207 protein-coding genes, 4 tRNA genes and 4 pseudogenes (2 of these 215 running past the window's edge) are annotated in these 230,686 nt (G+C 52.8%); 95 read left to right on the top strand and 120 right to left on the bottom strand.

The genetic code is table 11. From position 1 onward, the window contains the following. The 4 genes from purL to IPK01_06265 form a co-directional block, all read right to left on the bottom strand. Positions 1-1,737, bottom strand: partial view of a phosphoribosylformylglycinamidine synthase subunit PurL gene (gene purL / locus IPK01_06280; GenBank protein ID MBK7933098.1) — the 5' portion only. The gene continues 528 nt to the left of window position 1, outside the view; only the first 1,737 of its 2,265 coding nucleotides appear in the window; it begins with the start codon at positions 1,735-1,737; its stop codon lies beyond the left edge, outside the window. 116 nt (positions 1,738-1,853) lie between these two features. Continuing rightward, a complete protein-coding gene (locus IPK01_06275) occupies positions 1,854-2,354 on the bottom strand; it encodes a hypothetical protein (protein MBK7933097.1) in 501 nt (166 codons plus the stop codon). A 7-nt stretch (positions 2,355-2,361) separates the two neighbouring features. Continuing rightward, the gene (locus IPK01_06270) at positions 2,362-3,132 is read right to left on the bottom strand and encodes a TlpA family protein disulfide reductase (GenBank protein MBK7933096.1); all 771 of its coding nucleotides are present in this window, start codon (positions 3,130-3,132) and stop codon (positions 2,362-2,364) included. 118 nt (positions 3,133-3,250) lie between these two features. After that, the gene (locus tag IPK01_06265) at positions 3,251-3,859 is read right to left on the bottom strand and encodes a redoxin domain-containing protein (GenBank protein MBK7933095.1); all 609 of its coding nucleotides are present in this window, start codon (positions 3,857-3,859) and stop codon (positions 3,251-3,253) included. A 291-nt stretch (positions 3,860-4,150) separates the two neighbouring features. On the opposite strand from IPK01_06265, the gene IPK01_06260 reads away from it, so the two are divergent. Further along, complete coding sequence (locus IPK01_06260) at positions 4,151-6,799, top strand: protein kinase (protein MBK7933094.1); 2,649 nt, start codon at positions 4,151-4,153, stop codon at positions 6,797-6,799. A 48-nt stretch (positions 6,800-6,847) separates the two neighbouring features. Next, positions 6,848-7,300, top strand: a complete 453-nt coding sequence (locus IPK01_06255) for a DUF1569 domain-containing protein (GenBank protein MBK7933093.1) — start codon at positions 6,848-6,850, stop codon at positions 7,298-7,300. A 3-nt stretch (positions 7,301-7,303) separates the two neighbouring features. Here the strand turns inward: IPK01_06255 and IPK01_06250 are convergent, their stop codons facing one another. Continuing rightward, positions 7,304-8,551, bottom strand: coding sequence for a magnesium transporter (locus IPK01_06250; protein ID MBK7933092.1), 1,248 nt, complete (start codon positions 8,549-8,551; stop codon positions 7,304-7,306). A 262-nt stretch (positions 8,552-8,813) separates the two neighbouring features. Here IPK01_06250 and IPK01_06245 point away from each other — a divergent pair, with 262 nt between their 5' ends. Beyond that, the gene (locus IPK01_06245) at positions 8,814-9,662 is read left to right on the top strand and encodes a lytic transglycosylase domain-containing protein (protein MBK7933091.1); all 849 of its coding nucleotides are present in this window, start codon (positions 8,814-8,816) and stop codon (positions 9,660-9,662) included. A 134-nt stretch (positions 9,663-9,796) separates the two neighbouring features. Beyond that, positions 9,797-10,417, top strand: coding sequence for a PH domain-containing protein (locus tag IPK01_06240; GenBank protein MBK7933090.1), 621 nt, complete (start codon positions 9,797-9,799; stop codon positions 10,415-10,417). Positions 10,418-10,982: 565 nt separating this feature from the next. Here IPK01_06240 and IPK01_06235 read toward each other — a convergent pair. Both IPK01_06235 and IPK01_06230 read right to left on the bottom strand, forming a co-directional pair. Next, positions 10,983-12,401: a DUF1501 domain-containing protein gene (locus tag IPK01_06235; protein MBK7933089.1), complete on the bottom strand. Its 1,419-nt coding sequence runs from the start codon at positions 12,399-12,401 to the stop codon at positions 10,983-10,985. A 12-nt stretch (positions 12,402-12,413) separates the two neighbouring features. Beyond that, on the bottom strand, positions 12,414-14,615 hold the full coding sequence (locus IPK01_06230; GenBank protein MBK7933088.1) for a DUF1800 domain-containing protein: 2,202 nt from the start codon (positions 14,613-14,615) through the stop codon (positions 12,414-12,416). 175 nt (positions 14,616-14,790) lie between these two features. Between IPK01_06230 and IPK01_06225 the strand changes: the two genes are divergently transcribed. Together IPK01_06225 and IPK01_06220 are read left to right on the top strand one after the other, a co-directional pair. After that, positions 14,791-17,799 carry a VCBS repeat-containing protein gene (locus IPK01_06225; protein ID MBK7933087.1) on the top strand — a complete coding sequence of 1,003 codons (3,009 nt, stop codon included), beginning with the start codon at positions 14,791-14,793 and terminating at the stop codon, positions 17,797-17,799. A 263-nt stretch (positions 17,800-18,062) separates the two neighbouring features. Continuing rightward, positions 18,063-19,340, top strand: coding sequence for a cellulase family glycosylhydrolase (locus IPK01_06220; protein MBK7933086.1), 1,278 nt, complete (start codon positions 18,063-18,065; stop codon positions 19,338-19,340). A gap of 120 nt (positions 19,341-19,460) precedes the next feature. On the opposite strand, the gene IPK01_06215 is transcribed toward IPK01_06220, so the two are convergent. From IPK01_06215 to IPK01_06200, 4 genes are all read right to left on the bottom strand, one after another. Next, a complete protein-coding gene (locus IPK01_06215; GenBank protein MBK7933085.1) occupies positions 19,461-19,967 on the bottom strand; it encodes a hypothetical protein in 507 nt (168 codons plus the stop codon). 121 nt (positions 19,968-20,088) lie between these two features. Next, positions 20,089-20,165 (bottom strand) — tRNA-Ala (locus IPK01_06210). Between the two features lie 498 nt (positions 20,166-20,663). After that, complete coding sequence (locus IPK01_06205) at positions 20,664-21,446, bottom strand: enoyl-CoA hydratase (protein ID MBK7933084.1); 783 nt, start codon at positions 21,444-21,446, stop codon at positions 20,664-20,666. Between the two features lie 126 nt (positions 21,447-21,572). Beyond that, positions 21,573-21,938 carry a PilZ domain-containing protein gene (locus IPK01_06200; protein MBK7933083.1) on the bottom strand — a complete coding sequence of 122 codons (366 nt, stop codon included), beginning with the start codon at positions 21,936-21,938 and terminating at the stop codon, positions 21,573-21,575. A gap of 173 nt (positions 21,939-22,111) precedes the next feature. On the opposite strand from IPK01_06200, the gene trxB reads away from it, so the two are divergent. Continuing rightward, positions 22,112-23,092 (top strand): thioredoxin-disulfide reductase, encoded by a 981-nt coding sequence (gene trxB, locus IPK01_06195; protein MBK7933082.1) that lies wholly within the window; start codon positions 22,112-22,114, stop codon positions 23,090-23,092. Between the two features lie 14 nt (positions 23,093-23,106). Here trxB and IPK01_06190 read toward each other — a convergent pair whose 3' ends face one another. Continuing rightward, complete coding sequence (locus IPK01_06190) at positions 23,107-23,712, bottom strand: lipocalin family protein (protein MBK7933081.1); 606 nt, start codon at positions 23,710-23,712, stop codon at positions 23,107-23,109. 105 nt (positions 23,713-23,817) lie between these two features. Between IPK01_06190 and IPK01_06185 the strand changes: the two genes are divergently transcribed. The 3 genes from IPK01_06185 to IPK01_06175 all read left to right on the top strand — a co-directional run bounded on the left by IPK01_06185 (position 23,818) and on the right by IPK01_06175 (position 26,341). Further along, positions 23,818-24,123, top strand: coding sequence for a zinc ribbon domain-containing protein (locus IPK01_06185; protein MBK7933080.1), 306 nt, complete (start codon positions 23,818-23,820; stop codon positions 24,121-24,123). Between the two features lie 7 nt (positions 24,124-24,130). Continuing rightward, on the top strand, positions 24,131-25,033 hold the full coding sequence (locus IPK01_06180) for a VWA domain-containing protein (protein MBK7933079.1): 903 nt from the start codon (positions 24,131-24,133) through the stop codon (positions 25,031-25,033). Positions 25,034-25,111: 78 nt separating this feature from the next. Further along, positions 25,112-26,341 carry an OmpA family protein gene (locus IPK01_06175; protein MBK7933078.1) on the top strand — a complete coding sequence of 410 codons (1,230 nt, stop codon included), beginning with the start codon at positions 25,112-25,114 and terminating at the stop codon, positions 26,339-26,341. Here IPK01_06175 and IPK01_06170 read toward each other — a convergent pair whose 3' ends face one another. Next, positions 26,342-27,187, bottom strand: coding sequence for a thymidylate synthase (locus IPK01_06170; GenBank protein ID MBK7933077.1), 846 nt, complete (start codon positions 27,185-27,187; stop codon positions 26,342-26,344). 117 nt (positions 27,188-27,304) lie between these two features. Between IPK01_06170 and IPK01_06165 the strand changes: the two genes are divergently transcribed. From IPK01_06165 to IPK01_06130, 8 genes are all read left to right on the top strand, one after another. After that, positions 27,305-27,760, top strand: a complete 456-nt coding sequence (locus IPK01_06165) for a hypothetical protein (protein ID MBK7933076.1) — start codon at positions 27,305-27,307, stop codon at positions 27,758-27,760. Between the two features lie 77 nt (positions 27,761-27,837). Further along, a complete protein-coding gene (locus IPK01_06160; GenBank protein ID MBK7933075.1) occupies positions 27,838-28,833 on the top strand; it encodes a methyltransferase domain-containing protein in 996 nt (331 codons plus the stop codon). 82 nt (positions 28,834-28,915) lie between these two features. Further along, a complete protein-coding gene (locus IPK01_06155) occupies positions 28,916-29,557 on the top strand; it encodes a hypothetical protein (protein MBK7933074.1) in 642 nt (213 codons plus the stop codon). 9 nt (positions 29,558-29,566) lie between these two features. Continuing rightward, a complete protein-coding gene (locus IPK01_06150) occupies positions 29,567-30,394 on the top strand; it encodes a class I SAM-dependent methyltransferase (protein ID MBK7933073.1) in 828 nt (275 codons plus the stop codon). A gap of 15 nt (positions 30,395-30,409) precedes the next feature. Beyond that, positions 30,410-31,381, top strand: a complete 972-nt coding sequence (locus IPK01_06145; GenBank protein ID MBK7933072.1) for a glycosyltransferase family 2 protein — start codon at positions 30,410-30,412, stop codon at positions 31,379-31,381. Positions 31,382-31,467: 86 nt separating this feature from the next. Continuing rightward, complete coding sequence (asnB, locus tag IPK01_06140) at positions 31,468-33,363, top strand: asparagine synthase (glutamine-hydrolyzing) (GenBank protein ID MBK7933071.1); 1,896 nt, start codon at positions 31,468-31,470, stop codon at positions 33,361-33,363. A gap of 100 nt (positions 33,364-33,463) precedes the next feature. Continuing rightward, complete coding sequence (pip, locus tag IPK01_06135; GenBank protein ID MBK7933070.1) at positions 33,464-34,417, top strand: prolyl aminopeptidase; 954 nt, start codon at positions 33,464-33,466, stop codon at positions 34,415-34,417. A 103-nt stretch (positions 34,418-34,520) separates the two neighbouring features. Beyond that, positions 34,521-34,784, top strand: coding sequence for a twin-arginine translocase TatA/TatE family subunit (locus tag IPK01_06130; GenBank protein MBK7933069.1), 264 nt, complete (start codon positions 34,521-34,523; stop codon positions 34,782-34,784). On the opposite strand, the gene IPK01_06125 is transcribed toward IPK01_06130, so the two are convergent. Further along, positions 34,781-35,572, bottom strand: a complete 792-nt coding sequence (locus IPK01_06125; protein ID MBK7933068.1) for a class I SAM-dependent methyltransferase — start codon at positions 35,570-35,572, stop codon at positions 34,781-34,783. The genes IPK01_06130 and IPK01_06125 overlap by 4 nt on opposite strands. Before the next feature lie 197 nt (positions 35,573-35,769). On the opposite strand from IPK01_06125, the gene IPK01_06120 reads away from it, so the two are divergent. Continuing rightward, positions 35,770-36,975: a hypothetical protein gene (locus tag IPK01_06120; protein MBK7933067.1), complete on the top strand. Its 1,206-nt coding sequence runs from the start codon at positions 35,770-35,772 to the stop codon at positions 36,973-36,975. A gap of 29 nt (positions 36,976-37,004) precedes the next feature. On the opposite strand, the gene IPK01_06115 is transcribed toward IPK01_06120, so the two are convergent. Then, positions 37,005-40,745: an FAD-dependent oxidoreductase gene (locus IPK01_06115; GenBank protein MBK7933066.1), complete on the bottom strand. Its 3,741-nt coding sequence runs from the start codon at positions 40,743-40,745 to the stop codon at positions 37,005-37,007. Positions 40,746-40,967: 222 nt separating this feature from the next. On the opposite strand from IPK01_06115, the gene IPK01_06110 reads away from it, so the two are divergent. After that, a complete protein-coding gene (locus tag IPK01_06110) occupies positions 40,968-43,484 on the top strand; it encodes a polysaccharide biosynthesis tyrosine autokinase (GenBank protein MBK7933065.1) in 2,517 nt (838 codons plus the stop codon). Between the two features lie 51 nt (positions 43,485-43,535). Here IPK01_06110 and rfbD read toward each other — a convergent pair whose 3' ends face one another. The 6 genes from rfbD to IPK01_06080 form a co-directional block, all read right to left on the bottom strand. Then, a complete protein-coding gene (gene rfbD, locus IPK01_06105; GenBank protein MBK7933064.1) occupies positions 43,536-44,378 on the bottom strand; it encodes a dTDP-4-dehydrorhamnose reductase in 843 nt (280 codons plus the stop codon). 3 nt (positions 44,379-44,381) lie between these two features. Continuing rightward, positions 44,382-45,401 (bottom strand): dTDP-glucose 4,6-dehydratase, encoded by a 1,020-nt coding sequence (gene rfbB / locus IPK01_06100; protein ID MBK7933063.1) that lies wholly within the window; start codon positions 45,399-45,401, stop codon positions 44,382-44,384. Between the two features lie 214 nt (positions 45,402-45,615). Next, positions 45,616-45,840, bottom strand: coding sequence for a hypothetical protein (locus IPK01_06095; GenBank protein ID MBK7933062.1), 225 nt, complete (start codon positions 45,838-45,840; stop codon positions 45,616-45,618). Positions 45,841-45,857: 17 nt separating this feature from the next. Next, the gene (locus IPK01_06090) at positions 45,858-47,027 is read right to left on the bottom strand and encodes a hypothetical protein (protein ID MBK7933061.1); all 1,170 of its coding nucleotides are present in this window, start codon (positions 47,025-47,027) and stop codon (positions 45,858-45,860) included. 311 nt (positions 47,028-47,338) lie between these two features. Then, positions 47,339-47,878, bottom strand: coding sequence for a hypothetical protein (locus IPK01_06085; GenBank protein MBK7933060.1), 540 nt, complete (start codon positions 47,876-47,878; stop codon positions 47,339-47,341). A gap of 3 nt (positions 47,879-47,881) precedes the next feature. Continuing rightward, positions 47,882-48,319 carry a YtxH domain-containing protein gene (locus tag IPK01_06080; protein MBK7933059.1) on the bottom strand — a complete coding sequence of 146 codons (438 nt, stop codon included), beginning with the start codon at positions 48,317-48,319 and terminating at the stop codon, positions 47,882-47,884. A 281-nt stretch (positions 48,320-48,600) separates the two neighbouring features. Here IPK01_06080 and lepA point away from each other — a divergent pair, with 281 nt between their 5' ends. Next, on the top strand, positions 48,601-50,403 hold the full coding sequence (lepA, locus tag IPK01_06075) for an elongation factor 4 (GenBank protein ID MBK7933058.1): 1,803 nt from the start codon (positions 48,601-48,603) through the stop codon (positions 50,401-50,403). Here the strand turns inward: lepA and IPK01_06070 are convergent. After that, positions 50,400-51,779, bottom strand: coding sequence for a phosphomannomutase/phosphoglucomutase (locus IPK01_06070; protein MBK7933057.1), 1,380 nt, complete (start codon positions 51,777-51,779; stop codon positions 50,400-50,402). The two genes, lepA and IPK01_06070, sit on opposite strands and share 4 nt — an antisense overlap. A 157-nt stretch (positions 51,780-51,936) precedes the next feature. Here IPK01_06070 and IPK01_06065 point away from each other — a divergent pair, with 157 nt between their 5' ends. From IPK01_06065 to IPK01_06055, 3 genes are all read left to right on the top strand, one after another. Then, entirely contained in the window at positions 51,937-52,917 is a 981-nt protein-coding gene (locus tag IPK01_06065; GenBank protein MBK7933056.1) for a VWA domain-containing protein, read from the top strand. Between the two features lie 18 nt (positions 52,918-52,935). After that, on the top strand, positions 52,936-54,018 hold the full coding sequence (locus IPK01_06060) for a VWA domain-containing protein (GenBank protein ID MBK7933055.1): 1,083 nt from the start codon (positions 52,936-52,938) through the stop codon (positions 54,016-54,018). 93 nt (positions 54,019-54,111) lie between these two features. Beyond that, complete coding sequence (locus IPK01_06055; GenBank protein MBK7933054.1) at positions 54,112-54,570, top strand: SRPBCC family protein; 459 nt, start codon at positions 54,112-54,114, stop codon at positions 54,568-54,570. Here the strand turns inward: IPK01_06055 and IPK01_06050 are convergent, their stop codons facing one another. Genes IPK01_06050 through IPK01_06040 form a run of 3 tightly spaced genes read right to left on the bottom strand, consistent with a single transcriptional unit; the run spans position 54,571 to position 57,116 of the window. Further along, positions 54,571-55,164 (bottom strand): hypothetical protein, encoded by a 594-nt coding sequence (locus IPK01_06050; GenBank protein ID MBK7933053.1) that lies wholly within the window; start codon positions 55,162-55,164, stop codon positions 54,571-54,573. Position 55,165: 1 nt separating this feature from the next. Continuing rightward, positions 55,166-55,666: a histidine phosphatase family protein gene (locus IPK01_06045; protein MBK7933052.1), complete on the bottom strand. Its 501-nt coding sequence runs from the start codon at positions 55,664-55,666 to the stop codon at positions 55,166-55,168. Positions 55,667-55,691: 25 nt separating this feature from the next. Continuing rightward, on the bottom strand, positions 55,692-57,116 hold the full coding sequence (locus tag IPK01_06040) for an FAD-binding protein (GenBank protein MBK7933051.1): 1,425 nt from the start codon (positions 57,114-57,116) through the stop codon (positions 55,692-55,694). Positions 57,117-57,215: 99 nt separating this feature from the next. On the opposite strand from IPK01_06040, the gene IPK01_06035 reads away from it, so the two are divergent. Further along, entirely contained in the window at positions 57,216-58,625 is a 1,410-nt protein-coding gene (locus IPK01_06035; protein MBK7933050.1) for a dicarboxylate/amino acid:cation symporter, read from the top strand. After that, positions 58,626-59,345: a rhomboid family intramembrane serine protease gene (locus tag IPK01_06030; protein ID MBK7933049.1), complete on the top strand. Its 720-nt coding sequence runs from the start codon at positions 58,626-58,628 to the stop codon at positions 59,343-59,345. Here IPK01_06030 and IPK01_06025 read toward each other — a convergent pair. Together IPK01_06025 and IPK01_06020 are read right to left on the bottom strand one after the other, a co-directional pair. Continuing rightward, the gene (locus IPK01_06025; GenBank protein MBK7933048.1) at positions 59,333-61,000 is read right to left on the bottom strand and encodes a glycosyltransferase; all 1,668 of its coding nucleotides are present in this window, start codon (positions 60,998-61,000) and stop codon (positions 59,333-59,335) included. The two genes, IPK01_06030 and IPK01_06025, sit on opposite strands and share 13 nt — an antisense overlap. Positions 61,001-61,006: 6 nt before the next feature. Further along, positions 61,007-62,254 (bottom strand): hypothetical protein, encoded by a 1,248-nt coding sequence (locus IPK01_06020; GenBank protein ID MBK7933047.1) that lies wholly within the window; start codon positions 62,252-62,254, stop codon positions 61,007-61,009. An 83-nt stretch (positions 62,255-62,337) separates the two neighbouring features. Between IPK01_06020 and IPK01_06015 the strand changes: the two genes are divergently transcribed. Further along, positions 62,338-63,315 (top strand): class I SAM-dependent methyltransferase, encoded by a 978-nt coding sequence (locus tag IPK01_06015; GenBank protein ID MBK7933046.1) that lies wholly within the window; start codon positions 62,338-62,340, stop codon positions 63,313-63,315. On the opposite strand, the gene IPK01_06010 is transcribed toward IPK01_06015, so the two are convergent. The 3 genes from IPK01_06010 to IPK01_06000 are packed head-to-tail and all read right to left on the bottom strand — an operon-like array spanning position 63,312 to position 66,344. Beyond that, positions 63,312-64,553, bottom strand: a complete 1,242-nt coding sequence (locus IPK01_06010; GenBank protein ID MBK7933045.1) for an ABC transporter ATP-binding protein — start codon at positions 64,551-64,553, stop codon at positions 63,312-63,314. The two genes, IPK01_06015 and IPK01_06010, sit on opposite strands and share 4 nt — an antisense overlap. A gap of 17 nt (positions 64,554-64,570) precedes the next feature. Continuing rightward, positions 64,571-65,395 carry an ABC transporter permease gene (locus IPK01_06005; GenBank protein ID MBK7933044.1) on the bottom strand — a complete coding sequence of 275 codons (825 nt, stop codon included), beginning with the start codon at positions 65,393-65,395 and terminating at the stop codon, positions 64,571-64,573. A 7-nt stretch (positions 65,396-65,402) separates the two neighbouring features. Beyond that, positions 65,403-66,344, bottom strand: a complete 942-nt coding sequence (locus tag IPK01_06000; protein MBK7933043.1) for a glycosyltransferase family 2 protein — start codon at positions 66,342-66,344, stop codon at positions 65,403-65,405. 80 nt (positions 66,345-66,424) lie between these two features. On the opposite strand from IPK01_06000, the gene IPK01_05995 reads away from it, so the two are divergent. Both IPK01_05995 and IPK01_05990 read left to right on the top strand, forming a co-directional pair. Continuing rightward, a complete protein-coding gene (locus IPK01_05995) occupies positions 66,425-66,970 on the top strand; it encodes a glycosyltransferase (protein MBK7933042.1) in 546 nt (181 codons plus the stop codon). 13 nt (positions 66,971-66,983) lie between these two features. After that, positions 66,984-67,538: a glycosyltransferase family 4 protein gene (locus IPK01_05990; GenBank protein ID MBK7933041.1), complete on the top strand. Its 555-nt coding sequence runs from the start codon at positions 66,984-66,986 to the stop codon at positions 67,536-67,538. On the opposite strand, the gene IPK01_05985 is transcribed toward IPK01_05990, so the two are convergent. Both IPK01_05985 and IPK01_05980 read right to left on the bottom strand, forming a co-directional pair. Then, complete coding sequence (locus IPK01_05985) at positions 67,535-68,554, bottom strand: serine hydrolase (GenBank protein ID MBK7933040.1); 1,020 nt, start codon at positions 68,552-68,554, stop codon at positions 67,535-67,537. The genes IPK01_05990 and IPK01_05985 overlap by 4 nt on opposite strands. A 67-nt stretch (positions 68,555-68,621) precedes the next feature. Next, entirely contained in the window at positions 68,622-70,640 is a 2,019-nt protein-coding gene (locus tag IPK01_05980) for a DUF1800 domain-containing protein (protein MBK7933039.1), read from the bottom strand. Between the two features lie 206 nt (positions 70,641-70,846). On the opposite strand from IPK01_05980, the gene IPK01_05975 reads away from it, so the two are divergent. After that, positions 70,847-71,371 carry a hypothetical protein gene (locus tag IPK01_05975; protein ID MBK7933038.1) on the top strand — a complete coding sequence of 175 codons (525 nt, stop codon included), beginning with the start codon at positions 70,847-70,849 and terminating at the stop codon, positions 71,369-71,371. Here IPK01_05975 and larA read toward each other — a convergent pair. The 5 genes from larA to IPK01_05950 all read right to left on the bottom strand — a co-directional run bounded on the left by larA (position 71,368) and on the right by IPK01_05950 (position 76,375). Further along, positions 71,368-72,618, bottom strand: coding sequence for a nickel-dependent lactate racemase (larA, locus tag IPK01_05970; protein ID MBK7933037.1), 1,251 nt, complete (start codon positions 72,616-72,618; stop codon positions 71,368-71,370). The genes IPK01_05975 and larA overlap by 4 nt on opposite strands. 1 nt (position 72,619) lies before the next feature. Further along, positions 72,620-73,486, bottom strand: coding sequence for a cation transporter (locus IPK01_05965; GenBank protein ID MBK7933036.1), 867 nt, complete (start codon positions 73,484-73,486; stop codon positions 72,620-72,622). A gap of 78 nt (positions 73,487-73,564) precedes the next feature. Next, positions 73,565-74,803 carry a FecR domain-containing protein gene (locus IPK01_05960; GenBank protein MBK7933035.1) on the bottom strand — a complete coding sequence of 413 codons (1,239 nt, stop codon included), beginning with the start codon at positions 74,801-74,803 and terminating at the stop codon, positions 73,565-73,567. 11 nt (positions 74,804-74,814) lie between these two features. Further along, positions 74,815-75,873, bottom strand: coding sequence for a TerC family protein (locus tag IPK01_05955; protein ID MBK7933034.1), 1,059 nt, complete (start codon positions 75,871-75,873; stop codon positions 74,815-74,817). Between the two features lie 16 nt (positions 75,874-75,889). Next, positions 75,890-76,375: a GAF domain-containing protein gene (locus IPK01_05950; protein ID MBK7933033.1), complete on the bottom strand. Its 486-nt coding sequence runs from the start codon at positions 76,373-76,375 to the stop codon at positions 75,890-75,892. Positions 76,376-76,460: 85 nt separating this feature from the next. Here IPK01_05950 and crcB point away from each other — a divergent pair, with 85 nt between their 5' ends. Both crcB and IPK01_05940 read left to right on the top strand, forming a co-directional pair. After that, on the top strand, positions 76,461-76,832 hold the full coding sequence (gene crcB / locus IPK01_05945; GenBank protein MBK7933032.1) for a fluoride efflux transporter CrcB: 372 nt from the start codon (positions 76,461-76,463) through the stop codon (positions 76,830-76,832). Positions 76,833-76,893: 61 nt separating this feature from the next. Then, positions 76,894-77,307 (top strand): PepSY domain-containing protein, encoded by a 414-nt coding sequence (locus IPK01_05940; GenBank protein MBK7933031.1) that lies wholly within the window; start codon positions 76,894-76,896, stop codon positions 77,305-77,307. An 11-nt stretch (positions 77,308-77,318) separates the two neighbouring features. Here IPK01_05940 and IPK01_05935 read toward each other — a convergent pair whose 3' ends face one another. From IPK01_05935 to IPK01_05920, 4 genes are all read right to left on the bottom strand, one after another. Then, on the bottom strand, positions 77,319-78,458 hold the full coding sequence (locus tag IPK01_05935) for a 5-(carboxyamino)imidazole ribonucleotide synthase (GenBank protein ID MBK7933030.1): 1,140 nt from the start codon (positions 78,456-78,458) through the stop codon (positions 77,319-77,321). Between the two features lie 82 nt (positions 78,459-78,540). Then, positions 78,541-78,924, bottom strand: coding sequence for a hypothetical protein (locus IPK01_05930; protein MBK7933029.1), 384 nt, complete (start codon positions 78,922-78,924; stop codon positions 78,541-78,543). A 78-nt stretch (positions 78,925-79,002) separates the two neighbouring features. After that, positions 79,003-79,506, bottom strand: a complete 504-nt coding sequence (gene purE / locus IPK01_05925) for a 5-(carboxyamino)imidazole ribonucleotide mutase (GenBank protein ID MBK7933028.1) — start codon at positions 79,504-79,506, stop codon at positions 79,003-79,005. A gap of 17 nt (positions 79,507-79,523) precedes the next feature. After that, positions 79,524-80,294 carry a hypothetical protein gene (locus IPK01_05920; GenBank protein ID MBK7933027.1) on the bottom strand — a complete coding sequence of 257 codons (771 nt, stop codon included), beginning with the start codon at positions 80,292-80,294 and terminating at the stop codon, positions 79,524-79,526. Positions 80,295-80,489: 195 nt separating this feature from the next. Between IPK01_05920 and IPK01_05915 the strand changes: the two are divergent. Both IPK01_05915 and IPK01_05910 read left to right on the top strand, forming a co-directional pair. Continuing rightward, a pseudogene (locus tag IPK01_05915) lies at positions 80,490-82,707 on the top strand (NADP-dependent isocitrate dehydrogenase). A gap of 104 nt (positions 82,708-82,811) precedes the next feature. Continuing rightward, complete coding sequence (locus IPK01_05910; protein MBK7933026.1) at positions 82,812-83,849, top strand: hypothetical protein; 1,038 nt, start codon at positions 82,812-82,814, stop codon at positions 83,847-83,849. A gap of 449 nt (positions 83,850-84,298) precedes the next feature. Here the strand turns inward: IPK01_05910 and IPK01_05905 are convergent, their stop codons facing one another. From IPK01_05905 to IPK01_05880, 6 genes are all read right to left on the bottom strand, one after another. Continuing rightward, positions 84,299-84,829 (bottom strand): hypothetical protein, encoded by a 531-nt coding sequence (locus IPK01_05905; GenBank protein ID MBK7933025.1) that lies wholly within the window; start codon positions 84,827-84,829, stop codon positions 84,299-84,301. A gap of 505 nt (positions 84,830-85,334) precedes the next feature. After that, entirely contained in the window at positions 85,335-85,817 is a 483-nt protein-coding gene (locus IPK01_05900; GenBank protein MBK7933024.1) for a hypothetical protein, read from the bottom strand. 20 nt (positions 85,818-85,837) lie between these two features. Further along, complete coding sequence (locus IPK01_05895; GenBank protein MBK7933023.1) at positions 85,838-89,002, bottom strand: hypothetical protein; 3,165 nt, start codon at positions 89,000-89,002, stop codon at positions 85,838-85,840. A 13-nt stretch (positions 89,003-89,015) separates the two neighbouring features. Continuing rightward, positions 89,016-91,706, bottom strand: coding sequence for a hypothetical protein (locus IPK01_05890; protein MBK7933022.1), 2,691 nt, complete (start codon positions 91,704-91,706; stop codon positions 89,016-89,018). Positions 91,707-91,942: 236 nt separating this feature from the next. Then, positions 91,943-93,061: a VCBS repeat-containing protein gene (locus IPK01_05885; protein ID MBK7933021.1), complete on the bottom strand. Its 1,119-nt coding sequence runs from the start codon at positions 93,059-93,061 to the stop codon at positions 91,943-91,945. 1,021 nt (positions 93,062-94,082) lie between these two features. Beyond that, complete coding sequence (locus tag IPK01_05880) at positions 94,083-94,370, bottom strand: 4a-hydroxytetrahydrobiopterin dehydratase (GenBank protein ID MBK7933020.1); 288 nt, start codon at positions 94,368-94,370, stop codon at positions 94,083-94,085. Positions 94,371-94,441: 71 nt separating this feature from the next. On the opposite strand from IPK01_05880, the gene IPK01_05875 reads away from it, so the two are divergent. Genes IPK01_05875 through IPK01_05845 form a run of 7 tightly spaced genes read left to right on the top strand, consistent with a single transcriptional unit; the run spans position 94,442 to position 99,542 of the window. Continuing rightward, on the top strand, positions 94,442-94,951 hold the full coding sequence (locus IPK01_05875) for a hypothetical protein (GenBank protein ID MBK7933019.1): 510 nt from the start codon (positions 94,442-94,444) through the stop codon (positions 94,949-94,951). Between the two features lie 17 nt (positions 94,952-94,968). Next, positions 94,969-96,195, top strand: coding sequence for a DUF1015 domain-containing protein (locus tag IPK01_05870; protein MBK7933018.1), 1,227 nt, complete (start codon positions 94,969-94,971; stop codon positions 96,193-96,195). A 5-nt stretch (positions 96,196-96,200) separates the two neighbouring features. Next, the gene (pdxH, locus tag IPK01_05865) at positions 96,201-96,845 is read left to right on the top strand and encodes a pyridoxamine 5'-phosphate oxidase (GenBank protein ID MBK7933017.1); all 645 of its coding nucleotides are present in this window, start codon (positions 96,201-96,203) and stop codon (positions 96,843-96,845) included. An 8-nt stretch (positions 96,846-96,853) separates the two neighbouring features. Next, a complete protein-coding gene (locus IPK01_05860) occupies positions 96,854-97,396 on the top strand; it encodes a GNAT family N-acetyltransferase (protein ID MBK7933016.1) in 543 nt (180 codons plus the stop codon). 4 nt (positions 97,397-97,400) lie between these two features. Continuing rightward, positions 97,401-97,916, top strand: coding sequence for a hypothetical protein (locus IPK01_05855; GenBank protein ID MBK7933015.1), 516 nt, complete (start codon positions 97,401-97,403; stop codon positions 97,914-97,916). Continuing rightward, positions 97,913-98,695: an SDR family oxidoreductase gene (locus IPK01_05850; protein ID MBK7933014.1), complete on the top strand. Its 783-nt coding sequence runs from the start codon at positions 97,913-97,915 to the stop codon at positions 98,693-98,695. The genes IPK01_05855 and IPK01_05850 overlap by 4 nt, the downstream gene beginning before the upstream one ends. A 16-nt stretch (positions 98,696-98,711) precedes the next feature. Then, positions 98,712-99,542, top strand: coding sequence for an MBL fold metallo-hydrolase (locus tag IPK01_05845; protein MBK7933013.1), 831 nt, complete (start codon positions 98,712-98,714; stop codon positions 99,540-99,542). Positions 99,543-99,636: 94 nt separating this feature from the next. Here the strand turns inward: IPK01_05845 and IPK01_05840 are convergent, their stop codons facing one another. The 17 genes and pseudogenes from IPK01_05840 to IPK01_05760 form a co-directional block, all read right to left on the bottom strand. After that, complete coding sequence (locus IPK01_05840; GenBank protein MBK7933012.1) at positions 99,637-100,287, bottom strand: ribonuclease HII; 651 nt, start codon at positions 100,285-100,287, stop codon at positions 99,637-99,639. A 60-nt stretch (positions 100,288-100,347) separates the two neighbouring features. Further along, on the bottom strand, positions 100,348-100,716 hold the full coding sequence (gene rplS / locus IPK01_05835) for a 50S ribosomal protein L19 (GenBank protein ID MBK7933011.1): 369 nt from the start codon (positions 100,714-100,716) through the stop codon (positions 100,348-100,350). Between the two features lie 36 nt (positions 100,717-100,752). Next, positions 100,753-101,466: a tRNA (guanosine(37)-N1)-methyltransferase TrmD gene (gene trmD, locus IPK01_05830; protein MBK7933010.1), complete on the bottom strand. Its 714-nt coding sequence runs from the start codon at positions 101,464-101,466 to the stop codon at positions 100,753-100,755. Between the two features lie 58 nt (positions 101,467-101,524). Continuing rightward, positions 101,525-102,037, bottom strand: a complete 513-nt coding sequence (gene rimM, locus IPK01_05825; protein ID MBK7933009.1) for a 16S rRNA processing protein RimM — start codon at positions 102,035-102,037, stop codon at positions 101,525-101,527. A 12-nt stretch (positions 102,038-102,049) separates the two neighbouring features. Continuing rightward, positions 102,050-102,283, bottom strand: coding sequence for a KH domain-containing protein (locus IPK01_05820; protein MBK7933008.1), 234 nt, complete (start codon positions 102,281-102,283; stop codon positions 102,050-102,052). An 81-nt stretch (positions 102,284-102,364) separates the two neighbouring features. Then, the gene (rpsP, locus tag IPK01_05815) at positions 102,365-102,619 is read right to left on the bottom strand and encodes a 30S ribosomal protein S16 (protein ID MBK7933007.1); all 255 of its coding nucleotides are present in this window, start codon (positions 102,617-102,619) and stop codon (positions 102,365-102,367) included. Between the two features lie 74 nt (positions 102,620-102,693). After that, a complete protein-coding gene (ffh, locus tag IPK01_05810; protein ID MBK7933006.1) occupies positions 102,694-104,181 on the bottom strand; it encodes a signal recognition particle protein in 1,488 nt (495 codons plus the stop codon). Between the two features lie 73 nt (positions 104,182-104,254). Beyond that, positions 104,255-105,310 (bottom strand): glycosyltransferase family 9 protein, encoded by a 1,056-nt coding sequence (locus tag IPK01_05805; protein MBK7933005.1) that lies wholly within the window; start codon positions 105,308-105,310, stop codon positions 104,255-104,257. After that, on the bottom strand, positions 105,310-105,486 hold the full coding sequence (locus IPK01_05800; protein MBK7933004.1) for a Trm112 family protein: 177 nt from the start codon (positions 105,484-105,486) through the stop codon (positions 105,310-105,312). Before IPK01_05800 ends, IPK01_05805 begins: the two co-directional genes overlap by 1 nt. A gap of 137 nt (positions 105,487-105,623) precedes the next feature. Then, positions 105,624-106,772 (bottom strand): SPFH domain-containing protein, encoded by a 1,149-nt coding sequence (locus tag IPK01_05795; protein MBK7933003.1) that lies wholly within the window; start codon positions 106,770-106,772, stop codon positions 105,624-105,626. A 94-nt stretch (positions 106,773-106,866) separates the two neighbouring features. Further along, positions 106,867-107,304 carry a VanZ family protein gene (locus IPK01_05790; GenBank protein MBK7933002.1) on the bottom strand — a complete coding sequence of 146 codons (438 nt, stop codon included), beginning with the start codon at positions 107,302-107,304 and terminating at the stop codon, positions 106,867-106,869. Positions 107,305-107,342: 38 nt separating this feature from the next. Continuing rightward, positions 107,343-107,597, bottom strand: coding sequence for a PLDc N-terminal domain-containing protein (locus IPK01_05785; GenBank protein ID MBK7933001.1), 255 nt, complete (start codon positions 107,595-107,597; stop codon positions 107,343-107,345). 111 nt (positions 107,598-107,708) lie between these two features. Continuing rightward, positions 107,709-108,584 (bottom strand): ATP synthase F1 subunit gamma, encoded by an 876-nt coding sequence (gene atpG, locus IPK01_05780; GenBank protein ID MBK7933000.1) that lies wholly within the window; start codon positions 108,582-108,584, stop codon positions 107,709-107,711. A 78-nt stretch (positions 108,585-108,662) separates the two neighbouring features. Next, positions 108,663-110,195, bottom strand: a pseudogene (locus tag IPK01_05775) (F0F1 ATP synthase subunit alpha). An 81-nt stretch (positions 110,196-110,276) separates the two neighbouring features. Beyond that, the gene (locus IPK01_05770; GenBank protein MBK7932999.1) at positions 110,277-110,819 is read right to left on the bottom strand and encodes a F0F1 ATP synthase subunit delta; all 543 of its coding nucleotides are present in this window, start codon (positions 110,817-110,819) and stop codon (positions 110,277-110,279) included. 2 nt (positions 110,820-110,821) lie between these two features. Continuing rightward, positions 110,822-111,394 carry a hypothetical protein gene (locus tag IPK01_05765; GenBank protein MBK7932998.1) on the bottom strand — a complete coding sequence of 191 codons (573 nt, stop codon included), beginning with the start codon at positions 111,392-111,394 and terminating at the stop codon, positions 110,822-110,824. 6 nt (positions 111,395-111,400) lie between these two features. Further along, positions 111,401-111,850 carry a hypothetical protein gene (locus tag IPK01_05760; protein MBK7932997.1) on the bottom strand — a complete coding sequence of 150 codons (450 nt, stop codon included), beginning with the start codon at positions 111,848-111,850 and terminating at the stop codon, positions 111,401-111,403. A gap of 388 nt (positions 111,851-112,238) precedes the next feature. Between IPK01_05760 and IPK01_05755 the strand changes: the two genes are divergently transcribed. The 6 genes and pseudogenes from IPK01_05755 (at position 112,239) to IPK01_05730 (ending at position 116,872) form a co-directional block, all read left to right on the top strand. Next, a complete protein-coding gene (locus tag IPK01_05755; GenBank protein MBK7932996.1) occupies positions 112,239-113,183 on the top strand; it encodes a site-specific DNA-methyltransferase in 945 nt (314 codons plus the stop codon). Further along, a complete protein-coding gene (xth, locus tag IPK01_05750) occupies positions 113,180-113,950 on the top strand; it encodes an exodeoxyribonuclease III (protein ID MBK7932995.1) in 771 nt (256 codons plus the stop codon). The genes IPK01_05755 and xth overlap by 4 nt, the downstream gene beginning before the upstream one ends. 70 nt (positions 113,951-114,020) lie before the next feature. Continuing rightward, positions 114,021-114,539 (top strand): MOSC domain-containing protein, encoded by a 519-nt coding sequence (locus IPK01_05745; protein MBK7932994.1) that lies wholly within the window; start codon positions 114,021-114,023, stop codon positions 114,537-114,539. A 37-nt stretch (positions 114,540-114,576) separates the two neighbouring features. Continuing rightward, a pseudogene (locus IPK01_05740) lies at positions 114,577-115,515 on the top strand (alpha/beta hydrolase). A gap of 154 nt (positions 115,516-115,669) precedes the next feature. Then, positions 115,670-116,332, top strand: a complete 663-nt coding sequence (locus IPK01_05735; GenBank protein ID MBK7932993.1) for a hypothetical protein — start codon at positions 115,670-115,672, stop codon at positions 116,330-116,332. Positions 116,333-116,449: 117 nt separating this feature from the next. Then, on the top strand, positions 116,450-116,872 hold the full coding sequence (locus tag IPK01_05730) for a YbaN family protein (GenBank protein ID MBK7932992.1): 423 nt from the start codon (positions 116,450-116,452) through the stop codon (positions 116,870-116,872). On the opposite strand, the gene ygiD is transcribed toward IPK01_05730, so the two are convergent. The 3 genes from ygiD to alaS all read right to left on the bottom strand — a co-directional run bounded on the left by ygiD (position 116,869) and on the right by alaS (position 121,221). After that, entirely contained in the window at positions 116,869-117,648 is a 780-nt protein-coding gene (gene ygiD / locus IPK01_05725; GenBank protein MBK7932991.1) for a 4,5-DOPA dioxygenase extradiol, read from the bottom strand. The two genes, IPK01_05730 and ygiD, sit on opposite strands and share 4 nt — an antisense overlap. Beyond that, positions 117,645-119,219, bottom strand: coding sequence for an aldehyde dehydrogenase family protein (locus IPK01_05720; GenBank protein MBK7932990.1), 1,575 nt, complete (start codon positions 119,217-119,219; stop codon positions 117,645-117,647). Before IPK01_05720 ends, ygiD begins: the two co-directional genes overlap by 4 nt. Before the next feature lie 112 nt (positions 119,220-119,331). Next, positions 119,332-121,221, bottom strand: a complete 1,890-nt coding sequence (alaS, locus tag IPK01_05715; GenBank protein MBK7932989.1) for an alanine--tRNA ligase — start codon at positions 121,219-121,221, stop codon at positions 119,332-119,334. 416 nt (positions 121,222-121,637) lie between these two features. On the opposite strand from alaS, the gene IPK01_05710 reads away from it, so the two are divergent. Then, entirely contained in the window at positions 121,638-122,321 is a 684-nt protein-coding gene (locus IPK01_05710) for a hypothetical protein (protein MBK7932988.1), read from the top strand. 113 nt (positions 122,322-122,434) lie between these two features. After that, positions 122,435-123,391, top strand: coding sequence for a hypothetical protein (locus tag IPK01_05705; GenBank protein ID MBK7932987.1), 957 nt, complete (start codon positions 122,435-122,437; stop codon positions 123,389-123,391). 6 nt (positions 123,392-123,397) lie between these two features. On the opposite strand, the gene IPK01_05700 is transcribed toward IPK01_05705, so the two are convergent. From IPK01_05700 to IPK01_05605, 20 genes are all read right to left on the bottom strand, one after another. Beyond that, entirely contained in the window at positions 123,398-123,889 is a 492-nt protein-coding gene (locus IPK01_05700) for a DinB family protein (protein ID MBK7932986.1), read from the bottom strand. 33 nt (positions 123,890-123,922) lie between these two features. Continuing rightward, entirely contained in the window at positions 123,923-125,590 is a 1,668-nt protein-coding gene (locus IPK01_05695; protein ID MBK7932985.1) for a hypothetical protein, read from the bottom strand. Positions 125,591-125,637: 47 nt separating this feature from the next. Next, positions 125,638-126,759 (bottom strand): alanine racemase, encoded by a 1,122-nt coding sequence (locus IPK01_05690; GenBank protein MBK7932984.1) that lies wholly within the window; start codon positions 126,757-126,759, stop codon positions 125,638-125,640. Between the two features lie 57 nt (positions 126,760-126,816). Beyond that, positions 126,817-128,280, bottom strand: a complete 1,464-nt coding sequence (locus tag IPK01_05685; GenBank protein MBK7932983.1) for a tetratricopeptide repeat protein — start codon at positions 128,278-128,280, stop codon at positions 126,817-126,819. Between the two features lie 2 nt (positions 128,281-128,282). Then, positions 128,283-130,301: a transketolase gene (gene tkt, locus IPK01_05680; protein MBK7932982.1), complete on the bottom strand. Its 2,019-nt coding sequence runs from the start codon at positions 130,299-130,301 to the stop codon at positions 128,283-128,285. 11 nt (positions 130,302-130,312) lie between these two features. Beyond that, positions 130,313-131,686 carry a gluconokinase gene (locus IPK01_05675; protein MBK7932981.1) on the bottom strand — a complete coding sequence of 458 codons (1,374 nt, stop codon included), beginning with the start codon at positions 131,684-131,686 and terminating at the stop codon, positions 130,313-130,315. A 72-nt stretch (positions 131,687-131,758) separates the two neighbouring features. Continuing rightward, positions 131,759-132,055, bottom strand: a complete 297-nt coding sequence (locus tag IPK01_05670; GenBank protein MBK7932980.1) for a DUF962 domain-containing protein — start codon at positions 132,053-132,055, stop codon at positions 131,759-131,761. 44 nt (positions 132,056-132,099) lie between these two features. Continuing rightward, the gene (locus IPK01_05665) at positions 132,100-132,573 is read right to left on the bottom strand and encodes a dihydrofolate reductase (GenBank protein ID MBK7932979.1); all 474 of its coding nucleotides are present in this window, start codon (positions 132,571-132,573) and stop codon (positions 132,100-132,102) included. A 44-nt stretch (positions 132,574-132,617) separates the two neighbouring features. Then, positions 132,618-133,322: a DUF2071 domain-containing protein gene (locus IPK01_05660; protein MBK7932978.1), complete on the bottom strand. Its 705-nt coding sequence runs from the start codon at positions 133,320-133,322 to the stop codon at positions 132,618-132,620. Then, a complete protein-coding gene (gene selB / locus IPK01_05655; GenBank protein MBK7932977.1) occupies positions 133,322-135,235 on the bottom strand; it encodes a selenocysteine-specific translation elongation factor in 1,914 nt (637 codons plus the stop codon). Before selB ends, IPK01_05660 begins: the two co-directional genes overlap by 1 nt. A 36-nt stretch (positions 135,236-135,271) precedes the next feature. Further along, a complete protein-coding gene (locus IPK01_05650) occupies positions 135,272-137,404 on the bottom strand; it encodes a VWA domain-containing protein (protein MBK7932976.1) in 2,133 nt (710 codons plus the stop codon). Between the two features lie 84 nt (positions 137,405-137,488). After that, complete coding sequence (locus IPK01_05645) at positions 137,489-139,600, bottom strand: sigma 54-interacting transcriptional regulator (protein MBK7932975.1); 2,112 nt, start codon at positions 139,598-139,600, stop codon at positions 137,489-137,491. An 88-nt stretch (positions 139,601-139,688) separates the two neighbouring features. Continuing rightward, on the bottom strand, positions 139,689-140,576 hold the full coding sequence (locus IPK01_05640) for a tetratricopeptide repeat protein (GenBank protein ID MBK7932974.1): 888 nt from the start codon (positions 140,574-140,576) through the stop codon (positions 139,689-139,691). Between the two features lie 24 nt (positions 140,577-140,600). After that, complete coding sequence (locus tag IPK01_05635; protein ID MBK7932973.1) at positions 140,601-140,945, bottom strand: histidine triad nucleotide-binding protein; 345 nt, start codon at positions 140,943-140,945, stop codon at positions 140,601-140,603. Between the two features lie 58 nt (positions 140,946-141,003). Further along, on the bottom strand, positions 141,004-142,302 hold the full coding sequence (murA, locus tag IPK01_05630; protein ID MBK7932972.1) for a UDP-N-acetylglucosamine 1-carboxyvinyltransferase: 1,299 nt from the start codon (positions 142,300-142,302) through the stop codon (positions 141,004-141,006). A 541-nt stretch (positions 142,303-142,843) separates the two neighbouring features. Further along, entirely contained in the window at positions 142,844-143,152 is a 309-nt protein-coding gene (locus tag IPK01_05625) for a hypothetical protein (GenBank protein MBK7932971.1), read from the bottom strand. Between the two features lie 64 nt (positions 143,153-143,216). Beyond that, positions 143,217-143,588, bottom strand: coding sequence for a hypothetical protein (locus tag IPK01_05620; protein MBK7932970.1), 372 nt, complete (start codon positions 143,586-143,588; stop codon positions 143,217-143,219). 75 nt (positions 143,589-143,663) lie between these two features. Continuing rightward, the gene (locus IPK01_05615; protein ID MBK7932969.1) at positions 143,664-144,458 is read right to left on the bottom strand and encodes a phosphatase PAP2 family protein; all 795 of its coding nucleotides are present in this window, start codon (positions 144,456-144,458) and stop codon (positions 143,664-143,666) included. A 203-nt stretch (positions 144,459-144,661) separates the two neighbouring features. Beyond that, entirely contained in the window at positions 144,662-145,048 is a 387-nt protein-coding gene (locus tag IPK01_05610; GenBank protein MBK7932968.1) for a hypothetical protein, read from the bottom strand. A gap of 22 nt (positions 145,049-145,070) precedes the next feature. Then, positions 145,071-145,280, bottom strand: a complete 210-nt coding sequence (locus tag IPK01_05605; GenBank protein MBK7932967.1) for a hypothetical protein — start codon at positions 145,278-145,280, stop codon at positions 145,071-145,073. 216 nt (positions 145,281-145,496) lie between these two features. On the opposite strand from IPK01_05605, the gene IPK01_05600 reads away from it, so the two are divergent. From IPK01_05600 to IPK01_05580, 5 genes are all read left to right on the top strand, one after another. After that, the gene (locus IPK01_05600; GenBank protein MBK7932966.1) at positions 145,497-146,099 is read left to right on the top strand and encodes a sigma-70 family RNA polymerase sigma factor; all 603 of its coding nucleotides are present in this window, start codon (positions 145,497-145,499) and stop codon (positions 146,097-146,099) included. Positions 146,100-146,171: 72 nt separating this feature from the next. After that, positions 146,172-146,645: a hypothetical protein gene (locus tag IPK01_05595; protein ID MBK7932965.1), complete on the top strand. Its 474-nt coding sequence runs from the start codon at positions 146,172-146,174 to the stop codon at positions 146,643-146,645. 176 nt (positions 146,646-146,821) lie between these two features. Next, a complete protein-coding gene (locus IPK01_05590; GenBank protein ID MBK7932964.1) occupies positions 146,822-149,617 on the top strand; it encodes a CHAT domain-containing protein in 2,796 nt (931 codons plus the stop codon). 108 nt (positions 149,618-149,725) lie between these two features. After that, entirely contained in the window at positions 149,726-151,144 is a 1,419-nt protein-coding gene (locus IPK01_05585) for a S8 family serine peptidase (protein MBK7932963.1), read from the top strand. Between the two features lie 160 nt (positions 151,145-151,304). Beyond that, entirely contained in the window at positions 151,305-153,437 is a 2,133-nt protein-coding gene (locus tag IPK01_05580) for a VCBS repeat-containing protein (protein MBK7932962.1), read from the top strand. Between the two features lie 249 nt (positions 153,438-153,686). On the opposite strand, the gene IPK01_05575 is transcribed toward IPK01_05580, so the two are convergent. From IPK01_05575 to IPK01_05565, 3 genes are read right to left on the bottom strand one after another with little or no spacing between them, the layout of a single operon-like run. After that, the gene (locus IPK01_05575) at positions 153,687-154,259 is read right to left on the bottom strand and encodes a DinB family protein (GenBank protein MBK7932961.1); all 573 of its coding nucleotides are present in this window, start codon (positions 154,257-154,259) and stop codon (positions 153,687-153,689) included. 4 nt (positions 154,260-154,263) lie between these two features. After that, a complete protein-coding gene (locus IPK01_05570) occupies positions 154,264-155,559 on the bottom strand; it encodes a hypothetical protein (protein ID MBK7932960.1) in 1,296 nt (431 codons plus the stop codon). After that, positions 155,543-157,408, bottom strand: coding sequence for a M61 family metallopeptidase (locus tag IPK01_05565; protein MBK7932959.1), 1,866 nt, complete (start codon positions 157,406-157,408; stop codon positions 155,543-155,545). Before IPK01_05565 ends, IPK01_05570 begins: the two co-directional genes overlap by 17 nt. Before the next feature lie 102 nt (positions 157,409-157,510). On the opposite strand from IPK01_05565, the gene IPK01_05560 reads away from it, so the two are divergent. Beyond that, positions 157,511-158,782, top strand: a complete 1,272-nt coding sequence (locus IPK01_05560) for an MFS transporter (protein MBK7932958.1) — start codon at positions 157,511-157,513, stop codon at positions 158,780-158,782. On the opposite strand, the gene IPK01_05555 is transcribed toward IPK01_05560, so the two are convergent. Then, a complete protein-coding gene (locus IPK01_05555) occupies positions 158,779-161,730 on the bottom strand; it encodes a PAS domain S-box protein (GenBank protein ID MBK7932957.1) in 2,952 nt (983 codons plus the stop codon). The two genes, IPK01_05560 and IPK01_05555, sit on opposite strands and share 4 nt — an antisense overlap. Before the next feature lie 264 nt (positions 161,731-161,994). Then, positions 161,995-163,746, bottom strand: a complete 1,752-nt coding sequence (locus IPK01_05550; GenBank protein ID MBK7932956.1) for a TonB-dependent receptor — start codon at positions 163,744-163,746, stop codon at positions 161,995-161,997. A gap of 165 nt (positions 163,747-163,911) precedes the next feature. On the opposite strand from IPK01_05550, the gene IPK01_05545 reads away from it, so the two are divergent. The 4 genes from IPK01_05545 to IPK01_05530 all read left to right on the top strand — a co-directional run bounded on the left by IPK01_05545 (position 163,912) and on the right by IPK01_05530 (position 168,541). Next, positions 163,912-164,002, top strand: a tRNA-Ser gene (locus IPK01_05545). A 101-nt stretch (positions 164,003-164,103) separates the two neighbouring features. Continuing rightward, the gene (locus IPK01_05540; protein ID MBK7932955.1) at positions 164,104-165,603 is read left to right on the top strand and encodes a glutamate--tRNA ligase; all 1,500 of its coding nucleotides are present in this window, start codon (positions 164,104-164,106) and stop codon (positions 165,601-165,603) included. Between the two features lie 52 nt (positions 165,604-165,655). Further along, entirely contained in the window at positions 165,656-166,072 is a 417-nt protein-coding gene (locus tag IPK01_05535; GenBank protein ID MBK7932954.1) for a cupin domain-containing protein, read from the top strand. Positions 166,073-166,168: 96 nt separating this feature from the next. Further along, positions 166,169-168,541: a CHAT domain-containing protein gene (locus IPK01_05530; protein MBK7932953.1), complete on the top strand. Its 2,373-nt coding sequence runs from the start codon at positions 166,169-166,171 to the stop codon at positions 168,539-168,541. Here IPK01_05530 and IPK01_05525 read toward each other — a convergent pair. Beyond that, positions 168,538-168,979, bottom strand: a pseudogene (locus tag IPK01_05525) (Lrp/AsnC family transcriptional regulator). The gene IPK01_05530 and the pseudogene IPK01_05525 sit on opposite strands and share 4 nt — an antisense overlap. A 150-nt stretch (positions 168,980-169,129) precedes the next feature. Here IPK01_05525 and IPK01_05520 point away from each other — a divergent pair. The 11 genes from IPK01_05520 (at position 169,130) to IPK01_05470 (ending at position 177,462) form a co-directional block, all read left to right on the top strand. Next, positions 169,130-170,077, top strand: coding sequence for a phenylalanine 4-monooxygenase (locus IPK01_05520; protein ID MBK7932952.1), 948 nt, complete (start codon positions 169,130-169,132; stop codon positions 170,075-170,077). Positions 170,078-170,082: 5 nt separating this feature from the next. Further along, positions 170,083-171,192 carry a 4-hydroxyphenylpyruvate dioxygenase gene (gene hppD, locus IPK01_05515; GenBank protein MBK7932951.1) on the top strand — a complete coding sequence of 370 codons (1,110 nt, stop codon included), beginning with the start codon at positions 170,083-170,085 and terminating at the stop codon, positions 171,190-171,192. A 117-nt stretch (positions 171,193-171,309) separates the two neighbouring features. Then, positions 171,310-172,236, top strand: a complete 927-nt coding sequence (locus IPK01_05510; protein MBK7932950.1) for a PD40 domain-containing protein — start codon at positions 171,310-171,312, stop codon at positions 172,234-172,236. After that, positions 172,237-173,526: a homogentisate 1,2-dioxygenase gene (locus IPK01_05505; protein MBK7932949.1), complete on the top strand. Its 1,290-nt coding sequence runs from the start codon at positions 172,237-172,239 to the stop codon at positions 173,524-173,526. It begins immediately after the preceding gene. A 5-nt stretch (positions 173,527-173,531) separates the two neighbouring features. Beyond that, complete coding sequence (locus IPK01_05500; GenBank protein ID MBK7932948.1) at positions 173,532-174,197, top strand: alpha/beta hydrolase; 666 nt, start codon at positions 173,532-173,534, stop codon at positions 174,195-174,197. Positions 174,198-174,233: 36 nt separating this feature from the next. Beyond that, a complete protein-coding gene (locus IPK01_05495) occupies positions 174,234-174,890 on the top strand; it encodes a hypothetical protein (GenBank protein MBK7932947.1) in 657 nt (218 codons plus the stop codon). Continuing rightward, a complete protein-coding gene (locus IPK01_05490) occupies positions 174,890-175,174 on the top strand; it encodes a DUF2277 domain-containing protein (protein ID MBK7932946.1) in 285 nt (94 codons plus the stop codon). Before IPK01_05495 ends, IPK01_05490 begins: the two co-directional genes overlap by 1 nt. A gap of 26 nt (positions 175,175-175,200) precedes the next feature. Continuing rightward, on the top strand, positions 175,201-175,566 hold the full coding sequence (locus IPK01_05485; protein ID MBK7932945.1) for a hypothetical protein: 366 nt from the start codon (positions 175,201-175,203) through the stop codon (positions 175,564-175,566). 14 nt (positions 175,567-175,580) lie between these two features. Next, positions 175,581-175,718, top strand: a complete 138-nt coding sequence (locus IPK01_05480; GenBank protein MBK7932944.1) for a hypothetical protein — start codon at positions 175,581-175,583, stop codon at positions 175,716-175,718. A 152-nt stretch (positions 175,719-175,870) separates the two neighbouring features. Continuing rightward, positions 175,871-177,091: a DUF1624 domain-containing protein gene (locus tag IPK01_05475; protein ID MBK7932943.1), complete on the top strand. Its 1,221-nt coding sequence runs from the start codon at positions 175,871-175,873 to the stop codon at positions 177,089-177,091. Between the two features lie 2 nt (positions 177,092-177,093). Then, the gene (locus IPK01_05470) at positions 177,094-177,462 is read left to right on the top strand and encodes a VOC family protein (GenBank protein MBK7932942.1); all 369 of its coding nucleotides are present in this window, start codon (positions 177,094-177,096) and stop codon (positions 177,460-177,462) included. 1 nt (position 177,463) lies between these two features. On the opposite strand, the gene IPK01_05465 is transcribed toward IPK01_05470, so the two are convergent. The 4 genes from IPK01_05465 to IPK01_05450 form a co-directional block, all read right to left on the bottom strand. Next, complete coding sequence (locus IPK01_05465; protein MBK7932941.1) at positions 177,464-178,204, bottom strand: YebC/PmpR family DNA-binding transcriptional regulator; 741 nt, start codon at positions 178,202-178,204, stop codon at positions 177,464-177,466. Positions 178,205-178,297: 93 nt separating this feature from the next. Next, entirely contained in the window at positions 178,298-178,588 is a 291-nt protein-coding gene (locus IPK01_05460; GenBank protein MBK7932940.1) for a YggU family protein, read from the bottom strand. Between the two features lie 18 nt (positions 178,589-178,606). Beyond that, positions 178,607-179,200, bottom strand: a complete 594-nt coding sequence (locus IPK01_05455; GenBank protein ID MBK7932939.1) for a YggT family protein — start codon at positions 179,198-179,200, stop codon at positions 178,607-178,609. Between the two features lie 91 nt (positions 179,201-179,291). Further along, positions 179,292-179,978, bottom strand: a complete 687-nt coding sequence (locus IPK01_05450) for a YggS family pyridoxal phosphate-dependent enzyme (protein ID MBK7932938.1) — start codon at positions 179,976-179,978, stop codon at positions 179,292-179,294. A gap of 164 nt (positions 179,979-180,142) precedes the next feature. Here IPK01_05450 and IPK01_05445 point away from each other — a divergent pair. Both IPK01_05445 and rsmG read left to right on the top strand, forming a co-directional pair. After that, positions 180,143-180,229 (top strand) — tRNA-Leu (locus tag IPK01_05445). Positions 180,230-180,335: 106 nt separating this feature from the next. Further along, entirely contained in the window at positions 180,336-180,944 is a 609-nt protein-coding gene (gene rsmG, locus IPK01_05440; GenBank protein MBK7932937.1) for a 16S rRNA (guanine(527)-N(7))-methyltransferase RsmG, read from the top strand. A gap of 23 nt (positions 180,945-180,967) precedes the next feature. Here rsmG and IPK01_05435 read toward each other — a convergent pair whose 3' ends face one another. Continuing rightward, positions 180,968-182,359: a sigma-54-dependent Fis family transcriptional regulator gene (locus IPK01_05435; protein MBK7932936.1), complete on the bottom strand. Its 1,392-nt coding sequence runs from the start codon at positions 182,357-182,359 to the stop codon at positions 180,968-180,970. A gap of 34 nt (positions 182,360-182,393) precedes the next feature. Further along, positions 182,394-184,040 carry a PAS domain-containing protein gene (locus tag IPK01_05430; protein MBK7932935.1) on the bottom strand — a complete coding sequence of 549 codons (1,647 nt, stop codon included), beginning with the start codon at positions 184,038-184,040 and terminating at the stop codon, positions 182,394-182,396. A gap of 186 nt (positions 184,041-184,226) precedes the next feature. On the opposite strand from IPK01_05430, the gene IPK01_05425 reads away from it, so the two are divergent. The 3 genes from IPK01_05425 to IPK01_05415 all read left to right on the top strand — a co-directional run bounded on the left by IPK01_05425 (position 184,227) and on the right by IPK01_05415 (position 188,122). Beyond that, positions 184,227-184,925 carry a hypothetical protein gene (locus tag IPK01_05425; protein MBK7932934.1) on the top strand — a complete coding sequence of 233 codons (699 nt, stop codon included), beginning with the start codon at positions 184,227-184,229 and terminating at the stop codon, positions 184,923-184,925. Positions 184,926-185,100: 175 nt separating this feature from the next. Next, positions 185,101-187,965, top strand: coding sequence for a carboxypeptidase regulatory-like domain-containing protein (locus IPK01_05420; protein ID MBK7932933.1), 2,865 nt, complete (start codon positions 185,101-185,103; stop codon positions 187,963-187,965). 69 nt (positions 187,966-188,034) lie between these two features. Next, a tRNA-Leu gene (locus tag IPK01_05415) sits at positions 188,035-188,122 on the top strand. Between the two features lie 201 nt (positions 188,123-188,323). On the opposite strand, the gene IPK01_05410 is transcribed toward IPK01_05415, so the two are convergent. Then, positions 188,324-189,667 (bottom strand): hypothetical protein, encoded by a 1,344-nt coding sequence (locus IPK01_05410; protein MBK7932932.1) that lies wholly within the window; start codon positions 189,665-189,667, stop codon positions 188,324-188,326. A gap of 207 nt (positions 189,668-189,874) precedes the next feature. On the opposite strand from IPK01_05410, the gene queA reads away from it, so the two are divergent. The 5 genes from queA to IPK01_05385 all read left to right on the top strand — a co-directional run bounded on the left by queA (position 189,875) and on the right by IPK01_05385 (position 194,253). Continuing rightward, the gene (gene queA, locus IPK01_05405; GenBank protein MBK7932931.1) at positions 189,875-190,906 is read left to right on the top strand and encodes a tRNA preQ1(34) S-adenosylmethionine ribosyltransferase-isomerase QueA; all 1,032 of its coding nucleotides are present in this window, start codon (positions 189,875-189,877) and stop codon (positions 190,904-190,906) included. Between the two features lie 2 nt (positions 190,907-190,908). After that, a complete protein-coding gene (gene rimI, locus IPK01_05400; protein ID MBK7932930.1) occupies positions 190,909-191,442 on the top strand; it encodes a ribosomal protein S18-alanine N-acetyltransferase in 534 nt (177 codons plus the stop codon). Then, complete coding sequence (thiE, locus tag IPK01_05395; GenBank protein ID MBK7932929.1) at positions 191,439-192,089, top strand: thiamine phosphate synthase; 651 nt, start codon at positions 191,439-191,441, stop codon at positions 192,087-192,089. The genes rimI and thiE overlap by 4 nt, the downstream gene beginning before the upstream one ends. A 143-nt stretch (positions 192,090-192,232) precedes the next feature. Further along, a complete protein-coding gene (locus tag IPK01_05390; protein ID MBK7932928.1) occupies positions 192,233-193,441 on the top strand; it encodes a PilT/PilU family type 4a pilus ATPase in 1,209 nt (402 codons plus the stop codon). Between the two features lie 80 nt (positions 193,442-193,521). Next, complete coding sequence (locus IPK01_05385; protein ID MBK7932927.1) at positions 193,522-194,253, top strand: zinc-ribbon domain-containing protein; 732 nt, start codon at positions 193,522-193,524, stop codon at positions 194,251-194,253. Positions 194,254-194,257: 4 nt separating this feature from the next. Here the strand turns inward: IPK01_05385 and holA are convergent, their stop codons facing one another. The 8 genes from holA to argH form a co-directional block, all read right to left on the bottom strand. Beyond that, positions 194,258-195,304, bottom strand: a complete 1,047-nt coding sequence (holA, locus tag IPK01_05380) for a DNA polymerase III subunit delta (GenBank protein MBK7932926.1) — start codon at positions 195,302-195,304, stop codon at positions 194,258-194,260. Between the two features lie 137 nt (positions 195,305-195,441). Continuing rightward, complete coding sequence (locus IPK01_05375) at positions 195,442-195,993, bottom strand: LptE family protein (GenBank protein ID MBK7932925.1); 552 nt, start codon at positions 195,991-195,993, stop codon at positions 195,442-195,444. After that, positions 195,990-196,661: a hypothetical protein gene (locus IPK01_05370; GenBank protein ID MBK7932924.1), complete on the bottom strand. Its 672-nt coding sequence runs from the start codon at positions 196,659-196,661 to the stop codon at positions 195,990-195,992. The genes IPK01_05375 and IPK01_05370 overlap by 4 nt, the downstream gene beginning before the upstream one ends. Then, positions 196,658-197,554, bottom strand: a complete 897-nt coding sequence (folP, locus tag IPK01_05365; protein MBK7932923.1) for a dihydropteroate synthase — start codon at positions 197,552-197,554, stop codon at positions 196,658-196,660. Before folP ends, IPK01_05370 begins: the two co-directional genes overlap by 4 nt. An 81-nt stretch (positions 197,555-197,635) precedes the next feature. Then, entirely contained in the window at positions 197,636-199,564 is a 1,929-nt protein-coding gene (gene ftsH / locus IPK01_05360; GenBank protein ID MBK7932922.1) for an ATP-dependent zinc metalloprotease FtsH, read from the bottom strand. A 144-nt stretch (positions 199,565-199,708) separates the two neighbouring features. Beyond that, positions 199,709-200,728, bottom strand: a complete 1,020-nt coding sequence (tilS, locus tag IPK01_05355; protein MBK7932921.1) for a tRNA lysidine(34) synthetase TilS — start codon at positions 200,726-200,728, stop codon at positions 199,709-199,711. A gap of 8 nt (positions 200,729-200,736) precedes the next feature. Further along, a complete protein-coding gene (locus IPK01_05350) occupies positions 200,737-201,159 on the bottom strand; it encodes a PaaI family thioesterase (GenBank protein ID MBK7932920.1) in 423 nt (140 codons plus the stop codon). Continuing rightward, entirely contained in the window at positions 201,160-202,548 is a 1,389-nt protein-coding gene (argH, locus tag IPK01_05345) for an argininosuccinate lyase (protein ID MBK7932919.1), read from the bottom strand. A gap of 32 nt (positions 202,549-202,580) precedes the next feature. On the opposite strand from argH, the gene IPK01_05340 reads away from it, so the two are divergent. From IPK01_05340 to IPK01_05330, 3 genes are all read left to right on the top strand, one after another. Then, entirely contained in the window at positions 202,581-203,780 is a 1,200-nt protein-coding gene (locus IPK01_05340) for an argininosuccinate synthase (GenBank protein ID MBK7932918.1), read from the top strand. Between the two features lie 7 nt (positions 203,781-203,787). After that, positions 203,788-204,180 carry a nuclear transport factor 2 family protein gene (locus tag IPK01_05335; protein MBK7932917.1) on the top strand — a complete coding sequence of 131 codons (393 nt, stop codon included), beginning with the start codon at positions 203,788-203,790 and terminating at the stop codon, positions 204,178-204,180. A 71-nt stretch (positions 204,181-204,251) separates the two neighbouring features. After that, a complete protein-coding gene (locus tag IPK01_05330; protein ID MBK7932916.1) occupies positions 204,252-204,587 on the top strand; it encodes a DUF4157 domain-containing protein in 336 nt (111 codons plus the stop codon). Positions 204,588-204,673: 86 nt separating this feature from the next. Here IPK01_05330 and IPK01_05325 read toward each other — a convergent pair whose 3' ends face one another. The 6 genes from IPK01_05325 to IPK01_05300 form a co-directional block, all read right to left on the bottom strand. Further along, entirely contained in the window at positions 204,674-205,945 is a 1,272-nt protein-coding gene (locus IPK01_05325; GenBank protein ID MBK7932915.1) for a DUF1501 domain-containing protein, read from the bottom strand. Between the two features lie 125 nt (positions 205,946-206,070). Continuing rightward, positions 206,071-206,607, bottom strand: coding sequence for a transposase (locus IPK01_05320; GenBank protein MBK7932914.1), 537 nt, complete (start codon positions 206,605-206,607; stop codon positions 206,071-206,073). Positions 206,608-206,695: 88 nt separating this feature from the next. After that, on the bottom strand, positions 206,696-209,791 hold the full coding sequence (locus IPK01_05315) for a GH92 family glycosyl hydrolase (protein ID MBK7932913.1): 3,096 nt from the start codon (positions 209,789-209,791) through the stop codon (positions 206,696-206,698). Positions 209,792-209,845: 54 nt separating this feature from the next. After that, positions 209,846-210,385, bottom strand: coding sequence for a hypothetical protein (locus IPK01_05310; protein ID MBK7932912.1), 540 nt, complete (start codon positions 210,383-210,385; stop codon positions 209,846-209,848). Continuing rightward, on the bottom strand, positions 210,364-212,127 hold the full coding sequence (locus tag IPK01_05305) for a beta-N-acetylhexosaminidase (protein ID MBK7932911.1): 1,764 nt from the start codon (positions 212,125-212,127) through the stop codon (positions 210,364-210,366). The genes IPK01_05310 and IPK01_05305 overlap by 22 nt, the downstream gene beginning before the upstream one ends. 112 nt (positions 212,128-212,239) lie before the next feature. Further along, on the bottom strand, positions 212,240-212,920 hold the full coding sequence (locus tag IPK01_05300) for a hypothetical protein (protein MBK7932910.1): 681 nt from the start codon (positions 212,918-212,920) through the stop codon (positions 212,240-212,242). Positions 212,921-212,989: 69 nt separating this feature from the next. Here IPK01_05300 and IPK01_05295 point away from each other — a divergent pair, with 69 nt between their 5' ends. The 3 genes from IPK01_05295 to IPK01_05285 all read left to right on the top strand — a co-directional run bounded on the left by IPK01_05295 (position 212,990) and on the right by IPK01_05285 (position 217,831). Further along, a complete protein-coding gene (locus tag IPK01_05295; protein MBK7932909.1) occupies positions 212,990-214,507 on the top strand; it encodes an O-antigen ligase family protein in 1,518 nt (505 codons plus the stop codon). Positions 214,508-214,599: 92 nt separating this feature from the next. Beyond that, positions 214,600-217,032 carry a beta-lactamase family protein gene (locus IPK01_05290; GenBank protein MBK7932908.1) on the top strand — a complete coding sequence of 811 codons (2,433 nt, stop codon included), beginning with the start codon at positions 214,600-214,602 and terminating at the stop codon, positions 217,030-217,032. A 202-nt stretch (positions 217,033-217,234) separates the two neighbouring features. Then, the gene (locus tag IPK01_05285; protein ID MBK7932907.1) at positions 217,235-217,831 is read left to right on the top strand and encodes a hypothetical protein; all 597 of its coding nucleotides are present in this window, start codon (positions 217,235-217,237) and stop codon (positions 217,829-217,831) included. A 130-nt stretch (positions 217,832-217,961) separates the two neighbouring features. Here IPK01_05285 and IPK01_05280 read toward each other — a convergent pair whose 3' ends face one another. From IPK01_05280 to ttcA, 3 genes are all read right to left on the bottom strand, one after another. After that, on the bottom strand, positions 217,962-218,360 hold the full coding sequence (locus IPK01_05280) for a hypothetical protein (GenBank protein MBK7932906.1): 399 nt from the start codon (positions 218,358-218,360) through the stop codon (positions 217,962-217,964). A gap of 174 nt (positions 218,361-218,534) precedes the next feature. Further along, positions 218,535-219,044, bottom strand: a complete 510-nt coding sequence (locus IPK01_05275) for a transposase (GenBank protein MBK7932905.1) — start codon at positions 219,042-219,044, stop codon at positions 218,535-218,537. Positions 219,045-219,580: 536 nt separating this feature from the next. Next, positions 219,581-220,489, bottom strand: coding sequence for a tRNA 2-thiocytidine(32) synthetase TtcA (gene ttcA, locus IPK01_05270; GenBank protein ID MBK7932904.1), 909 nt, complete (start codon positions 220,487-220,489; stop codon positions 219,581-219,583). Positions 220,490-220,722: 233 nt separating this feature from the next. Between ttcA and IPK01_05265 the strand changes: the two genes are divergently transcribed. Next, complete coding sequence (locus IPK01_05265) at positions 220,723-221,364, top strand: polymer-forming cytoskeletal protein (GenBank protein ID MBK7932903.1); 642 nt, start codon at positions 220,723-220,725, stop codon at positions 221,362-221,364. 128 nt (positions 221,365-221,492) lie between these two features. Beyond that, a complete protein-coding gene (gene mscL, locus IPK01_05260) occupies positions 221,493-221,924 on the top strand; it encodes a large conductance mechanosensitive channel protein MscL (protein ID MBK7932902.1) in 432 nt (143 codons plus the stop codon). A 25-nt stretch (positions 221,925-221,949) separates the two neighbouring features. On the opposite strand, the gene IPK01_05255 is transcribed toward mscL, so the two are convergent. From IPK01_05255 to IPK01_05245, 3 genes are read right to left on the bottom strand one after another with little or no spacing between them, the layout of a single operon-like run. Beyond that, positions 221,950-222,138 carry a hypothetical protein gene (locus IPK01_05255; GenBank protein MBK7932901.1) on the bottom strand — a complete coding sequence of 63 codons (189 nt, stop codon included), beginning with the start codon at positions 222,136-222,138 and terminating at the stop codon, positions 221,950-221,952. An 11-nt stretch (positions 222,139-222,149) separates the two neighbouring features. Further along, a complete protein-coding gene (mnmA, locus tag IPK01_05250; protein ID MBK7932900.1) occupies positions 222,150-223,268 on the bottom strand; it encodes a tRNA 2-thiouridine(34) synthase MnmA in 1,119 nt (372 codons plus the stop codon). A 51-nt stretch (positions 223,269-223,319) separates the two neighbouring features. Then, complete coding sequence (locus IPK01_05245; GenBank protein MBK7932899.1) at positions 223,320-224,444, bottom strand: SGNH/GDSL hydrolase family protein; 1,125 nt, start codon at positions 224,442-224,444, stop codon at positions 223,320-223,322. 253 nt (positions 224,445-224,697) lie between these two features. Between IPK01_05245 and IPK01_05240 the strand changes: the two genes are divergently transcribed. From IPK01_05240 to IPK01_05210, 7 genes are all read left to right on the top strand, one after another. After that, a complete protein-coding gene (locus tag IPK01_05240; GenBank protein MBK7932898.1) occupies positions 224,698-226,122 on the top strand; it encodes an MATE family efflux transporter in 1,425 nt (474 codons plus the stop codon). Between the two features lie 100 nt (positions 226,123-226,222). Then, positions 226,223-226,915: a leucyl/phenylalanyl-tRNA--protein transferase gene (locus tag IPK01_05235; GenBank protein ID MBK7932897.1), complete on the top strand. Its 693-nt coding sequence runs from the start codon at positions 226,223-226,225 to the stop codon at positions 226,913-226,915. A 7-nt stretch (positions 226,916-226,922) separates the two neighbouring features. Beyond that, the gene (locus IPK01_05230; GenBank protein ID MBK7932896.1) at positions 226,923-227,402 is read left to right on the top strand and encodes a DinB family protein; all 480 of its coding nucleotides are present in this window, start codon (positions 226,923-226,925) and stop codon (positions 227,400-227,402) included. Then, entirely contained in the window at positions 227,402-227,620 is a 219-nt protein-coding gene (locus IPK01_05225; protein ID MBK7932895.1) for a YwbE family protein, read from the top strand. The genes IPK01_05230 and IPK01_05225 overlap by 1 nt, the downstream gene beginning before the upstream one ends. A 25-nt stretch (positions 227,621-227,645) precedes the next feature. After that, a complete protein-coding gene (locus IPK01_05220; GenBank protein ID MBK7932894.1) occupies positions 227,646-228,827 on the top strand; it encodes a serine hydrolase in 1,182 nt (393 codons plus the stop codon). A 107-nt stretch (positions 228,828-228,934) separates the two neighbouring features. Then, positions 228,935-230,677 (top strand): beta-lactamase family protein, encoded by a 1,743-nt coding sequence (locus IPK01_05215; protein ID MBK7932893.1) that lies wholly within the window; start codon positions 228,935-228,937, stop codon positions 230,675-230,677. Positions 230,678-230,681: 4 nt separating this feature from the next. Next, on the top strand, positions 230,682-230,686 hold the 5' end (the start) of the coding sequence (locus IPK01_05210; protein MBK7932892.1) for a saccharopine dehydrogenase NADP-binding domain-containing protein. The gene runs 1,045 nt beyond the window's last position; only the first 5 of its 1,050 coding nucleotides appear in the window; it begins with the start codon at positions 230,682-230,684; its stop codon lies beyond the right edge, outside the window.

Here is a 230,686-nt window from a genome sequence, read left to right as displayed (position 1 = left end):
GTCGCCCTCTTTCTTAAATCCGTGTGTGATGATCTTGCGCGTGTCATCGATCAGGCCGACCATGCCGATCGTCGGTGTCGGGAGTATTCCTTTTCCGTCAGTCTCGTTGTAGAACGACACATTGCCCGAGACGATCGGCGATTCAAATGCGTTGCACGCCTCGGCGATGCCGTCGACGACCTCGGAGAAACTCCACATCACTTCTGGACGTTCCGGCGACGCAAAGTTAAGACAATTTGTCACGCCGATCGGTTTTGCACCAACGCAGACGACATTGCGTGCAGCCTCGGCAACTGCAAGCTTGGCACCTTCGCGTGGGTTGATCGCCGTGAATTTACCGTTGCCGTCAAGGCACATCGCGATCGCACGCCGGGTTTCCTTCACCCGAACGACCGCCGCATCCGCGCCGGGCGTTATAACAGTATTCGTCCGCACCATCGAATCGTACTGCTCATAGACCCAGCGTTTTGAGCAAATATTGGTCGAAGCAAGCAGCGTTTTCAACGCCTGTTCCGAGTTCGGAGTTTCGAGTTCCGAGTTAAGAGAAGATCGGCCCGACTCGAAACTAAGAACTTGGGATTCGAAACTTGGCTTCGCCATTGGCCGATTATACTTAGGGGCCTCGTCGGTCAACGCGAGAACCGGAAGATCTGCCTCGAGAACGCCGTTATGCATTATCTTGAGGCGGTCGCCTTCGACGACACGGCCGACAACGACCGCATCAAGGTCCCATTTGTTGAATATCTCGACGATCTCCTTTTCGCGTCCCTTTCGGGCAACGATCAGCATCCGCTCCTGCGATTCTGAGAGCAGCATCTCGTAGGCTGTCATTCCGGTCTCACGCTGCGGAACGAGCGTCAGATCGAGTTCGAGGCCGGTGCCGGCACGAGCTGCCATTTCGACCGACGACGACGTCAATCCGGCAGCTCCCATGTCCTGGATGCCTTCGATCGCACCGCTCCGCATTGCCTCGAGACAGGCTTCGAGCAATAGCTTTTCAAGAAAAGGATCGCCAACCTGCACCGTCGGGCGCTTTTCGAGCGCTTCGTCATCAAACTCCGCCGATGCCATCGTCGCACCATGAATGCCATCGCGGCCGGTCTTTGCACCCGCATAAAGCACAGGATTCCCAATTCCCGAAGCTTTACCGAAAAATATCTGATCTTTGCGGACGATTCCCAGCGCGAATGCGTTAACAAGCGGATTTAGGCTGTACGATTCGTCAAACACGACCTCACCGCCGACCGTCGGCACGCCAAAACAATTACCGTAATGCCCGATGCCTTCGACACAGCCTTTCAAAATGGACTTGTTTCGGCTACCGTGCTTCGCATCATCAAGCGGTCCAAAACGAAGCGAATTCATCGCCGCGATCGGCCTAGCTCCCATCGTAAATACGTCGCGCAAAATACCGCCAACTCCGGTCGCCGCCCCCTGAAACGGCTCGATGAAACTCGGGTGATTGTGCGATTCGACCTTGAACGCCACACACCAATCGTCGCCGATATCCAGCACACCGGCATTCTCGCCCGGCGGCACGATCACTCGCGGCCCGGCTACCGGCAGGCGTTTAAGATGCACACGCGAAGATTTATACGAGCAATGCTCAGACCACATCACACTGAAAACACCAAGCTCAGTCAGATTAGGCTCGCGGCCCATCAATTGTTTGATCTTTTCGTATTCGTCAGGCTTAAGGCCGTGCTGTTCTACTATCTCTGCGGTAATACTCGTCATCGGTTTGTAAGAGCCAAAAAAGTCACTCGAAATAAACAAAAGAGTTTATGCGTTTCGGATATGATTATCAAATCCGAGGGCATAAACTCTCTGTAAATTACGCAACTGCGGTTCAGCTACGGTGCCGCCGGAGCACCAAACGCCGCCCATTCTTCTTTCGCAGGTCCGTAGATCCCCGGAACACGAAGGCCCGCTTGTCGCATCAGCACCGTCATTTGTCCGCGATGATGTGTTTGATGGGCGATCAGGTAGAACAGCGTCATGCCGCGTGACCATGTTTCGCCGTACATATCGTCCTCGATTAGGAGCGTTTCGGCCGTCCAGTTTTTCGAGACCTCATCGCCGACCGACTTGCCGCCGATGCCGTAGATACGGGCGATCTCAGCGGCACTCGTAGGACATTCGGCGTCTTCGGCTGGAGCGTCGATCGTTAACCCGACCTTCCCGAGCATTTCGCCGAGAGTCACGGCCAAATGCCAGGCGATAAAGCCAAGCGTGCGGCCATCCTCGTTTACCTTTTGTCCCAGCGACTCATCGGTCAGGTTGAGCAGTGCTTTGCCCGTCATCTCTGCCTCGTAGTCCCAAGCTGTTCTGAAATCTTCGATAGTTTTAAACATAGATCTCCTATTTTACCGATCGAAATACCGTCTTGCCGACATACGAATGTACGATCTGCCGAAATGAATCGGGCTGTATCGAGCCCCTGAGCAGCGGACCTTTGGGGCGCAATTCCTTCAATATCGGTTCAAAGGCCTTTTCGCTATTCTTGTATTGTTCTTCGTTTGCGTAACGTGTAATCAGGATGATGTCGAACGCCGCGTCCTTAGTGGCTGTCTCGACATACTCGAACGATTCGATAATTCCGCGTTTTACCGCGGCTTCACGATAAACACGCCAATTGTTTTCGTAATAATATCTAGCTTCGTCACGATTGCCGCCCACCACCTTAACGATTTCGACAACATCGATGATGCCAAATCCTGACGGCGGATCGCCGAGCGTCCGGGCAATGTTCTCTTTCAGTGTTTCGTAACGGAATTTACCGTTTCTCTGGTATGTGGTCCGGCCTTCGGTATCGATCAAGACCGTCAGCGGCAGGTTGCCTGCCCAATCTTTCGACACGAGCCGGATCGCCGCATCCTCGTCTGCGGTCTTGAGCAGATAGGCCGGCATATCTGCCTTCACTTCGCCCAGGAACTTAGGCACGTCACGATCTATTTCAACAAGGTCGTCTAGCGAGATCGTGATCACGTCGAGTTTTCCTTTATATTCCGCGTCGAGCTTTACCAGATCTGGAAACTCTTCGCGGCACGGATCGCACCATGTCGCCCAGAAATTGACCAGCAGCGGCCTGCCGTTCGGCTTGAGGAGCGTTTCCAGCTTGGCAGTATCGATCTGAACTACTTTTTTGCCGCGGCTTTGGCCGTACCTACGGCCTGTCCGGCGGTGTCAGCAGCCAAAGCGCAAACAAAGATCAGGCACAGAAACGCACCTGATCCGAATATTGATCGTCTCATTTTGTATCTGCTGCAACTGCTCGTTTAATCGTGCAGCCAAATGCATTTGCCTTGACGCGTTCGATCTTTTTACCGGCCAACGACGTATCAAATGCCGTCCGAAGGTACGTTTCGGTTATGTTCTCACCCGAACGGTCATTGTCGATCGCTCCGTGATATAGCAGCACATTATTGGCATCAAGGTAGTACGCCTCAGGCGTCACCGACGCTCCTAGTTTGTCCGCCAATACATTTCCCTTGTCGAAAAGGACCGGGAATTTGTATGTCTCAGTAATGTGTGCCCGACCCCAATCGAGCGGTTTGGCGGCCGCTTTGTCCATTTCGGTCGCGTTCGAATTGATTCCGATGAACGCGATACCCTTGGCGGCATAATCAGCAGCGATCTGGTTCATTCTTTCGTTGTAAAGCTTAACGACCGGGCACTGCGACGAAACGAACATTATAACTGCGCCGTTCTTGCCTTTCAATTCATTGAGGCTAACTGTCTTGCCATCAATGTTTGAAAGTGAAAAGTTTTCAATTGTACCGCCAACCGCCAATCCCTGAGCGTTCGCTGCAACCGCCAGAGCAAAAAGAAATGTGAACAAAATAGCTACTCGTTTCATAAATTCTTACCTCATTAAAAAATTCGGCCTTTTGGATGTGTTCAGTCTAACAGTTCGATCATTGCAACTTCAAACTTTTATTCTCTTACGACAATGGTAACGATACGGTTTCACCTTACAAGATCGCCCCGGGCCAGAGGTTCCGACGATCGGCGGGAACTGACGAAACAAACACCGGGACATTTTGCTCGGCGAACGAACCTGAAAAATATGATATAGTCTGCGAATCCCACAATTTTTACCTAGCATTTGTTGAGAAGGGGCTAATATTCGTTAAGTAGGGTTTCTTTTATGAAAACCGGTACAAAGATCGGTCGTTATGAAATTCGCTCCCAGATCGGGGCTGGAGGAATGGGGGTCGTCTATTCGGCGCTTGACACTGAGCTTTCCCGTCACGTCGCGCTAAAGGTTTTAATGGCCGACATCGTTGACGACAAAGAGCGTGTCGCTCGCTTCGAGCAGCAAGCAAAAGCAACTTCGGCCCTGAATCATCCCAATATACTTACTGTTTTTGATTTTGGTGCCCACGATGGCGCTCCATATCTGGTTTCCGAGCTGCTTGAGGGCGAAGAGTTAGGTGACCGTCTTAGCGAGCGGCCGATGTCTCAACGATCGGTCATCGCATTTGCCAGGCAAATTGTAAGCGGTCTGACGGCCGCTCATGAAAAGGGACTAGCCCAACCCAATCTCAAACCGGCAAATATATTCATCACCAAAGATGAAAGGGTCAAGATACTAGATTTTGGGCTCGCCAAGCTCCGGGAGCAATCACAAGATCAATCGTTCGATGAGGCGACACATCAAGCGATCACTACGCCGGGCGTCGTGATGGGCACGGTCGGCTATATGTCGCCTGAGCAGGTAAGGGGACAGACCACGGATCACCGATCCGACATTTTTAGTTTCGGCCTCATTCTGCACGAAATGATAACCGGCCGGCGGGCCTTTCAGCGTGATTCGATGGCCGAGACAATGGCAGCGATCCTGAAAGAAGAGCCGGCAGAGCTTACCGTATCAAACCCGAGTATAAATCCCGGGCTCGAACGAATTGTTCACCGCTGTCTCGAAAAGAACCCGGAGCGAAGATTCCAATCAACATCGGATCTTGGTTTCGCGATCGAGGCTTTGACGGTCTCGTCGACTGCCTCCGGGACCAATTTGACCCAAGCCGCCCGGGCGATAATGGACGAGGGCAGAGCCCCTTTACTTCGCGGCCGGGCGAGCTGGATAGCCGCGGCAGTTTTGGGGTTGGCTTTTTTGGCTGCGTTGCCGTTCGCGGTAATGTACTTTCTGCGGCCGCCTGCCGATAGGTCCGTCACATTCTTCTCAATACAACAGCCTGCAAGTGCGGTCGGCCCGGGATCGCGGGCTCCGGGTATTACTCTTTCACCCGACGGCAAAAAGCTCGTTTTCAGCACTTCGGATATCAACCGCAAACGCCAGCTTTGGATGCGCTCTTTTGAATCTTTTGTGACAGAGCCGATCGCAGGAACAGAAGACGGCAGTTCCCCCGTCTTTTCACCGGACGGACGTTATATTGCATTTTATGCCGACAACAAACTCAAAAAGTATGACATCGGTTCGGGCGTCGTCCAAACGTTATGTCCGGCCGAATCCGGCAACTCGGGTGCGTCATGGAGCACAAATGGTGTAATAGTCTTCGGCGATGGCGATGGTAAGGGATTAATGCGAGTAAACGCTTCGGGCGGAAGTCCTAAACCGGCAACAGAGTTAGACACCGCCGCCGGTGAAATGAGCCATAGCGGTCCGAATTTTCTTCCGGACGGCGATCATTACTTGTATTTGGTCTCTGGCGGCGAAGGCCAAGGTATTTACTATGGATCATTGAGTAAGCCGGAACGCAAACTGTTGTTTGCGGACGGACTTTCGAGGCCATATTTCGCGAATCCCGGTTACATACTGTACGCTCCCGATCGAACAACCATGCTGGCGCGTGCATTTGATGCCGGGAGGCTTGAGATGAAGGGCGACCCGTTTCCCGTAGCTCGCAATCTCGAAGTTAGCGGACGAGGAAACGCCCGGCTTGCGGTTTCGGCGAATGGAGTTTTGGCTTATGTCGAAGGCGTCGAATCGGAAACTGTCCAGCTGGGTTGGTTTGGCCGTGACGGTAAGTCAATGGGGCCTGCCGGTCCGGCAGGACAGTGGTTGAATTTCAGTGTGTCGCCGGACGAGCGATTTGTGGCAGTTACCCGTGACGAAACGAGCAGGAATCGTTCTCTTTGGCTGATAGAGCTCCAAAGTGGAACGGCGACCAATTACAAATCCGACGGTGATAATTCGTATCCGGTGTGGTCGCACGACGGGTCTCAGTTTGCTTTTTCGTCTAATCGTGACGGTGTGTCGGATCCCTACCTGAAGCCGGCAGATCGGGTAATGCCCGAGACCCGTTTGCTGGACGTAACGTCAAGTGCGTTTCCAAGTTCATGGTCGCCGGACGGGAAATTCGTATTGGTGACCATGAAAAGGGACATTTGGACGATCCCGATCGAAGGTGACCGGGCCGCACAGCCTCTGATCCAGACCAAGGGCAGCGATCGGCTTGCCCGCGTGTCGCCGGACGGAAAATGGGTAGCATATCAATCCGATGTCGCCGGTGTCGATGAGATATATGTCACGCAATTTCCCCAATCAACACGCTCGTGGCGTATTTCCAGCGGCGGCGGCGTCAATCCTCAATGGAAGAGCGACGGGAAAGAACTCTATTTTATATCGGGCGGCAACCTCGTTGCGGTCACCGTGACCGCGACCGACGAGTTTAAGAACGATGCTCCAAAGATCCTCTTTAAGATCGAAGGCCGCGAATATTCGGTGAGCAAGGACGGCAATCGATTTTTAACCGGTGCCGTGACCAAAGAGGCTCCGCCGCCGCCGATCAACATCATTATCAATTGGCTCTCAACAATAAAACCAAAAAGTTAGGGTTCGGTGCGGGCCTAAGCAGCTTACTGTTCGAACTGCTCAATAATTATGCCGACTATTAGAGATGAAAATACCAGGTCAATGATCATCGGACGGATCAGCAAACTGACGGGCGGTGAAACGCCGCTGTGGGGCAAGATGACCGCCGATCAGATGATGTCGCACCTTGTTCAAGCGGGCGAACTGCCGTTCGAGGCGAGTGTGCCCGACCGCAGCACATTTATGGGCAGAACCATCATCAAGCCGCTGATCCTCTATGTGCTGCCGATGCCCAAAGAGGTAAAGGTCTCGCCCGAAATGAACCAGCAGGAAAAAGGCCGCACGCCTCAGGGATTTGATACGGACAGAGAGCTGCTTTTGACGTCGATCGAAAAACTCGGCACGCTGCCAACCGACCACAAATGCCTCGATCATCCGTTCTTCGGCAAAATGAGCGCGAAAGAATGGGGTGTACTCGCTTACCGGCACATTGACCATCACTTGAAACAGTTTGGGGTTTGAGATCTAGCTGAACAACCGCGGCAGCCGCCGCTGCAGATTCTTAGGCAGTAAGATCTCCATCGCGTCATCGACCGTCACGATCCCGGCGATGTCGCCTTCGTCGTCGATCACGGGCAGGGCTAGCAGATTGTATTCTGAGATCGTCTGGGCGACTTCCTCGGCAGGTTCGGACGGATGAGCGAAACGAAATTCGGTCCGCATCACCTCTGACAGTTTGAACGTCGGATTTGCGAGTATCAGCGAACGCAGACTGATAACACCGCGGATCTTCCACGAATCTTCTTCATCCACCACGTACAGGTAGTAGATCATGTTCGGCGTCTCGGCCATTTCGCGCAAGCGGGCGATCGTTTCGCCGACGGTCAGATCCATCGGAAAGACGATGAATTCCGTTGTCATCAGGCCGCCTGCCGTGTCATTCTCAAACGCCATCAGCTCGGCCACGTCAGCTTTTTCATCCTCTTCCATCAGATTGAAAAGCTGCTCGCTCTTTTCGTCGTCCATCTCGTCCAGCACATCGACGGCATCGTCCGGCGACATTTCTTCGAGAATATCGGCCGCGCGTTCCTCGTCCATGTCTTCGAGGATACGTGCCTGCGCTTCGGTGGACATCTCTTCCAAAGTGTCGGCGGCGAACTCGTCATCGAGGCTTTCGACGACCTCGGTCCGATGTATCGGCGAGAGCGATTCGGCAAGCTGCGCGATCTCGACCGGATGCAGCCGCGAGAGTTTATCTTTTGATGATTTGAGCTGCACCGTGACGGTCGTCGTATCGGTCGCGAGATAGCCGACATCGGCCCAATCGATCACTTCGACGGGACGGTTGCTGCCGAAAAACCCCTGAGGCATCAACCGCCGGACAAACCCCTGCAGGCTGATATCCGCACCCGTGACACGCCAAAGATTGCCGGCCTCGATAAGTTGAACATCATTGACTCGAACGACACGCTTGCCGTCGACATCGATCAGTTGATTATCAAGCACGTCCTTTCCGAGCAGAACCTCGCCGTCACGCCGCACGAACGGGCTCAGGTCGAGGATCGCCGAGCTCATCTTAGCTCCGTGCAACCCCAATTCCGAGATGTCTCGCCGCGGCATAAAGAAATTTCGACGGCGATATCGTGCGACCAGCCCGATCACAGGCGGATGCTCCTCGCGGCCGTAACGTACGAGCACGTCCGCGATCACCGCGATCTTCTCATTGCGGGCGTCGAATATCGGCCGGTTCAAAATTTGCGAAACGTAGAGCATCACAACGATAGATTATCACAAGGTCATTGTTCGTGGTTCGTTGTTGTTTATTCGTGGTATTTATCATGCTCAACGACCGATTTCCGCTCTTCGCGACCGGCAATTAACACCTAACCACGAACGCACAAAATAACAATGTTAAATATCGTTATATTTTGTGGAAACTCACTCGTCTTGCTCATTTTTATATAAGTAGGCGAGAGAAAAAGCCTTGAGCGGCTGCCTCGACCTTGCCTATACCCGTCCGACAAAACACCTACCAATGAAAAGATCACACCTGATTCTAGCCTGCTTGTGCTTCCTCAGCATTCCCACCTTTGCTCAGGATCGCCCACGGTTCTTTGATAATTTTGATACGTCACGCGGCGTTCAAGTTTACCGGCCGAATACGGCCGTGGCGGTAACTGCCAAGAATACGGCCACCGGCAAGAAACTGACGAAAAAGACCGGCAAGTCTCAGCCCAAGCCCCAGGCAACGATGAGCGTCAACGACAACTTTGCCAGACCGCAAGACTCGTACGCCCGCGAAACTCTCCGGATGGGCACTAGTTCCGGAATGAAAGGCTTTACGACCGGCGACGCCACGATCGATTCGTACATCGTCGATTCGAGCCGCCGTTACAACATCGACCCGCTCCTGATCTACGCACAGATGCATCAGGAATCGTCGTTCAAGCTGCGGGCCCTGTCGTACAAGGGTGCCAGCGGCCTGATGCAGCTCATGCCCGCAACGGCCCGCCGTCTCGGCGTGACCAATATCTATGATCCGAAACAAAACATCGAGGGCGGCGTGAAATACATGCGTATGCTGCTCAACATGTTCGGACAGGACGTCAATCTGGCATTAGCGGGCTACAACGCAGGCGAAGGTGCCGTTATGAAATACGGCAATTCGATCCCGCCGTACAACGAGACGCGTGAATACGTCCGCCGCATCTCGGCACGCTACAGCACGATCTCAAATCCTTCGTATGCACGGCAGGTAAAACGCGTCAGCAATACGACCGCCGCCAACCTCGAACAGAAAGAAACGCGGCCGCTCATCGTTTACGAACCGAATACGATGGCCATAAGGTTGGCAGACGGCCGTATGCGTCTGGTAAATGATTAGATCTGGACAAGCTTTCACCTAGCGTAAGAGTTAGTCTCTTCTCCACTAGTCCAAAGGACATGCGGCCAACAAGCGTTGGCCGCGTTTTTTTTGTTTGAAATCGGGAACTGCGGTATTATTGCTGAACAAATATTATGTATTGCGACAAATGCGGGGCCGATAATTCTGAAACTGCTGCATTTTGCAGAAAATGCGGCGTGGCGATCGAGCATGAGATCGAAACGCGCGTAGCGGTTCGCGAGTCCGTCGCCGAACCGGTCGAAGATCTGCGTGCCGATATCGAATCAAAAGTATCTGCCGTCGGCGAAGAGCCGCAGATCTTTTCGATCTCGCCGACGCTGATGTTCGTCAAGGCGGGCTATGTGATCGCCGCACTCGCCGCGATCTTGTTCGTGGCAGTTTTTAGTATTCTGTTTACGTCTATAACGGCGATCGCGTGGGTACTGCTAGGATTGTGCTTCTTCCTGGTCCCGGCTTATTATCACGTCCGGCAGCGTCTCGTTCGCTACACACTCACTGACACCAAGATCGAGATCGACTCGGGCTTTATCGCCCGCACGACCCAAAACATCCCGATCCGCCGGATCCAGGACGTTACCGTCACCACCTCGATAACCCAGCGTCTGCTCGGCTTTGGCGACCTCGTCGTCGACAACGCCAGCGAACAGGGCGGCACGATCGTCCTCAAGAACATCAACACGCCTCAAAAATACGCCGACATTTTGCTGAAGCAGATGAGATTGTTGGATAAGTAGTTGGACACGAATGTGACCTCAGCGTTGGAGGGGCGATTCGGGCAGTGATCGCTCTGTCAAGATGATCGGCGCCGGTCAGAATCGTCATTTCGATCTTTCCCCTCAAAATTTGACCCTCAGAACACCGGCTCAACCATATGTTTTTGGTTATGAACGCTGATCGAATTCTACGAATAGTGGTATCGGTCAGCCCGGTCGGATCGGTTGTTCCTGTCAGACATATCCACTGCGGCCAAATCGTCACTATTCCGCATTTTGGTTGGCAGTGATGGCTGGCGATGGGGAAATTGTCTTATCCGGACAGCGACAGCGGCCAAGGCAGCCAGCGACAGTTTTTAGGACACGTTTTTGGATCGTCGCAAGGACGTTTTTTATTGTCGCTAACCCCGCTTTTGACTGTCGCAAGCCCCGTAAAACACTGTCGCAGGGCCCTCTAAAAACTGTTGCAGAACGCCATTTTACTGAATTTTCATCAATTTTGTTGATCTAATTGTGGTACGTACCACAATTTAAATTAGTGGTGAAAAATACACGTTTGGTCCTCCCCCAAAAAACGTATTTTTGACTACACCATGAAGCCGAGATTTGAGGTCGAGAAATTATTGATGTTCGGAAAGACAAGCGGGATGTCGGCCTCCGCCAGGCCGTACCAGCGAGCGAGGGTCGCAGCGTATTGTTCGACCGAGACCGACGGTATGAAACGTCCGCGAACGTCCGCATCGTCCGGACCGCCGTTGACCAGCGTCGGTACGAATGTGCCGTTCGAGGTCGGCCGACCGTAGAAATTGCCGCCCTGCACGGCTCCGCCGACAACGAATGAAGGCCCGCCCCAGCCATGGTCCGATCCGACGCCGCTGCCGGACCCCGCAGGGTTGAACGTCCGGTTAAAATCAGAGAGAGTAAATGTCGTCACGTTCTCGGCGATTCCCTGGGCAACGGTCTCGTCGTAAAATGCCTTGACCGCCTGGCTGACCTGAGTGAGCAGGCTGTTGTGCGGTGAGATCTGGCTGCTGTGATGGTCAAATCCGCCGAGCTCGACATAAAAGATCTGCCGCCGCATATTCAGCCCAGCCCGAAACTTCAGCAGTTTGGCGACTTGTTTTAGCTGATTGCCAAGCGTCGTTGCCGGAAAATCGACGGTCAATACCGGGTCCGTGCTAAGTGCCTGGCTCGCAGCGATCGCCTGCTGTGTCAATTGACTCGCTTGTTGGACCATCGTGAAATTCTGGTCGAGCCCGCGAATGTTGTCCATCGATGCCCGCCGGGCAAGCTCGTCCGCCGCAGTGCCAAAACCGGTCAGTGACAGGACCTGATTGAGCGGCGTTGGCGAAGCCGAGACCACGAGCGGAGCGGTATTAGCACCGATATTAAAGAGCGTCGCACCCGAAATGGAGGTGACCATCGGTATGCCGCCGCCGGGATTTTGAGTGCTGGTGCGGTCGGCCGTGCGGCCTCCCCAACCGGTCGTTGATTTATAGCTCGAGATCGCCGTGCGGGCCTGTTCGACCTGATCAGGGTGCGAAAAAAGCTGATACGGACGCGGAGCACCGCCGATGAACGTTTCGCGGGTCAGCGGCTGCACGAGGCAGCCGACATTGCAGACAACAGCTAATTTGCCCTGTCCAAACAGCGGATGCAGAGCGGCCATCGCCGGATGAAATCCGTAAACCTGCCCGCCCATGCTCGGCGGCGTGATCGGCAGTAAACTCGCCTGCGAGATCGCCAAACCCTGTGCCTGCCGGGCCGCGGCATATTGAGCATAACCGGCCGTGTAATTCGGCACGACCGAATTGTTGCCGTCGTTACCGCCGTTCAGAAACACACAAACGAGAGCCTTGTAATCCTCGGCGCCTGAGTCCGATTCGTCACGGTTACTTTGGGCCAGCACATCAACGAGACCGAAATGCCGCATTTGTGTGGCCATTGCCGTCATCGACAATGCCGCACATGATCGTTTTAGAAAGTCTCGCCGGTCTTGTTTCATAACGTCCCTATCTTATCTCTGCACCTGATATTGCGGTGATGTCGTAACCAGATACAGAGCGGTGCGTGCCCGCTTTAGCGTATTCGTCGATGTCACGGCCGTAACGGCATTTAATATTTGTGTTCGAACTGCCGGATTCATTGAACCGTTGAGCAATTCCCGATTCAGTGTGTCGACGAGCGTTCCGCCTGTGGTGTCCGCAGCGGCGAGATCCTGCAGCCGGGTCAGGTCGATCCGAGTCCCGCACGGAATACTCGATGCGGCACCCGAAACGGCAAGTATACCGCCCGTTGCAGCCGAATTGGCAGGGGCGAACTGGCTGATCGCGTTAGGCCGTTTGAGGGCCGTACCGGTAGAAAATATCTGGAACTCAGGCCCCGCAAGCGGTGTGTTCGGGATCGTATATTCCATCGGATAATAGTTAAAGACGGTTGGCGGATTCCACACATCCTGATCGAGCGGCAGTGTAAGTGTGTTGATCGCACCGTCGGACAGCCCGTTACAACTGGCAGGCACCGAAATATTATTATTCGCCGTCGGATTGAACGGCCGCAAAACGCTGGTCAGATAAAGAACGGGCTCGCGAAGATGACCGTAATTCGGATCGGTCTTCACGTTGCCTCGAGCTTCAGGATCAAGCAGGATCGCCCGAACGACGGCCTTCAGATCGCCTCGAACACCCTGTCCGTTATTGCGAAAAACCGCTGAGACACGCCCGACATATGCCGGCGTCGGATTGCTCGTTACCAATTGCTGAATCAGCAATTTGCCTATGAACGGAGCGGTATTCGGATGATAGAAAATGTTGTCGAGTGCCGCGTCAAGATCATCGGCGGGATCAAGCCCGGCCGGCACTACCGGTGACGAACCCGGATAATTCAATAGCGTTTTACTCGAAAAATCGTGATTAGCGGGCGTCACGATCATTGGGTCGCGGTAGTTGACTATGCCCGGCTGCGAGTTGCCGCAGGTCTGATTGCAGTACGACCAGCCCGTAAATACCTTGGCAAAGTTTACGATCGTCCCTTGGTTATAGGTCGGGATCCGGTTGCCGTTATTATCGAGAATTGGCGTGCCGTCCTGATTGAGCATATCGAGCCCGATACTAAACAGCTGCAGGATCTCGCGGCCGTAATTCTCGTTTGGGTTCTCATCCGTGCTGATCGCCATGTCGAGATAATTACCCATTGCCGGATTAAGCGTTATCTCTTCGAGCAGAGTGCGGAAGTTGCCAAATGCGTTTCGGTCAAGTATCTGGATATACGGCAGCATCCGGCTCGGTTGGATCGTCGTCCGGCCCGAAACGACCAGTATCTGGTGAAGCGACCACGAAACTCGGCGTCGGAGCTGCTGATCTTCGTTGTAGAGAGCCTCTTTATAAAACCAATTCTGCAGCGGATACATTGTGTAACGGTCGCGGAAACACGTTATCGGCACATCGGTCGGCTGTGTATCGCCGTCGCAAGTCGGGACCGGGGTCGTCGGCTGCAGCGGGAGATCGGGATATGTGAAGGTCAGAAAATTACGCTCGTCCATTTGCTGCTCGAGCCAGGTGCTGTATCCAAGCCGACGGATCTTTAACTCAGTCGCGGCATTTGCTCCGAAAGTCGCTTGCGACATGAATCTGACGCGGTCGCCGCTCCAGGGAAAGTCGGCACGATTAGCGATCCGGCGCCTAGACGTCGGCTCAGTTCCGGGCATCGGAGTAGGCATCGAACCTTCGTCATCAGCGATCTTGCCGCCGCGATGACCGATCGACAGGCGGACCCGGTTGCTGGACATTCCGCGCCAGGTCAAGCGGACCAGAACATCTCCGAGTTCATTTATTCCGGACATTCTGACGCTCAACTCGTAAATCTGCTTTCGCGTCGCCGACCGCTCGAACGAAACGATCTGTAACGGATACCGGTAATAGCGCGAATCCTGAACCTCGACGCGAAACGCGTTTGCTCCTTCGCCGTTCAGCAGGTCGAGATTTGTAACGTAGAACGTGACTAGATCATGAACTCCCGGTTTAACGACCTCGATCGGTGACCCATCGGCGGTCACAAGGGCTCGGGTCGAACCCGCTTCGCTGATCAACACCGGAGCATCCTCGGGCAGAGCAAGTGCCGATGCATTGTTGACGGCCATCAAGATCAGAAAGGCCAAAGCGATAGCCGGTAATAGTAATTGGTATGACTTTCGGCTAAAAGCGATTTGATGATTCGGCATAACCAGGCTCTCTGTGATCAAACGGGCTGCTTATCGATTTTGTGGACTAATGTATACGAATATACAGGATATTGCCCGAGTTTGAAAAGCCCTAAAGTGTTGCGAAATTTTGCGGGAAAGATGATAATCCTACGATACCTGTCGAAAAATGTGCGTTTGGACCTGAAATAACTAAATGAGAGACCGAAAGATCAATAGGATCGGTATATTGTCCACACTGTTATTGTTTGCGGTGATCACGGCTGCGATCGCTTTCGTGACTTACCGTTCCACGCCCGCGAGTGCTCAGTCCAGCGATCTTGCTCCGGCCGTAGTTGTATTCAGTGAAAATTTTGATGGTGTCTCTGCTCCTAATCTTCCGGCGGGTTGGACCACAACGGCAAGCGGAGCAAGTTTGCCATTCGCCACCGTTGACACAATACCGGACAGTGCCCCGAATTCGGTGTTTACTAATGACCCGTTCCAGGGTGGCGACGCCTCATTGACGTCTCCGAGCATTTCTCTGGGTAATATCAGGCATAAACTCATATTTAGGCAGCGTTATCAACTGGACTACGAATTCGATGGCGGAGTCCTCGAACTGAGTATCGGCGGCGGTGCATTTACCGACATAATTTCGGCCGGCGGGACCTTTGTCACCGGCGGTTATGACACGCCGCTTGTCGGCGGTTCGCTCAGCGGACGGCAGGCGTGGACGGGCGATTCGGTGACATACGTTACTACCGAGATCAATCTTCCCGTCAGCACCTCGAATCAGAGCATTCGGCTGCGTTGGCGTTTCGGATCGGATCCGATGGAGGGCGGAAACGGATGGCGGATCGACAATGTCCAGATCACCAATGCGATCTCCGGCATCAACTCCAATTCGATCGCGATCCCGGTAAGTGGCCCGGCTTCTGTTTACCCGTCGGAGATCAATGTATCAAATCAGCCGGGCCTCGTCACCGGCGTTCAGGTCAATCTAACAAATTTCAGTCATGCATCACCCGATGATGTCGATCTGATCCTCGTTGGTCCTAACGGTAATAAGGTCGTCCTGATGTCTGATGTGGGCGGAGCAAATGCAGTAACAAACCTTAATCTAGTATTCGACGACACGGCCGCCGCGTCGCTGCCGGATTCGACGATCCTGAGCAGCGGCACGTTTAAGCCGACCGATCTAGAGCCGGGCGACACTTTTCCGGCGCCTGCACCGGCAGGTGCTCCGATCGGCCGAATGCTGTCTGCATTTAACGGCATTTCACCGAACGGGAACTGGCAGCTTTATTTGGTCGATGACAATGGCTCAAATGCCGGCAGTATTTCCAGCGGATGGAGCATTTCGGTTCAGAGCAGCCCCGACGCTATCGGGCTGCAGGCGACAGGTATGGCGGATCCGTACCCGTCGCAAAAGCTTGTCGCCGGTGTTTTGGGCACGGTAACGAAAGTCGTCGTTTCTCTTTCAAATCTCAGCCATACTGCACCTGACGATGTCGATGTGATGCTCGTTGCACCAAACGGTCGACACATAATATTAATGTCCGACGCCGGCGGAACGAACGAAGCCGGCGGCCTTAATTTGACGTTCGATGATGCTGCGGCATCGAGTTTACCCGATTCGACTACGCTTTCTTCGGGAACATTCAAACCCTCAAATTATGAAGCCGGCGATACTTTTCCGGCGCCTGCTCCGCAGGGCACGCCCACCGGTCCGACGCTGGGTGCATTCTACGGCAGTGCCCCCAACGGCCTTTGGAAGCTGTATGCCGTCGATGATGCCGGCAACAACGTCGGCAGTATCGCCGGCGGCTGGAATCTCACGCTTACTGCCTCGACGACGGCTTGCGACTTCACTTTGAGTCCAACGGCACAGTCATTCCCGACGACCGGCGGAAGCGGCTCGTTTGGGATCAGTATGCCGTCGGCATGTTCGTGGACCGCCACGTCTGCGTCGGGCTTCCTTACGGTCAATTCCTCGGCCGGCGGTAATGGCGACGCGACCGTTCAGTTCTCGGTCGCACCCAATTTCGGAGGACCTCGTTCAGGGTCGATCACGGTATCTAACGGCGTGATCACCAAGACATTTCAAGTCCAGCAGCCTTCGGGTTGTCCGACATCGGTCAGCCAATCAACGGTCAATTTCGGTCCGGCCGGGGGCAGCGGCGCCATTGCAGTGACCGCCGGAGGCGTTTGCACGTATTTGGCGACAAGCGGAGCCGCCTGGACGGTCGTTTCCTCACCGTCTCAGACGGGTAATGGAACGGTAACATTCAACGTATTGCCGAATACTAGTTCCAATTCCCGCAGTACATCCGTCTTCGTCAGCGGCCAAACGGTCACAATAAATCAAGCCGGGGCCTCGGGCCGCAGATTCGATTTTGACGGCGACGGCAAAGCAGATCTGTCCGTTTACCGGCCAGCCAGCGGCGTCTGGTGGGTCTTGAATTCAGGCGTGGCCGCTTCCTATTTTGCGGTGCCGTTCGGCATTTCATCCGACACGATCGCGCCTGCCGACTTCGACGGCGATCGAAAAACGGACCTGTCTATATACCGCGGCGGCGTCTGGTATCTACTTCAGAGCCAAACAAACACGGTTCGGATCGACTATTGGGGACTCGCGGGGGATGATCCGATCCCCGGCGATACGGACGGTGACGGCAAAGCCGATCTTGTGGTCTATCGCGCTGCGGAATTGAATTGGTACATACAGCGTTCGAGCGATGCGTCGGTGCAGGTCATTCAGTTCGGTCTAACGACTACTGATTCACCGCTCTCCGGCGATTTTGACGGCGATGGACGCATGGACCTGGCAACAACGCTTGCGATCGGGCCGGATCGTCGTATTTGTGTGCGGTTCAGCGGAAACGGTTCTTCTAATGCCTGCCCGTACTTCGGGTTGCCTGAGGACGTGGTCGTTCCGTCCGATTTCGACGGTGATGGACGCGACAATATAGCAGTATTTCGCCCTTCGACAGGCACTTGGTACACTTCGACAAACCCTGCGACAAACTACGGAGCCATTCGATTTGGTGCATCGGGCGACGTGCCGGCAGCGGCCGATTATGACGGAGACGGCAAGGCTGACGTCGCTGTTTTCCGCGGGGGCGTGTGGTACATTTTAAATTCGGCGACAGGCACCGTTCGCGTCGACTTTTGGGGCATCAGCGGCGACGTTGTCATTCCCGCGGCATATACTTCTCAGTGATATTGATCTGATCCTAAACGGCCGTCCGAAATGTTTGTATTTCGGACGGCTCGTTTGCTCATCTATTGAAAAAGCCACCCTTGTATTTCACGCCTCGCCTTCAAATTTTGGTACATACGGAATATATTTGTAGCTGAGATTCTCATTGAGTTTACGGTCCGTACCGCGTTGATTGAGTTTACCTTTGCTAACACGGTTGAGTACCCGAGCACGGGCGTCCGCACTCCGTTGCGGCCGGGTTCGGGATTTGCGAGGATACGTTTATGCGAAATCGATTGCTTTTGCTTGCCGTGATCTTGGTGTTTTCGGCGTTGGGAGCTGCCGGACAGACATTTGTGACGGCGAAGGGAGGCAAGCTCTACGCAGATGGGAAAGAATACCGGTTTGTCGGGACGAACTACTGGTACGGCAGTTTGCTTGGTCTCGAGAAGGATAAGAAACGCGGTATCGAGCGATTGCGAAAGGAACTCGATCTTCTAAAAAAGAACGGGGTCACGAATCTGCGGCTGATGGCCGGTGCCGAGGGAACCGGGCCATTGAACGGTATCGAACGCGTCGGCCCGCCGCTGCAGGCGATCAATGGACGGTTCAATCCTGATGTGCTCGACGGGCTCGATATCGTTTTAGACGAGATGGCGAAACGACGGATGAAAGCCGTCATTTTCCTCAGCAATAATTGGGAATGGAGCGGCGGTTTTCAGCAATATCTGATCTGGAACGGCATCGTCAACCGCAAATGGCTGACGCAAAAACCGACCTGGGATGAACTGCGCGACATCGTGGCAAAATTCTATTCGTGCAGGGACTGCATTGAGGGCTATGACCGGCAAATGAGATTCGTGCTTGGCCGCACCAACAAGATCACCGGCAAGAAATATATCGAGGACCCAACTATCATGGCCTGGGAGGTTGCCAACGAACCACGCCCGATGCGCCCCGCGGCGAACGATGCATACTCCAAATGGCTCGCCGCGACGACGGCTGCGATAAAGGCCCTCGACAAAGTGCACCTCGTCACGCTCGGCCACGAAGGCTGGATCGGTACCGAAGACATCAAGCTCTTCGAAACGGTCCATGCCGATCCGAACGTCGATTACCTGACGATCCACATCTGGCCTAAGAACTGGGGCTGGTTTGAAAACGGCAAAATGGCAGCCGGATTTGCTGGAGCACTTGAGAAGACCGAAAAATACATCGACGACAACGCCGCCGTCGCCGTGAAACTAAGCAAGCCGCTGGTTATCGAAGAATTTGGCCTGCCGCGTGATGGACAATCATTTGACGTGTCGTCGACCACGAAACTGCGCGATCAATATTACGAAAAAATACTTTCGCGAATTGGCAAACAGAACATCTCCGGAGCCAATTTCTGGGTATTTGGCGGCACCGCACGGCCGGTCACGGGACAGTTATTCTGGAAAGTAGGCGACGACCGCATGGGCGACCCGCCAATGGAAGAGCAAGGCCTTAACTCAGTCTTCGACAGCGATAAGTCAACTTGGATGGCGATCAAGGCGGCTCAAAAACGCCTCCCCAAATGACTGCTATTCAATTTATCCCTGTGATCTCTGCGTGGAAAAGTGATAATGATCTTCCACGCGGAGGTCACCGAGATAATCGCAGAGGCCAGAGAGATCGTATTTTATTCCTGACCTCGACAATTACTTCTTCTTCTTTTCTTCCTCGACGTGATTTACCTTGACGCCGTGGGTTTCGAATTCGGCTAGGATCTGGCGAAAGTTGCTGCGGCCGAGTTTCAGGACGGCAAAATCAGTTTCGGTGCGGATGGTGACCCAGTGGTTCTTTTTCTTGACGAATAGCAGCGGGATGCCGATGAGAACACTGACGAGCAGAGCTGTCGCGACGGCTCCGCCGATCGAGAGCACGGGTTTCTTGGTATATGAGTATTCGACGGCCTTGATGTCGGCAAAGGCGAATTTTTTGCCGAGCGACTTGTATTTTTGCTTGTCGGGGGCGACCTCCATTGTCGTTTGCTCGATCGTCAGGTCGGCGTCTGTTTCCTTTGATTTTTCGCCATCTGCAACTACCTGTTCGACGTTGTAAACAACTCCTTTCGCAAGTGCCGTCGGCGTGGTTGCCGATACGATCGCAAAAACGGTAAAAACGGCCGTGGCGTACAGAAATATTCTCCGGAAATTCAGTTTCATTAGTACCTCAATAATTGTCGGACGAGTCCGGTAAATATTAGAGCGATAAATCCGTTGCGGCGTTGCTATCAGCCAAAAATTGAAAAGAGGCTGCCCTTACGGACAACCTCTTTCATAAAAATGGTGGAGACGAGGGGGGTCGAACCCCTGACCTCTGCAATGCCATTGCAGCGCTCTGCCAAACTGAGCTACGTCCCCATTTACGGAACGGGAACTTATGAATTTAGCGAAAATGTTGCTAACGGTCAAGTTCTCGCACGTAACCGATAATGATAGTAGTTGTCTTTGTTGCGTCTATAATATTTTTCCCAATTTACGACACAGTTTTGATATAATGAGATTAGTCCATTGGCTAGGACTAGGTTCTTTGATAACTGAATACAAACGCTAGGTTCTATGGTTCGCAGGTAAATGTTTCCGGATCACAACCGCAAAACCTCGTCCCGTAGGGGATCGCCCCATACAGTAGACGCCGAATTTAGTAACACGATTAGCTGGAGGAGTTACGCGGCTGTAAGACATTATCTTACGTTTTTTTTGAAATAATGCGGTATAAGCGTTTGGCAAAGCTCTAACGCCAATAAAAACAACAGTTTACCTGTCCCGCACGGCAGGAATAAGGTGCGGGACGATAGCGGGACAAGCGGGACAAATGAGAGAATTTATGGCGACACCGCCTGCGTTCGCACTATCAATTCAACGGCCTCTGAACACCGGTTTTCGTTTCTCCAGGAACGCCGTGACGCCTTCTTTTTTGTCTTCGGTCGAGAAACAGATGGCGAAAAGGTCTACTTCGCGGCGGAGGCCTTCGTCGAGGTTGGATCGGGAAGCGAATTTTACCGCTTCTTTTGAAAGCTGCAGTGCGATCGGAGCCTTTTCGGCGATCTTGTCGGCGAGTTTCATCGTTTCGGCTTCGAGTTCGGCTGCGGGATAGATGTGATTGACGAGGCCAAAGCGATGGGCCGTCGCCGCGTCGATCATGTCGCCGGTGAGGACCATTTCCATTGCACGGCCTTCACCGATGAGGTTGGTAAGGCGTTGTGTGCCGCCGCCGCCGCACATGATGCCGAGATTGATCTCAGGCTGTGAGAACCGTGCAGTCTCGCTCGCGATACGGATGTCGCATGCCATCGCGAGTTCGTTGCCGCCGCCGAGGCAGAACCCGTTGACCATCGCGATGACCGGTTTCGGAAATGAATCGAGCGAATTGAAAAATGTCTTTTCGTGAAACAGGTCACGCTGCGTGACCGGCGTCTGGCCCTCAAATTCGCTGATGTCGGCGCCGGCGATGAACGATTTTTCGCCTGCACCGGTAATTACCAGTACGCGGATGTCGTCATCTTGCCGCAATTCATCGAGGGCAGCGACGCCTTCGGCATGAACGGTCTTATTGAGCGCGTTTAGCTTGTCAGGGCGATTGATGGTAAGCAGTGCGACGGCACCACGTCTTTCGACGGTGATTGTTTCGTATGTGGACATAAAATCATTAAACACGCTTGCCGCGTGTTGGTTGCTGGAATCGGGTTGTTTGTTTCTCATCGCGTGTGAGAACCGGAAATAACAACCACGAAACAGACCAAACGACACGAAAAGGATCAAAAATATCTATTCGCTCACGCCTTCGATCACGTTGTCGTCGGCGACCCAGGCAACGAAGAGGCGCATCCAGCTTTCTTTTGGCTCAACGATCGAGACGCCGACGCGTGTCGTACCGTAGCTGGCCGGCGTCAGGCGAACAGCTTGTGCCTTAACCTCGACCGGTACGCCGTCGGGGCGATGCGATCGAATGTAGAGGTTGTCGCCTTGAACAATTTTTTGATTCAGTTGGAAGAGAGCTCCGATGGTCGAAATGTCGTCGGTCTCGGTCGGTTCGCTCCAGGTTGCTCCGTCGTCGGCCCGGCCGGAAACGACGATCGGCAGCCTAAGCGCCATTCTGAGAGCAAACCGTTTTTCCTCGTATTGAGGCTGCATAGACATTAATGTATAGCAAACCGGTTGTTTGCCGGGCAAAAACTCGAGTCACGTCGCCATAAAGGCTACAATTTCTTTTCCGAGAGGAAATAGACGAATTAGTTCATCGATAGTTATACTATAACAATAGGAAAATCCAAAGTTTACAGTACTTTGGCATCAGGTAAATTGATATGGCGGAGACGCATTTAAGACACAAAGTAGTGATATTGGGTTCGGGGCCGGCCGGTTTGACCGCGGCGATATACGCGTCGCGGGCACAACTCGATCCGTTGGTGATCGACGGTCCGCAGCCAGGCGGCCAATTGACGATAACCACCGAGGTCGAGAATTATCCGGGCTTTAGGTCGGGAATAATGGGCCCGATATTGATGGACGAATTTCGCGAACAGGCCCTGCGGTTCGGAACCAAGATCGTCAATGTCTGGATCGACAGCCTCGATCTGACCGAGCGGCCGTTCAAGTTGTACGGGAAGGAAAGCCAGGATTCCGAGGAGGTCACAACCATCATCGAGGCCGATTCGTTGATCATTTCTACGGGAGCTTCGGCAAAATGGCTCGGTGTGCCGGGCGAAGATCCCGTGCCCAATGGTTTCGGTGGAAATGGTGTTTCCGCTTGTGCGACGTGTGATGGATTTTTCTTTCGCGACCGGCCGATCGTCGTGGTCGGCGGCGGCGATACCGCGATGGAAGAGGCTCTGTTCCTGACAAAATTTGCGTCGAGCGTGACACTCATTCACCGGCGTGAGGAGTTTCGGGCGTCGCAGATCATGCAGAACCGAGTGCTCTCAAACAATAAGATCGACGTCGTCTGGAATACCGAGATCACCGAGATCCTAGGTTCAAAAGTTGCAGGCGTCGAAAGCGTTAATTTGAGAAACATCAAGACCGGCGAAACGAGCAACTTTCCGACGCAGGGCGTCTTTATTGCGATCGGCCATAAGCCGAACACGGACCTTTTCAAAGGCGTTCTCGATATGGACGACGTCGGTTATTTGATAACCGAAGGCAAGACGATGAAGACAAATATCGAGGGCGTCTTTGCCTGCGGCGACGCCCAGGATTCGTACTATCGTCAGGCGGTTACGGCCGCCGGAACAGGCTGTATGGCGGCTATCGACGCCGAGCGGTTCCTCGCGGAACATGGCAGTTGACCGCCGCGATTGAACTAGTTCTTTACAGTTACGGTACCCTTTAGAATCTCAGCGTTCTGAGGTGTCTTTTCTACCTTCGCCGGGTTAAAGCCCATCGCCTCGGCACGCCGCAGGATCGTCTGATAAAGGGCGTCATCCATCGAAGAGTTGCGCGACAGGATCCAGAAATATTCGCGTTTCGGTTCGCCGATGGCGACATAGCCGTACTCGGGATCGAGGTCGATGATCCAATAATTCGCCCAAACGAACGGCAGAAATGAGAGTGCGGGCGGGGCGAACCTAACTTTTAGTTTTGAGTTTGTCTTTTTGTCGGCGATCTTGGCCTCGCCAATAGCCGTTTCGATCCGGCCGTCTTTGAGAGTGCACTCATTGCGGACCTCGATCTTACCGTTCGATTTCATCGTATAGTTGGCAGCTGTATTGGCGACACACTGTTTTTGAAACCGATTTGGGTACTTGCCGATCTCGTACCATTTACCAACGTATCGGGATAAGTCGACGCTCGCAACGGGCTTGAGTTCGGGAAGCTTCGCGGTAGTTTGAGCCGTGAGTGACGAGCCGACAGCAAACACGGTGAACATTAAAATAATTACTATTGGGGATCTGAAAGGGTTTTTCATAATATTTGGTTAAATAACCTCCGTTATCAATTCGATGCGAGTTGGAGTTTGGATTTTGGTCTATAATATTATTATACCGATCGGTAATTTTTGAGTGCAGCAATTATGCCTATTTACGAATACAAATGTCAGCAGTGCGGCGAACACTATGAAAAGCGTCAGAGCGTTTCGGACGAGCCATTGACCTCGTGCGAAAAGTGCCACGGAAAGCTCGAAAAGCAATGGTCCCTGTCGGGATTTCAATTCAAAGGTGCGGGTTGGTACGTGACCGATTACGCCGGTAAGAAGGGTGTTGCGGCAGGCGGCGAAAAAAGTTCGTCGACCGAATCAACCGCATCCGCAGATACTGCATCAAACAAAACGAGCGAAACACCAAAAACGGAAACTGCAGCAAAGCCGACCAAAGAATGACGGTAGAATGAGAAGTGTAGCGAAATCGATATTTGTCCTGATCGCATTTGCGGCTTCTGCGTTTAATTCAGCAGGTCAGTCGAGGCACAATACGAAAGGGGTCGATTTTGACGGGGCCATTGTCACAGTCGCGGCTTTTCGAGAAGATAAGAAAAGCGATCCGATAAGAGCTGAAAACCTTTTTCTCTACGAAAATGGTATTGAGCAAAAGATCAAGAACTTTAGCTTCGACCCTTCGCCATCCAAGATTGTCATTCTCGTCGACAATTCGCAGACGCTCCCGACCAGCATAGAGGCCTTGAAAAAGGCCGTGATGGAATTTACCTACGAGATATTCGACGGGGACCAGTTGTTTGTCGTCGCGTACGACGAAAAGGCCGAGATCATCCAGGAATGGACCGACGACGCGAAGAAAATGGAGACGTCGCTCGCCACATTTCGAAAGAAGGGTAATCCATATCTCTTTGACGCGATCGAAGCTACGGTCGATCAGATACTGGTCCCGCTGATGCCGGGAACGCGCAAGACCGCGATAGTATTGATCGGCGACGGGCTCGACCGCGGCAGCAAAACGTCGTTCGACCTCGCCCTAAACAAGCTGCAGAATCAGAATGTGACTTTGTATTCACTGCAGATAGCCGACCGCACCGGCGGAGCATACAGACGAGATCAACCAAAGGCCCCGGCGGTTATCACACAGCTTTCTGAAGGCACGGGCGGCAAGGTATTTCAATTTGACGAAGCAACGACGGCTGCCAAGGCGATTTGCGACGAACTAAGGAAGAACCGTTATTTACTCTCTTATGTTCCGACTAACACTTCCAATTACGACGCCCGCAAGCTTTTTCTGATCGGCGACGAAGGCATCAGCATCCGCACCAAGACGGCTCAACCGCCAAACGTAAAATAGACGCTCGCAATTCGGTTTGTGTTAAACTCATAATTCTTGACGATATCCTGGACTCGAAATGTCGGGAGTTGACGAAAAGTGAGCGAAGACAACAAAATTCCACTACCACCTCCGGCGGACGATTTTGAAAAGACTACGCCGAATATTCGTTTGCCTCAAAGCGATGCTCCCGCAAATGACTGGGACAAGACCAATTACAACTTTCCAAAACAGCCCGAAGCCGACGAGTGGGGCAAAACGCAGATAAATATCAGGCCGATCGATACGGGGAACCAGGATCTCGGAAAGACATTTTATCCCGGTGCCAAAGCTCCATCGACGCCTGAATGGGGCGTGACCGAAGCAAATGTGAGCGTCAACCCGGATGATTTCGGGGGCGGCAGCCAGGGTTATGACAAGACCACGCCCTACTTTCAGCTACCGGAGACGGAACGCGCCAAGTATCAGGACCTGCCGCCGACGCCTGCCGAAAAAGCTACACAGGAACAGCAGGAGGCAAAAGAAAAGGGCGGTGTTCCGGGTTGGGTCTGGGTTGCGGCGGGGCTGATGACGATGTTCTTTTTCGCGATCATCATCCTGGCAGTCGTTTACCTGTTTATCTTTAGGGATACTAGTTTTGAGGTGACGGTCAAAGGTGCTCCGCCAGGAAGTTCCGTGCAGGTGGATGGTTCGCCGCTCGGAGTGACCGACGAAGACGGCTCATTCCGCCTGCAGAACCTGAAAGCGGGCGAGCGTGAGATACAGGTGATCCATCCCAATTACACGTGCGAATCGCGGCGTGTGACGAGCAATAACGGCGTCGATCCCGAACCGATCATCGCCCGGTGCACGGCGGTGGCGGCGAAGGCAACGGACGATTGCGTCAATTTCAAGCAGGGCGACGACGACAAGGCCGAACGGTGCTACAACTCGGCACTCGATGCTCTCCCCGATCCATTCACGGTCGAGGATCTGGTCAAGGCGCTCAACATTCTCATAATCAATTTCGACAGCGGCAAATCTGACGTACCGCCCGTTCGTCTCGCTGCTCTGCAAAAAGGAGCGGGATATATCAAGAAACTGCCCGCCGGCGTAGTCCTCGAGGTCGGCGGACACACCGATAATGTCGGCCAGCCTGCATCAAATCAAACTCTATCGGACGCTCGTGCTGCGGCCGTAAAGAACGCGCTCGTAAAATTCGGTGTTTCGGACACAACTCTACAAACCCGCGGCTACGGCGCTACGAAACCACGTCCCGACTCCGACAACAACACCGACAACGGTCGTTATCGTAATCGACGTATCGAATATTCGGTCGTCAAGAAATGATCAAACCGCGACCGGGGCTGCGATCTTGCCGTAGCTTTCGTAATTCTGCAGCTTAAGATTCTCGAATTTGAAATGGAGCAGGCCGTCGAAGCCCGTAAGGGGTTCTGCGTCGACAAATTCCAATTTCGGTAGTTCGAGCGGTTGGCGACTCAGGAGTTCGTTTACCTGATCGAGATGATTTGAGTAAATGTGCAGGTCCCCGAAAGTATGTATAAAATTGCCAACCTCGAGGCCGCTTACGTGGGCGACGAGGTGCGTGAGCAGTGCGTAGCTTGAGATGTTGAACGGCACGCCGAGGAATGCGTCCGCCGAGCGTTGGTAGAGCTGACAGTGAAGCGTACGACCGCTTTCGACCTTAAACTGAAACAGCGTGTGGCACGGCGGCAGTGCAACGTCGTCGCAGACACGCGGATCCCAGCCGCTCACCAACAGCCGTCGCGAATTTGGATTGGTCTCGATCTCGCGGATCAAACGTGCGATTTGATCAATGCCATTCGTCTGCGGATAATCGCCGCCGAAGGAACGCCACAGGTAGCCATACACCGGCCCAAGATCGCCGATTCCCCTCCCAAATCTCGCTGTCTGTTCCTCAGTTGCCCACTCGGCCCAGATGTCGACGCCGCATTCGTTTAGCTCCTGCTCGCTTGTACTGCCGCTCAGGAACCAGAACAACTCTTCGGCTACCCAGCGAAACGGTACGCGTTTGGTCGTCACGATCGGAAAGCCTTCGCGAAGGTCGAACCGTGTTTGATAACCAAACGTCGAGATCGTCCCGACGCCTGTACGGTCCTCGTGCCGGACACCGTTATCGAGAATATGTCTTAACAGGTTATGATATTGCTGCACTTAGTGAATAGTAATTCGTGAAATGTGAATAGTAAATAGAAGCAGGTCAATTGTTGCCGTGCCGATAGATCTTGGTTCGCTTTACTAATTGCTAATTACGATTCACTATTTACTAGTATGCTTGAAGTCAGCTTTAACTCGCCGCAATGCGGATGGATGTCGATCGGGTTTGACGATGGTGTGACGGAGTTTCACACGACGACCGCGCATGCTCCGCACGCCGGGGCTTTGCCCGAGCTGATGCGGATATTGACTGAGCTTTCGGGCGATTCGACGGGTCCGCGAGAACGCTCGCTCAAATGGAACCGCGATCCGGAGGAGTTTGATTTTCGTTTCGTCCGCGAAGGCGACAAGATGCTTTTGCAGATCTATCAGTATCCGACCGACGACCGCTCATTTGCCGAACGCGAATTGGTTTTCACGCATTTGGACAGTGCTGAAAACGTTTGCGAGGCATTTGCCGTGACATTTGACCAGCTATACGCCGACCGCGAAACGGACGAATTTGAATTCAATTGGCGCCAACCGTTTCCGTTTACCGAATACGAGGAATTTAAGAAAAGAGTTAGTTAGCCACGAATCATACGAATAGCACGAAGGTTGATTTCGACCTAGTAGTGTCATTCGTGTAATTTGTGGCCAAACTTCCTATGAAAGAGAAATTACTAGATATTTTGGCATGCCCAACCTGCGGCGGTGATATTTTGCTCGCGTATGCGAGCAAATATGATGGTCGGGAGATAATCGAGGGTGTGCTGACGTGTAAAAAATGCACACGCGAATACAAGGTCGTTCGCGGGGTGCCTCGATTTATCGATCTCGCGAAAATCGAGGACGACAAGGCCGCGACGGCGGAGAATTTTGGTTGGCAATGGACCAATTTTACCCAGGAGGACCCGAAGTATAACGAGCAGTTTCTTGGCTGGCTGCAACCCGTAACACGCGAGTTCTTCAAGAACAAGGTCATTCTTGAAGGCGGTTGCGGCAAGGGCCGTCACACGAAGCTCGCTGCCGAGTGGGGAGCAACAGAAGTTGTTGGTATCGATCTCGGTGACGGAGTCGAAACGGCATTTGCAATGACGCGGGAAATGCCGAATGCACATATCGTTCAATGCGATATCTATAGATTACCGTTCAAGAAAGTGTTCGATTATGCATTCAGCGTCGGAGTGCTGCATCACACGCCGGAGCCAAAAAAGGCTTTCGTTTCGCTTGCCGGAAAAGTGAAAAAAGGCGGGCATATCTCGGCTTGGGTCTACGGTGCGGAGAACAACGAGTGGATCACGAACTATGTCGATCCGGTGCGAAATGGATTTACATCGCAGATCAGCCAACCGTTGCTCTATCAACTATCAAAGCTGCCGACGCTTAGCGTTTTCCTGACGACAAAGCTCTTCTATCGTCCGCTCAACGCCATTTCAAAACCGATCGCCAACAAACTGTTTTACAACGAATACCTCAACCACCTCGGCACCTTCGGCTGGCGGGAGCAGCACAATATCGTATTCGACCACCTCGTTGCTCCGACGGCGTTTTATATCTCAAAAAACGATTTCGCGTCATGGTGGGAAGAAATAAAGGCGAAGGACATTTCGATCATCTGGCATAATGAGAATAGCTGGTGCGGATTCGGGAGAATAAATTAACGACAGATAAAACACAGATATAGAAATGTGAAAACGGATTTGATCTGTGCTTATCGGTGTAGATCTGTGGCAGAAGACCCTTATGAGGTTTGATGAAGATATCGATAACAGATACCGCAAGTCGGTCGAGGATGCTTTTGCGACGATCTTGGCGAAGGGGAATGATTTTCATCGGCTGATGATGAGCGAGTTCATGGCTTCGAACATGTTGGTGCGCGTGCAGCCGGTGGGCGAGATAAATGCCTCTGGGATAACGGGTCTGATCAGCCCGATAAGGACCAATTTTAAGCTGATGACGGAGCGTCTGAACCTTCGCGAGGCCCTCGGTGAGGTGTACATATCGATCGCGGAAGAGACGATCGACACCGGCGGCCAACGCGGCTGCGAAGGTACATTTGTCCACGAAGGCCGTCACGCATACGATTTTGCTCAGACGCTGGAAAGCCTTTCGAACGCCGATTACAACCCGATCGGCATATTTAACCCAACGCTCTATGAGATGGAATGGGAAGCTCACAAAACCGCCGGCGATTACATGCTCTGCATCGGCAAGCCGGAATATACTGACGAAGGCCTCGAACTGATGATCCTTTGCACCGCCGACGGCGGCGAATGTGCAGTCAGTGACGACGGCATCAAACAGCGGCTGTTAGAGAGCTACGGCCTCGCACTCGACGGGAATCACGGAAAAACGGCAAGTCAAATGATGGGGATAGTGGTTTAGGATCTTTTTATGAATGCAACTTTGCCACAGGAAATGCAGCAGCATACATACGCTATCATGGACGAGATCGAGGTCTCGCATTGGTGGTTTGTCGGCCGGCGCGCGATCCTTGAGAGTTTTATCACACCAATTGCCCAGAAACTTGGCTCCCCGAATTCCTCACTCCGCATTTTGGATGTGGGATGCGGAACGGGAGCGAATCTTGAAATGTTATCGAAATTTGGCGAGGCCGAGGGAGTGGATGTATCGGATGACGCCTTGGAATTTTGCCGGCTCAAGGGCTTGAAAGTGCAGAAAGGGCTCGCTGAGAACTTGCCGTATGTGGATGAGACATTTGATCTGACAACGGCCCTTGATGTGGTCGAACATTTGGATGACGACGTAGCGGGACTAAAGGAGATGTTACGTGTGACGAAACGCGGCGGCTATTCACTTTTCTTTGTGCCAGCGTTTATGTGGCTATGGGGCGTGCAGGACGATATTTCGAATCACCGCATCCGATACACGAAAAAGCAGATCGTTGAAAGATTGGAAAAGGCGGGCTACACGATCGAGCGTGCGACTTTCGCCAACTGGACGTTCTTCGCCCCGATCCTCGGCGGTCGCGTTCTTATGAAACTGACTGGCCTCAAACCGAACTCCGAGAATAACATCAATGTTTCGGCGTTGAATGGCGTTTTCGGCAAACTCTTTGCCGCCGAACGGTTTTGGCTGCGAAAGTTGAACTTTCCCTTTGGTGTATCTATCGTCGTTGTCGCAAAAAGACGTAGTGTCAGGATGCGCCGGATGTCCATGATGATGAGCTTCGATCGGCTTTTATTCTGTCCAACCTGTTAGAATTAGCTCTTTTAGATGAATCAACCAGAAAACGTCAATCCGGATCTTTCACTGTTTCTTCCTGTTCTTGATGAGGAGGAAAACCTTCGCCCGATGCACGCAAAGATCTCGGCGGCATTGGACGCGCTTGGGCGGACGGCGGAGATTATATTTGTTGATGACGGGTCGACGGACACCAGCCTTATGATATTAAAGGAGATCGCAGCGGCGGACGAGCGGGTTCGCGTGATCTCGCTGCGGCGAAATTACGGTCAGACGGCGGCAATGTCAGCGGGGATCGACGCTGCCAAGGGCGACATCTTGATACCGATGGACGCCGATCTACAGAACGATCCAGCTGACATTAAACGCTTGCTCGACAAACTGGACGAAGGCTACGATGTCGTCTCCGGCTGGCGAAAGAACCGGCAGGACAAATTAATTTCAAGGAAAATACCTTCGCAGATAGCTAACCGCATCATCTCGTGGATCGGCGGCGTTCACCTGCACGATTATGGCTGCTCGCTCAAGGCGTATCGCCGCGATGTGATCCAGGACGTGAGGCTCTATGGCGAGATGCACCGCTTTATCCCGATCTACGCCGCCTGGGCCGGTGCCCGCGTTACAGAGATACCGGTCGATCATCACGCCCGCACGATGGGCAAATCGAAATACGGAATTTCGAGAACTATCAAGGTCGTGTTCGACCTGATCACGATCAAATTCATGGCCGAATACCATACTAAACCGCTTTATGTTTTTGGTGGTTTCGGGATGATCGCATTCCTAATCTCGCTAATTGCCGGTGTCTGGGCGATCGTGCTGAAACTCGCGTACGCCGTCTCATTCATACTCACGCCGTTGCCGGTCATTGCCGTCGTGATGCTCGCCATCTCAGTTCAATTCTTCCTGATGGGCCTGCTCGCCGAACTGCTCGTTCGAACCTATCATGAGTCCCAGGACAAGGCGATATATGCTGTGCGAGAACGGATCGGATTTAAGAATTGAACCGCAGATGAACGCAGATTAACACAGATCTTGTTGGTTCTCATATCTGTGTCCATCTGCGTTTATCAGCGGTTAATTGTTTTTATATGTGCGGAATTGCGGGTTGGATCAACCTGAAACAATCTAACAACTCGACGGAAGTTCGCGAGGATGTACTTCACTCAATGTGTGACAGGATCGTTCATCGCGGGCCGAATTCTGAGGGTTCGTGGTTGGACGACACGGTTGCATTGGGAATGCGGCGGCTATCGGTGATAGATCTCGAAACGGGCGACCAGCCTGTCTTTAACGAGGACAAGTCGGTTGTCGTGATGATGAACGGCGAGCTTTACAACTATCGCGAAGTACGCGATGAACTTGAAAAGAAAGGCCACAAATTCACAACTAGGTCGGACACCGAGATTCTGCCGCATCTATACGACGAGTACCGCGAAGATCTGGTCGATCATCTGAACGGAATGTACGCGTTCTCGCTTTGGGACACCCGGCGAAAAAAGCTCATCATCGCGCGCGACCGATTTGGCGAAAAGCCTCTTTACTACGGCGTTTTTGACGGCAAATTGATCTACGCCTCCGAACCAAAAGCGATCCTAGCGCATCCGTCGGTCAATCCGGAATTGAACCTCGACGCACTACGGCAATATCTCTCATACGACTACGTTCCGGCCCCGCATTCGATCTACAAAGGCATCTCAAAACTCCCGGCCGCGCATATGATGACCGTTGAGAATGGCGAGTTGAAGATCCGACGTTATTGGAATCAGACGTTCGAAAAGCCTGCGACGAAACCGACGATCGATGCCGCCGCATCCGACCTCAAAGATCTGCTCTCCGATGCTGTCAGAATGCGCCTTGTGGCTGATGTTCCGCTTGGGATTTTGCTCTCAGGCGGCATTGATTCGTCGACAGTTGCGGCATTCGCGGTGCATCACGCGACCGAGCGGGTTAAGACATTTTCGATCGGTTTTGAGGAAGATTCGTTTGACGAGACCAAGTACGCACGACAGGTCGCAAAACACCTAAATACCGAACATTATGAGGAACAATTAAGCGCGACAACCGCTGGAGATCTGATCACCGAGATCGGAACCTGGCTCGACGAACCGATGTCCGATGGTTCGCTGATACCGACATTTTTGCTCGCACAGTTCGTCCGAAAACACGTCACGGTCGCCCTTGGCGGGGACGGCGGCGATGAAATATTTGCGGGCTATCCGATGTATTACGCACATAAGGTGGCGAAGACTTACCGGTCGATCCCGAAGTTTTTGCGCACAGCTGTTATTGAGCCCACGGTGCGAGCCCTCCCGGTCTCGACCGAGAATATGTCGTTCGATTACAAGGCGAAACGCTTTGTACGGGCGGCTAATCTGGAGGCGGTCGAGAGGCATCATTCTTGGTTCGGTTCGTTTTCGACAGATGAACAATTGCAGCTGCTTACACCGGAAATACTTAGCGCGTCCGACGGCGACATTTATCGCGGGCCGCGTGAAATGCTGGGACTTTGCGATGCGGCCGACGAGATCGAGCAGATGCAGTTTCTCGACATGAATTACTACATGGCCGAGGACATTTTGACCAAGGTCGATCGTGCTGCGATGGCAGTTTCACTCGAGACGCGGGCACCATTCCTCGATCCGCGGGTCGTACAATTTGCCGCGGCCTTGCCGATCGAATATAAACTTAAAGGCAGCAACGGCAAGTATATTCTGAAGAAAGCGGTCGATGGTCTATTGCCTCAAACGATTCTGCATCGTCCCAAGAAAGGGTTTGGCATTCCCATTGCCGAATGGCTCAAGGGCCGGCTTAATCCGCTGATGCACGATTTGCTGTCGCTGGAAAGATTGCGTGAGCAAGGACTGTTCAGGTCGGAATACGTTCAAATGCTGATCCGCGAGCACGAGTCAGGTCGGGCCTCGCATCACAAACAGCTGTGGACGCTGCTCGTTTTTCAGCTTTGGTATGATAATTTTCTACCTTAGAACTTTGTGCGTACAAAGGTCGCTTTATCTGAGTTAATTGATACGCCCATACCGACGTCCGGGCTTCTGCAACGACGCGGATTCGCGTATTATTATCGTTATGGCAAGTCTCTACCCTGAAATTGAACCTTTTGACACCGGAATGTATATCGTGTCGGACATCCACACGATCTATTACGAACGCGTCGGCAATCCGAGTGGTGTACCGGTCGTGTTTTTGCACGGCGGGCCGGGCGGCGGCCTCGTGCCGCTTTACCGGCAGTTCTTTGATCCTGAGTTTTATCAGGTGATCTTGTTCGACCAACGCGGATCGGGCCGCTCCACGCCGCACGCCGAACTACGTGAGAATACGACGTGGGACCTGATCAAGGATATCGAATCATTGCGTGAAAAATTCGGCGTGGACAAATGGTGCGTCTTCGGCGGATCTTGGGGATCCACGCTGAGCCTAGCTTATGCCGAGACCCATCCGGACCGGTGTTTGGGTCTTGTGCTTCGCGGGATATTTTTGACCCGTAAAAAAGAGATCGAGTGGTTTTATCAATATGGGGCGTCTGAGATATTTCCGGATTTTTGGGAACGCTACCGCGATGAGATCCCTGAGTCGGAACGCGGCGATTTCCTCTCTGCCTATCACAAACGCCTCACGAGCGATGACGAGAAAACCCGCATTTCGGCAGCGCGTGCATGGAGCGTGTGGGAAGGTTCGACGTCAAAGCTGTATCCGGACAAAGACCTGATGGAACATTGGGAAGGTGAGCATGAAGCCCTGAGCCTGGCTCGGATCGAGTGCCATTATTTTACTAACAACTCTTTCTTCCCGACCGATAATTACCTGATCGAAAACGTCGGCAAGATCCGCGATATTCCGACGGTGATCGTCCAAGGTAGGTATGATGTCGTCTGTCCTATCACTTCGGCTTGGGAACTGCATAAGGCGTTTCCCGAGGCTGAATTTATCGTTATCCCGGACTCGGGCCATTCGATCTCGGAGAAGGGTATTTCGTCCGCATTGGTCGATGCGATGGACCGCTTTAAGTCGCGGCATCAATAATTTTGCGTGAATCTCAAGCAAATTAACGGTATGATGTGAATCGGCTATAAAATTCAGCGGCCAATTTGGTCAAGCACGCGTCCAAATACGCAGGAATAATAATATGAACTTCGGAACAACAGAAATTATACTAATCGTGGCGGTTTTGTTCTTACTGTTTGGCGCGACGCGTTTGCCGCAACTAGCAAAGTCGCTCGGTGCGACGCGTAAGGCATTCAAAGAAGGAATGCGAGAGGCTGAGGAAGAAGAAAAGGCAGAGGCCCAAAAGATCAACGCAAACCCGCCTGCTCCGCAGATCAACCAGCTGAGCGACGAAGCTCTCGCGGAAGAAATGCGTCGTCGGGGCGAAGTAAAACAGGCTAGCTAGCTTTTCTCGCCTGTCACCAGTGTTGCTTTCACCGTGAACCGGAAGGTCAGGTCGCCTTCTTCGGAGTCTATTAGCTGGGGAATTTTGGTCGTAATGCGGGCGAGGTCTTCTTCATTCATTGATTCAAGCCAGATCGGCATCAGGAAATCTTCTACCAGCGGCGACGCCACAAACTCAGCTCCATTTTCGTATTCAAATATCTCGACGGCCGTTTCGGTCTTGATGTTTACAAGGCCGGAACGTTCGGCGATCTCCTCGACGCGCGAAATTGTCGGGATCGCGGCGACTAGGCGTTCAACGGCGGCATTGTCCTCCGTCATTTCCTCGTTAAAAAGTACCTCCCAGATCACGGAAAATACTTCGCCATAACTGCCCGCGGCTGGCAAAAAGAAAGCCACATCCGCGCCATTTTTGGCAACCCGAACTGCATCGTCGATAAAATCGGCAAGCTCTGCGGGGCGGACAAATGTAGCGTCGGCAAGCACCGCGTCAAACGCATCGTCTTCAAATCTGATCGTCGAAAAATCTACGTTTGAATTAATAGCCGCAGCCTTGTCACGGGCGATCGAGAGTAGATCTTCGTTCTCACACGCTGCAAACACGTCTGTCTTGTCGCCGTGCCTTTCGGCGATCGCAAAGGCGTGGCTGCCGGTTCCGGCGTTCAGATAGAGAAGGTTTTCGGCCCCATTGAGCTTGATATGCTTATCGACGTGTTCGGTAAAGCGGTTCGTCCAAGCGTCTTCGATGTAGAGGTCGCGAAGGAACGCGAGTTCTTTTTGAGTTTTCATCATCCTTTTCAAAGGATAGTGTTTTGAAAAAAGCAATGCAAAAATGGGGTTTCAATACCAGATAACGCTGCCGCTTGTCCACGCGTTGTGTTCGAAGAACGTCAGTGGTGACGAACGTCACTGATTGGTTCCACTGAAGACGGACAATTATGTTGTAGATTTGCGATCTTTGAATGATTGAAACGGAGGGGAAGGCAATGAGAGGCTCAAACGACCTAAGAATCGGCGTTGCTGGACAGAACAGGCTAAGGACTGGGATATCGGGGGCTCTAACGCTTTTCGTCGTGACACTTGTCCTCATCACAGGACTCGTGGGCTCTGCGAAATCACAAGCCCAACAAAAGGGCTCGTCGATCGTCATACACGACACGACAAACCCGAGTAATGGCGGCGAAGGAGCGACCCAGTCCTTAAGGAATGAGATCGGGGCCGCACTAGAAAGAGAGAAACCCTGCGTCGAAACGATGGACGACCAGGACATACGCGATGCGATCAAGGACGAGCGTGAAGGTGAGATGCTCGAGGGCACAGATTCTAACGAAGCCCTGAAAAACCTTGGCGATCGTATGGGTTCGAGCATGGTAATGTCCGTGACGGCGATACCCGGTCCCGGCGGCTCATTAACATATTCAGTTTTCGTGATGGACACGCAGTCCGGCAAAACCGTGGCTCGTGAAATGGGCTCGGACCCGAAACAACTGGCAGAAAAACTCGTCAAAGAGCTTGGCCCATATCTTGCCGACAGCTGCAAACCGCATTGGGTCGGAACGGTCGAATACGTCTATTCGTTCAACGAATCAAAGCAAAAGAATGATGCAGGGCCCATGCGAACTGCCTCACGGAATACGAAACGCACCTTGACGGAAACCTCGAATATGCAAACGAGCATCGAAGCGACGATTCTTAGTCCGGCATCAGGAGCTAAATATGTCAATTCGATGACCGCACGGGTTAGACAAAGGGCCAATTTCACATTTCAGAAAAAGTCGAGTACTTCCGGTGAACTGTATTGCCGTGAGCCAGGAAAGAATCCGTACTTCAAGGGTTTCAGCGAAGAATTTACCGAAACTACCACTCAGTTAGGCCAGGGAACAGATACGATGCCTGTTAGCATCTCGATCGATGATGACGGCAATTATACCATCAACGTGTCAGCGCCCGGCGGTGTCTTGCTGGGAAAATTTGAAACATACCGCAATGCGACCGGCTGCGGTTCGGCAGTTCCTGCGCCCTCGACGGATGCGGTGAGTTTGCCTGAGGGGAAACTTCAAGCGACAAGCTTTGATGCCGTTGGCAAAACCGATCCAAAAAACCGAAACGTACTGAGTGGTACACAAACGTCCCCTGACGGCCGATCCAAAACAACGTGGAAGCTTCGCCTTGTGAAGCCAAAAGGTAAGTGACACGTTCAACGATTTATTAATGACAATATTCAAGCACCCGCTTTGAACTCATCTTTCATAAACATCCGGTCGAGCCAGAGGTTTGTCAACTTTTCCTGAATACTGTTGGCCCGAAGACGGTCGTTCAGGTTCTTGAAATCTACAAAATCAAGGTGTTGATCCTGGTTGAAGCACGAGAAAACAAAGAACTCTTCGCCGGTGTGTGGGTTGACGTGACGCTGCAGGCATTGGGCACAGACCTCTTTCATCATGCATTGCATGGGCGAATTTATCGAGCCGATGGCGGTGTGATTCTCGTTGAGGTACGGTTTAAGTGTCGTGTGACGGGCCTCGCGGACACCGTTCATCATGCGGTCCGAACCGATGGCGATTATGCGGTTAACATCTTTCAAGTCAACCGCTTGTGTGCCCAATCGACCTTCTGCGTATGCAATCATTGCCTGGACAATGTTGCCCCGGAAATGTGCGTCCTGTGGCCTCGCGGGCACGATCTCGTTGCCAAAGTCGGTCGCCCAGACGACCTCGTCCGTCGCATTCTCGATCTCCTCGCGTTTGAACAGGTCTGCTCCGTTCTTATAGCCGGCGAAATAAACGACCTTGTTGTTCTTCTCTCTAAGTGCACGTGCGATCGAGAACAGAACTGCGTTGCCGAGCCCGCCGCCGGCTAGCAAAACTGTCTCATTCTCCGTGATCTCGGTCGGAGTTCCGGTTGGGCCCATTACCAGTACTTCTTCGCCTTCTTTCAGCAACTGGCAGAGGCGAGACGATGTTCCCATTTCGAGAACGATCATCGAGAGCAGGCCTTTTTCTTCATCGACCCAAGCTCCGGTGAGAGCCAGGCCCTCCATCATCAAACGTTTACCGTCGATGACCGGTGCGGTCGTTTCAAAATTCTGCAATCGGTAAAACTGTCCGGGCTCAAATTTACGGGCCTGAAGCGGAGCTTTGACCACGACATCGACGATTGTCGGGGTCAGCCGATCAATCTTGACAACATATGCCCTTAGTTGCTCGTCAAGTGTGGCTTCGAGTTTATCGAAGATCGAGTCTCGTTCGCTTTGCGGCAGAACCCCTTGAGCCGTGAGCTCATCGGCAAAGATCTCGACGACCTTAGGATAGCCATGCTTTGCCGACGCCATCGCTTTGACGACGTTTCCAGCGTAGGTCGGATGGTTGTCGCCATAATAGCTGATGAACTTGCCGTCGTGCTCGTACGATGTGAAAAATCCCGCTTCGCCTTTCGGCGTTTCGACCACATCCTGTTTTCCGTCGCCATCCCTTTCTACCTTGAACGGCTGGAAAAACTGCCGCCATTCGTCCATATTGAATGTGCCGGGCTTTTCCTTTTCGTATATAACATTCGGGCTGGTGCCGGCGGCGACGCACACAGTTCGAGCAGGAAATTCGTGTGTTTCCGCCGTGTTTTCAAATTTTCCCGTTTCTGCGATGTAATCGAGACGCTCAAAAATGATGGCTTTGACCGCACCGTATTCATCGGGCACTGCCTCGGTCGGGCTCATGCATTCGACGAAATCGATGCCTTCTTCGAGAGCTTTCTGGACCTCTTCATGATTCAGGCGATATGCGGGCGAATCCTGCAAACGCTTGCGATAAACAAGTGAAACGCCGCCCCAACTGCGTACTAACGGGACGAAGTTCGGCTCCTCGCCAAGCGCCGCCGCCCGGGCCCGCTCGGCACGGATCTCACGGCCATGTTCGAGGAATTCCTGCAGGACGCGGAGCTCCTCTTCGTCAAAAGCCTCCATGGCCTTTTCCTCGCCAAACTCGGCAACAACATGTTCGTATTTGCCGAGCATTTTCTCGACCTGAACGGGATAATATGCAAAAAGCTCTGTCGCCGTGTCGATACCGGTCAATCCGCCGCCAATGACAACCGCTGGCAAGCGAACCTGCAGATTCGATAGTGTGTCTTTCTTAAAGGCACCGGTTAGCTGCAGCGACATCAAAAAATCAGATGCCTGGCGAATTCCGCGAATCAGATTATTCTTCATCGGGACGATCGTCGGCCGTCCGGCTCCGGTCGCGATCGCGATGTGGTCGAACCCAAGGTCCCACGCGTCCTCGATCGTCAGCGTGCCGCCAAACCTGATTCCGCCGTACGGACGAAACCGCTTGCGACGCGTCAGCATGAGCTGGATCATCGTTAGGAAATTCTTGTCCCAGCGGACCGTAATGCCGTATTCGGAAACGCCCCCGAAACCGGACAAAATGCGTTCATCGAGGTTTTCGGTGATCTCGTCGATGTCTTTGATCGGTTTCGGGCAAGATTTGCCGTGATCTCCCGTCCACTCAGTCGGCAGCGGTTCGATCTTGAGGCCGTCGATCCCAATCACGCCGAAACCTTCGTTCAAAAGGTAATGCGATAACGTGTAACCGGCAGGCCCGAGGCCGACGACCATGATGTTTTTGCCGTTATAGGGCAATGTGTACGGGCGTTGAGCGTTGAGCGGATTCCAGCGTGTGAGCAGGCTGTATATCTCGAAGCCATAGGGCAGCTTCAACACATCAGTGAGCGATGCAGTCTCGGCTAGTGGAATGTTTACGGGTTCCTGCTTCTGGAATATGCAGCCCTTCATGCAATCGTTGCAGATCCGGTGGCCGGTGCCGGCGCACATCGGATTGTCGATCGTGACGAGAGCAAGCGAGCCGATCGCGTCGCCCTGCTTCTTGAGCAAATGCATCTCGGAGATCCTTTCGTCGAGCGGACAGCCCTCGGTCTTGATGCCGAGCGGATTACGATGCGCTGAGCCGTCCTTTTCGTGAAGTCCAGTTCGGCACGCGTCCTTTTCACGCTCGTGACAGATCATGCAGTAGTCGATCTCGTAGAGAGCGTCGCGCATCGTGCCGCGATCGTCGGTCAGCTTAAAACCGTCGCGCTTGCGAAGGATGTCTTCGCCGCCGCGCATTATGTTGTGCAATTGCGGCTTGGGATGAATAAGATGAACAAGATTTTGGTAATCGAGGGCGTGCGGGACCTTAAAGCTGTACCACTTTTTCGATTTACTGGCGAACGCGGCCGCGGCCCACGCCTCGATAACCCGCAACGCGGCCCGAACCGTGAGGAGATCGCCGGTCGCATTTTCCTCGATCACATATTGCGAAAAGAGCTTGCCGAAAACTTCGTCTTTGAGCTTTTCGTAGGCGGCCGTTATTTTCTGAATCGTCGCCGCAACCGACTCGTCAGCTTCGTGAACTTCGCCGCCATCGCTTGAAATGTGCGTAAAAGCCTCTTCTGCATCGAGTAGCCGGCAAGTCATTTCGGCGATCGAAAGTTCCTCGTCGTGAATAAGCGTGTCGTTAAATGCAGTATTGCGAAGCTGCGTTACAGCTGAACAAAGCTGCGATTCGTTTAGCTCGGAGAGTTGCTCGGGTTTATATTTTTTGCCCGCCCGGCGTTGGACAAAGAACTTGAATTTCCAAACCGGATTTTGCGTTAAGATCGTGCGCGAAAGCTCGCCTTTTTCTCTATCGATATTGAAAAGCTTGCCGACGAAATCAGAAAGGAACGGAGCGGCGTCGGTCAGGATCTTGGATTCGACTTTTCGTTCAAATCCTTCGCCGCGTGCCGCTATGTATTTAGCAAGGGCAGTGTGCAGGACCGGCTCCTTTTCTGCCACTTCGGCGTAAAATCTCTCGGCGAGCTCTTTCAATTTCAAGGCATCGAAGAGGTCCGAAAACCTGAAGCCGTCAATACCTAACTTGAGATCAAATTCCGCTGCCGCTGTATATCTATTCACACCAACTGTCATATCTGTTAACAAATCCGCATTTTCGGGTGCAGAGTGTAATTGATTAATATATCACTTTCGCTCGACAGCTAACAAAACTGATGCCTTTGTGATGGCATCGCAAGCAATGAAACAGGCGTAAATATCAAAATTGCTAGTGAAATGTGACGCCGAATGTGGTATAAAGCAAGTTCGTCTTAGGCGCGCTTCGGATCAACGAGGCCATTTGGGTTTTCTAGCAGTATGGAACAAGATCAGAGGCTGACACCACTCCCGCGTGCCGCCGAAATTCAAGCAAATCACGGAGAGTATCCGGCGACTTATGCCGGCTTCTATGACGATGAATCGTTGGCAAGCAAACGCTCGCTAAGGCAGTATTTCAACATTGTCTACAAGCGATTGCCGATCATTATCGCGATTGCTCTGATAGTCACCGCAGCGGTATCGTTCTACTCTTACCGTCAACCGTCGATCTATGCCGCTCAGACCGAAATGATCATTGAACCTCGCAAACCCGAGGTCACAAAAAAGGATGCCATTAACATCAATTTTGGTAATGATCAGGACTATTACAACACTCAACTACAGCTTCTGCAGCGTTCCGACTTGTTAAAAAAGGTCGTGATCGCCTTAAACCTACATCTCGAACCCAACTTGTTTGGCGAAGAGAACCAGGGAGTTATGGCGAGCGTTCGCTCGATTTTTGGAGGCAGTCCAAAGGCAACAACCGAAAATACGCTGCCGGTCGTCAATGAGGCTTCGATCGTAAATGACGAAAAGCAGAAGATCCCGCTCTCGCCCGAAGAAGAGGCACGAGCGGTAAGGTATGCTGCTAGATTAGCCGGCGGATTAAAGGTCGATCGTGTCGAAGATACAAATCTTGTTCAAATTACAGTTTCAAGCTCGATACCGGCTCTTTCGGCTAAATTTGCGGATAAACTTGCCGAGATTTTCATTCAAGAAAATAAGGATCGAGAACTCGAAGGTGCAAATGCAGCATACGACGAATTGTCGAAATCGATCGAAGCACTAAAGGTTACGATCGCTATCCAGCAAAGTGAACAAATGCAGGAGCAGCAGAATAGTGGGCTGCCATTGCAGGAAAAAGGTGGAGACCTCAGAGCCGCAAATCTTTCGACACTACAAAATCAATACAACACTGCTCACGATGAAACCGGAAAGTTACAAGCCCAATACAATGCCGCATTAAGTGCGGCGCAAAGCGGCGATATTCTTTCAGTATCTCCTGATAATAAGGCCATTCTGGAAGCTCGCAGCCAGAACCTTCGTCGTCAGGCCGAGTTCGATAAGCGAATCGAAGACATCGATCGCAAGATCAATGAGGCAAAAGAGAATCGAGAGAAATTGCTTTCCAAATACACCGAGGAGTATCGAGAGGTCATTGCCGTTACCGCTCAGATCAATGAGCTTGAAAAGCAAAAATTGAGATTGAACGTTGAGGTTGCAGCTAAGATCAAATCGGAGGCCGAAAAGCTCGAGAAAAACGCTCAACGCGAGGTGTTAACAAGTCTGCGGTCTCAGCTCGGAGCAGCTCAGCAGCGTGAAGAGCGTGCCCGCGTATCTTACGCACAGGCTGCGTCCCAGGCCAATGTTGAAGGCCAAGCTGAAACGCGACTTACGACATTGAAACGTGAGATCGAAACCAATCGCAATCTGCTCGACACCTATACACAGCGTCAGAAAGAACAAGAGTTGGCGATATCCGGCGGCAGTCCTAACAATATAAAGATCTCAAATAAGGCTGCTGTTCCTAGCTTACCGATCGGTCCTCAGCGTTTGCGAAACATAATCGTTGCCTTGCTCGTGTCATTGGCATTCGGTGTCGGATTGGCGTTCTTGATGGATTATCTTGACGATTCTGTCCGGACATCCGACGATGTGAGCCGACATCTCGGACTGCCGACATTGGCATTGATACCTCATCACACATACGGGGATAGGAAGGCCTTGAGTTTGATACCTAAGAACGGCGATGGAAACGGGGAACTGTCTCCATCGGCGCTTGTCGCGCTTGAGGAGCGCAATTCGCCGATGGCAGAGGCGTATCGGCATCTGCGGACATCACTCTTGTTTTCGTCCGCCGGCAAACCGCCCCAGACAATACTTATCACGTCTTCGCAGCCCTCCGAAGGAAAGACAACTACCGCGATCAATACAGCGATCACGCTCGCGCAAGGCGATGCTGATGTGATCATTATTGACTGCGACCTCCGCCGACCTCGTCTGCACAGCCACTTCGGCCTTGTTAATACGCATGGTTTGACGAATTATCTGTCCGGCGAAAAATCGACCGACAATCTTATCAAGACGTCGCCCCATTTGCCGCGATTGAAGATCATTACGAGCGGCCCGATACCTCCGAACCCCGCCGAGTTGCTCAGTTCGCAGGAGATGAAGAACCTGCTGCAATTTTTGCGTGGACGTTTCAAACACGTGATCATCGATTCGCCTCCGGCGCTTTCGTTCACTGACGCAGCTATCCTGTCGACGGTTGTGGACGGTGTCGTATTGGTCGCAATGACCGGCAAGAGTTCGATCCACCTGATGAGGCAGTTCAAGCTTCGATTGAGCAATATCGGGGCCCGGATCTACGGTGTTGTGCTCAATGGAGTTAAATCCGGGTCGATGGATTACGATTATTACGGCACGGGCTATTATGATTATTACCATCGCAGAACCGACGATGAATCAACCCCGCTAATGGAAGAGGTTCAGGCACAGCACGATACAAAGGCCTGATAGAAGTTCCGAATTCGAAAGGTGAAAGAGTGCCGATCTAGCCGGCCTCTCTCACCTTTCGCTTTTAATGAACCGGTAAAGGGCGTCGTCCCAGTATGGCATCGGAGGCAGTCCGGCGATCTCTGTATTTTCGAGCCGCGAATTCGATGGACGCGGTGCCGGGCGTTTGAGGTCGTCGTTATTTACGCTCTCGAGCAGATCGCTGTCGTAGCCGCCGATCTCGCATAATTTTTCAGCAAACCCAAGGTAGCTTGTTCCACTCCCCAAATTCGTCACGTGAATTATGCCTTTGCGATCGCTTGATGCCATATCGCGCAAACGTTTCGCGAGGTCATCGGCAAAGGTCGGTGTCCCGAAACTGTCTCTGATCGCCTTGATCCGTTTCCCATCTGCGAGCAGTTTGTGCATCACGCTGAGAAAATTGGTTCCGCCATGGCCGTAGATCCAGCCCGAACGGACAATGATCGAATTCGGATTCGCGGCGGCTGCCAACAATTCACCTTCGAGTTTTGATCTGGCGTAGATGCCCCGCGGGTTCGGCGTGTCAGAGGTGGAATACAGGTCGTCTTTCGCACCGTCAAAGACATAATCGGTCGAGATAGTTATGAAAACAGCACTATGCTTGGCACAGGCCGCGGCGAGGTTTTCGACGCCGACGGCATTGGCTCGATACGCGACCTCCTCGTTTGACTCGGCCCCGTCGACGTCAGTGTACGCTGCGCAATTAAGGACGATTTCCGGGCCGAACTTTTCGAACGCCGTATCAACCGACAAACGGCTAGAAATATCGAGCTGCCGTCGTGTCAACGCAGTGACCTCGTCGCCGATCGAACGGCAATATTCAATTGCGGCCCGGGCGACCATTCCGTTGGCACCGGTTATGAGAACTTTCATTGATCAACCTATGCTCGAGCCGTACATCGTCTTGTAATATTCCCGATATTCGCCGCTGCGGATATTTTCGACCCAGGAGCGGTTTTCACGGTACCAGTCGATCGTTGCGGCGAGGCCGTCATGCCAGCTTGTTGAGGGTTTCCAGCCGAGTTCGGTCTCGGCCTTTGTCGGGTCGATCGCGTATCTTCGGTCATGGCCGAGGCGGTCGGTTACGTATGTTATCAGGGCGTGCGGTTTGCCGACGGCGTCGAGGATCGCTTTGACGACATCGATATTATACTGCTCGTTTCGGGCACCAATATTGTATGCCTCGCCGGAGCGGCCTTTTTTATAGGCGAGCCATATCGCATCGCAATGGTCATCGACAAATATCCAGTCACGCACATTCTTGCCGTCCCCGTAAACAGGCAGCGGCAGGTCGTTCATCGCATTTGCCAGCATCAGCGGGATCAGCTTTTCGGGAAACTGCCGCGGGCCGTAATTGTTGCCGCAGCGTGTAATAACGGCATCTACACCGTGCGTTTCCTGTGCGGCACGTACCACAAATTCAGCAGCTGCCTTTGACGCGGCGTAAGGCGAATTGGGCTGGAGGGGCGAGCTTTCCGTAAAGTAATCTTCGCTTTCGTCCGCCAGGCTGCCCATCACTTCGTCGGTCGAGATCTGAACAAATCGCCGGACGCCCTTTTCACGTGCGGCATCGAGCAATACCTGCGTGCCGATGATATTGGTCCGCAGGAATTCGTCTGCCGAGTGAATACTGCGGTCGACGTGTGATTCGGCAGCAAAGTTGAATACCGCATCGCAGCCCTCGGGCATCGCTGCGAGTACCGCTTCGCGGTCGCAAATGTCGCCCTTGGTAAAGGTGTGGCGTTCGCCGCTGACTCCGGCGAGGTTCTCCAGATTGCCGGCGTAGGTCAGCGCGTCGTAATCGATGATCGAAACGTCCGGCTCGCGTTCCAGCACCTGGCGGACAAACGCCGAGCCGATAAATCCGGCACCGCCGGTCATGAAGATCTTGGTCATACAAATCCTAAATCTACTCAAGTATAAAGGAGAGATGTGAACCGAACAAACGACATCACCGTCCGGTAAAATGCGTCTTTCGGCGATGACCAAACGTGTATTTTTTCACCTAACGTTCAAATTGTGGTACGTACCACAATTAGATCAACAAAAAAGCGGGAAAATGCCGTAAAACAGCGTTCTGCAACAGTTTTTAGGGGGGCCAGCGACGATGTTAATAGGGGTCAGCGACGATCAAAACAGGGGTCAGCGACAATAAAAAACGGCCCAGCGACAATCGCATTTTGACCGTCAAACCGCGCAAGATCGCAAGCTGAGGCCGGTTTCCAACAATTTCCCCATCGCCGTCCAGCGTCCCCAACCGAAAACGCAGATCCCAACCGCACTCGCCGCCGCTCCACTTCGAACCCATCGAGAGCCGCCGCACCATTGCTCCCATCACATTCCCAACGCGAACTATCTCGCCGATTTGGGTTTTACAAGCCGAAGGTTCCAGGTGACGGTATGGATACCGCTCGTTTTGTCACCAGTGGTGGTCGTCCCGCTCAGTACATCAGGATTTTTGGGGTCGAGCACTCCTCTAACCTCTTCGGTCCCGTCGACCACGTATGCGGAACTTTCCGGGCTCCCTTCACCGTCGGCTATCGCCGAGCTTGGTTTTGAATCGAAGCACGAAACACCGGTGGCGGTTATTTCACGACGAGATGTGGTCTTAACGGCCGGGTATTTCACCGAGATCTTGTATGTTCCGTTGACCTTGTCGATGGTCACCCAGACAGTTTCGGTGGAAGTGGCCTCGCCTCGCTCATCGCCGATGTCGCTCTCTCGGTTGCTCAGCCTTTTCCAAAAGGAATTAGCTCCTTTTGGCCGGCACCAGGCCGCTTCGTTTTCATTGACGATGTGCTCATCACGATGTGTAAATCGATGAACAACTCGAGCTTTGGTTTCGTTCTGGTCGGCACCTCCTTTGGCACTCAACAATGCCTCGATGTAATTCTCGGTTAGCCAACTAGAGTGATACGCCCTTGTGTTTACGCTCTTGTCGCCGCCCGGAAACGTCTCTGTCTTATCCTCCAACGTCTCATACCTGAACTTAAAGGTCACGGTTCCGGACCAGTGTGGTGTACATTTACCCTTTAGCAGACCGGCCATGTCCGTTAGGATCTGTTCCGCAATTGTCTCCATCAGGTCGACCGCGGCGTCACCGCTTGCCGGATGACCGTCGCGGTTAGCCACTTGCCGGGCGGTCCGCGAATCCAACACAACGACATTGATATACATTTGCCCGTTCGGCAATGTAGTGACCCTGACGACAATGATGTAGTCCGCACCCAGTGATGCTCCGATGTTTTTCAGAGTATCGTTGTTAGGTTCGGCTCCAAGCAGTTCCTTTTGCCGCTCAAGATCCAGCAGGGCAATAACGCCGCTCATATCCATTTGAGCAACGCATGGAAACTGCCTCAGCACCTTGCCTTCGATCGAGCTTTCAAGATGAAAGGCAATGTCCTTTGCCGCCTGGCTGCCTTTTCCATAACTGTAGCTAAAGGTTGATGGTGCGGTATTCTGGGCCGCCGCCATTCCACCCAATAAAATCATCAAGCCGAATAATTTGAGGGTCGATCGCATATGCTTTACCTCCGTTTTAGATCCGGTATCCCGTTTGAGTTGGATCCGGCCAAGGCGCCGCTACACTCTTTCGGGCAAAGCGCGTGCCGCTCGAATAGGTCCGTTTCCGTGGGGATATTCTCGATATTTGGGGGCGTGCCAAGACCATCGTGTGGATTGTTACACAATGGCAATGGAAATTTCGCAGGGTTAGGTAAACACGGAGTCAAGTCGTCTCATTCCTGAAGCCGAATATCCGCGGACCACCTTAGGTCCAAAATGAAAAAGACCGCCTTTTCGGGCAGCCTTTTTGGTCTGAATTGAGTTGATCGTTATCCGATAAACATCTCGTCGTCTACGTAAACGCGATCGATCTGTTTAGGGGCGGGGGCGAAGAGGACCTCGAGTCCTTTTTTGACGCCCGCCATGACGGCGGCGATCTCGCGGGCCGGGACGACGATCTTTTGGTTTACAAATTCGGTCGTGTCGAGGACCTGCGAATGTGTCCGGTCGATCGATCGGCTGACCATATCGACCTTGTCTTTGGCAGTATGGGCGGTATGGCCGACCAGTACGCGGAGCTCGGCAACCTCGTCCTTGATCAGTTCGGTCGATTCGGCGAGGTGCTTGGTCGCGGTCGATAGATTGGCGGAAACCTCGGCGAATGAGACCGATATCTCCTGGCCCTGTTTACCGATGGCATCGACCTTGGTAATAAGCGGCTCGATGCGTTCCTCGACGCGCTGAACCGTCGCAACGACACGCTTTACCGTAATAGCGACAGCGATAAGGGCGATCGCCATCACGATAAAACAAATGGCTGTGATGATCGACGAGATCATCATCCAAAATTGCGGGTCGTTCGCATTCATAGTTTACTTACCTTCTTCGGTCTTGATCGGGTAGCTTGCGCGGCCCTCGGTGATCGATTTGGTCTCGTTCTTACGTTTTTCTTCGGTATAGGCGTCTTTACCGGCTTCGATAGCGGCTGAAAAGGGATTCGCTGTACGTGCCGCAGCTGCCTTTGCCTTTTCTGCGAGATCACCGGCCTTTTCCTGAGCCGTTTCGTAAAACTCGCTCGCCTTTTCACGCGAAACTTCGTAATATTCGCCTGCCTTTTCCTGCAGGTTTGCCGCAGTTTCCTTGCTCTTTTCGATTCCCTTGCGGGTCGCGTCAGCGATGTCGCCGCGGAGCTCTTCGCCGGATTTGGGAGCAAACAGCAATGCAAGGATCGCACCGATGCCGCCGCCGACCAGCAAATATGTCAATTTCGTCGCTGCACTTGTTTCTTCTCGTTCGTATTCGTGTCTCATATCAATTCCTCCCACGCAAAAAATGCGTCAATTACTGCTAAACGTATTTTGTAACCTAACTATAACAAAGACGAATGTTTAGGGCAATGAAAATTTCGAGCGCGGAGGTAAGAATTTGCCACAGAGATCACAGAGAGCACGGAGATGGTGAATGAAATTTGATTTTTGGCCTCTCGGTGATCTCTGTGATCTCTGTGGCGAAGACTCGTCTCGTGGCATTCGGCTCGGAGATGCGATTTTTTCGGTCTTTTGCTATTGTTAAAGATTCGGTTTTACGCAGTATGGATCTAGCTAACATCAGAAATTTTTCGATCATCGCCCACATCGATCACGGCAAATCGACGCTTGCCGATCGATTGCTGCAGATAACGGGCGCCGTCGCCGAACGCGATATCGAGGCGCAGATGCTCGACGATATGGACCTCGAACGCGAACGCGGTATCACGATCAAATCGCACGCCGTGCGGCTCGATTACAAGGCGAAAGACGGCAAGGATTATGTCCTGAATCTGATCGACACGCCGGGACACGTCGATTTCAGTTACGAAGTTTCGCGTTCGCTGTCGGCATGCGAAGGCGCGCTGCTGATCGTCGATGCGTCGCAGGGCGTTGAGGCACAGACGCTGGCTAATACATATCTCGCGATCGAGAACGACCTCGAACTCATACCTGTTCTAAACAAGATCGACCTGCCGTCCGCCGAACCTGACCGGATCAAAGAACAGATCGAGAACATCATTGGCCTCGACGCCAGCGAAGCCGTTCTGACCTCAGCCAAGTCGGGCATCGGTATATCGGATGTGCTCGAAGCGATCGTCGCCAAGATCCCGCCGCCGAAAGGCGACCGTAATGCTCCGCTCAAGGCGTTGATATTTGACAGTTGGTACGACTCGTATCGCGGTGTGATCGTGCTGTTTCGCGTCATCGACGGAACGATCAAAAAAGGCACGAAGATCAAGTTCTTTAACACAGGCCGCGAATATCTGACCGAAACTATTGGCGTAAACCGCCCGCGTCCGACGCCGATCAACGAACTCGGCCCCGGCGAAGTAGGCTTTTTGACGGCGTCGATCAAGACGGTTGCCGACGTACAGATCGGAGACACGATCACCGACGCCGCACGGCCTGTAAGCGAAGCATTGCCCGGATTTAAGGAAGTTAAGCCGATGGTTTTCGCCGGGCTTTATCCGATCGACGCCGCTCAATACGAAGACCTGCGCGACGCGATGGAAAAGCTGCGGCTCAACGATGCGTCGTTCTTCTTCGAGCCTGAAAGCTCGACTGCGCTGGGCTTTGGATTCCGCTGCGGCTTTCTCGGCCTTTTGCACATGGAGATCGTGCAGGAACGGCTCGAACGTGAATTCAACCTCGAACTGATCACGACCGCTCCGGGCGTGCGTTACCGCGTGACGACGACTGACGGCGAAGTAGCCGAGATCGACAGCCCGTCCAAAATGCCGGAAACCGGACGCATCACGAAGATCGAGGAACCGTTCATCGAAGCGACGATCCTTACCAATGATGATTACCTCGGCGGCATTCTGCCTTTGCTGGATGAGAAACGCGGCGTGCAGAAAAAGTTCGAGTACATTACGACAAACCGTGTGATGCTCGTTTACGAACTGCCGCTCAATGAGATAGTTCTTGATTTCTACGACCGTCTGAAGAGCGTGTCAAAAGGCTATGCGTCGCTCGACTATCATGTGTCCGGTTATCAGGCGAGCAAGCTCGTTAAACTCGACGTGCTCGTTTCGGGCGAGCCGGTCGACGCTCTTTCGCTCATTCTCCACGCCGACACGGCCACGGCAAAAGGCCGCCTGCTGACCGCCAAGATGAAGGAACTCATCCCGCGGCAGATGTTCGAGGTCGCCATCCAGGCCGCCATCGGCAGCAAGGTCATCGCCCGCGAAACCGTCAAGGCAATGGGCAAAAACGTCATCGCCAAATGCTACGGCGGCGACATCTCACGCAAACGCAAACTGCTCGAAAAGCAAAAAGAAGGCAAAAAGCGAATGAAAAAGGTCGGCCGCGTCGAGATCCCGCAAGAGGCGTTCCTGGCCGTGCTGAAGGTAAATGAGAGTTAGTCACCGTTGGAAATCATTTCAGCAACTTTTGATTCAACGACTGATCTGATCTCGTCCAAGGCAGCATCGGAATCAGCCTCAAATCTTGATACCAAAATTGCTTGTGTATTTGACGCGCGGACTAGGCCCCAGCCGTGGGCGAAGAGGATCCTTGCTCCGTCGATGGTGATGACCTCGTTTGTTTGGGCAAAGTGTTCGGCGATCTTCGCGACTACGTCAAATTTTGTTTCGTCGGGGCAATCGGTGCGGAGTTCGGGTGTGGAGAAGGTTTTGGGGAGATCGGCCGTTAATTCGGACAAGGGTTTGTCGGTGTTTGAGAGAATTTCGAGGACTCGGGCTCCGGCGTAGGTGGCGTCGTCAAAGCCGTAGAATCGGTCGGCAAAGAAGATGTGGCCGCTCATTTCGCCTGCGAGGGCGGCGTGTGTTTCTTTCATTTTTGCCTTGATCAACGAGTGGCCGGCCTTCCACATGATGCCGTTTCCGCCGTTTTTGGCTATATCGTCGTAGAGCGTTTGCGAGCATTTTACCTCGGCGATGATCGTCGCTCCGGGATTTTCGGCGAGGACATTGCGTGAGAGCAGAACCATCAGTTCGTCGCCCCAGATAATGCGGCCATTCTCATCGACAACGCCAATTCGGTCGCCGTCGCCATCGAAGGCGATGCCGATGTCGGCTCCCGTTTCCCGCACGGTTCGGATCGTGTCTTCGAGATTTTCGGTGACGGTCGGATCGGGGTGATGGTTTGGAAAGCTCGAATCGGGCTCGGTGAAAAGCTCGACTAGTTCGACGCCGAGAGCACGATAGACCGGCACGCCGGTGACGCCGCCCATGCCGTTGCCGGCGTCGATCACAGCCTTGATCTTACGCGGGCCGAGCGAGATGCCGGAGACGATGTCGCGGCAATACTCGTCGAGAACCTCAATAGTCTCGACTGAGCCGCGGTTTGGAAGAGGCACACTCCCTACCGGTCGTGTTTCTGCCTCGAACGCGATCTCCTTTATCTCCTGTATCTGCGAACCAAACAGCGTTCCCTTGCCGAGGCAGATCTTAAACCCATTGTGATCGGGCGGATTGTGTGAGCCTGTGATCATCACGCCGCCATCGACGTCGCGTGTGTAGACGGTGTGATAGAGAACGGGCGTCGGGACCATGCCGACCAGCACGACATCGAGTCCCGATGCCGTAAATCCCTCGGTCAAAAGCTGACAAAATCCCGGCGAACTGATGCGTGCATCGTAGCCGATGGCGATGCGTTTCGCATTGTTCTGCCGAAAAAATGTGCCGATCGCGCGACCGAGCATTGCGACCGTTTCGTCGGTCAGGTGATCCCCGACGATGCCGCGGATATCGTATTCTCTGAAAATGTTTGGGTTCATGCTGTGATAATTGTTACGCGAAACCGGCAGGACGCGCAAAAGCGTAAACGGCATTGGCCGCAGTTTGCGTGTGGTCAGAGCCCGATTTTGCTATACTTCGTGATTGCGCTAAGGCAACAGCGCATAATAAACAAGCATCGAAACAGGCGTACAAGTTATGAGATCAATGTACCGATTTATCTATATTTCCGCATTTGTTATAGCCGTTGTATTCACAGCAGGTGTTTCTGCGCAGACACCCACTCCGACTCCGGCCGTTATAGACGACACCGGAGCGTCAAAGACATTCGAGGTCCGCCTGCCGGTCACCGTTACGCAGAAAAAACAGCTGATCAGCGGATTGCAGCGAGGCGATTTTCAGGTATTCGAGGACGGAGTTCAGCAAGAAGTGACGTACTTCTCGGACGGGAAGACCAATCCGCCGGTCTATGTCGGCGTATTGATGGACACATCGCCCTCGACGGCCGGCAAATTCGGCTTTTCGAAAGAAGCGGCGGCGAACTTTCTCCATTCGGTGATCACGCTCCGCAAGGACAAAGCGGCGTTCATGACGTTTGACCACGACGTATTGCTGCGGCAGGATTTCACCGACAAACTCGACCGGCTGCAAAAGGCCGTCGATTCGGTCAAAAAATCCGGTTCGCAGACGGCACTGTATGATGCGGTTTGGACGTTTGCGGACGAAAAACTGAGAAATGTTCCGGGCCGACGCGTGATCGTGATCATAACGGACGGTGACGATACATTCAGCCGGGCGAATCTGATCGACGCGATCGATATTGCTCAGCGAACCGAAACGACGATCTTTGCCATCTCAACCAAGGCCGGATTTTTGGGAACCGTCCCCGGCGTCGAGGCAGGAACGGTCAATGATAAGGGCGATAAGGAACTGATCCGATTGTGCGAAGAAACGGGCGGAGAGGCGTTCTTCACCGGCGACATGCTCGCTCTCGAAAAGTCGTTCACCAAGATCTCGCAGGAGCTTAAGTCTCAATATATCATCACTTACCGGCCGGCAAATCAGAATTACGACGGCCGCGTTCGCAAGATCGAAGTCAGATTTGCCGACAACAAAGGTAAGGACTACAAGATCCGCACCAAGTCGAGCTATCGGGCGATCAAAGATAACCTGAAATAGAGGTTTGGGGAACATAAAATGCTGCTGAGAAAACAGATAATATTGACGTTCATTGCTGCTGCGTTTTTTGCCGCTTCGTTCGTCGGGTTTTCGTCTGTCGAAGCTCAACAGCAAAACGCGAAATCGCCCGCCGCGACACCGACGCCGACGCCGACGCCGGCCGTTATTGAAGATGACGAAGTGATCAAGGTCGATACCGAGGTCGTAAACGTCCTATTCACGGCTCAGGACCGCAACCGGCGGCTTATCACAAACCTTGCTCAACGCGATATCCGCATACTCGAGAACGACAAACCCCAGGAGATCACCGCATTTGCAAAGCAGGTCGATCTGCCGCTAAGCCTCGCGATACTGATCGATACGAGTATTTCGCAAGAGCGAACTTTGCCGGCAGAAAAATCGGCGGCGATATCGTTTCTTGAATCGGTAGTGCGGCCAACCAAAGACGAGGTCGCAGTGATCTCATTCACCGGCGAATCAACTCTCGAACAGGGAATGACCAACAATATGCAGCGGCTGCGTCGGGCGATCGACCGCGTGCAGTTTGTGCCGCCGTCCGGCTATATCGGCGGAGGCGTTATCACGGGCACACCGCCGGCGTCGAGCGACAATCAGATGACGGCCGGTTCGACCGCGATCTGGGATTCGATCTGGATCACATCGGACGAAATACTCGGCCCGGCACCGGAGAAAACGCGGCGTGCGATCATTTTGCTATCGGACGGCGTCAACACGTCGGGCCGGAAGAAGCTCGACGACGCCATTCAGGCAGCACTCAAGGCAGAGGCGATAATTTACGCGGTCGGTGTTGGCGACGATTTTTACGGCGGCGTCGATCGCGGCTCGATGAGCAAGATCGCAGAAAGGACCGGAGGACGAGCATTTTTTCCGCGGGACGAACGCGAACTTCGCGAGGCATTCAAACAGATCGAGGACGAGATGCGGTCGCAGTATCTGATCGCGTATGAGCCGTCAAATCAGACGCTCGACGGCTCGTATCGCAAGATCGAGATCCAGTTGGCCAATCAGCAGCTGCAAAAAGACAAGGTCAAGGTAACGCATCGACAAGGCTACTTCGCAAAGTCGCCTCAGAAGAAATAAAGGACCATTTAAGATCTCAGATCTGAAATTTGAGATCTGAAGATTGAGATATGATCGCGGGAGATGTTATCCATTAACTCTCCCGTTTTTTTTATGAGCGAGTATGAATTTGTTACGGTTTGGAACATCGACGCACCGGTCGAGCGTGTCTGGGATGTGATCGAGAACGCCGATGCGTGGCCCGAATGGTGGAAGGGCGTGCTGAGCGTGACCGAACTTGAAAAAGGCGGCGACAACGGTGTCGGTTCGATCCGCCGGACGGTGTGGCGAAGTGCGCTGCCGTACAAGCTTGAGTTTGACGGCGAAGTGCTGCGGGTCGAAAGGTTAAAACTGATCGAGGCCCGTGCTTTTGGCGAACTCGACGGTCATGGACTGTGGCAATTCGAAGCAGTCAGCGATGATCGGGCACGCGTGCAGTACGATTGGCGTGTGAAAACGACCAAAGCATGGATGAACCTGCTCGCACCGGTCGCCCGGCCGTTTTTCCGCTGGAATCACGACACGATCATGAGTTGGGGCGAGGAAGGACTGAAAGAGCGGCTCGCTCGATAACTATTTCTTCCAGCCCCATGGAGCGGCCGGTTCGGCCACCGTTTTTTTGAGGTCAAATTTTACGCTAAATAATCTATCGCCGCCCAATCGCCGAAGGTTGTATGTGAAATATTCGCCCGGCACGAGCTCGATCCACCATACGTTAGCGGCCGCAGACGGAGCGTTGCCTGCGGGCGGAGCGACGACTTTCGTTGTTTGTTCGTCCGCGGGAAAAAACTGACGTGTCGCCTCGCCCGGATTATTTGTCGTCCCGCCATACATCGTGACTTTGTCCGGTTTGCCATCATCGTGGCGGTGATCGTGTTTAAGCTGGATACGCGAATTTTTTCTGGTCAGGATCCAGGTGCGCGAGCGGTCGCCGCCGACGAAGAACGGTTTTCGGATGCGGCCCTTTTCGCAGGCCCGGACATGCATTATAAGAGCCTTGTTCGCAAAATCCGGGCTGTTAGCGGTATCGACGGCGATCGTGCCGGAATACGCCTTGCCGCACAGTTTTTGCAGTTCATTCCAGAAGGTCACGCTTGGCGCCGCCGTCTGTGCGAAGGCCGCCGAGGTCAATATAAGAAGTAAGGCAAGGACCAGCGAATGTTTCATCTTAGTATGGATAAACCTCAAGCTTTTTGAAGACACCGTTTGTTATCCGAATAACCCAAACAACGCCGTATTCCGTATCGGGCAACTGCTTGAACACTTCTTTTTTGGCAAGCAGATTGGCGAGGAACGGCACTGTGTTGCTGTGGCCGACGATGACGAATCGTTTAGATTTGCTTTTCAGGATAAGGTCGATCAATTCCGGATGCTTGGCGGCATCGTAGATCTGGATCGCTTTGCCGCGAAGCTTTGCGATCGGCTCGGCCGTCTGCTGTGTGCGTTTGTAGGCGGTCGCAAAGATCTCGCCGGGCCGGAAACGCTTTGCTACCTTAGCGAACCGCAACGCGCGGTCACGCCCGTCGCTCGACAGATCGACATCGCCTTTGTCACCCTCGACCGGTGCGTTTTTTTCCGCATGACGGACGAGGATGATCGTCTTGTTCTGGGCAAAGGCGAATCCTGCTAGGAACGTCAAGCACAACACGGCTAACGCGAGTTTTCTCATATTTACGTTTTTACTTTTCTGACAGTTAAACAAACATTTTTCCGGGATTTAGGATGCCATTTGGGTCGAATACCTTTTTGATCCCTTTCATTATTTCGATCGTCGGTTGGTCGAGAGCATATCCCAGATAGCCCGACTTTACATAGCCGATGCCGTGTTCGCCGGAGATGGTTCCGCCCAATTCGACCGAAAGCTTAAATGTTTCGGAAACACATTTGCGGGCCCTTTCGATGGCGTCCGGATCATCGCGGTCGATGACGAAATTGACGTGGATATTGCCGTCGCCGGCGTGGCCGAAATTGGCGACGAATGTGTTGTGCCGTTTGCCGATCTGTTCGATCTCGGCGACGAGTTCTGGAACTTTCGAGCGAGGGACGACGACATCCTCGTTTATCTTGAGCGTGCCGTATTTCATTAAGCTTGGGCTGATCGCACGGCGGACGTCCCAGAGTTTGTCTTCGTCTTCTTTTGATCGGGCTCGGAGAATGTCGAAGCCGCCGTTTTCGGCGATAATGCGTTCGATGGTTTCGGCATTTTTGGCGACCTCTTGTTTTGAGCCATCGACGGCGACTAGCAATATCGCCTCCGCATCTTTGGACAGGCCGAACGCAAAATTCTCCTCGACCGCGGCGACGCAAAATTTGTCGATGACCTCCATTGCCATTGGGAGCAGGCCCTCAGGCGTGAATTTGGTCAGCACCTTGCAGGCGGCTTCCATCGAGTGAAAATTGGCGCGCACGGTCGAGGTCGCCTCTGGCATCGGGAGCAGTTTGAGCGTCGCTTCGGTAATGATCCCGAGCATTCCCTCGCTGCCGCACATGAGGCCTGTTAGATCAAAGCCAACGACGTTCTTGACCGTCTTGCCGCCGGTGCGGATCACTTCGCCGGTCGCGGTTACGACCTCGAGGCCGAGGACATGGTGCTTGGTCACGCCATATTTCGGGGTTCGCATTCCGCCAGCATTTTCGGCAATGTTGCCGCCGATAAAGCTGTCTTTGTAGCTCGCCGGATCGGGAGCGAACATTAAGCCGTACCGTTCGACTGCCTGCTGCAATTCGAACGTAGTGATCCCAGGCTGGCAGATCGCGTAAAGATCATCGACGTTGATCTCGATGATCTCGTTCATCCGATCCGTACCGATCACGATACCGCCATCGACCGGAACCGCCCCGCCCGTGTACCCAACACCGCCGCCGCGGGCCGTCACCGGAAAGAGGTATTCGTTGGCCAGCTTTAATATCGCAACCATTTGGGCCGTTGACGCAGGAAAAACGACCGCCTCGGGCGGAAACTTCTCTTTCACCGCATCGGCACCGTAGGGCTCGACCTTTTCCGGGGCAACGATGACGTTTTCGTCACCGACTATCGTACGCAATTTCTCCAATACCTCAGGGTTTGAAGCATTGGTCGTCACACGGCCGTGTGAATGAAAATGAATAGATTCGAACATCGCTGCTTCAATCGTAGCAAATTTACCAAAATAGCTTAACTTCTGCTAAACTCACTCAAATTTCTAAATTTTCAACCACCGAAACAGGAGCTTAGTTAAATGAGTGAACAGGACAAGGAACAGTTTTCCGGCGATGCGTATGACCGCGAAATAGCGACCGATCTGGACGATAAGACGCCGGATAAACCAAAAGGCATCGCTCTGCACACTAAGATCCTGATCGGCCTTTTGGTCGGAGTGATAGGCGGCCTCGTTGCAAATCAGGTGTGGGGCGGCGCCCACGAAAGCGTTTCGTGGACGATCTCAAATATCACCCAGCCGGTCGGCACGTTGTTTCTTAACCTTTTGCTGATGATCGTCGTTCCGCTGGTGTTCTCATCGCTTGTGGTCGGCGTTTCGGGCATTGGCGACATTCGCAAACTAGGCCGTATCGGCCTCAAATCATTTGCATACTGCCTGATCATTTCAGCGATCTCGGTCGTCATCGGTCTCGGCCTGGCAAACACGATAAGGCCCGGCGAGCGGATCAGCCCTGAGATCGCAACACAGCTCAAGGAGAAATTCAGCAGCGGTGCAAAAACGGCGACCGAGGCACAGATAAAAGCAGCCGAGGCTGCAAAGACTGATTCGGCACTGATGCAGGCCGTTAAAACGATCGTGCCGAAGAGCGTTTTCAATTCGATCGCCGGCGAAAATCCAAACATGCTGCACATCATGTTCTTCGCGCTGATCATCGGTGTCGCTATCACACTTCTTCCCGCACCCGTTTCGTCGCCATTTGTCAGTGTGATGGAATCGCTTTTTGCGATCACCTCAAAGATCATCGATATCATTATGAAGTTTGCGCCGTATGCCGTGGCGTGTCTGATCTTTAATAACATCGCCCAATTTGGTATCGATCTGCTCGGGTCGCTTGCTTGGTTTGTCGCCACCGTTCTGTTGGGTCTTGGCCTGCATTTCTTTGGGGTTTATTCACTCTCCGTTTGGTTTCTTTCGAGGATGAACCCGATAGACTTTTTCCGTCGTATCTGGACTGTGATCGTTACGGCGTTTTCGACTTCTTCGTCGAATGCGACACTGCCGACGGCATTGCGGGTATCCGAAGAGAATCTTGGTGTTCCCAAGGAGATAAACAGCTTTGTGTTAACCGTTGGAGCGACCGCCAATCAAAATGGAACTGCTCTTTACGAAGGTGTAACGGTTTTATTTCTTGCCCAGCTTGCGGGTGCGGATCTTACACTTGGTATCCAGTTGATGGTCGTGTATCTGGCGATCCTCGGCGGAATTGGTACGGCAGGCGTCCCGTCGGGCTCGATCCCATTCATTATCGGCATCCTTGCCATGATAGGTATCGATCCGGCCCTGATCGCGATCATTCTCGGCGTTGACCGTATTCTGGACATGTGCCGTACGACGCTCAATGTTGTCGGAGACCTGACGGCAGCGACATTTGTCGCCAGAAGTGAGGGTTATGAGCTGCTGAAGACGACACCTGAGGCGAGCACCTAAATGTTTCCGATAGGCGACGACAATTCTGACAGGCGGATCCAACCGGTGGTGAACTACGCATTCATCGGCATAAATATCCTCGTATTTTTGCTGCTCCAGCAGCTTGGCCGCAACGATGCGTTCACTTACGCTTTTTCGTTGGTGCCGCGGGAGATCCTGTCGGGGATCGATATACAAGGGCTCGTTGAAATTAGAGATACAGCCGGCAGGATGATCGGTGAAGTAAACCACCAATCAACACCGCTGCCGGTATATTTTAATTTCCTAAGTTCGATGTTCATGCACGGCGACGTCATGCATATCGTCGGAAATATGCTGTTCTTATTTATTTTCGGTGACAACATCGAGAACCGTATCGGGCACATTCGATATGCGTTCTTTTACATCATTTGCGGGCTTGCGGCAGCGGTTGGCCAGATCGTAATGGGGCCCGATTCGATCATTCCGATGCTTGGTGCTTCGGGCGCGATCTCGGGCGTGCTCGGTGGTTATTTAATGCTGTTCCCGCAACGATCGGTGAGGGCGATCATCTTCCATTTTGCGACAACAGTCCCGGCATTCGTTGCTATCGGCATCTGGATCGTCTATCAGCTTGTCCTCGGTTATTTGACGCCGTCGGGCGGCGGCGGTGTCGCGTATGCAGCACATATCGGAGGCTTTATCGCGGGGCTTGCGTTGATCAGGCTTTTCGCTTTGGGCAGGCCTGATCAGACCCGATAGCGAAATGTCTCACCTTCATCCGTGAAATGCGGATTATAGAACGGGTCGTGTTTCAACTGACTCTCCCAACGGCTTTGGAGATATTCCCTTTCGGCTTCATTGACCGGAATCTGGAGTCTCTTATAAGTTTCGATCAATTCAGCATACGGCGTATATACTACCCTATACCCATGTTCCCAAAGGCGTAAGCAAAGGTCCACGTCGAAGAAATTCCCTGCAAAATGTTTGTCGTCAAAACCGTTCATCTCCTCAAAAGCATACCGACGAATGACGAGGCATCGACTCGAAACCGCTGAGTAGTTTCCGATAAGGGCCGCCCGAAAAAAATTGCCATTATGATCATTCGGAAATCCAAAATGTGCTTTTCTGACAAGATCGCTCCCTCCCAAAATAAGGCCGGTCTGGTCGATACCGCCGTTTGTACTCAGCAGCTTTGCCCCAACCGCTCCGATCTTTGGCTGCATTGCCAACGAGACCATTTCACGGAGCCAATCAGGCGACAACGGGTTAAGTGTTCCGTCGACAAAACACAAAACCTGCCCAGTCGATAACTCAGCGGCTGAGTTAAGACGCGTTGATAATTTTCCGGCGGTGTCAACCGCGATCATCTCGAGGTCCGGATAGTCGGTTCTGCTGCCGAACGGATCGGCGTTCCCGGCGTCAATGACAAGCGATACCCGCGGAAGCGGATCGGGCAACTGATATTGTGCCCGATTAAGATCACCGATCACTGCCTCAACGGTCGCCTCGATACCGGTTCGATCGAAGTGCGATCCGATCGCTTCGCGTGCCTTTGCAAATGCGTATGGCTTCGCACCGGTATTTCCGGCGACTGAGGTCGGTATAGTGCGCCAGTGATAGAGAATGCGTGGAATATGGCGGATAGCAGTTTCAGGTATCTGCTCGATCACCCGTAATGCCAAGTCATAGTCCTGACTGCCCTCGAGACCGATCCTAAATCCGCCGATCTTTCGCAGCAGGTCGGTTCTGTAGGATGAAAGGTGGGTGACCAAATTTAGCGAGTAGAGAAGATCACGGCTGAAATCGGGCTTGAATTTTGGGTCGGATCGCCGCCCCTTTTCGTCGATCAGATCTTCGTCGCTGTATATCATCTCCGCTTCCGGATGTTCGTTCAACTCGCTGGCGACCCAGTAAAGAGCGTCCTCCGACAACTCGTCGTCGTGGTCGAGCAGCACCGTAAAATCACCTGCAGCCAACTCAAGTGCCGAATTTGATGCGGCTGAGATATGACCGTTCCGGGGGCGGAAAACCGCTTTGATACGCTGGTCCTTGCCAATATATTCTTCGATCATCGGGCGGATATATGGCCGTGTGGACGCGTCGTCAGCAATACACAACTCCCAGTTTGGGTAGACCTGTGCAATGACCGAATCAATGCACTTCCGCAGCCATGTTTCGTCAACGTTGTAAACCGGCAGAATGATGGATATGAGGGGCCGCGAATCGAATTTTCCGACCTTTGACCGTAACTCTTCACGCAGCTTTGTGGATATCTCGTCCTGTTTGATCAGTTTTTGGTAGTCACGTCGATCACCGAATTTTCTCCAAAAAGTTGAAATATGCGGCATCGCACCGCTTATGCCGTGAAAACGAATTGCAGTTCCGAGCGTCGTGAATTTTTGTATCAGGGTCATGCCGGATTACTTCTTGACCAGAGTCATCTCCCAATTCGGATTTATCGGAATTATCACGCTTTCGCCGGCCGAGGCTGCCTCAAATCTCAAGGCATGTCCCTGAAAATCCAGATCAGCAAATTTAGGATGCGACCAATCAGTTATGACGCCGATCGACGAAAGCAACAAGACCAAAACTGCGGCACGTCTGGGTAGCTTGTTTTCTCTATCAACCGCAATTGAAAAGATCGATGCCAGAAATGCGAAGATCGGGATCATCCAATATCTCGACCCGCCGGTCTCGGGCCACATAGCGACCCATTGGGGAACGTCGCGGCTGATCACCGGCGAGATCAACGCCGCAGTAACCACCATCGCGGCGAAGACCAACAGCATTCTTAATTCGAATTTCGCACGAACAAATGCATATGCTGATGCCATTAAACCGGCCGCGACTACGATCGCTGCCAATATGTCGTTCCACCAACCATAACTGATCATGCGGCCGTAATTCCTATCACCAAAAATCGCATCAAAGAAAAGATGCCCGCCAACGATCCGGAAAAAAAGACCAATCTCAGCTCCGAGCGGCGCATATGCCGGGCGGCCGATCAGAAAAATACAGGTCAACTGAACGAACGCTGCACCAAGCAAGATCAAAGCCAGAGGGGCGATCCTGTTGTCTCTCGTTTTCAGATATGTGATCACAGCGATCGGCAGCAGCAAAATACAGAACGGGCCGCTCAACGCCGACAGCGCGACCATCACAACATCAAATATCTTCCAAGCCGGCTTTTCGCTGGATGACGAGATCAAGATCAAGAACGCAAGCAAAGCAAGGTGCCATTGGGCATTTGTCAGATTTGCTGTAGTTTCGAACGAATGCGGCAATGCCAGATAAATGAACGCCAGAAACCCGCGTCCCCAAATATTGGGAACGGCGTTTGCCAACCTCGATGAAAGTATGAAATTTGCTACAAGGACCTTTATGGATATTGCAGCAAAATTGAATACGAACGGAGCATAAGCAAACGGCACAAACTGGGCGATCGCAGCGACCAGGCGTGAAATGGTCTGGAAATATCCGGCCTCAGTGGTAAATAGAGAGTAAACGATCCCGTTATTATATGCCTGGGCAAACCACATTTTGCCGTCTTCAGCCCAAAATTGCGGATTCAGCATTGAATCGGGCCGATGACTGACGGTAATGCCGAACGCAGCAAAGGACACGAACACGTGCATCAATACTGTGCGGCCACGTTCCGTTAATTTCATCAACAAGTTCAATTTGTTTGCCTTCGGGTTTTCCGGAGTTTGGATTTCACATCATGACGCCGATTGGTTTAATCTCAATCTAAATGGCCACGGTGTGTCAGATCTGCGGAAACGCTAATTATAATCGAAGTTTCACGGCTCGCGAAATGATGTTTGGAACACGCGAGTCGTTCGGCTATTTTGAATGCGCTCAATGCGGCACGCTTCAGATCGAAGAGGTTCCGGATCTTCGGCGGCACTATCCGAAAGATTACTTGTCGCTCGGCAACGCCGAGGACGTCCCGCTTGCCCATACATTAAGAAGGCGAATTGTCGCGAGATCTGTCGGCAAATACCTGCTCAGCGGCCGCGGAATTCTCGGTCGGATGGTGCTGCAGATCAAGCCATGGTTCGCAACTCAATTCCCCCGATCGTTTCATGATCTTCCGGTACGGTTGACACTGGATTCAAGGATATTGGATTTCGGGTGCGGCACGGGAAGACTGCTTCAAACTTTGCATTATCTTGGTTTTCGCCGGCTTTTGGGGGCTGACGCTTTCATTGATAGTGATATTCGATATTCCTCCGGCGTTGAGATAAAAAAAGGCAGCCTCGCGGATCTTGAACCTGCTTTCGATCTAGTGATGCTCAATCATTCGTTCGAACATCTGCCCGACCCTGCGTTGGCTCTCGCTGAAATACAACGACTTCTTTCACCTTCCGGCGTCGCTTTGATCCGCATGCCCGTCGTGAACGCCGCATGGAAGAAATACGGTCCCGACTGGGTCCAATTAGATGCGCCGCGACATTTATTTTTGTTTAGTGAAAGCGGTTTCACCGAATTTGCAGAGAATCATGGATTTGTTGTGGAGAAGGTCGTATATGATTCGGAAGCGATGCAGTTCTGGGGAAGCGAGCAATACAAACTCGACATTCCGCTGAACGATCCGCGAACACATAACTATCCGAATATTGGAACTGTTTTTTCTATAGAGCAGATCAGAGAATGGGAGCGTGCATCCGAACTTCTGAACCAAAAAGGCCAAGGTGACCAAGCGGCCTTTTACCTCAAAAAGATCTAACTGTTTTCCCATTCGAGAACGGGCCTTACCACGCCCGGCAAGACCCCGGAATAATCCCCTCTCGCCGAATCACCGTCAAGACTGTCAACAACTCGGAATGTAACGGCATCTCGCTCGACAAAATGTACGATCAGAGGTTTATAGGTCGACAGAGCGGCGGTGACGAAGATCGTACCCTCGGCGAGAAAGTTGCCCGGAATCCAGACCGTACTTTTGTATCTTCCAGCCGGGCGCGAACTAGTACGCCATTTGCTATTCCAGTCATGCGAAACAAAAATACAGGTGCCCTGCTCATTGTAAAAATGCAGGTTTGGCACGAGAACCTTGTCATTTGACAGCACATCGAATGTCATTTCGATACCAATTCTCTGTTTGATATCAAAGGTCGAACCGGGACTTTTCTCGTGATCCAAAACTCGGACCTTTCGCAGCTTTGCCACTTCGTTCCCGGGTGCTTTTGCCGCATCTTCCCAAGTTCGCTCCGAGCCCGTCTCGGTTTGTTCATTCAAATAATTGCTGACGACATCCGCAGCCTCGCCGTCACTCTTGACCTCGCCATGCTCAAGCCAGATCGCGCGTTTGCAGAGCCGCGAGATCGCGTTCATGTCGTGCGACACAAAGAGCACGGTTCGGCCGGATTCTCCGATGTCACGCATCTTTCCGAGACATTTCTTCTGAAAACCTATGTCGCCGACAGCGAGGACCTCATCGACGATCAACACCTCAGGGTCGAGATGCGCGGCGACCGAAAATGCGAGCCGCATATACATACCGCTCGAATAGTGCTTGAGCGGTGTGTCCAGAAACCGTTCTATCTCGGAAAAATCAACGATCTCATCAAACTTTTTGTTGATCTCGGCACGTTTCATGCCGAGGATCGCACCGTTGAGATAGATGTTCTCGCGGCCGCTCAGTTCGTTGTGGAAACCGGTCCCGACCTCGAGCAGCGAACCGACGCGGCCGCGGATCTCAGCTCGTCCACTGGTCGGTTTTGTGATGCGGGAAAGTATCTTGAGCAACGTCGATTTACCGGCCCCGTTAGAACCGATGATGCCGAGAGTTTCGCCATCCGACACCTCGAAACTGACGTCTTTTAGTGCCCACAATGTGTCCTTTTCCTGCCGGTCTCGCGCTCGTGCCGAGCGCAGAAAACTCGTTATCGTTTCGCGCAGCGAATTTGGAAGGCGGTCGCCAAGGTAGTAGAGCTTGGATAAATTTTCAGCACGAAGTACTCTCATCGTTTAAGGGCCGCCGATCAAACAATGTCCGCGAAATCGTCCTCCATCCATTTGAATACCAATAGAGAGATCACCGCGATCAGGATGATCGAGATACTTGAAACTCCGACCACCTGCCAATCAAAACTCGTGCCGAACAGCGATGACCGAAAACCGGAGAGGATGCCGGTGATCGGATTAACGGCGAAAACAAGCCGCCATTTTTCGGAAAGCAAGCTGGTCGGGTAAAAGATCGGCGAGGCGATCATCCAAACTTGCAGTAAGAAAGGCAACGCAAATTTCACATCACGAAAACGGACATTGAGGGCTGAGAACAGCGTGCCGAGCGACGCAGCAAGCAAGATCGCGAGCAACAGGAACAACGGTGCATAAAGCACCTGCGGCGTAACAGCAACACCGAAATAGAACATCAGCATTATCGCGATCACAAGGCTGAATATGAGATCCGTAAGTGCTGCGATCGTAGCAGCGAGCGGCAATATCAGACGCGGAAAATAGATCTTCGTGACGAGATTGGTATTTGTTACAAAACTATTGCTCGCCATCGTGATCGAGGTATGGACGAAAAGCCAGATCATCACCCCGCTCAAAGCAAACAGCGGATATGGCACTTCGGATGTATCAAATCGAGCAAAATTGCTGAATATCACGGTGAATACCGCAGTCGTCAGCACCGGCTGCAGGATCGCCCATGCGACGCCTATGAACGTTTGCTTGTAGCGGATCATCACGTCGCGCCAGACCATGAAAAACAGCAGTTCACGATGGCGCCACAGATCGCGCAGCTCAAGGCTCTTGAGCAGCCGGTTTGGTTCGATGATTGTGATCTCGTTATCAGGCATCGTCCGATCAGATAGTCATTTTCCCGTAGGCGGCTATCGACTTGCGACGCTTACGTTCTCGATTCGCATGGAACAGAGTTCGCGGAACGGCAAGCCTCGCGAGCAATTTAGCTATTTGCGAGAGCGATCGTGCTCCGCCTATATTCTCTCTGAAAATTCTGACAGCTTCGCGTTTGCAGCCTCCGCGGACGAGACCCGCAACTGTCTCGAATTTCAGCTCCATTTGGATCCGGTCGAGTTCCTCGCGGCTTAATGGCAGTTGATCTGCGACGCGGTCTTGCGCGGCGATCCACTCCTCGAGCATCTTCGGCATATCGCTGCTGACGTTTGAGCCGTGCTGACGCCAACCGCAAATAACATTGCGATTGCGGGCAAACTCTCCGTCACAAGCAAGCCTCAAGTATAGCTCATAATCCTCAAGGATCGAGCCCTCGTTCCATCGATGCCTCTCCAACGCGAGGCGTCGATAGACCACGCCGGGACTCGAGAAAATTTGCCCTCGCAACAAAGTCGGAAGCATGTCGCCGTCGGCGAAATCCGTCCAGTTAGCCGTCGAATCGATAATATTGTCGTCCTCATCGATAAGATATGCGTGGGAAAAAGCCAGAACTGCGTCGGGCCGAGAATCAAGAAGCGATATCTGCTCCTCAAGCATTGACCGCTTCCAAACATCGTCTGAACCTATGTACGCAAAGTGATCGCCGTCCGCCATCGCGAACGCTTCGTTGAGAGTTGCGGATAACCCGCGGTTTTCGCGGACGATCAGTTCGCTCGGAAACGGACATTCCTTCAGCACGCGTTCGACAATGACCGCCGATTCGTCTTTCGAGCCATCGTCAATTACAATCAGTTTTTTGGGTTCGTGGGTCTGCGCAAATATCGACCGCAGCGTGCGCTCGATAAATGCGGCATGGTTGAATGACGGAACCACGACGGTGATCTCAGACATTGTAAGTAATTGTAGTTCGTTACGGATAAATTGTTAATCAGGCCCCGCATATCGCATTCAATTCGAACGGTACGGTTCTTATGAGAGTTCTACATTTCCTCGATACGCTCGGACGCGGCGGGGCCGAAATGCAGGCTCTGGATGTTGCCCGCAATGCAGCCGATCACGGCATCGATCTGACGGTTGCAGCCGGCGGCGGCGGCGGACTCGAAAGTGCTTTTCGCGATTCAGGGGTAGAGGTCGTCCGGCTTCAGCGACGGCTGCCTGTTGATCCGTTTCTTGCCCTCAATATCCGACGGATCATCAAGGAACGTCAGATAGAGATCGTGCACGGCTATCAACCCGTCGATGGGATCCATCTCTGGCTCGCAGCGAGCGGACTGGCAAATGTACGAAAAGTGTTAAGTTTTCAGGGCTTTATTCAGGACCGGAAGAACCGCGCGGCAGCAAAGTTCGTGATCCCGCGAATGGATGCCAATATCGTCGTTAGCCGCGGACTGCAAGAATGGCTTCGTGAAAAGGACAACCTTGAAACTTCGAAGAAATTCTCATTGATATACAACGGAGCAGATCCGAAAAGGCTCGTTTCCGGGGGGCAATTCACTTCGTGCCGAACTCGGCATTGATGCCGGAACACCATTGGTCGGAATGATCGCGAATTTTTACCGTGATCGCCGGAAGGACCAATTGTCTGTTGCGAAGGCAATGGCCGCCGTTGTCAAAAAGATACCGAATGCACACTGTGTTTTTGTCGGCGGGGTCGAAACAGGCGCGGAAGACAAGTTGGCTGCTTGTGTCGAACTGTGCAGCTCGAACATGATCAGCGAAAATGTCCGCTTTCTCGGTTCGCGAAATGACATTCCCGATATTTTGGCCGAACTTGATATTTCGATCCTCTCGTCCTTTCACGAAGGGCTGCCGGTCGCAATCTCTGAGTCCATGCTGGCCGGAGCGTCAATGATCGTCTCGGACATCGATCCGCATCTGGAGGCCTCCCAAAACGGCGAATATGCCGAGGTATTTCCAACCGGCAATGCCGAAGTGCTCGCTGAGAAGATATTATTGTTGCTCGGCGACACGGCACGTCGAGAGCGGCTATCCCGGAAGGCTAAGGAATTTGCGATAGAGAATCTAAGTATCTATTCGCACCTGCGAGACCTCAAAAAACTATATGAGGATCTGCAAAAGGCCTAATTTGCTGATCTCCCAAGTATCAATCTGCTAAGGAATTCCCTGTCGTTCCACTTACCAAATTGGGCCTGGCGGACGACCACCATGTCGAGCGAAGGTATGATATAAAGCCGCTGATTGCCCGCACCAGCTGCCATGTATAGGTCCTCGAGACCTTCAATGATGCCATTTTCGCTGACCTCGGTCATAACATTTCGAGTGTTCGTTCGGCCGCGTGGGTCTTTGCCTTGTTGATTTAACCAGAAGGTCAGGCCGTACGCCGGATTCGCTGCCGAGCCCTTGACCAATTCGTCGAGAAGTTTGGTTTTGACGATCTGCTTTCCGTTCCATTTTCCGCCATCTTTTAGGAGCAGCCCGAATTTGGCCCATTCACGAGCGGTCAGGCTTGCGCCTTGCGGCAAAATCGGCTGATTGCCTGGCATTCGCCAAAATGCGACCTTTAGGCCGATCGGGTCGAGAATGCGGCGTTTAAGATAGTCCATCAACGACTCGTTCTTTATTTTCAGCTTTCGGGTCATTATTTCACCGAATATTTGGAACGGCACCGGGCCATATTCAAATCTTTTTCCGGCATCCGCGACCACGTCAGAAACAATGGCCTCGCTATATGTAGGCACGCGGCCGATCTGACCGGCGTCAATTCCGCTTGTGAGCGAAAGCAGTTGACGGATCGTGATCTGCGACTTTCGCTTGTCCATTTTCCATTCGGAGATCGTGTCTGAGACCTTTTCGTCAAAGCCGGAGATCAATTTGTCTTCTATCGCCGCTGCTAACATAACGCCGGAGAACGATTTTGTTCCGCTCGCCAGAAAGTTCGGCGTTTCCGCAGTGCTTCCGTTCTGATAATCTTCGAACACGATCTTTGCTCCTTTGATAACCAAAACCGAAACGCCTCGGTTTTCCCGCGAATATTCTGCCGCAAGATCAAACCTTTGTTTATCGGTCATCGCAGGCTTTGTTTGCCCGGCCGCAACCAGGCCAAACGCAAATAAGATCGAAACTATATATAAGTACTTCATATTCAGCTAATAAAAATAGCCGGCTATCAATCAATTGACGACCGGCTTGAGGTGGAAAAACATGATGTTACTGACGCTGGAACTCAGGCGTGCCGAGAACGAGACTGATCGCCTTGAACACCTCGGGATCTCCGCTTGGATTTAGTAAACGGGCCTGCCGGTTTTGCCGGCCGCCTTCCTGTCCGTCACGCATATTGGGGACGGCCATAGCATTGTCGGTAAGTTCTTTTCCGGCTTTAACCTCAGGCAGCGGCTGTTCGAGCTGCTTCAACAAATTCGCACGCGTCGCGGCCGAAACGTCGCCGTCGAGGATGGATTCGATCGCCTGATCGAGGATCTTTGCCTTACCTTTGGACGCGTACGCATTGAGGTCTACTCGAGTTCCCGGGATCCGGTTGCTTGCTATCGCAACCGCGAAATTCAGGCGTTCGAGCAATGCTCCGGTGTTGACCCAATCCTCGGCAGTATCAGGATAGCCGGTCGGGGCTTGATAGCCGTACGGCACTTCACCAGGCTTGTTCAGCATCGCGAGCAGAGCCGGACTTGCGTTTGTATCGGCACCGAGCGTGCGGATCGAGCTGACAGCAAGTTCAAACGGAGTCTTGATCTTTGCACGATAATTTTCCGTAGCGAAGAACTCTTTGTCAGAGAACATTGCCTTGAGCGTCGCTTTGATATCGCCGCCCGATCTGTGAAAGGCATCGGCGATCCGACTGACATATGCATCGTTCGGGTTATCATTGACAAACTTGACGGCAAGTTTTCGGGCAATGAATTTTGCCGTTGCCGGACTGTTTGCAAGGATATCCATCACCTTCAAACCGTCTTTGATCCCGCCTTCGTCGATCTTCTGGCCCATAACGGTCTTTGGCCCGGTGACGTGTGCCCGCGAATTGAAGTAAAACTCCCCGCTCTCCACATCCTCAGGAACGCCTTGAAGACGCTGCAGCCTTCCGAGCCGCTTATCTTCGGTGCCTTGTATCATGCTCGCGGCAGCTCTTCGATAGCCGCGTGGATCTGCAATGGTCCAGCCGGTCAGGCACTTTGCAACTTCGATAATATCCTGCTGCGTGTAGCCATTGTCGACACCCAAGGTATGCAATTCCATTAATTCACGAGCGTAGTTCTCATTGATCCCGCGTTTTCGGCCTTGTTGTGCCGGCTGAGGAGCAGTGCGCATTTCCTTTAGACGTTGGTCAAGCTGGGCATCGTTTACGCGATACTGCTGTTTCAAACGCTCACGCGCCTGCGGCGGTAATTGACCTCCGCTCTGGATCAGCCGTTGTATTCGCTGGGCATTGGCATTGTTTCCACCGGCCTGAGCGTTCGGCGCGACCGACTCGAAATTGTCGAGGAAAAACAGCATCGCCGGATGCTGCGCAGTGCCGATCAAAAGGTCTTTGAAATTCCCGAGAGCGTTAGGCCGCAAAACGTCACGCTCATAGCTCGGGATGTACCAGCGAACAGCTGCCTTTCCGGCAAAAACATTAAAGTGATTCTGCCAAAAATCTACCATTGCTTCCTGCAGTTGCCGCTCTGAGTACACTGCACGCAGGACGCGGTTCGCGGCGATCTGCGGGACTATCTGAGCCGCAGGTTTCAAGTCGTACTCCTCATAGAGTGCCGCGATCTTTTGACGACGCTCTTTGCGGTCAGCGTCGGTCATATCTGCGGGATCGGCTTGCGCCTGTGTATTTGGCTGGTTCGTTCTTGCCTGAGTGTTATTGGCACCTTCGATCTGTCGCAAGAGCGCTCCGGGATTTGGATATTTGGCAAACAGCTCTGCCGTTGACATTCCGAACACATCGAGGCCCTTGACCTTACTTTCAGCCACTGTATCCGGTATCGATGCAGGATCAAGCTGCTGTTCTATATATTTGCGGAGGCCGACGGCCTTTACTTTTTCGACGTCGCCGGAACGTGCTCCGAAGCCAAGCCGATTGAGAACATGCATTATCTTCTGCTCGTCTGTCAACGGTTTTGCGGTCGAAACCGGCGTGTTGCCTGCGGCAAAGATCGGAAATATCAGTGAAAGAGCCATTAGAATGGCAAAAGATCGGTGCTGTATTGAATATCTATTTCTCATGAGAAGCGTACCTCTAAATTATGAAAGCATTATCTTGTCCCCTGGACAGTTAGACGCCCGCACTATGCCAAAAGGCGAAAAACTTCGCGGTCCTAAGATCGGCCACGGACATATATCAGTACAACAATCACCGGTCAGTGTGCATCAAAGCTGTCGTAATTCTGCGAAGAATTGGTTGAAATCGTAACGGTCTGCGGTAAGATACTATGAAGATGAAACGACAGCAATTTTCAATATTCGCGATACTTTCGGTTTTGATGATCTTCTCGACGTTTGCGTTCGGACAGGAAGAAACGTTTACCGACCCCAATGCCGACTACACTTTTAAGCTCCCTGACGCCAAATGGAAAAAAACCGTGAGTCCGTCAGCATCTAGCCCGAACGTCGAATATGTATACGGCGACCGCTTGAACGGTCATCTCGAGATACGGCGGATTGCAGTACAAAAGAACGAGATCCTTACCGATCTCGTACACAACACCGAAGAGCAAAAACTACAGTTCTTGCCCGGCTTTATTGCCGGAAAAGACGAGAACTTTCGAGGAAGACTGTCGGGGCTTGTTTTCAATTTCGATTATGTCAAAGCCGGCAGGTCAATGAGCGGACGTTTTTATTACCTTCGAGCCAACGATACCACAGTCTATGTTATCCGGTTCACGGGCTTTCAAGACTCGATGCGTTCTTTACGCGGCCAGACGGATTCGATCGGGCGGACCTTCAGCGTTAATTAGACTTGCTTAGCCCGGACCAAGGTGCGGGCTCCTTCCGGGATAATAAAGCCCCGTTCTTTTCCAAGTCCTGCAAATGACGTCTCGGCAGTCATCCTCATCGTTGCCAAGGAACTGTCGTCCAAGCTTGTCACTACGCGAATATCAAATCTCTCGGCTTTTTTGAGCAGGCTCCATGCTGTTTGGCCATTGACCTGATATTTTTTGCAGAGGCTCTCGGCAAGCATGCCGCTATCGCTCGCGGCGAACCATTTCAGAAAGTCGTCGCGGCCCAGGCCGCCCGCGCATTCGGCAAGCAGCACGATCGCTCCACCTTCGTTGCAGGCATTTGATGCCGCCTCGAGAGCTTTATGTGCCTGTATCAGGTTTATGTCATGCGGCGACCCGCCGCAGCTTACAATCACGAGATCTCGTTTTTCAGCGATATTGACCGTGTGGCGTTTTGCAAAAACGTCACAGGCCGCCCGGTGTGACGCGATCCAGTCACCGCAAAACAGATCGACCGCATCGCCCGCTGAATTTACGATCGTGCTGATCGCAAATGGCGGTCTGATCTTGCTTACTGCCTCCATGAACGCCTCATGAACTACGTTTCCGTCAAGTAACCCGGAGTCTACACCTTCGCGACGCGACTTTTTTTCGCAATCGAACGCCAGCCTGTGGGTTGCCGAAATTGTACTTGACGAAGCCAGTCCGGGACAGATGAGCTTTCGCCCTCCTGTAAAACCGGCGAAATAATGAAACGAGATGCCGCCTACCAAAATGGTGTGATCGAAATCGACCAACGCCCGATTTAGTTCGACTGAAATTCCGCCGGCTGTTTCGCCGAGCCGAACGAGCTTTGCCAGGTCTCGCGGGTCGTGGTCTTGGGTCTTGATCCGTTGTGCGATGAACGGCGTCAATATTTCCGACTTTTCGGCCTCATTTACCTTGCGGTGAATGCCGGTAGCAAAGATGATCGTGATATCAGACGGAAGCGAACCGTTTGCGATAAGGCGGCGTACCACGAGATTAACGATCTGCCCGGCGGCCGTTTGCCTTGTCGCATCAGGCACGACGATCAGAATGCTTTCGCCCGGGCCAAAGATCTCTTCGAGCGGTTTTGTGCCGATCGGCGCATCGAGCCTTTGTCCGATCTCGATGTCCGACAGCGCTTCGACGTCTTGGTGCTGACCAAGAATGTCGCAGCGATCATCGTCGTATTCGAACGCGATCGATTTTCTTCCGTATTTTAGATCGATCACGGGCATTCTATGTTTGTTCGGCCGGTTTGAAACATCTTGTCCCTGTTTCACAGATGTAAACGGCTTCGGTTTCACGGCTCATTGTTTCCATTTGGATGGTAAGGTGGTCGATCCCAAAACTCTCGTGGAGACGTTCGCGAACCGCTGCAAGCAGATCTGAATGAGCCACGGAGTCGTCATGGCTAATGTGAGCGGACAATGCCTCGATGCCCGACGATATCGTCCAGACATGCAGATCATGAACACCGCCGACGCCGTGGATCTGTCGTATGGTGCTTTCCACCGTCGCGAGGTCAATGTGTCGAGGCGTGCCTTCGAGCAAAACGTTTACGGATTCGGCGACAAGACGCCAGGCACTGTACATAATGATCAGGCTGATCGCAATACTGCACACGGCATCGGCCCAAAGCCAGCCAAATACTAAGATCAGCACGCCGGCAATAATTGCCGCCACCGATCCGAGGAGGTCACCGACAACATGGAGGAATGCTCCCCGCATATTGAGGTCATGTTTGTGGTCGGCGTGAAGCAGATATGCCGCAACGACGTTGACCACGAGGCCGCCGGCCGCGATCAAAACAAGATCGGAACCGTTAACCGCAGAAGGCGATCGGAAGCGTTGAAACGCCTCATAGACCACCCATAGGGACAGCAATACGAGAGCAACCCCATTGATAAATGCGGCAAGTATCTCTAAGCGGTAATAGCCGAAAGTTTTGCGTGCTGTTGCCGGTCGCAACGCGAACCAAAATGAGGCAAGCGTCAATGTCATCGCCGCGACGTCCGTCAACATGTGGCCGGCGTCGGCGATCAACGCAAGCGAATTCGTCAGCCAACCGCCGATGCCTTCGACGATCATGTAAGTGAACGTCAACGCGAGGGCGATCGTCAGTCGTCCGTTTCTGCTGTTACTATGTTGAAGCCCCGATCCGATAGCCGCCTCCGAGAAGAACTAATAACGCCGGAGCATATTGCCGCTTCGGAGCGACAACACAAAACCGCTCCGATTTCCGCGGTCGTCACCGATCTCCACCGCGAGCTCGGTTGACGGTGAGGATATCTGCAGCTTGAACGAACCATCGGACCCGGCGAATGTTTCGCGCTCGGCGGCCCGGACGATCATACCGGGAGTAGTTCGGCCGCTAATGAGGTAAATTCCGCCGCCCATCCCTTCCACCTTCCATTCGCTCGCATCAATTGCGACATTCCCGCCGCTTTTGACAACGTTGAATCTCGACGGGTCGCTCCAATTCGTCGTTTGGCCCGATCGAGCGGTGGCTTTCACCCGCCAGTAGTATGCTCCCGGCGAGAGCCCTGCCAATTTGAAATCGCGGGACGTCATACCGCTACGGTCTACCATGATCGAATCCGGAACGAACGTCGATGATTTAGAGATCTGTAAATAGAAGCTGGCAGCCGGATTCCCATCTGGGTCCTGCCAGCTGAAATTAACTGTCACTCCACCACCCGAACTGTCAACGATCTGCTCTGAGTTCGCCGGGGAACCGAGCCGCGGCGGGGCAAGCAGACGTTCCCGTGCGGAGAGCTTTGAACCATTTACAGTGGCGAATTCGTTCTCGCCGATGAGGGTTTTCTCGCCGCCAAGTGTTGTTTCGACGCCGCCGCGGCTAATACGTATCTCGCCGCCGTCCGGACCGGAAGTGCTGAAACTGGCGTCGGTTTTCGCCTGCAGCTGATTTTCGCTTTCTCCTAATTCGACAATGTTTTTGGAATCTGCGGGTTGATCTTCGGTACGGACATTAAGCTGCCCGTCATCAACGCGGACGCGGACATTCTTGCCTCCAAAAAGCGAAGTGGTGTCGCGGACCACGACGGTGCTGTTCGGCCGAACCGAATATACCGAACCATCGATCATTTGAATAACCGCCCGTCCGTCGGCTTGAGTCTGGATCGTATCACCGGCGGTCACATAGGTTTCCTTCGTTACAATGATCGTCTCTCTGGTTGCCGCCCGCGTTATGCGAACCTCACCTTCGAAGGAAACGATCCTTGCCGCGTCTTTGGGAATATCTATCGAATCGGCCGCAAGAAACCAGTTGTTCTTAGATGCATACCAGCTCCCATAAATGATCAGACCGCCGAACAGACCCAATGCGATAAGCCCGTAGATAGTACTCCTGCGGATGTTCCACCAATCAACGTAAAATTTGCGGTATTTGTTATCGTCCATCTAAATTGGACCTATTTCCCATCAGCTTTTTCCAGATCTGCGGCCGGCGGAAAGATCAGGGATAGAATGATCGACAGCATTAAAGCTCCGGCAACCGTCGCAAGGGAGATGTTTATGACAATATGGTCGAATTCTTTATTTTCGTACCTGGTCAAAAAGGTTGATATTGCTGAACTGCCATCGCCGCCAATTACCATCACCACGAGATGGGCGAAAAGCGGCAAGAGCATTTTCACTCCGATAAATGTCAACACAAACGCCAGACCATATTTGAGATAATGAAAGCGATTGGCCATATCCGCCAATAGGAAGAAAAATGTCCTAAGTCCAAGTATCGCAAAAATATTCGAGGTGTAGATGATAAATCTGTCTGTAGTAATTCCAAATATGGCCGGGATCGAGTCAACGGCAAATACCAGGTCGGTAAATTCGACAACGATAAGTACAAGCAGCAGCAGTGTGCCCGTTCGGACGCCGTCCGTTATAGTAAAGAACTTTTCGCCGTCGTAATGCTTGGAGATCCGGATATATTTCGTCGCAAGCCGAACCATTAGGCTCTCGTGCGGCTCAAACATTTCATCGGTATCCTTGAACATCTTCAGGCCCGTATAGATCAGGAATGCTCCAAAAATATAAATGATCCAATGAAAATTCTCGACGAGTTCGGCACCGGCAAAGATCATGATCATTCGCATGAAAAGCGCGCCCATGATGCCCCAGAACAAAACTCGATGTTGGTATTTCTTCGGAACCTTGAAGAAGGTAAAGATCAACAAGAAGACAAACAAGTTGTCGACCGACAACGAAAGCTCGATCAAGTAGCCCGTGAGGAAGAGCTTTGCCTGCGAAAGGGCCAAGGTCCAATCGCCGGTATGATTGCCTACTTGAAAGTAGACGAACACATTAAAAAGGAGAGCCAACGAGACCCAAACGATACTCCACGTGATCGTTTCTTTTCGGGTCGGCGCGTGAGACTTGCGGTTGACGATACCGATGTCGACAAACAGCGCGGTCAGCACAACAGCGAAAAACAATATCCAGACCCAATACGGATGCTCAACAGGTGTCATAAGAAATTCGATCGACCTAAATAATTCTCTCTACGATCTTTTTGATCTTTTCCAAACCGTCGGCGTCGACCGTCGAGAAATCGTCGAGTCTATCGCTATCAACATCAAGAACTCCAAATACGCTGCCGTCTTGTCCAAATATCGGTAAAACGATCTCAGACCTTGATGCCGATGCACAGGCGATGTGGCCGGGAAACTCATCAACGTTCGGAACTATCACGGTTTGACGCGTTGTATATGCGTGGCCGCACACACCCTTGTCCAAATCGATCCGTGTGCACGCCAACGGCCCTTGAAACGGGCCGAGTACGAGTTGATCGCCTTTTTTCATATAAAAGCCGATCCAGAAAAAACCAAAAGCTTCCTTGAGCACGGCCGATATATTCGCGAGATTGGCGATCAGATCCGTTTCGCCTGCAACGAGAGCCTCGATCTGCGGAGCGATCTCACTATAAATGGTCGCCCTGTCCGCGGCCCGCGAAAATGCGATCGATTCAGCCATAAACCTTGAGTTTACTTTGAACGTTGATACTGAGCAAATGAATTACCGCATCGGAAAATGTATAATTCCGTGAATGGAAACTGGAATGAAGATATTGTCCGTGGCGATCGGCGGTGCCTTTGGCGCCGTGGCCCGTCATCTGGTCAATATATCTCCGGCAGCAAATGTATTCGAGAAGTTTCCATTTCCGACTTTCCTCATCAATATTTCGGGCTCATTCCTTATCGGGTTTTTTATGATCCTGCTGGCAGATAAGATCGAGGTCTCGGACAATCTGCGAATGGCGATCATCGTTGGGTTTCTCGGGGCATTCACCACTTTCTCGACGTTCGAGATCGAGATATTCGGCCTGGTTCGCGAACGCTATTTTATTTCCGCATTGATCTATCTGATCCTCAGTGTCGTTGTCGGATTCATCGGTGTGATCGCCGGAGTCGAAACGGCAAAAAGATTCTGAGCGCGTTCAAATGAATGTCTTTTTGTGATTGCTTTCGACACTGTCAGTCGAGGTAACAAACATGAAGACAATGTTCCGTATATTTTTGCTCGTGGTATTTCTTATCGGTTCGACGTCTGCAGTTCTAAATGCGCGCACGTCGGAAGACCTCTCAAACGACCGCGATCTGCACAACGACAACAAAAGGAAGAAGCGGGGCGGGCGGGATGACGACTCGAACGCTGCGAACTCAAATTCCACCGAGAATTCAAATTCCAATGGCAATTCCCGCCGATCATCAGGCAGTATTACTATTGAACAAGCAAGGAATGTCGCAGTGAAGGCTGTGCCCGGCGAGATCCTGAAAGAAGAATTCGAGAATGAACGCGGCCGTTCGGTCTATGAGTTTTATATTCGAAAGAGCAGCGGCGATGTCTACGAGGTCTATATAGATGCCGGATCAGCAAAGGTCATTAAGGTCGAGCTCGATGACTGATCGCCAAATACTTATCCGGACGTGAGTGCTGTCCTCGCCAAGAGGGCACATTTGACGGCATCTTCGGCGGTGTCAGCTAGTGCGGTAATGTGGCCCATTTTGCGGCCGGCACGCGGTTCGGCCTTTCCGTAAAGGTGAATTTTCACATTCGGCAGATCCAGGGCGGCAGACCAATTCGGTTCGCCGTTTTGCCAAACTTCGCCGAGCAAATTTACCATCGCAGCCGGCCGCAAATATTCCGTCGAGCCAAGTGGCAGGCCGCACACCGCACGCAGCTGCTGTTCGAACTGAGATGTAATGCAGGCGTCAAATGTCAGATGGCCGGAATTATGAGTTCGCGGTGCAAGCTCGTTTATGAGCAGCCTTCCGTCCTTCGTCAGAAAGAATTCCACGCAAAGCGTTCCGACATAATCGAGCGTTTCCGCCACGCTGCGGGCGATCTCGATCGCTTGGTTAAACAAAGATTCGGACACCAGAGCCGGTGCAAATGAAACGTCGAGAATGTGGTTGGCGTGTTCGTTTTCGATAACGCCATAATGCGCAAAATTGCCGTTTTGGCCACGGGCACAGACTACCGAAACTTCCTTTTCAAAATCAACAAAAGCCTCAAGAACGGCGTCGTTTCCTTTTAGGGCGGCAAATGCAGTGTCGATATCATCTACCGTCTTTATCTTGCTCTGGCCCTTTCCGTCGTAACCAAACCCGGCTGTCTTCAGCACGCACGGCGTACCGAGTTCATTAACAGCCGTTCTCAGATCTTCGATAGTTGTTATGTGTCGAAAGGGCGTGACCGGAAATCTATTATTTGAAAGAAATGTCTTTTCACGCAGACGGTTTTGCGTCGTGTGCAGTATCTCGCCCTTTGGAAAAACATCGACAAATTCAGCCGCCGCCTCAACACACGCAGACGGCACATTTTCAAACTCGAACGTCACGACATCCACGCTCTGGGCAAACGTCCTGACCTCATAGAGATCGTCATACGATGCGACGGTCTCGACATCCGCGACCTGTCCGGTCGGCGTATCGCTCTCCGGCGAAAATGTATGCACGCGATAGCCCATCTTTCGTGCCTCGATGGCAAACATCCGCCCGAGCTGCCCGCTGCCGAATACACCGATAGTTGAATTTGGACGAATAGTTTTTATCACGAATGCGATCTCTATTGAAGCAATAGATTAACGCAACTTTGGCATGATATGAATTCGAGACAATTGAAATAGGCTGACGGTTCTATTTGGTCGGTGGAGACATCAGTTTCTGAGCTTCGGCCAGGCGTTTGTCTGAGGCTTTGAAACTTGGGTTGTCCTGGATCGCGGTTTTGTACGCGCCTGTTTGGCGCTGTTGCTGCTCTTCGCGAAGTGAAAGAGTTAGTTGCGGTTTCGGCCCGGCCTGGGGCACGGGCACCGGTGTCGCCGGCATGCTCGTGTAGTAGTAAATGCCAAAAACGACTGCCGCGGCGATCGCGAGTTTACTGAATGGAATGTTGATCTCGGCCTTTGGCTTTGCCTTGCTTGCCGCTGGCGATGCGCCGTAGAGATCTACGCCGCAGCGGCGGCACGCTTCGTCGGCGATCGAGTTAACAAGCCCGCATTGTGTACATTTTGCTCGTGACATGGTGAACTGCTTGGCGAGAGACTCCAGACACTATTTTAGGACAAAACGAACTGTAGTTTCAACAAGTTTTAACGCGGGCTATTTTGGAAGTTTGTCGTTCAAGACGGCCTTGGTTTGCTTGGACCTGAACGCGGCAAGTTTCTTACGCAGCTCGGGCCGCGAATTCGCGAGGATCGCGATCGCGAGCAACGCCGCATTTTTTGCTCCGGGCTGGCCGATCGCAAGCGTCCCGACCGGAACACCCGCAGGCATTTGAGCGATCGACAATAGGGAATCAAGGCCCTTAAGTGCTTTGCTTTCGACCGGAACTCCAAGTACGGGCAGCACCGTTTGCGACGCACACATTCCCGGCAGATGAGCCGCACCGCCGGCACCGGCGATGATGACCTCGATACCTCGTTCTTCGGCACTCTTAGCAAATTCGAAAAGCAGATCGGGCGTGCGGTGGGCTGACACGATCTTGGTCTCATGCTCGACGCCGAATTTGGCCAGCGTCGTCGAGGCAACCTCCATCGTCGGCCAGTCCGATTTGCTGCCCATGATAATAGATACCAAAGGGCTCTGGTCCTTTGTTTTTGCCATTTGATTAGGACCGACGGCTATTTTGCTCCCGCCGGCTTTTCTCCGTAGAGAGCCGTGAAACCCTTTTTGCTGAGGTTTGGCATCGCGTCGAGGTCAGACGGTTTCATTTCCTGCCGTTTCACTTCTTTTTGCCCTCCATTTCCCGGATCCAGCGTCCATGTTTTGCCATCCTGGCCGAGGTAGGCGTCTATCTTTAACGTCTGGCTGCGGGTGACCAGGAATTTGTAGTCCCAACGCAATTCCATATCAAATCTTACTTCCCAGCCCATCGAGCGGTCAGATTCCTTGCGATAGCTGCCCGGCACAACCTCGATCGGATATATCCAGAAAATTCCGCTCGTATCGCCAAACCATCCCGCGGGATCTGCCTTCATCCCGTCGAGCGTCATCTGCTTGAATTTTTCCGTATCCTCTTTGCCACCGAGCATCTTGATCGAATTCGAATAGGTGAAGAATCGGCTGAATGTCCACGGAGACGAAGCCGTTGACCGTTTGTAGATCGCGAGCCCTTCAAAACTGCGCTTTTCGCCGGTACCGTTATCCTTGACAACCATTTCGATTGCCCGCTTCGCCAGATTGTTAAAAAGAAAGCCGCTCTCTTGTTCGAGCTTCCAGCCGCTCGTAAACGTCGCTTTCTCGACCGTCGCAGTCTTGATAGCGGCCTTCGCGTCGATCATCGTTCGGCTGTCAGTCGGAAAACCCTGCGCCTTTACGTCTTGCATGCCGGCCAGTAGAAACAAGCTCAAGACCCCTAAAACCATGCGTCCAATGTGTGGTTGTATTTTCATAATATATAGGTAACACAATTTCATTTCACGAAAAAATCAGAAAGCGCTTCTGCATTCGAAAATGTAAAACAGCGAACTGGTTTCACAAGACAGCTTCGACGACTCGCTCAAAGCAATATTTTAAAGCCAGATTTACCTTTTACTCAAAGCAAATTAAACTAGAACCATATTAACCTGAATATTAGCAGCAAAATAATGACAGAAAAATCAAAGATCTATTACACATTGACCGACGAAGCGCCGATGCTGGCGACGTTTTCTTTTTTACCGATCGTCAAGGCATTTACGCGATCCGCGGATATCGATATCGAGATCCCCGATATCTCGCTCTCAGGCAGAATTTTGGCCAACTTTCCTGAATACCTGACCGACGAGCAAAAGGTCCCTGACGCCCTCGCAGCGTTAGGCGAACTTGCGGGGAAACCTGAAGCTAACATCATAAAACTGCCGAACGTATCAGCGTCCGTTCCGCAGCTCGAAGAGGCGATCACCGAGCTCCAGAAACAGGGCTACGCGGTTCCGAACTATCCCGTCGAACCCAAAACCGACGAAGAAGCGGCCATCAACAAAAAGTACGCAAAAGTGTTGGGAAGCGCCGTAAATCCTGTGCTTCGAGAAGGAAATTCTGACCGCCGGGCCGAAAGCGGTCAAGAATTATGCGAAGGCAAATCCCCATAGAATGGGCGTTTGGGCTTCGGATTCGAAAACTTCGGTAGCACACATGAACGGCGGAGACTTTTACGGAACAGAAAATTCGACCACAGTTGAAAGTGAAGGCCAATTCCGCATCGTTTTCTACGGAAATGACGGTTCTCAGAAGGTGCTGAAAGACCTCTCGCCGCTGAAGGCAGGCGAAGTGATCGATTCGTCCGTAATGGACCTGTCCGCCCTGCGATCGTATGTCGGCGAGGCGATCAACGAAGCCAAAGCAAAAGACGTTCTTCTTTCCGCACACCTAAAAGCGACGATGATGAAGATCTCGGACCCGATCATTTTCGGGGCGATCGTCGAGACCTATTTCAAAGACGTTTTTGAAAAATACAAGGACGTGTTCATCGAATTGGACGTCAATCCGAATTACGGCCTGGCAACGCTTTTCGAAAAGATCGCCGGCCATCCGCGCGAAGCCGATATCAAGGCCGACATCGAAAAGACGATCGAGAATGGCCCCCGACTTGCGATGGTCAATTCGGACAAAGGCATCACTAATTTTCACGTTTCCTCGGACGTGATCGTCGATGCATCGATGGCTTCGCTAGTCCGAGGCGGCGGCAAGATGTGGGACAAGGACGGCAATGAACAAGACACCGTCTGCATGATCCCCGACCGAACCTACGCTGGTTTTTACGCTGCGATAATCGACGACATGAAGCAGAACGGAGCGATCGACCCGCGGACTTTCGGTTCGGTTCCTAACGTCGGCCTGATGGCGCAAAAGGCTGAGGAATACGGTTCGCACGACAAGACCTTCCAGATCTCGGGCGAAGGCACGGTCAAGGTCGAGGACGAAAATGGCAGTGTTCTGCTCGAGCAGAGTGTCGGAAACGGCGATATTTTTCGGATGTGTCAGGCCAAAGACGCACCGATCCGCGATTGGGTAAAACTTGCTGTAAACCGAGCAAGACTCTCGGAAACGCCTGCTATCTTCTGGCTCGATAGCGACCGCGCACACGACGCGCAGATCATCAAGAAAGTTGAACGATACCTGAAAGATCACGACCTGACCGGCCTTGATATCAAGATCATGGACGTCAAAGACGCGGTACTTGAGACGCTGAAACGTGCGAGAGAAGGCAAGGACACGATCTCAGTTTCGGGCAATGTTTTGCGCGATTATCTGACCGACATGTTCCCGATCCTCGAGCTCGGGACGTCGGCAAAAATGCTCTCGATCGTTCCGCTCATGAATGGCGGCGGTTTGTTCGAGACCGGAGCCGGCGGCAGTGCTCCGAAACATGTAGAACAATTCCTGAAAGAAGGCTATCTGCGTTGGGATTCGCTTGGTGAATTTCTTGCCTTGCAGGCGAGCTTTGAGCATTTAGCTCAAACCCAAAATAACAAAAAAGCCCAGATACTGGCCGATGCTCTTGACGCGGCAAATGCGAAGTTTTTAGACACCGACAAGTCTCCGGCAAGAAAGGTCGGGCAGATCGATAACCGCGGCTCGCATTTCCATCTAGCGATGTACTGGGCCGAGGCACTAGCCGCTCAGACCGTCGATGCCGAGATCGCCGCGAAATTCGCTCCCGTGGCCCGTGCAATGCAGGAAAACGAAGCCAAGATCAACGAAGAACTGATCGGCGCCCAGAGAAAACCGCAGGACGTCGGCGGCTATTATCATCCAAACACGGAAAAAGCCTACGCCGCAATGCGGCCTTCGGCTACGCTTAACGGAATTGTGGACGCGATATAGGACAAATTACGAGTAACCATATTCTTGACATCTATTTCGGAGCCCGTGCATCAAAACCAAAACGTACCGAAACTTTTGTGCCTATGGTTCGTGTAGTAATTATTGTGAAAAAACTCGCTCTCTTATCCATTATTTTGTTTGCGTTGGCGTCCGCGTCGCAGGCTCAGATCCGTCAGGCACAGGGGAAAACGCTCGATGAAAAGGTGCGTGAAAAGACCGAACAGGTCGAACGCACCGAGGCCGAACTCAGGGCTGCCGATCCGGGCTCGAACAAAGAGGCCGTCGAACCAAAAAAGGCGGTGATGAACGTCGACGTTCAGATGGCCCTGACCAAGCTCGAATATAAGACCTTTGCCGAGGCTAAATCTAACATTACAAAAGAGATAACGGATGGCGACGATCTGTGGCTCTATGTTAAGTTCAACGGCAAACTCGAGCAATATGTCTATCGGCTGCAGGGTGAAATGGGCGAACGCTTTTTGTTGTTCGTCGAATACGGCCCCGAGGGCGACGTGATGGCAAAGAGCCATTCGATACTGGAATTCAAGAAAGAAGAGCTCGGCCTGACCGAACTAAAGATGAGCCTGTCTCCCGGAAAGGCCGGCGCCAACAAGGCCCTCGCGATATTCATCAAGAATGTCGCCGCAAGCAAGCCGGGCCGTTGGAGCAACGAACTCAGGATCACCAATTCCGTCGCGATTCCACGCGGATTTACCGATTATCTCGCCAAGGCCGCTTTCGTTTGCGACTTCACTCGCGGATTTACAAAGTACCCGAAGATGGTCAAGACGTTCGAGTCAATGGCACTTCGCGATACCCTCGACGAGACCAAACTGCCGATCGCAGGCTCGTTCGACGATAGCGAACTGCTCATTGCGATCAGCGAACGCCTCGCACTTGAGAAGATCGCTGCGACAAGGGTGTATTTTGCCGGCGACAATTGGCTCGAGTACAGCGACCAACCGACCAGCCAGCGGCAGTATCGGTCGGTAACGGGTGTTTTTCAGTATCAGTCTGGAGCCAAATGCCAATACGGCACCGCGACGGTCCTGCAGGTCTACGATCAAACAGCAAAACGATACGGCGGCTCGATCATCGCCCTCCGCAAAGACCTGCCCACCCCATGTGCCGCCCAAAAATAAAATTGAACGAAATCCTGGATCTGGCCGGTAACAATTAGAAACAAGATCGTCGTCCCGGCCCGCGAGATCGCCGCCGTCATGGCCGGCGTCAAAAAAGGCCTCGAGGTCCTCTTCGCCTCCGCCCCCAAACAGATCGACCGCGTTTACGTAGACGACAAAATATTCGTCGGTTAGGCTCCGAGGCAGAAGCCCGCACGGCAGTAAGGGCGTATCTTCCAACGTCAGAAAGTAGCGGCGTATTTTCCGGCTTAAGAGTCAAAAGGCGTAAAGCTGTACAGCTCTGTGCCTTTCTTCTTTCTGATTACTGCTAACTGCTTACCGTCGCTCCAATTTTCAATTCTCAACCCTCAATTCTCCCTTCGCCCCGGCTTCGCCATATGGCAGAGCGGCGATGGCTATGCCTCGTCGTCTAGATTTCCGCAAATGTGAACGGTTGGAAACGGTGCATTCTAATTCATGCGTTCGGAAAACCGTGCAAAAACCTCGCCGAGATTTCCTTCAACGCCGATGACCTCTAACGGGTCGTGGTGGATTTCATAGATCAGCCCATCCCCATCAATTCCGATAAAGTCACCGTCACCTATATCTCGCAGGTGAAAGAATTCTTTTCCATTCACCTCGACCTCGAAGACATCTGACCAATTAATGAGCCGTTGATCGTCATCGGACAGAAGAGTTCTTACCACGGTATCGGGCGAATCGAGAAATTCCCGAGTAACAGATGACACATCGATCGTTGCGGCATCTGGACTAAATTCTCTATTCGTGTCATATGAATATCCACAGATAAGACCGTAGCTGAAGAAGATCGAAACCACGGCATCTTCTAAACGCTTTTGATCTTTGACCTTGATTCCAGTTACTCGCCAGAACCGCTCATTCATATTCTGAAACCTAACGGAAACTTTTGGATTGTAAGTGAAATTTACGTAATTCTTAAAAGCCGGATGGTCAACCTCCGAATTACCAATAAACCTCACAATCCCTGCCTCCAATTGTTCCTTGTAAAGGCCATAGGTCTCCTGAGGCATTTTGGCCAGGCAGATGATCAAGAAATGGCATGACCGATTATCGAGTCTCGATGGAAAGATGTTCCGAAAAAAATCTATCATTGGAAAGTCTGCAATCAGGTATCGTATGAATAGCCATTCAGGATGCCGACTAGCTTTTTAGCCACTTCAGCTCCACCGTAAGACCTTTCTAGATCATCGAAGCTGATAATGTTCCAGTCTTGTTTTAGCGCATGAACCGAATAAACTTTCACAAATACGTCAGCTTCTTTTCTCTGCTGTTGATCTTCCCATTTCTCAATTTCTTTCTCTAGAAATCGTAATCTTCTAACCCAGTGGTCATAATTTAAAGTATCTGCCTCTATTTTTTAGACTGACCGTCGATAAGTCACAACCGTCGCTGAAGGCATGATCCCACAGGGTAGCGTTCTCAAACTAAGTTATCGAACTTCCGACCAGTTAGCTGAATACCTCTCTATTCAGCCACCCTTGCTGTCTCTAATAATGGATACTGAGGGGTTAGCTGTACGTCTTTCACGACTATTGCACTTTTCTTAGCCGGTAGATAAACCTTTTCAAAATACAAACGTATCAACAGCGATTCCTCATCGCCACACGGGACCTGGGCCGACGTTAACAAGTAATCGCCAGGCTCAATATCAAACCTTAAAGGCTCATCTTCTTCAGGTGCGAAGAGACAAGCATGCTCTGACATAGAATGGAACGGAACGGATATCACTCTTTCTTCGTCGCCTTGGCGTTTGAAGACAGCATAGAAAATCTTGACATCTGCCGAGCCGAATTGAAATAAAGTCCGGAAACTCACCGCTGAGTCGGTTCTTGCGAAGCCTTGACTAAAATGTCTATCACTCCAATCCAGACCGACGTTTTTCGACGCTTCATCAAAGATTACGAACTGACTGTACGAAAAGTATATTTGGAAACTAGATATCAACAATTAATTCACCTCCACTAGGTTTAGCAACCATTGAAATTTATAACACAAACGTTGAATCTATCTCCGGCTTTAATGTTGTTCGCAAGCCGGAATTGCGTAATCAGTCCGCCTTGAGCTGAATTCTGAAGACCCGCAATATGTCCAAGCCACGCTCCTTTGCCACCTTCCAAAGTACCCGCAAAAGGGTATTCGTCTACGGACAGGATTCCTTCCGGAATTCCTTTTGTTGCAGCTGACCGATTTATGCTCGAATTTCCACCCCAAGTAAGAATCCGAGAATGGCCAGCCTGTTGAGCGTGCCAAATGTTTTCAGCCAACTGTGGGTATTTCTTGTGGTCGATCACCAAAGTAGGTAGGTTAGCCGATGATCCGGCACGCAAACCTGTAACGCCTCGTACAAGGGACGCGATCGTAAGCGTGCCCTGAGTCCCGTAACCAAGACCATTCTGCAAAGCTCCATAATACTCCAAGGTAGGAACTGGTGGCTTGATTCCAAATATACCCCCAATGCTTGTATCTGCAAATGGAGTCGCGAATGGCAATATTGGCATTGTAACCGGTGAATTGAGTGTTCCCGCAGCAAAATTGTAGAGGCCCTTACCGTGCCCGAGCATGAAGTCGTTGGCATGTCCGAAAGCATTTTGAGTAAACATCGCAAAAGCCATGCGTCCGCCGTATTGTGCTTGCGTTAGGTAGCCACCCGAAAATCGATTTAGGTACACCGTGCCGATATGGTTATCCCCTTCGTACATACCATTGATTTGGAGATAGTTGTTGCCAAAGCCTCCGAAATCTACTGCTTCCCACCCTTCACCTGGTTTGCCTTCAAACCATTGGTAATAATAATCAAATTTTGCCCCCTCACTGGTATTCCGCTTTCGCCCCCATTCAAGGCCGGACGGATCCGTAATCGCAATCGGATTATTGCCTACGTAGATAAACCGATTAAAGGTCTGCGGATTCGCTGATTTGCCGGACGCCAGCAGCGGATCTACGGCGGTGAAGCGGCCGTAGCGGTTTTCGTACATTCTTGCTTCGGCGAAGTCTAGTTGGGTTTCGTCGTCTTTTTGGTAGCCGGTGAATTTTTGGCGCACGTTGTCGCCGGGCATCGAGTACTTGAGGCCCGCGTCGCCGGTGCGATTGCCGACGCCGACGTTCAGGTCTTCGCCAAACGGCATAAAATCACGCCGCGAAGAGACCTGACCCAAAGCGTCCGTTATAACACGCGGGCTTCCCAAATGATCGGTTGTCGTGTAGGCAACCTTCGAAACCGAGGCAGGGGCGACAACCGTCGAATACTCCGCAACCAGCTTCCCTGACGAGTAAACAAATATCGTCGTTTCACCCGTCGACAGAATATATTTCTTTACCCTCTTGCCTTCGCCGTCATAGTAGTATTGCCCAACAGTCGTTCCGGTTGCGTCCTTTACCTCTGTCTGCTTGTTGTCTCCGTTGAATACAAACGTGCGCAACTGACTGTTCGGCGAAAGATCTCGCGTGATGTTCCCATTCTTGTCATAGGCGAAATCGGTGAGATTAGTAAATCGGTTGGTATTCTGATCGATCGCGGGGTTCGAAGCCGCCGTATTCCCGGCAATATTCTGTGAAAAACCGGTTCGATTGCCATAGCGGTCATAGCCCCAATTCTGAATCCAGTTAGGGGTTGTGTTCGTACCGGTCGTCTCTTTGGCCTCGGTAATGCGATACAGCGAGTCGTATTTGTAAGCCTGAATGAAATTCGTGCCCGGCACTGTTAGTATCTGCTTCGCGATGTTTCCGGTGTTCTTGGCAGGGTCCGTAGTACCATTCGAATCCAGTTCGCCGTATTCGTAGTTCGTCTTCCAAAGATTCGCGTCGGCGACGTTCGTTCCAAGCCCAAGTTCCGTCACCTGCATCCGCGTATTGAATTTCGCGGTCTCCCAACGCCCATTTCCGAGCTTCATCTGACTGATCCCGCCCGAGGCCGTGTAAGAGAAGTTGGAAACATACGGCGTGTAAACACCATTCGCCGTCTTTCGACTCGTGACGCTCGCAAGATCGCCATCGGCCTCGAATTCATTCTTAACCTTTCTACCGCTTGGGTATTCTTCCTCTATCAAGGCTCCAGCGAAGTTGTAGGTATATTTTGAGGTGTAAGTATTTCCGTCGGTGGTCTGAGACGATCGGGTGACGCGGCCAAAGTTGTCGAACAACTCATTTCGCGTCTCCGAGACGGACGAGGTGACCTTAGTCAGTTTCCCCTTTGCGAAATTATACGGTGTTTGCTGCGGTACGTGGTCGATGCCGTCGTAGAAGTAACTGACCGACGGCGTGTCGGTGCTGAGGTCGTTGCCCGCGACGCTTGCACAATTCGTCGCAGACGTATTTATGGTCGGTTTGGTGTAGCAGCGGCGGATGACGCGACCAGCCTTGTCATATTCATTGATGATGTTTACGCCGTTGGCGTCAGTGGCTCGGACAACATTGCCAAGCGTGTCGTACGCAAATCCGGCGGTCCACTGGCCAGATGTGTTGTAGGGGTCGGCCAGATCAAGAGTAGCATTGATCTCCTGCTCGGGCTGACGGACACGGATGAGCCTTCCTAACGAATCGTATTTGAAATACCGGGATTGGACGCCCTGCGTGACCTTTACCATTTTGCCTTGGGCATTGTAATCGTAAAAGGTTGCGTATGATGGATACTCGCCGCCGGAGAAGTTTTCGGGGCATACGGGAGAGATACACTGCCCGTGCGGCGTTGGCGAAGGATATGGTGAGGGATTTGGTGATGGCGTGGGCACGGGTGTTGGTTGGGGCAACGCGGGGAGGTTGCCGGTATGGTCAGGTTCCTCGACAACGATCAGCTGGCCGAGGGCGTTTGTGATCGAACGCGATTTCTTAAGGGCGGCGTCAGTCGTCATTACGACAGTGCCGATATATCCCGGAGCGGTCGAAATGTCGTATGTCGTGGTGCCAAGTATGTTTCCTGTAGGGCTAGATGGGTTTTGGCCTGCGACCGGTTCCCGCGATTGTTTGGTGCGACCGGCCGAATCGTATTCGATCAAGCTCCACAGTTCCGTTTCGCCCTGTCGATAAGGGTTCGATACCATCTGGACACGCCCGAGCGAATCGTATTTCGTCTTAACGATAACATCGCCCTGCGAGTCCTTTGCGACCGTTTTGACGGTACGCCCAAGCGTGTCCATATAGGTCGTGGCATCATACCAGTTCGTCGAGTCGATCTGCTTGCACTTTTACCGTCCGAGCGTCGTCATCATAAATTGTCTGCGATTCGGGAGCGGTAAAGTTGACGGCATAAGCACGCGTGGGCCTAAGTAACGGATCGGTATACTCGGTCGCTGTTGTCTGTCCAAACTCATCGGTCGCAGTTAGCGGCAATCCAGTCATGAGATCATAGGTTGACGTGGAAAACGAACCTTGGTCTGTTCCGTGCGTATTTGTCGGGTCCGGCGCTGAAATATCGACACGGGTTGGATACGCGTATCGATACGGTTTGGACGTGGTATCTTCGAAAAGTGTTAAGGTCTCGTTCCCAGCCGCGTCCCGTGCCGCGACCGCATTTCCAAATATGTCATAACGGGTGTGAGTTTCGATCCAGGTGTTGTTGTCGCTGTCCCACACTCTCGATGTCGTCGGCCGACCGCGGTAAGGAGTATTTGGATCGATCCAGCATTTATTCGCGGCAATCAGCCCGCAGTCGAAATTGGATAATCCGTAGTTTTCCGTTGTATAACCTTGGGGATAGCCCGTCACGATACTTGGTACTAGGTTGTCATACTTCGTCTGTGTTTTTGCCAGAAGCGAGTTGTCGGCCGGATTTAGTGAACGGCTCTCGATAGGCAAACTGGGTATTCCCCGTGCCTTGTAATCGGCGTCATATAGATAATCGGTCTCGCTGAGGGTTGCCACGGTCGAGCTATTGAAATATGACGCGATCTGCTGAAGTGTTCCCGTATGGGCAAGGCTTAACGGAATGTGCCGAAAATGATGAGACTTCGACCTTTTTGCATTCAAATGCGAGAAATGCTCTGCGTCCGAGCTCCCGGTCTCATCGTATTCCTTCTCACTCAGCGTCGCTAACGCTTGCCCGTTTTCAATTGCAATCGAGACCGTCCGCTTAACTCGTGGGTCCCGACTCGCAATGCTGTGATCTTTCGTAATAAATTCGTTTAGCGTACGTGAGATTAGGTTGTTGTTTTCATCAAACGTCTTTTCATCCAAGGGCATTCCAACCGTCGGGCTGCTAAAACCAAAATTGCCACCATCCGACCATTGGGAATATACGGCTCTCTCAGTTCTTATTCCGTCGCCGAGAGCATCATCGCCTTTCGGAGCAATCGTTGTGATCTTTCCGAGAACGGCAAAATATTGCCATCTCTGTTGCAAAGCATTGTCCGCGTCAAACAGTCGTCGTTCTTTAACTCCGCGATTGGTTTGGTCATACGCAGCGGAATTTCCGCCATTTAGAGGAGTAATTTTATGATACTCAAAGGTCTCATAACTGCCCGCCGGATAGACTATCTTTGTAACTTCGCCGTAACGGTTATATTTGAAAACATATTTCTTGCCGTTCGGCAGCTCAACCTCTGATAAAACAACTGGGTTGAAACGCGATGACACAGGTTGAGCCAGATTGTTTTCATCTAAAATCGGCTGTCCCTGCAGATCCCGAAGAACGCCAAAACTGTTGCAAAGTCGAATTCCGCTTTCTGGTTCAGGAAATAAAACATCATTCGGATATTCGGGATCCGTATCCGAGACGCTCCCTCGACAAAAATAGGGGGTTTCGTAATATAGCTTCTCGTTTAGGTCCTCCAAGGCGCCAACTTGCCTTGAGTCGTTTGTGCATTCCGGTTGGTTTTCGAGATCTTCGCATCCGATCGGTTTTAGATTGTCCCATTTCAGTTTGTAGGTCTGTTTACCATCACCTAGTCCGGGCATTTCAACTATCCTTGTCTCCGCGGTTTGTGTCTGAGATAACCAATTATGGGGTATTGCATCGACGATTTGTCGCCCCAACGAGTCTGTCCATTTTGTGGTAGGCATGCCGTCCGCAACGATTCGTTCGAAGGACATCCTATTCCCATCCGGGTCAAGAAATTCGGTTGCAAACGTCCCTTCACCGCCATTGCCGACCGGAAACACGTATCGACTGCCGTTGGGCATGTAAAGTGTGCTGCCGCTTCCGCCTCTGTCCAATTTCAAGCCTGATCCGTCGACGGCTAAGTAAACCCCGTCCAGGTCAGGTTCACACACCGCTTGATTTGTTCCACAACTTTGCTGAGTATCACTCGCCCGAAATTCGCGCATCGAACCGTCAGGCATTGCTACCTGCAACCGCTTAATGTAAAAGAGATTAACGATGGGTGGAGGGTCAGGGAAAACTGGCCCATCGTTACAGTAATTTGTGACGTAATTAGAACAAGAGATCGTAGCTTCGGCCAAAGTACAGAAATATCCGCCGCCCGGGCAGTTGTACACCCAATGATTGCAATATGTTCCACATGGTTCCAGAAGATTCGCAGAAAAGCCATGAAGTGTATTCTGCCAACTGGTATCCAATCCGGCTACATCAATAATGTTGGGCGACCATGGCAGCCCCTCCTGAGTATAAAGCTGGACCGGATCGTCCTCTATCCTTGGTGGCACGAGACTGCTTGTCCAGCCCGAGGCACTTCGCTCTGCAAAGCGGGCGTAAATATCGGTTACATATTTTGGTTGGGTGTTTTCCCAGTACCACCATTGCAAACCCGACTCCATTCGCCAAAGTTTTGATGAATATCTAAGACCGACCGGCAAAGAATTGCCATTTCGGCCGGTGTAGTTCATCAACGATAGATCAAATTCCATCGCCAACGTGGACGGATTGACACGGGCAAGACTCTTCAAACTTTGGTCTCGATTATTACCCGTGTCTTTGCTTTGTGGCGTTGATGATCCGTTACCAATTTGTGCGGTACCGCTTTCCACGCAAAAGAAGACTAAGATCATTATTCCAGCGATGGGCACGATCTTTGAGATTGCACGTCCTAAGAATCCGATCATTTTATTTCCCTGTTGCATATTCACTCTCGCTTAAAGATCTTCTATTTTTCAGACATATCTCAGCTGGATCGATCTCGGCACTACCGCCTGTAGAAGACCGGGACCGGGATGTCGTCGGTGGTGCCCCAGTATTCGGTGCGGGTTTGGGCATTTGAGCTTTGGTAGATGTACCAGACGGCGGATGTGGCGGGGCGCCAGATGGCCATGTCGCATTTGCCGTCGCCGTCGTAATCGTTTTGGACGGGGACGTCACCGCTGACGCCGTATTGCATTTGCAGTGACGAAGCGTTGCTGCTCTTGCGGATGTACCAGTTGCCGTTCGACGAACGCCAAACGGCATGGTCGGCTTTGCCGTCGCCGTCGTAATCGGCAATGACGGGTTTATCGCCGGTCGCTCCGTAGGATATTTGCAGGTACGAGCTGTTTGAGCTGTTTACCGAGTAGAATGTATGGTTTGAGTCGCGCCAGACGGCGAGGTCGGCCTTGCCGTCACCGTCAAAATCGGCAGGTGCCGGTGTGTCGCCTTGGGATCCGTATACCGGATAGATCGTAGTCGATGTCGAGCTTTGAACGATATACCAAGTTCCGTCCGAAGACCGCCAAACAGCGATATCCGTCTTGCCGTCGCCGTCGAAATCGGCCGCGACCGGTTCATCTGTCGAATTGCCCAGAGTGACCGAATAATATGTGTTGTCGGACGATTTCGTAACCCACCAGGTCCCGGTCGACGGGCGATAGACTGCAAAGTCGGTCTTACTGTCTCCGTCATAATCGCCCTGAACCGGTTTGTCTCCGCCAGTTCCCCAACCGTACGAAGCCTGAACGCTTCCGCCCGGTCCCATCACCCACCAAACACCGCTCGACGGCCGCCAAACGGCGAGATCAGCGGGCGGAGCCGCATTCGCATTTGCATCCTCGACAGCGAGCAGCCGTGAGCCTGCGTAGATATATTCCTTGCTCAATTGCGGAGTCGCGGATGGTGGAATTGACGCACTTTCAGGTTGTGTTGAACCACCCGCTACCGCAGGTGGTTCGGACCCGAACCAACCGGTCCTTTTTCCGGTCATCGCATCGGTACGCGGCAGCCAGCCGTTCCTAGCAAAAACGCCGAGCACGATCATCGTGATTACGGCAAACGCAGACAACCCGATCAACAGCTTTTTACGCCGTCCGGGGCTTGCGGTGGTGTTCAGAGACATGGGGGTGCTCCTCAGTTTGGTTTAGTTGTTTTGGTTATGCGTTTCGCCGAGGCTGTCGAAAGTGGAATTTCGCGTGAGGAAATTTCGATTCGGGAAGTCCGGCCCTCGCCTTCTTCATTTGCAGACGCAGACCTAGTGAGTATTTCAACGACATCGTCGCTGTGGAGGTGGCCTGTGACTGTCAAGTATTAATGGAAAAGACGTTACCATGTAAAGCTTTTGCAGGTCAACAGTTTTTTTAACATTGAGCAAATAGCAAAAAAAAATGGAGTGACGTTTGAAACGCAATACAAGCGGGACCGTACCAGATTTCTTGATACGGGTATACGAGTCCGGTGAGCTGAATTTTTTCGGGATGTTGGGTCTACCTAAAAACCGATAGTTTGGTTCTTGTATTTTTATATGGTTAGAAGACGGGGGTCTCGTTGCAAATACACACCTAGATTATGTGAAAAAGCGTGATCTTCCGGATATCTCTGTTCAAATTGATCGTATTCGTCGGGATCGTAGGCGTTTTGTCGCGGCGGCCCGTAAATTCAATGCCTCGGCGACGACGTGATCGCGGTAATATCCTTGTTCGAAATGTTCGAGTTCGTCGAGATCTTCGCAAACGCATTTTTCGGCCTCGATAACGGCTTTTCACGAATCGCGAAATTTGAGGTGTCGAAATGGGCCTGAAAAACCTCCGTCGTCGACACCTGTTTCGACGCCCGAATTGACGCCCTTTCGTGTACTTCGCAGATCGCCCCGAAGCTGCAAACTGCGTTTTTTCAAGCTCTACAACCCAATAAAACAGGCGTTTTTGATCCAAATTGTGGTACGTACCACAATTTAAACCAAATCTATCAAAAGTCCCTTTTCGACACTCTAAAACACGTTTTTTGTATTGCGCAACAACGATCATCTCCAGACTGCGGATCGTCTAAGTTGTCACACCTACCACGATCTGGTTTTCGGATGAAGAATACACCTCAACCCTTCTCCAAAAACGCGCCTTTCCGCTGCACGATCGACGGCGCCTTCAGATAAGGTCGATCTTCGCTGCGAGAGCAATATCGACATCCGTGATACCGCCGCGATCGTGTGTCGTAAGCAGGATCTCAGCATAACCCCAGCCAAAAGTGATGTCCGGATGATGATCAGCCTCTTCGGCAACCGCTCCGACGCGGTTGACGAAATCGAGAGCCTTGGCAAAATCATCGAACGGCCATCGCCGCTTCAGGCACTTTCCGTCCACCGTCCAGCCGTCCATTCCGCTTAAAGCTGACTCCAACTCACTGTCAGTCAAAATAATCCGATTCGTTTGCATTTGGCGTTTTTTGCTCCCTGTTTTTACGCTATACTTAAGGTTTTGAGTGCTGGGTTAAAGGTATCTGTAAAATGCGTAATTGGTCAAGAATTCTGTTCCTTTTGTTAATAGCAGTGTCGCTTTCGGGTTGCGGTAGTGACAAAAAGCCCGCGACCCCCAAGGAAACTTTCATGACGTATATCAAGGCCATCAAGGCCAAGGATACGACGACAATGAAGCTGCTTCTTTCAGGCGAAACGATCAAGATGCACGAGCGTGAGGCAAAGGCGAACGGTTCGACGGTCGATGATATCGTGAAACGCCAGACACTCTTCAATGAAAAAGATCGTGAGGTCGTTTTTCGGGACGAAAAAATAAACGGCGAAAGGGCAACGATCGAAGTTAAAACGGCTGGCGGATCGTGGCAGAAAGTGCCGTTTGTTTTCGAGGAAGGTGCCTGGAAGATCGACAATGCCGGAGCAGCGAATCAGATCCAGCAAGAGGTCGAGGACCAAAACCGAAAGTTCGAAGAGTTGATCAATGGAAGTACACACGTGCCGGGCCAATCGCCGCCGGTGCCGCAACCGACGCCCAGTTTCTGATATTCAAGGAGAATTTAGTGTCCGTAATAAAACCATTTAAGGCTCTGCGGCCGCAAGCCGACAAATCCAGCAAGGTTGCTTGTGTACCGTATGACGTCATTTACGACTCGGAGGTGCGAGAACTTGTCGCTGAAAACCCGCTCAGTTTTCTTCGTGTAACGCGTGCCGAGGGCGAATTCCCGGAGGGTGAGGCTATTTCGCATGAAACCGCGAACGAGCGTGCCCGGCAAAATCTCGACGGGTTCATTCGCGACGGCATCCTGGTCGCCGATAATGAAGATGCGATCTATATCTATCGCCTTGGTTCGAACGGGCAGTTTCAGACGGGTATTGTCGCGTGCTGTTCGGTCGATGAATACGAAAGCGGCACGATCAAAAAGCACGAGAAGACGCGGCCCGACAAGGTCGAGGACCGCACATCACACATCCTCGCCGTCGGAGCTCAGACCGGATTGATCTTTCTGGCGTTTCGCAATACAGACAAGATCCGTGGTTTGATCGCTGAAGCCATTAAACAGGAGCCGCTTTACGATTTCGTTTGTTCCGCCGGTGTACAGCAGACGATCTGGCGAATTACTGATACCGCTCAGTGGACCTCGGCTTTTGCCGAGGTACCTGAGATATACATCGCCGACGGACATCACCGGGCTGAAAGTGCGAAACTGGCTCGTGAACTCTCTCGTAAGAACAACCCGAACCACACCGGCAGCGAGGAATATAATTTCGTGATGGCCGGTATCTTTCCGGCAGAAGATCTGCGTATTCTGGCGTACAACCGTGTCGTCCATGACATTAACGGCCTATCGGCCGACGAATTCTTTGCGAAACTTGGTGAAAACTTTATCGTCGCCGAAACAAGTGAAAAAGCGCCGGCCGAACGCGGAGAGACGTGTATGTATTTCGGCGGTCGGTGGTACAAATTGACGTTCAACGTTCAGTATTTTCGCGAACCTGATCCGATCGAGCGTTTGGATGTGAGCATTCTGCAGCAATTCGTGCTGACGCCTGTATTAGGCATCGGCGACCCGCGGACCGATACTCGCATCAGCTTTGTCGGCGGCGGACGCGGCACATCGGAACTTGAAAAAATGGTCGATTCGGGCGACTATGCCGTTGCGTTTTCGATGTTCCCGACCACGATGGACGACCTGTTCGCCGTTTCGGATATGAACGAGATCATGCCGCCAAAATCGACGTGGTTCGAACCGAAACTGAAAGACGGCTTGCTGATCCACCAGATCTGACTTTAATGGACAAGACTAAGCTCGCAGACATACGTCAGGAATATTCGCGCGAGGAGCTTTCGCGGAAAAAGGCCGCTGCCGACCCATTTTCGCAATTCGAAACGTGGATGAACGAGGCCCTCGCCGCCGAGGTCAACGAACCGACAGCGATGACACTCTCAACGGTTGGGTCTGACAACCGGCCATCGTCGCGTGTTGTTCTGCTGAAAGGTTTCGATGCCGATGGTTTTGTCTTCTTTACAAATTACAACAGCCGAAAAGGCAGACAATTGGGAGAAAACCCTTTTGCTGCGATCAATTTCTTTTGGCCCGAACTCGAGAGACAGGTTAATATCAGCGGCCGAACGAGCAAGGTTTCGCCTGAGGACTCAGACGAATATTTTGATTCCCGGCCGCTGACAAGCCGCGTCGGAGCTTGGGCATCGGACCAAAGCGAAAAGATCGACTCCCGAACGGTCATTATGACAAAGGCCGCGAAACTGCTGGTAAAATACGCGATCGGCCATGTCCCAAGGCCTCCGCATTGGGGCGGCTTCAGACTTGTTCCCGATCGAATCGAATTCTGGCAAGGTCGACCGAGCCGTCTTCATGACCGCATTTGTTACGAGCGAAATGGCGATGCGTGGGATATCTCACGGCTATCTCCATAATTTAACCTATGTTCGAAACAGAACGCCTCATCATCAAAAAACTTGAGCCGGAAGATCTGCCGTGGCTGATCGAGCTGCGCGTGCCTGATGCGGTCAACCGGTATATGGGCGGGCCTGAAATGCAAAACGCCGAGGCTTTGGCAAAGCGTTTGCCGTTCTATCTCGATTGTCATGAAAGATTCGGCTTCGGCTTCAGCACGATGACGCTCAGATCCACGGGTGAAAAGATCGGGACCAGCGGCCTGCAGCCGCTCGAAGAATCAGGCGAGATCGAGGTCGGGTACAATTTGGCAGAAAAATATTGGCGGCAGGGATTTGGTTACGAGTGCGCATTTGCGTGGCTGAAATACGGATTTGAAACTGCCGGCCTCGAACGTATTGTGGCGGTCTGCCATCCTGATAACGTGGGTTCATGGCGGATCATGGAAAAATGCGGGATGCACTACGAACGGTCGGATGAGCACTACGGTATGGACTGCCTATTCTATGCGATAACGCGTGACGAATTTCTAAAGCCCAAACACCACGATATTTCGATCCGCCTCGGATAAGACTATGCGGCCAAATGCTCCGAAACTGATATTTGCCGTGTTGCTGAGCTTCTATTTTTTATGGATAGCCTGGGATCCGATGCAGGGCAGTTTTCTCGACAATGTCGATCTGCCGATACATGAGACCGGCCATCTACTGTTTCGGCCGTTCGGCGAATTCATGATGATCGCGGGCGGTTCGCTTTTTCAGGTGATCTTTCCGCTTGTATTTGCCGGGTATTTTGCATGGCGTCGGCAGTTCTATTCGATGGCGATCGTGATGCTTTGGGTCGGACAGAGTATATTGAACGTTTGGGTATATGCATCAGACGCTATCGTGATGCAGTTAGTGCTTACCAGCGGTTTTACAGGCAGCGAAGGCAGTTTCCATGATTGGAACTATCTGCTGACCGCGACCGGACTTCTCGAATCGACAAAAGGTGTAGCAAAAGTCATCCGCTTCGTCGGAACATTTACTATAATCATAGCTGGTATCTCGGCGATCTATTTTTCATTTATCACGAACGACGAAGAAGTATGAAAGTAACCCTGATCACCGGTGCATCAAGCGGCATCGGCGAAGCGTTTGCCCGAAGGCTCGCAGCCGACGGACACGATCTGGTACTTGTCGCCCGCAGTGAAAAGGCGCTTCACGAGCTGTGCGACGAGTTAATGCTGAAGCACAAGATCACAGCACATTATGTCGTGCTCGACCTGACCGAACGGGATGCGGACGTACAGCTGTTCGAAGAAATGGTCCGTCATGCATTTGAGGTCGATTGGCTGATCAACAACGCAGGATTTGGCTCGGTCGGCGATTTCGCGACGCTCGACGGCAAACGCGAACTTGAAATGATCGATCTCAATGTCCGTTCGCTGGTCGCGATGACACATCGATTCATTGGCCCTATGCGGGAGCGTGGTCATGGCACGATCATCAATGTTTCATCCGCAGCCGGATTTCAGCCGATCCCGTTCATGGCGACCTATGCCGCCACCAAGGCGTTTGTGTCCTCCTTTTCTGAGGCGATCGCTGAGGAGAACCGGCCGCTTGGAATCCGTGTAATGGCACTGTGTCCCGGCTCGACAAAGACCAACTTCTTCGCTGCGTCCAATATCGACCGTCCGATACAGGTGAAGGGACAACAAACTGTCGAGCAGGTCGTCGATTCGGCATTGCGCGGACTAAAGAAAGGTAAGATGAAAGTCGTTTCCGGTTTTGCTAATCAGGTTGGCTCAATGCTTGGAGCACACGTTCCGCACAAAATTTCGTCACGGGCAATGTCGAAAGCACTGCGGCCGAAGTATCAGAAGGATTAAGTCGGTTTTCAGCGCTATGAAATTTACCGTCCTTGGCAGCGGCTCGACCGGAAACGCGGTACTGATCTCATCCGAACGTACGAACGTACTGGTCGATGCAGGGATGAGTTCGCGCGAGATATTGCGCCGTCTTGGCGAGGTCGGGGTCGATCATAACGAACTTGACGGCGTGCTGATCACCCACGAACACGGCGATCATGCCGGCGGTCTGCGTGTGTTGATGGCGTCGGTAAGTTGCCCGGTATTTATCTCACGGCCGACGGCGGATTCCTATTACGCGACAAAAGCCGGCGGGCAGAACGGCGACAGCGAATCATCAAAGCGACAGGTCGCACTCAAAGATAAAACTGTCGAGATCGAATCGACCCGCGAGTTTCGCATCGGTGACATCGATTTTGAACCGTTCAGCGTGCCGCATGATGCGGCTGATAACTTCGGGTTTGTCGCCAACAAAGACGGCGTGAAGGTGGCGACACTGATGGATTTTGGCCACATCACTGATCTGATAAAGGAAAAGCTAAATGGCTGTGATGCGATAGTGGTCGAATCAAATCACAGCCGCGATATGCTCAGAGCCTGCTCGGTTTACACTTGGGATCTGAAGCAGCGGATAATGTCCCGAACCGGCCATCTCTCGAACGAAGACCTTTCAGATTGGCTGCAGAGCGAATTTGACGGCTCCGCCAGGCACATCGTCCTTGCCCATCTTTCGCAGAGGGCAAATGACCCGCACCTCGCCCGTCTCACTGCGGAAACTGCCCTTCAAATGCGTGCACCGCTTTTCAAGGCCGAAACAAAGATCACGCTCTCGCACCCCAAGCAGCCGACCGATTGGATCGAATTCTGAAATACAGAACTTATTCAAACCGACAAAGTAGCCTGAGCTATTTTTTTTGTGTGAAGGAACGGAACACGAAACGGACAGCAGGATCTTGGCGTATTCAAGATTCGATCGCAGGAAGGACGCCGCGAAATGACTTTCGGTGTAATGGACAATGGCCGTGCTCGCGCAAGGCCGCGAAGTGCGTGGCGGCGCCGTAACCTTTGTGGCCCGCAAAACCGTATTGCGGGTATTCGAGGTCGTATGCTCTCATCAGATCGTCGCGGTATGTCTTGGCAAGGATCGAGGCGGCAGCGATCGAAGCGGAGATCGAGTCACCTTTGATGATCGCCTTTTGCGGTAGTGACGATCGTTTTAGACCGAGGGCATCGATGAGTAAGAAATCGGCGGCCGGATCTAGTTGGGCGATCGCAGAGAGCATCGCGTTCTTTGTTGCCTCAAGAATATTGATGCGGTCGATCTCGTCGGCTTCGATCCGGCCGATGGCATAGGCGACGCAGTCCTGCTTTAATTGTTCGGCAATTTCATTCCGACGCTTCTCGGAGAGCTTTTTTGAATCATCAAGGCCTTTGGGAAGCCGCTTGTCGAGATCGAGAATACACGCCGCCGCAACGACCGGTCCGGCAAGACATCCTCGGCCAACCTCGTCGACGCCGGCAATGAAATGAAAGCCCTCTGATCGAGCCTGGTTCTCAAATTCGATCCCGATGGTGGTGATCCTAAGGTCAGGGAACAAAGAAACGCGGGCCATCGATCCATCATTTTCAAATGAATCGAATGGTCCCGCGTTTCCCATATTGTAGCCTCTGACCTAGCTTGCCTGCTGTTTTTTGGCGCGTGTGTCGCGTTCCTTGATACGTGCGGCTTTACCACGCAGATCGCGTAGATAATAGAGCTTTGCACGACGGACCTTACCACGACGGATAACGTCAATGTGATCGATGACCGTCGCGTGAAGCGGGAAAATACGCTCAACGCCGACGCCGAAACTAACTTTGCGGACCGTTACGGTTTCGCGAACGCCGCCGTGTTTGCGGGCGATGCAGATGCCCTCAAATGCCTGAAGGCGTTCCTTGTTGCCTTCCTTGATGCGAACGTGTACGCGAACCGTATCACCAGGCTGAAATGCCGGGATATTATCTTTTAATTGTGCCTTTTCAATGCTGTCTAGTCTGTTCATTTTTTGTTTCGGCCAGAGGTCAACGGTATGTACCGCTCACATTTCACCATTTTCTCCTGTTAATAGATCGCTGCGATTAGCTCGCGTTTTTTCGAGCGCCTTAATAGAGCGCCACTTTTCAATTTCGGCATGATTGCCGTTCAACAAAACTTCGGGAACCAACATTCCCCTAAAATCCGGCGGCCGCGTGTAATGCGGGCAATCAAGCAGCCCGTCCGAGAACGAATCGTTCACTGCCGATGTATCACTGCCCAAAGCGTTCGGCAACAGTCGGACGATACTGTCCGCAATGACGATCGCCGCCGGTTCGCCGCCGGAAAGGACGTAGTCGCCGATCGATATCTCGTCGGTCACGAGTGTCTCATTCACCCGTTCATCGACGCCCTCGTAACGGCCGCAGATCATTACGATGTGCCCCGCATCTTCCGCAAAACACTGTGCGTCAGCCTGTTTGAAAGGCTTTCCCTGCGGCGAGAGCAAGATCACTCTTGTACCTTTCGGGTACTCATCACGATCGCTCGTCCCGATCAAATTTTCAATTGCGGCAAAGATCGGTTCACACTTTAGAACCATTCCGTCGCCGCCGCCAAACGGCCGGTCATCGACCATTTTGTGCTTGTCCGTCGAATATTCGCGAATATCGTGGACATTTATTTCAACAATTCCAGCGAGCTTTGCCCGCCGAATGATCCCGAAATCAAAGACTTGGTCAAAGAACTCGGGGAAAATTGTTAGAACATTTATTCGCATTTTGGATCGCCGATTTTCGATTTTCGATTTTTTCAATCCAAAATCCCAAATCCAAAATCTAAAATTCTAAAAGTCCGTCCGGCGGGTCAACTCTTATCAACTTATTTTCAATATCGACCTCGACGCAGATCGCTTCGGCAAAAGGTATCAAGTATTCCTTTGCGTCACCTTTTACAACCAGCAATTCGGTTCCACCGGTTCGCATCAGTTCGATAACCTCACCGACCGGCGTTCCATCGATCGTTTCCACCACACATCCGGCGAGCTGCCATTCAAAGAATTCGCCTTGATCGAGTTCAACGACGTCCGTCTCTGCCACGCAGATCTCAGCTCCGCGAAGTGTCTCGCCGCTCTCGATCGAGTCGAAACCGACAATTTTCAAGATGACCCTGCCATTTTGAAAAAAGTGATCTTCAATTTTCAATTCACTTCGCCTGCCGTCGGGCATAACGGCGACGACTTCGTCGAGATCGTCAAAACGCTCAGGAAAATCGGTCAAAATGTCGCAAACGACCTCGCCCTTTAACCCGCGCGTCTTTATTATCTTTGCAACTGCGACCAGATCATCCATCGGACTTGAAAATTAGTCCTCGAGCAGGTCTAGCTGAAAACGTTTGTTATGACGCTGGCCGGCGACGAAAAGAATGCTTCGGATCGCTTTGACGGTTCGACCTTCGCGGCCAATGATACGACCCATGTCGTGACCGGCAACGCGAACTTCGATTCGCACGTTCTTACCATCCGTATTCTCAGTTACTTCGACCTGGTCGGGCTCGCCGACCAGGGCCGTGACTATTCTTTCGACAGCTTCTTTCATAAAGATCTGGGAAGTCTTGCGATTCAGGAAAGCCCAGGAAGTCGGATAAGGATGAATCCCTTTTAAGACCTCGGCGAATATCTAGACTTCCGCGACTTCAGCCGGATTGTTCTTGATCAGGCTCTTGACCGTATCTGTCGGCTGCGCACCGACACCGATCCAATAGTTGATGCGATCGTGTTTCAAGATCACTTCGGCCGGATCGACCATTGGGTTATAGGTTCCGACGTTTTCGAGATATTTCCCGTCACGCTTCGAACGCTTTTCCTTTACCACGAGGCGGTAAAAGGGTTTACCCTTAGCGCCCATTCTCATTAAACTAATTGCTAACATAATCTTAAGTGACTAGTGGTAAGTGACGAGCAACGAGCGAAAGTCTTTTCGTGTCCCTTGTCCCTTGTCCTTTGTCCCTATCTCCTCTTTTTGTGTCTTTTCTTCTTCTTTATTCGCTGCGACAGCGATTCGTTACCGTTTCCGTTTCCGCCGCCAAAATCATCATCTCCGAGGCCCATGTCGCCCCCGCCGCCAAGTAATCCGCCAAGGCCGCCCGCGAGACCGCCCATCATCTTCTTGCCCAGACCGCCAAACATTCCGCCGCTGCTCATTTTGGCCATCATTTTCTTCATCTGCTCATACTGGCGAATAAGCTGATTGACCTCGGCTATGGTCGAACCGCTGCCGTTCGCGATCCGGGTTTTGCGGCTTGCATCAATGACCTTGTGGTTGTTGCGTTCCTGCTTTGTCATCGAGCCGATGATCGCCTCGGTCCGCTGCATTTGATGATCAACGACAGCCGATTGCTCGTCCGTGATCTGCATACCGCCGGTCATCTGTTCGGGCAGCATCTTCATCAATTTTGACATTGAGCCGAGCTTTTTGAATTGTCCGAGCTGATTGCGAAAATCTTCGAGCGTGAACTGATTGCTCGTCATTTTGCGCAGCTGCTCTTGCGCATCTTTCTCGTCGATCTTGCCCTGAACTTCCTCGATCAGCGACAGTACATCGCCCATGCCGAGGATTCGCTGGGCAATACGATCGGGATAAAAAGGCTCGATCGCGTCGTATTTTTCGCCGACGCCTACAAACTTGACCGGCTGGCCGATCACCTGTTTGATCGAAAGTGCTGCACCGCCCCGGGCGTCGCCGTCCATTTTTGTCAAGACAACGCCGGTGATACCGACACGTTCGTGGAAAACCTCGGCGGATCTAACGGCATCCTGTCCGGTCATCGCATCGGCGACAAACAAAACTTCGACCGGCTTCGTCTCGGCTTTGATCTGTTCGAGCTCGACCATAAGGTCGTCGTCAATATGCAGACGCCCGGCCGTGTCGATCATCAGCGTGTCAAAGCCCATTTCGACCGAATATTTCATCGCTCCGCGAACGATGGTCATCGGATCGTTGGTCTCTTTCGCTTCGTAAACAGCAACGTTTACAGCATTGGCAACAACTTTTAATTGCTCACGCGCAGCCGGACGATAAACGTCGACAGAGACGAGCAAAGGCTTACGTTCCTGATTGTCAGCGAGCCAGCGTGAGATCTTGCCGGTCGAGGTGGTTTTACCCGATCCCTGAAGGCCGACGATCATTACGACGTTCGGTGTTTGCTTTGTGAAAACAAGCCGCGACGACGTTCCGCCCATCAACTCGGCAAGTTCGTCATAGACTATCTTGACGACCTGTTCGTGGGGCTTTAGATCCTGCCAGACCTCCTGTCCCTCAGCTTTTACGCGAACCGCATCGACAAAATCCTTGGCGACTTTGTAATTTACGTCTGCCTCAAGCAAAGCCATCCGTATCTCACGCAACGCAGCATCTACGTGCTCAGGGGTCAACTTACCCTGGCCGCGCAGATTTTTCAGCGATTTCTTGAGCTTATCGGATAACGATTCGAACATAATTACCAGCTAATAGACACACTTCGGCCGCTAGAGTCGAAACTATAAATACTAGTCGTTTGAGGGGCAAGTGTCAAATTTTGGCGGCTGCCAAAACGCGCTCAAGCGCCGTAAACACGGCGCTTGGCGTCACGTTAAGGATGCACTTAGGCTCGCCGAATTCGGCACAGATACGGCCGGGGCACGGCTGGCAAGCAAACGGTTCGAATACGATCTCGTTTGGAGCATCGGTCCACGGACGCCAGTGGTTGCGGTTTGACGAGCCAAAGACCACAACCGTTGGTGTGCCGACCGCGGCCGCGATATGGGCAATACCGGAATCATTGCCTACGAAAACACTTGATCTTGACGCGAGAGCAGTGATTTCAGGGAGGGAAAGGTCGTCAAAGGTTGTTATCGGTATTTTGGTTAAAGATTTCAGATCTCGTAAGACCTTTGATTCGTGCTTTGCCGCAACTGCAATAACATTCAGGCCTTTTTCTGCAAGGAATTCCGACGTTCGGGCAAAATTAACATTAGACCATTGTTTTGTAGCGAAAGCGGCCGTCGGGTGCACTAATGCGAGAGCAGAGTAAGTGGTCCGGGATGCACAGTCGGCAAGTCGGCGGTCAAGTCTTTCTATTGCATCCTGAGTTACCGCCAAGTGGCTCTTTGGGCAATCGTCAACAGGTACGCCGGCGAAACCGAGAACTGCGAGCTGCTGTTCGGCGGAATGAAGAATGTCGCGATGCCAAAAATCGGCAGCGGACGAGTAGAGATGGTTATAAAAGCGTTTGTATCGGTAATGCGATAGTCCGATCCGGTGTTTTGCACGAGTTGCCTTTGTCAGAAATGAACTGGTCGTGCCGCCGTGGAGATTTATTGCGATGTCGTATCTGCGGCCGAGTAAATAGTTGGCAGTCTTAAGTTTAGCGGAATTACGATCGCCGACGGTGATAACCCTAACGCCTTCGAAACCGTCCAGAAGCGGAGCCACCCAATCTTCGAGAAGAATATCGATCTCGGCATTTGGGATAAATCTTCTTAGAGCGATGAGCGACGGTGTCGAGAGAACCGTATCACCGATCGAGCGAAGGCGAACGACCAGGATACGTTTGACCTGACCCCAATCGATATCCGATCTTGCCATTACTTTTCGACAGTGGCTTCGTCGATGAGCATGACCGGGATCTCGTCACGGATCGGATAAACCAATGAGCATTCGGGGTTTACACATTTCAAACGCGTCGCCGCGTCGTCGATCTTGACCTCTGATTTGCACTTCGGACATCGAAGTATCTCTAAAAGTTCCGGGCTGATTGCCATAAAATTGATCTCCTGACTAAATTGAGATTCTAACGCAAAGTCGTAACGCGGCAAAGATACAGAATAAAAGGGCGAGTTTTGACGCTCGCCCTCGTGATAATTAAGAACAACCACCGGTTGCTGACGGTAGTTTTGGCCTATGCCGCCTCGGTCTTAGTTCCGCATTCGGGGCAGAATTTAGCTCCGGCGGCAAGCTCGAATTGGCAGCTGCCGCACTTAGCCTTTTCCTGTGTCGAACCGCATTCGGAGCAGAACTTTGCACCTTCGCGAAGCTCGGCCCCGCACTTTACGCAGGGCACCTTGGCTACTTCCATTTTGCCGCCGCAATCGGAGCAGAATTTAACGCCTGCGGCATTTGCTTTGCCGCAGCTTGGACATGGAACCGTCGCGGCTGCCGGTGGCTGGGCACCGCCGACCTGGCCGCCAAATGCATTCGCCATCTGGCCGCCGACCGCAAATCCGGCACCAAGGCCGGCACCAAGGCCGGCTCCGCCGCCTTCATTCTGAGCGGCGTCACGCAAGGCGTCTGCGGCCTGAAACTGCATATATGTCTGAGCATCGCCGAGAGCACCCATCGAAGCACGTTTGTCCATCGCCGCTTCGACTTCGGGCGGCAGGCTAACATTCTCGACGTAAAACTTAGTCACCTCAAGGCCGTATCCCGAAAAATCTTCGTTGATCTTGCCCCGGATCTGTTCGCCGATCTCTTTGTACTGAGCAGCGAGATCGAGGGCGGGAATTTTGAGTTCGCCAAGAGCGTCAGAAAACTCGGTGACGATCGCCCGTTTGAGCTGGCCGTCGATGTCCTCAGTTTGAAAATGGGCGTTAGTTCCCGCGATCTGCCGAATGAACTCGGCAGGATCGGCCACACGTAAGCTGTAAGCACCAAACGCACGCAGACGAACTATCCCAAAATCGGCATCGCGGAGCATTACGGGGTTGGAGGTTCCCCACTTCATGTCCGTAAACTGTTTGGTATTAACAAAATAGACCTCGGATTTGAACGGCGAGTTGAATCCGTATTTCCACGCACCCAACTTTGAGAGTATCGGCGTATTGCCGCCATCGATCTCGTATCTGCCCGGCGTAAATACGTCGGCAACCTGGCCCTCAAACACAAAGACCGCAGCCTGCGATTCGCGAACTATCAACTGGGCTCCGTTCTTGATCTCTTGTCCGGCCACCGGAAATCTATAAAGCAGCGTGTCCTGCGAAGGGTCGAGCCATTCAATAACCTCAATAAATTGGTTCAATGCCTCTTGTTTGATCCTGTCAATGATGCTCATTCAATAATCTCCTTGTATTGGATAATAACGATAGGATATCACACAAAGTTGCGGTTATTGGAAGTTTTTTCGATGCATTTTGTTTGCTTTTTCATTATTCGCGAACAGCTTTTTTCCGATTCCATCTGCTGTTGAGCCAAACGATCAACAGCATCGTGAATCCACCGGAAATATCCAAGATTACGTCTTGAAGTGAACCGGTACGCAGTATATTCAAGCTCTGGTTCAACTCGTCGATTCCAGCGATCGCTAACACTGCTAAAAATGCGATCAAATACTTTTGATTTCTAACACGATCAGATAAGACGGCCCCGAATGCTCTCGCGGCTAAGAAGGCCAGTACGGCATACTCGCTAAAGTGGGCGGCCTTTCGAATATAAGCGTGATAGTTTTGTATTGTCTGTTCAGGCGCGTCGGGAAACAAAAATAGCAAGATCGGCCGAATGATGAACGATGTTTGCGACACCGAGCCCTGGCTGCTTGAAAGGAAAAAGATCAATGCGATCCAAATAAGAAGCGGCACGAATGCCATAAGCAATTCGCGCCGCGATCCAGTGGAGCACAAGATTCTCACTGTCCCATGTTGTAGTTAAAGCTAAAGCCGCCGCCGGCGATCATCACAATAAATCCAGCGATCATCATAATAAGCGGGATCAATCCTTGCCTTTTGACGATGAAGAAAATTATTGAACCTAACGGACTACAAAAAAAGCAGACAAGGCCCCAAATAGCCTTTTCTGAGGTGTCCTTACCCGTCTGAACGGCAGTGACCACCATCCAAATAAGCCCTATTACGTAAATCAGCCAGCCAACTATTCCAAGCATACTATTCCTCCAAAAGTTAGATTGTCCAAATTGAAAAAGCAAGCAAAGCATAGATGAAATCCCTGAGGATTTCAAATTGCATTGCTTGCTTTAACGTATCAGTTATTGCAGTTAGGCTGCTGCAGCCCCGGAAACCACTTCGATAATTTCCTTTGTAATTGCCGCCTGTCTGATTCGATTCATATTCAGGGTCAAAGAATCGATCAATTCACCAGCATTCTTCGAGGCCGAATCCATCGCTGTCATACGCGAACCTTGCTCTGAAGCAACAGATTCGATCATGCCTCGGTAGATCTGTGTTTCGACCTGTTTGGGCAGCAATTTTCCGAAGATCTCGGCTGCCGGCTGCTCGTAAATGTACTCGGCCTGGTTCGCACCGTCGCTGCCTTCGGCCTCGGCGTCACGCGGGATCGGGAGAAGCTGTTCGATGATCGGCTTTTGAGATAGAACGGTCTTGAATTCGGTGAATGCGATAAAGACCTTATCGATCGATTCGTCTTCGGTAAAGGTTTTTATGACCTTTGCCGCGATCTCAAGTGCGTCCTGCAGGCGTACCTGGCCGGAGCCGGTCAAACCAAGATATTCCTCAGTAAACTTAACGTCGCGGCGTTTGAAAAAGTCACGTCCTTTTCGGCCAACGGGGATCATCTCCGTCGGTTTGTCCGCATTCGCTTTCATGAAAGCCTGCACAGCTTTAATGACATTGGCATTGAAAGCTCCGGCCAGACCTTTGTCCGCGCTGACGAGAACGATGAGATATTTTTCGTCACCGCGTGCATCGAGCAGCGGGTGTGAAAATTCGTCGGCAACCTTTGCACTCAGCCCGCCCAAAACAGCCGACATTTTGCCGGCGAACGGACGCGACGACGTGACGCGGTCCTGTGCGCGTTTGAGCTTTGCCGCGGCGACCATCTTCATCGCCTTGGTGATCTGCTGTGTGTTCTTGACCGACTTAATTCGTCGGCGCATGTCCAAAAGACTAGCCATAAAAATCAGTGATGAACGATAAGTGATGATGTGATGAGCTTCAGCAGCTCATCACTCACCATTCACGATTCGTAGTTACTACGCGGCTGCCGTCGCGGCCGTTTCCCAGCGTGTTGCTTTGAAATCTTCGACCGCTTCCTTCATCAGAGCCTTCAGATCGTCATCGATCGATTTCTTATCTCGAAGCGTATTCAAGACCGCCGGATGTGATTCCTTAGCAAAAACCGTCAATTCTTCTTCGAATCGCTTGAGGTCTTCGACCGCCACATCATCTGCCATTCCGTTCGTGACGGCCCAGATGATCAGGACCTGTTCGACGACGTCCATCGGCTTGTACTGCGGTTGTTTGAGGATCTCTGTCAGGCGTTTACCGCGTTCGAGCTGCGACTGCGTTGATTTATCGAGGTCCGAACCGAACTGTGCGAATGCCGCGAGTTCGCGGTACTGTGCAAGGTCGATACGCAGCGTACCGGCGACCTGCTTCATTGCCTTGATCTGAGCGGAACCGCCCACACGCGAAACTGAGTTACCAACGTTGATAGCCGGTCGCACGCCCGAGTTAAAGAGGTCAGATTCCAAAAAGATCTGGCCATCGGTGATCGAGATCACGTTGGTCGGAATGTATGCCGAGATATCGCCGGCCTGTGTTTCGATGATCGGAAGGCTGGTTAGCGATCCGCCGCCGCGTTTGTCGGACATCTTCGCGGCGCGTTCGAGCAAGCGTGAGTGTAAATAGAAAACGTCGCCCGGATATGCTTCGCGGCCCGGAGGACGGCGAAGAAGCAGCGAAATCTCGCGGTAAGCAGCTGCCTGTTTCGACAGATCGTCGTATATCGTCAAAGCGTGGCGGCCGTTGTCGCGGAAGTATTCGCCCATTGCACAGCCCGAGTACGGTGCCAGAAACTGCATAGCTGCCGGATCCGGAAGCCGAAGCATTAACGATGATCGTGTATGCCATCGCACCGAATTCTTCGAGCTTCTGGCGAACCTGAGCGACAGTCGATGCCTTTTGCCCGATCGCGACATAAACGCAGATCACATCTTTCCCTTTTGGTTGATGATCGTGTCGATTGCGACGGCGGTTTTGCCAGTCTGGCGGTCGCCGATGATAAGCTCACGCTGGCCGCGGCCGATCGGTACCATTGAGTCGATAGCTTTGAGACCGGTCTGGAGCGGCTCTTTAACGGGCTGGCGGTCAATAATTCCGGGAGCGATCGATTCGATCGGATAAAAGGTGTCGGTAACGATCTCGCCGCCGTCGTCGATCGGATTTCCAAGAGCATCAACCACCCGGCCGATCATAGCGTCGCCAACCGGAACGCTCATAATTCGCTTGGTGCGTTTTGCTTCGTCGCCTTCTTTGATCTTCTGAAAATCACCGAACAATACGCAGCCGACCTTATCTTCCTCAAGGTTGAGCGCGAGACCGCGAACACCATAAGGAAACTCGAGCAGCTCGCCCGCCATCACCTTTTCAAGGCCGTAGATCTCGGCAATACCGTCACCAACCTTGATCACGGTCCCGACTTCGTCGACTGTCATCGACGCGTCAAAATTTTCGATCTGTGCCCGAATTATTTCGTTTATTTCGTTAGCTTTAATTGCTTCCATATTCTTATCAGTTTTCGATCGTCTGGAGGCGGTTGTCAGCCGGCAATTCCTTACCGACAACCGACAACTTACTGCCGACAACTATCCATTGACCAATTGTTCCTTCAAGTTTTCCAATTTCGTTTTTACAGAGCCGTCGTAAACCGTTGAACCAATTCTGGTTACGACTCCGCCAATAATTTCTTTGTCGACCGTATAGTTTATGTGTACTTTCTTCCCGGTCAGTTTTTCGAGATTTGTTTGAAATGCTGCACGATCCGTTTGCGGCAATTCGCGTGCGGAGATGATCTCGGCAGCGACGACGCCTCCGCGTTCCTCAAGAACGGTCTCGAATTTGTCATTGATCGCACCGATCTCTGCAAGCCGGCCGTTGCGTAGCAAGATCCGTAAAAAGTTAGCGGTCGTCTTGGTCGGTTTGGCGGACGCGATCAGGCTTTCAAGGACCTTTTCTTTATTTGTATGGGCAATAGCAGGATTGCTAAACACTGTGGTCAAATTCTCGTTCTCAGAAAACAACGTATTTAGCTGAGCCAGCTCAGTTTTGACCATTTCGGTCTGGCCCGAGGCAAGGACGCTGTCGGCAAGTGCGGCGCTGTATCGTCGTGCGATCGTTTCGGTACTCATAACTAGTTAAGACCTCCGATCTCCGCGATGTTAGCTCTTACAAGGACAGCATCGGTTTCGCCGTTTATCTGGGAGCGAAGTTTTGCTTCAGCAAGGCGAATGCTCTCTTCGGCCGAGTAACGGCGAAGTTCGATCTGCGACAGTTTGGCCAAACGCGAAAGGTCAGCCTCGGTCTGCTGCCGCAGACGATCGGCGTCAGCTTTTGTCTGGTCCGCAATGCGCTTTTTCTCAGCTGCGGCCTCGTCCTTTGCTTTCTGCAGGATATTTTCTTTTTCGGTCTCGAGTTGTGCGAGTTTGCCTTCGACCGCCGTGAGCTTGGCAAGTGCAGCTTGCTTTTCTTCTTCAGCCTTGATCAGTTCGGCACGGATGGAATCACGCTTTGCCTTAAAAGCCTCGCTCAGCGGTTTCTTTACCAAATAGACCATGATCGCGATGAACAAGGCCAAATTGATGAACTTCCATGCCTCAAAGCCGGGAATATTGAGGTATTCGTTGTAAAAGTGCGTAAATGCGCTTTCCTTGCCGGCAGGAGCACCGGCTAATAGAAACGCAAAATTGGAAATAAACGCTAACATAAAATCCTAGGACCTAAGTATGCTTGCCGCGATCTTATCGGCCATTTGAGCGGCATTGGCTTCGACTGAGGCACGGGCCTCACCTGTCTGTCTTTCGATCTCGGCCTTACCGGAATCGAAAGTTTGGGCGATCTCGGCCTTGGTCTCGCTTAGTTTTTTTTCACGGGCCTCAACGGCTTTCTTCTGTTCTTTCGCTACCAGTTCGTATCCTTGCGAACGCGTGTCGAGCATAGCCGCGCTATAGCTGGTCTCCTTTTCGCTGACTTCGCCGAGGATCTTCTCGGCCGCACCGCCGGCCCCGCCTTTTGCCTTTTCGCGTTCCTCGATAACCTTATTTATCGGGCGAAAAAGCGTACGGTTGAGCACCCAGATCATGATCAAGATCAGGCCAATGTGTATAAATATTGTGCCGTCCGGAAATAGTTGGATCGATTCGGCAAATGCCAGCAAGTACATATTCAAACTCGACCGTAGTTACGGTGTAAACAGGCGAAAACAGGGCCTGGTTCTCAAAAGATATAAGAGTATCACGCGCCCTTTTTAAGGGTCAAGGGAGCGCCCACAGGTAGTTTCGGCGCATTTTTGCAAATTTCTGTCTGGTGACACGGTTTTGACGTTTGGTGACAGCTTTTTTGACCCTTGGCGGCATTCATTTTGGCTTCCGACGACGCGTATTTTGGGTTTGGTGACGATTCTTTTCCGGCCCTTTCGAGAGGCGATGATACCGCCTATTGCGATTTTGGGAACGGCCGGTGACAAAATTCTTGATTGCGTTAACCACGGTGCCCATCGCTGCTTCTTTCGTAACGCCCAAAAAGGCGTCTATAATAGCGGCGTTAACAAAATGCCGGACACCTCGAAAAATGAAAGTAAGCGGGCACCTCGAAATCGGACGGTCGAGATCGCCTTGGGCGAGGCTGCATCGCTTCGGAAAAAGCTCAAACGTCCGCCTTTTCGCGGTGAAAGCACAAAGAACGCAGTCATTCACGGCGATTCGTTTGATATTTTGCCGAAATTACCAAAGGCAAGTTTCGATCTGCTTTTTGCCGATCCGCCATATAACCTGACGAAGGCATTTGGGAAAGAAAGTTTTAGGGAGCGTTCATCCGGTGAATACGAGGCGTGGCTCGAAACGTGGCTTTCACTCTGCATTCCGCTGTTGAAGATTACCGCGTCCATTTATATTTGCGGCGACTGGCGTTCATCCTCGGCGATACAGCGGGTAGGGTCGCGGTACTTTAAGCTCCGGAACCGTATTACCTGGGAACGGGAAAAGGGCCGCGGGGCGAAGCGAAACTGGAAGAACACGGCCGAAGATATCTGGTTTTTTACTGTTTCAGACGATTTTACCTTCAACATTGACGATGTAAAGCTTCGCCGAAAGGTCCTGGCACCTTACACCGACAAGGGCGGGCCAAAAGATTGGAACGTCGGAGCTGATGGCAATTTTCGCGACACGCATCCATCAAATATCTGGACCGACATCAGCGTCCCCTTCTGGTCGATGCCCGAAAACACGGACCATCCGACCCAAAAGCCCGAAAAGCTGCTCGCCAAGATAATTCTCGCGAGTACAAATGCAGGAGATCTTATCCTTGACCCATTTGCCGGTTCCGGCACGACCGCGGTCGCGGCGAAGAAGCTCGGCCGCGACTTTATCGCGATCGAATCAGACGAACGATACTGCCTGCTGGCTCAAAAACGGCTCGAACTTTCGGAAATTGACTCGAGTATCCAGGGATTCGGCGATGGCGTATTTTGGGAAAGAAACAGTAAGATACAAAAATGAAGATCGCGACCTGGAATGTAAATTCGATCCGCCTGCGGCTGGATTCGATGATCGAGTGGCAGACTCGGACCGGAACGGATGTGCTGTGTGTGCAGGAGACCAAGGTCGTCGATTCCGACTTTCCCGTGCGGGCAATAGAGGACGCCGGGTTTCATGTTGCGTTTTTTGGGCAGAAGTCATATAACGGCGTGGCGATCATTTCGAAGCACGAGATCGCGGATGTTCAAAAAGGGTTTGCCAACGACGATGACGAACAACCCAAACGCCTGATCGCCGCGACGATCAACGGCGTGCGGATAATCAACACGTACATTCCAAACGGTACGGAGCTATGGACGGAGAAATTTACGTTCAAACTCGACTGGCTGCAGCGTTTGCGGCGGATGTTTGACGAGACCTGCGACCTGAATAAGAACGTGCTGCTCTGCGGCGATTTTAATGTTGCACCCGACGAACTCGACGTCTGGAGCGTGCCGGCGTGGACCGGCAAACTGCATTTTTCCAAGCCCGAACGCGCCGCGATCCATCATGTGAAGCAGTGGGGATTTGTCGACGTTTTTCGTCAGATCAACGGCGATCTGCAGGAATTCTCGTGGTGGAACTATCGCGAAGGTGCCTGGCAGCGGAATCAGGGCCTGCGGATCGACCACATCTGGGTCTCGCCGCCGCTCGCCGAAAAATGTACCGGCTGCTGGATCGACAAAGAACCGCGAGGCGGCGAACGGCCGAGTGACCATACGCCGGTGGTTGCGGAATTTGCGTTGTAACGTCATGAACGGAACCTTGTTTGATAAGCACCTGACTGCCGCAGAGATCGGGGCCGGACTGGAACACGTTATGGCAGCACCGAAAGATGTTGGCCGACTCGAAATGATCGTTCGGCGTCCGGCGGTTAACAAACGCGAGGTCATTGACGCCGGCGTCCTCGATCTCGAACGGGGTCTGATCGGTGACAACTGGCTGAGTCGCGGCAGCTCGCGCACCCAAGACGGAAAAGGTCATCCCGATATGCAGCTCAATCTGATGAATTTCCGCTATGCCATGCTGATCGCCGACAGCCGCGAGCGCGTGCCCCTGGCGGGCGACCAACTATTTGTCGATCTCGACCTCAGCGAAGAAAATGTGCCGCCCGGAACGCGGATCTCGATCGGCGAAGCCATCATCGAGGTGACAACGATACCGCATCTCGGCTGTAAGAAATTTGTCGAGCGTTTCGGCGTCGACGCGATGAAGATCGCCAATTCCGAATTCGGACGTAAACACCATTTACGCGGGATAAACGCTAAGGTCATCGAAAGCGGCTCGGTCAGCACCGGCAATATTGTTCGGTTGGCTGATGTATCCGGGAATAAATAAGAGAGTTCCGGCACCACCGAACTCGTAAAATAGTCACATGAGATCAATAAAGAGAATTGCCATATTTCTGATCGCCGCCGCAGGGTTGTTTGTTGTTGCGTCGATCGGTTTTGTGTATCTTGCGCCTTAATCGGCGGCGCGCTTATTCCTCACGTTGGAACGGAAACAAGCCGGGCTCGAACGCAAGGAGATCGAACTTGCTGACGGCACGCATTATGTCTATCTCGAGGGCGGACAGGGCCAACCGCTGATGCTGCTGCACGGTTTTGGGGCGAACAAGGATAGTTTCGACCGTGTCGCGAAGTTTCTCACGCCAAAATATCGCGTCATCGTACCCGATCACGTCGGTTTCGGCGAATCGGCCCATCCGCCCGAGGCAAATTACTCCGCCGCGGCACAGGCCGATCGGCTGCACGCTTTGGCCAACGCGCTGGGAATTAAGGAAATCCATCTCGGCGGAAGTTCGATGGGCGGCCAAATCGCGATGTCGTACGCGGTCCTATTCAGATCCGAGGTCAAAAGCCTCTGGCTGATCGACACCGGCGGCGTCTGGTCGGCACCGGCGAGCGAACTCCGTAAAAAGATCGAGGAGACCGGAACAAATCCGCTGCTGATCCGTACGGAAGACGAATTTGCCGGCCTTTTCCCGTGGGTGATGGCCGAACCGCCGTTTATCCCGAGGCCGATAATGAACGTGCTCGCACAGGAACGCATCCGCAATTTTGACCTCGAACAGCGTATTTTCACGCAGATCGCGTCCGATTCCGTTGAAGAACGCATTCGCGGGCTTGAAACGCCGACGCTCATCGTCTGGGGCGATAAAGACAGAACGATAAATGTCGCAACTGTTGAGGTTTTGCGTGGACTGCTGCCGCGTTCGCAAGCCGTGATAATGCCCGGCATCGGCCACGTACCCACCATCGAAAGGCCGCAGCAAAGCGCAGACGACTATCTGCGGTTCCGTTCGGGCTTGTAAGAAACAGGCAGCGAAATTTTTCTTTGAAGTTTTCCGTTTCGGTGCGACAATATCGGATATTGCTCGAGCCGACTCTTTAATTTTGATGACTAGGAAGGTGAGTTAAGTGTTTCTTCACTCTGCGAAAGATCATATTAAAATCAACAGATCTACTTTGTCCATATTGTGTCTGGCGATAGTCGCCGCTTTTGCGATCACAGTACCGGCCCAGAAAAAGCCTGCACCAAAGAAATTTACGACCGCCGGATATTTCAGCGATATCGCGGCCGGTAAGGAATCGGGTGATTTTTGCTGTATGGCGGTCTATCTGACGCAGTCGTCGGAAAAGACGTTTGCCTTGGTCACTCAGGCCCAGGGCGATATTTTTGATCCTGTGCTGGTCGAGGCATCAACCTCGGGCAAGGATATGAGGACCGTCGAATTTACGCTCCCCGATGAAAATGGCGACAAGAAGTATAAAGGAACGGTATCGGCCGCAAGTCTCAATTTAACGCTAGCCGGCACAAGATCGGTCCTTAAACGGAAATGTGCCAGCACCTACAGCGACATTAGCCTAGGCAGCGGAGGCGATCTCGGCGGAACTGAGATCTTTATCACCGACAGCGGCGGCACGTGGTGGGCACTCGTAACTATGGCTCAGGGTGAACTAGGCGAACCTACTCTGGTCAAGGCGGATGTGACTGGGAAGAACTATGAGAAGATCGCATTCACACTGCCTGACAGCGACCGAAAATTCACCGGAGTGATCGGCAAGACCTCGCTGACACTCAATGAAAGCGGCGCAAAGTCGGTATTGAAAGCAAAGTGCTATCAATAGCGACCTGCGGATGAATAATTAACTTTGCACGCCGCTGTTTGTGTTGTAATATCGCGCGGTGCGCTGATATACTGAGCAATTGACGGCTCTGCGGCTATTGTAGGTAGCGGAATTTAGATGGACATCAGAAAAGCATTACTGATATTCGCCGGCACTTTGTGCGTCGGTCTTGGTGTGCTCGGAATGTTCCTGCCGCTCATGCCAACCACCGTTTTCCTGCTGCTTGCTGCGTATTGCTATTCCCGCAGCTCTGAGAAATTTCACAACTGGCTCTTGAACAATCGCTGGTGCGGTTCGTATATCCGCAACTACAAGAGCGGCAAAGGCATCTCGCTTCGCCAGAAGGTCAGCACGATCATCACTCTCTGGGCCTCGATCGGTTTCAGTGTCTGGTTGCTGGCGGGCGGATTTTGGCTCAACCTTATCATGTTCGCGATCGCCCTCGGGGTGACGATCCATCTTGTGATGCTCAAGACTTACAAGTCCGAATCGGATCCTATCGCGGAAAATGCCGAGCTCGTTTCCCCTGAATCCCTCTAGCCGATCTTTACCGTCAACATCGAAATTGAGCCGCCGTCGAATCCCTCGACGGGAAATGACACAACATCGCCCTCGCTCTGCGTAGCAAGAACGTAGAGCAGCGGCAGGAAATGGTCGGGCGTCGGGGCGGAAAGTTGAGCGTCCTTGCCCATCAGCTCATACGATGCAAGCGGTTTGTGTTCGCCCGCGACCATTAGCTTTCGAGCTTCGGATTCGAATCTCACTGCCCAGTCGAATGGCTCCACGTCCTGTTTTCCCCCGGCATAACTGTGCAGATTGTGTACCAGATTGCCGCTGCCACATACGAGAACGCCTTCGTCGCGGAGCGGCGCGAGCTGTTTGGCAAACTCGTAATGCCAATCCGATGACTTGGTCTCGTCGATCGAAAGCTGCACGACCGGCATATCGGCATCTGGAAAGACGTGGCACAGCACCGACCACGTTCCGTGATCAAGTCCCCAGCGAACCGTATCCAAGATCACATCACCGCCAAGCAGACCATTTACGCGTGCGGCCAATTCAGGCGAACCTGCGGCGGGATATTCAAATTCAAACAGTTCACGCGGAAATCCGCCGAAATCATGGATCGTCTTCGGCCATTCCATCGCTGTCACGCCGACCGCAGGCACAAACCAATGCGCCGACACACAAAGGATGGCTTTCGGCCTCGGTATCGAGCGGCCGATCTCCGCCCACGCACGCGTGAATAGGTTATAGGCCAATGCATTCATCGGATTGCCGTGGCCAAAGAAAATTGCGGGCATCGGGCTAGTCATTTTCTTAAAAGTTCCATGACTCGCTTAAACAACTGCGGCAGCAAACCGACCGTTCTGATCAGCGAGCCGCTGGCGAAGGTGGTAGTCATTTTGCGAAATGTCGAGATGGCGTTTGCGGAGTACGGCATCCACCAGGCATCGGGCAAGATGGCGATGTGGTTAGTATGGATGTGCTGCGGTTGGACGAGTTCCATGAGGCCTTCGCGGCCGTGGGTGCGGCCCCGGCCTGAGTTTTTGAAGCCGCCCCACGGTGTCTGGCCGATGCCGTGAGTGTAGAGGACTTCGTTGATGCAAACCGAGCCGGCCTCGATCTTTTCCGCGATGCGTTTTCCTTTTGCACGGTCGCGCGTCCAGACGCTGGCGGTGAGGCCGAATTCGCTGTCATTTGCTAGTCTAATCGCTTCTTCTTCTGTCGAGAATGTCGCGATCGGGAGCGTCGGGCCGAAGGTTTCTTCCTGCATTGCACGCATGTCATTGTTTGCGTTGGTGATAACCGTCGGTTCGTAAAAGAGGCCTTCGAGATCGGGATTGCGTCGTCCACCGGTCTCGATCTTCGCTCTGCTGAGACGGAAATCCTCGACGTGATCCTCGACGATCTTGATCTGCCGTTCGGATGACATTGATCCGATCGAGACGTCTGCTCGATCGCCCGTGCCTTGTTGGAGCTGTTTTGTCCTTTCGACGATCTTGCGGGTTATTTCCTCCGCGACACTTTCCTGAACATACAGCCGCTCAACCGAAGAACACGACTGGCCCGAATTACAGAACGCACCCCAAACGGCGGCTCCGGCGGCGAGGTCGAGGTTCGCGTCGGCAAAGACGATCATCGGGTCCTTACCGCCGAGTTCGAGGACGACGGAGGTGAGGTTTTTCGCCGCCGCTGCGGCGATCTTCTTCCCGGTAGCGACCGAGCCGGTGAACATGATCTTGTCCGGATTTGATTCTACCAACGCGGCTCCCGTCTCTCCGCCGCCGCTGACGATCTGGACACAACCGTCAGGCAAGCCGGTCTTCTTAAAGATCTCGCCGATCTTGAGGCCGATCATTGGCGTCAGTTCGGACGGTTTGATGACGACCGTATTTCCCGCCATCAACGCCATCACAGCTTCGCCGAGCGGGATCGAGAAAGGATAATTCCACGCCGGAATAATTCCGACGACGCCGAGCGGCTGATATACGATCTTTGACGAGCGGCCGAGCAAGGCGTAGAGGCCGATGTTGATCTTTGCCGGTTTTAGTAGCTTTTCGGTCTTACGGGCGAAGTACTGCATCAGGTCAAGCACCGGTGCGATCTCCATCGACAAGGCCTCAGCAACGGGTTTTCCTGATTCGTCGGAGATGAGGCGGGCGATCACTTCGCGTTCGGCGAGCAAAACCTCGCGGGCCTTCATGATATAGGCCTTTCGCTCGACGAATGATGTTTTCTTCCACAACTGAAACGCAGTTCGGCTACGCTCGACCGCCGCGTTCACTGCGTCCTGCGAGGCTTGCGCGACACGGCCGACCTCGGCACCTGTCGCGGGGTTGTACGAGACGATCTCGTTGGTTTGGGTCGGCATTGCAGCGCTCATATAGGCTTCGGTTACTTCAAACAGGATGTACCGGATAAACAGGACCGGGGACCAAATAACGGTCGGGTGAATCTTTTCCTATCATGCTTAACTTGTAGATCCTGTTAAAAAACTAGCTCAACATTCGCTCGATGACGGCGTAGCTTGTTTCGATGGCGTCGGCGAGTTTGGCGGGTTCGGTGCCGCCGCCTTCGGCCATGTCGGGTTTGCCGCCGCCGCGGCCGCCAACTATCGGAGCGATCTCGCGAATGATGTCGCCAGCCTTTACTTGCGATGTAAGGTCGTCCGAGACACGGACGATGATGCCGACCTTGCCTTCGTCTGAACGGCCGATTATCACAACGCCGGATTTTAGACGGGCGAGCAACGTATCGGAAAGCTGACGCGTTCCGCCGCTGTCGAGGCCTTCGACGATTTTTCCTAAAACTTTAACGCCGTTTATTTCTCTGTGTTCATCTCCGCCCGAGGACGCATCGCCTATCGAGCCGGTCGCGATCTTGAGTTTTAACTCGTCCATTTCCTTGCGTGTCTTCTTCAGCTCTTCCTGTAATCTCGCGATGGCGTTTGGCAGGTTGTCGCGTTGGGTGTTCAAGGCCCCGAGCGACGCGTCGATGAGGCGTTCGTCTTCGCGGAAGCGGTTGAATGCGTCAAAGCCTGTGATCGCGCGGATGCGGCGGACGCCGGACGCGATCGCTTCATCGCCGGTGATCTTGAACGAGCCGATGTCGCCGGTCGCCCGGACGTGCGTGCCGCCGCACAACTCTTTCGAAAAGCCTCCGTCGCCCACGCTCAATACGCGCACCGCCGAACCGTATTTCTCCCCAAACAGAGCCATTGCACCGCCGGACATCGCCTCTTCGATGCTCATGACGTTGGTGTTTACCGTGTCGTTCTTAAGGATCTCGCGGTTGACCAGATCCTCGACCTCTGCGATCTCGGCCGTGGTCATCGGTTGGTAATGCGTAAAATCGAACCGCAGGACATTCGGCCCGACGACCGAACCGGCCTGTTTTACGTGTGTTCCCAGAACTTCCCTTAGAGCAGCGTGAACAAGATGAGTCGCGGTATGATTTCGCCGCGTCGCATCGCGTTTTTCGGCATTGACCGACGCGGTGACCTCGTCGCCGACATTAAGCGAGCCATTTTCGACCGTTACCTTATGAATGATGAGTCCTGCAACAGGCGAATACGTATCGGCAACAGCAGCGGTCGAATCAGCGGCGATCAGCTTGCCAACGTCGCCGACCTGACCGCCCGCCTCGGCGTAGAAAGGAGTTTGATCAAGAACCACACTGCCTTGCTGACCTTCGGCTAGAGTTTCGACGGACGTTTCGCCGTCGAGTATTCCGACTACTTTTGCTCCGGTGAGATGCGTCGTGTCGTAACCATGAAATTGGTTAACCCCGACCTTTTCGAGCAGCTCGGCATAGACCGGCGAAGGTTGGGACTTGCGTGTGGTCTGGCCGACCGTGCCCTGCGATTGGAGATCCTGCAGAGCGGAATCAAAGCGTTCGTTGAAATCGTCCTCTTCAAATTCGAGGCCTTTCTCTTCGAGATAGACGCGAATCAGATCGCGCGGCGTTCCGAATGTGTCGTAGAGTTTTCCGATCGAGAGGAAAAGGTCATCATCCTGTGGTGTGCTGCCGGAAATACCGAGTTCGTTCAGTTTTCCGAGCCCGACGGTCACGGTGTTCCCGAATCGTTCTTCTTCGATGCGGACCATTTTGCCGATGAAGTCGCGTTGGGTCTCAAGTTCCGGATACACGCCTTTCATCTCGGAGACGACAAAGTCGCAGACCTTGTAGAAGAAAAGATCGTTCAAACCCAAATGCTCGCGGCCATGGTAGATGGCACGGCGCATGATCTTTCTAAGGACATAGTTGCGGCCTTCGTTGCCGGGCAGAATTCCGTCTGCGATGGCAAACGCGGTGGAACGCGCGTGGTCGGCGATCACGCGTGAAGCAAATTGTTGGGTCTCGGTCAGTTCGTCGTAAACACTCATTAGATAGATAATATAACAAATTATATTTGAACGCGGATCGAGCGATTTTGGCAGATGTATGCGGTTGAAGTAAATTTCAATGGGACAGATCCATGAAGTTCCATCTGATCCTTCCGAGCCGCGTGCAAATCATCACAAAACCAGAAATTAGACGAAACCGCGACTTAGGTTTTGTAATATATATTGGCCGTGAACATTCTGTTTGGAATTCCGATATGAAAGCTGAGGAGATGAACAGCCGATGCACATTTGTTCTCGCGGAATTGACGCGAGAGATATCGGCAACTGACAGATGGACCCATAGTCACAGATTATGAATATTATAAGCTGGTTCGATTGCAGGCAACCGTTTGACACTTCGCCGGTTCTAACCTCAGAATTACGAGATTAATTAATTCAACTGCGAGAGGAAATATATGAGATCAAACGTTCGAATGGCAGTAGTGCTCGCGGCTTTTGCGGCGGTTCTGACCTTTGCTACGGCAAGCTCTGCTCAGATCATCGTTGGCGGCTATAAGGTCGTCGCAAAAACAGACGCCGGCGTAGTAGCAGCGGCCAATTTTGCGGTACAAGCCCAATCGGAAAATACCGGGAGAGAATATGAGTTGGAAGACATCGTTAAGGCCGAACGCCAGGTAGTGCAGGGCTCGAACTACCGGCTTTGTATGGAAGTCAGTGCAGACGGCAACGATGCGTTTCACGTTCAGGCGGTTGTATATGTGGATCTGAAAGGCAATAAAAAGCTATCGAGCTGGGCCGATTCGAGCTGTGGCGACTCGGCCGCCGCACCGGTAACTAAGCAGATCGTTGTCGGCGGATTCGGAACCGCCCCGAAGACCGATGCTCAGGTCGTTGCGGCAGCGAATTTTGCGGTCAAGGCGCAGTCAAAGAAGTTGGCAGCGGAGTTCGAGGTCGTCGAGATCGTAAAGGCGGAGCGTCAGGTCGTTCAGGGTATGAACTACCGCATTTGTATGCTGGTAAATGTCGAAGGCGATGAACCGTTTATGATCAGCACCGTCATTTATCAAGATTTCAAGCGGAACTATAGCCTATCTAGTTGGAAAGAATCAGAATGCGGTGTGGCCGGTGCGAGTATGTGACTCACCGCTACAAGGATTGGCCCCGGCAAGCTTGGATCATATAGGTTCAGTTTGACTCAAATGTTCCGTTAACCGATAACGAGACCGGGAGAAATAAAGATCTGAGGATAAATATGAAAACACCACCACTTGCATCAATTTTGCTCTCCACATTCGCGGTCATTTTTATTGCATTTTCGGCTGTTTCGGCACAGCCGGGCGGCTATCAGCCTACGGAGCTCGACGCCGGTGTACGGCTCGCGGCCGATTTTGCGGTAAAGGAACAGGCGACGAGGGCCAAGACCACGATAAGCCTGGACCGAATCGTAAAGGCGTCGGATAAGACACCAAAGATGGGCGCGAGGGACTTTATGCTCTGTCTTGAGGCTACGGTTACGGGTAAAAGGTTGTTTGCCCAAGCGATCGTGTCGGTGGATCAGTATTCGAATTTTAGCCTCATGGGCTGGTCAAAATCGACCTGCGGCAAGTCGGACTCAGGCGGAGGCATGGGATCGGTCGGCGACTTTAAGCCGAACACGGACTATAAGGAGATCGAAAACATTGACGCAGGTGCCGAGCTTGCGGCCGATTTTGCCGTGAAGGAACAGGCGAAGAAAACCAAAGCTACGATCACGCCCGCGACGATTATCAAAGGCGAAGATCTGGAACCGAAACTCGGCGCACGTAATTTCAGGCTATGTCTCAAAACAACGGTCAACGGCAAAGCGACAACGGCTCAAACACTAGTAAATGTCGATCAGTATTCGAACCATAAGCTGGTCAGCTGGACCGAGATGAAATGCGGAGGAGGAGACGGCGACGGTTTCAAGCCGGTCGAAAAGGAATTTACTGCAGGAGTCGATATGGCGGCAGATTGGGCTGTCGGCGAGCATTCAAAGGACACTGGCGTCGATCACAAGCTTGTTGAGATACTGAAACGCGAGGAAAAGGGAATGTTCTCGATGACCTATCGAATTTGTATGAAGGTTAGTGAAGGCAACGAGACGCAGGTCATTCAGGCGGTCGTTACGCGAGACCAGTATTCGAATCACAAACTCGTCAGCTGGGAACACTCTAAGTGCACAAAATAAAAGGAGTTAGCTGACACCTTTTGAGCGATCCCAGCTGCCTTGCAGCTTTCTTAACAACAATATTTGTCCGGCATGATAGGCGTTGTGGGCGTTGATATTTGATATCAATGTCGCCCACGACGCCCTATTTGTTTTTGAAACGGGCTCGTTGAATTTGCTCTCGTCGGCGTTGGCGATCAAGTCGCGAAACTCGGTCAAGATCGCGTCAAGCCTCGCGGTTTCTGCATTCCACGTTTCCGCAGTCGCTTCGCCGGCCGTAAATGTCGCGTCATTGTCATCCGCCGGATATTGATAATCCACGCCCTTGAACCGTTCGACATAGGCGAAATTGTAATAGTTCAGGTGGCTGACTGTTTCCCAGATCGAGTTATCGCAACATTGAGGCTTCCACAACGCCTCGTCCGCCGTCACGGCTTCAAGTGTGTTTTTAAGCGCGACGAACCAGGCGTCTTTGTCGTAGCAGGCTGTGAATTGTTCGAGTAAGATCGCTTTTGTCATATCGTAAATATATGTCGACCCGACGTAACTTTGCTACTTTTCCATTCTCGTGAAGACCGCGATTTTGAACGAAACCCCGTGCGGGAAATACTCGACGTGTTTTTCCTCACCATTAATCGTCACTTTTACGATCAACGGCAGATCAGGCTTCCACGCGTTGCTAAAGCGGTAAGCGTTCTCGACGCTAACGAAACCCATTCCGTCTCGCAAACCGGCTTTGTAGGCAGGTCCGTTCTTGTTCACGGCGGTGACCTTTTTTGCTTTTCGCGTTTCTTCGAGTGAAAATCCTATTTCGAACGAAGGCTTTTCGATGAGGTGAAGTCTGTATCTGGGAATTGCTCGTTCGTCAGGAACGATCGGCTCGCCTCGCATAATATATCGTTCGATATCGCCCTTGGCGTCGACGCCATTTTCGCTAGCAATTTTTACTAACGTATCCTCAGTTATATTGCCTTTCGACGCGGCCGCGAGCCTATACAGCTCTCGGATAAGATCGCCCAGATCTTTATCTTTACGTGAACGCCGAATCTGAGCGTCCCAATTTAACGCGATCAATGCTCCGCGAAAATAGGCGAGCTTTTTCGCAACACCGTCGAATTTGCCCGTTTTACCCAGATCGATAAGCTCATCGTAACCTTTCGCCCGATGCGGATTATCGGCAATGTTGTGGGTGTTTTGATTTACCCAGGTGACAATCTCATCCGCCGTCATAAGCTTCGCCTCGGTCAATATTTTGCGGGCGAAATAGTCGGTAAACCCTTCGGAAAACCATTCCAACCTCACATCGGAATATTTCTTGTCTTGAATTATCTCGATCTTATTCGGGAGCCAATTGTGAAAGAACTCGTGAGCGACGAGCACGTACAGATCTTCGATCTTGGTCTTTGGGTCAACAAAACAAATAAAACCGTTGTCGGGAGCATAACCCGCGTTAACATTGCTTCGCGGTGCGAGGACGATCGTATAGTTGGGCTGCTCATAGTCATTAAACCACGCACGTTCGGCGCGAATGATCTGTTCTATCGACGCATATATCTTGGCCCGCGGGATATGAAGATCACCATGAGCAAAAACTGCGACGCGTCCCTTTTTTGTGTTAAAAATGTGACCATTCGCACCGCCGCCGATGGCTGACGAACTCAGGTCATCATAGCTCGATTGGACCGAATATTTTGAAGCGTTCGCACTGATCGTCGAATATATCTTCCAACCGGACGGAATTCCGTCGATCTCGATCTGGTACGGCACTTTCTGATTGATGTCTCCGATCGGCAGCAAGTATTGACAGCCCGCGAGGTGAAAATGCCCGGCGCTAGTGTTTGGCGAATACGGCGACGCATCCATCGCCTTCGGGTCGTAAGAAAGCGTGTATCGAAGCGAAACTGTGCCATCCGAGTTTGGCTTAACGCGACGCTCAGTCGAGCTTTCGGCGTCTTGTACGGTGGTGCCCGCGATGCCTTCAAAGCGGGACACATACTTGGAAAGGTCGGGAGTTCCGAAACAATCGGACGGCAGTTTTACCGTAAGCGGCTCGCTGTTCTTATTTTGAAAACTAAGAGAAATGTTTAGTTCGGTCCGGTCCGAGAGTGGAGTTGGTCTGATCTTGTAGGAAAAGCCAGTCGTTTGCGCATTTGAGCCAATCGCAAGGGATAAAAATAACGTCGCCAGGACTATATAAGAGCGGGTGGTTATTTTGCTCATTTTACCGTTTCTCCAAACAGTAAAGCGTAGACCACAAATTTCCGGTATCACCAACCGGAATTAATTTTCCAACGGTCAACGATCTCGCCGCTTTCCAGAACATTGTAATGCGAATGCTGGGCGGCGGTCATACATGAGTGATTTGCAAGGATCCGAATGCGGTCTCCGACCTTGAAACGATCGAATGCGGTATCTTCTCCGGCGTGGATCACGCCGTGTTCCTGCGAGAGCGATGTGAGACGCATTCCTGTGTCGACGCCTTCGAGATCAAGGACGCGGCCATAACCACACGTCGGGTCGAGGCCGACCGGGCCGCGATCTTTTGACATTGCGATGCCGCCGGCGTCTATTACCAATTTTCGCCGCGACGCGTTGCGATGCACGACCGCCGCAAGTACGGTCAAAGCCGTATCTTCAAACGAGCAACTGCCGAGCGTCGCTTGAAAATTGTCGAAGAAAATGTAATTTCCCGGCCGAACTTCGTCGATGCCGTCGAGATGGTCGATGTGATTTATCGTCGGCGTCGAACCAATACTGACGGTTGGGACCTCGATGCTCGTTTCCCTCAATCTCGTCGCCAGATCGACCATGCAATCACGTTCGTGACGAGCAACTGCCTTAATCTCCTCAACGGTTTGGACGTCATACGAATGTCCGGCGTGCGTGAGAATTCCGGCGAAATGCAGATTTTGCGCATCCGAAAGTTGTCGCGGAATCTCAATAGCATCAGCAGTGTGCGGCTCAACGCCGACGCGGTGTGTGCCGCAATCGATCTTTACGAACACGTTGAATTTCACACCTGCTCGCCCGGCAGCCGCGTCGAGCTGTTTTGCAGTTTCGGCATCGTCGGTGAGTAAATTGAGCTTTGAGCCGCTTCGCAATATCTCGATCGCGTCAGCAAATTTCCCGGGTTCGATCGGCACAGCATAAGTTATGTCATTGAAACCATTAGCCGCAAACGCCCGGGCCTCAGCGAGCGTCGAAACCGTAATCGCACCGTTATGTCCGGTGGTTTGAATGCGGGCGACCTCGACACATTTGTGGGTCTTTATATGCGGTCGCAAACGTGCTCCACCGTCGGCCGCTATTAACGATATTTGCTCGGCGTTACGTCGAACGCGTGACATGTCCAAGATCAAGGATGGTGTTGAGATGGAATGCAGGTCCATAAGGGTCACCGAACGGAGCTAATTAGACACCGTAAGGACTTCATTAAACTCAAGCTTTCATTTTGAAGGCGGCAGCTCGCGGACCTTTTGTTCGTCTGCGGCTGCCAGGTCTGCTTTTCCGAGCGCACGATACAGTTTTGCCCGATCTTGATAGGCCTTTCGGTTCTTTGGCGAAAGGCTTATCGCGGTCGTAAGCGATGCAACCGCGTCGATGCGTGCCTTGGAGGCGTTTACGGACGAGAGCATCGTCGAACCGGACTGGTACATCGCGTGGATGATATAAGTGGTCGAACATATCTCCTTGACACCGTACAATGCTGCTCCGGCTCCCCGTCGAATTTCGTCATTAGGCCGATTCTTGATCACAAGATCTGCCCATTCCATGGTTGATCCCAGCGACTGATCGCATATTGACGTAGCAGTGATCGTCTGGGTCTGAGCAAAGAGAAAACCCGTTCCCTGCATGATCTTATCTTTCTGCAATTCGACATCTGCTGCGTCAAGATAACGATTCATGCCTTTCATACCGGCCATTGCGATGGTCCCTCGGTCCCGATCTGACTCCGTGAATCGCCTAAGGGCTTCATAAGATCGGGCACGCGTGATCAGGAGATCAAAATAAACGTTCGTCAACATATCTTTGCTCGGTGTACCTTCCGCGTCAAGCTTGATCAGTACTAATGACCATGTCGCCAGATCGATAGCCGACAAGTAGTTTCCTGCCTTGAGAGCATTTTCCGCGAGTATTCGGCCGTCGTACGGATCGGTGATCGCTATCGTTGCAACTGGTGGAGTCGTTCCCCCCACCGCGACCTTGGTCGGATTAGCCTTTGCCAACTCTGAATTTACGTAGTTGAGATGCGATTTCGCCAGGTCATAATTTGGATAAAGCTTGATCGCCTTTTCAAGGTCGGCCCGGGCTGCTGTGTATTTCTTTGAGACTGAAAAGAGCTTTCCGCGTGTGAAGAGGGCAACGAAGTCCTTCGGATTCAACCTGATAGCCTCATTGACGTCGGCCATTGCTTTGGCATTGTCACGCTGGGCCTCGTACATCTGTCCGCGTCCGCTGTAAGCCTGAGAAAGGCGCGGATTCAACTTGATCGCTTCAGTGAAATCCGTGATAGCCTGCGGCCGTTTGGCTGTGTCGATCTCAGCGAGCCTAATTCGTACCACTCCACGCTCGGACCAGTAATCGGCGTTTTTTGGGTTTACCTTGATGGCCTGAGAAAAGTCAGCCTCAGCCCTATCAAAGTCCAGCCGGCTCATCGCCAATTCGGCTTTCAAACGGTATGCTAATCCCCGATTGTACCAAGCAGTTTCACCACGAGGTTGGATCTTAAGATACTCAGAAAAACTTGCAATTGCGGCATCGTAGCGATCGTTGCGGTAATGTTCGTTGCCCTGTTTGAAGTGCTCCGACGCACGCTTTAGCTGTTCTGGGGTCTGGCCGTAAAGCGAGACCAGCGACACCAAAACCGTGCTCATTACCAACAATATCATTCTCACATATGCAAACTTCATAGCTAGATCAACGCTTTTGCGAGCTTTAATAAATTTTCGACTGTATAACCGTAATCCCGGAACACATCTTCCGCAGGTGCCGAGGCTCCGAATTTATCGACGGCGAGAATGTCGCCGCTGTCGCCCGTGTATTTATGCCAGCCCTGTGAAACGCCGGCTTCGATGGCGAGACGGGCCGTTACCTTTGGCGGCAGGATCTCGTCGCGGTATTTTTGCGGCTGAGCGTCGAAGAATTCCCAGCATGGCATTGAGACTACGCGGGTCGGCGTGCCTTCGGCGTTTAGCTTTTCGCGAGCCTCCATTGCCAGGCCGACTTCGGAGCCGGTGGCGATCAGAATGAGTTTTGGTGTTGCAGCCTTTCCGGCTTTTGTTTCGGCCTCGGCGAGAATATATGCACCTTTGTGCAGGCCCTTTGCGTCACCGAATTTTTTGCGGTCGATGAGAGCGACCTTTTGGCGTGATAGGGCGAATGCGGTCGGGGCTTTTGTCCGTTTTAGTGCGGCGCGCCAGGCTTCGCGGGTTTCGTGGGCGTCGCACGGGCGAATGACCGCGAGATTTGGTATCGCACGCATCGCGGCGATGTGTTCGACGGATTGGTGCGTTGGACCGTCTTCGCCGAGGCCGATCGAGTCGTGGGTGAAGACAAAGATCGTCCGGATCTGCGACAACGCCGCTAGCCTGATCGCCGGCCGCATATAATCGGAGAACGTCTGAAACGTACCGCCAAAAGGAATCACGCCGCCGTACAGTGCCATGCCGTTCATCAGTGAGCCCATCGCGTGTTCGCGAATGCCGTAGTGGACGTTGCGGTTCTCAAATCGCCCGGATTGAATATCGGCTGATGATTTGATGTAAGTGTTGTTTGAAGGCGTCAGATCGCCCGAGCCGCCGAGCATCTGCGGAATGGTATCGGCAATGGCATTGATCACATCGCCGCTGTATGCGCGTGTTGCTTTTGCCTCGACCCCGTCGAATTTCGGCAAGCTTTTCTCCCAACCGTCGGGCAGCGAATCGCTGCGGATCGATGCGAACGCGGCACCGAGTTCGGGATGAGTCTTCCCGTACTGTTTAACGAGAGCCTCCCATTCCTTTTCGATTGCGGCACCGTTTTTTACAGCTTGCCGCATGTGTGCGGAAACCTCTTTCGGGACGTAAAAGCTCTTGTCCTCAGGCCAACCGAGATTGCGCTTTGTTTCCTTGACGGCCTCTTCGCCCGGAGCATCGGAATGGGCCTTGCTCGTTCCCTGTTTCGGCATCCCGAAACCGATTATCGTGTGAACTCGGATCAGCGACGGTTTGTTTTTGACCTTCTGAGCGTCCTTGATCGCTTTTTCGATCGCTTTCAGATCGTTGCCGTCAGCGACCTCAGAGACGTGCCAACCTGCAGCCTCGAACCGCTTGGTCCGGTCCTCGGTAAACGCGAGATCGGTCGAACCGTCGATCGTGATCTGGTTGTCGTCGTAGAGATAGATCAGATTGCCGAGCTTCAGATGCCCGGCCAGCGAAGCAGCCTCGTAACTGACGCCCTCCATCAAATCGCCGTCGGAGCAGATGTTGTAAATGAATCCGTCGGCGACAGGAAAGCCTTTTTTGTTGAACTTCGCCGCCAGATGAGCCTGAGCGATGCCCATTCCGACGCCGTTCGCAAAGCCTTGTCCCAACGGCCCTGTCGTCACCTCGACGCCCGCAGTCATAATATTCTCAGGGTGCCCCGGCGTTTTCGAATGTAATTGCCGGAACCGCTTGATCTCGTCCATAGACAGATCATAGCCCGTCAGATGCAGTAAGCTGTAGATCAGCATCGACCCATGCCCGCCCGACAACAAAAACCGGTCGCGGCCAAACCACTTCGGATTCTTCGGGTTGTGCCGCAGAAACTTGGTCCACAACACATACGCCGCAGGTGCCATCCCAAGCGGCAGCCCCGGATGCCCGGAATTCGCCTTCTGAATAGCATCCAGCGAAAGTGTGCGAATGGTGTTGATACAGAGTTGGTCGAGGTTGAGTTTTTCAGTTGTCATTTGGAAATTGATCAAGCGAGCAAAATTTGGTTTGAGTCGATACTGTCTATTCTGCCAATACTTTCGAGTGCAAGCAAAACGGCACCTCGCAAAGATGATTCCTGGACGCTGCTCATGGTCAGTTCGCGGCCCAGTACGTCCGAGATTATCCGCGTCCAGACGGGAGAATCGCGGAGGGCTCCGCCGGAGGCGACTATTTCTTTTACTCTTACGACCGAGTTTAGCTGTTTTAAGATTTCGGCGAAGCGATAGGCGACCGATTCCATCGCGGCTTGGAGAATGTCGATGGAATCGTTCGCCGCGGTGAGGCCGTTGATCCCGCCTTGGGCGTCTTCGCGGTAAAGCGTACTGCGTTCTCCGTGAAAATACGGTGCGACGGTTAATCCGTGGGCTCCGAGCAAGCGGGTTGCAATCTGTTGTTCGGCGTCCTTTGGCAGATTAAGGTTCTTTTTCATCCACGCGTATAGATTGCCGCCGTCGGACAATGCTCCGCCGAGGATGACGCGTCGGCGGTCGATGCGGTAGCACCAGAGGCCGTCGGGAATCTTCGCGGGCAGTTGGCCCTCGTATGCGACACGCATCGCCCCGGATGTGCCGACCATCAACGCTGCTTTCGACTTTGTCATGCAGCCCGAACCGATATTATCAGCGGCGCCGTCCGCGATCGTCGGAAACCATTCGGCATTAGCGAGCCGCGGCCAGCGTTTTGCGTATTTTTTGTTGAGCTTAAATGTTTGATCGTCCGCCGCGATTGTGGGAAGCATGGCCGGCTTGATCTTCAGATATTTGATCAACTCCGCGTCCCATGCGCATTTTCGGATATCGAAAATGCCGGTTCCCGAAGCCATCGAGACGCTCGTGGCCATTTCATCAAAAAACCGGAAACCCAAAAGATCGCTAAACGACATCAGCACCGCAGCTTGCGAAAATGCATCCGGAAATTCCTTTCGCAGCCACATCAGCTTTGCCGGCCAAAAGCTGGAGTGAAATCTGGCACCGGTTCGGTTGTGAATTGCGGTCTCGTCAAAGCGCTTTCGAAGGACGGAAGTAAACGCACGGCCCCGCGTGTCGGCCCAGCCTAGAACGACGGGCGTGTGATCGCCTCTCGCATCGACACCGACTAGGCTGTGCCAGAATGAGCACGATGCGACATACGCGATCTCGCCCTTTAGTTTGTTTGTTTTTTCGAGGACCTGATCGATCGTAGCCACGACCTGATCGATCGCAAGGCCCGTATCGATCTCAAATCCACCGTCGGGCGTAACGCTAAATGAGCGCTCGATCTTGACCGAAGCACGTGGGATCGGATTTGCGTCGGAATCATAAATTGCGGCGCGAACGCTCGATGTGCCGATATCGAGAGATAGGATCAGAGGTTGTTTCAAGGGATTGAGACCGTCGCGGCCCGATGTAAAAAACAGATGTCAGTCGCCAGCTAGCAGCTTTCAGCAACGCGTTTACCCAAAGGTTTTCTTCATCCACCAGCGTAAGCCGACAAAAAGGAAACGGTAATCTTTCATAAATTCGGGCGGCTTGCCTTCGAAATAGTGGCCGATGAACTGTAGGATCCAACCAACGATAAAAAGCCCTGCAGCGATCCGCCACATGCCATCAACGAAAAATATCGACGGTATCAGCAGCAGCGAAATTGCGATCATCGGGATGCCGAATTGATGCGTTAGTTTGTTGATCGGGTGTTGGTGGCTCTCGGAATATTCTTCGATCCAATCGTCCCATGTGCGTCCGCCCATCATACGCTTTTTCTCCTGTCGGAATTTGCGATTATCTTACACCAATTTCATTTCCGCTGCAGTATTTTGACGTGCAGATCGTCGCCGAGATCGTGGTTTTCGATCTCTATGAAATTGTCGAGAAAACCATGCGGCATAAATATGTCTGCGTCCTCGACCTCGATGGGCACGAACGTCACTATCCAACGGTTGATCACGTCCGCAAAATCGGAGTATGTTTTGGCTCCGCCGATTATGTAGATGTCATTGTCGAAATCTCGCGCAAACGCAATCACAGCGTCTTTGCTTGCGAACCGCATTACGTCAGGCGGTATCTCGACATTGCCTGACCGGCTGAGGACAATGTTGAGACGGTTTGGCAGCGGACGCCCGATCGAACGCCACGTGTTTGCTCCCATGACGACCGCATTTCCCGTCGTCATTTCCTTAAAAAACTTAAGATCGGCGCTGTAATGCCACGGCAGTTTCCCGTCTTTGCCGATAGCGTAATTTTTTGAGATGGCGACGATTCCGATGATCATAAGTGATTTTTTGACGCAGAGGCGCAAAGACCGCAAAGGGACGTCTAAGTGCTAATTCTAGCTCCCTTGTAAACAGATACTTCCGAGCCTTTTGCTAGTAAGACGGAGTGAGGTTTTTCGTTTGCAAGGAACGCAAATTCGGCGCCGTAGGTGCCGCCAAAATCGACGTCGATCACTTCGTTTTTGACGGAAAAGAGTTCCCATTTCGGATGCGCCACTTTGTATTCATCGACGCGGTTGCCGCCGCGTTTTGTGTAGCCCCAATAGTGTTCTATGATGAATTCGCCGTGCGTACCCTCGGCGGGAACACCGACGCTTTGGTCGATCTCGACGCTCAGGTGATTGCGGCAGTCGCCTTTTGACCAGTCGTATGAGACGGTTGTTTCGGTTCGCATGTGGCTCATTGACCAACATTCGTACGGCTCACCGTATAAGACGCGAGCGACGGTTGAGATCGCAAATCGTGGAACTATCTCCTTTACAAAACATACCGCTCGGCGAGTTTCTCCATTGAATACGCGTTTGTTGTAAAAGCGTAAGTTCACCTCTTCGAAATCGATATGATACGGGATCGGGATCCCCAACACACGGGTATCGAGAAACATGAACCCAACGAGGCTGACAAAGCATTTGCCGTCCTGCAGATCGAGTTCGGTTCCGGCGGGCAGACGAGGTTCCAGCAGCGACGGATCCACCGCATAGTTGGCCATTATCAGGTCTTGCCAGTGTGCTGTCAGGAACCTCTGCATTACAAAATGATCCGTTTGTCTCTGGAACGAGCCGTCACTCTCGTCTGGTCAAAATACTCAAGCAGCGGTATCGCATATTTTCGCGATACGCCCGCGAGGTCCTTGAATCGCGCAACATCGATCGTCTTGTCGCCGGCCGATGCATACTTTCGCAGGGTTTCGGTCAGCCTATCGATTGTATGTTTCGCAAAATAGAATTCTTCCGTAACTTTAACAAGTTCGCCGGAATCCAGAAATCGCGCAAACAGCTTTTTCGCAACCGGCAGACCAAGGCCGGCGGATGCGGCGGCGTCCGATAGGGCTTCGTCGAGCCTTGGGACCGCAAGTCCGGCATCGGCAAACGTCGATCGGATCGAATCGGTCAACGCCTGCTCTGAGGGTGAAAGCTCGGTTCGATGCGCCGAAAGACGAACGGTGTCTTTTTCCGTTACGATCGTGCCGTTTGTCTCGAGTGTTGAAATCACAGCCTGAAATACTTCGTTCGGCAGATGCACAAAGGCTCTATCACGCAAGCCCTCACGCGACATTCCCTTTTCTAATGGCTCACGTCGGTGAAAATCGACAAGAACAGATTTTGCGATCCGGCTCAGCTCATCAAATTCGTTAGACGCCAGATAGATCCCGCCGCAATCTCTGATCGTTGCGCTTTCTACATTTGCGGCGATCGCGGCTGAGAAGGCATTTCGCTCGAGTCCGGTCCGCGCCAGAATATTCGAATAGCTCAAGCCGTCGGTCTTGGCTTTCATCACCATCGCCAAGATCATCGATGCAGCATCATTGCTATGAACTAATTCGTTGAGAAATTTGTGAACCGCGGGAAGTTCTTTAAGAGGGTGTTTTACGGCGGCATTGTCGAGGACCGTGCCGCCGGCGATCGTGATCTGCGGCGAATATTTGCGGATAATGAAGCGTTCTCGCGGAATCGCCACGACCGGAGATTCGAGCCGCACCTGGACAAAGCCCCGACTTCCGGGCTCGATCTCGCCGGTATCATTTAACACTTGAATTCGAGCTAGGGCTTCGACCGTTCCGAGATGGACACGGACTCGTTGGCGAGTTTTGAGCGGCTGGGCTGAGTCTGCCAGAACCTCTGTCTCGGCATCAAACATCTGTGTCGGCCATAGGACATCAGGGTCGACGAGTACCATTCCCCGCGCCACTTTTGAGTGGTCGATGCCGCCCAGATTTACAGCAACCCGCTGGCCGGGCATCGCAGTACTGACTTTTCGACCGTGAACCTGTATGCCGCGAACGCGGACATTGTACCCATCCGGCAAAAGCTGCATATCCGAGCCTTCGTCGATCCGGCCCGAAGCAAGAGTCCCGGTCACGACTGCACCAAATCCTTTGACTGAAAAGCTGCGGTCTATCGAAAGATGGCTAACTGAAGCCGAATTTCGCGATGTGATCCCGCCGCTTATCCTTGCGAGCTCTTTTCGAAGTGCTTCGATACCATACCCTGTTCGGGCACTTACCGGCACGACCGGAGCGTATTCAAGCGGCGTACCTGAGACGAGTTCGGCAACTTCGAGCATCGCGATTTCCAACGTTTCAGCATCCGCAAGATCGGTCTTAGTAAGTACAATTATGCCGTTGTCCACGCCGAGCAACCGGCAGATATCAAAGTGCTCGCGTGTTTGCGGCATAACGCCTTCGTCAGCGGCTACGACGAGCATGACCAGATCGATCCCGCTTGCACCGGCGAGCATGTTCTTTACAAACCTCTCGTGGCCGGGAACATCCACAAATCCAATATGCACACCGCCAAGATCAAGCTCAGCAAAACCGAGATCGATCGTTATTCCCCGCAGCCTTTCTTCCGGCAGACGGTCGGTATCAATGCCCGTCAGAGCCTTGATCAGTGCGGTTTTGCCGTGGTCGATGTGTCCGGCGGTGCCGACGATGAGGTCCATAGATCAAATAGCGGGCGAAGCCGGGAACGCGTAGGATCAATCAATGATCTCAAAATCGATCGATTGCGATGAGACCATGTTCTTGACCTTATCGCGGATTATTACCTGTAATGCATATTCACCCGGCAAAAGGTCATCACCGAGGCTCTTAAGGCCCGAATGTTCATTGATACCTGCCCGTGATTGGCCGGTCGTTTCGAGCGGCCTCTCGGCTTCGGTATCGATCAACTCGCCGTTCCGGTACAAGCGCACCTCTTTGGTGATTCGGCCTGAAGCGCTTGAATTATCAAAACGGACGTTATTGATGGTAAATACGTAAGGGAGCGCCGAGCCGGAACGAAACTGTCTGATCGACGGAGCACTTAAGGAAAAGACCGGTGCAAACGCCGCGCTTATGGGCCTGCCGACAAATGGCTTGGGCTGGCCGTCAGGTGATAATTCAGATGTGATCAAACCTGAAACGAGCAATTTATCGCTTTTCGGATCAGGAATATCAATAAGATCGCCGGCTGTTCCCAAACGCTTCGAATTATTGTCGCGCAATGCGAGTCGTAGCGTGTAGATTCCGGATCTTTTCAAAGGAATATCCGTCGAAAAATCGATCCCATTACGCTGAACTGTAGATAGTCCGCGTGCAGGTATGCGAATCGGGTAAGTTCGGTTAAATTCATCCGCGATCTTTCCTTTCTCATCTAAAATGACCGCCACCACATCAAATACGGCCTTTTTTTCGCCTGATGGTTCGTCGGTAAATGTGATGTCAGAGCCCTGAATGTGAACGATCAGGCGGACAAAACCGACAGCTCTCTCATCTTTGCCGAGCAACGTCGTCATCTGAATATCCAATCCGGTCTCGTCAAGCGGCGAACTGATCGCCTGAAACAAGGGGCTGTCGGCAGACTTATAAACTGTTTGCGTCTCTTTCTCTGTCCTTCCGTAAAACCCTTTACGAAAGCTCAATTCTAGATCGGGTTTGGTTACTTTCACATCTATCTTATGAAACGCTTTGCCGCTGAATGTCTCTTCGTCCGGTTCGTAAGCGATCAAATAGTAACCGGTGGTCGAATCGAGAACACGCGTCACTTCCCTAGCGAGGTCGTTGCTGTTGCGGACAAATTTTCCGCCGGTCGCGTACGCCAGGTACGAGATCCCTTCGTTTAGAGCCCTTTCTTCGTCTATGCGTTCTTGGCTCGCGATTCCAGTATTGTCCGGCCCGTTTATTATCCCCGGCAGCACTTCATCCTGAGCCATTAGCATGCCCGAAACGGTAACGCCTTTTGCACTGATCGTATTGATCACTACGGATGCTCGCGCCGCCTTATCAGCCAGATCACGGAGAGCATCGTATGAATCGGAGTCAAATTTTGTGAGAAGTCCGTCAGAGAGCAGAAATAGGGTTTTTCGCTGCGGCACGTTTTTGAGCCGTTCGACAACGAAATTCAAAACACCGATCGTCCCGGCGACATGATTACGGCGGTCACGATCTTCGTTGTCCTTTCGCGCCTTTTTGCTCTCCTCATTTTCAAATGTCGCCGCACCGGTACCAGTGGCTTTCAAGGTTGAATTATCACGAAGAGGTTCAAATGCACTGTTGCACGCGCCGGATACTATCAGATTGATCTTATTCAACTTGCGCTTGAGCAACTCTTTGTTGGAAGAATAGATCTGCATCAAACTCGATCCGCCCTTAGTGCGGTATATGGCAACGCGGTCGTCCGGCTGCATTTTTTGATCGACGAATTTTTTAATGTCATCGCGCATCATCGCGAGGCTTGCGGGCGAAGCGAGACAATTACCGTCATCGAGTACAAATGTGATGATTCGGCCCTGACGCGACCGTACATTCGCCGGCGGGACCGGAATAGCACGCTTTTCGATCTTGCTTGTTGTTGACACAATACGCGTTCTTTGCGCAGTATTCGAATCGACAAATGTAACGCTGGTTATCGTTTGGGGCTTGCCGTCCTGCGTAATGATAAAATCCTCTGGCTCGAGGCCTTTTACAACAACTCCGCTTTTGTCAGTAACGACCACGTCCATTTGTACAAGCGAGGTGGTTACTTTCACTGTTTCGTCCGGTGCGGGCGTCGGGGTCGGTTGTTGAGCGTATAACTGACCTGCCGCAAAAAAGGCGAACAAAGCGGCGAGTCCGGATAGTTTGATCTTCATACTGCTTCCTCACTATTCGACAAACTCAACTTATCTGAGAGTTGTTTTGGACACAAATTAAACCCTATCGAAATTTGCGTGAAATTATTGGTTTTCGATCTCGTATTCGCCGAGCTTTCGATATAGCGTCTTACGGCCGATATTTAACAAGCGGGCGGCATGCGACTTGTCGCCGCCGGTGTAATCAAGAGTCGCCTCGATGACCTGCTTTTCGATCTCGTCAAACGTTGAAGGCATTTCGATCTCGATCCCAAACGCCCGGCCTTCGCCCGCAGCGGTCGCACGTTCCTGCCTTACAAATGCCATCGCCCCGGCTGCCGTACGGCTGATAGCCTCGGGTAGATCACTGAGTTCGATCTGCCGCCCGGAGGCGATAATGACGGCGCGCTCGATCGCATTCTCGAGTTCGCGCACATTGCCTGGCCACTCATAATTTACGAGTGCCCGCATCGCTTCTTTCGAGATCCCAGAAATGAACCGGCCTGATTTTTGTTTATAGCTTTCAAGAAAGTGAAATACAAGCAGGTGAACATCCTCCGAACGTTCACGCAAAGCCGGGAGTGAGATGGGAAATACTGACAGTCGATAAAATAGGTCTTTGCGAAACGCGCCTTCCTCGATCGCCTTTTCGAGGTCCGAATTTGTCGCTGCAATGACGCGAACATCGGTCTTTAGCAGTTGTTTGCCGCCGACCCGCGTAAACTCACCATCCTGCAGTACGCGAAGAAGCCGAACCTGAGCCTGCAGGGACATTTCACCGATCTCATCGAGAAAGAGCGTGCCTCCGTTCGCTTCTTCAAAACGGCCCTGCCGCTGCGAACGTGCATCGGTAAATGCACCTTTTTCATGGCCAAACAGCTCTGACTCAAGCAGTGTTTCGGGTATCGCCCCGCAATTGATCTTGATGTAGGGCCGATTTTCGCGACCTGAATTGTAATGTATCAGGTTTGCGATCAGCTCTTTGCCTGTTCCCGATTCGCCTGTGATCAAAACGGTCGTGTTGGTATCAGCAACGTTCAATCCTAATTCGATCGCACGTCGGATCGACGGCGCCTGACCAACTATTTCGCTCTGCCGTTGATGCAATTCGCTCTTGAGCCGCATCACCTCAGCCGACAATTGATCACGCTCAAGAGCTGTTCCGATCTGGTCTGCAATTCCCTCGACAAGGGCCACGTCATGGTCAGCAAACGAACTTTCCTTGCTCCAAACAAATCCAAGCAGCCCGAATGCCTTTCCGGCGACATGCACCGGCGTGACCAATGCCGCCTTTCCGCCCAGTTGTGTGTTAAAGAACAGCCGGATCGCAAACGGCAGCTGTGAATCGACCAAGCGCAGCGTTTTGCCATCGCGCAGTAGTTCGCCGAGCGCGGAAAACGAATCTACGTCAAGCGATTTATTGTGCTGCTCGATCATCTTCAGGATCTTGCCGAGCTTGATGCCTTCCGCGGATTTGAATGACGCTAGAGATATACGTTTGCCGCTCTGATCGAGTACGCCCAGGGCACCATAATCCGCGCCCACGAGACCAATTGCTCGTTCCAGCACATCGGCCGATACCTCCTTAAAGTCTGACGACGAATTAAGTGTATTAGCGATCTCTAACAATGCGTTAGTTCGTCGAGTTTCTTGCTCTTGTGTGACGTAAAGGCTGGTGTATTGATACCCGATTGCGAGTTGCTGAGCGATCGACTCAAGAAAAGCGACCTCCTCGTCGAGCCACACGCGCGGGCTGTGTGTATCGTGCAGGCCAAGCAACCCGAGAACCTGATCCCTCAATCGAATGGGAATTATCAGCAGCGACTTTGTTTCGAGAGCTTTTGTAAAGAACTTGAGTGTTGCGTCTTTGGTCTTCGACGTGTCGTTGATCCTTACCGGCTTTGTAATGTCGAATCGCTCACCGAGCCTCACCGAGTCAAACGGAATCGTCGTACCTTCGCTTTTCGGCACACTGCGGTCCTTTCGCCATTCATGGCTTATTTTCAGTTCCTTGCCATCGCCGAGCTGTAGAAGGTCGCAGCGGTCAACGTCAAGCATCCGGCCCACCTCGGAAACGACAACGTTTAGAAATCGCTTAAGGTCGATGTCAGTAGGCAGATCGCGAGAGAGGCGGTAGATGATGGCCTCGCGGGCTTCCTGCATCTTCGCTCGCCGCTCAGGTGAGAGTTTCGGGGAATTTTCTAATTCGATCTGCATATCAACCGTGCCGTATGGTTAATTTGCGATGATGACGCACCAATGTCAAGTTGATACATACAGGCAGAATGTGTGTATTTTCGCGACACTACGGGCGTGTGGAAGAAGGCTTTGTGCCGCCCGGACGGTCCGGTTTCCGTTCCTTGGGGTCATCTTTCTTGGTTTTGTTGTCAATGGAAGCCGGTTTTGCTGCCGTGTTTGAAGGCCCGGCGACGTTTGCGTTTGTGTTTGTGTTTGCCATCGAATTCGAATTCGACTTTTTGCCTGAATTTGTGTTGTCAGGCTGGTTAAAATCTACGCGCCTGGCTCCGGCTTGGGCCTCCTCCAGGAGTTCTTCGGCTTCGGGATTTTCGGGGTCGAGTTCGAGTGCTTTTTTGAGCGGAGTGAGGGCTTCGTGATATTTGGCGAGTTTGATGCGAATGCCGCCCAATTCTGTTTGGTATTCGACGTCGTCGGATTTAAGTTTGACGGCTGTTTCGAACTCCTTTTCGGCTTCTTCGTCTTTGTTCAGTTTGTTGTAGGCACGGGCGAGGTTGAAGTGCGACACGGCATCATCGGGCGCGGCAGCGATCAGCTTTTTGTACGCGGTCACGGCCCTTTCGAACATTTTCTCGGAGTTTGTTTTCACCGGTTTGCTGCCGCTCGTCTCGCCCGGGACGACGTCGCCGGTGCCCGAGCGAAGAGCTTCTTTCTCGATCAATGCGTAGGCGATGCCCATCTTGAAATACGCCTCGGCGAAATCCGGACTTATCTCGACCGCCCGCTTATAGGCCTCGATAGCCATTTCGGTCTGGTTGTCGTCAAAAAGCCGGTTGCCCTCGGCAAATGCAGCGTTCGCGTCGGTGATCTCGGCAAACGGCGAAACGGTCGCCACATTTGCATTTGTCTCGGTGTTGGCGTTAACGGCCGCTTTCTTGCAGCCGAACTGCATTGAAAATGCGAACAAAAATATGATCAGAATCGCAGATCTATTCATAAAAACTGTTAAGAATATTTGGTATTATCCCGGCGGAAAGATGAACGGCCGTCCGGCGAGCAGATGAACGTGCAGATGAAAAACGGTCTGGCCGCCGTCGGCGTTGGTGTTGATGACGACGCGATATCCGTCGTCGGCAAAGCCCTTCGCTCTGGCAATGTCAGCCGCCGTAAGCAGCAAATGGCCGAGCGTCGCACTCATTGCTTCGTCCGCTTTGTCCAGCGAATCAACATGCTCGCGCGGAATTATCAAAATATGCGTCGGAGCCTGAGGCGACAGATCGTTGAACGCGAGGCACCGTTCGTCCTCAAAGACCTTTGCCGAAGGTATCTCGCCGGCAGCTATTTTACAAAATATGCAATCTTTCACAGCCATACTTAGATGACTTAATTAAATCACACGCCGCCCTAATTAGTTAATTTAAATCTCAAGCCGTCGTGTCGTGGACGCTCCCCGACGTATCCTGAACACGCTCGATGTCGGCTCCCAGCGAACGCAATTTTCGAACGATCGTCTCGTATCCGCGGTCGATATGATAAACACGGTCGATACGCGTTTCGCCCTCTGCACATAACGCCGCAAGCACGAGCGACGCCGACGCACGCAGGTCGGATGCGATTATCTTGGCTCCCATGAGTTGGGTTCGGCCTCGAACGGTCGCGGTATTACCGGCGATCTGGATGTCGGCGCCCATGCGGATCAATTCAGAGGCGTGCATAAAACGGTTTTCGAAGATCGTCTCGACGACCTTTGATTCGCCGTCGGCCTGGGTCATCAGTGCCATGTATTGGGCCTGCATATCGGTCGGGAAAAGCGGATGCGGCTCGGTCGTAACATCCGATGCTTTGAGGCCGCCGCTAGATCGTTTAACGCGGAGAGTGCTTTGGTTAAGCTCCTCGATATCGACGCCGGCTTCGCGAAGCTTCTCGATCACGGCAGTCAGATGTTCGGGACGGCAGCTCTTGATCTCAAGCTCGCCGCCGGTGATCGCTGCGGCGACGATAAACGTTCCGGTCTCGATGCGATCAGGAATGATAGTGTGTTCGGCACTGCTGAGGGCCTCGACCCCTTCGATCTCGATGACCGAAGTTCCGGCACCTTTGATGCGGGCTCCCATTTTGTTCAGCAGCTCGGCGAGGTCGTCGATCTCGGGTTCCTGAGCGGCGTTCTTGATGATCGTCTTGCCGATCGCGAGTGACGCGGCCATCATGACGTTCTCGGTTCCGGTGACCGTGACCTTTTCAAAATCGACGGTATTGCCGACCAGCCGGCCTTTCGGGGCACGTGCGACGACATCGCCCGATTCGAGTGAAACGACCGCTCCGAGCTGCTCGAACGCCTTCAGATGCAGGTCGATCGGCCGTGTTCCGATGGCGCAGCCGCCGGGCAGGCTGACCTTTGCCTGGCCAAATCTCGCGAGCAGCGGCCCGAGTGCCAAGACGCTCGCTCGCATGGTTTTAACCAACTCGTACGGTGCTTCGAATATCTGGACATTTGACGCATTCACCTTGACGGTCCGCAATTCGGGCGTCAAAGCGGTCGCTCCGAGATCCTCTAGCAGCCGCCGAAACGTGATCAGATCCTTTACATAAGGCACGTTGTGCAATATCACTGTCTCGGATGAGAGCAGCGTCGCCGCGAGGCAGGGCAATGCCGAATTCTTAGCACCGCTGATCTCGATCTTTCCATGCAGCGGCCGTCCGCCGCGTACCAAAAACTTGTCCATAAAATACTCCTACGCGCCGAATAGGATCACGAGGGCTGTAAGCAACCGTTATACATTCGAGAACGAAATGTTATCACAAGCGTCAAATGCGTGGAAATCCTGTGACAATTTAAGAAGGCGTTGCGACAGCATTTTTGCGGCTAGCGACAATCAAAAAGTGACTCAGCGACAATCTTTTTGACGCCTGCGACAATCCGTTTTTTGCTTAGAGACAGAGATATTCACCGCCGTCACCGCTGAAAACCGATAACGGCCACGCATCGCCCCAGCAGAGCGCCCACCACACCCATCGTTTTTCGATGTATCAAAATGGCCATTTGTGTCGTTTCGGCGCTAGTTTCGACGGAGATTTTAGTCGAAACAGCTCGATCTGATCGCAGTCATTTTCCGAACCGCAAGGATCGCCTAACACCTCATCAGGCGTAATGTGTCGATCTGGCACATCCCAACACCTGCGGCGACGGCGGTGGAGGCAGTCAGAAAAGGTTAAGGTCTGTTGTCGTTTCCGCGTAAGTTATAGAGGAAGCGTAACTTATAAAGATCATTCACGTTGAATCGCAGAGACAGCCGTGAGAAACATGGGAAGCCAATGGGTGTAAGGGTACGGCTGGGCAGTAATGGGAAAAATGGACGCTGATGGGAGACAGTTGGGATCGTACGAAACGGCGACGTGTTCGTCGCCGCCTTTGACCGAGACGATAACTTTCTTTGCTTTGCCCGAATTATCGTCGGTAAAGACGATCATTCCGTCGATGCCGCCGTCCGCGCCTTTCTTGACCTCTTTCTTTCCGGCCTCCGAGCCGAATGCTTTCGCTCCGATCAGCGGCAGAATCCACCAACTGGAAGCCATATTTGTCCTTGTCCGCGAGTTCGCGTGCTCCTTCAATGTCCTCGGGTTGGCCGATGACGCGGTACTAAAGGCTCCCCTCCTTACGAAGGAGGGGTGGCGGCGTTTCGCCGACGGGGTGGTTTTTAGTTTCGGTTTGTGCAGGTGGTTCTATAGTGAGCGATGCGTCTTCGGTCGCGGGAGAGAGAACCACCCCGTCACCCGAAGCGGGTGCCACCCCTCCTTCGTAAGGAGGGGAGCTTTTTGTTGTCTTTTTTGTACCAACAGGAACCATATTGAACGAGTCTTGCAGCCGCAGTTTCATGAGGCCGACGGCGAGATGAGTGACATCAATACCGGTCCATTCGCGGTTAAGTTTCTGAGCCGCCGCGATTGTCGTTCCGCAGCCGCAGAAAGGATCGGGAACTACGTCGCCTTCGTTCGACGATGCCTGAATGATGCGTTCGAGAAGTGCGAAGGGGTGTTGCTGTCTATCGCCGCGCGGCGTACCTCGACGGACCCGGAGAAGCGACTTTCACGGTCCGAATGTGAATTGCGTCTCGCCGCCCCAGATGTAAGCCAACCAGGAAATAGCGAGGACGGCAGCGACGAGCGCTCCGACGCACATTGCAATGGCAGGGGCGATTCGCCGGTCGAATTTGGAGATCCGGTCATAAGGGTAACTGCGCAGAAAGATGGCGTAGGCGACTGTGGCGAGAAAGATGCCCGCGATCAGATCCAGCATAAAGTGCTGTTTTGTTAACAGCGTGGAGACGGCGACGAGCGTCGCAAATATCGTCGCGACGACCCCAAGTCCGCGATGCACACGGGAACACGCCAGCGCCGACACGAAAGAATGTGCCACATGGAGTGACGGAAAACAGTTGTACGGTGGGTCGGCCGAATAGAGTGCACGCAGGCCCCACGTTCCAAATCCTTCGCCGGTTATAATTTCGGGCCGGGGTGCGACCGTCGGATAGAGAACGAAGAAAAAAAGGTACGCCGTGATCCAGGTCAGCAGATAGGCATTGAACATCCGCCGGACGAGCTCGTCATGTCTGACGACAAAGATAGGAAGCAATATCAAGAACAAGTAAAGGGCTCCGTACACGAGCGCCCAGGATGGCAGCAGAGGCAAAGCTCGATCGAGCTCAAGTGCGGGCGAGTATCTCACTTCGGGCGGCAGGAATTCCGGGATCAGGACATAGAAGGGAACCAAAGCGAGGAAAAAGACCATCGACACCGGCACCCGATATGGTCGCACTAGTGACCGTCTGATCATTCCCCAATCGAACCATATATGCGTTAGTTTGTCTGGAGGTTCGCCCATTTCTTGATGACGGTCGACCTGAACATGGGAAGACCTGCAGGTTGTGCGTTGAACGTTGTGCCCGCCCAACTTATGATTGAGCACAATCATTCCGCTCAATAATCATATTTCGTGCATTATCCAGAATCATTCCAGACAATAACTTATCTTTGGAACGAAAATAGATCATTTCTCCCGTTTTCACAACAAATCGTCAAAGAGCGCTAAGCGGTCGGGTCGCAGTGGAGGTAGAGAGAACCTGTCGGTTTTAGGACGCGGGGGAGTTCTTTTAGACAGACGGCCATCATGACGAGATAGGCCATCAACTGGTTGTTGCCGATGAACTGGCGGAAAGATTCGATCATGCGGCCGACCTGATCGGGTTCGTTTATCAGTTCGTGATAGGTTTCCTCGGCGGCGAGGTTCCAGTGCCAAGTGTCTTCGAACGCCGTGATCTGCGATTCGCTGTCGCTGCCCGATTCGTTGCAGAACAGGACATTGTAATTGCGATTACTATTGAACGGCGGATCGAGATAAACGAGGTCAACGCTCTCGTCTTTGATGTAGTCGCGGAGGATCTTTAGATTGTCGCCGTAGTAAAGAGTGTTCATGGGATCGTGGACTTCGGATCGATTATCGTTGGCTGAGTGCTGCCCGGCGTCGAGCTATTAGGATAGCTCCGACGACGCCGACGCTTGCCCCAACTCCGGCTCCGAGGGCGCTTGACGACAGGCCAAATGTCTCGCTCAACAGGCCGATCACTAGTCCAGCGACCAATCCGACCCCTATCATGATCGCGATGATCGAACCCCAACTAAGCACTTTCGTTTTGTTTCCGTCCATCTGCATTTCCCCTCCGCCGGATCGATCCATGCTCAACGCTGAGCCGGTATTATCGTGTGCGTCTGTCAACGCAATGTAGCATTAACCGTATAGGTTGGCAATACCTACGTTGGACGTTACGCCGTTACTCACGTGCGGGCTTGTGCCAGGGAGCAAGACTCAATGTCGAGCTTGTCCGTTGCGAAAAATCGTGGAATATCCCAATATCGTTAGTTAGTGGATGATACCTCTCCAATTGAATCATTACTTGGGTCGCGCGCTGTCGATAATGGCGATGCGGGGTTGGTGCGGCGGTGTGCTCGGGGGGAGCAGGCGGCTTGGGATGAATTGGTCGGTCGGTATCAGCGTTTGATCTATGCCGTGCCGCGGCGTGCCGGGCTGAGCGAGGAACAGGCGGCGGATGTTTTTCAGGAGGTTTTTCTGACGCTGTTCGAGAAGATCGGCGAGATCGAGCAGCCGGACCGGATCAGGTCGTGGATCGTGACGACGGCGAAATTTAAGACCTGGGCCGTGGTGCGAGGTTCGAAGGGGCTTTATTCGCCCGCGACCGAAGAGGAGATGGAGGCCGAGATGGCAAATATCCGCGACGAGACGCCGCTGGCGGACGAAATGCTGATCGAGCTAGAGGAACAGCATCTGATCCGAACCGCCTTGCTCGAACTCGAGGAACGCTGTCAGCAGATATTGTCGATGATCTATCTGCGAGATCCGGCGGCGACGTACGTCGAGGTCGCGGCGGCGATCAACGTTGGCGAAACGAGCATCAGCCCTTTGCGGTCGCGATGTCTGAAGAAACTCGAAAAAGTTCTGACTAAATAATGGCAAGTGTCTTTTTTGTTTAACGGGCCGCACTGTTTGGGTGAGGAAAGCGATAACGCTTAAAAATTGGCGATGAACAACGCACACGAACAAAAACTCGAACACATCATCTCGCGGATGCAGAGCGACCGGTCGGTCGATGCTCCGGCGGACGTATTGAAATACGCCCGGAACCTGTTTAGGACGCGAGCCGCAGAACCTGCCTTATTGCAGCGATTCGTCGCCGTTTTGAAGGCCGATCTCGCACCAAACCGTGCGGCATTCGGCGAGCGTTCGGCGGCCGGCGGTGCGGCGAGGCAGATGCTGTTCGACTCGGGCGAGAACGCGATCGACCTGCGTGTCACAGCAACGGACGGCGGTTTTGAGATTCGTGGGCAGGTGCTCGGCGGCGGTTTTGACGGCGGCACCGTGTTGATAGGCGGCGCGGTTTCGGCGATCGACGATATGGGCGGATTTAGGTTTGAGGCGGTCGCGGCGGGCGAATTCGTTTTGACGGTTCGCGGCGATTCGAGCGAGATAGTGATCGAAGGATTGATTTTAAAATAAACTCGCCGATCTCTGCGGAATCTCCGCGAACGCTGCGTGGAATATCCTTCTCATTTTTTCCACGCAGAGAACGCTGAGGAAGACGCGGAGTTCGCGGAGAAGAATTTTTACGAAACGCAGATGGCGACCGGCAATAAAAGGCCGGCCGCCTTTTTCGTTATATAATCGAGCGAAAGATGCAGCGAACCGAATTAGCGAAAAAATTGATCGATGCCGACGCCGACGGGCGGAAAACGCTGCTCGCTGAGAACGCTAAGCTCTCGGGCGTGGGCCTCGCTGCGGCCATCCGTAACGAATGCATCGCTGCATGGTCGAGCGATCCGGAACGCGTCCGGCAATGTGTCGCGGCGGCGCGGAGCTTGGCACACGCAGATCGTGACGCAGTTGTTTTGGCGAATGCCGATTGGACAGGCGGCATCGGCGAGATCATTCGCGGGCGTTTTGAATCGGCCGTCGCTAAGCTCGAACGAGCGGCCGATGCGTTTGCTGTCGCGGGAAACGAATTAGATGCGGCACAGACGAAAGTCGCTCGGTTGCTGGCACTTGCCATGCTCGGCCGTTATGATGATGCCATCGCCACCGGGCTTTCGGCCATTCCTATTCTCACAAAACACGGCGACGAACTGGCGGCCGGCAAGATCGAGATGAACCTGAGCAACATCGTTTCGCGGCGCTCGCAGCATCGCGAGGCGCTCACGTTCTGCTCGTCCGCTCGTAAGCGTTTTAAGAAAGCACGAGAACCAAAATGGCAGGCGATGGCCGAGAACGGGCTGGCAAATACGTACGGCGAGCTTAATGAATTTCAGAAAGCAGAGCAGTTTTACGCGTTGGCGTTTGAGACGGCGGTCGCGGCCAAGATGCACGTCACCGAGGCCGAGATCGAGGCGAGCATGGGCAATCTCGCACTTTTTCGCGGCCGATACGCTGATGCTCTGCGATATCTTGAGCTTTCGCGGCGAAAATTTGACGCGCTTGCAATGCCGCATCAAACAGCGATCGCCGACCTCGAGATCGCCGGCATTTATTCTGAGCTTAATCTGAATGCCGAGGCCGTCGAGATCTACGAACGCGTCTGCGACGAATTCAAACGGCTCAAACTGCGGGCCGAAGAGGCACGCTCGCGGCTCAATTACGCTCGTGCCGCGATCGCCGGCGACGGTGCATTGATCGCGAAGAAGCAGCTAAAACGTGCTCTTTCTCTGTTCACCGCCGAGAAAAATGAACCAGGCCAGGCCGCGGCGATGATCGCTCAGGCACGAATAGCTCTCGACGTGGGCGACCACGCGGCGGCACTCGCGACGGCAAGATCGACGAGAAAATTACTCAAACGCACGCAGAATGCACGCCTTCCATTGACCGTCGGCCTGCTCGAAGGCGAGGCGTATCTGGCATCCGGCAAGCTATCACAAGCCAAGCGAATATTTGAATCGGTCGTTGCTGACGCCAAATGTCTGCGGCAGCCGGACGCCGAACAGATCGCGCTCGGGTTTCTGGGAAAAACTGCCGTATCGAGTGGTGACGCTAAGAATGCGATCACATATTTCAAACGTTCGATCGCGATAGTCGAACGGCTCCGAGCTCCGCTCGCGTCGGAGGAATTCAGCATGTCGTTCATGGCCGCACGGCTCGAGCCGTACGACCGCTTGGCGCGTGTTTATCTGGGCGAGAACTGCATCGCGGATGCGTTTCGGACCATCGAAAGTGGGCGTTCGCGGGCCCTTGTCGATGCTTTGGATACCGAGACGAGTTCTAACGATGATTCGGATGAATTTAGCACAGACCTCGCTCAGATCCGCGAGGAACTCAATTCTTATTACAAACGCCTTGACCGTGCGGAGGCGGACGAGCTCGCGGAACTTAATGACGCCGTGCGTGCACGTGAGGCCCGCGTCGCAAAGCTGACGCGTGAGATCGCGAGCGTTTCGTCGCGGCGACGCGGCGGTGGAAAAGCTGCTGATAGGTTTAGCTTAAGATCATTGCAGGAACGGCTTGGCGGCGGCCGTTCATTGATCGAATTTGTTGAGATCGACGATTCGTTCTCGGCGTTTGTCGTAACTGATACGAAGATCAGGTTTGTTCAAGATATCGCGACGACATCAGAGGTCGCATCCGCGCTCGAAGATCTGCATTTTCAGTTTGGCGCCCTGCGATATGGTACGGCGGGCATGGAGCGGTTTTTGGGGCAGATGAAAGCTCGAGCGGACGCATGCCTCGCCTCGTTGTACGATCAGCTGCTGCGGCCGCTGGAAAAGATGCTGAGCGGCGGTTCGCTCGTGGTCGTGCCGGCAGGCTTGCTGCATTATATTCCGTTTCATGCCTTGTATGACGACGGATATTTAGCCGAGAGATTCGAGGTGGGCTATGCACCGAGCGCGGGAGTTTGGAGCAAATTACAGGAACGCCAGACGCGAAAGATCGAGGATTCACTGCTCGTGGGTTTTGCGGACGAACGAATCCCGCTGGTCGAGGGCGAGATCGATGCGGTTCGGCGGATCGTGCCGAAAGCGAAGGCATTGGTCGGCGAAAAGGCGACGTTTTCGGCTTTTACGAGAAAGGCGGCGGGCCGTGATCTTATTCACCTCGCGTGTCACGGGCAGTTTCGGGCTGAGAATCCCATGTTCTCGAGCCTGCATCTCGCTGACGGCTGGGTGACGGTGCGGGATATTTGTGAGCAGCGGATCAATGCCGAACTGGTCGTTCTGAGCGCGTGCGAAACGGGACTTAACAAGGTGTTCGCAGGCGACGAAATACTGGGGCTCGCCCGCGGATTTTTAACGGCCGGGGCCGCTTCGCTCATTGTCAGTCTCTGGACGGTGAATGACGCGGCCGCGAGCCTGTTGATGCAGGACCTTTACCGCGAAATGCAACGCGGACACACCGCCGCCGCATCACTTAGAAAGGCGCAGCTAAATTCGATCGCACGAGGCGAGCATCCGTATCTCTGGTCGCCGTTCGTTTTGATCGGGCGATAATTTTTTCGCGGCCGGTGTCTTTTTGATAAACTAGCGCGCACTGTTGATATGGACGAAGTCTTTCCGTATCGAGGTCAATAGATGGGCAGTACCAAATTTAAAGCAGTTTTGAGAAACGCGTTTGCCGCAATGGCACTGTGTTTTCTCGCTATTTTTGCTCATGCCGGCGGCCCGGGGCCTGATTATAATCCGACGCAGGTCATCGTCCAGCTCAATTCGGCCGCCGACCTTGCGGCTGTAGCAGCTCAATACAACCTCAATCCGACGCCACTCGGTTCGTTCGGTTCACCTGCGTATTACCTTCTGCAGATCACGAACGCCCAGACGCCGCCGCAGGTCGTGGCCGCAATGGCGGGCGACCTGCGGATACGCAAGGCAGAGGTCAACCGCAAATTCTCGAACGCTGAGGTGCAGGGACTGACATGGACGCAGGGACGCTCGTGGGCGGTCGGCCGTTCGTGGGCGGTCGGCGGCAGTGCGAAAGGGTTTGCGAGCCAGTGGTTCCCTGATCGCATCAGGCTCGATGCGGCGTTTACGGCGGCAGGCACACGCGGACTTAAGTTTAATCCGATAACAAATCAATATGACGGCCCTCCGGTCGTGGTCGCGGTGCTCGATACGGGTATTGACCTGACGCATCCGGCGTTCGCGGGGCGGCTCGTTCCGGTTGCGGACCGCAAGGATCTTGTCGATGGCGACAACGACCCCAGCGAGGTCGGTACGCTCCATCTAAATCCTGTTTACGGCCACGGCACGCATGTGGCGGGCATTGTAACGCTGATGGTGCCGGACGCCAAGATCATGCCGATACGTATCCTCGGGCCCGATGGCTCCGGCGAGCTCTGGCGAATTACCGCCGGCCTTATCTGGGCGGCAGATCATGGTGCCGACATCGCTAATCTGAGCATCGGTTATCCCGAGAATGTCCGCATTCTGCACGATCTGCTCGATTGCGTTGATCTGGGAACTGCCGGCGACGGGACGACATTCCCTGAGATAGGCACACGCCGCCTTGCTGTTTCGGTCGCTGCGGGAAACGGCGGAAATCGTGCAGAAGTTTTCCCGGCCGCCGAGCAGCGTGACGGCATGCTCTCGGTCGCGGCCAGCAGCCGCTACGACCCACGCGGCCCGGTAGGAACGCCCGACGGCCTCGCGATATTTTCGTCCTATGACCGCAGTTGGATCGACGTTTCGGCACCGGGCGAGGACATCGTCAGCGCATTGCCCGGCGGGCGTTATGGGATGTGGTCCGGCACATCGATGGCGGCACCTATCGTTGCCGGGATCGCAGCTCTGCTGAAAGCGAAACATCCGGACACCGTGACATTTCCGACCCCGCACGATCTGCTGGGCCGGATCAAGGAAACTGCGGTCGATAAGCGTTGGGGCAACGACACCGATCTGCCGTGGGGCGAGGTGCGGCTACGCCGCGTCGATGCACTTTGTGCGGTAAATAATACTCTGACCTGCCCACTGGCAACGAGTTTTTCGAACAGTTCCGGCTTCGAGCAATTCCTCGTGAGATAGTCGTCAATTTCGCGATAGCTTGGGCCAGACAAAGGCCGCGTGAATAACGCGGCTTTTTTTATTTGTAGATTCTGTCTTTTTCACTTGATCGCCTGCACTGTGTTTCTGACGACACCTCAGGCAGACGAGGTAAGCAAAAAAATATAGGCAGGAATTAGAAATGAAAAAAGCAGATTCGAAAAATTCAAACAAACGGTATTTACAGTTACTGACGGTATTTGCCCTGATCGCGGCTTGGGTGTCGGTCCCGATGCTTTCCAACGCAGTCAAGGCTGACGGCACGCCGGTGATCGTGCTTCGCAATGCGTCGCTCGCTTCGCCGACAGGCAGCATCAACCCGCATGGAGCCGCCGCGTGGCAGCTCTATCAGAGCGGCAACCGCGAGATCGAGGTCGAGATCGAGGATGTCTCGCTCGCAGTCGGCACCGTTCTCGAGGCGGTCGTTGACGGTAATGTGATCGGCACAATGGCAGTCACCGATCAGCAGCGAGCAAAGATCAAACTCAGGACCGAAGACGGCCAGACCGTTCCGACGACCAATGACGGCTCGACAGTCGCGGTCCGTAACGGAGCGACCGTATTGGTCAGCGGCATTTTTGGCGGCGGCGGGCCAACACCGACCCCGACAGTCACCCCGACAGGCACACCTACCGGAACTCCGACGGGCACACCGAGTCCATCCCCGACCGTGACACCTACCGGTTCGCCTTCGCCAACGCCCAGCGGCACGCCGAACGCCGGCGACCTTTTCGCAGGTCTTTCCGGTGCGACAATTAACGGCGTCCTGCCCGGCGGTTTTGCTCAATTTGAACTGCACAGCAGCCGAACCGAGCTCGAAGTCCGCATTCGTCAGATCAATCTGCCGGCAGGGACCAACCTCGCGGTCGTGGTCGATGGAAACGCGGTAGGCAACATCGTACTCGAGAGCGGCGGCGAAGGCCGACTGCGTCTCCGCAGCGACAACGGACAGACCGTGCCGGCCGTTATCGTCGGTTCGACCATTCAGGTCAAAAATGCAGGCAGCACGATCCTTAACGGAACATTTGCAGGATTTACGGGACCGAGCCCTTCGCCGACGCCTACCGGAACGCCGGGACCTACGCCGAGCCCCAGCCCCAGCCCTTCGATGGGACGTTCGTTCGAAGCGAATCTCACGGGAACCGCATCTGCCGCAACGGGCGAATTCAAGGTAACCTTGAACGCCGCTGAAACTCAGGCAACCGCATTTGGCGAATTTCACAACCTGTCGAGTGCACAGACCGGTGCCCGATTTGAAACCACCGTCGGTACAGCAATGACGATCTACAGCTTTGCCGTGATCGGCGGAACCAACGGAAACTTTGCGACAGTCACTTTCCCGGTCAATGCAACGCAGGTTCAAATGCTGCGGGCAGGCCTCTGGTCAGCGGTGATCACAAGTGCCAACAACGCCGGCGGCGAGATCAGCGGAGCGTTCAGACAGCAGTCGAACATCGCCGACTTTGACGGCGACGGCAGCAACGACCTGGCGGTCTTCCGGCCTTCGACAAACACGTGGTATTCGCAGAACGGCGACGGCTTTGCTGCACAGATCTTCGGTTCGCCGACCGACGTTGTCGTCTCGGGCGATTACGATGGTGACGGGCGAACTGACGCCGCGGTCTACACCAACGATAACGGCCAGGGTGTCTGGGCTATCAAACGAAGCTCCGACGGCGGCGTGACGGGCCTTGCATTCGGACTTTCGACAGATAAACCGGTCCGCGGCGACTTTGACGGCGACGGCCGCCTCGACCTCGCGGTCTATCGCCCGTCGAACGGTGTCTGGTATGTCCAAAAGAGCAACAACACGGGCTACTTGTTCATTAAATGGGGCGTCGCCGAAGATCAACCGATGCCGGCCGACATAGATGGCGACGGAAAAGACGATGTGGTGGTCTACCGGCCGAGCCTCGGCAATTGGTATTGGGTCCGCTCATCGGACGGTGCGACCGGAGCAATGCACTTTGGTGCGACGGGCGACATTCCGGTCCGCGGTGACTTTGACGGCGACGGAAGGGCTGACGTCACTGTGTACAGGCCTTCGACAGGCGTCTGGTATACACTCCGCAGTTCGGATCAGGGCTATTCGATCAATCGATTCGGCCTCGACGGTGACATTCCGGTCGCCGGTGACTATGATGCCGACGGCAAGGCCGACATCGCTCTGTTCCGTCCGTCAGACGGCAACTGGTACATCATGCGGAGCTCGGACGGACAGTTCCAGGCAGTCCACTTCGGACTCGAAGGCGACCGTCCGGTCAACGCTCAATAGTTGTTAAGAAAGAAAAGGCAGGAGCGTGTAGCTCCTGCCTTATTTCAAACAACCAACGCAAATTTTGATTCATCAAAAGTTTGGTTTCGGGCAAATACCTGGTTTGGTTAGCTATGATAAATTGCTTGAAACGTTCCCCCCGGCTGGATTCGCCCTCCTTTCAGCCGGGGGCTTTTTTTGCGCAGAGCCGACACTCTTGTCCGAATGAGTGCGAAGCACGAACACCGGCTGTGGGGTCTGATCGTTATCTTATTTCGCCGAAGAAACCGGCGATTCGGACAGGCGTGTCCGCACTCCGTCGAGCAGGCGTTCTGCCTGTGCCATGTGACGGGAAACGTGGCCGCCCGAGAGCATCACCCATTCGGCGGCGTTGAGCGGCCCGAAATACGGATGCGGGAACGTAAGTTCCGACACGTCGTATGCCTCAAGATCACTCTGAAGTGCGGCAAGTGCGGCAGACGATCTATCGAGACTCTCGAGAGACTCGGCGATCGCGACCCCGCCGGTCGGCGCGACGCGTTCGGGAGCCTCAAATTTTGCACCTTCATTCGCGGCGAGAGCTGAACGAAAACCTTCTGAGATCCGGTAGCTGCCATCTGACGGTGTTCCCTTCTGTTTTGCTCCGTCGACCATCCTTGCGCACATTTTCGCGATGCCGGCCTCGACCATGGCTACGTGCTCGATCAAAGCGGCAAGCGTCCACGGTTCGCCGTCGATCTCGGCATTTGCCTCGGCGTCCGAGATCGATCTCGCGAAGCGGCGAAATCCGTCGCCTACATTTTTATTGACTGCGTAGATGTCAGCGATCGTTTTGAATTCCATATTTCTATTTTCCCGGAGCAGCCGCGGCCTGCGGCGACAGTACGAGGCGGTGCCAGCGGGAATAGCTGGTCACGTTATCAGCAGCGTTCTTCATTCGTTTAAGATATGCCGTTTTTGCGTACAGCAGTTCGTCGGCCGTCCAGGCGACCTCGACGATCGGATTGTACGAGACCAGCAATTTTTCGTCCGGCAGCGTTGTCATGGGCTGTTCGGGCGTTGGTGCAGTGCTTGTGTTGCCGTCGGCGGTCGAATTGGCGGCAATTCGCGACTGTTCGCGATCGTAGGATTGTGCCGAGAGCAGCAGCTGATTTTTGAGCGGGATCGCCGCCTGTGTCGGCGTTGTGCCGTTGGCGTCGTAGATGCGGATCTGCGTCTCAAACGCGTCCGCGATCTTTGCCGAATCGGGTGACCAGACAGGCTGGACGGCGGTGAGATTGTCATCGAGCCGGCGTTCGCGGCCGTTCTTTTCGATCACTCGCGGCCGACCCAACGGAACCATCGCTTCGCCCTTGCTCTCGGCTATCACCTCCAGGTAACGCCATTCGCGTGCCGTAGTTGCGAGTGCCGCGAGCATCGAGCTGTCGGGTGACCACACGTAATAGAAATAGATCAGGCCTTCGTTCTGCGTCAGTGCCTTGAGCGCTCCGCCGTCGGCATTGCACATGTATATCTGCTCGGTGCGAAACGTCAGGATGCCGGTCGGTGCCGCCGGAGTAGGGGCGGCAGGTGTCGGTACCGCTTCGACATTGGTATTTGTTTCGGCCGCTCCCGTGTCGGTCGCCGGCGTTATCGGTGACGGCGTAGCTGTGACAGGTGTCAATGAGACGGTCGCCCGCAGCATCGCGACAAAAGCGACGGCGCTCGAATCAGGCGACCAGACAATGGTGTCCGGAAAATGTACGGCCATCGTGTCAGACGTGACCTTTCGCAGCGGTTTGCCTTCGGGCGTGTAAACATCAAGCCGGAATTCGCTCGAAAGATCGGCAACCTGTCGATAGATCGCAAGTACCCGCTTTTTGTCGGGTGACGTCAGCGTCCGCTCGAGCATTTCCTGCGGCCGGTTGGTGTCGAAATCGGCTTGAACGGCCGGGTTGCGGTCCTCGGCGACCGCAGCGTTCAGCGTCGGTGCGGGAACATCCGCTTCGTAACGGTAATTGAGTCTGACGGCCGGCACATCGCGCATCGCGGTCACTTTCGGCACGGCGTTGTTCGAAACGCCCGACGAACAGCCCGACGCCAACAAACCCGCAGCCGCCGTTACGATCACGATCTGCCGCAAAATTCTATTTGAGTTCAGCATTCAGATATTGATTGTATAGTTTTTTCTGCTCTTCCGTCGGCTCGGCGACCGGAGCGAACGAGTAATCTTTGCGATCGTTGCTGCCAAGAGTGAATGTCATGTCCCGGAGCTTATCAAAACGAAAGATCGTCAATTTGATCTTATCGCCGGGTTTTCGCTCGCCAACGTAACTCTGAAGAAAATTCGAGCTCGCACGATAACCGTCGATCGCGACGATCTGATCGCCGGTGTTTAGTCCCTGTTCGTAAGCCGGAGTTCCGGCAGCGATCGACCGAATGGTTATCACACCATTGGCCTCGGCGGTGTCGGCACCGATGAACGGTTTGCCGGCATTCGATTCGACGGCCGCCAACGATAATCCGATGCCGCCCATGATCGAATCATAGTCGATCTCAGCAGTACCGCGGACGTATTTGGCAAAAAAATCGTCGAGCGGCTTTCCGGCCATCAACTCGGAGACCTTCTGAAAATCCTCAGGCGTGAAGTTCTTATTTTTCTTTGCGAATTCGTTGTACAGATGCCGCATCACATCATCGAGCGACTTGGCACCGCCGGATGCCGACCTGATCGACACGTCGAGCATCATGCTTACGATCTCGCCTTTGTCATAATACGAGATCTGATTGTTGATCGCGTTTTCGTCCGGGCGATAGTATTTGATCCAGGCGTCGAAACTGGCGTCTTCGACACTGGTCTCAAAACGGCCGGGACGGTTCTGCAATTGCTGAATGCCGGACGCCCTGTCACCAAGGAACTGTTTGGCGGTGATCAATCCGGCCCGCAGCAAGATCAGGTTCGAATAATATTCGGTTCCGCCCTCGGCCACCCATAGGAGCTTGGTGTAATTTTCGTTCTCGTAATCGAACGGGCCCAACGCGTCGGGACGGATGCTCTTGACCAGGAAAACATGGACAAATTCGTGACCGACCAGGCCGAGAAAGCCCTTGTACCGCGAATCCGGTTTGAAGGCAAAGCGATTGATCTGCAACGCCGTCGAGTTCATATGTTCGAGGCCGCCGCCGCCGCGGGTATTGAGGATGAACGTGTAGTCCTTGTATGGAAGTTCGCCAAAGATCTTGTAGGTCTCGTCGATGATCTTGGTCGTGTCGGCAACCAGCCGATCCAGATCATAATTGCCTTCGCCGGTTATGACGTAACGATGCGGCTTGCCTTGAACCTCAAAATTGATCTCTTTGAAATTACTCACCTCGAAAGGTGAATCGTAAAGAACATCGTAATTTTCTGCGATAAATATGTTGGCAGTGGCGCCAAACTTGGGCAGTCCGGTCGCAACCTTCCAACTGCCGAACGGATTGACAGTGACCGTGGAACTCGCGGAAAGCTGGCCTTTGATGAACATCAGCGTCGCACCGTTGTTCCAGAAGGCGTGTTCATCATTGAGTTCGTTGGTGCGGACGGTGAGTTCGTTGGCGTAAACTTTGTAATTGAGAGCAACGGCTCCGGCCCCTTTTGTATCGATCTGCCAGGTATTCTTGTTGATCTTGCGCCAGGCGAGCTCGGCACCGGTTGCATCTTTCGCGGCAAAAGCCTGCACATGTCGCGCATATTCACGGATCAGGTAGCTGCCCGGCGTCCAGACCGGCATTTTTACCTCGAGTTTGTCGGGCATCTGTTTCCAGTTGACCGTCATGCTGACCTCGAGTAGATGTGTCGCGGGCTTTGACATTGAGACCGTATACTCGATATCGGGCGGCACGGGCTTCGCCTCGACTGCGGCCGGTTTGGTCTGTTTGGACGGCTTTTTTTGAGCGTCTGTCTCTTGGCACATAAAGAATGTGATCGCAAAGAGCAACGGTAAGATGACTTTGGGGCTTAATTTTCTGGGCATTACTTTAGGATTTTACAACGAGGTGTTATCGTTTATTTTCTTGCTATCTTACTATAATTACGCACGTTTTAGCATCGGTGCGACTGCACTTTACGGACCTCAATGACAACCGAAACCAAACCGGACACAGCGGGCGAAGAAAAAAAAGAGAAATTCTTCACCACACCGTTGCTGATCATATTTGCCACGGTCTTTATTGACCTTATCGGTTTTGGAATGGTCATACCGATCTTGCCGTATTACGCGCATACTGAGCCATTTTTCGCGACGCCGCTGGACATTGGATTCTTGTTTGCGTCGTACTCGCTGATGCAGTTTTTCTTTTCGCCGCTGCTCGGACGTCTATCGGATAAATACGGCCGCCGGCCGATTTTGTTCTTTAGCCTGCTCGGATCGGCCGTCGGGTATCTGGTGCTCGGGCTGGCAAATACGCTTTTTCTTGTGTTTTTGGGCCGTATCGTGGGCGGCATCAGCGGCGGAAATATATCGACCGCTCAAGCATATATTGCCGACGTTACGTCAAAAGAGAACAGGGCCAAGGGAATGGGCCTGTTCGGGGCGGCGTTTGGGCTCGGGTTCATACTGGGGCCGGCAATAGCCGGGATCTTGAGCAAATACGGCGTCAATGTTCCGTTCTTTGTAGCGGCGGTATTGTCACTCGCAAATGCGATCGCCCTCTACTTTGTTCTGCCCGAATCACTCAAGCCCGGAGCTAGGGCCGGCCTGCCGGAACGAAAGAACCGGATCCTCGAACTGTTTGATTCACTCAGAGATAAGTCCTTTCGCGAACTGAATATAGTCTACTTTTTGCTGATCACCGCCTTTTCGATCATGACGTACGCATTCGTGCTCTACACGTCATTTCGGTTCGAATACAATGCCGAACAGAATGGGTATCTATTTGCGTTCGTCGGTGTAATTTCGATCCTTGTTCAAGGGGTATTGTTCGGCCGGTTGGTCAAGCAGTTCGGCGAATCGGTCTTGATCGTATTCGGTTGTATTCTGCTGGTCGTCAGTTTGTTTGCCTTGCCTTTCGTTGGCCCCAACTACGGAGGCGTTTCGGCACTTCTTGTCGGATTGGCGGTTTTGTCGTTCGGAAACTCGCTCGCATCGCCGGGCCTCACAAGTCTTGCATCAAAATCAGCCGATGAACACGATCAGGGCAGAACGATGGGAATAATGCAGTCCGGGGCAAGCATGGCCCGTACCGTCGGGCCCGTGATCGGCGGCTTGCTGCTCAACAACTCACTCAATGCCATCGACGATCGTACGATCTATCGCACGTTCTGGGCAGCATCCGTAATAATGTTCGTGGCGTTTATCGTTGCGGTCTATTTTGCCCGATCAGGGAAAGACCATCCAAAAACAGCCTAACTGACCGCACGACGTCGGCCGGCGTGGGCGGCAGGGAATGTAAGTCGAAATGTGGTACCGTCATTCGGTTCGCTCAATGCTTCGATCGAGCCGGCATGTTCCTGCACGATGCCGTATGTCACTGCGAGGCCGAGCCCCGTGCCGTTACCGACGCCTTTGGTCGTAAAGAACGGATCAAAGATCTTGGTCAGATTCTCGGGTGAGATCCCTTCGCCCGTATCACACACCTCAACGATCACGACATCTTCACCGTCGGCGCGTGTTCGCAGCGTGATCGTTCCGCCCTGAAACATCGCATCTCTCGCATTCAGTATCAGATTTGTGAAAACCTGCTGCAGCTTTCCGCCGCTGCCGGTGATCGCGGGGATCGACTCTGAATATTCTTTGACGATCTCGACATTGGATTTACGCAACTGAGGTTCGAGCAACTGCAGAGTATCGTTGAGCAGACGGTTCACATCGGTGTCGGTAAACTCTTCGGCGTTACCGGTGCGTGAGAAATTGAGCAGATTTCCGACGATGTTGGTAGCACGATCGGTCTGCCGCTGCATCTTTTGCAGCAAGGCGTGCTTGGGGTCGGTCTCGGGTATCATACCGAGCAGCATCTGCGTATAGCTCGAGACACCGGTGAGCGGCGTGTTGACCTCGTGAGCGACGCCGGCGGCAAGCAGGCCGATGCTCGATAGCTTTTCGCTCTGCTGCAGCGTTTCTTCGAGTTTGACGCGGGACGATACATTCTCGAGCACGATGATCGCACCGGTGTGCTGATTTGAAACGCTGCGAAGCGGAGCGACCGCGACGTTGAGGATCAGCGAACGGCCGTCGGCATCGAAAGTATGCATCTTGTACGCGTTTCGGATCTCGGTCAGATGCCAACGCGATTTGCCGAGAATGTTCTCCAGATTAAGCGCAAAGCTCTCGTCAAAAATATCCTCTACGCGTTTACCGACGACATCTTCGCGGTCGCGGCCTGTCATTTGCTCGAACGGCGAATTACAGCGGATCACACGTCCTTCCTCATCGACGGCGAGCAGGCCGACGTTGACCGATTCGACTATCGATTCATTAAATTCCTTGAGCAGTGCAAGTTCGTCGGTATGCTGCTGCTGTTCTTCGTATAAACGGCTGTTGTCTACCGCGACGGCTACGTACCCGGACACCGTTTTGAGGATCTCAAGATCTTCAGATGAAAGCAGCGAACCGTCGCTCGCCCGGCCGAGGCCTATGACCGCGACCATTTTGCCGCGGGCGACGCACGGTACGAAGTAATGCAGTTCCTGCCGGACCACGGCACCGTTCCCGTTTAATTGCTCGACGTCCGCAAGGTCAAATTCGTCAGCCCTCACTATCCCTTTGCCGGCGGACTTTTGCCGGATCATTGTGCGGAAATCGGCGGGAATGACGAACTCTTCGTCGAGGCCGACAGATTTTGCTATGCGGTAATGGGCCTCGGTCCGCTGGTCTTCGACGAAGATCGCTACCTTTTGTACGTCGAGCACCTGGCGGAGTCTTTCCGTCAGTGCATTCAAGAGCGGATCAAGGCCGGTCGTCGCGGACAGGGTTTTGCCGAAATCAAGCAATCCTTGCCGCAGGTCGTAACGTTCGCCATAAAAATACCGGTCAGCCAGTTCCTGTAGGAACTTTTTGAGCGGTTCGCTGAGCATCACGATCGCACCCATCGCGACAACGGCGATGATCGCACCTAAGGTGATCCCACTGGTAGAAAGATTGTTGCCGACGGCAAGAAACACGAGGCCCAACGCGACGGCTCCGATCATCATTGCGATCGCCACGGTCGTCAGTGCGTAAACCAAAGCCCGGCGAACGACCACGTCGACGTCCATCAAACGGTATCGAACCACCGAATGGCCAAAGCTGAACGGAATCAGTGCGAGCGGCAGTGTGGTCAATGCTGTCGCAACCGTATTGTCGGCGATCTGCACACCGAACCACGACGCAGTCTGCATGATAATGACCGGAAAGACAGCCGCGATGGTGCCCCACATTGCCCATTTCAAACGCTGGCGAACAACGATCTGGTGATTTTTCCAGAATCGCCAGATCAGAAACCCGGCACCGACCGAAACGCCTATCACAAAATGATAGAGCAAGAATGTGCTCGTTCCGCCGGTCAGATTGTAACGGTCATCAACGCGGGCAAGCCACGCAGCCGCATCCGTGCGCCAGAACAGAGCCGGCAGCAGTGAGATGAATAGCAGCCAAACAGAAACGACGGCGGCCGGCACATAGAGCAAGATGGTCTTCCATCGCTGCTCGTCAAAAACAGTGCTGCGCACCGGATATCTGATACAAAAATGCAGAAACAACGGTACGAACAAGGCAAAAGCGAAATCATCAAGGAGGCTGACGGCCAGATCAAAATCCTGTCCGATGCCGACCGGCTTGTATGTATGAAACGTGAAGGCAGCCAGGCAAACCGCAGCAAAATGCAGTACGAAAGGAGATTGACTGCCTTGCTTAAAGAGCACGAACATGCCCACGCCGAGCCACACCAGGCCAACCATCGCAAGAAAGATTATTGATGGTGTCCAACGCGGAACCGAATCGATATTGCGGAGGTCAGCGAAATAATAGTTGTCGGCAAAGGAATAGGACTTTTGGAAAGTATAGGTAAGGCTGCCGTTCACGCCTGCTGTTTCGAGATATATCTGGACGTCGCTGACGGATACGACCTCGTCAGGAGTTTGGTTGTCAATACTGATCGCGATCAGCTTATCTCCCGGTGAGATCCCCGCGCGATCGCCCGCAAAACCCTTAAGAATACGTTCGGCAAAAATACCGTCCGCATTGTGCGTCCATTGAACGCCGTCGGTCGGCGGAAGTTTCTGATAAGCACGCTGAGAAAGGTTAAGCGCCCCGCCTGCGATCAGCAGTACGGATGCAAGGAGCAGTATTAAACTCCAGCTTGTAATTACCTTTCCTTTCATCAAAAATCCACAGACTTCTACGATGTGAAAATAGACGCAAAACGCGTACCATTCCTTTCATTGATCATCAGCCTGCAAATACAGTTGGTCTGACCTATTTGCGGCGGTTCCGGGTGCGAATTTTCGCACGGCCCTGTGTATGAAAAATACAGCTTTTTGCTTGATAATCCAAGATTTTGGACAAAAAACAAACCACATCGAACGCTGCTAACACCCGGAAACTAAAGTCTCTGCGGTGAAATACCGGTTCTGACGTGGCCTTAACTAAAATCTAACTAATATTCCACCGCGAAGCGAACGGCGTTGGCCGTTCAATCGCAAACTGCCTTCTTCGCCGGAAACGCCGGTCTGGAAGCCGAACATATTCCGTGCATCCACAACGGCTTCGGCACGGAACGGGAGACCAAGTGTGGGAAGATTCTGCGTCACCAAGACGCTCAAGCCCGGATCGTATATCGCGAGCCGGCCCTTGAACGGATCGATCGCAAAAACGGTTGCTTGCGGAGACAGACGGTAGATCGTCTTAACGCTGGTGCCGGTCCGCAGATCGGCCGAAAACTGGCCGAAGAACGATTGGAAGATCGCTTCGTCAAACGCCTCGGACGGATTTGTTATCGCGTTCGCTGAGAGCCGCTGGCCATTGCCGAACGAATATCCGGCAGCCGCACTAAAGACCGACGAAAATCTGCGGTTATAGACGACCCGGATGCCGCGGGCATTGCCCTGCTGTTGGGCGGTGATATCGGTGAACTCAGCTTCGTCAAGTGCATCGATCGGCATTGCCGTTAGCCCGACGCCGCGGCCGATGGCAGTATCGAAAAACACATTTGCTTCGACCGATGATCTATTGTCGAGGATGCGTTCGATACCAAATTCGAGCCGTTGACTGCGGTTCAATTTTGGTTTGTTATTTGAGACGAAGATATCCTGGACCGAGACCGGTTCGCGGAAAAGCACTTCGGCACCTTCGAAATTGACAGCTTGCGACCACGAACGTTCATCGGTCTGCGTCGTGAATGCAGTCTGGAATCGTGTCTTAGAATCGATATCGTATTGGAGACCGAGTCTGGGCGAGATCGATGAATCGCTTCCGGCACCGAGGAACCTCGAATAATCGAGGCCGTAAACGAGGATCACGCCTTCGCGGATCTTCCATTCGTCGAGAGCCTGGAACGACATCTGTCCGAGATGTTTATCTTCGCCGGCGATATTGATATTTCCGATTTTCGCAAACGAAGTGCTGACGCGGATCTGGTGCTCGGAATTCGGCCTGAACTTGGCGTCGACGCCAAATCGCTGCGGTGCGTTGGTTCCTTTTCCGACCTGGCCCGAAAAAACGAATTCTGCATGGTCGCCGGCCGGCGTCATCGCAGCAAAATTTACACCGGCGTAATTACTGTTACTCGTTCCGGCAAAATATGTTTCGATCACGGCCTGTGTGCGGCGATCTGTCGAGTTCGGTGCTTCGTCGACTGGAAGGCTCTCGTCAACCGTCACATTTGCAGTTGTTTCTTCGGCGGGTTTATTGCCTTCGCGGTTCTGATAGATCGCCCGCTGCATCTGGGCAGCACGAATACGCCACTTTGAGCTGTTGCGGTCGATGCGTTTTTCAGGCAGAGTATTTCCGCTGCCGGAACGCTCAAGCCGAAACCCATACACCAGCTCGGTCGAACGATTGACCGAAACATCCGAAAGCGTGACAGGATTAAAGCCTTGAGCAACGGCAAGAACGGTGTACGTACCGGGAATTATGCGGGCGAGGAATCTACCGTCGTTTGCGGAACTGACCTGCTTGAGCAATTTCGAAGTTCCCAATCGGAAGATCGCAACTGTCGCGTCGGCGATCGGGCTGCCGCTTTGGTCGCGAACGACGCCTTTGATGATCCCAAGATTGCTGTTCTTTTCGGCCGTGACAGTGACGGTAGAGGCATGACTAGGCATCGCGGCGGCAAATACAATTGCCGCTGCCGCGAAGAACGCTGTAACCAAATACTTACCTTTGCCCGAAAAAGCCATAAATAGCTATAGTACCAGTAACTTTCGTATTTTGTTCGTAAAATGCAACCGTGTCAAGCCAATACGGCTTGGTGCTGTATATCGTTTCGATGCATTGGTGCTTGACAAAGTTTGCCTGACGGCTAAAATTGGAAGTTGCTTTACATAGCTATTGTGGGGCAAAACGGAGACGTGGCTGAGCGGCTGAAAGCGGCGGTTTGCTAAATCGTTGTACCTCAAAAGGGTACCACAGGTTCGAATCCTGTCGTCTCCGCCATTTTTTTAACGAACGGGCTGTCAAATATGTAATTTGGCTGCTCGTTTTGTTTTTGCCATCCACTTTGCGTTCTCGGCGCTTTCTTGTGAAAATCATCGTTTATGACTACACGCGTTCGTTTTGCTCCAAGCCCGACCGGCTATCTTCATATTGGTTCTGCGAGGACCGCACTTTTTAATTATCTTTATGCCCGAAATACGGGCGGCAAATTCCTGCTTCGAATCGAGGACACCGACCTCGCACGTTCGACCGAGGAATCGACGCGATCGATACTCGACGGACTCGCGTGGCTCGAACTCGACCACGACGAAGAGATCGTTTTCCAATCGGACAACGCTGATAAGCACCGCGTCACTGCCCGAAAACTCCTCGCCGAGGGCAAGGCATATCGCGATTTCACGCCTAAGGCCGAGCCGAACGACGCGAACGTAAAAGATGCGATCAAGGACCGAGCCCGTGCGAATCAAGGCGAAAGGAATATGCGCGATAATCCGTATCGCGAGCTTTCAACCGAAGAAAGCGATGCTCGTGCCGCTGCCGGCGAACCTTTCGCTATTCGGCTGAAGGTGGCAACGCACGGACGTACTGCGTTTGACGATGCGGTTTACGGAATTCAGGAAAGAAATTACGATGATACCGAAGATCTTGTTCTGCTTCGCTCGGACGGTCATCCGCTCTATAACCTGGCAGTCGTCTGCGACGACATCGAAATGGCGATCACGCATGTCATTCGCGGCCAGGACCATCTGACGAATGCTCACAAACAGGTTTTGATCTACGAGGCCCTCGGTGTCACTCCGCCGACATTTGCCCATCTGCCGCTGATCATGGCGCCGAACAAGGGCAAGCTGTCTAAACGCAAACATGGCGAGGTAGTCTCGATGACAACCTACCGCGATGCCGGTTTTCTTGCCGCCGCATTTCGCAATTTCCTTGCCCTTCTCGGCTGGTCCGCGGGCGAAGAGAAAGAGATCTATTCGCTCAACGAACTCGTCGAAAAATTCTCTTTGGGCGGCATCCACCGTTCGAATGCGGTTTTCAATTTTCACGAAAGCGATCCCCGCAAGTGGACCGACGATAAGGCGATCTGGATGAATGCCGAATACATCCGCACGATGCCGCTAGGCGAGCTTATTCCGTTCGTAAAACCCGAACTAAAGGCTGCAAAGCTATGGCGTGACGAGTATGAGGACGATGATCGTGAATGGTTCGAAAATACGATCAACCTCATCCGCCAGCGGTTCTTTACGCTGAAAGATTTCTCATCGCAAGGCCGTGCTTATTTCAGCGAAGATTACGATTTCGACTCGGCCGCGATCGAAAAGAATCTGTCGAAATTCCCTGATCTCAAAACATGGCTTCCCGAACTGGCCGATCGTTTCGAAGCCGAATTTGAGACGACGCCTTATACCGAAGAAAATATCGAGGTCGTTGTCAAAGCCTTCACCGAAGAAAAGGGCACCAAACTTGGCGTTATCATGAACGGAGCCCGAACCTTGCTCACCGGCGTCGCCGTCGGCCCGTCGATGCTCTCTGTTTTTGAGACTCTCGGATCTGAAAAGACTAAAATGAGATTAAAGAGCCAGGTGGCTTGGAATTAGTGTGAGTTAGGTCTCCGGGCGTAGACAATGAATTTTGGGGAGTAGACATTATATGAAAGGCTATAAATCAAACATCGAGAAAGAAACTCTCAAGAACAAGAATTTTCGAAAGGTTCTATACAGCGGCCAGCATCTGCAGCTTGTGCTGATGAGCCTTAAGCCGAAGGAAGAGATCGGCGCTGAGGTGCATGCTGAGAATGATCAGTTTTTGCGTTTCGAGGGCGGCAAGGGTCGCGTTATCATCGACAAGACGACCTATAACGTCAAAGACGGCGATGCCGTGATCGTGCCCGCCGGTGCCAAGCACAACGTTATCAATGTTTCGGCAAGCGAGGATCTTAAGCTCTATACGATCTACGCCCCGCCGCATCACAAGGATCAGATCGTTCGCAAGACCAAGGAAGAGGCGCAGGCGAACGACGAGGAATTTGACGGTAAGCCAACTGAAAAACCCAAGAAAAAGAAATAGTCATCTGTTCGCTGTAAGGCCTCTCTGATCAAGTAGATCCCAAATTACCTGCATGTTGTTTGGCGGCGTATCGTTCTATAATCGCAAGACCAGCGAATGAAACGATACGCCGCCAAAATTCTGTTTGCCGTGACCGCCACTATTATCTTTGGTGCGGGCACCACTTTCCATTCCCAACCGAGTCCGCGGCCGCTGCCGCCGGAATTTTTCAAACGCCGTGATGCCGCAACTGCGTTCGCGCTCGGCCGTCAATTTCTCAGGCAAGGCCAGCGAACAAAGATCCAGGCTTCGATCGCGAAATTTCGCGAGGCCGGATCGATCTATCGCGAGATCGGCGACCGTGCCGGAGCCGCGTGTGCCCTGCTCGGGACCGGAGCGGCTTATGCCGCTTTGGGTGACGGCCGGGCGGCCGCGAGGTCCTATCTGGAAGCTTCATCGACGCTCGATTCCTTCCGAGCAAAGGACGTCGACGAATCAACACTCGTTAAGCTTGGCTTTCTGTATGACCATCTTGTCGGCAAGCGCTTTTTGTTCAAATATGACGGGCTCTCGATCGCAAGGCCTAAGCGAGGATACGACCGTAACGGTGATCGGATAGACACGCGTTTTTCGCAGCTCAGCGAACGCGAAACTGTTCAATTTCTCAACCAGCCGATCGTCGTCTATATCGAACCGGAACGCGAATCGATCTTTGATGATCCGCGATTTGCCGGCTCAGGCGATCCGCCGAAACCTGTCAGTTTTTATAAGGACGCACTTTCTGTCTGGAAAAGAAGCGGATTCGAAAGCATCGAGGTCGCAACCGGCCTGAGCCTAATGGATGCCTGGGCCGGACGGGACGATCGTGTCGCGGTATTTTACGGCAAACAGGCGATCAATCGATATCAGGAGATCCGACGCCTGCTCCGTACCGAAAGGCCCTACGACCGGCGAGTTTATATTAATCAGCTCACTGAAAAATACCGTATACTTGCGGATCTGCTGATCGGGCTCGGCCGCCTTACTGAGGCCGAAGATGTCCTGCAGATGCTCAAGGATGAGGAATTTTCGGAATTTGTCCGCCGCGACGCAGTTGAGATCGAGCGCCTAAAACAGCGTGTTCGGCTGACACCAAAGGAACGGGACCTGATCGACCGTTATCTGGCGATCGCCGGCCAAGCTGTGGAGATAGGTGAACAGCAGCGAAAACTCGAAGAGAAAAGACGAAAAGCTGCCGCGATTGGCGGCGTTCTCTCGGCAGAAGATCAAAGATCGCTGGCCGACCTAAACGCCAGATCAGATGAAATAAATTCGACATTCAGGCTGTTTTTGGAAAAGGAACTCGTAATGGAGATCGGCACCGAAAACGCCAAATCACTCGCCGCCGACCGCAGCCTGCAAGACCGAGTTCGAGAATGGGGCAGCGGAACCGCGGTGCTGACAACCGTCATTACCGAGAACCGTTATCGCGTAATCCTCACTACCGCGGCGATCCAGATCGACGCAAAGACCGATATCAACGCAGCTGAATTGAATAAAAAGATATTCGAGTTCAGAAACGCCCTGCAGGACCCTGATATCGATCCGCGTCCGATCGGAAAAGAGCTATATGACATCCTAATAAAGCCGATCGAAAAACAATTGGCTGACAGCCATGCAACGACGCTGGTCTGGTCGCTCGACGGCACGCTTCGATATATTCCGTTTGCCGCACTTTCGCCGGACGGCGAGTCTTATCTGGTTGAGCGATTCAGGAACGTGATCATGACGCCGAAAACACGCGAACGAGTCAAAGGTGATCGGTCACCATGGCGAGCGGTAGGTGCAGGCGTTTCCGAAGAACAGTTAATAGCTGTTCCCGGCAATCCCGGTCAAAAGATCAGGATCGAGGCCATTCCGGCAACTCGTACCGAATTGATGTCGATCATCCGCGATGAAACTGAACCGACCGGCCAGGGCATCTTCGACGGCCGCCGCTTTCTCGATTCTGCTTTCACGTTGGATAATTTCACGGCCTCGCTTGCGAGTAAGGATACAAATGGGCGTTCGACCTACAACGTGCTGCATGTTGCGAGCCATTTTCAGCTCAGCGAAAATTGGTCCAATTCGTTCCTTCTACTCGGGGGCGGCAAAACCCTGACACTCGAACAACTTAGCAACATGCGGGACCTCGATCTGTCGGGGATCGAACTTGCCACATTGTCGGCGTGCAACACTGCTCTGGTGACTTCGGCATCGGGATATGAGGTCGATTCACTCGCAGAATCGATACAGTCAAAAGGCGGCAAGGCCGTACTCGCCACCCTTTGGAGCGTCAACGACGCGTCTACGGCAAAACTGATGAGCAGTTTTTACGGTTTCAAAAAGAAAGACCCGACTATGACCAAGGCAGATGCTTTGCAGCGTGCCCAACTCGAAATGCTGCGCGAAGCACCACTCAGCCATCCGTTCTTCTGGTCGGGATTTACTCTTATCGGCAATTGGCTTTAGCTAACACCTATGTCGATCGTTCTTCGCTTCACCGGCGACGACAGTATGATCGTGGTCGTCGTTATGCCGTACGGCACAAGACGGTCGATCACTTCCTGCAGGTGCTCGACGCTCGCTACGGCAACCTTCATAATGAACGAATCGCCGCCAGTTCCCCGGTGACATTCGAGGACCTCATTCGACTGTTGAGCTACCTCGATAATATGGCTGTAATCGACGCCCGTGATGCTCATCCGCACAAATGCCATGATCGGCAAACCGACCTTTGACGTATCGATGTCGGCGGTAGCCGGTGATGATGTGGGCGTCCTCAAGCTTGCGGACGCGTTCGATCACGGCAGGAGTTGTCAGGCCGACACGCCGGCCGAGCTCGGCATAGCTCGTCCGGGCGTCTTCCTGCAGTTCCTTTAAGATTTTGCGGTCAATTTCGTCGATCATGTTTCGATGGTTTCAGCGATGTGTATTATAAAGCAGATTCCCCGATTAAACTTACTATTTAAAGTCCTTGCGAAACATTAACTTAGATTTCCTATTCAACCAAACAATTACTTCCATTACAATTAGTTATTTCAGGATAACTCTGCCTTTTTGAAACGCATCGAAGATATGAAAGGAGCCGCTTCACCAATGCTGACCGATACCGCCACACCGACTGCCGAAGCCGATCTTGCGATCGAGAATTTTACCGTCTCGGATGCTGAGCTGCCGGAATTTAAGGACCTCAAATTCGAGAACATCAACGAACTCCACATCGATCATCCGGGAGCAAACGACGCCGAATACCGAGCCCGCCGCGACTACATTGCGTCGTGTGCGAAGAGTTTTCGCGAGACCGGCGTGATCACCGATGTCGAATACAACGCCCGCGAGCAGCGTGTCTGGCGTTACGTGGCAGAGGAACTCGAAGAACTCCAGCAGAAATATGCATCGCCGTTTTATCTTCGGGCGAAGAAAGATCTCGGCATTACGACCGACCGGATCCCGCAATTATCAGAGATGAACCGACGTTTGAAAGAACTGACCGGTTTTCGCCTCGCACCGATAGAGGGACTGGTCGAAACTCGCGGTTTCTTATCATGGCTCTCTTACCGCGTGATGCTCTGTACGCAATACATTCGTCACCATTCGCACCCGGCATATACGCCCGAGCCCGACATTGTCCACGAGGCTATCGGCCACATTCCGATGTTCACTAACCCGAATTTTGCCGATTTTTCGCAGTTCATCGGCCACGGAGCACGTATCGCCACCGACGAGCAGCTCGAACAGCTCGGCCGCCTCTACTGGTTCACAGTCGAATTTGGTATGGTCGAACACGAAGGCGACATCAAGGCGTATGGTGCGGGACTGTTATCGTCATTCGGTGAACTCGAACACGCGTTCTCAGATCGCGTCGAACGCCGCCCGTTCAACCTCGAACAGGTCATCAATCACGAATACACCTACAGCGACATGCAGCCGGTGTTATACGTCATTCCCTCTTACGCTGAGCTCAAAGAGGTGACTCGGAAGTATATTGAATCGTTTAATATCTAATTACCATGACTACACAAAATCCATTAGGACTAAAGAAGATACATCACGTTGAGTTTTACGTCGGCAATGCTAAGCAGGCTGAGTTTTATTATCGCAAGGCGTTCGGGTTTTCGCGGGCAGGGTATTCGGGGCTGGAGACGGGGAATCGTGAGACGACCTCGTATTTGATGCGGCAGACGAATATCAATTTTGTGCTGACGACACCGCTCAATCCGGAGCATCCGGCTGCGGAGCATATCAAGCAGCACGGAGACGGCGTTCGCGATATTGCGTTTTATGTCGAGGATGCAGATCATGCATTCAATGAGGCCGTTGGACGCGGTGCAACACCAATTACCGAGCCGCATGATCTCGCGGACGAGAACGGCTCTGTACGGCACGCCGCTATCGCGACCTATGGCGATACGATCCATTCGTTCATCTCGTACAACACCAACAACGGCCACAATTACAACGGTGTCTTTTTGCCCGGTTTTACTGAACAAAATATTTCGGGCGAGCCGACCGGCATAATGATGGTCGATCACATCGTCGGTAACGTCGAGCTTGGCAAAATGACCGAGTGGTGCGATTTTTACCGCGACGTACTCGGTTTTTTCCGCTATATTACGTTTGACGACAAAGACATCTCGACCGAATATTCAGCCCTGATGTCGATCGTCATGTCCGACGGCCAGCACAATATCAAATTCCCGATCAACGAACCCGCAACCGGCAAAGGTGGCAAGTCGCAGATACAGGAATACATCGATTTCTACCGCTCGGCCGGTGCCCAGCACATCGCTCTGCTCTGCCGCGATATCCGCAGCACCGTTACCCAATTAATGGAGAACGGCGTCGAATTCCTGACGATCCCTGACACATACTACGACGACCTGTTAGACCGTGTCGGGCCGATCGATGAAGACCTCGAAAGCTTGAAAAAACTCGGCATCCTGGTCGATCGCGACGACGAAGGCTACTTGCTCCAGATCTTTACCAAACCGGTTGAGGATCGGCCGACGGTCTTCTACGAGATCCTTCAACGCAAAGGCTGCAAAGGATTCGGCAAGGGCAATTTTAAGGCACTGTTTGTATCAATAGAAGAGGAACAGAGGCGTCGGGGTAATCTCTGACCCGGCTTTCCCGGGCGGATCTGGAAATTTTCCGCAATGCTCAACACCGACTGCTGGATCCCGAGCATGGCATTGATATCTTAAAATTGCGAGCGGAGGCAAATCCGCGAAAGACCAATGAAACGACAGTCTCTCTTTTTCATATTTTTCATCGTACTATTTCTTACCAGTGTTCAAGCGCAGGATTATAAGCGTACAGAGCACCCACGCTATAGCCCCGACGGCAAATCGATCGTCTTCTCCGCCACCATCTCAAAGGGGAGGGATGACCTGTCAAAGGGTCTGGCGGTTATGTCGAGCGAAGGCACCGAGGTTAAAACTGTCACGCAAAACGTCGCGGGAGTATTCGACGAGTACCCGTCACTTAGTCCAGACGGGAAAAAGATCGTTTTCCTTAGGCGAACTTCTGCAACTGTGCTTCACGATGTTTTTATCATCAACACCGACGGCAGCGGGCTAAAGCAGCTTACGAAAACGCCTGAAAAGGAACTCCGGCCGGAATTCGATCACGGCGGCACAGGTGTCGTGTTTGCAAGAAATTTTTCGACAAACATCTTTATAAAGTTCGGTTCTTTGCATTACGTCGATCTCACGTCTCTGAAAGAAAAGGTGATCCTCGCGAAGGAGTTTCAAGTAACTCATGCTGTTCCCGCACCCCGCGGTGCATACTTCATCGCCGCCGCCAAGCTGGGGGCAGATGGCAAAGCGATCGACGTGATCAATAATGGGAACCAAGTCACCGTCGTCAGTCCGACAGGCGAGATCAGCCCGAAATCAACAGTGGCGTTACCTGACAGTAAGGCGTTCATCGAGCGGATCCAGACAGCTCGCGTAGCCGAGTTCATGCTTTACCTTTCGCGTGGCGGGATGTTAGCGCAACAAAATTACTTGGTAACCCCTAAAGGTGTGGAAAAACTCGAGATTAAGGCTTCGGATTATTCCCTTTCACCCGACGGTACAAAGCTATTGACGGGGGAAGGTGGCTCAGCAGTTTACATTAAAGGGCTAAGAGCAGAGCGAGGGGCGGTCGTAGGCAAAAAGTAGATGGAACTCAAATATCAAACAGGTTTTGGAAACGAATTTGCGACCGAGGCGGTCGAGGGTGCTTTGCCCATCGGGCATAATTCGCCGCAGAAGGCACCGCTTGGACTTTATGCTGAGCAGCTGTCAGGCACGGCGTTTACTGTTCCTCGCTCGGGCAACAAACGTACGTGGACGTATCGCATTCGGCCGTCGGTCATGCACTTGCCATTTGCGCGGATCGACAACCGTCGTTGGCAGAGTAAGCCGGACGACATTGATGTCACGCCCAATCAACTCCGATGGGATCCGCTGCCGATCCCCACCGAACCAACCGATTTTATTGACGGCATCACGACCATTGCTCTCAACGGCGACCTTATGTCGCAGGCCGGCATCGGCATCCACATTTACACCTGCAACAAGGGCATGGGCGACCGCTATTTTTACAACGCGGACGCTGAAATGCTGATCGTGCCTGAGATGGGACGGCTTGGTTTTTTGACCGAGCTCGGGGCTATCCAGGCAGGTGCCGGTGAGATCGTTGTCATCCCTCGCGGCGTCAGATTTAAGGTCGAGCCGCATCCGGAGGACAAACAGTGTCGCGGCTATATCTGCGAAAATTATGGAGCCCAGTTCCGCATTCCCGATCTCGGCCCGATCGGTGCCAACGGCCTCGCCAATCCGCGTGATTTTGAAACGCCCGTCGCTTGGTACGAGGACCGCGAGGGCGAGTTTGAACAAGTAGCCAAATTTGCCGGCAACCTGTGGTCCGCCCCGATGACCCACTCGCCGCTCGACGTCGTCGGCTGGCACGGCAATTACGCCCCATACCGCTACGACCTTCGCCGATTCAACACGATCGGCTCGATCTCGTACGATCATCCCGATCCGAGTATCTTCACCGTGCTTACATCGCCGTCAGGAGAACCCGGCGTGGCAAACTGTGACTTTGCCATCTTCCCGGAACGATGGTTGGTCGCCGAAAACACTTTCCGTCCGCCGTGGTACCACCGCAATTACATGTCCGAATACATGGGGCTCGTCTACGGTCAGTACGACGCCAAGGAAGAAGGCTTTCTGCCCGGCGGCGGCTCGCTTCACAACCAAATGTCCGCCCATGGCCCCGACCTCGACGCCTTCGAAAAAGCATCGAACGCCGATCTCAAACCGCAAAAACTTGAAGGCACAATGGCGTTCATGTTCGAATCACGCTACATCATCCGCCCGACCAAGTTCGCGATGGATAGCTCGCAATTGCAGAGCGAATATTTTGAAGTTTGGCAGCGGTTGAAGAAGAATTTCCAGAGTTGAGATAAATGGAAAGAGATCTTAAATTCCTCGCGACCGCTGAGAAGGGCGAGGTTTCTGCCATTTTGTTGCGGCCTGAGAACGCGACGCACTTGCTCGTCCTCGGGCACGGTGCGAGCACGAACATGCGGCATGCGACGATGCAGGCGATCGCGGAGGCCTTAGCGGAGCGCGGCATTGCGACGTTTCGTTACAATTTTCCATATTCGGAGAAAGGCGGCGGGCGGAATTCTCAGGAGGTGTGTATTGAGACAATTCGATCCGCGGTAAAAGCCGCAAACGCGGCGGCTCCCGATCTGAAACTGCTCGCCGGCGGGCATTCGTTCGGCGGGCGGATGACGACTACTGCTCAGTCTGAGAAGCCGCTTGATGGTGTCGAAGGGTTGGTTTTGTTCTCGTTCCCGCTGCACTTGCCGGGGCGGCCGGACACGAAGCGTGCCGAGCACCTCGCCAAAATAGATATCCCGAAGCTTTTTCTCTCCGGCACGCGTGACGAACTCGCGACTCTCGATCTACTCGAACCCACGATCGCCGATCTCAGCGGTCTTGCCGCACTTCACCTCATTGAGACTGCAAACCATAGCTACAAGATCCTCAAGAAGTCGCGAACTTCGAATGAAGATGTTTTCGCCGAGATGGCACGCGTCACGGGAGATTGGATCAACGCAAATTAAATAGCTTGGCAAGTCTCGGCAATTTTCTTATTATCAATGGCAATGAAGAACTTGATATTGCCAACACTCATAGTTTTGACGCTTGGCGTCGCCGTTCTTGCTCAAAAGCCGACGCCGACACCTGCTCCGTTCTTGATGGAGATCGAGGATGTTTTTTCTATAGCCGGTGTCGGCACGATCGCGACGGGAAAGATCGAAAGCGGAACGGTAAAGCCCGGCGATGCCGTAGAGGTCATCGGGATCAAACCGACCGTGCGAACCACTGTGGTTCGTATTGACGCGTTTGGCAAATCGCTGCCTGAAGCTAATGCCGGCAAGAATATCGGACTTTTACTCAAAGGCATTCAAAAAACTGACGTCGTCCGCGGCCAATTGATCGCAAGGCCGGACAGCGTAAAAGCTTACACAAAATTCAAAGGCACGCTCGATATGGTCGATGCCAAGGACGGCGGTCGACGAACGCCGATGCCAACAGGATTTCGCAGTCAGGTGTTTTTTCGATCGGTAGGCTTTTCGGGTGTAGTTACGCTTCCGACTGGAAAGGCCTCGGCTGCGGCCGGCGAAAAAGGTATCGCTGTCGAGATCGAATTGACTGAATCGGCAGGCCTTTCAAAGGGTGCGAAATTTTCGCTCCGGGACGGCGGAAGGACCATCGGCATCGGTGTAATAACCGCCCTAACGCCAACCAAATAATGTGCAGAAATATTAAAACACTATTCAATTTTGACCCGCCGGCGACGACGGACGAAGTCAACGCCTCAGCGATCCAATTCGTCCGAAAGCTCTCCGGTTTTAGCAAACCGTCTAAGGCGAATGAAGCCGCATTTGATCTCGCCGTCGAACGCGTTGCGGCCGCAGTCCTGGAGCTGCTTAATTCGCTCGTCACCAACGCTCCGCCGCGTGACCGAGAGCTTGAGGCTGACCGGGCACGGGAACGAAATGTGCGACGGTTCTCAAACACTCAACGCGGAACCTAAAACCCGTCATGCTTAGAAGCTCAGTAATGAAAATACTCTTATTGTTGTCGATCACGTTAGCCGCTGCCGGCACATCGTGCATCACGGTCCAGTATCCCGGCGGTAATTCATCGCCACAGCCAAAACCGACCAGAACACCGCAGCCTTCTACTCCTTCAGTCGTTAACGGCAAGACAATGTCGGCGGAAATGACGGACGAAACCATACTGGCAGCTTTTGAGGTTAATGTTGGTTCGACAACATCGACCGTTTCGAAAGGGCCCGACGGCGCGACAACAACTTATCAGGCAGGCGAACAGAAAGTCTCTATCACCCGATCCGTGGTATCCGGCGTTTCGATCTATGCGACGGGGCCGATAACCGGTGATTGGTACCTGGGCGGCGGCAATTGAGCCGGCGGCAGAATATGACGACGGAGCGAGACGAAAGGGCATGGATCTCAGATCGTATCGAACGTGGACGAACCGATCAGGTGTTTGACGTGCCGGCTCTGCCAAATTGGGAAAATGTCCTACTCGAGGGCGATTTCAGACCGCTCCAATAGTTCGTCGATTGCAAGGATACGACCGCACTCAAGGCATGGCCAACGGCCGGTGGAGATCTGAACAGTATCAACCTTGACCATGAATTGCAGCACCGGTGGGGAACGCAAATTTTGGGGCGATCATTTACAGATCTAAGACAACGTAAACATCAATGTCCGAAGAAACCATTAAACAACGCATCTATTCCATTGACCTGCTGCGGGGCGTCGTGATGATGATCATGCTGCTTGACCACACACGCGAGTTTGTCCACGCCGGTGCTTTGACACACGACCCGACCGATCCGGCAACGACGACAGCTGCCGTATTCTTTACACGCTGGATCACGCATTTTTGTGCCCCTGCCTTTGTATTTTTGTCGGGAGTGAGCATTTATCTGCAGAAGATGAACGGTAAGTCGAACGCCGAGTTGTCGAAATTTCTTTGGACTCGCGGTTTGTGGCTCATTATCCTCGAATTTACCGTCGTCAGATTTGGCATTGTTTTCAATTTGGACTATTCGTTTTTCGGTTTGGCACAGGTCATTTGGGTGATCGGTGTTTCGATGATCGTAATGGCCGCTTTGATCTATTTGCCGGCAAAGATCGTCGGCATTTTCGGCGTGCTTATGATCATGCTTCACAATCTGCTTGACGGCTTTCAGATACCGCCAAACATTGCATTTATGGGCACGCCGCCGCCCGACCTCGGTCAATCGATCTGGATCATTTTTCATCAGATGGGGATCGTGCCTATATTCGGCGGCACTTCGCAGATAATGTTCGCCTATCCTTTGATCCCGTGGATAGGAGTAATGGCGGCAGGCTATGCTCTCGGAACGATCTACGGATGGGCGCCTGAGCAAAGGAAGAGACTGCTGCTGATCATGGGCGGAGCCGCCACACTTGTCTTTGTGCTGCTTCGGCTGTCCAATTTCTACGGCGACCCGTCACAGTGGAAGTCGCAGGAAACAGGCATCGCGACGTTTCTCTCTTTTCTAAATACGACCAAATATCCGCCGTCGCTGCTGTTTTTGCTGATGACGCTCGGACCATCAATGGTCGTGCTGGCCTTGACCGACAGAATCGACGGTAAAGCGATCTGGCAGCAGATCTCGATCACGTTCGGGCGCGTGCCGATGTTCTATTACATACTTCAGTGGTTCATGGCCCACATCATGGGCATTGCTCTCAGCTATTTTGCCGGAAAGGATATCAGCTACTTTTTCGTGAATATGATGCAAATTGGCCAGGCCGCACCCGATGGCCACGGATTTTCATTGGCCATTACCTATGCAGCATGGCTCGCCGGCCTCGTGATCCTCTATCCGCTTTGCCTGTGGTGGGGAAACCTGAAACGCCGCAATAAGCACTGGGCTCTGAGTTATTTATAAATATGGAACGAAAAGTTGTTCACACGCGGCATGTCTTGGCGGTCAAAGATCTCACGGTCGCAGCCGATCATTTTAAGTCTAAGCTCGGGTTTGATCTGGATTTCACGGCTCCGGGCTGGAAGTTCCTTTCATTTGGTGATTTCAAAGTGATGCTCGGCGAATGCTCCGACGAGATGACCGCCGAAGCCACCGGCAACCACTCATGGTTTGCCCACGCATTGGTCGAAAATGTCGATGAGGTCTATGCCGAGTTCAACGAACGCGGAGCTGTGATACTGTCACCGATCGCAAACAAACCGTGGGGAATCCGGGACTTCACCGTCGTCACTCCGGACGGGCATCGGATCGTGTTTGGGCAATTGACCGGCTGATCTACTCCATCTCGCTCTCGTCTATGTCGAAGTTGGCGTAGACCTTTTGAACGTCGTCGTTGTCGTCGAGGGCGTCGTAGAGTTTCATCATCGTCTTGGCATCCTGGCCGGTGAGAGCGATATAGTTCTGTGGGATCATTGAGACCTCGGCGGCCTGGGGTTCGATTCCTGCGGCCTTGATGGCTTCGTGGACGGCCTCAAAGCTGTCGGGCGTCGTGAATATCTCAAAGACATCGCCCTCGTCCTGCATGTCGTCGGCACCTGCCTCGATCGCTATTTCGAACAGCTCGTCTTCACTCTTAGCAGCCTTATCGACGACGATGTAGCCTTTCTTGTCGAACATCCACGCGACCGAGCCCGATTCGCCCATATTTCCGCCGTTCTTCGAAAAGAGATGTCGGATCTCGGCGACCGTACGGTTGCGGTTGTCAGTCATCGTTTCCACGAGCACGGCGACACCGTTCGGGCCGTAGCCTTCGTATGTAATTTCATCGTAAGCTACGCCTTCGAGCTGGCCGGTGCCGCGTTTGATGGCACGGTCGATCGTGTCGTTGGGCATGTTAAGCCCTTTGGCGTCTGTGACGGCTTTACGGAGACGGGCGTTCGAATCGACATCGCCGCTGCCGCCGGTGCGTGCCGCGACCGTGATCTCTTTGATTAGCTTGGTAAAGATCTTGCCGCGTTTCGCGTCCAAAGCACCTTTCTTGTGCTTAATTGTGTGCCACTTGGAGTGTCCTGACATCGTTAATGTTCCTTTGAGTGAAATGTAGACTAGACTTTGGCACACTTCCTAACGGTCGTGTTTCCGCCTTGCCGAACTTGAAAATATATCACGCTAGGTTTTGGCTTTCAAAACTGACGCGATCTGTGCGGTTGTAATTCCGGTTATCCGGATCTGTTTTGTTTTCGATGTTTGCCCGCCAATGATCTCGACATTGCTCTTAGAAACGCCCAATTGTTTGGCGAGCAGCTTGATCAACTCCGTATTTGCCGCGCCGTCGACAGGCGGCGATGCGATGCGCACCTTAAGAGCTCCGTCGTGTTCGCCGATGATCTCGCTTTTTGAGGCTCTCGGAACGACACGGACCGTAAACGTGACCGTACCACCCATTTCGACAATGTTCATCGGATCAAGCTCAATAGATCAGCTTCGAACAAATATATTCAGCACGATCCCTTGTAAGAATCCGATCAGCAGCAGCACGAGCATTGCCGAGATATCAAACATCCCGATCGGCGGGATCAGTCGCTGCACGGGCAGCAGTATCGGATCGGTCACACGCATTACAAACGCGAGGAAAGTCTTTCGCGTAAACACGAACCACGATGCAATGAACCGTATGAAAATAAACAAAATGAGGACGCTAAGCAGCCCGTAGATAATAAATCCGATGATAACCTTTGGATTGCCCGACATAACGCCGGCGGTCAGGCCGTCGATGACAAAGAACGTGTTGCCGACGATCTGCGTGAAAAAATATGTAATTACCAGACCAATCAGTATCGTCAATATCGGTGCTAGCCGCGTATCGATGCGATACATCGCAAAGAACCGAGCCGCCGGATAGACCCATTTTTCCGTAAGCTTGCGAACCTTAAACCCAAACCTGCCGACCTTGCCAAACGGATTCGGATCGGAATAGTTAAAGATAAGCCTAAGAAGCATAACGGCGAGAAAGACACCGAAAATACACCAGACGATCAGGCTAAATATTGGATAAACTAAGGCATTAAGCATAAAACCAATTTTGCCGCAGATTAACGCGGATCACGCAGATAAGGAAATTTCGCAGACGGCTTTGATCAGCGTCATCTGCGTGGATCTGCGGCTAAAACTTCTTTTCTCTTTGACCAAAAATCGCCGTGCCGACGCGAACTAGCGTTGCACCTTCTTCGATCGCGGTCTCAAAATCGTGGCTCATGCCCATTGATATTTCGCCGTTTGGCAGCAAACTATCGCGTATTTCGCGCAGCCGTTTGAAAAACGGCCTTGTCTTCTCAACATCATCGTCATACGGCGGAACGATCATTAAACCATCTAGACGTAGATATTTACAGGTTTTCAAATAGTCGATCAGTTGCGGCAGATCGCTTTCAGGGATTCCGGCCTTGGTCTCTTCACCGGCGATATCGACCTCAATATATACTGGCAATTCGTCTCGTCCTTCCTCTTCACAAATACGCTCGAGCCGTTGGGCAAGTTCGAGCGAATCAACGGATTGGATAACGTCGAAAAGTTGCACGGCCTTTCTCGCTTTGTTCGACTGCAAGTGACCGATCAGGTGCCATTCGGCTGCGCCGCGGCCCAGTTCGGCGATCTTTGATTCCGCCTCCTGCACCTTATTCTCACCTAAAACTGTAGCACCTGCGTCGATCGCTTGCCTCAACACCGTCGGTGGATGCGTTTTGCTGACCGCGACCAGTTTGATCTCATTCTCATTGCGGCCAACGCGCAAGGCAGCTTCACGAATACGGCGGCGAATGTTCTTCAGATTGTCGGCGAGATCACTTTGCACTAGTTCAATATATCAAAACTGTTGGGACAGTAACCGCGAAACAGCACGAAATAGCACGAAAAGGAGTTTCTGCTTTTCGCGTCTTTTTGTTTCTTTAACGGTTTGAATCCACTCGGTCTTGAATTTAACTCACCGAATTAGTATTCTCAATGTTCGCCCAACGTGCGGACGTGGCGGAACTGGTAGACGCGCAGGTCTCAGAAGCCTGTTGCCGCAAGGCAGTGGAAGTTCGATTCTTCTCGTCCGCACCAAAAATCAGTCGACAGACGTAAAGATGAGAGTCGGGAGCCGAAGACACGCGGCTTCCGATTTTTCTTTGCGTTCTCTTCGGTTTTGCGTGAAACTCTCTAAATAGCAATGCGAACAGAATTTATCAGTGCGATCAACACACACCAGACCGATTTCGGCCTGACGCTGGCCGATGATGCGATCGAACGCCTCGCGGATTACTACGATCTGATCCGGGAGCACAACGAATTTCTACACCTCGTCGGGCCGTCATCGCCTGAGGAATTTGCTACGCGTCATATTCTGGAATCGCTGACCTTACTCGAATATCTGCCAAACGGTATTTGGTTCGCCGACGTCGGGACAGGCGGCGGATTACCGTCGATACCATGTCTGCTCGTACGCGAGGATCTGAAAGCCGTGCTGATCGAGTCAAAGATAAAGAAAGCCAAGTTCCTGACGCTCGCGGTGGAAAAACTTAGACTTAAACACCGCACGCGCATCTCGTCGACCCAATTTGCCGAGACGAACCTGGGCCACTGCAAGGCCGTGACGTGTCGTGCCCTCGACAAATTCACCGAAAAACTCCCGAGATTGATAAGCTGGTCGGGAAGATCCCAACTCCTGTTCTTTGGCGGCGAAAACCTGAAGACTGCACTTGAGGCACAGAAGATCGCTTTCACGCAAAAACTAATGCCGTTGTCCGAACAGCGTTTCCTGTTCGTGACAACGGCCTGACTCGATCAGCTACTTGGACCGGACTAACGAACGTCGAGATCGTATTCCCGCAGACGCCGGTATAATGTCGATGGCGAGATGCCGAGGAGTTCGGCGGTCTTGCCGCGGTGCCAACCGGTTTTTTCGAGAGCTCCGATGATCTGGGCACGTTCGGAGTCGCGAAGGTTGGTTGGCGATGCGTTTTGGAACGAGCTGACGCCATTCGATTGCGGCGTGTTATAGCTGACCGAAAAGCTTGTTTTCTCAGTTCGATAGGCGATCTCCGGCGGCAGTTCACGCGGCGTGATCATGTTGTTGTCCGAGAGCAGGATCGCTCGTTCGAGACAATTGCGAAGCTGACGGACGTTGCCGGTCCAGTCAAACGCACACAGAGCTTCGATCGCGGCGGGCGACATTTCGGGTTCGTTGTGGCCGGCGAGCTTGTGTAGCAGATGGCGAGCTAACGGCTCGATATCTTCGCGTCGGGTTCGGAGCGGCGGAATATTTATCTCGAAACTGTTGATGCGGTACATCAGGTCGGCGCGGAACACGCCATCTGCGATGGCCGAATCCTTGTCGCGGTTGGTCGCAGCAACCAGCCGCACATCTACCTCGACCTTCTTTGTACCGCCAACGCGGAAAAATGAACGTGTTTCTAATGCGCGCAGCAGTTTTGACTGCAGCTGCAACGGCATCTCCATTACTTCATCAAGGAAAAGCGTGCCGCCGTCAGCGATCTCGAACAAGCCGAGTTTGCGGGCCTTTGCGCCTGAAAATGCTCCGGCTTCGTGACCAAAAAGTTCGCTTTCGAGCAGCGTATCCTGTAATGCCGCACAGTTCAGATCGATGAACGGTTTGTCCGAGCGGCGGCTGAGTCTGTGAATTGCCTGAGCGATCAGTTCCTTTCCGACGCCCGATTCGCCGGTGATCATGACCGACGTGTCGGAAGGAGCGACGCGATGGACTAGCCTCAGGGCTTCTTTCATTTGCACCGATTCGGCAACGATCTCGGGCAGTGAGCGTGTGGTCCTTGCGATCTGTGCACGCAGACGCTGATTGTCGACCTTGAGCTGCTGTTTTTCGGCAGATGCGGTAACTAGTGCGGCAAGCTCTCCGATTCGGTACGGTTTGGTCAAATAATCATATGCACCTAGCTTCATCGCTTCGATCGCAGATTCAACCGTCGCCTGGCCTGTAAGCATGATGACCTCGGGCGGATTCTGACAGCGTTCGCGTGTGCGGCGAAGCAGGCCGAGCCCGTCGAGCCGCGGCATATTTATGTCGCACAGCACGACATCATAGTCCTGCTCCTCGAGCATCGTCCAGGCCATCTCGCCGTCGTCGGCACAATCGACGTCGTGACCCTGCCGAGCCATCTCTTTTTGGATCACCAGTCTCAAATTCTTCTCGTCATCAACGACTAATAGTTTTGCCATGGTAGTTAGCGGAAAAATGGAGGGTTCTCAGCAGTTATCGAGCCGCCGGAAGGAAGATGCTGAAGGTCGTGCCTTTGCCGACGTTCGAACGAACGCTTAGGCGGCCGCCGTGTTCTGAGATAATGCCGTAACAGACGGCGAGTCCGAGGCCTGTTCCCTTGCCGACCTCTTTGGTCGTAAAGAACGGCTCGTAGATCTTGGACATATTTTCAGCCGGAATTCCGGTGCCGGTGTCCTCGACCTCGATCACAATTCGCGATCTTTGTTCGAAAACACGAAACGTCAGGTCGCCGCCCTCGGGCATCGCGTCGATCGCATTAGTGGCGAGGACAATAACCGCCTGTTGGATCTGGCCGCCGTCAGAATTTACCGGAGCCAGGTCCGAAGCGACATCGACCGTGATCGAGATGTCACTGCCGCTTTTCTGATGCGAAATGAGGTTTGCCGCCGACCTCACCACTTCGCCGATGTCCGTCGATGTTCGCTCGCCGGTTCGGACGCGGCTGAAATCAAGCAGGCCCGTTGTGATCGTCTTGCAGCGAAACGCTTCGCTTTTGATCAGTCCGAGATATTCGGTCAGGTCATCAGCCGATCGCGAATCCGCAAAATCGCCGTCATCGATACGCTGTTCGAGAGCCTCGGCACAGGCGGCAATGGTTGCGAGCGGGTTGTTTATTTCGTGCACGACACCTGCGGCCAGACGGCCGACCGCCGCGAGTTTTTCGGCACGGCCCACGGCGTGGATCGCTTCGACACGAACGGTGACGTCCTCTCCGACCGTTATCACGTGGGTTACTTCGCCGGTCTCGGCATTGCGCATCGGGACCTTGCTGACGATCCAATGCCTCGTCGAACCGTCATCTGCCACCGTCTGCTGCTCGATCCGTTCGATCTCGCCTGTGCGGAATGCTCGCTCGAATTCCTGCCGCAAACGGCCCTGCGGATAACGCGCCAATACGTTGAACACATCTCGCCCGATCGCCGAATCGCGCGGGATGCCTTGTACACCTACCTCTCGGTGACGGTTCCATGTCACGATCCGATAGTCACGATCGACGACGTAGAGTGAGACCGGCAGCGAATCGAGAACAGCCTCAGTAAATTTGCGGTGCTCTTCGCGGGCTTGGTTGATCGAACTGTTGAGCGTTGATTCGTAATGGGCCGACAGATTTACGCTCATCGCGGCCATTTGAGTTGCAGCGTCGATAAGTTTTGAAACCTGATCCGTAAGGTCTGCTCTATCGGCAAAGGCGGTCACGATCGCTCCTTTGATCTCGCCGTCGATATGCAGAGGGCAGACGTATTCCGCCGCATGTCCTGTATCCGCGATCATGAATTCGCTCTTCTCTTCTTCGCAATAGCCGATCTGCGGCGGCAAAAACGACAGCCACTTTTCGAACCGCTTCCGCATCAAACGGTCAGCCGCCGATGAGCCGTCTGCAACCGATGAACTGCTGATCAGACCAATGCTTTTGAGTTCCGCGGCAAAAACACACGCCGACGCACCGACGCCTTCGAGCAGAGCATCGGCAACGCGGTTAGCGACTTTTTTGGGGTGAACTATGAACAACAAACTGCGGCCAAGATCCGAAATAAATCTCAGATCGCTGGCTGCGTCGTTGGTCGGCGTGTCAGTATGCGCGAGGCGCACGCCTTTTTTCGGCGGCGGTGAAATCAGCATTTATAGTTGGCCGCGGGCGGCGTTTGTGGAAACCAGGGTATCGGGCAAGGCAAACTTACGGCTTGAGAAGCTAAAGAACCTCCTTTCCAATTACAAACGATTTTAAACATTTTGTCAACAGTTTTAACGGCAGGGAATCGGCGTTGACAGTCGGTTTTATTAAGCCGAAAATGTAACTTCATGCAAATGCATCTAAGAATTTCCAAATGTTGGGTCGCGGGCGGCATATTTTCTGCAATATTGATGGTATTTGCGGTATTTTCGACATCTGCCACCGGCCAGGAGATAGTCGATAAGACGGTAGCAACTGTCCAAGACGGTGTTCGCACCGAATTGATCACATATTCCGATCTAAAATGGCAGCTCGCACTCCAGCCCGACGTTCCGCTCGACCCTCCCCGCAGCGAAGACCTGAACCGGGCACTTCGGACACTGATAGACCAGCGGATCTTTGCTCTCGAGGCCGAAAGGTTCCCGCGGCCGGGCCCGACCGAAGAGCAGATATCCGCAGCAATTGCCAAAACGCTGACCTATTTCCCTTCAACAGCAGTTTTCGAAACACGTTTGAAACAAGTTGGCTTCCGCTCGGTGAAAGATGATAATTTCGAACGGATCATCGCCCAACGGCTGTCTATCGAAAATTATATCGACTTTCGTTTTCGCTCATTTGTGGTGGTAACTCCCGACGAAGTTTCCCGTTACTATCGAGATGTTTTCGTGCCCGAATTTACCCGCCGAAACAGCGGTCGAGGCGTTCCGACACTCGAAGAGAAGCGCGATGCGATACGGGCGATCCTGATCGAGGAACGTGTCGCTGCGAGGATCGAGAGTTTTCTTGACGAAGCAAAGAGGCGAGTGGAGATCGAAGTCTTGATCGAAGTTTAGCCGCCGAAGCCGCAAAGGCTCCAAAAAAATAGTTCACAGAGTCCAGAGAAGTTCAAAGCCGTTTCGGTCTTGCTGCGATCGTTCCCGACCGCTGCAGCTTTCGCCGCTTTTTCTTGTTTCCACGCCGGTTTGGAACTATTATTGAACAACATTCTCCGGTAGGAATCACCTCGCGATGAAACTAAGAGCGGCATTGATATTTGGTTTGATTGTCGTTTCGGCGGCACTTCTGGCCCGGTATACTGAGGCGGAAAAGACGGTAAACCGAAACGAACCGGTAGATGGGCCGGTGTTCGAAACCGCTGCGGTATTTGCTGAATCTGCACGCATCGGCACGTTCCTTTCACCGCCAAAGCGGACGGACGGAGTGCTTCCGGCAGTCAAAGCTGACAACTCTGCACCGGCAGCTGGCCGCATGCCCCCGAATGGTGTTCGAAACTCCGACGGAGCGATCGCTCAGATGTCCGCCGAGAATATGCCTTCACCGTCGCTTACCTTTGACGGTATGTCCAATTACGACAATGTCACTGCATTCAATCTACTGATCATACCGCCGGATATGACAGGTGATGTTGGGCCGGACCACTATGTTCAGGTTGTAAATACCTTGTTTAGGGCGTATGACAAAAATGGCGGAGCGTTGATGCCGCCGACACCTCTTAGTTCGCTATTTGCACCGCTCAACACCGTTTGTTCTACCCGCAACGACGGCCTGCCGGTCGTGCTCTATGATCCAATGGCGGACCGTTGGCTGATAAGCCAATATTGTCAGGCGTTTCCGCCGTTTCGACAGATGATCGCTGTGTCCAAGACCGGCGACCCGACCGGTGCCTATTATGTTTACGAATTTGCGATGCCGAACATAAGGATCAACGATTTTGCAAAATTTGGTGTCTGGCCTGATGGATATTACATGTCTACGGAAGAGTTTATCGGCTCAGACTATGCCGGTACCGGGATGTTTGCCTTTGACCGCAGCAAGATGCTTGCCGGTGATCCGACAGCGGGATATGTCTATTTCTCTCGGCCGTCATTTTCGACCGCTCGATTGGGAAATATCCTGCCTTCCGACATGGATGGACTGCGGGCTCCGGCTCCCGGAGCACCAAATGTATTCGCGAGCTTTTCGGCAACCGAATACGGCGATGCGGTCGATGCGATCAGGCTGTTCGATTTCCGCGTTCACTTTTCCGAGCCCCTAAATTCGACATTTACTGAACGTCCGGAAAGCCCGATCCCGGTCGCCGCATTCGACCCGACCAGCCCGCCGGATCGGACGGATATCACTCAGCCGGCTCCGGGCGAGAGGCTTGATGCGAACAGCGATCGCTTGAATTACCGGCTCGCATATCGCAATTTGGGAACGAGCGAATCGCTTGTCGTAAATCAAACGGTTCGCGTTTCACCGTCCGAGCCTTACAGGGCCGGAGTTCGCGTGTACGAACTGAGACGGTCAGGCGGAGCCTTTTCCGTGACTGATCAGGCGACCATTGGCGACACAACGTCATCTCGCTGGATAGGCAGTGCAGCTCAAGATCATCAAGGCAACATTGCCGTCGGGTATAACTATGTTTCGGAAGAAAAAAGGCCTTCGATCTTCTATTCCGGCCGTCTGGCTTCCGATCCGCCGGGTACTTACCGAAGCGAGGCATCACTTATTGACGGAACGGGTGTGCAAAAGGCGTTTGGATGGCGGTGGGGCGATTATTCCAGCCTGAGCGTTGATCCTGTCGACGATTGTACGTTTTGGCAGACCGGCGAGTACTACACACAGGCGAGTCAGGATTTCAGTGATTTCACTTGGTTGAGCCGAATTGGCCGATTTAAGTTTGCGGAATGTACGCCGGCTCCCCGAGCGACGATCGCCGGAACGGTCACAAATGCTGTTACCGGCTCGCCGATCGCTGAAGCCGCGATCAGCGCATTTCCGCATACACGGAGCACCTCGGCAACAGGCTCCTACGGTCCAATAAATGTGTTGCCGGGCAGCTACGAGATCACCGCGACAAAACGCGGGTTTCGTCAGGGCTCGGCTGTTATTCCGGTCACCGAAGGCGAGGCGGCCGTCCGCAACTTTGCCTTGCAACCGGTCGCTGTAATTGAAAATGCGGGCCTTGAGTTTGTCAGCGAAAGCTGCCGCGTGAACCGTGTGGCCGAACCGGGAGAAACGATCACGGTCAATTTATCGCTGCGCAACACCGGCTTGGCCGCTGCCCAGAACCTCAGGGCAAACATCGTTGCTATCAACGGCATTACAAATGCGAGTCCGACGCAGACGTACGGAGCAATGCCGCCGGGCGGGCCGGTGGTAACGCGGGAGTTTACCTTTACCGTATCTCCCTCCGTGAACTGCGGGGATCCGCTGATGCTTCTGATCGACCTTGTTGACGGGTTCCTGTCGCTGGGTATCTTGCAAATACCAATCGCCAGCGGCGAACCTCGAATCGCGTTCAGTCAAAATTTCGATCGAACCTCGCCTGCCGTTCTGCCTGTTCGCTGGTCCAGGAGTGCGACCGGTGCGGCTGTGAATTGGACCGTTTCATCTCGCCGTTCCCAGTCGGGCTCGAAGTCAGCATTCTCGCCCGATCCTCTACAGATCGGGCTTAACGAAATGGTCTCACCGGCATTTACGGTATCATCGCCGAATGCAAAACTGTCCTTTAGAAATTGGTATGAATTTGAGACGACGTTCCTTCGAAACCGACTCTATGACGGGTCGGTGCTGGAAATAAGGATCGGCAGCGGCGAATGGGCCGATATTATTGCGGCGGGCGGAAGGTTCGAATCCGGCGGCTACGACGGGCTGCTCGATTCATGCTGCCAAAATCCTCTCGGCGGTCGTCTTGGCTGGTCGGGACGGAGCGGCATCGAACAGACGTCTGAGTTCGTCACCACGACCGTACGTCTGCCGGCATCAGCGGCCGGCCAAACGACACAGCTCCGATGGCGTGTCGGGACTGACATTGGCGGGTTTCGCGAGGGTCAGTATATAGATGACTTGGTCGTCACCGACGGTTTCACTTGCGGCTGCAGCAACTGACACTGCACCTTCTCGTTCGCTGCGTCTTGACCTGCGATTCGAAGAAAAGTATTATTTTTAGTTCACCTTGCCGGGGTGGCGAAATTGGTATACGCACTAGACTCAAAATCTAGCGGGCTTAACGCCCATGTCGGTTCGACTCCGACCCTCGGTACCATCTTCTCAAGAAAGTTGTAGCCTTATCAGATCGAATTGTGTAATATTGTCATCACTGGGGGTGATAATATGAAAAAACAATTAACAATGGTGGTTACAAGCTAAATTTAGCCCCGATATTTCGGGGCTATTTCAAATCGAAAAGAGCCGGATGTCATTGCGACATCCGGCTCTTTTCTTTGTTAAATAAGCTGTCCAAAGCTTAGTTTCTGACGTAGTTGATCGTCTGGCCGTCGGTGGTCGAAACGGTACGGAAACCGTTGCCTTGACGATAGACACGAGCGGTGTTTACACCGATCGTCAGCATGGAGCCATTGATCGTTCCCGACGTCGAAGAAGCGCCGCTGTTCACAGTCACGAACACATTTCCGTCACGGTTGATCGTCATGATGATCATATCGCCGTTAGGTGCATTTGTAGCCCGGAATGTACCGATCGCCCAGCTTGGCGGACGACCGCCGGTGTTGCCGCCGCCGCCCCAGCTGTTACGGCTGTATTGGATCGTTTCACGATTTGATGTACTGACAGTTTCGAGGCCCGCATTGGTCCGGTTTACCTGTGCTGAGTTGTATCCGAACGTGATCACACCGCGATAATAGGTACCGTAATTGATCGAACCGCCGACGTTTGATGTTGCACGGCCGCTCGAATCTATCGTCAGCGTGATCTGGGTTCCGTTTGGAGCGATCCCGTAGAATGTCCCCTGTGCCCAACTCGGAGGAGTACTTGTCTGGCCGCCGGTGTTGCCGCCGTCCCATCCGCCGCCCCAATTGTTGCGGCTATATTGGATCGTTTCACGATTTGATGTGCTGACGGTCTCGAGACCGTTGTTCGTCCGGTTTACACGGGCTGAGTCATAGCCAAACGTGATGAGACCACGATTGTACGTACCGTAATTGATCGAACCGCCGATGTTTGATGTCGCACGGCCATTAGAGTCGATCGTAAGGATGATCCGAGTACCGTTAGGGGCAGTTCCGTAGAATGTTCCCTGGGCCCAACTCGGAGGAGTACTTGTCTGGCCGCCGGTATTGCCGCCGTTCCAGCCGCCGCCGTTCCAATTACCGCCATTCCAGCCGCCGCCATTGAGGCCAGGCAGGTCGTATGTATCGGCCAGCGTGTTGACATCGTTTCGCATCGCGTTCCATTGGCGTTCAAGCGTCCGTCGGAACGAGATCGAATTCATCATCGTGTTGACATTTTGTCCTTGGCGGACAACATCAGACACCTCGTTGCGCGTTTCCCACCAGGAATTTGTACGGTTAAAGTCGCGTCGCAATTCGTCCAATGCATTCTCAAAATCACGAACATTTGCATTGTACTGATCTTCGGCACTTGTGCCATTGTACCGGCTGTTATCCATCGCTTTGTCGAAATCCCGACGGAACTTATCACTGCTGTTTTCGAGCTTGGCGATGATGCCGCTTACCTGAGCTTTTGAATAACGTGTCTGATACCGAAGTGTGCCCTGTGCCATCGCTGTAAGCGATGCCGCGGCCATTATCACGACCGTAAATATCGAAATGTTAAATAATCTGCTTTTCATACTGTCCTCCTGGTCACTTGGCTTTTTCGCAAAAGCCGGCGAAATGAACGCCCACCCGACTTTGGGTAGCGTCCGCTAATTATTGATACAATTATCAATTAAAACGATGCCAACTAATTTTTGGCACATTTAGAGCATATGATTGGATTATATTCCAATCTACTCATTGCCTCAACTAATTGATGGCTCGTGTCTTACAGTTTCACTATGCGGATCTCCGAATTTGATTACGAATTGCCGCCCGAATTGATCGCTCAAACGGCGGCCGAGCGTCGCGATGGCTCGCGAATGCTTGTCGTTGACCGGACCTCGGGCAGCTTTGAGGATCAATCGTTCACTGATCTTCCTGTGTTTGTCCGTTCGGGTGACCTGATCGTGGTCAATAATACAAAGGTCTTTCCCGCGCGTCTTATCGGCCGGTCCGAAACCGGAGCGAGGATCGAGGCATTCCTTGTTGCTGAGACGAGCGATGGTTGTTGGGACGTATTGGCCAAGCCGGCCAAACGTCTGCATCAGGGCAAACGTATTATTTTTGACAAACGACTCTCTGCCGTTGTTATCGAAAAGCTTTCCGACGGTAAAGTGCGCCTCAATTTTGAATCGGACGGTGATTTTTACGACATCTTGAACGGCATCGGCCGCACGCCGCTTCCGCCGTATATCAAACGCGACCAAACGAACGTCGATACTGACAGAGAGCGGTATCAGACCGTTTACGCTAAGGAACGCGGAGCGATCGCGGCTCCGACGGCCGGATTGCATTTTACCCCGGCGATGTTTGACCTGCTGAGGAATGCCGGTGCAGAGATCGCCGAGATCACCTTGCATGTCGGCTATGGAACCTTCGAGCCCATAAGGGCCGAAGATCTCGCCGATCATCACGTTTCCCCCGAGTCATACAGTATCAGTGACCACACGGCTGATATGCTGGACCGAGCCAAGTCTGAAGGGCGACGGATCATCGCGGTGGGTACGACGACGACCAGAGCACTGGAAAGCTCGATCACAGCAACCGGAATATTCGGATCCGGGCATTCCCTTGCTGAACTGACGCTCAGGCCGGGATACAAATTTCGGGCGGTCGATGCTCTGCTTACTAATTTTCACCTGCCGCAGAGCTCGTTGCTGTTACTGACATCGTCTTTTGGCGGACATGGATTGATAATGGATGCGTATCGTCATGCCGTCCGCGAGCGATATCGCTTTTACAGCTACGGCGACTGTATGTTAATTGTTTAACGATGGCCGTATTGACCACAATTCGAAATTTCTTTTCGGCACCGCTCGCAGCCGAGCCGGACATCATCGTCCCCGCACGGCCGACCACGTACTCGATACATCCGTTGACGATCGACCAGCTCAAGGAAGTTCTGCGGCTAAATATTCGCTGCTTTCGCAATGGAGACAATTACACCAAGCACACGTTCGATTACTTGTTGAATGAGCCGCGGACATTGAGCTATCGGATGCTTGCCGAAAATGGCGAGATGGTCGCTTTTGCCTTCGTAATGGAAAGTGACAACGGATCGGCACACCTCACAACGATCGGGGTCGCTCCGGAACATCGACGCCGCGGGCTCGCTGAAAAACTGCTTTTGCACATTGAGAAGGCGGTACATTCCCGCGGCCTGGCGACGATCATGCTCGAGGTTCGTGTCGGCAATAACCCGGCACAAGAACTCTATCGACGAAATGGTTACACGATCGTGCAACGGGTGAACAAATATTACACCAACGGTGAAGATTGTTTTCTGATGATGAAAGGCCTGTTTTGAACACTCGAAACGTGAAATTCGCAATTCCGGAGATCTATCCGATAACCGATACTCAATTATCGGGCCTTTCTCACACCGAACAGGCCCGACGTTTGATCGAAGGCGGTGCTCGGATCATTCAGCTCCGCGAAAAATACGCTTCTCCTCTTGATTGGTTTGACGATGCTCGAGCAGCAGCGAAATTGTGCAGACAGAATGATGTCGTTCTGATCGTCAACGACCGCGTTGATATTGCAATGGCGATCGATGCCGACGGCGTCCATCTCGGTCAAACGGATCTGCCGCCTGTCGCTGCTCGCCGTCTTCTCGGAAAGGTTCCGATCATCGGTTATTCAACCCATTCGATCGTACAGGTGCGCGATGCCCTCGAGTTTGACATTGACTATCTCGCTTTCGGCCCCATATTCTCAACAACTACGAAAGCAGATCCTGACGACATCGTAGGCATCGACTTGCTCCGTGAGGTTCGGGAGATCGCCGGCCGTCTGCCGCTGGTCGCGATCGGCGGTATTGATCTTAATAATGCAGCTTCTGTCCTTGCGGCAGGTGCCGATTCGATAGCTGTCATCAGCGGTCTTTTGGCAAATGGCTCAACGATCGCTGAGCAAACTCGAAAGTTCATTTCGCTGAGTGTTAAAACAGTTTAGTTGTTGTACAAAATTATCTTGCATTTTCTCTATTAGATGGTTCATAATAGGAAACGGCAAAGCGGCTCGCCCTTGACACGTCTTTGTTGGTCCAAGTCTCAGTCCTGCCTTGTTTCAATTCGATCCGGGAGTAGATCCATCAAATGAGTTTGCTAGACATAGCGCCCATAATTGAGCAGATGCTGCTCATTTCAGACAACGTCTCTGACCTCAATTTTTCGGCCAATCAAAAGCCCCAGGTCGAGATCAACGGTGTTCTTTATCCGACATCGCCGATCGGTTTAGGTAAATTGACACCCTATCAAACCGAAATGATCGCGATGTCTCTGCTTCGGGATAATCCGGATGCGGCCAATCACCTTTGGAAGAACCGTACCGCCGATCTCAGCTACGCCTTGCCGGGCAAATGCCGTTTTCGTGTAAATATTTTCCAGCAGCGGAGTTCTTTCTCGATCGTGATGCGTGTCATCCCGCATCAGATACCTGATTTTAATTCGCTGCGGTTGCCGAAAACGCTCGAAGACATCGCCGAGATACGCAACGGCATCGTTCTGCTCACCGGGCCGACCGGTTCGGGTAAGAGTTCGACGCTCGCAGCGATCATCGATCGTATAAACGAGATCAAGGCATATCACATCGTGACGATCGAAGACCCGATCGAATTTCTGCACAACCACAAAAAATCGACCATCAACCAACGCGAGGTCGGTGCCGATACCAAAGATTTTGCCTCCGCACTTCGCGCCGCACTTAGACAGGCTCCAAAAGTGATCCTCGTCGGCGAAATGCGTGACCTCGAGACCGCTGAGATCGCTCTCGAAGCCGCAGAAACGGGCCACCTTGTGCTCTCGACGCTCCACACGATCGACGCCTCAAAAACGATCGACCGTATCGTCGGGCTTTATCCGAAGAATGAAGAGCGGATCATCCGAACGCGGCTTGCCCAGACATTTCGCTACATCGTATCGCAGCGTTTGATCCCGCGTGCAGACGGCAAAGGCCGTATGGCTGCCGTCGAGATACTTAAATCAAATCCCCGAACCCGCGAATATATCGAAAAGGGCGAAAGCGAAGGCAAGTCATTGCTTGATGCGATCCGCGACGGCGAGATCGATGGAATGCAGGATTTCGATTCGGTCATTCGCGACATGATCGACCGCGGAGACATTTCGATGGATGACGGCCTGTCATTTGCAACCAATCAAAACAACTTGCTGCTCCAGCTCAAAGGCCTTTCATCGACCGAAGATTATTCGACCGCGAACCGACCTCAACAGGCAAAGAACCACGCGTCGGCACCGCCTCCGCCGCCCGCGTCGAATCCTGATTCGGTATTGAACATGATGGAATAGATCTATTTTCAGTAGCCAGTCGCCTTTCAATGGACATGAACTGAATACTGAATGTTGACCACTGACAAACGACCACTGCTATGATAATACGCTGCGATAACTGCTCTGTTTCTCTACAGTTAGACGAATCCAAGATACCCAGCGGCAACTTTACCGTTCGGTGCCCTAGATGCCAGAACATGCTCCGCGTTCAAAAGGATGCGGCCGGCCGAGGACTCTCGACCGTGCAGCAGCTCGAATCGAGCCAGCCCGCATCGGCAGTTCCCGACGGCGCACAGGAATTTGCCGAAAAGGAATCAGGCATTCAGATCAACAGCGCATTGCGTTCGCTGATGTCGGCACTTAAATCGGACAAGGGCGTTCTTGAAAGCGACGAGGAACAAAACGAAAAGCCCCGCCGAATCCTGCTCTGTCTGGGCGCAAAACTCGACGAGACCGCAAAGCTGCTATCGTCGTCCGGTTACAAGGTGTATGTCGCCCAAACACCGGCCCAGGCAAACGAACGGCTCCGCGAAGGAAAGACGGAAATGCTGATATTCTCGCCGGATTTTGCTCCCGAATTGGGCGGAGCGGCTGTGATCCAGCAAAAGGCCAATGCGATGTATTCGTCCGAACGCCGCCGGCTTTTCCTGGTATCGCTCGAAGATTCGGCAGCAACGATGAATGCCCACGACGCGTTTCTGAGAAATCTGAATTTGGTAGTAAACACCCAAGATCTCGCTCAATTGCCGCTAATTTTGAATCGCTCGGTTGGCGATTATAACGATCTCTACAATTATTTTAATCGGGCCGCCGGCCTGTCACCGATCTAAACTGTTACATTGAGGCAAGTTCACAGACGAGCATTTCGATCTGCATCCGCGATCCTGTCGGCCCGCCGCCGCCAAGCGAAGATTTAAGGGCGATGTCGGTCTCGGCTATGCGCTTTAGCGCGTGGGCGAGTTTTTTGGCGCCGATCTGACGTGCGGCTTTGAGAAAATCTTCCTGATCGCTGTACCGCAGGTTCATTACACGAGCCACCTCGCGGCGGTCCATTCCCCTCGACATCATGTCCGCGACCATCAGCAGTCGCCTGAAATTGTATGAGATCAGGCCGAGCAGCATTACCGGCTCGGCACCGTCATCAAGGACCTTGTGCAGCACCGTCAATGCCTTTGCCTTATTTTTGCGAACGATCTGATCGGTCAAAGCAAAATTGGTGATCTCGCGTGTATTTGGAACGAGAGCATCGATCAGATTGGCGGTTACAACGGCCTCGGGCATCGCTGCGGCCGAGAGTTTTTCGACCTCGTTCGTCAATCGGCGGACATTCGGGCCGACGAGCGAAACAAGATAACGTACAGCAGCGTGATCGATCTTGATACCGTGTTCAGCAAAACCTCGTTGGGCCGCCCTTGCAAGTTCCTCGTCCTCGAGGATCGAAAATTCGACAGCTCCGGGCTGAGAACGAAGCAATTTGCCCATTTTTTTGACGCCGTTAAGGTCGTCCGAAATGAAAATGACCGTTGACGTCGGCGAAGGGTTATCGAGATATCGCCGCAAGGCCGGCTCATGCTCTTCTTTGATCGTGTCCGTCTTGCCGCCGGCAGTTACTCGTACATCGGTAATTCGTATCACACGCCGGGACGCCATCATCGGCAGCTGATCAGCTGCCCCCAACGCCCGCTGCAGATTCTCGTCCGAATTGAGGCTGAATTCGTCCTCATTGAAATCACGCAGGTCGCCCTCGCTAAAGCATTTGTCCGCGATAGCCTTTACAGCCTTGTCGCGCAGCTGCGTCTCAACGCCAAAGAGCACATAGACCGGCAATATCTCGCCGCCCTTCAACTGATTCCAAAGCTGTTCCCTGGTCAACACCGCCATAAAAAGAGTAAATTGCCGCGAAAAGGCAGGGAGTTAGCCACAGATAATACAGATAAGCACAGATCCGAAGAAAGTAAGCTCTATGAAGTCATTTTCTGATCCTTCTTCGTCCGTGTGTATCTGTGGCAAATTATTTCCTATTTCTTCTCTTCATTCACCCCGATACCGTTCACCACAGCCGAAACGACGGATTCGGCGAAGGCACGTGCCATGCGTTCAACGGACGGGTCTTCTTCGTTAAAGAACGAACGCGGATCCTCGCTAAATTCGAACGAATCGCGAAACACGAAATTCTGATTGTCGTAGAGTATCGTGTTCTGCTTCAGGTCGCGGATCGTGACCGAGCCGATGATCGTCACTTCATAAACGCGGGCACGGCCTTCGCGGTCGAGCAAAACGCCCGAAAAGCTGAAGTCGCGTATCGTGCCCTCGACAACCGCATCCGCACCAGTACGTGTTCCTTGCACTTTGATCCCGTTGCCGCGGCGAATGATCTCTCGCGTTACGGCCTCGGTAAATCGCGATTCGACACGGTACCGCATCCCTTTCGCCTCAAACTGAAACGCCGGTACCGCGACCGTCTTGATATTCTTAGGCAAACCGGAGTTGGTCACCGGTTTGTAGCACTCGGTGAAACCTGAGACAAAAAGAAACGCGATGATGGCCGGTAATACTTTTAGATATTTCATTTTGCTAATGAACCGGCACTTCCCGCACCGGCCTTTGATCGCCTGAGGACGAATACGCCAAAAAAGATCAACGCCAACGTCAGCAGCGAACCGCCCACGACCGTCGCCCAAAATGCAGGTGTCTTTGGTTCGTTCGAATAATATGGGTCGGTCGTGCCGGCGGTTTTGCTTTCTGCTTGTCCACCCGAGACCAGTACAGCCTTTATCCCGCTGTCGCCATCCTTTTCAATACGGTAGAACGGATCTTTCCACTTGCTCGCTTCGGCGGTTGGCACGTCGCGAACGAAGCTGTGATCGATCAGCTTGATCGTCCCCGGAACCGTGCCGTCGGCGATCGCCTTCTGCATCGGATTCAGACGGTCGCCCGACGGCTCTTCGTTCATGCCGGCCAGGGCCTTTTTCGGAACCGCGAGAAAAGTGCCGTTTCGGTACAGGGCTCCGCCGCCCATCGACGAAATGGTCACCTTTTCACCTTTCTTGAGTGTGTATTCCTTGAGATCGAAGCCGTTTTTGAGAAAGAATCGGTAGTCCGCGAGGTCTTCGGCAGGTTCGACGATAATGCTCAGCGACACACGGTTGTAGCCCGGATCGGGCGGCACGTCAGCGAACGCCGAAGCGAAAAACGCACAAATAACTAAGACGATGACGAGCGGCTGTAATTTCTTCATACCTTCATTTCTCCTTCGATCGCGGCGGCGGTCATTATCGCAGCGACCGTCTCTTTCACATCATGCACGCGGACGATCTTTGCTCCGTTTTGAACGGCAATTAGCGCCGAAGCGATACTGCCGCCCAAACGCTCCGACGGTGGAACACCGCCCAATATCTTGCCGATAAACGACTTACGCGATGTGCCGACGAGTATCGGAAATTCTGCAAATTCGTTTACCAGTCTATCAAGTTTCGCTATCAACTCTAAGTTTTGCTCAAGTGTTTTACCAAACCCGATACCGACGTCCAGAACAATATTCGCGTCCGCTACCCCCGCAGCTTTTGCCTCATTGACGGATCGTTTTAGATCGGCGGAAACCTCCGCAAAGATGTCCTCGACCGGCGGTTTGGAATGCATCGTTTCAAAGTGGCCGCACGAGTGCATCAGCACTAGACCTGCATTCGTCTGCGCAGCAACATCTGCGATCTCCGCATCGAACCGAAGCCCCGAAATGTCATTGATTATCTCTGCGCCGGCATCCATCGCAGCGGCAGCAACGTGTGATTTGCTCGTATCTATCGACACAGCAACATCAAACCGCTTCGCGATCGCCTCGATCACGGGCACAACACGCTCGATCTCAACCTCCGCCGAAACTCGCTCGCTCCCCGGCCGTGTCGATTCGCCGCCGATGTCGATAATATCGGCACCTTCCCCTATCAGCATTTCAGCCTGCCGCAACGCGTCATCAACCGCCAAAAACGCCCCGCCGTCAGAAAAACTGTCCGGCGTAACATTCAATATCGCCATCACCAACGCACGGTCGAGGCTGATCTGTCGGCGTGAGGTTTGCCAGATGGCAGAAACACGAACGGTAGGGAGCGAGCTACGTTGTACAGGATGATTCATACATCAAAAAAGAACCGGGTTCGAAAAACGACCCCGGTTCTTGGTATTTTATACACTCTCAAAACGGCCCGCGTTTCTGCCTTAGGCCGTTGCGGGCGTTGGCAGGATCGGTTTTTTGAAAGGATTGTTCGATGTCTCTTCCGTTTCCGGCGTTCCGCCGTCATTCGTCGTCGAAGGCGAATCGTCGCGGTCGAGCGGCAATCCGGCGACTACGCGGCGGATCTGAACTGCATCGAGCGTTTCAAATTCGAGCAGTGCTTCGGCAAGGCGGATCATCGCGTCTTTGTTGTCCTTGATGATCTTTTCGGCCCGAGCGTATTGCTGTGAGACTATCTTTTGCACTTCCTGATCGATCTTTATCGCGGTGTCCTCGGAGTAATCACGATGCTGCGAGATCTCGCGTCCGAGAAAGATCTGCTCCTCCTTTTTGCCGAAGGTCATCGGCCCGAGGTCTGACATACCGTATTCGCAAACCATCGCACGAGCGATCTCTGATGCACGTTCGATATCGTTCGAAGCACCGGTCGTGATGCTGCCGATGAAAACATCCTCGGCAATACGTCCGCCCATCGAGGTCGCGATCTGGCCGAGCAAGAATTCCTTGGTCGCACTCAGACGGTCTTTCTCCGGCAGATACATCGTCACGCCGAGAGCCATTCCGCGTGGAATGATCGTCACCTTGTGGACAGGGTCCGAATTCGGCACCTTGAGGCCGACCAGCGTGTGGCCCGCTTCGTGATATGCCGTTATGCGTTTTTCCTCGTCCGAGATGACCATGCTCCGGCGTTCTGCGCCCATCATGACCTTGTCCTTGGCGATCTCAAAATCGTTCATCGCGACCACTTTTTTGTTAAAACGAGCAGCATTGAGTGCCGCTTCATTAACAATATTCGCGAGGTCGGCTCCGGTAAATCCGGGCGTTCCGCGAGCGATCACGTTGATATCGACGGCTTCGTCGAGCGGGATCTTGCGGGTGTGGACCTTGAGAATTCCCTCGCGTCCACGAACATCAGGCCGACCGACGACAACGCGTCGGTCAAATCGACCCGGCCTCAGAAGCGCAGGATCGAGCACGTCAGGCCTGTTTGTCGACGCGACGAGTATCACACCGTCATTCGATTCAAAACCGTCCATTTCGACTAGCAGTTGGTTGAGAGTCTGTTCACGTTCATCGTGACCGCCGCCCAGGCCGGCACCGCGGTGGCGTCCGACGGCATCGATCTCGTCGATAAAGATGATGCAAGGAGCATTTTTCTTACCCTGTTCAAAAAGATCTCGAACACGCGAAGCTCCGACGCCGACAAACATCTCGACGAAGTCAGAACCTGAAATTGAAAAGAAAGGAACGTTAGCTTCGCCGGCGACAGCCTTGGCAAGCAAGGTTTTACCGGTTCCCGGAGGGCCCACCATCAGGACACCCTTAGGGATCTTGCCGCCGAGCTTCTGGAATTTTTGCGGATCTTTTAGAAACTCGATGATCTCGACGAGTTCTTCTTTTGCCTCTTCGACGCCGGCGACATCCTTAAATGTGATGCGCTTTTGCTGATTGTTGAGCAGTTTTGCCTTAGATTTTCCAAAGCTCAAGGCCTTGTTTCCACCGGCCTGCATCTGCCGCAGCGTGAAAAGCAAAAATCCCATCAAGAGCAGGAACGGCAAGAACTGGATCAACATTATCCAGCCCCAACCTTCGCTCTTGGGCTCGTCGGTCGTCTTGATCTGAGCGGTCTGGTTTTCCTTGTTAAACTCGTCGACCTTTTTGCCGAGCATTTCGCGGGTCGCGTCGCTGCCGACTATCGTTACGAACTTATTACCCGAAGCATCAGTGAATTCGACCTGCGATTGTTTAAAGAACGCTTCGTTGATCTCTTTATTGTTGATGCGGGTGATCGCCATGTCGATCGACAATTCTGCCGGCGGTTTTGTCTGTTTGGTCTGCAGGAACCACACAAACACCAGCGCACTCGAGATGATCATCAACCACAATAAAACTTGCTTTGCTTTAGAACTCAATTTACAGCCTCCAATTCACTTTCATCCGAAAGTATCACGTTCACATTTGATGAAAGTCTGCCCATAAGCGTTGTTATGCAAAACACGTAAGAGCGTTTTTCACGTCAACCTTTGATTTTAGTTTGCGCATCGCGCAATTTCAACCTAATTCTTTTGATATACAAGTTTGCCGCCCTTTCTCAATACATTGGCGTTCCCCGGAAGCTCTGCCAGCCGGCCGCTCTTTTCACTAAATACCAAACGTTTGATCGCTTCTATATGTTTCAGTCCTAATCCACGCTTATTTCCCCTTTGATGAGCCAGCCACATTCGCAATGTACGATTGAGGCGGCCGTCCTCCAGCGATCTCAGATCGCTAATGTTAAGTTCGTCGGAAAGGTCTATTTGGATTGAGTTATTTGCAGACCCTTGACCAAGCAGCTCGGCCGTCCCGGCGAGTGTCTCGATGATCTTCGGATTCATCGTCTCAAGCATCGGGATCAGTTCTTTGCGAATGCGGACGCGTTTGAATGTTGGATCGTCATTCATCGAATCGTTCCGGAATGCAGTTCCGCTGTCGCGACAAAACGCTTCAGTATCATCTCTTTTCGCCCATTTGAGTAAAGGACGAATCAAAGCAATTTCAGATTTAAGATCTGAAATTTCGAATCTCAAATTTGAAATTTGAAATTGTTCGAGATTTTCATTGTCCAGCGGCCTTACTACGGCCATTGCACTCAGGCCGTCGGTGCCGCTGCCGCGAATCAGATTAAGTAAGAAAGTTTCAGCTTGATCATTTACGGTGTGGCCCGTGAGCACGGCGAAAGCATTGTTCTCTGAGGCGGTTTGCCGAAGAAATTTGTATCTGGCATTACGGGCATTTTGCTCAAGATTTCCTTGTCTTGATATCTTTCCGTTTCCGCAGACATACTCGACGCCTAAACGAACGGCAAGTTTGCGAACAAATTCGCGGTCCGCATCGCTCTCCTCACTCCTCAATCCGTGATCAAAATGGGCCGCAATTATCCGGTGCCCGATCTTTTTACGTTTCACAAGATCCGCCATCGCCATGAGCAGACTGACCGAATCAGCACCGCCCGAAACTGCAACGGCGACAGCCCCGCCATCAAACGGCAGCCCCAGCCGCCGCCATTCGGTGATCAGATGTCGAACAAATCGATGCATAAGGAGGCTTATTCCGGCTGATAGACCGCCCGTTTTTGGATCAACAATGTCAGGCGTGATGTGCAGACGAGTTTGCCGCGTTCGTCGGTGATGTTGATCGACCAAACGCTCATCGACCGGCCCGGATAGAGAGGCGTGGCTTCGACAGTTATGATGCCTTTTGAAACAGCTCGCAAATGATTGGCGTTGATCTCGATTCCGACCGGCGTTACTTTTGTCAGGTCAGCTCCGGCCACAACGCCGATCGACGCCGCGGTTTCGGCTAAGTAAAGCGAAACGCCGCCGTTCATAATTCCGACGTACTGATGCACTTTCTGTGTGACCTCCATCGTCAGAACGACGCGTTCGGCCGTTGCAACCTCGACCTTGACGCCGAGAAATTGCATCAGCTCGTTCTGTGCGGTTTGCTCGATCAGTGCCTTTTTGTCCATTTAGTATTCGAGGTATTTTTTGGCAGCTTCCAGTGCCTCTGCTACACGCGAAGGAGACGTTCCACCGCTCGTGGTCTTGGCAGCGAGTGCCGCATCTAGGCTAAGGGCATCCATAACATCAGCATCGATCATCGGCGAAAACTCTCTGAGCTGGTCGATCCTGAGTTCATGCAATTCCTTTCCTTCGCCGATCGCGTAAAGGACGGCATTACCGACGATCTCGTGTGCGGTCCGGAACGGAACGCCTTTTTTCACCAGATGATCGGCAAGTTCGGTCGCGTTCAAATAGCCTTTCGTCGCCGCGTCTTTCGTGATCGCTTCATTTACAGTCAGATTTTCGAGGACTATCGCCGCGGCCCGTAAGCTTATCGAAACCGTATCGACCGTATCAAAGACCGCCTCTTTGTCTTCCTGCATGTCCTTGTTATATGCCAACGGCAACCCCTTGAGCGTCGCGAGCAATGCCATATTATGACCAAAAACTCGGCCCACCTTTCCTCGCAGCAGCTCGAGAGCATCGGGATTTTTCTTCTGCGGCATCAGACTCGAACCTGACGACACCGAGTCGCTCAAGCTGACAAACCCGAATTCCGTCGAACAATAAATGATCAGATCTTCGGCCAGCCGCGACAAGTGAACCATTATCAGCGAACACGCGGACGTAAATTCCACCGCAAAATCCCGGTCCGAAACGCCGTCGAGACTATTCGCCGTGACGCCCTCAAATCCGAGCTCACGGGCCATGCTTTCGCGGTCGACCGGAAATCCTGTTCCGGCAAGTGCTCCGGATCCGAGCGGCAAGATGTTGACTCGCTTTCGGGCATCGGCCAGTCGTTCGCGGTCTCGCTTGAGCATTTCAAAATACGCCAGGCACCAATGTGCCCACATCACCGGCTGTGCCCGCTGCAAGTGCGTGTATCCCGGCAGAACGGCGTCTCGATGACGCTCAGCAACTGCAACCAAGGCATTTTGAGCAAGCCGCACGAACCCGTCGATCCGATCGATCTCATCTCGCAGCCACAGCCGAAATGCCGTTGCCACCTGATCATTACGGCTTCTGCCCGTATGCAGTTTGCGCCCCGCATCGCCGACGAGGGCGATCAATTTCCCTTCGAGAAATGAATGGACATCTTCGGCGGTCGAGTCCGCAAAGAACTGATCGTTCAGGGCCTCTTGCTCCATCAGGTGCGTCAGGCCCTCGACTATCGCCCGTCGTTCGTCCGTTGTGATCACGCCGGCATTCTCGATCCCGTGGGCGTGAGCAATACTTGCCGTTACGTCAGCATCGAACAATCGCCGGTCAAAACGAAACGAATCGTTAAACTCCGCAAATGTTTCGTTCGGTGATTCGGTAAACCGTCCGCCCCAAAGTTGGCCTGATTTGGTCATTTGTATCCTCGCGCGAGTATAATTGTATACCAATGACCAAAAAGATAAACAAAGTCGTCCTTGCCTATTCCGGCGGACTCGATACGTCGGCGATGCTGCTGTGGATCAAAGAGACCTACGATTGCGAGGTCGTGTGCTATTGCGCCGATGTCGGCCAGGGCGAAGAACTGACCGGACTCGACGAAAAAGCGAAAGCAACGGGAGCGTCAAAGCTATATATCGAAGACCTCCGCGAAGAGTTCGTCAAAGATTTCGTCTGGATGGCCGTCAAGGCAAATGCCCTTTACGAGGGCGTTTACTTGCTCGGCACATCGCTCGCACGTCCGGTTATCGCCAAACGCCAGATCGAGATAGCCCAAATGGAAGGCGCCGACGCCGTCGCTCACGGAGCAACCGGCAAGGGCAACGATCAGGTGCGTTTTGAGCTGACTTACTACGCCCTGCAGCCCGACATCAAGGTCATCGCTCCGTGGCGCGAGTGGGAATTCAAGGGCCGTGCCGACCTGATCGCATATTGCACAAAACACGGCATTCCGGTCACCGCGACAACCGAAAAACCGTATTCGATGGACCGCAACCTGATGCACATCAGTTACGAAGGCGGCATCCTCGAAGACCCGTGGGCCGCCCCGCCTGATGACATCTTCCTTCTAAGTAAGTCGCCCGAGAACGCATCTAACACGCCGCTCGAGATCACACTCACCTTCGAAAAAGGCGAGCCTGTCGCGATCAACGGCGAAAAGTACGGAGCAGTGGATCTGTTGACCAAGCTAAACTTCATCGGCGGAGAGCACGGCATCGGTCGCGTCGATCTGGTCGAGAACCGCTTCGTCGGTATGAAATCGCGCGGCGTGTACGAGACGCCTGGCGTGACGATCCTCATGACCGCGCACCGCGCGCTTGAATCGATCACGATGGACCGCGAGGTCACACGTCTGAAAGAAAGCCTCGGCACCAAGTTTGCGGAGTCGATCTATTATGGATTCTGGTTCGCCCCCGAATTCGAGATCCTCAAATCGATGATCGATCAAACACAAGAGGTCGTAAACGGCGATGTTCGACTGAAACTCTACAAAGGCAATGTGACCGTAACCGGCCGCAAATCGCCAAATTCGCTCTACCGCGAACGCGTCGTCACATTCGAAGACGACGCCGGAGCCTACGACCAGCACGACGCCGAAGGGTTCATCAAACTGCAGGCGTTGCGACTAAGACTCCGGAATATGGAATGATCGAACTATGAATCGAAATGCTCTTGATAATTGGCACGGGATTGTCCTCAAGCGTGATGCCAGCGGTCTTGGCGAACTGCTCGCTGATGACGTCGTTTTTTATTCGCCCGTCGTCCATACGCCGCAGCATGGCAAAGCGATCACGACTATGTACCTGACTGCGGCCGTGCACGTTTTCGGGAACGACAGTTTTCGGTATGTCCGCGAGGTCGTCGGTGAAAGCGACGCGGTGCTTGAATTCGAGACCGAGATCGACGGCATCATCGTCAACGGCGTCGATATGATCCATTGGAACGCCGATGGCAAGATCACCGAATTCAAAGTGATGCTCCGTCCGCTCAAGGCCGTCAACATCATTCACGAAAAGATGGCAGCGATGTTAAAGGCCGCATCCCGTTAGGCCGAATTTTCTTGTCAATCTCGCAATATCTGTGATATTACTTCTGTATCAATCAAAAAAGGAGCACAACTATGCCGGAAAATCCGTTAGAAAACCTCAATGTCCCTAAACAGATTACAAAGGGTGCGGTCGAGACACGTTTGCCAAAGCCGCTTCGGGCTGAGCTCGAAAGGGCCTTTGATTCTGATTTTTCAAATATCAAGGTAATGCAGAGCCATTTGCCGACGCTAAACGGCTCGGACACTTTTGTGAGGGGCAACGAACTTCACTTCGCTCCGGGTCGATTCGACCCTCACTCGAACGCCGGGCGTCACCTGATCGGACACGAACTTTCACACGTCGTCCAGCAGCGGCAGGGGCGAATTCGAAGCAGCGATAACGACAGCAACGACAACGATCGGAATTGATCGACATAGAGACGCACATATAAAAAGAGATGCTGTATAAGTGCATCTCTTTTCTTTGCGCGTACTGTGCTTTTTTGCGGCAATTACTATCCGAGATACCCGCGGAATTTCTCTTTCGTTGCCGAATATCTTGGGAAAAGCTTGTCGAGCTCCTTCGTGCCCAGATGTTTATAGGCCGCCTCGGCAAAAACGTCGCGAAAATCGGTTGTTACGTCGAGATCGCGGCCTTCGTAGAGCTTGTCTGATTTGAGTCCCTTAAAATCTCCGTAAACTTTGCCGCCCTTGACCGAATTGCCGATCACGAACATCGCGTTCGCGTGGCCGTGGTCGGTGCCGCGGGTGCCGTTCTCACGGGCCGTGCGGCCGAATTCGGACATTGTCAGCACGACGACATCGTCCATTCGCTGACCAAGGTCGGTCGTAAACGCAGCGATGCTCGTCGAAAGATCACGCAGCAGATTGGCAAGTGTTCCCTGCGACGGATTTTGTCCGGCGGACTGGTTTGAATGAGTGTCCCAGCCGCCCATTTCTGCAAAAGCGACCTCGAGCCCGACACCTGCTTTGATCAACTGAGCGATCTGCGAAAGCGAGCGGCCTAACGCTGATGCCGGATATACCGCACCGTTTTCCGGCTTGTACTGCGACGGATTTGCCTGCTTGAGGTAATTGACCGCTTCGAACGTTTCCTTGCCGGTCTCGCCGAGGGTGTCTTTTACATTCTGCTCGTAAACACCCTCAAAGCCGCCTTTCATATTGTTTGAATAGATGCCGGCCTTGATCGAAAAATCGGCGAGATTGGTCATCGCCACCGACGGAGCCCTGCCGTACAAAGCTCGCGGCAACGCCTGCGTCATCGCGACCGCTCGAAACGGCGACGCGTCCTTTTCCTGCTTGGCCTGCAGAACGCGGTTGAGCCAGCCGTCCTTGGTGCCTTTGTAGCCGGGCGTGCCCGATTCCATATAGTCCTGAGCATCAAAATGCGAACGCGTATTGTCCGGCGAACCGGCGGCGTTGATAACGGCCAGTTTCTTATCACGCCACAATGCTTCGAAGGGCTTCATCGAGGGATTTAGACCAAAATATCCATCCAGATCGATCGCTCCATTTGCTTTTTTCGGGCCCGGGATCGCGATCGTCGGCCTCAGAGCGTAATACTGGTCTTCGCCATACGGCACGACCATATTCAGGCCATCGACCGCACCACGCTGAAAGATCGTCACCAGGACTTTCTTCTTTCCATATCCTTTCGCTGCCGTCTGCGCCGCCGCAAACTGATGCAGAAACTCAGGCGCCGCCGCCATCAAACCAAAACTCCCAAGTGCGATCCCGCTCGTTTTTAAGAAATATCGTCGGTCCATATAATTACCTCGGTATAAATTGCTTACCGTAACTTAGACGCACCCAATGCAGAAACAGCCGACTTTTTGGCACAAGCCCGCACGAAGTAAGGGCGTTACACCCAACTCAATCGAACAAAAATATCTCAATCATCCAGCTCGAATGGAACATCACTTTGGCAATATAGAACGTAATCGACTGCGGCGCTAACGTGAGAGCTCTTCCACAAGTACCGACGGCTACGCCCACGCGACCAAACTTTGCTTTCGGCGGCTATCAAGCCAAGTTCTCGTAGCCGTTTCGTAGCGGCCGCCTTGAGTGCGTCAGCCACTCGCTCCGGTTTTGCTTGCGCAACAATAACTACATGAACGTGATTTGTGCGAACATTGACCGCATACAATGTGTGACCCTTGGCCTTGCAGAACTCCTTGATCGCCGCCTGCACTGCTTTTCGTTGTTCTCGATTCAGTATGATCGCGTCATGCTCCATGCGTTCACGCATTGAGTCCTCAAACGGAACATTCGGTTCGATCCGTTTGAGTTCGCGAGTCGACCTTTTGTTTCGACGTGTCGATGAGCGTTCGTCACCGTGCAGCCATGTGCCATACGTTCGAAAGGTAATTAAATAGGCGATCGGAAAATCGTTGTCATCCCATTCGTTGTGACCGTCGTCGAATTGCATAGTTCCACCTTGACGTCGTGCAACGCCCTTACTTCGTGCGGGCTTGTGCCGAGGGAAACGCCCTTACTTACGTGCGGGCTTGCGCAGTTTAGTTGATCAATATCTCATCGACAAAAATAAATGCATCGTCGCCAGCTCCGGGATGCCAGCTCGGGATCTTGCCTAAGTTGTATGCGTGGACGCGGACGTAGCGTGCCTTTAGCGGCGTGATCGACTGAACATAGTCGCGGATCTGTTCTTTCATATCGGTTGGATCGATATCGGTCTTGATATCGGCGACACGCGTAAAATTGACGCCGTCCGTTGACACTTCAAATTCGATCCGCGTCGGCATCCATATCCACGAACGGGCGTTCTGCAAAAATCCGCCGCCGACACGCTTGATCTCGGTCTCACGCTGCAGATCGATAGTGGCGATGAGGTCTTTGGGCTGATAACCCTGCCATTCGCCCGATGCAAAATTGATAGTGCCGCGAATACCATCGATCAGACCTTCGTCACCGCCGCCCGTGTATTGGCGGTTGTATTTGTGCTCGATCTTGACGGTCCAGTCGTTTGGTTTTGCAATGAATTTGGCTTCGCTGGCGATACTGCGATCTTTATCCGTGGCGGCAACGGCCTTGATCGTGGTCGTGTCGCTGATCTCAATTGGCCCTGAATATAAAGTCGATTCGTTTGCTTTCGGTTCGGCTCCGTTCGTCGTGTAGAACACCTTTGCGTTCGGCGTTATGGTCGAAAGCGTCACAGTCGTCTTGCCTGAAAACACGCGAGCACCGCCATCGATCACTGGTACGGCGACTGTTTTGGTGTTGCTTCCCGACATCGGAAATTCGTTGAACGCTGTCGTCACCGGTTGGTCGATCATCGCAAATTCCAGCACGCCGCCGTTCATTATGTCTTCGTGTTTGATGAACGCTTTTTTGTAAGGTACTCCGTTGAGCTTGGCGTTGAGGATGTATTTATTCGATGGCGAAACGTTCTTCGCTCTGACCGTGAACGTCTTGCCGTTCTCCAGCCGATAGGTCATTTCAGGAAACAAGGGCGTTCCGAACGCATAAACACCGTCGCCCGGAGCTACCGGATAAAAGCCGCTGGCGGACAATATGTACCACGCCGACATCTGGCCGCAATCTTCGTTGCCGATGAGGCCGTCGGGCTCGGGTTTGTAAAACTCGTCCATTATTCTGCGGACGAGGTTTTGCGTTTTCGACGGCTGATAGGCGTAATTGTAAAGATAGGCAATATGATGGGAAGGCTCGTTTCCGTGGGCGTATTGTCCGATCAGGCCTGTGATATCGGGCTGTTCGCGGCCGGCGAGTTTGTCTTTGGTAGTGAATAGTTCGTCGAGCTTTGCCGCAAACTTCTCGCGGCCGCCCTGCAGTTCCATCAAACGGGAAACGTCATGCGGAACGAAGAATGAATAAACCCAACTGTTGCCCTCCGTAAAGTTGAACGTCACCTCATTCGGAGCAAACGGCGACACCCAACCGCCGTTCTTCTTTGGCCGCATAAAGCCGGTTGAAGGATCGAAGAGGTTTTCGAAGTAGCGTGATCGCTCGGAAAACCTCGCGTAAACTTTTTCATAGCCGTACCGCTCTTTGTCGTCCCAGCCGGTCTCAAACTGTCCGGGTCGTCGATTAATCTTAGCCTCAAGATTGGCCTTCATTATCTTTGCCATGTTCGCGATGCACCAATCGTTATACGCATATTCAAGCGTTTTCGAAACAGACTCGTGCTCGTCTTCCATCGAGATGTAGCCGCGGCGTTTGTAGTCCTTGAGGCCGAGATGGTCGAGTTCGGCGGAGTGTTTGGCGGCGGCGTAGGCTTTTTCGTAGTCAAAGCCTTTGATGCCCTTCGCCATGGCGTCAGCGATGACCGAAACGGCGTGATAGCCGATCATCGTGTCGGTCTCTTCGCCCCACAGCTCCCAAACCGGCAGCCGCCCGCCCTGTTCGTATTGCCGGATAAACGTATTAATAAAATCCACCGTCCGCCGCTGGTCGATGATCGTGTAAAGCGGATGCGCCGCCCGGAACGTGTCCCATAGCGAAAAGACGGTGTACTGATCGCTGGGAGTCCCGCCTTCAGGCGGCTTCTTTCCCGCAGCAGGCCGGCTGAAGCCGGGACTCCGAGCATCATCCCGAATGTTATGTATCTTCTTATCGTGACCAATGTACGACCCATCGACATCATTGAACACATTCGGCTGGATCATCGTGTGATACAGGGCCGTGTAAAAGGTCGTCGTCTGAGCGTCGGTCCCGCCGGAAACCTCGATCTTAGAAAGCTCCTTGTTCCAAGCCGCTTTTGCATTAGCGCGAACCTTGTCGAAATTCCAGCCAGGCAGCTCGGCGGCGAGATTTTTGCGGGCACCTTCGATAGAGACATTTGATATAGCGACTTTTAGAAGAATTTGTTCGCCTGCACTCGTGGACAATGGAAAGAAGAAATTCTCATTTCCTGTTTCCGGAACGCTACTACCCTCTGCTCTTCTTCCGTCAGAACTCTTGATAATCGGTTTTGAAAACTCGGCGACAAAGTAAACCGTCTGATTTTTTGCCCACGAACTAGATCGTCTAAAACCCTCGATACGTCGATCGCTGACGACTTTGACCTTGCTTTCGAGAGTCTTGTCCCGCCATAACATATCGAGATTAATTCCGGCATCCTCCGATTCTGGGAAAGTGTACCGGTGAAATCCAACACGGGCCGTAGCAGTCAATTCGACGAGCAACTTCGCATCGTTGATCTTTACTGAATAGTAACCGGGCTCTGCTTTTTCGTCAGAATGTGAAAACTTGGAGGAATAACGACCTGATTGCTGAATCATTAAATCCTTCGGCGACCAAGTTCTTCCTTCATCGACCGTAGGCATAAACAAAATATCGCAATAATCCGGAATTCCCGTGCCGCTGAGGTGTGTGTGCGAAAAGCCGTAGATCGTGTCGTCGGAGTAGTGATAGCCGCTGCTGCCGTCCCAGTTGTCGATGCGGGTGTCGGGCGAGAGCTGGACCATCCCAAACGGCATCGTCGCCCCCGGAAATGTATGCCCGTGCCCGCCCGTTCCGATGAATGGATTTACCCAGCGAGTGTAATCCTGAGCGTTAGTTTTACCCACGAAAAGTACGAAAAGACACAAAATAAAGAGGGATGCGAGACGTTGATGCTTGGCTACGATTTTCATTTTTCCTACTTCTTCAATTTTTAGTGACTTTCGTGTTTTTCGTGGGCAAATTTCTTAATGAACCAGTTCACCGCCGCCGAGGTTTCGCCAGTTTTGGCCCTTTAGAGCCCAGCGGACGCGCCAGAACGGTTCGCCGCCGCCGTTGTTGTAACGCAGGCTTATCTTGTGCAGCCCTGCCTTGAGCGGAACCACGGCCGAGCGAGTTTTCCGAGCGGGCGTCCCGGTGTCGTCGATCAACGTGAAACCGTCGATATCGATCGCAGCAGAATACGTCGACTCGACCTGAAAATCATAGATCGCGTCCGCGGGAGCGTTGAAATAGCCGTTAAATGTGACGGCAAACGGTTTGGTCAGCGTCGAGGCCTTGGCAAACTGCTGAAAGCCTATCGAACGCGTTTCGCCGCTTGTGACAAAAGGCTCGGCAACGCCGTCGCTCCGCCAGGACAGCAAACCGTAGGTCACGCCCGGACGTTTGTCCTTCGGCTCGGGCTCGGCCGCCCGCCACGGCTGCCTAAGCAGCGTTGCGGTGTAAACCGAACTCTTGCGTCCAGTTAGTAAAACGACGATCGCCTTTACATCAACGCGCTCGCCCATCGGCACCGAGACCTGCAGCGGTTTTGTATACGGCGTGCTCTTTTCGTCCGGCGCAGTGCCGTCGATCGTGTAAAGACCTTGGCACCCGGAACCGATGACGAGAGATCGAGCTCCGCTTTCTCGTCCGTAGCGAGTACTCGGTTCACGAGGCCCGAGGGCTCCGGAATGCGATAATCGACCTCTTGTTTATCAAGCCGTGCGAAATTGGCGTTTAGCCGCCGAGTGAAATCCGCGAAATTCTTATTCTCCAGACTCGACCAGCCGACCTCCGCCATGGCGAGAATACGAGGAAAGCCCATGTACTCGACCTTGTCGGGCGTTTTCATGTATTCCGTCCAGATGTTGCCTTGGGCGCCGAGGATGTATTTGGCTTCGTCCTTTGTCAGTTCTTTTGGAATGGGGTCGTAGCCGTAGACCTTTTCGAGCGGTACGTAACCGCCGATGTTGATCGGCTCGGTATTGGTGTCGCCCTGGCCGTAGTCCAGATAGGCGTAATCGGTCGGCGTCATTATCACGTCGTGCTTGGCCTTGGCCGCCTCGATGCCGCCCTTGATGCCTCGCCACGACATGACGGTCGCATTCGGGGCGAGGCCGCCTTCGAGGATCTCGTCCCAACCGATGATCTTTTTGCCGCGACGGTTTACATGCTTTTCGATGCGCCGGATGAAATACGACTGCACCTCGTGCTCGTCCTTGAGGTTTTCGCGTTTCATCAGATCCTGCACGAACGCCGATTCTTTCCAATGGTCTTTCAGCACCTCGTCGCCGCCGATGTGGACGTACGGCGAATCGGGAAACAGTGCGATCGTCTCGTCAATCACGTCCTCGAGAAATTTGAACGTCTCGTCGGTCGGGCAGAAAACCTCTTTGAAAATTCCCCACGTTTTCTGCACCTTGTACGTGTAGTCCTGTTTACACCCAAACTGCGGATACGCCTCTAACGCCGCCGAAGCGTGGCCGGGCAGCTCGATCTCGGGAATGACTGTGATATATCTCGCCTTGGCGTAAGCGACGACATCTCGGATCTGTTCCTGTGTATAAAACCCCTCGACCGGCACGCCGTCACCGAAATACGGCTGCAAAACACGCCCCGAAACCGTCTCCGGCCGCTTCGAACCGACCTCGGTAAGGCGCGGATATTTCTTGATCTCGATCCGCCACCCCTGATCGTCCGTCAAATGCCAGTGAAACGTATTAAATTTGTATTGCGACATCAGGTCGATGTATTTCTTAACAAAATCAACCGGCATAAAATGGCGTGACACGTCTAGATGCATACCGCGGTATTTGAAGCGGGGTCGATCTTCGATGCTGACCGCTTTGATGTTGATCTTGGCTCCATTCTTCTCAGGCAATAACTGAAGGAGTGATTGAATACAGTGGAAAAGTCCTAGTTGTTGTCCCGTGAGCAAAATGACATCCTTCTTCACTGAGAGGTTATATTCTGAACTGTCCTGAAAATTTGTGCGCATAAGCACAATGACGTTTTTCAAACCCGATCCCTGAACACCGATCTTTAATCGGAAACCATACTGCCGCATGAGGACGGTATTGAGTCCTTCGGCAAGTTCTCGTGCCTGCTCGTCCCAAATTATTATCTTTGTAGACTTTGTAAGCTCGAAAACCCCATCATGAGCTTTCACCGATACGGGCTTCGGAATTATATTGATCTCATCATTCTGACCAAACGCAAAAGAAGCAAAAAGAAGACAAAACGCGGCGGCGAGCAGGGTGTGTTTCATTTGTTATTAACGGAGCAAGCGTGGATCTAGGTTCTTGGTCCAATAATAACAAATCGTTGGTTTGATTCAATTGTCTGCCTTCATGGGCTCTCTCTAGCATCAGAAATACCGGTCATGAGACAGCCAGCCATTCCCTAATATCGTCCCGCATTTCCTGTGTGATCTCGTGTTTCGCGGCGTAGTGTTTTGAACGGAAATTGGGCAGGGTTTCGCTTAATTTCTGGTTGAAAGCGGCGAATTGTTCCTGTGTGTAAAACTCATCGTCATCTCCGTAGAGGTAAAAGGTCCGGGCCGGGAACGGTTTGTAGATCTCGTTCGTTTCGAGATCGCCGGGAATACCGCCGCAGACGCCGATAACGCCGGCAAGGACCTCGGGGTATGTGAACGCAAATCTGAAATCCAGCGCACACGCCTGCGAAAACCCATAAATATAGATGCGGCGTTCGTCTACTAGGCCATCGCCCACAAGCTTGGCGATCACATCAAGAACGAATTTATGATGCAGCCGCACATATTCCTCACTCTTTTGATCCGCCAGCCAGCCGTAACCGACGCGATAGCCGTCCGGCGTCTGCCGAAAATGAGGGTGCGGAGCCTGTATGGACGCGATGATGAAATTGTCGGGAGCAACCTGTCTCGCCTCGCGAAGCATATACCGTTTATGCGCGCCGTAACCATGCACGGCGATCAGCAGCGGTGCCGGACCGGTAATGCCTGCCGGCACCCATAGGTCGTAATACAGATTGATCTCTGCCGTTATCGAGAGTTCGGTTTGTAGATTCTCTTTATCCATTCCTGTAGTTTTCGCTGAACGCTCGTTCAACAGCGGTTTCAGCACCTAACTGTTATAATACTCGCATTTATGGCGACGATTTTCGAGCGATTGGACAAACTAGCCGGCATCGAATCCGATGCGTTCGCTGCCCGCTGGCTCCAGCGATCAGCGTTCATTTTTCTGACGCTGATGGTCGTCTCGGCACCTCATTCGATCGCCGCTACGCAGATCTCGTGGATCATCGGAACGCTCATATGGGCCGCATCATTTTTCTTTCGGCCGCGTAAACAGGCCAAAATTCGGCCGCTCAACATCGCTCTTTTTGCATTTTTCGGCTGGTCGGTCGTTAGCGGGCTCTTTTCGTACGAACCTTCCGTCTCGCTCGATCGGCTTCGCAGCGTAGCCGTCTTTCTGATCTTCATCTTCGCCGCGGCCAATATCCGCCGCCTCGGTGCTGCATATTTTCTTGCTTTCGCTCTTATCGTGTCCTGCATGGTCAATGTCGTCTGGACGCCCGTCCAGCGTCTGTTGGGCCGCGGCGTCGAGATCCATGGCCTTAAGCCGGACGGCCCGCTCGCCAAAGCACTGCTCTGGGAGGGCGACACGCTGCTCGCCGCCAACGGCAAAAAGGTCAAAACGAGCGAAGATGTTGCAGCCGCCATCGCCGCAAACGAAGTGACCAAGATCAAATTCTACCGTCCCGATTTTGAGTTTGCGGTAGATGTAAAACGCTCGGACATGCTCGCCGGCACGACGGCGAACGAACAGCTCGGCATCGAACGCTGGTCACTCAGCCATAATTGGCGTTCGATGGGCTTCTACAACCATTACGTAACTTATTCCGAGGTGCTGATGCTGGTCGCCTCGCTCATCTTCGGTCTGCTGATCGCAGCGATCGGGTCATACGCCCGCCGCCGCCGCTCAACCATCCCGCTGCTTGCCGCCGCTTTTGCCGGCACATCTTTCGCTCTGCTGCTGACCGTCACACGTGCCTCGCAGCTTGCTCTGATGATCTCGGCGTTCATGATCGTCCTTCGCGGTGCATCCAGAAAGATCGCGATCGCAACGGTGCTTTTGGCCATACCGGTCATCATCGGCGGGCTGTTCTTTCTGCAGCAGAGCCGCCAGACAGGATTCTTTGACTCAAAGGACGAATCGACCCGCTATCGTTTTGTGATGTGGAATGACGGCGGCCGTCTGCTCACGGCAGGGCCGCGAAATTTCGTCTTCGGCGTCGGTATGGATTCGATCCAAAAACATTGGCAGGAATGGGGAATGTACGAGGGCGGATTTCTTCCGATGGGCCATTTTCACTCGGCTCCGGTCCAGATCGCCGTCGAACGCGGCATCCCCGCACTGCTCATTTGGCTGATAATACTGGCTCTTTTTGCCCGTACACTGTGGCGTGGAATAACCATCGCCCGGGACGGCGACTGGCGTTCGTTCGGCATTCTGCTAGGTACATTCGGCGCTCTTGTTGGATTTGTCGCCAGCGGTTTTGTCCACTGGAATCTCGGCGATCAAGAGGTCGCGATGGTCTTCTACATCCTGATGGCATTCGGCGTCAGGACCGCAGAACTGAATGCCGCAGATCCAGACAATTAAGAAGCATGTAACACACCGTCGTCGTATCTAGATCAGAACTTTTGACGAAAAACAAGCGTATCCAATGCTGATCAATCTAACGGAGTCACAACATGAATAACACTTTGTCACGGTCCTTTCTGTCGCTTCTACTTCTCTTTTCGATCTTCACCCTGTCGCTGCCGCAGATCGGATATGCACAGACCGGCACTCAAACCGCTGCGGCCGTCGACTATTCAAAAGCCCTGCAGGCGATCGAAGAAAAGGTCGAAGCTCGCCGTAAGGAGCTCGGCATTCCGGGCATGTCGCTCGTGATCGTAAAAGACGACAAGGTCATATACATGAAAGGCCTCGGCTACAAGGACTTTGAGAACAAGATCGCCGTCACGCCCGACACGCAATTCGCTATCGGCTCTGCGACCAAAGCGTTTACCGCTCTCAGCGTGCTGATGACCGCCGACGAAGGCAAGCTTTCGCTCACCGACAGCCCGAAAAAGCTCCTGCCGTACTTCAAAATGTACGACCCCGATACTGACAAGAACATCACCATTCGCGACCTGATGTCACATTCGTCTGGCCTCAACCGCACCGACCTCGCAATGATCACAGGCAAATTGAACCGTGCAGAATTGATCCAGGTCGCAGCTCAAGCGAAGCCGACCGCGAAGCTTCGTGAAAAATTTCAATACCAAAACATTATGTTCACGGCCGCCGGCGAACTCGTCACGCAGGCACAGAGAACGCCGTGGGAAAAGTTCGTTCCCAAACGGATTTTCAAACCGCTCGGCATGAATAACAGCAATATGTCGATGAAGCAGATGGAAAAGGCAAAGGACCATTCCTTCGGCTACAGCTACAATTTCGACACCAAAGAAACAAGAAAGATGCCATTTCGCGACATTGACGAAGTCGCTCCCGCAGGTTCGATCAACTCATCCGCCCGCGACATGGCAGAATGGATCCGTTTTGTCATGAATGGCGGCACCGTTAACGGCAAACGCCTTGTTTCCGAAGCCGGATTCGCCGAATGGATCAAACCGCAGATGAAGATGTCGCCCGCGATGGACTACGGGCTCGGCTGGTTTCTGCAAAAATGGAACGGCCACACGGTAGTCCAGCACGGCGGCAATATCGACGGATTCAACTCGCTCGTCGCGATGATCCCTGAGAAAAAGATCGGTTTTGTCATGCTCACAAACGTCTCGGGTTCGAGCCTCGGCAACGACATTATGCCGACGATCTTCTCGAACATCCTCGACGGGCCGAAAGACGAGACCAAACTGCCGCTCAAAACGCTCCAGCTGCTTGCCGGAAAATACGGCACCGCCGAACGGCCGATCGAGGTCAAGATCGAGGGCGAGGACCTCTTTCTCGTCGTGCCCGGCCAGCCGCCGTACAAACTCGAACGCACCGCACCGCGCACATTCAAAGCCCTCGGGCTGCCGGACGGATTCGGTGCGAAATTCACGCCCGAGACCGGCGACGCGGCCGAGCTTGAGATGATCCAGCCGCAGGGCAACCGCAAGCTGCCCCGCATCACCGGCGATGCACCAAAAACGCCGGCCGGCCCGAATCCCGCCAAAGAGCTCGTCGGCACCTACACGACTCAAATGGGCAATATCGAGATCAAGGACACGGACGGCAAGGTCACACTCAACATCACCGGCCAGCAGCCGTACACGCTCATCGAAAAGTCGAAGGACACCTACTCGATGTCGCCGCTGCCCGAGGAACAGTTCGTCCTCAAGACAAAACGAGACACCGCAGGCAAGGTAACGGCCGTCGTCATCACACAGCCGCAAGGCACGTTCGAATTCCCGCGTGCCGGTGCCGTCTCGGCCGAGATCAAAATGACGGCCGATGAGCTGATGCAAAAGGCCGTCGCGGCTGCAGGCGGCGAGGAAAATTGGCGAAAACTCACATCGCGTGTCATCGAATTTACGCTCGATCTCGAGAACCAGGGTGTTCAGGCACACGGCACGCAATACGCCAAGGCACCGAACAAGTCCGCCGCCGAAACGATCTTTACCGCACTCGGCAAGACGATCGCGACCGAATGGGAATACTTCGACGGCACTAACGGCGAAGACGCGATCTCGTTCGCACCGGCCGAGAAATACTCGGGCGAGCGACTCGAAGACGTACGCCTCGGCAACGATTTTTACGGACTGCTCAACTGGAAGACGAACTACAAAACCGTCGATATAACCGGCATCAAAAAGGTCAATGGCGAAGACGCCTACGCCGTCACCTTTACGCCCGCCAAGGGCACTGCGTTCACCGAATACTATTCGACCACGACGTTCCTCTTGGTCAAACGCGAGGGCATCATCTCGTCCAGCACGAGCCAGCAAAAGATACCGTACAGTGTCGAGTATTCCGACTATCGCGAGGTCGACGGCGTAAAATTGCCCTTCAAAACGGTCAATAACAACATCGGCAACGGCAACATCGTCACCACGCTGAAGAGCGTCAAACACAACGTCCCCATCGACGACAAACTCTTCGGACCAAAGACGCAGCCCGGTCAGAAGCCCGCACGATAGTAAGGGCGTCCCGCCGGAACGCAGGCAGCCTGCCTGCGAGTCAGTAATGTCGTGTCTTCGCCACAATAGTAAAACAAGCCTCGCCTGATCACAGCGGGGCTTTCCCTTTGTGACCTGCAGCTTTTGTGACCTGCGGCACAACTGAATGAAACGTGAAGCGATAGGATAGCGCTGTCGGATCATGAATAGGAGGTTTTAGATCATGAGAAAGATAAGAACTATAGGACTTTTGGTATTTGTCGGCCTTGCCGCATCGGTGGGTGCGATATATGGGCAAGAAAAGACAACATTTACCGGAACCGCGTTGATCTACGGCTCAGGGATGAACACCCGGACGGTGACACGCACTTTCACAATGCGCGTTAACGGCCGCACCACTGCAGCCGAAGTTGCCGAATACCTTAAAACGCTGGAGAGCGGCGGCCAGGAAGGCCTGCGTAACGCAATAAGCAAGAACGATCTCGGACAATTTTCGCTCGGCTCATCAGTTGGCCGGCCTTTGAATGCCGTGGTCGTCGACACTTTCGAGGGCAAGACCCGCGTCCGTGCCGTATTTGAACGCTGGATCGGATTTGGCGAACTCCGCGGAGGTTACCGCTCCGTCGATTATCCGTTCGGCTATGTCGAGATAGTGATCGACCCGAAAACCGGCAAAGGCGACGGAACATTCATTCCGGCGGCACAGATCAGGTTCAAACACGGAAAAGCGGGAGCGGCGGACACGGTCGAGATCGAAGATTTCGGTATATTCCCCGGACGTCTCCTCGGCGTCAGAATGAGCGGCTTTAAGATCAGCTAGCCTGCAGGCCATCGATCAGCCGCATACGGAGCGGCCCTTTAACCGCTCCGATGTATTCCTCCATCTCATGCCTGCCGCCTACTATTCCCTATTCGTTATTCCCCATTCGTTATTCGTTATTCCCTATTCGTTATTCGCTTTTTCGCTTTTTCGCTCTCGGCGAAACCTTCGCCGTCCGCAGATCGAGGATCAGCCAGCCTTCGTCGTTGATGTCGGCGTCGTAAAATCTGACCGTCATCGGCAGGTCGATCTTTTCCTCGACCATCAACCGGTGGCCGCAGACCTTTTTCGCTCCGCACCTGTTGCTCACCTTTGCCGGATAAGCGTCCTTTATCGCCGCCGCCGCCGGCTTCAGCCCGATCCGCTTATTCGCCCTGTCAAAAAACAACAAAAACGCCTTCGGTGCCCCCATCCGCTCATACGTCACCCGGCTCATCACAATATCCCCGTTCCGGTTCATCGTCACATAGATCCCCGCATACTGCGGCATCACATCCCCACGCTTTATCTGCACCCAATCCGCTCTCATAAAAACAGTCGTTCCTCCTTATAAAATAAGTGTATCACAGTTACTGCTATGTTGCAAGTATAAAACATACGCCACACGCGAAACGATATGTTTTGTCAGAACCGCGAGCGATAGCGACCGGGTTCAACTCGACGAACATTCAATGCGAGCAGAAACAGTCAACTTAATAATTCACTAGTCAAAATCCGGCAGATCAAACCCCTGCCCGTTTACCACATAATCGACCGCATTCGCGATGCTCCGCTCGTTCCACAGCTTCCGCTTACTTCCTTTATCAGCCCACGGACTGTGCTCATTTGGCCAACAGCCGTCTGATTTCATCTGCTTTGTCGAATTAGCCTTCAGCGCGATCAAAACCTGGTCTACATTCTTACCGCCGATCCCGATCACCACATGAACGTGATTCGTCCGCACATTTATCGCTAACAAACGCCACCCGCGATTCTCACACAATTCCCTGATGGCCTTCTCTACCGCCCGCCGCATCTTTGCATCCAGCAACACCGGAGGATGCTCCAAAAGCTCCTGATTGTACTCTTTCCAATTATCTATTTGCGGTATTCGCGGAGTTCCATAAACGTTCCGGTGTCTGTCCACCGACCCACGCTCATCCCCATGCAGCCACGTCCCATAACACCGAAACGTAAACAAAACCGCCAACGGGATCTCCGTATCATTCCACATAGCTAAAAATCACATAGCGAGCATAAGCTCGTATGTCAGTACCGCGAGCGATAGCGACCGGGTCCAATGTTATCGGTCATCAACTTAATCAACCCCACCCAACACGACTACACCAAACGCAACCAATATACAATCCTATCGAAGAGCAATCAACTTTTACGTCAGTGGTTGGCTCGGTGTGCGTGGGTATGCGAGTTGGACCCGGTCGCTATCGCTCGCGGTTCTGACAAGAAGCGATCGCTTTTCGCTCCCGATGCTGACACTTTCAGGACATTATCAACGCCGCAGTTAACGGAAATGACAATGGGGTGCGAGGGAAATTATGAATGGCGGTATCATGGGCGGCGGAGAGCGGGGAAATACGATCGTCGCAGGGTGTTCTACGGTTGTCGCCGGGGTGCTTTTCGATTGTCGCAGGGCGATCTACGATTGTCGCAAGAGGTGTTTCGGACTGTTGCAGAACCTGTACGCGTTGCAGGATCTTAACCGCGAAAAAGCACGAAAATGCACTAAATAAAGGTGAAGGACAGGACCGGCTACTGTATACCGGCAACCACGGCCTCGGCCACACTTCTGAATTCCAAATTCTGAGTGTCGTACGCTGATTCGCTGTGATCGAAGATCTCGTCGAGCTCTTTCTGGACCGAGCCGTGGCCGGCGGGGATCGATTTCAGCATCGGTTCGAAATTTTCGAAGTCGTACAGCTTGTTGTCCAAGAGGTGCGAGCCGGTGACGTGAGTCAGGGCCGTCATCATCGAGCTGCGGATAAAGGGCGTCTCTTTTTCGAGCTCGGTGAGCAGGCGTTTGACTCGCGCACGTTTTAGATTGGGCTGCGAACCACACAGATTGCAAGGGATGATCGGGAACTGCTGCTCTGCGCTATACGCGGCGATCTCGGCCTCCTGGCAATACGCGAGCGGCCGTATGATCGTGTTGCGGCCGTCATCACTGCGCAAGATCGGCGGCATCGCTTTGAGCTGGCCGACGTAAAAGAGGTTCATCAGGAACGTTGCGATGATGTCGTCCGCGTGGTGCCCGAGCGCGATCTTTGTACAGCCTTCTTCGACCGCGACGTTGTACAAAATGCCGCGTCTGAGCCGCGAACACAGCGAACAATACGTCTGCCCCTCGGGAATGTGCGCCGTCACGATCGAGTAGGTGTCTTCCTCGACGATGCGGTATTTTACGCCGACGCTTTCGAGATATTCCGGCAGCACATGCTCAGGGAAATCAGGCTGTTTCTGGTCGAGATTGACCGCCAATATCTCAAATTTCACAGGAGCACGACGCTGCACGTCCATCAGCAGATCGAGCATTGTGTAGCTGTCCTTGCCGCCCGACAGACAGACCATCACTTTGTCGCCATCGGCGATCATCGAAAAATCTTCGACGGCACGGCCCATTTTTTTGAGCAGCTTGCCTTTTAGTTTGGTCTCACTTCGCATGGCGTGTACGGGCACCCTCCGAAAACTATTAAGTCTGCCACTTTACGCCCATTTTGACAACCTAAAAATAGCGCTAGACACACATCCGCTATCTCATCTATTATGATAGCGACGGGAATATTCGATACTAAGCAGCTAGGAAACGGTTGTGGTGCCGCACGGTTTTCAGCGGACGGCGCGACGGGAATTTTCGCCAATATCAATAGTGAGGTGCAGATACGATTATGATCAGAATGGGAAGAAGCTCCAGAACCGAACCAGAAACAACCGATTACAAAACACCACAACCAACAGCAACCGCCTATAACTACGCAGCCGAAACCCCAACTGCATCAACACGCGCCATCTCGGAGAGCGATTCGATGGCACGCGACATCAAAGAAGGCAGACTGAGCGGTTTCGTCGGCCACGGCACAACACTCACCGGAGAGACTGAATTTCAGGCAATGCTCAGAGTTGACGGGCACCTTATTGGCACGGTCACCTCCGACTCCGGAACTCTCATAATTGGTACAAATGGACAAGTTGACGCAAATATAGTGGTCGCCGCCGCCATGATCAACGGTACCGTGAATGGTGATATCATCGCCTCCGAGAAACTGCAGCTTGGCCGAACGGCCCGAGTTATGGGTAATATTCAGAGCCCAAGACTGATCGTCGAAGAAGGCGCAATACTCGAGGGCAGCTGCAGCATGTTAAAAGCACGCGAAACCCACGAAGAAGAGGTTGCGGCAGCCCAATACGTCGAACCTGAACCGACTCCGTACGAAGCTTCTGTCTCGACTGAAGTTGAGGAAGAGGGTGTTGCAGCAAAATTGCTTGATTTTGTCGACGACGATTCTGCAGATGAAGCGGCCGATACGGCAACCGCATAATATCAGCGTTATGTTCAGATCTATCTCGGCGAGCGTTTGCTCGCCGTTTTTGTTTGTATCCGTTCCCTAAAGAGCTTATATTATTAGCGTTTAGCCGGCGAAATGAATTAAATAAGGAGAACTGCAAAGTGTTTAACGAATTCAAGGCCTTCATTGCTCGCGGAAATGTACTTGACCTCGCCATCGGTGTGATCATCGGCGCGTCGTTCGGAAAGATAATTTCAACCTTCACGGAAGGGATAATTATGCCGTTTGTTGGGTTGATAACCGGCGGGACTGACTTCAAAACTAAGTTTTGGGATATAAAAGGCGTTATACCTGCTGGTTTGACAGGTGAAGAATTGCAAAAAGCAGTAGACGCCGCCGTTAAGAGCGGGGCTCCACTGGTTCGATATGGCCAATTAATAAGCGACGTTATCACGTTTCTTATTGTTGGATTCGTAATGTTCCTGATCGCTAAAGCCGCGATGGGGTATTTTACACGTCTTGCTGCCGCGACGCCGCCGCCGCCGCAAGAAGCCCTGCTGACCGAAATACGTGATATTCTGAAGACAAAATAGGAGTTTTCGAACTGTGTCGTAGTTCTTAGCCCTTTTTCTTTTCTGGCCGAAGCTTGATCGCGGTTGCGGTTCGCGGCGTAACCTGAGCAGCACGAAATTCTTGTCCCGGCGAAGAGTCTTGTGCCGCCTTTGTTGCGGCGAGCAGTTTCGAATCGTTTAGTATTTTCTGAGCCGCCTTTGCGGTTTTGCTCAATCTCTTTTTATCCTTTGGCATAATTTTATTCCTTAGATCTTAACGATCCATCCACCCCCAACGACTTCTTCCTGTGTTTCTAAATCGTAAAAGATCGTCGCCTGTCCCGGAGTGATGGCACGCTGCGGTGTGTCGAAAACGACTCGAGCGCGGTTGTCCGGCATCGCGTATAGAGTCGCCGGAGCGGGGTCATGACGATACCGAACCTTCACGACCGCGCGAACAGGCCCAGCCGGCTCATCAAACGCGACCCAATTGACGCCCTTGGCAGTGAATTCGCGCGTGTCCAACTCGAAGTCTTCACCAACAATGATCCGGTTTTTTACCCGTTCGATCTGTAAAACGTATAGCGGCTTTTCGTTCGCAATTCCAAGGCCTCGTCGCTGGCCGATCGTATAACGATGAATGCCGGCGTGCTTACCGACGGTCTTACCGGCCATGTTCACAATGTCGCCTCCCGACGGCATATCACCTGGGCGGCCTTCGTGTTCGAGATACCGGTCGATAAATTCGCTGTACTTACCATCCGGCACGAAACAGATCTCTTGCGACTCTTTCTTTTCAGCCGTGTATAAGCTAGCTTCTCGGGCGATATCGCGAACTTCTTCTTTTTGCATTTCGCCAAGCGGAAAGTAAGCTCGCGATAGTTGATCCTGCGTTAGTTCCCATAAAAAGTAACTTTGATCTTTCCAATGGTTTCGGCCGCGAAACAGACGGTATCGGTTGGCGATATCATCATATTCAACACGAGCGAAATGACCCGTCGCGACCTTGTCACAGCCCAGGCTGACGGCCATTTTATCCAATGAAGCAAACTTCAATCTTGAGTTGCACGCAACGCATGGTATCGGGGTTTCGCCGTCGAGATAGCTCTGGACGAACGGCTCGACCACTGACGTCTCGAACTCCTTTTCGAGATTGAGAACATAGAATGGAAAACCCAATCCTTCGGCAACACGCCGTGCATCATACACATCGTCAAGCGAGCAGCAGCGTGACGGCAAAGGGTCTCCGTTCTCATCGACACTGATGCCCCGCCGCTGATTCCAGAGCTGCATCGTAAAGCCGACGAGGTCGTGTCCTTGCTCCTTTAATAGTGCTGCTGCCGCCGAACTATCGACGCCGCCGCTCATTGCTACTGCTATCTTCATCGCTACACCAAACTTTGAGTATAGCGATTGGAATCGGTCTTTGGAAACACTTTACTTGATCGGATCATTAAGGGCCGATGAAAGCTTCGCTTTGATCGACTCAAAATACGATCGCGAGCCTGCGGGATTCGGATGCCCGACGGCCGCTACGGTGCAGCGTTTGAGGGCATATTTGATCCCGGTTTTGATTTCTAAATCCTCAAATGCGGTCCTGCAATCAGACTTGCGGGTAGAAAATTGAGGGTCCTCGACACTTCCGTTTTTGTGCATTCGAAATAGAAGCGTATTCGGTGCATCAAACGCATTTTCATCATTGAAATTTGGAGATATGAAAATTGCTTGTGTGCGGCCGACCTTTGCGTTGTGTTGATCTACTGCTTTCAATAACTGCCTATCGGATTCGCCCTTCCAGATCTTTGACCTAATCATCGCTCGCTTGAAGAGTTTCCCGAAGACTAGGGGCCGCATAACGGGATTGTTAACAAAACCTTGCAACCAGTTTGGAAAATTTAATATTTCGAGCCACGCGTTGAACACCGCACTTCGCGAGGATCTGGGTGAGATCATCGAGTAATAACCAATTAACACAATGCGGGCATCGGGGTTAAATTTTGAGATATGTTCAAGCAGTTCGCAAACGCGCCTTTGGCACACCTCTTCGATAACAGGTCGTAATTTTTGCGGATCTTCGAACGGATTAAGCACACCCTCTACTGAAATATCGGTTATACCGGCAGAAAGCATCACCAGATCGGAACCGTGTTCACGTCCCTGCCGTTTGTATTCATCAGCCGCGGTTTCAACCTGTTTCCAGATACTTGGCATGGAAACATTAACCTCGCCTTTGTAAAAGTAGTTCTCATCTCGGCCCGCCGCTCGGTACTTCGCCGCCTCATTGGAATCAAAGCGGATCGTCGCCCCGGAATGAGCTTTGACGGTTAGGTTTACTTGCCGAGGTTGGCCGAAGGCCCCATTCCTTATCCAATCCGCAGTTAGAGCGTAGAACTTGTCCTTTTCCTCAAGCCCTTGGCCCCAAATAAGTGAGTCACCTATTACCAACATCTCAAACGGCCCTTCAACGGGACCGAATGCAGCTAACGAATTGCGTCCGACTATCGCTACAAGCGATGCTGCCGTAAGTTGCTTCAAGAAATCACGACGGGTTGAGTTTCGCATATTCGACAATGACGCGATATGGCGCACATGAATTATAGCGAAATTATGAAAATGACCGTGTGATGTAGCTCACATTTTCACGAGCTCCTCTTTTCCTAGTGAATTCATTGTGATATATTCAAAAAACTATGAAGCCCCTTGTCCGCTAGGTAACCTGCAGAATTAGTGATCGCTATTACGTCTCGAGCGTATGCGGTCTCGTGCTGTTGTTCGACACCGCTCGCGTGTCTCAGATTTCGAAATAGAAGAAAGTATGTCTTTAGATGTTCAGGCTCCGTCGTTGGAGCCGGTGGATAATTCGTTTTGGGCTGTCTTGCGCGAGGCTGTCCGTGGTACGGATCGCGACTTTACGCAGGGGCCGATCGGACTCGCCATTTTCCTGCTCGCGGTGCCGATGATACTCGAAATGAGTATGGAGAGCCTCTTTGCCGTGGTCGACATATTCTTTGTTGCCAAATTGGGGGCCGATGCTGTCGCTATTGTCGGCCTGACCGAGTCGGTCATGGCGCTGATCTACGCCGTCGCATTCGGATTTGCGATCGGAGCGACCGCGACGGTCGCACGCCGGACCGGCGAAGGTGACGCGGAAGGAGCCGCAAAGTCGGCCGCTCACGTTATCTATTGCGGCGTGATCGTATCGCTCTTGATAAGCGCGATCGGCATTATCTTTGCGCCTCAGATCCTTACACTGTTGGGAGCGAAACCGCATATTCTTGAAGAAGGCTCGCGTTTCATGCGGATCATGGTCGGTGGAAATGCCGTCGTGCTTTTCATCTTTCTATTGAATGCGATCTTTCGCGGGGCCGGCGATGCGGCAATCGCAATGCGCGTGCTGATACTGGCCAATGGCCTCAACATGATACTCGCTCCGTGTTTCATTTTTGGGGTTTGGTTCTTTCCCGAAATGGGAGTGACCGGTGCCGCGGTCGGGACGACGATAGGGCGCGGCGTCGGGGTCGCGTATGCCGCGTGGTGTTTGTTCAGGTTTGGCGGACGAATACACGTAGATCGCGAAAGTTGGCGATTCGATCCTAAACTATTGTGGAAGCTCACAAAACTATCATCGACCGGGGTCTTCCAGTTGCTGGTCGCGACCGCAAGTTGGACAGCTTTGATGCCGATCATGGCAGGGTTTGGAGAAGTTGCGATCGCCGGTTACGTGATCGCTTTGCGTGTCGTTATGTTTGCTTTGTTGCCAGCCTTGGGGTTGAGCAATGCGGCGGCGACGATGGTCGGGCAGAATTTGGGAGCCGGCAAACCTGAGCGCTCCGAGGCGGCGGTTTGGAAGGCCGGTTGGTTCAATGCTGTCTTCTATTTTGGGATCGGCGTGGTGTTTTGGTTGTTTTCGAATCAGATCATCGGTATTTTCACGCAGGAATCTGAGGTCCTAAAGTACGGAACATCAGCACTGCATATCATCGCTTACGGCTTTGCTTTCTATGGACTGGGGATGGTGCTCGAAACCGCATTCAACGGCGCCGGTGACACATGGACGCCGACGTATCTCAATCTCCTTGTATTCTGGGTCATTGAGATCCCTTTGGCGTATTTGTTGGCGTACAAATTCGAAATGGGCCCGGATGGTGTGTTTTGGGCGATCACCATTGCATTTTCGCTGCTTGCCGTTGCAAGTGCCGTATTGTTCCGCCGCGGAAAGTGGAAGCTCAAAGTTGTTTAGAAAAATGGGGAACAGGGATGAAGAGGATAGATCGGATATTTTCGATTTTCGTAGTTTCCAATATCCTCCCCATTTTATTCATTCCTGTTAATATTCTCCTATGAACCTGATCGACTTCCCGGATCCGCGGACGTTTCGATATGCCGAATGGGTTCGGGTCGGGAACTATCTTTATCCGGCGGATGGCGTTGTTTATTACGGCGGAGAATTATCGGTCGAAAATCTGCGAAACGCATATCGGGCTGGCATTTTTCCGTGGTATACGGAAGGCATTCCGCTGCCGTGGCATTGTCCTGACGAGCGTGCGATCCTCGAATTTGCAGATCTCAAGATCCCGCGAAGCCTCGAGAAGATCAGGCGAAAGGGCGAACTGACGTTTACGATCGACAAGGATTTTCGCTCGGTGATTCGAGAGTGTTCGCTTGCCCGTCGTCCTGGCCAGAGCGGCACGTGGATAACGGACGAGTTCGAGCAAGGCTTCAATGAACTCCATCACGCCGGCGACGCGCACTGCGTCGAGGCTTGGGATAAGGAGGGCAATCTCGTTGGAGGCCTGTACGGAGTCGATTCGGGTGGTATTTTCTGCGGCGAATCGATGTTCTACAAGCGGCCGAACGCCTCGAAACTTGCCGTTCTTTTCCTCATAGATCACCTGCGTTCTCGCGGCGCGACGTGGCTCGATTCGCAGGTGATGACGCCGCATTTTGAGGCTTTGGGCGCGAAAGAGATTGACCGAGGCGAGTTTTTGGATAAACTCAAGGAAACGCAGGATCTGAAACTGTCCGTCTTTTGAGGCAAATATGAACGATCAAACTGAGCTTCGCAAACACCTGCTCGAATTGCTCGCCGGCAAATCGGCACACATTGCGATCGAGGCTGCACTTCGTGGTTTTCCGATCAATCTGATCAACGAACGGTGCGAGAATTCGCCGCACACGGCATGGGAACTGCTCGAGCACATCCGCATCGCCCAAACCGACATCCTCGAATTCAGCCGAAACAGCAAGCATGTCTCGCCCGATTTTCCTGATGGTTACTGGAACAAGGACATCGGCGGAACGATCGATTGGCAGATGTCGACCGACCGGATATTTGAAGATCTGCAGGCGATGCGCGATCTGGTGGCGGACGAGTCGAGGGATCTTTTTGCTCCGATACCTCACGGCGACGGGCAAACCCTGTTGCGTGAGGTTTTGGTGCTAGCCGACCATAATTCGTACCACCTTGGCCAGTTGATGCTGATCCGGCGAACACTCGAACGCAGCCCTGCAGTAAACTGATGCCGCACCGGACACGCAAAAACATAACACCCGGAACAAAGGTCGCGATCGTCCTCAAACAGGACCAGCGAACCGGCAAACAGACCGTCGGAACGGTCAAAGATCTGCTGACAAATTCGCCGAGTCATCCGCACGGGATCAAGGTTCGGCTCACGGATGGGCAGGTTGGGCGTGTTCAATCAATAATTCATGTCGAAAATCGTTCGTCCAACCGTTGATCCCTCTGATAACATTCTGTCCATTATGAAAACAGACACTTCCTCGGTGTGGAAATTTGTCTTCCTGATTGTCGTACTTTTGTCGACTCAGATATTTGCGCAGGCGCAGCCATCATCTCCTCGATACAAATACGCTCCACCCAGAAGCCTAAACGATGGCATACGTACAGGAACGCTGAAGTCGGCACGGCTCGACGAGGCTCGAATGTCCGCCGGGATGAATGAGATCCTGAAAGAAACTTATGGAAATATCCATAGCGTGTTGGTCATTCGCAGCGGGAAGCTTGTTTTCGAAGAATATTTCACAGGACCTGATCAAAATAACCATCAGGGCGAGATAGGTGTTGTCGTTCACAACGGCGAGACGCTCCACGATATTCGGAGCGTGACAAAAAGCGTCGTCGCATTAGCGGTGCTCATCGCACATTCCCAAGGCAAGATCAAGGATCTCGACCAGCCCATCTTCGACTTCTTTCCCGAATACGCGAGCTATGCCGAGGGCGAAAAGAAGAACATAACGATACGCCATGCTCTCACAATGACTCCCGGTCTCGAGTGGAATGAAGGCTTCGCGTATTCGAACCCTGCAAACACCGCTTTTCAGATGAATAACGCACCGAATACGATCGAGTTCGTGCTGAGCAGAAAGCTCGTCAATAAACCGGGAGCCACGTTTGAATACAATGGCGGAACTACACAGTTGCTTGCCGCGATCCTCAAAAAAGCGACCGGATCGGACATCGAGAATTTCACTGCAAAACACCTTCTCACGCCGTTGGGAATAACAAAATATGAATGGGCACCGCTACAGGGCCAGCCCGACGCCGATTCGGGCCTCCGGCTCCGTTCCCGTGACATGGCAAAGATCGGATCGCTTGTGATGAATTCCGGAAAATGGAAAGGTAAGCAGATAATTCCCGCCAAATTGATAGACGATGCAACCAGGCCGTCGATCAAGGTCTCGGAGGAAGCGGACGGTTGGAAGACGCATTACGGCTATCAGATCTGGCTGCAGAGTTTTCCGGATGCCGGCAAGGAATACTCCGTGATCGAGCTCACCGGCAATGGTGGGCAAAAGATCATGATCGATAAGAAAAACGACTTAATAGTCGTCGTTACGGCCGGGACCTATGACAGCAAGGGTCTGAAGAAGTATTCATTTGATATCCTTCTTGATATTGCCTATCCGTCAATAAAGGATAGGTGAGGCATTTTAAAAAATAGGAAATCAAGTTTCCTCATATATGGGTAGTTTTGTGGCTCAATAGTGCAATTGACGGCTGGGTCGTATTAAAAACGATAGATTAGGAATATATGAAATTCCCAAAATTGAGATACAGACCGTATCTTGTTCTGTTCAGTATTTTTGCGTTTGCAGTTTTTGCACACGGCCAGAGCGAGCTTGAAGCAAAATGCGACAGCGTGTTCGCGTCGATGAATAACACTCACTCATCGGGCGTTGCGGTTACGGTTATCCAGAATGGAAAAGTGCTTGCGAAGAAGTCATACGGCCTGGCGAGCATCGAGCATCAGGTGCCGTTTACGCACCAGAGCGTTGTTCGGATCAACTATTCCGAGGGACGCGAGTTTATTTCGATAGCCGCCGTTTTGATGGAACAGGACGGAAAGCTCAGCCTTGACGATAAGGTTCGAAAATATTTTCCTGATCTTCCGGCATGGTCGAGCAACGTCACCGTTTGGGACCTTTTGAATCACCGCAGTGGTTTCGTTGACGAGTGGGCAACTGTTCTGCTGACGCAGGCCAACATGGCTAACCGGTTCGACAAATCGCAGTTCCTCAGATTGCTCTACACGCAGCCACGGCCTGAGATCGAGCCTGGCAAAGGCTATATGTACAGCAATTCCGACTTTGGATTGCTCCGTTTGATCCTCGAAAAAGCTTCGGGCGAAAAGCTATCCGCCTGGATGAAAAAGCGGATGTTCGACCCGTTGAAAATGAATTCGACACGGCAGTACGATGATCAGTTAGCGGTGATCCGAAACTTCGCCCGCGCATATTCAGACAATGGCGACGGCAAGGCCAAGTTGAAATATAACGACAAGACATCGCCCGCCTCAAACTATTTTATCGCCACCTCTGCCGACGATCTTGCCCTCTGGGCCGCCGCTCACGCAGACGAAACGAACGATATCGCCAAAGCGACCGCGAAGCTTCTAAAAAATGTAAGATTGATGCCCAACAACAAGGACCATTACATTTTCGGCCAGACGGTCGAGAAAGTCGCAGGTCAGACGCGAATATTTCACAGGGGCGTAAATGAGGACCTATATCTTACGAGAGTTCCGGAGTTGGGCCTTGTGTTAATTACGATAGGCAACCGCCAACCCGGGTTCGAGGTAGAAAATAAGGCCCTTTTGAATTACATTCTCAAAACCCCTGAAACTACCGGGCCGAGGCCTAATTTTCTCACCAAACCGATCGCAGTGACAAAAGAAGAACTTACCCGCTACGAGGGTCGATACCTCTTCCAAGATCAGGCAACCTGGCAAAGCTATGTTCCAATGCGTAGGACGAATGACTTTTTTGTCTCCGAAGGTGTCCTGAAAATAAGGTTCTCAGGAGACACCATTTATTCGCTTACGCCGGTCGGAAAGGGCGTCTTCTACGCCTATGAAGAAGGCTTTGGCACGCAGGTGACCTTTAGCCAGACTGTACCCGGTTCACCGCTCGAAGCACGTCTCGATTTTGATGATGGATTTCCGTCGATCAGGATGAAAAAGGAGCCTAATATCTGGGCTCCGACCAAGGCAGAGCTTTCTTCCTTCACGGGCACATATTACAGCAAGCACCTGAATTTTTACTGGACCATCGTTTTGAATCCGGACGGGAAGCTGATCGTTAGGCGGCCGACGATTGCGGATATGGAATTGATACCCGACCTCAAAAACGAGTTCCGGTTGACGATGGAGGATCGGGTTAATCACGGCTTTGATGTGTGGGTCAGGTTTGATCGGGATGCAAAAGGTAAAATTGCGCACATAACGGCTCATTATCCCCGACTGATGGACCACAGATTTGATCTGGTTTCGAAATAACAATATGGC

Source organism: Acidobacteriota bacterium (assembly GCA_016713675.1).
GTDB lineage: Bacteria > Acidobacteriota > Blastocatellia > Pyrinomonadales > Pyrinomonadaceae > OLB17.
This window is presented reverse-complemented; position numbering and strand designations above follow the sequence as displayed.

What these genes read in the sequence shown, in the direction of transcription:
- IPK01_06275 (MBK7933097.1), bottom strand. Translation starts at nt 2,354, where the DNA reads ATGTTTAAAACTATCGAAGATTTCAGAACAGCTTGGGACTACGAGGCA.
- IPK01_06265 (MBK7933095.1), bottom strand. Translation starts at nt 3,859, where the DNA reads ATGAAACGAGTAGCTATTTTGTTCACATTTCTTTTTGCTCTGGCGGTT.
- IPK01_06260 (MBK7933094.1), top strand. Translation starts at nt 4,151, where the DNA reads ATGAAAACCGGTACAAAGATCGGTCGTTATGAAATTCGCTCCCAGATC.
- IPK01_06255 (MBK7933093.1), top strand. Translation starts at nt 6,848, where the DNA reads ATGCCGACTATTAGAGATGAAAATACCAGGTCAATGATCATCGGACGG.
- IPK01_06250 (MBK7933092.1), bottom strand. Translation starts at nt 8,551, where the DNA reads ATGCTCTACGTTTCGCAAATTTTGAACCGGCCGATATTCGACGCCCGC.
- IPK01_06245 (MBK7933091.1), top strand. Translation starts at nt 8,814, where the DNA reads ATGAAAAGATCACACCTGATTCTAGCCTGCTTGTGCTTCCTCAGCATT.
- IPK01_06240 (MBK7933090.1), top strand. Translation starts at nt 9,797, where the DNA reads ATGTATTGCGACAAATGCGGGGCCGATAATTCTGAAACTGCTGCATTT.
- IPK01_06235 (MBK7933089.1), bottom strand. Translation starts at nt 12,401, where the DNA reads ATGAAACAAGACCGGCGAGACTTTCTAAAACGATCATGTGCGGCATTG.
- IPK01_06230 (MBK7933088.1), bottom strand. Translation starts at nt 14,615, where the DNA reads ATGCCGAATCATCAAATCGCTTTTAGCCGAAAGTCATACCAATTACTA.
- IPK01_06225 (MBK7933087.1), top strand. Translation starts at nt 14,791, where the DNA reads ATGAGAGACCGAAAGATCAATAGGATCGGTATATTGTCCACACTGTTA.
- IPK01_06220 (MBK7933086.1), top strand. Translation starts at nt 18,063, where the DNA reads ATGCGAAATCGATTGCTTTTGCTTGCCGTGATCTTGGTGTTTTCGGCG.
- IPK01_06215 (MBK7933085.1), bottom strand. Translation starts at nt 19,967, where the DNA reads ATGAAACTGAATTTCCGGAGAATATTTCTGTACGCCACGGCCGTTTTT.
- IPK01_06205 (MBK7933084.1), bottom strand. Translation starts at nt 21,446, where the DNA reads ATGTCCACATACGAAACAATCACCGTCGAAAGACGTGGTGCCGTCGCA.
- IPK01_06200 (MBK7933083.1), bottom strand. Translation starts at nt 21,938, where the DNA reads ATGCAGCCTCAATACGAGGAAAAACGGTTTGCTCTCAGAATGGCGCTT.
- trxB (MBK7933082.1), top strand. Translation starts at nt 22,112, where the DNA reads ATGGCGGAGACGCATTTAAGACACAAAGTAGTGATATTGGGTTCGGGG.
- IPK01_06190 (MBK7933081.1), bottom strand. Translation starts at nt 23,712, where the DNA reads ATGAAAAACCCTTTCAGATCCCCAATAGTAATTATTTTAATGTTCACC.
- IPK01_06185 (MBK7933080.1), top strand. Translation starts at nt 23,818, where the DNA reads ATGCCTATTTACGAATACAAATGTCAGCAGTGCGGCGAACACTATGAA.
- IPK01_06180 (MBK7933079.1), top strand. Translation starts at nt 24,131, where the DNA reads ATGAGAAGTGTAGCGAAATCGATATTTGTCCTGATCGCATTTGCGGCT.
- IPK01_06165 (MBK7933076.1), top strand. Translation starts at nt 27,305, where the DNA reads ATGCTTGAAGTCAGCTTTAACTCGCCGCAATGCGGATGGATGTCGATC.
- IPK01_06160 (MBK7933075.1), top strand. Translation starts at nt 27,838, where the DNA reads ATGAAAGAGAAATTACTAGATATTTTGGCATGCCCAACCTGCGGCGGT.
- IPK01_06155 (MBK7933074.1), top strand. Translation starts at nt 28,916, where the DNA reads ATGAGGTTTGATGAAGATATCGATAACAGATACCGCAAGTCGGTCGAG.
- IPK01_06150 (MBK7933073.1), top strand. Translation starts at nt 29,567, where the DNA reads ATGAATGCAACTTTGCCACAGGAAATGCAGCAGCATACATACGCTATC.
- IPK01_06145 (MBK7933072.1), top strand. Translation starts at nt 30,410, where the DNA reads ATGAATCAACCAGAAAACGTCAATCCGGATCTTTCACTGTTTCTTCCT.
- asnB (MBK7933071.1), top strand. Translation starts at nt 31,468, where the DNA reads ATGTGCGGAATTGCGGGTTGGATCAACCTGAAACAATCTAACAACTCG.
- pip (MBK7933070.1), top strand. Translation starts at nt 33,464, where the DNA reads ATGGCAAGTCTCTACCCTGAAATTGAACCTTTTGACACCGGAATGTAT.
- IPK01_06130 (MBK7933069.1), top strand. Translation starts at nt 34,521, where the DNA reads ATGAACTTCGGAACAACAGAAATTATACTAATCGTGGCGGTTTTGTTC.
- IPK01_06125 (MBK7933068.1), bottom strand. Translation starts at nt 35,572, where the DNA reads ATGAAAACTCAAAAAGAACTCGCGTTCCTTCGCGACCTCTACATCGAA.
- IPK01_06120 (MBK7933067.1), top strand. Translation starts at nt 35,770, where the DNA reads ATGAGAGGCTCAAACGACCTAAGAATCGGCGTTGCTGGACAGAACAGG.
- IPK01_06115 (MBK7933066.1), bottom strand. Translation starts at nt 40,745, where the DNA reads ATGACAGTTGGTGTGAATAGATATACAGCGGCAGCGGAATTTGATCTC.
- IPK01_06110 (MBK7933065.1), top strand. Translation starts at nt 40,968, where the DNA reads ATGGAACAAGATCAGAGGCTGACACCACTCCCGCGTGCCGCCGAAATT.
- rfbD (MBK7933064.1), bottom strand. Translation starts at nt 44,378, where the DNA reads ATGAAAGTTCTCATAACCGGTGCCAACGGAATGGTCGCCCGGGCCGCA.
- rfbB (MBK7933063.1), bottom strand. Translation starts at nt 45,401, where the DNA reads ATGACCAAGATCTTCATGACCGGCGGTGCCGGATTTATCGGCTCGGCG.
- IPK01_06095 (MBK7933062.1), bottom strand. Translation starts at nt 45,840, where the DNA reads ATGGGAGCAATGGTGCGGCGGCTCTCGATGGGTTCGAAGTGGAGCGGC.
- IPK01_06090 (MBK7933061.1), bottom strand. Translation starts at nt 47,027, where the DNA reads ATGCGATCGACCCTCAAATTATTCGGCTTGATGATTTTATTGGGTGGA.
- IPK01_06085 (MBK7933060.1), bottom strand. Translation starts at nt 47,878, where the DNA reads ATGAATGCGAACGACCCGCAATTTTGGATGATGATCTCGTCGATCATC.
- IPK01_06080 (MBK7933059.1), bottom strand. Translation starts at nt 48,319, where the DNA reads ATGAGACACGAATACGAACGAGAAGAAACAAGTGCAGCGACGAAATTG.
- lepA (MBK7933058.1), top strand. Translation starts at nt 48,601, where the DNA reads ATGGATCTAGCTAACATCAGAAATTTTTCGATCATCGCCCACATCGAT.
- IPK01_06070 (MBK7933057.1), bottom strand. Translation starts at nt 51,779, where the DNA reads ATGAACCCAAACATTTTCAGAGAATACGATATCCGCGGCATCGTCGGG.
- IPK01_06065 (MBK7933056.1), top strand. Translation starts at nt 51,937, where the DNA reads ATGAGATCAATGTACCGATTTATCTATATTTCCGCATTTGTTATAGCC.
- IPK01_06060 (MBK7933055.1), top strand. Translation starts at nt 52,936, where the DNA reads ATGCTGCTGAGAAAACAGATAATATTGACGTTCATTGCTGCTGCGTTT.
- IPK01_06055 (MBK7933054.1), top strand. Translation starts at nt 54,112, where the DNA reads ATGAGCGAGTATGAATTTGTTACGGTTTGGAACATCGACGCACCGGTC.
- IPK01_06050 (MBK7933053.1), bottom strand. Translation starts at nt 55,164, where the DNA reads ATGAAACATTCGCTGGTCCTTGCCTTACTTCTTATATTGACCTCGGCG.
- IPK01_06045 (MBK7933052.1), bottom strand. Translation starts at nt 55,666, where the DNA reads ATGAGAAAACTCGCGTTAGCCGTGTTGTGCTTGACGTTCCTAGCAGGA.
- IPK01_06040 (MBK7933051.1), bottom strand. Translation starts at nt 57,116, where the DNA reads ATGTTCGAATCTATTCATTTTCATTCACACGGCCGTGTGACGACCAAT.
- IPK01_06035 (MBK7933050.1), top strand. Translation starts at nt 57,216, where the DNA reads ATGAGTGAACAGGACAAGGAACAGTTTTCCGGCGATGCGTATGACCGC.
- IPK01_06030 (MBK7933049.1), top strand. Translation starts at nt 58,626, where the DNA reads ATGTTTCCGATAGGCGACGACAATTCTGACAGGCGGATCCAACCGGTG.
- IPK01_06025 (MBK7933048.1), bottom strand. Translation starts at nt 61,000, where the DNA reads ATGACCCTGATACAAAAATTCACGACGCTCGGAACTGCAATTCGTTTT.
- IPK01_06020 (MBK7933047.1), bottom strand. Translation starts at nt 62,254, where the DNA reads ATGAAATTAACGGAACGTGGCCGCACAGTATTGATGCACGTGTTCGTG.
- IPK01_06015 (MBK7933046.1), top strand. Translation starts at nt 62,338, where the DNA reads ATGGCCACGGTGTGTCAGATCTGCGGAAACGCTAATTATAATCGAAGT.
- IPK01_06010 (MBK7933045.1), bottom strand. Translation starts at nt 64,553, where the DNA reads ATGAGAGTACTTCGTGCTGAAAATTTATCCAAGCTCTACTACCTTGGC.
- IPK01_06005 (MBK7933044.1), bottom strand. Translation starts at nt 65,395, where the DNA reads ATGCCTGATAACGAGATCACAATCATCGAACCAAACCGGCTGCTCAAG.
- IPK01_06000 (MBK7933043.1), bottom strand. Translation starts at nt 66,344, where the DNA reads ATGTCTGAGATCACCGTCGTGGTTCCGTCATTCAACCATGCCGCATTT.
- IPK01_05995 (MBK7933042.1), top strand. Translation starts at nt 66,425, where the DNA reads ATGAGAGTTCTACATTTCCTCGATACGCTCGGACGCGGCGGGGCCGAA.
- IPK01_05985 (MBK7933040.1), bottom strand. Translation starts at nt 68,554, where the DNA reads ATGAAGTACTTATATATAGTTTCGATCTTATTTGCGTTTGGCCTGGTT.
- IPK01_05980 (MBK7933039.1), bottom strand. Translation starts at nt 70,640, where the DNA reads ATGAGAAATAGATATTCAATACAGCACCGATCTTTTGCCATTCTAATG.
- IPK01_05975 (MBK7933038.1), top strand. Translation starts at nt 70,847, where the DNA reads ATGAAGATGAAACGACAGCAATTTTCAATATTCGCGATACTTTCGGTT.
- larA (MBK7933037.1), bottom strand. Translation starts at nt 72,618, where the DNA reads ATGCCCGTGATCGATCTAAAATACGGAAGAAAATCGATCGCGTTCGAA.
- IPK01_05960 (MBK7933035.1), bottom strand. Translation starts at nt 74,803, where the DNA reads ATGGACGATAACAAATACCGCAAATTTTACGTTGATTGGTGGAACATC.
- IPK01_05955 (MBK7933034.1), bottom strand. Translation starts at nt 75,873, where the DNA reads ATGACACCTGTTGAGCATCCGTATTGGGTCTGGATATTGTTTTTCGCT.
- IPK01_05950 (MBK7933033.1), bottom strand. Translation starts at nt 76,375, where the DNA reads ATGGCTGAATCGATCGCATTTTCGCGGGCCGCGGACAGGGCGACCATT.
- crcB (MBK7933032.1), top strand. Translation starts at nt 76,461, where the DNA reads ATGAAGATATTGTCCGTGGCGATCGGCGGTGCCTTTGGCGCCGTGGCC.
- IPK01_05940 (MBK7933031.1), top strand. Translation starts at nt 76,894, where the DNA reads ATGAAGACAATGTTCCGTATATTTTTGCTCGTGGTATTTCTTATCGGT.
- IPK01_05930 (MBK7933029.1), bottom strand. Translation starts at nt 78,924, where the DNA reads ATGTCACGAGCAAAATGTACACAATGCGGGCTTGTTAACTCGATCGCC.
- purE (MBK7933028.1), bottom strand. Translation starts at nt 79,506, where the DNA reads ATGGCAAAAACAAAGGACCAGAGCCCTTTGGTATCTATTATCATGGGC.
- IPK01_05920 (MBK7933027.1), bottom strand. Translation starts at nt 80,294, where the DNA reads ATGAAAATACAACCACACATTGGACGCATGGTTTTAGGGGTCTTGAGC.
- IPK01_05895 (MBK7933023.1), bottom strand. Translation starts at nt 89,002, where the DNA reads ATGGACACGCTTGGGCGTACCGTCAAAACGGTCGCAAAGGACTCGCAG.
- IPK01_05885 (MBK7933021.1), bottom strand. Translation starts at nt 93,061, where the DNA reads ATGTCTCTGAACACCACCGCAAGCCCCGGACGGCGTAAAAAGCTGTTG.
- IPK01_05880 (MBK7933020.1), bottom strand. Translation starts at nt 94,370, where the DNA reads ATGCAAACGAATCGGATTATTTTGACTGACAGTGAGTTGGAGTCAGCT.
- IPK01_05875 (MBK7933019.1), top strand. Translation starts at nt 94,442, where the DNA reads ATGCGTAATTGGTCAAGAATTCTGTTCCTTTTGTTAATAGCAGTGTCG.
- pdxH (MBK7933017.1), top strand. Translation starts at nt 96,201, where the DNA reads ATGGACAAGACTAAGCTCGCAGACATACGTCAGGAATATTCGCGCGAG.
- IPK01_05860 (MBK7933016.1), top strand. Translation starts at nt 96,854, where the DNA reads ATGTTCGAAACAGAACGCCTCATCATCAAAAAACTTGAGCCGGAAGAT.
- IPK01_05855 (MBK7933015.1), top strand. Translation starts at nt 97,401, where the DNA reads ATGCGGCCAAATGCTCCGAAACTGATATTTGCCGTGTTGCTGAGCTTC.
- IPK01_05850 (MBK7933014.1), top strand. Translation starts at nt 97,913, where the DNA reads ATGAAAGTAACCCTGATCACCGGTGCATCAAGCGGCATCGGCGAAGCG.
- IPK01_05845 (MBK7933013.1), top strand. Translation starts at nt 98,712, where the DNA reads ATGAAATTTACCGTCCTTGGCAGCGGCTCGACCGGAAACGCGGTACTG.
- IPK01_05840 (MBK7933012.1), bottom strand. Translation starts at nt 100,287, where the DNA reads ATGGCCCGCGTTTCTTTGTTCCCTGACCTTAGGATCACCACCATCGGG.
- rplS (MBK7933011.1), bottom strand. Translation starts at nt 100,716, where the DNA reads ATGAACAGACTAGACAGCATTGAAAAGGCACAATTAAAAGATAATATC.
- trmD (MBK7933010.1), bottom strand. Translation starts at nt 101,466, where the DNA reads ATGCGAATAAATGTTCTAACAATTTTCCCCGAGTTCTTTGACCAAGTC.
- rimM (MBK7933009.1), bottom strand. Translation starts at nt 102,037, where the DNA reads ATGGATGATCTGGTCGCAGTTGCAAAGATAATAAAGACGCGCGGGTTA.
- IPK01_05820 (MBK7933008.1), bottom strand. Translation starts at nt 102,283, where the DNA reads ATGAAAGAAGCTGTCGAAAGAATAGTCACGGCCCTGGTCGGCGAGCCC.
- ffh (MBK7933006.1), bottom strand. Translation starts at nt 104,181, where the DNA reads ATGTTCGAATCGTTATCCGATAAGCTCAAGAAATCGCTGAAAAATCTG.
- IPK01_05805 (MBK7933005.1), bottom strand. Translation starts at nt 105,310, where the DNA reads ATGGCAAGATCGGATATCGATTGGGGTCAGGTCAAACGTATCCTGGTC.
- IPK01_05800 (MBK7933004.1), bottom strand. Translation starts at nt 105,486, where the DNA reads ATGGCAATCAGCCCGGAACTTTTAGAGATACTTCGATGTCCGAAGTGC.
- IPK01_05795 (MBK7933003.1), bottom strand. Translation starts at nt 106,772, where the DNA reads ATGAGCATCATTGACAGGATCAAACAAGAGGCATTGAACCAATTTATT.
- IPK01_05790 (MBK7933002.1), bottom strand. Translation starts at nt 107,304, where the DNA reads ATGGCATTCGTGCCGCTTCTTATTTGGATCGCATTGATCTTTTTCCTT.
- IPK01_05785 (MBK7933001.1), bottom strand. Translation starts at nt 107,597, where the DNA reads ATGCTTGGAATAGTTGGCTGGCTGATTTACGTAATAGGGCTTATTTGG.
- atpG (MBK7933000.1), bottom strand. Translation starts at nt 108,584, where the DNA reads ATGGCTAGTCTTTTGGACATGCGCCGACGAATTAAGTCGGTCAAGAAC.
- IPK01_05770 (MBK7932999.1), bottom strand. Translation starts at nt 110,819, where the DNA reads ATGAGTACCGAAACGATCGCACGACGATACAGCGCCGCACTTGCCGAC.
- IPK01_05765 (MBK7932998.1), bottom strand. Translation starts at nt 111,394, where the DNA reads ATGTTAGCGTTTATTTCCAATTTTGCGTTTCTATTAGCCGGTGCTCCT.
- IPK01_05760 (MBK7932997.1), bottom strand. Translation starts at nt 111,850, where the DNA reads ATGTACTTGCTGGCATTTGCCGAATCGATCCAACTATTTCCGGACGGC.
- IPK01_05755 (MBK7932996.1), top strand. Translation starts at nt 112,239, where the DNA reads ATGCCGGACACCTCGAAAAATGAAAGTAAGCGGGCACCTCGAAATCGG.
- xth (MBK7932995.1), top strand. Translation starts at nt 113,180, where the DNA reads ATGAAGATCGCGACCTGGAATGTAAATTCGATCCGCCTGCGGCTGGAT.
- IPK01_05745 (MBK7932994.1), top strand. Translation starts at nt 114,021, where the DNA reads ATGGCAGCACCGAAAGATGTTGGCCGACTCGAAATGATCGTTCGGCGT.
- IPK01_05730 (MBK7932992.1), top strand. Translation starts at nt 116,450, where the DNA reads ATGGACATCAGAAAAGCATTACTGATATTCGCCGGCACTTTGTGCGTC.
- ygiD (MBK7932991.1), bottom strand. Translation starts at nt 117,648, where the DNA reads ATGACTAGCCCGATGCCCGCAATTTTCTTTGGCCACGGCAATCCGATG.
- IPK01_05720 (MBK7932990.1), bottom strand. Translation starts at nt 119,219, where the DNA reads ATGAGCGCTGCAATGCCGACCCAAACCAACGAGATCGTCTCGTACAAC.
- alaS (MBK7932989.1), bottom strand. Translation starts at nt 121,221, where the DNA reads ATGAGTGTTTACGACGAACTGACCGAGACCCAACAATTTGCTTCACGC.
- IPK01_05710 (MBK7932988.1), top strand. Translation starts at nt 121,638, where the DNA reads ATGAGATCAAACGTTCGAATGGCAGTAGTGCTCGCGGCTTTTGCGGCG.
- IPK01_05705 (MBK7932987.1), top strand. Translation starts at nt 122,435, where the DNA reads ATGAAAACACCACCACTTGCATCAATTTTGCTCTCCACATTCGCGGTC.
- IPK01_05700 (MBK7932986.1), bottom strand. Translation starts at nt 123,889, where the DNA reads ATGACAAAAGCGATCTTACTCGAACAATTCACAGCCTGCTACGACAAA.
- IPK01_05695 (MBK7932985.1), bottom strand. Translation starts at nt 125,590, where the DNA reads ATGAGCAAAATAACCACCCGCTCTTATATAGTCCTGGCGACGTTATTT.
- IPK01_05690 (MBK7932984.1), bottom strand. Translation starts at nt 126,759, where the DNA reads ATGGACCTGCATTCCATCTCAACACCATCCTTGATCTTGGACATGTCA.
- IPK01_05685 (MBK7932983.1), bottom strand. Translation starts at nt 128,280, where the DNA reads ATGAAGTTTGCATATGTGAGAATGATATTGTTGGTAATGAGCACGGTT.
- tkt (MBK7932982.1), bottom strand. Translation starts at nt 130,301, where the DNA reads ATGACAACTGAAAAACTCAACCTCGACCAACTCTGTATCAACACCATT.
- IPK01_05670 (MBK7932980.1), bottom strand. Translation starts at nt 132,055, where the DNA reads ATGATGGGCGGACGCACATGGGACGATTGGATCGAAGAATATTCCGAG.
- IPK01_05665 (MBK7932979.1), bottom strand. Translation starts at nt 132,573, where the DNA reads ATGATCATCGGAATCGTCGCCATCTCAAAAAATTACGCTATCGGCAAA.
- IPK01_05660 (MBK7932978.1), bottom strand. Translation starts at nt 133,322, where the DNA reads ATGCAGAGGTTCCTGACAGCACACTGGCAAGACCTGATAATGGCCAAC.
- selB (MBK7932977.1), bottom strand. Translation starts at nt 135,235, where the DNA reads ATGGACCTCATCGTCGGCACCGCCGGACACATCGACCACGGCAAAACC.
- IPK01_05650 (MBK7932976.1), bottom strand. Translation starts at nt 137,404, where the DNA reads ATGAAGATCAAACTATCCGGACTCGCCGCTTTGTTCGCCTTTTTTGCG.
- IPK01_05645 (MBK7932975.1), bottom strand. Translation starts at nt 139,600, where the DNA reads ATGCAGATCGAATTAGAAAATTCCCCGAAACTCTCACCTGAGCGGCGA.
- IPK01_05640 (MBK7932974.1), bottom strand. Translation starts at nt 140,576, where the DNA reads ATGAATAGATCTGCGATTCTGATCATATTTTTGTTCGCATTTTCAATG.
- murA (MBK7932972.1), bottom strand. Translation starts at nt 142,302, where the DNA reads ATGGACAAGTTTTTGGTACGCGGCGGACGGCCGCTGCATGGAAAGATC.
- IPK01_05625 (MBK7932971.1), bottom strand. Translation starts at nt 143,152, where the DNA reads ATGGCTTCCAGTTGGTGGATTCTGCCGCTGATCGGAGCGAAAGCATTC.
- IPK01_05615 (MBK7932969.1), bottom strand. Translation starts at nt 144,458, where the DNA reads ATGGGCGAACCTCCAGACAAACTAACGCATATATGGTTCGATTGGGGA.
- IPK01_05610 (MBK7932968.1), bottom strand. Translation starts at nt 145,048, where the DNA reads ATGAACACTCTTTACTACGGCGACAATCTAAAGATCCTCCGCGACTAC.
- IPK01_05605 (MBK7932967.1), bottom strand. Translation starts at nt 145,280, where the DNA reads ATGGACGGAAACAAAACGAAAGTGCTTAGTTGGGGTTCGATCATCGCG.
- IPK01_05595 (MBK7932965.1), top strand. Translation starts at nt 146,172, where the DNA reads ATGAACAACGCACACGAACAAAAACTCGAACACATCATCTCGCGGATG.
- IPK01_05590 (MBK7932964.1), top strand. Translation starts at nt 146,822, where the DNA reads ATGCAGCGAACCGAATTAGCGAAAAAATTGATCGATGCCGACGCCGAC.
- IPK01_05580 (MBK7932962.1), top strand. Translation starts at nt 151,305, where the DNA reads ATGAAAAAAGCAGATTCGAAAAATTCAAACAAACGGTATTTACAGTTA.
- IPK01_05575 (MBK7932961.1), bottom strand. Translation starts at nt 154,259, where the DNA reads ATGGAATTCAAAACGATCGCTGACATCTACGCAGTCAATAAAAATGTA.
- IPK01_05570 (MBK7932960.1), bottom strand. Translation starts at nt 155,559, where the DNA reads ATGCTGAACTCAAATAGAATTTTGCGGCAGATCGTGATCGTAACGGCG.
- IPK01_05565 (MBK7932959.1), bottom strand. Translation starts at nt 157,408, where the DNA reads ATGCCCAGAAAATTAAGCCCCAAAGTCATCTTACCGTTGCTCTTTGCG.
- IPK01_05560 (MBK7932958.1), top strand. Translation starts at nt 157,511, where the DNA reads ATGACAACCGAAACCAAACCGGACACAGCGGGCGAAGAAAAAAAAGAG.
- IPK01_05555 (MBK7932957.1), bottom strand. Translation starts at nt 161,730, where the DNA reads ATGAAAGGAAAGGTAATTACAAGCTGGAGTTTAATACTGCTCCTTGCA.
- IPK01_05550 (MBK7932956.1), bottom strand. Translation starts at nt 163,746, where the DNA reads ATGGCTTTTTCGGGCAAAGGTAAGTATTTGGTTACAGCGTTCTTCGCG.
- IPK01_05540 (MBK7932955.1), top strand. Translation starts at nt 164,104, where the DNA reads ATGACTACACGCGTTCGTTTTGCTCCAAGCCCGACCGGCTATCTTCAT.
- IPK01_05535 (MBK7932954.1), top strand. Translation starts at nt 165,656, where the DNA reads ATGAAAGGCTATAAATCAAACATCGAGAAAGAAACTCTCAAGAACAAG.
- IPK01_05530 (MBK7932953.1), top strand. Translation starts at nt 166,169, where the DNA reads ATGAAACGATACGCCGCCAAAATTCTGTTTGCCGTGACCGCCACTATT.
- hppD (MBK7932951.1), top strand. Translation starts at nt 170,083, where the DNA reads ATGACTACACAAAATCCATTAGGACTAAAGAAGATACATCACGTTGAG.
- IPK01_05510 (MBK7932950.1), top strand. Translation starts at nt 171,310, where the DNA reads ATGAAACGACAGTCTCTCTTTTTCATATTTTTCATCGTACTATTTCTT.
- IPK01_05505 (MBK7932949.1), top strand. Translation starts at nt 172,237, where the DNA reads ATGGAACTCAAATATCAAACAGGTTTTGGAAACGAATTTGCGACCGAG.
- IPK01_05500 (MBK7932948.1), top strand. Translation starts at nt 173,532, where the DNA reads ATGGAAAGAGATCTTAAATTCCTCGCGACCGCTGAGAAGGGCGAGGTT.
- IPK01_05495 (MBK7932947.1), top strand. Translation starts at nt 174,234, where the DNA reads ATGGCAATGAAGAACTTGATATTGCCAACACTCATAGTTTTGACGCTT.
- IPK01_05490 (MBK7932946.1), top strand. Translation starts at nt 174,890, where the DNA reads ATGTGCAGAAATATTAAAACACTATTCAATTTTGACCCGCCGGCGACG.
- IPK01_05485 (MBK7932945.1), top strand. Translation starts at nt 175,201, where the DNA reads ATGAAAATACTCTTATTGTTGTCGATCACGTTAGCCGCTGCCGGCACA.
- IPK01_05480 (MBK7932944.1), top strand. Translation starts at nt 175,581, where the DNA reads ATGACGACGGAGCGAGACGAAAGGGCATGGATCTCAGATCGTATCGAA.
- IPK01_05475 (MBK7932943.1), top strand. Translation starts at nt 175,871, where the DNA reads ATGTCCGAAGAAACCATTAAACAACGCATCTATTCCATTGACCTGCTG.
- IPK01_05470 (MBK7932942.1), top strand. Translation starts at nt 177,094, where the DNA reads ATGGAACGAAAAGTTGTTCACACGCGGCATGTCTTGGCGGTCAAAGAT.
- IPK01_05465 (MBK7932941.1), bottom strand. Translation starts at nt 178,204, where the DNA reads ATGTCAGGACACTCCAAGTGGCACACAATTAAGCACAAGAAAGGTGCT.
- IPK01_05460 (MBK7932940.1), bottom strand. Translation starts at nt 178,588, where the DNA reads ATGAACATTGTCGAAATGGGTGGTACGGTCACGTTTACGGTCCGTGTC.
- IPK01_05455 (MBK7932939.1), bottom strand. Translation starts at nt 179,200, where the DNA reads ATGCTTAATGCCTTAGTTTATCCAATATTTAGCCTGATCGTCTGGTGT.
- rsmG (MBK7932937.1), top strand. Translation starts at nt 180,336, where the DNA reads ATGCGAACAGAATTTATCAGTGCGATCAACACACACCAGACCGATTTC.
- IPK01_05435 (MBK7932936.1), bottom strand. Translation starts at nt 182,359, where the DNA reads ATGGCAAAACTATTAGTCGTTGATGACGAGAAGAATTTGAGACTGGTG.
- IPK01_05430 (MBK7932935.1), bottom strand. Translation starts at nt 184,040, where the DNA reads ATGCTGATTTCACCGCCGCCGAAAAAAGGCGTGCGCCTCGCGCATACT.
- IPK01_05425 (MBK7932934.1), top strand. Translation starts at nt 184,227, where the DNA reads ATGCATCTAAGAATTTCCAAATGTTGGGTCGCGGGCGGCATATTTTCT.
- IPK01_05420 (MBK7932933.1), top strand. Translation starts at nt 185,101, where the DNA reads ATGAAACTAAGAGCGGCATTGATATTTGGTTTGATTGTCGTTTCGGCG.
- IPK01_05410 (MBK7932932.1), bottom strand. Translation starts at nt 189,667, where the DNA reads ATGAAAAGCAGATTATTTAACATTTCGATATTTACGGTCGTGATAATG.
- queA (MBK7932931.1), top strand. Translation starts at nt 189,875, where the DNA reads ATGCGGATCTCCGAATTTGATTACGAATTGCCGCCCGAATTGATCGCT.
- rimI (MBK7932930.1), top strand. Translation starts at nt 190,909, where the DNA reads ATGGCCGTATTGACCACAATTCGAAATTTCTTTTCGGCACCGCTCGCA.
- IPK01_05390 (MBK7932928.1), top strand. Translation starts at nt 192,233, where the DNA reads ATGAGTTTGCTAGACATAGCGCCCATAATTGAGCAGATGCTGCTCATT.
- IPK01_05385 (MBK7932927.1), top strand. Translation starts at nt 193,522, where the DNA reads ATGATAATACGCTGCGATAACTGCTCTGTTTCTCTACAGTTAGACGAA.
- holA (MBK7932926.1), bottom strand. Translation starts at nt 195,304, where the DNA reads ATGGCGGTGTTGACCAGGGAACAGCTTTGGAATCAGTTGAAGGGCGGC.
- IPK01_05375 (MBK7932925.1), bottom strand. Translation starts at nt 195,993, where the DNA reads ATGAAATATCTAAAAGTATTACCGGCCATCATCGCGTTTCTTTTTGTC.
- IPK01_05370 (MBK7932924.1), bottom strand. Translation starts at nt 196,661, where the DNA reads ATGAAGAAATTACAGCCGCTCGTCATCGTCTTAGTTATTTGTGCGTTT.
- folP (MBK7932923.1), bottom strand. Translation starts at nt 197,554, where the DNA reads ATGAATCATCCTGTACAACGTAGCTCGCTCCCTACCGTTCGTGTTTCT.
- tilS (MBK7932921.1), bottom strand. Translation starts at nt 200,728, where the DNA reads ATGCATCGATTTGTTCGACATCTGATCACCGAATGGCGGCGGCTGGGG.
- IPK01_05350 (MBK7932920.1), bottom strand. Translation starts at nt 201,159, where the DNA reads ATGGACAAAAAGGCACTGATCGAGCAAACCGCACAGAACGAGCTGATG.
- argH (MBK7932919.1), bottom strand. Translation starts at nt 202,548, where the DNA reads ATGACCAAATCAGGCCAACTTTGGGGCGGACGGTTTACCGAATCACCG.
- IPK01_05340 (MBK7932918.1), top strand. Translation starts at nt 202,581, where the DNA reads ATGACCAAAAAGATAAACAAAGTCGTCCTTGCCTATTCCGGCGGACTC.
- IPK01_05335 (MBK7932917.1), top strand. Translation starts at nt 203,788, where the DNA reads ATGAATCGAAATGCTCTTGATAATTGGCACGGGATTGTCCTCAAGCGT.
- IPK01_05330 (MBK7932916.1), top strand. Translation starts at nt 204,252, where the DNA reads ATGCCGGAAAATCCGTTAGAAAACCTCAATGTCCCTAAACAGATTACA.
- IPK01_05325 (MBK7932915.1), bottom strand. Translation starts at nt 205,945, where the DNA reads ATGGACCGACGATATTTCTTAAAAACGAGCGGGATCGCACTTGGGAGT.
- IPK01_05320 (MBK7932914.1), bottom strand. Translation starts at nt 206,607, where the DNA reads ATGCAATTCGACGACGGTCACAACGAATGGGATGACAACGATTTTCCG.
- IPK01_05315 (MBK7932913.1), bottom strand. Translation starts at nt 209,791, where the DNA reads ATGAAAATCGTAGCCAAGCATCAACGTCTCGCATCCCTCTTTATTTTG.
- IPK01_05310 (MBK7932912.1), bottom strand. Translation starts at nt 210,385, where the DNA reads ATGGGCGAGCGCGTTGATGTAAAGGCGATCGTCGTTTTACTAACTGGA.
- IPK01_05305 (MBK7932911.1), bottom strand. Translation starts at nt 212,127, where the DNA reads ATGAAACACACCCTGCTCGCCGCCGCGTTTTGTCTTCTTTTTGCTTCT.
- IPK01_05300 (MBK7932910.1), bottom strand. Translation starts at nt 212,920, where the DNA reads ATGGATAAAGAGAATCTACAAACCGAACTCTCGATAACGGCAGAGATC.
- IPK01_05295 (MBK7932909.1), top strand. Translation starts at nt 212,990, where the DNA reads ATGGCGACGATTTTCGAGCGATTGGACAAACTAGCCGGCATCGAATCC.
- IPK01_05290 (MBK7932908.1), top strand. Translation starts at nt 214,600, where the DNA reads ATGAATAACACTTTGTCACGGTCCTTTCTGTCGCTTCTACTTCTCTTT.
- IPK01_05285 (MBK7932907.1), top strand. Translation starts at nt 217,235, where the DNA reads ATGAGAAAGATAAGAACTATAGGACTTTTGGTATTTGTCGGCCTTGCC.
- IPK01_05280 (MBK7932906.1), bottom strand. Translation starts at nt 218,360, where the DNA reads ATGAGAGCGGATTGGGTGCAGATAAAGCGTGGGGATGTGATGCCGCAG.
- IPK01_05275 (MBK7932905.1), bottom strand. Translation starts at nt 219,044, where the DNA reads ATGTGGAATGATACGGAGATCCCGTTGGCGGTTTTGTTTACGTTTCGG.
- ttcA (MBK7932904.1), bottom strand. Translation starts at nt 220,489, where the DNA reads ATGCGAAGTGAGACCAAACTAAAAGGCAAGCTGCTCAAAAAAATGGGC.
- IPK01_05265 (MBK7932903.1), top strand. Translation starts at nt 220,723, where the DNA reads ATGGGAAGAAGCTCCAGAACCGAACCAGAAACAACCGATTACAAAACA.
- IPK01_05255 (MBK7932901.1), bottom strand. Translation starts at nt 222,138, where the DNA reads ATGCCAAAGGATAAAAAGAGATTGAGCAAAACCGCAAAGGCGGCTCAG.
- mnmA (MBK7932900.1), bottom strand. Translation starts at nt 223,268, where the DNA reads ATGAAGATAGCAGTAGCAATGAGCGGCGGCGTCGATAGTTCGGCGGCA.
- IPK01_05245 (MBK7932899.1), bottom strand. Translation starts at nt 224,444, where the DNA reads ATGCGAAACTCAACCCGTCGTGATTTCTTGAAGCAACTTACGGCAGCA.
- IPK01_05240 (MBK7932898.1), top strand. Translation starts at nt 224,698, where the DNA reads ATGTCTTTAGATGTTCAGGCTCCGTCGTTGGAGCCGGTGGATAATTCG.
- IPK01_05235 (MBK7932897.1), top strand. Translation starts at nt 226,223, where the DNA reads ATGAACCTGATCGACTTCCCGGATCCGCGGACGTTTCGATATGCCGAA.
- IPK01_05230 (MBK7932896.1), top strand. Translation starts at nt 226,923, where the DNA reads ATGAACGATCAAACTGAGCTTCGCAAACACCTGCTCGAATTGCTCGCC.
- IPK01_05225 (MBK7932895.1), top strand. Translation starts at nt 227,402, where the DNA reads ATGCCGCACCGGACACGCAAAAACATAACACCCGGAACAAAGGTCGCG.
- IPK01_05220 (MBK7932894.1), top strand. Translation starts at nt 227,646, where the DNA reads ATGAAAACAGACACTTCCTCGGTGTGGAAATTTGTCTTCCTGATTGTC.
- IPK01_05215 (MBK7932893.1), top strand. Translation starts at nt 228,935, where the DNA reads ATGAAATTCCCAAAATTGAGATACAGACCGTATCTTGTTCTGTTCAGT.